The organism is Gordonia hydrophobica NBRC 16057 (genome assembly GCF_001592365.1).
Lineage (GTDB): Bacteria > Actinomycetota > Actinomycetes > Mycobacteriales > Mycobacteriaceae > Gordonia > Gordonia hydrophobica.
This window is the reverse complement of record NZ_BCWU01000001.1, coordinates 170,924-397,418: the sequence shown is the minus strand read 5'-3', so window position 1 is coordinate 397,418 and position 226,495 is coordinate 170,924. Positions and strand designations below refer to the sequence as shown.

General features: G+C 67.8%; 226 protein-coding genes, 3 tRNA genes, 1 pseudogene and 1 riboswitch (2 of these 231 cut by a window edge). Of the genes and pseudogenes, 102 read left to right on the top strand and 128 right to left on the bottom strand.

Annotation, left to right across the window (positions count from 1 at the left end; all coding sequences use genetic code 11):
* The 6 genes from GH2_RS01945 to GH2_RS01920 all read left to right on the top strand — a co-directional run.
* Positions 1-1,774, top strand: partial view of a DUF2075 domain-containing protein gene (locus GH2_RS01945; protein WP_066162348.1) — the 3' portion only. Its footprint begins 104 nt before the window's first position; the window shows 1,774 of its 1,878 coding nt (coding positions 105-1,878); the start codon falls outside the window, past its left edge; it ends in the stop codon at positions 1,772-1,774.
* A gap of 127 nt (positions 1,775-1,901) precedes the next feature.
* Positions 1,902-2,795, top strand: coding sequence for an HNH endonuclease (locus GH2_RS01940; protein ID WP_169802409.1), 894 nt, complete (start codon positions 1,902-1,904; stop codon positions 2,793-2,795).
* 414 nt (positions 2,796-3,209) lie between these two features.
* Positions 3,210-4,667: a class I adenylate-forming enzyme family protein gene (locus GH2_RS01935; RefSeq protein WP_066162342.1), complete on the top strand. Its 1,458-nt coding sequence runs from the start codon at positions 3,210-3,212 to the stop codon at positions 4,665-4,667.
* 105 nt (positions 4,668-4,772) lie between these two features.
* Positions 4,773-6,584 carry a DUF3556 domain-containing protein gene (locus GH2_RS01930; protein ID WP_066162339.1) on the top strand — a complete coding sequence of 604 codons (1,812 nt, stop codon included), beginning with the start codon at positions 4,773-4,775 and terminating at the stop codon, positions 6,582-6,584.
* A 4-nt stretch (positions 6,585-6,588) separates the two neighbouring features.
* Positions 6,589-8,013: a phytoene desaturase family protein gene (locus tag GH2_RS01925; RefSeq protein WP_066162336.1), complete on the top strand. Its 1,425-nt coding sequence runs from the start codon at positions 6,589-6,591 to the stop codon at positions 8,011-8,013.
* Positions 8,010-9,326 (top strand): PucR family transcriptional regulator, encoded by a 1,317-nt coding sequence (locus tag GH2_RS01920; protein ID WP_066162333.1) that lies wholly within the window; start codon positions 8,010-8,012, stop codon positions 9,324-9,326. The genes GH2_RS01925 and GH2_RS01920 overlap by 4 nt, the downstream gene beginning before the upstream one ends.
* A 3-nt stretch (positions 9,327-9,329) precedes the next feature.
* On the opposite strand, the gene GH2_RS01915 is transcribed toward GH2_RS01920, so the two are convergent.
* Positions 9,330-9,965, bottom strand: coding sequence for a TetR/AcrR family transcriptional regulator (locus tag GH2_RS01915; protein ID WP_066163265.1), 636 nt, complete (start codon positions 9,963-9,965; stop codon positions 9,330-9,332).
* Between the two features lie 222 nt (positions 9,966-10,187).
* Here GH2_RS01915 and GH2_RS01910 point away from each other — a divergent pair, with 222 nt between their 5' ends.
* Positions 10,188-11,885 carry a CocE/NonD family hydrolase gene (locus GH2_RS01910; protein WP_066162328.1) on the top strand — a complete coding sequence of 566 codons (1,698 nt, stop codon included), beginning with the start codon at positions 10,188-10,190 and terminating at the stop codon, positions 11,883-11,885.
* A gap of 26 nt (positions 11,886-11,911) precedes the next feature.
* Here GH2_RS01910 and GH2_RS01905 read toward each other — a convergent pair whose 3' ends face one another.
* Positions 11,912-12,877 (bottom strand): serine hydrolase family protein, encoded by a 966-nt coding sequence (locus tag GH2_RS01905; protein WP_157085967.1) that lies wholly within the window; start codon positions 12,875-12,877, stop codon positions 11,912-11,914.
* Between the two features lie 148 nt (positions 12,878-13,025).
* Between GH2_RS01905 and GH2_RS01900 the strand changes: the two genes are divergently transcribed.
* Complete coding sequence (locus GH2_RS01900; RefSeq protein WP_066163263.1) at positions 13,026-13,646, top strand: TM7S3/TM198-like domain-containing protein; 621 nt, start codon at positions 13,026-13,028, stop codon at positions 13,644-13,646.
* Positions 13,647-13,721: 75 nt separating this feature from the next.
* On the opposite strand, the gene GH2_RS01895 is transcribed toward GH2_RS01900, so the two are convergent.
* The gene (locus GH2_RS01895; protein ID WP_066162321.1) at positions 13,722-14,114 is read right to left on the bottom strand and encodes a DUF4189 domain-containing protein; all 393 of its coding nucleotides are present in this window, start codon (positions 14,112-14,114) and stop codon (positions 13,722-13,724) included.
* Positions 14,115-14,434: 320 nt separating this feature from the next.
* On the opposite strand from GH2_RS01895, the gene GH2_RS21530 reads away from it, so the two are divergent.
* Positions 14,435-14,884: a hypothetical protein gene (locus GH2_RS21530; RefSeq protein ID WP_157085966.1), complete on the top strand. Its 450-nt coding sequence runs from the start codon at positions 14,435-14,437 to the stop codon at positions 14,882-14,884.
* A gap of 22 nt (positions 14,885-14,906) precedes the next feature.
* On the opposite strand, the gene GH2_RS01885 is transcribed toward GH2_RS21530, so the two are convergent.
* The 3 genes from GH2_RS01885 to GH2_RS01875 form a co-directional block, all read right to left on the bottom strand.
* Positions 14,907-15,656, bottom strand: a complete 750-nt coding sequence (locus GH2_RS01885; RefSeq protein WP_066162315.1) for an enoyl-CoA hydratase-related protein — start codon at positions 15,654-15,656, stop codon at positions 14,907-14,909.
* Positions 15,657-15,834: 178 nt separating this feature from the next.
* Positions 15,835-16,884, bottom strand: coding sequence for a lipoate-protein ligase LplAB (lplAB, locus tag GH2_RS01880; protein WP_066162312.1), 1,050 nt, complete (start codon positions 16,882-16,884; stop codon positions 15,835-15,837).
* A gap of 123 nt (positions 16,885-17,007) precedes the next feature.
* Entirely contained in the window at positions 17,008-17,217 is a 210-nt protein-coding gene (locus GH2_RS01875; RefSeq protein WP_066162309.1) for a CsbD family protein, read from the bottom strand.
* 217 nt (positions 17,218-17,434) lie between these two features.
* On the opposite strand from GH2_RS01875, the gene GH2_RS01870 reads away from it, so the two are divergent.
* Entirely contained in the window at positions 17,435-18,178 is a 744-nt protein-coding gene (locus GH2_RS01870; RefSeq protein ID WP_066162306.1) for a DUF6319 family protein, read from the top strand.
* A gap of 100 nt (positions 18,179-18,278) precedes the next feature.
* Positions 18,279-19,262, top strand: coding sequence for an NYN domain-containing protein (locus GH2_RS01865; protein ID WP_084247235.1), 984 nt, complete (start codon positions 18,279-18,281; stop codon positions 19,260-19,262).
* Positions 19,263-19,286: 24 nt separating this feature from the next.
* On the opposite strand, the gene GH2_RS01860 is transcribed toward GH2_RS01865, so the two are convergent.
* Both GH2_RS01860 and GH2_RS01855 read right to left on the bottom strand, forming a co-directional pair.
* Complete coding sequence (locus GH2_RS01860; protein WP_066162303.1) at positions 19,287-20,240, bottom strand: intradiol ring-cleavage dioxygenase; 954 nt, start codon at positions 20,238-20,240, stop codon at positions 19,287-19,289.
* A 220-nt stretch (positions 20,241-20,460) separates the two neighbouring features.
* On the bottom strand, positions 20,461-22,071 hold the full coding sequence (locus GH2_RS01855) for a class I adenylate-forming enzyme family protein (RefSeq protein ID WP_066162300.1): 1,611 nt from the start codon (positions 22,069-22,071) through the stop codon (positions 20,461-20,463).
* Positions 22,072-22,553: 482 nt separating this feature from the next.
* On the opposite strand from GH2_RS01855, the gene GH2_RS01850 reads away from it, so the two are divergent.
* Together GH2_RS01850 and GH2_RS01845 are read left to right on the top strand one after the other, a co-directional pair.
* Positions 22,554-25,919 (top strand): DEAD/DEAH box helicase, encoded by a 3,366-nt coding sequence (locus GH2_RS01850; protein ID WP_066162297.1) that lies wholly within the window; start codon positions 22,554-22,556, stop codon positions 25,917-25,919.
* Positions 25,920-26,021: 102 nt separating this feature from the next.
* Entirely contained in the window at positions 26,022-27,185 is a 1,164-nt protein-coding gene (locus tag GH2_RS01845; RefSeq protein ID WP_084247267.1) for an MFS transporter, read from the top strand.
* A 19-nt stretch (positions 27,186-27,204) separates the two neighbouring features.
* Here GH2_RS01845 and GH2_RS21525 read toward each other — a convergent pair whose 3' ends face one another.
* The 5 genes from GH2_RS21525 to GH2_RS01825 form a co-directional block, all read right to left on the bottom strand.
* Complete coding sequence (locus GH2_RS21525; RefSeq protein WP_157085965.1) at positions 27,205-28,329, bottom strand: hypothetical protein; 1,125 nt, start codon at positions 28,327-28,329, stop codon at positions 27,205-27,207.
* 227 nt (positions 28,330-28,556) lie between these two features.
* Positions 28,557-29,816 carry a deoxyguanosinetriphosphate triphosphohydrolase gene (locus tag GH2_RS01840; RefSeq protein ID WP_066163259.1) on the bottom strand — a complete coding sequence of 420 codons (1,260 nt, stop codon included), beginning with the start codon at positions 29,814-29,816 and terminating at the stop codon, positions 28,557-28,559.
* 43 nt (positions 29,817-29,859) lie between these two features.
* Positions 29,860-30,336: a cold-shock protein gene (locus GH2_RS01835; protein ID WP_066162294.1), complete on the bottom strand. Its 477-nt coding sequence runs from the start codon at positions 30,334-30,336 to the stop codon at positions 29,860-29,862.
* A 232-nt stretch (positions 30,337-30,568) separates the two neighbouring features.
* A complete protein-coding gene (locus tag GH2_RS01830; protein WP_066162292.1) occupies positions 30,569-31,312 on the bottom strand; it encodes a hypothetical protein in 744 nt (247 codons plus the stop codon).
* 217 nt (positions 31,313-31,529) lie between these two features.
* Positions 31,530-31,841 carry a GlsB/YeaQ/YmgE family stress response membrane protein gene (locus GH2_RS01825; protein ID WP_066163258.1) on the bottom strand — a complete coding sequence of 104 codons (312 nt, stop codon included), beginning with the start codon at positions 31,839-31,841 and terminating at the stop codon, positions 31,530-31,532.
* A gap of 249 nt (positions 31,842-32,090) precedes the next feature.
* Here GH2_RS01825 and GH2_RS01820 point away from each other — a divergent pair, with 249 nt between their 5' ends.
* The gene (locus GH2_RS01820) at positions 32,091-32,987 is read left to right on the top strand and encodes an alpha/beta fold hydrolase (protein ID WP_066162289.1); all 897 of its coding nucleotides are present in this window, start codon (positions 32,091-32,093) and stop codon (positions 32,985-32,987) included.
* A 7-nt stretch (positions 32,988-32,994) separates the two neighbouring features.
* Here GH2_RS01820 and GH2_RS01815 read toward each other — a convergent pair whose 3' ends face one another.
* Positions 32,995-34,398 carry a WS/DGAT/MGAT family O-acyltransferase gene (locus GH2_RS01815; RefSeq protein ID WP_066162285.1) on the bottom strand — a complete coding sequence of 468 codons (1,404 nt, stop codon included), beginning with the start codon at positions 34,396-34,398 and terminating at the stop codon, positions 32,995-32,997.
* 139 nt (positions 34,399-34,537) lie between these two features.
* On the opposite strand from GH2_RS01815, the gene GH2_RS01810 reads away from it, so the two are divergent.
* Positions 34,538-35,176 carry a pyridoxamine 5'-phosphate oxidase family protein gene (locus tag GH2_RS01810; RefSeq protein ID WP_066162281.1) on the top strand — a complete coding sequence of 213 codons (639 nt, stop codon included), beginning with the start codon at positions 34,538-34,540 and terminating at the stop codon, positions 35,174-35,176.
* A 144-nt stretch (positions 35,177-35,320) separates the two neighbouring features.
* Entirely contained in the window at positions 35,321-35,860 is a 540-nt protein-coding gene (locus GH2_RS01805) for a maltokinase N-terminal cap-like domain-containing protein (protein WP_066162278.1), read from the top strand.
* Positions 35,861-35,866: 6 nt separating this feature from the next.
* Here the strand turns inward: GH2_RS01805 and GH2_RS01800 are convergent, their stop codons facing one another.
* Entirely contained in the window at positions 35,867-37,258 is a 1,392-nt protein-coding gene (locus GH2_RS01800; RefSeq protein ID WP_066162277.1) for a glycine--tRNA ligase, read from the bottom strand.
* A gap of 245 nt (positions 37,259-37,503) precedes the next feature.
* Here GH2_RS01800 and GH2_RS01795 point away from each other — a divergent pair, with 245 nt between their 5' ends.
* Positions 37,504-37,908, top strand: a complete 405-nt coding sequence (locus GH2_RS01795; protein WP_066162274.1) for a hypothetical protein — start codon at positions 37,504-37,506, stop codon at positions 37,906-37,908.
* A gap of 26 nt (positions 37,909-37,934) precedes the next feature.
* Positions 37,935-40,385, top strand: a complete 2,451-nt coding sequence (locus GH2_RS01790) for a hypothetical protein (RefSeq protein WP_066162271.1) — start codon at positions 37,935-37,937, stop codon at positions 40,383-40,385.
* Here GH2_RS01790 and GH2_RS01785 read toward each other — a convergent pair.
* Positions 40,371-40,817 carry a nitroreductase family deazaflavin-dependent oxidoreductase gene (locus GH2_RS01785; protein WP_066163257.1) on the bottom strand — a complete coding sequence of 149 codons (447 nt, stop codon included), beginning with the start codon at positions 40,815-40,817 and terminating at the stop codon, positions 40,371-40,373. The genes GH2_RS01790 and GH2_RS01785 overlap by 15 nt on opposite strands.
* Positions 40,818-40,902: 85 nt before the next feature.
* Between GH2_RS01785 and GH2_RS01780 the strand changes: the two genes are divergently transcribed.
* Positions 40,903-41,238, top strand: a complete 336-nt coding sequence (locus tag GH2_RS01780; RefSeq protein WP_066162269.1) for an ArsR/SmtB family transcription factor — start codon at positions 40,903-40,905, stop codon at positions 41,236-41,238.
* A complete protein-coding gene (locus GH2_RS01775; RefSeq protein WP_066162266.1) occupies positions 41,235-41,663 on the top strand; it encodes a Fur family transcriptional regulator in 429 nt (142 codons plus the stop codon). Before GH2_RS01780 ends, GH2_RS01775 begins: the two co-directional genes overlap by 4 nt.
* 99 nt (positions 41,664-41,762) lie before the next feature.
* Here GH2_RS01775 and GH2_RS01770 read toward each other — a convergent pair whose 3' ends face one another.
* A complete protein-coding gene (locus GH2_RS01770) occupies positions 41,763-42,629 on the bottom strand; it encodes a hypothetical protein (RefSeq protein ID WP_244885287.1) in 867 nt (288 codons plus the stop codon).
* A gap of 100 nt (positions 42,630-42,729) precedes the next feature.
* Here GH2_RS01770 and GH2_RS01765 point away from each other — a divergent pair, with 100 nt between their 5' ends.
* Positions 42,730-43,464 carry a Clp protease N-terminal domain-containing protein gene (locus GH2_RS01765; RefSeq protein WP_066162257.1) on the top strand — a complete coding sequence of 245 codons (735 nt, stop codon included), beginning with the start codon at positions 42,730-42,732 and terminating at the stop codon, positions 43,462-43,464.
* Positions 43,465-43,477: 13 nt separating this feature from the next.
* On the opposite strand, the gene GH2_RS01760 is transcribed toward GH2_RS01765, so the two are convergent.
* Genes GH2_RS01760 through GH2_RS01750 form a run of 3 tightly spaced genes read right to left on the bottom strand, consistent with a single transcriptional unit; the run spans position 43,478 to position 45,959 of the window.
* Entirely contained in the window at positions 43,478-44,278 is an 801-nt protein-coding gene (locus GH2_RS01760; RefSeq protein ID WP_066162254.1) for an isoprenyl transferase, read from the bottom strand.
* Positions 44,279-44,291: 13 nt separating this feature from the next.
* Entirely contained in the window at positions 44,292-45,083 is a 792-nt protein-coding gene (recO, locus tag GH2_RS01755) for a DNA repair protein RecO (protein WP_066162251.1), read from the bottom strand.
* 45 nt (positions 45,084-45,128) lie between these two features.
* Positions 45,129-45,959, bottom strand: coding sequence for an alpha/beta fold hydrolase (locus tag GH2_RS01750; RefSeq protein WP_066162247.1), 831 nt, complete (start codon positions 45,957-45,959; stop codon positions 45,129-45,131).
* 86 nt (positions 45,960-46,045) lie between these two features.
* Here GH2_RS01750 and GH2_RS01745 point away from each other — a divergent pair, with 86 nt between their 5' ends.
* Positions 46,046-46,921: an SMP-30/gluconolactonase/LRE family protein gene (locus tag GH2_RS01745; RefSeq protein WP_066162244.1), complete on the top strand. Its 876-nt coding sequence runs from the start codon at positions 46,046-46,048 to the stop codon at positions 46,919-46,921.
* Between the two features lie 46 nt (positions 46,922-46,967).
* Here the strand turns inward: GH2_RS01745 and era are convergent, their stop codons facing one another.
* The 9 genes from era to hrcA all read right to left on the bottom strand — a co-directional run bounded on the left by era (position 46,968) and on the right by hrcA (position 55,014).
* Positions 46,968-47,891: a GTPase Era gene (gene era, locus GH2_RS01740; RefSeq protein ID WP_066162242.1), complete on the bottom strand. Its 924-nt coding sequence runs from the start codon at positions 47,889-47,891 to the stop codon at positions 46,968-46,970.
* Positions 47,892-47,894: 3 nt separating this feature from the next.
* Positions 47,895-48,215 (bottom strand): cytidine deaminase-like protein, encoded by a 321-nt coding sequence (locus GH2_RS01735; protein WP_066162239.1) that lies wholly within the window; start codon positions 48,213-48,215, stop codon positions 47,895-47,897.
* Positions 48,205-49,536, bottom strand: a complete 1,332-nt coding sequence (locus GH2_RS01730; protein ID WP_066163255.1) for a hemolysin family protein — start codon at positions 49,534-49,536, stop codon at positions 48,205-48,207. The genes GH2_RS01735 and GH2_RS01730 overlap by 11 nt, the downstream gene beginning before the upstream one ends.
* A gap of 12 nt (positions 49,537-49,548) precedes the next feature.
* Complete coding sequence (gene ybeY, locus GH2_RS01725) at positions 49,549-50,091, bottom strand: rRNA maturation RNase YbeY (RefSeq protein WP_066162236.1); 543 nt, start codon at positions 50,089-50,091, stop codon at positions 49,549-49,551.
* Positions 50,088-51,125: a PhoH family protein gene (locus tag GH2_RS01720; RefSeq protein ID WP_066162233.1), complete on the bottom strand. Its 1,038-nt coding sequence runs from the start codon at positions 51,123-51,125 to the stop codon at positions 50,088-50,090. The genes ybeY and GH2_RS01720 overlap by 4 nt, the downstream gene beginning before the upstream one ends.
* Positions 51,126-51,254: 129 nt before the next feature.
* Positions 51,255-52,013 carry an alpha/beta hydrolase family protein gene (locus GH2_RS01715; protein WP_066162231.1) on the bottom strand — a complete coding sequence of 253 codons (759 nt, stop codon included), beginning with the start codon at positions 52,011-52,013 and terminating at the stop codon, positions 51,255-51,257.
* Between the two features lie 7 nt (positions 52,014-52,020).
* The gene (locus GH2_RS01710) at positions 52,021-52,773 is read right to left on the bottom strand and encodes a 16S rRNA (uracil(1498)-N(3))-methyltransferase (RefSeq protein WP_066162226.1); all 753 of its coding nucleotides are present in this window, start codon (positions 52,771-52,773) and stop codon (positions 52,021-52,023) included.
* Positions 52,770-53,918, bottom strand: a complete 1,149-nt coding sequence (dnaJ, locus tag GH2_RS01705) for a molecular chaperone DnaJ (protein ID WP_066162221.1) — start codon at positions 53,916-53,918, stop codon at positions 52,770-52,772. Before dnaJ ends, GH2_RS01710 begins: the two co-directional genes overlap by 4 nt.
* A 34-nt stretch (positions 53,919-53,952) precedes the next feature.
* Positions 53,953-55,014 (bottom strand): heat-inducible transcriptional repressor HrcA, encoded by a 1,062-nt coding sequence (gene hrcA / locus GH2_RS01700; protein ID WP_066162218.1) that lies wholly within the window; start codon positions 55,012-55,014, stop codon positions 53,953-53,955.
* A gap of 54 nt (positions 55,015-55,068) precedes the next feature.
* On the opposite strand from hrcA, the gene GH2_RS01695 reads away from it, so the two are divergent.
* Positions 55,069-55,491: a type II toxin-antitoxin system VapB family antitoxin gene (locus GH2_RS01695; RefSeq protein ID WP_066162216.1), complete on the top strand. Its 423-nt coding sequence runs from the start codon at positions 55,069-55,071 to the stop codon at positions 55,489-55,491.
* Between the two features lie 13 nt (positions 55,492-55,504).
* Here the strand turns inward: GH2_RS01695 and hemW are convergent, their stop codons facing one another.
* On the bottom strand, positions 55,505-56,731 hold the full coding sequence (gene hemW, locus GH2_RS01690) for a radical SAM family heme chaperone HemW (protein WP_066162213.1): 1,227 nt from the start codon (positions 56,729-56,731) through the stop codon (positions 55,505-55,507).
* A 332-nt stretch (positions 56,732-57,063) separates the two neighbouring features.
* Between hemW and GH2_RS01685 the strand changes: the two genes are divergently transcribed.
* The 5 genes from GH2_RS01685 to GH2_RS01665 are packed head-to-tail and all read left to right on the top strand — an operon-like array spanning position 57,064 to position 62,556.
* The gene (locus GH2_RS01685; RefSeq protein WP_066162211.1) at positions 57,064-58,791 is read left to right on the top strand and encodes a nitrite/sulfite reductase; all 1,728 of its coding nucleotides are present in this window, start codon (positions 57,064-57,066) and stop codon (positions 58,789-58,791) included.
* Positions 58,792-58,800: 9 nt separating this feature from the next.
* Positions 58,801-59,529 carry a phosphoadenylyl-sulfate reductase gene (locus tag GH2_RS01680; protein ID WP_066162210.1) on the top strand — a complete coding sequence of 243 codons (729 nt, stop codon included), beginning with the start codon at positions 58,801-58,803 and terminating at the stop codon, positions 59,527-59,529.
* Positions 59,526-60,461 carry a sulfate adenylyltransferase subunit CysD gene (gene cysD / locus GH2_RS01675; RefSeq protein WP_066163253.1) on the top strand — a complete coding sequence of 312 codons (936 nt, stop codon included), beginning with the start codon at positions 59,526-59,528 and terminating at the stop codon, positions 60,459-60,461. Before GH2_RS01680 ends, cysD begins: the two co-directional genes overlap by 4 nt.
* Positions 60,461-61,822 carry a sulfate adenylyltransferase subunit 1 gene (locus tag GH2_RS01670; RefSeq protein ID WP_066162207.1) on the top strand — a complete coding sequence of 454 codons (1,362 nt, stop codon included), beginning with the start codon at positions 60,461-60,463 and terminating at the stop codon, positions 61,820-61,822. Before cysD ends, GH2_RS01670 begins: the two co-directional genes overlap by 1 nt.
* 2 nt (positions 61,823-61,824) lie before the next feature.
* Positions 61,825-62,556 carry a sirohydrochlorin chelatase gene (locus GH2_RS01665; protein WP_066162204.1) on the top strand — a complete coding sequence of 244 codons (732 nt, stop codon included), beginning with the start codon at positions 61,825-61,827 and terminating at the stop codon, positions 62,554-62,556.
* 159 nt (positions 62,557-62,715) lie between these two features.
* Here the strand turns inward: GH2_RS01665 and GH2_RS01660 are convergent, their stop codons facing one another.
* The 9 genes from GH2_RS01660 to GH2_RS01620 form a co-directional block, all read right to left on the bottom strand.
* Complete coding sequence (locus GH2_RS01660) at positions 62,716-64,341, bottom strand: AMP-binding protein (RefSeq protein WP_066162202.1); 1,626 nt, start codon at positions 64,339-64,341, stop codon at positions 62,716-62,718.
* A gap of 102 nt (positions 64,342-64,443) precedes the next feature.
* Complete coding sequence (locus GH2_RS01655) at positions 64,444-65,433, bottom strand: sulfate/molybdate ABC transporter ATP-binding protein (protein WP_066162200.1); 990 nt, start codon at positions 65,431-65,433, stop codon at positions 64,444-64,446.
* Position 65,434: 1 nt separating this feature from the next.
* Positions 65,435-66,379: a sulfate ABC transporter permease subunit CysW gene (gene cysW / locus GH2_RS01650; protein WP_066162197.1), complete on the bottom strand. Its 945-nt coding sequence runs from the start codon at positions 66,377-66,379 to the stop codon at positions 65,435-65,437.
* Positions 66,376-67,227 (bottom strand): sulfate ABC transporter permease subunit CysT, encoded by an 852-nt coding sequence (gene cysT, locus GH2_RS01645; protein ID WP_066162195.1) that lies wholly within the window; start codon positions 67,225-67,227, stop codon positions 66,376-66,378. The genes cysW and cysT overlap by 4 nt, the downstream gene beginning before the upstream one ends.
* On the bottom strand, positions 67,224-68,252 hold the full coding sequence (locus GH2_RS01640; protein ID WP_066163251.1) for a sulfate ABC transporter substrate-binding protein: 1,029 nt from the start codon (positions 68,250-68,252) through the stop codon (positions 67,224-67,226). Before GH2_RS01640 ends, cysT begins: the two co-directional genes overlap by 4 nt.
* 207 nt (positions 68,253-68,459) lie before the next feature.
* A complete protein-coding gene (locus GH2_RS01635; protein ID WP_066162193.1) occupies positions 68,460-68,660 on the bottom strand; it encodes a hypothetical protein in 201 nt (66 codons plus the stop codon).
* Between the two features lie 112 nt (positions 68,661-68,772).
* The gene (locus GH2_RS01630) at positions 68,773-70,845 is read right to left on the bottom strand and encodes a M3 family metallopeptidase (RefSeq protein WP_066162190.1); all 2,073 of its coding nucleotides are present in this window, start codon (positions 70,843-70,845) and stop codon (positions 68,773-68,775) included.
* A gap of 4 nt (positions 70,846-70,849) precedes the next feature.
* The gene (gene lepA / locus GH2_RS01625) at positions 70,850-72,703 is read right to left on the bottom strand and encodes a translation elongation factor 4 (protein WP_066162187.1); all 1,854 of its coding nucleotides are present in this window, start codon (positions 72,701-72,703) and stop codon (positions 70,850-70,852) included.
* 201 nt (positions 72,704-72,904) lie between these two features.
* On the bottom strand, positions 72,905-74,272 hold the full coding sequence (locus GH2_RS01620) for an HNH endonuclease signature motif containing protein (protein ID WP_066162185.1): 1,368 nt from the start codon (positions 74,270-74,272) through the stop codon (positions 72,905-72,907).
* Between the two features lie 759 nt (positions 74,273-75,031).
* On the opposite strand from GH2_RS01620, the gene GH2_RS01615 reads away from it, so the two are divergent.
* A complete protein-coding gene (locus tag GH2_RS01615) occupies positions 75,032-75,700 on the top strand; it encodes an alpha/beta hydrolase family protein (protein ID WP_066162182.1) in 669 nt (222 codons plus the stop codon).
* The gene (locus GH2_RS01610; RefSeq protein ID WP_066162179.1) at positions 75,697-76,098 is read left to right on the top strand and encodes a type II toxin-antitoxin system PemK/MazF family toxin; all 402 of its coding nucleotides are present in this window, start codon (positions 75,697-75,699) and stop codon (positions 76,096-76,098) included. Before GH2_RS01615 ends, GH2_RS01610 begins: the two co-directional genes overlap by 4 nt.
* 23 nt (positions 76,099-76,121) lie before the next feature.
* On the opposite strand, the gene GH2_RS01605 is transcribed toward GH2_RS01610, so the two are convergent.
* Positions 76,122-77,222 carry a hypothetical protein gene (locus GH2_RS01605; protein ID WP_066162177.1) on the bottom strand — a complete coding sequence of 367 codons (1,101 nt, stop codon included), beginning with the start codon at positions 77,220-77,222 and terminating at the stop codon, positions 76,122-76,124.
* A gap of 234 nt (positions 77,223-77,456) precedes the next feature.
* Here GH2_RS01605 and rpsT point away from each other — a divergent pair, with 234 nt between their 5' ends.
* On the top strand, positions 77,457-77,717 hold the full coding sequence (gene rpsT / locus GH2_RS01600; RefSeq protein ID WP_066162173.1) for a 30S ribosomal protein S20: 261 nt from the start codon (positions 77,457-77,459) through the stop codon (positions 77,715-77,717).
* Between the two features lie 216 nt (positions 77,718-77,933).
* Here rpsT and holA read toward each other — a convergent pair whose 3' ends face one another.
* The 4 genes from holA to GH2_RS01580 form a co-directional block, all read right to left on the bottom strand.
* Positions 77,934-78,893, bottom strand: a complete 960-nt coding sequence (gene holA, locus GH2_RS01595; RefSeq protein WP_174545319.1) for a DNA polymerase III subunit delta — start codon at positions 78,891-78,893, stop codon at positions 77,934-77,936.
* A gap of 5 nt (positions 78,894-78,898) precedes the next feature.
* A complete protein-coding gene (locus GH2_RS01590; RefSeq protein ID WP_066162167.1) occupies positions 78,899-80,386 on the bottom strand; it encodes a ComEC/Rec2 family competence protein in 1,488 nt (495 codons plus the stop codon).
* Positions 80,383-81,456: a helix-hairpin-helix domain-containing protein gene (locus GH2_RS01585; RefSeq protein WP_239588507.1), complete on the bottom strand. Its 1,074-nt coding sequence runs from the start codon at positions 81,454-81,456 to the stop codon at positions 80,383-80,385. Before GH2_RS01585 ends, GH2_RS01590 begins: the two co-directional genes overlap by 4 nt.
* A 230-nt stretch (positions 81,457-81,686) precedes the next feature.
* Positions 81,687-82,553 (bottom strand): TetR/AcrR family transcriptional regulator C-terminal domain-containing protein, encoded by an 867-nt coding sequence (locus GH2_RS01580; RefSeq protein WP_066162161.1) that lies wholly within the window; start codon positions 82,551-82,553, stop codon positions 81,687-81,689.
* Positions 82,554-82,645: 92 nt separating this feature from the next.
* On the opposite strand from GH2_RS01580, the gene GH2_RS01575 reads away from it, so the two are divergent.
* Complete coding sequence (locus tag GH2_RS01575) at positions 82,646-83,857, top strand: FAD-dependent monooxygenase (protein WP_066162157.1); 1,212 nt, start codon at positions 82,646-82,648, stop codon at positions 83,855-83,857.
* On the opposite strand, the gene GH2_RS01570 is transcribed toward GH2_RS01575, so the two are convergent.
* From GH2_RS01570 to GH2_RS01535, 8 genes are read right to left on the bottom strand one after another with little or no spacing between them, the layout of a single operon-like run.
* The gene (locus GH2_RS01570; RefSeq protein ID WP_066162154.1) at positions 83,850-84,698 is read right to left on the bottom strand and encodes a DegV family protein; all 849 of its coding nucleotides are present in this window, start codon (positions 84,696-84,698) and stop codon (positions 83,850-83,852) included. The genes GH2_RS01575 and GH2_RS01570 overlap by 8 nt on opposite strands.
* Positions 84,699-84,741: 43 nt before the next feature.
* Positions 84,742-85,452, bottom strand: coding sequence for a diglucosylglycerate octanoyltransferase (gene octT, locus GH2_RS01565; protein ID WP_066162151.1), 711 nt, complete (start codon positions 85,450-85,452; stop codon positions 84,742-84,744).
* A gap of 6 nt (positions 85,453-85,458) precedes the next feature.
* On the bottom strand, positions 85,459-86,172 hold the full coding sequence (locus GH2_RS01560) for a histidine phosphatase family protein (protein WP_066162149.1): 714 nt from the start codon (positions 86,170-86,172) through the stop codon (positions 85,459-85,461).
* Complete coding sequence (gene rsfS / locus GH2_RS01555) at positions 86,169-86,573, bottom strand: ribosome silencing factor (RefSeq protein WP_066162147.1); 405 nt, start codon at positions 86,571-86,573, stop codon at positions 86,169-86,171. Before rsfS ends, GH2_RS01560 begins: the two co-directional genes overlap by 4 nt.
* Positions 86,570-87,223, bottom strand: coding sequence for a nicotinate-nucleotide adenylyltransferase (nadD, locus tag GH2_RS01550; RefSeq protein ID WP_066162144.1), 654 nt, complete (start codon positions 87,221-87,223; stop codon positions 86,570-86,572). The genes rsfS and nadD overlap by 4 nt, the downstream gene beginning before the upstream one ends.
* 35 nt (positions 87,224-87,258) lie before the next feature.
* A complete protein-coding gene (locus GH2_RS01545) occupies positions 87,259-88,662 on the bottom strand; it encodes a vWA domain-containing protein (RefSeq protein ID WP_066162141.1) in 1,404 nt (467 codons plus the stop codon).
* 18 nt (positions 88,663-88,680) lie between these two features.
* Positions 88,681-89,607, bottom strand: coding sequence for an AAA family ATPase (locus GH2_RS01540; protein ID WP_066162137.1), 927 nt, complete (start codon positions 89,605-89,607; stop codon positions 88,681-88,683).
* Positions 89,604-90,893, bottom strand: coding sequence for a glutamate-5-semialdehyde dehydrogenase (locus GH2_RS01535; RefSeq protein WP_066162136.1), 1,290 nt, complete (start codon positions 90,891-90,893; stop codon positions 89,604-89,606). The genes GH2_RS01540 and GH2_RS01535 overlap by 4 nt, the downstream gene beginning before the upstream one ends.
* Positions 90,894-90,979: 86 nt before the next feature.
* On the opposite strand from GH2_RS01535, the gene GH2_RS01530 reads away from it, so the two are divergent.
* A complete protein-coding gene (locus GH2_RS01530) occupies positions 90,980-91,606 on the top strand; it encodes a DUF305 domain-containing protein (protein ID WP_066162134.1) in 627 nt (208 codons plus the stop codon).
* 20 nt (positions 91,607-91,626) lie between these two features.
* Here GH2_RS01530 and GH2_RS01525 read toward each other — a convergent pair whose 3' ends face one another.
* Positions 91,627-92,124 carry an NUDIX hydrolase gene (locus tag GH2_RS01525; protein WP_372434436.1) on the bottom strand — a complete coding sequence of 166 codons (498 nt, stop codon included), beginning with the start codon at positions 92,122-92,124 and terminating at the stop codon, positions 91,627-91,629.
* Positions 92,125-92,186: 62 nt separating this feature from the next.
* Between GH2_RS01525 and GH2_RS01520 the strand changes: the two genes are divergently transcribed.
* From GH2_RS01520 to GH2_RS01500, 5 genes are read left to right on the top strand one after another with little or no spacing between them, the layout of a single operon-like run.
* On the top strand, positions 92,187-93,134 hold the full coding sequence (locus GH2_RS01520) for an STM4015 family protein (RefSeq protein WP_066162131.1): 948 nt from the start codon (positions 92,187-92,189) through the stop codon (positions 93,132-93,134).
* Entirely contained in the window at positions 93,131-94,225 is a 1,095-nt protein-coding gene (locus tag GH2_RS01515; protein ID WP_066162128.1) for an STM4014 family protein, read from the top strand. The genes GH2_RS01520 and GH2_RS01515 overlap by 4 nt, the downstream gene beginning before the upstream one ends.
* A gap of 16 nt (positions 94,226-94,241) precedes the next feature.
* Positions 94,242-95,063 (top strand): STM4013/SEN3800 family hydrolase, encoded by an 822-nt coding sequence (locus GH2_RS01510; protein WP_239588506.1) that lies wholly within the window; start codon positions 94,242-94,244, stop codon positions 95,061-95,063.
* Between the two features lie 50 nt (positions 95,064-95,113).
* Positions 95,114-96,457 carry an STM4012 family radical SAM protein gene (locus tag GH2_RS01505; protein WP_244885286.1) on the top strand — a complete coding sequence of 448 codons (1,344 nt, stop codon included), beginning with the start codon at positions 95,114-95,116 and terminating at the stop codon, positions 96,455-96,457.
* A 2-nt stretch (positions 96,458-96,459) separates the two neighbouring features.
* Positions 96,460-97,302: an STM4011 family radical SAM protein gene (locus GH2_RS01500; protein WP_066162121.1), complete on the top strand. Its 843-nt coding sequence runs from the start codon at positions 96,460-96,462 to the stop codon at positions 97,300-97,302.
* A 9-nt stretch (positions 97,303-97,311) separates the two neighbouring features.
* Here the strand turns inward: GH2_RS01500 and GH2_RS01495 are convergent, their stop codons facing one another.
* From GH2_RS01495 to GH2_RS01480, 4 genes are all read right to left on the bottom strand, one after another.
* Entirely contained in the window at positions 97,312-98,079 is a 768-nt protein-coding gene (locus GH2_RS01495) for an HNH endonuclease family protein (RefSeq protein WP_307825349.1), read from the bottom strand.
* A gap of 72 nt (positions 98,080-98,151) precedes the next feature.
* Entirely contained in the window at positions 98,152-98,580 is a 429-nt protein-coding gene (locus GH2_RS01490; RefSeq protein ID WP_066162116.1) for a CBS domain-containing protein, read from the bottom strand.
* A gap of 94 nt (positions 98,581-98,674) precedes the next feature.
* Positions 98,675-100,963 (bottom strand): ATP-dependent DNA helicase RecG, encoded by a 2,289-nt coding sequence (recG, locus tag GH2_RS01485; protein ID WP_066162113.1) that lies wholly within the window; start codon positions 100,961-100,963, stop codon positions 98,675-98,677.
* On the bottom strand, positions 100,963-102,537 hold the full coding sequence (locus GH2_RS01480; RefSeq protein WP_239588559.1) for a DAK2 domain-containing protein: 1,575 nt from the start codon (positions 102,535-102,537) through the stop codon (positions 100,963-100,965). Before GH2_RS01480 ends, recG begins: the two co-directional genes overlap by 1 nt.
* Before the next feature lie 346 nt (positions 102,538-102,883).
* On the opposite strand from GH2_RS01480, the gene rpmB reads away from it, so the two are divergent.
* Together rpmB and GH2_RS01470 are read left to right on the top strand one after the other, a co-directional pair.
* Entirely contained in the window at positions 102,884-103,075 is a 192-nt protein-coding gene (gene rpmB, locus GH2_RS01475; RefSeq protein WP_066163244.1) for a 50S ribosomal protein L28, read from the top strand.
* Positions 103,076-103,218: 143 nt separating this feature from the next.
* On the top strand, positions 103,219-104,007 hold the full coding sequence (locus GH2_RS01470) for an enoyl-CoA hydratase/isomerase family protein (protein WP_066162110.1): 789 nt from the start codon (positions 103,219-103,221) through the stop codon (positions 104,005-104,007).
* Positions 104,008-104,046: 39 nt separating this feature from the next.
* Here GH2_RS01470 and GH2_RS01465 read toward each other — a convergent pair whose 3' ends face one another.
* The 3 genes from GH2_RS01465 to thiL are packed head-to-tail and all read right to left on the bottom strand — an operon-like array spanning position 104,047 to position 106,236.
* The gene (locus GH2_RS01465; protein WP_066162108.1) at positions 104,047-104,724 is read right to left on the bottom strand and encodes a uracil-DNA glycosylase; all 678 of its coding nucleotides are present in this window, start codon (positions 104,722-104,724) and stop codon (positions 104,047-104,049) included.
* Position 104,725: 1 nt separating this feature from the next.
* Entirely contained in the window at positions 104,726-105,247 is a 522-nt protein-coding gene (locus tag GH2_RS01460; RefSeq protein WP_066162106.1) for a gamma carbonic anhydrase family protein, read from the bottom strand.
* Positions 105,248-105,264: 17 nt separating this feature from the next.
* Complete coding sequence (gene thiL / locus GH2_RS01455; protein WP_066163243.1) at positions 105,265-106,236, bottom strand: thiamine-phosphate kinase; 972 nt, start codon at positions 106,234-106,236, stop codon at positions 105,265-105,267.
* Between the two features lie 97 nt (positions 106,237-106,333).
* Between thiL and GH2_RS01450 the strand changes: the two genes are divergently transcribed.
* Entirely contained in the window at positions 106,334-106,930 is a 597-nt protein-coding gene (locus tag GH2_RS01450; RefSeq protein ID WP_066163241.1) for a DUF3515 domain-containing protein, read from the top strand.
* Between the two features lie 33 nt (positions 106,931-106,963).
* Here the strand turns inward: GH2_RS01450 and GH2_RS01445 are convergent, their stop codons facing one another.
* Positions 106,964-107,965, bottom strand: a complete 1,002-nt coding sequence (locus tag GH2_RS01445; RefSeq protein WP_066162102.1) for an NAD(P)H-dependent glycerol-3-phosphate dehydrogenase — start codon at positions 107,963-107,965, stop codon at positions 106,964-106,966.
* 133 nt (positions 107,966-108,098) lie between these two features.
* On the opposite strand from GH2_RS01445, the gene cofC reads away from it, so the two are divergent.
* The 3 genes from cofC to GH2_RS01430 are packed head-to-tail and all read left to right on the top strand — an operon-like array spanning position 108,099 to position 111,970.
* Complete coding sequence (cofC, locus tag GH2_RS01440; RefSeq protein ID WP_066162100.1) at positions 108,099-108,815, top strand: 2-phospho-L-lactate guanylyltransferase; 717 nt, start codon at positions 108,099-108,101, stop codon at positions 108,813-108,815.
* 36 nt (positions 108,816-108,851) lie between these two features.
* Positions 108,852-111,065 carry an RNA degradosome polyphosphate kinase gene (locus GH2_RS01435; protein WP_066162097.1) on the top strand — a complete coding sequence of 738 codons (2,214 nt, stop codon included), beginning with the start codon at positions 108,852-108,854 and terminating at the stop codon, positions 111,063-111,065.
* Positions 111,065-111,970 carry an NUDIX hydrolase gene (locus GH2_RS01430; protein ID WP_066162095.1) on the top strand — a complete coding sequence of 302 codons (906 nt, stop codon included), beginning with the start codon at positions 111,065-111,067 and terminating at the stop codon, positions 111,968-111,970. Before GH2_RS01435 ends, GH2_RS01430 begins: the two co-directional genes overlap by 1 nt.
* A 111-nt stretch (positions 111,971-112,081) precedes the next feature.
* On the opposite strand, the gene GH2_RS01425 is transcribed toward GH2_RS01430, so the two are convergent.
* The 3 genes from GH2_RS01425 to leuC form a co-directional block, all read right to left on the bottom strand.
* The gene (locus GH2_RS01425; protein ID WP_066162093.1) at positions 112,082-112,762 is read right to left on the bottom strand and encodes an HU family DNA-binding protein; all 681 of its coding nucleotides are present in this window, start codon (positions 112,760-112,762) and stop codon (positions 112,082-112,084) included.
* A 198-nt stretch (positions 112,763-112,960) separates the two neighbouring features.
* A complete protein-coding gene (gene leuD, locus GH2_RS01420; RefSeq protein ID WP_066162090.1) occupies positions 112,961-113,551 on the bottom strand; it encodes a 3-isopropylmalate dehydratase small subunit in 591 nt (196 codons plus the stop codon).
* A gap of 27 nt (positions 113,552-113,578) precedes the next feature.
* Positions 113,579-115,015: a 3-isopropylmalate dehydratase large subunit gene (gene leuC / locus GH2_RS01415; protein WP_066162087.1), complete on the bottom strand. Its 1,437-nt coding sequence runs from the start codon at positions 115,013-115,015 to the stop codon at positions 113,579-113,581.
* A 110-nt stretch (positions 115,016-115,125) separates the two neighbouring features.
* Between leuC and GH2_RS01410 the strand changes: the two genes are divergently transcribed.
* The gene (locus GH2_RS01410) at positions 115,126-115,845 is read left to right on the top strand and encodes an IclR family transcriptional regulator (RefSeq protein WP_066162084.1); all 720 of its coding nucleotides are present in this window, start codon (positions 115,126-115,128) and stop codon (positions 115,843-115,845) included.
* A gap of 44 nt (positions 115,846-115,889) precedes the next feature.
* The gene (locus GH2_RS01405; protein WP_066162083.1) at positions 115,890-116,390 is read left to right on the top strand and encodes a PPOX class F420-dependent oxidoreductase; all 501 of its coding nucleotides are present in this window, start codon (positions 115,890-115,892) and stop codon (positions 116,388-116,390) included.
* A 66-nt stretch (positions 116,391-116,456) separates the two neighbouring features.
* Here GH2_RS01405 and GH2_RS01400 read toward each other — a convergent pair whose 3' ends face one another.
* From GH2_RS01400 to gltX, 4 genes are all read right to left on the bottom strand, one after another.
* Complete coding sequence (locus GH2_RS01400; RefSeq protein ID WP_157085964.1) at positions 116,457-116,885, bottom strand: hypothetical protein; 429 nt, start codon at positions 116,883-116,885, stop codon at positions 116,457-116,459.
* 228 nt (positions 116,886-117,113) lie between these two features.
* Positions 117,114-117,186: transfer RNA gene (locus GH2_RS01395), tRNA-Glu, on the bottom strand.
* A gap of 57 nt (positions 117,187-117,243) precedes the next feature.
* Positions 117,244-117,315, bottom strand: a tRNA-Gln gene (locus tag GH2_RS01390).
* Positions 117,316-117,664: 349 nt separating this feature from the next.
* Positions 117,665-119,170: a glutamate--tRNA ligase gene (gene gltX / locus GH2_RS01385; protein ID WP_066162074.1), complete on the bottom strand. Its 1,506-nt coding sequence runs from the start codon at positions 119,168-119,170 to the stop codon at positions 117,665-117,667.
* A 90-nt stretch (positions 119,171-119,260) separates the two neighbouring features.
* On the opposite strand from gltX, the gene GH2_RS01380 reads away from it, so the two are divergent.
* Both GH2_RS01380 and GH2_RS01375 read left to right on the top strand, forming a co-directional pair.
* Positions 119,261-119,620: a GntR family transcriptional regulator gene (locus GH2_RS01380; RefSeq protein ID WP_066162070.1), complete on the top strand. Its 360-nt coding sequence runs from the start codon at positions 119,261-119,263 to the stop codon at positions 119,618-119,620.
* On the top strand, positions 119,607-120,608 hold the full coding sequence (locus tag GH2_RS01375) for a DUF1648 domain-containing protein (RefSeq protein ID WP_084247231.1): 1,002 nt from the start codon (positions 119,607-119,609) through the stop codon (positions 120,606-120,608). The genes GH2_RS01380 and GH2_RS01375 overlap by 14 nt, the downstream gene beginning before the upstream one ends.
* On the opposite strand, the gene GH2_RS01370 is transcribed toward GH2_RS01375, so the two are convergent.
* Together GH2_RS01370 and GH2_RS01365 are read right to left on the bottom strand one after the other, a co-directional pair.
* Positions 120,599-121,432: an alpha/beta fold hydrolase gene (locus tag GH2_RS01370; RefSeq protein WP_066162064.1), complete on the bottom strand. Its 834-nt coding sequence runs from the start codon at positions 121,430-121,432 to the stop codon at positions 120,599-120,601. The genes GH2_RS01375 and GH2_RS01370 overlap by 10 nt on opposite strands.
* A complete protein-coding gene (locus GH2_RS01365; protein ID WP_066162061.1) occupies positions 121,429-122,199 on the bottom strand; it encodes a fumarylacetoacetate hydrolase family protein in 771 nt (256 codons plus the stop codon). The genes GH2_RS01370 and GH2_RS01365 overlap by 4 nt, the downstream gene beginning before the upstream one ends.
* A 109-nt stretch (positions 122,200-122,308) precedes the next feature.
* On the opposite strand from GH2_RS01365, the gene GH2_RS01360 reads away from it, so the two are divergent.
* Positions 122,309-123,520 carry an MFS transporter gene (locus GH2_RS01360; protein ID WP_066162058.1) on the top strand — a complete coding sequence of 404 codons (1,212 nt, stop codon included), beginning with the start codon at positions 122,309-122,311 and terminating at the stop codon, positions 123,518-123,520.
* A 74-nt stretch (positions 123,521-123,594) separates the two neighbouring features.
* On the opposite strand, the gene GH2_RS01355 is transcribed toward GH2_RS01360, so the two are convergent.
* Positions 123,595-124,605 (bottom strand): 3-isopropylmalate dehydrogenase, encoded by a 1,011-nt coding sequence (locus tag GH2_RS01355; RefSeq protein WP_066163239.1) that lies wholly within the window; start codon positions 124,603-124,605, stop codon positions 123,595-123,597.
* A 14-nt stretch (positions 124,606-124,619) separates the two neighbouring features.
* On the bottom strand, positions 124,620-126,215 hold the full coding sequence (gene serA / locus GH2_RS01350; RefSeq protein ID WP_066162056.1) for a phosphoglycerate dehydrogenase: 1,596 nt from the start codon (positions 126,213-126,215) through the stop codon (positions 124,620-124,622).
* A gap of 285 nt (positions 126,216-126,500) precedes the next feature.
* Between serA and GH2_RS01345 the strand changes: the two genes are divergently transcribed.
* Complete coding sequence (locus tag GH2_RS01345; RefSeq protein WP_084247230.1) at positions 126,501-127,172, top strand: trypsin-like serine protease; 672 nt, start codon at positions 126,501-126,503, stop codon at positions 127,170-127,172.
* Positions 127,173-127,244: 72 nt separating this feature from the next.
* Here the strand turns inward: GH2_RS01345 and GH2_RS01340 are convergent, their stop codons facing one another.
* From GH2_RS01340 to GH2_RS01325, 4 genes are all read right to left on the bottom strand, one after another.
* Entirely contained in the window at positions 127,245-127,685 is a 441-nt protein-coding gene (locus GH2_RS01340; protein WP_066162053.1) for an SRPBCC family protein, read from the bottom strand.
* 207 nt (positions 127,686-127,892) lie between these two features.
* The gene (ilvC, locus tag GH2_RS01335) at positions 127,893-128,906 is read right to left on the bottom strand and encodes a ketol-acid reductoisomerase (protein ID WP_066162049.1); all 1,014 of its coding nucleotides are present in this window, start codon (positions 128,904-128,906) and stop codon (positions 127,893-127,895) included.
* Between the two features lie 113 nt (positions 128,907-129,019).
* Positions 129,020-129,520, bottom strand: a complete 501-nt coding sequence (gene ilvN / locus GH2_RS01330) for an acetolactate synthase small subunit (protein WP_066162046.1) — start codon at positions 129,518-129,520, stop codon at positions 129,020-129,022.
* A complete protein-coding gene (locus GH2_RS01325; protein WP_084247229.1) occupies positions 129,517-131,415 on the bottom strand; it encodes an acetolactate synthase large subunit in 1,899 nt (632 codons plus the stop codon). The genes ilvN and GH2_RS01325 overlap by 4 nt, the downstream gene beginning before the upstream one ends.
* A 330-nt stretch (positions 131,416-131,745) precedes the next feature.
* Here GH2_RS01325 and GH2_RS01320 point away from each other — a divergent pair, with 330 nt between their 5' ends.
* From GH2_RS01320 to ilvD, 3 genes are all read left to right on the top strand, one after another.
* Complete coding sequence (locus GH2_RS01320; RefSeq protein ID WP_066162038.1) at positions 131,746-132,153, top strand: PH domain-containing protein; 408 nt, start codon at positions 131,746-131,748, stop codon at positions 132,151-132,153.
* A 7-nt stretch (positions 132,154-132,160) separates the two neighbouring features.
* Positions 132,161-133,489, top strand: a complete 1,329-nt coding sequence (gene mgtE, locus GH2_RS01315) for a magnesium transporter (RefSeq protein WP_066163235.1) — start codon at positions 132,161-132,163, stop codon at positions 133,487-133,489.
* A 105-nt stretch (positions 133,490-133,594) separates the two neighbouring features.
* Positions 133,595-135,439 (top strand): dihydroxy-acid dehydratase, encoded by a 1,845-nt coding sequence (gene ilvD / locus GH2_RS01310; protein WP_066162035.1) that lies wholly within the window; start codon positions 133,595-133,597, stop codon positions 135,437-135,439.
* Positions 135,440-135,526: 87 nt separating this feature from the next.
* Here ilvD and GH2_RS01305 read toward each other — a convergent pair whose 3' ends face one another.
* Positions 135,527-136,693, bottom strand: a complete 1,167-nt coding sequence (locus GH2_RS01305; RefSeq protein ID WP_169802408.1) for a DoxX family protein — start codon at positions 136,691-136,693, stop codon at positions 135,527-135,529.
* An 81-nt stretch (positions 136,694-136,774) separates the two neighbouring features.
* On the opposite strand from GH2_RS01305, the gene GH2_RS01300 reads away from it, so the two are divergent.
* Positions 136,775-137,914, top strand: a complete 1,140-nt coding sequence (locus tag GH2_RS01300; RefSeq protein WP_084247228.1) for a PQQ-dependent sugar dehydrogenase — start codon at positions 136,775-136,777, stop codon at positions 137,912-137,914.
* A gap of 13 nt (positions 137,915-137,927) precedes the next feature.
* On the opposite strand, the gene gatB is transcribed toward GH2_RS01300, so the two are convergent.
* Complete coding sequence (gene gatB, locus GH2_RS01295) at positions 137,928-139,433, bottom strand: Asp-tRNA(Asn)/Glu-tRNA(Gln) amidotransferase subunit GatB (RefSeq protein WP_066163229.1); 1,506 nt, start codon at positions 139,431-139,433, stop codon at positions 137,928-137,930.
* A gap of 121 nt (positions 139,434-139,554) precedes the next feature.
* Here gatB and GH2_RS01290 point away from each other — a divergent pair, with 121 nt between their 5' ends.
* The 5 genes from GH2_RS01290 to GH2_RS01270 all read left to right on the top strand — a co-directional run bounded on the left by GH2_RS01290 (position 139,555) and on the right by GH2_RS01270 (position 144,061).
* Complete coding sequence (locus tag GH2_RS01290) at positions 139,555-139,791, top strand: PspC domain-containing protein (protein ID WP_066163227.1); 237 nt, start codon at positions 139,555-139,557, stop codon at positions 139,789-139,791.
* 99 nt (positions 139,792-139,890) lie between these two features.
* On the top strand, positions 139,891-141,414 hold the full coding sequence (locus GH2_RS01285) for a CoA-acylating methylmalonate-semialdehyde dehydrogenase (RefSeq protein WP_066162033.1): 1,524 nt from the start codon (positions 139,891-139,893) through the stop codon (positions 141,412-141,414).
* 55 nt (positions 141,415-141,469) lie between these two features.
* A complete protein-coding gene (locus GH2_RS01280) occupies positions 141,470-142,645 on the top strand; it encodes an acyl-CoA dehydrogenase family protein (protein ID WP_066162029.1) in 1,176 nt (391 codons plus the stop codon).
* Positions 142,642-143,511 (top strand): 3-hydroxyisobutyrate dehydrogenase, encoded by an 870-nt coding sequence (gene mmsB / locus GH2_RS01275; RefSeq protein ID WP_066162026.1) that lies wholly within the window; start codon positions 142,642-142,644, stop codon positions 143,509-143,511. Before GH2_RS01280 ends, mmsB begins: the two co-directional genes overlap by 4 nt.
* 34 nt (positions 143,512-143,545) lie before the next feature.
* A complete protein-coding gene (locus GH2_RS01270) occupies positions 143,546-144,061 on the top strand; it encodes a MarR family transcriptional regulator (RefSeq protein ID WP_084247227.1) in 516 nt (171 codons plus the stop codon).
* A 10-nt stretch (positions 144,062-144,071) separates the two neighbouring features.
* On the opposite strand, the gene GH2_RS01265 is transcribed toward GH2_RS01270, so the two are convergent.
* Positions 144,072-144,461 carry an Rv0313 family protein gene (locus GH2_RS01265; RefSeq protein WP_066162019.1) on the bottom strand — a complete coding sequence of 130 codons (390 nt, stop codon included), beginning with the start codon at positions 144,459-144,461 and terminating at the stop codon, positions 144,072-144,074.
* A gap of 56 nt (positions 144,462-144,517) precedes the next feature.
* Positions 144,518-144,582: riboswitch (guanidine-III (ykkC-III) riboswitch) on the top strand.
* Positions 144,583-144,592: 10 nt separating this feature from the next.
* On the opposite strand from GH2_RS01265, the gene GH2_RS01260 reads away from it, so the two are divergent.
* Positions 144,593-144,907 carry a DMT family transporter gene (locus GH2_RS01260; protein ID WP_066162016.1) on the top strand — a complete coding sequence of 105 codons (315 nt, stop codon included), beginning with the start codon at positions 144,593-144,595 and terminating at the stop codon, positions 144,905-144,907.
* Here GH2_RS01260 and GH2_RS01255 read toward each other — a convergent pair.
* Together GH2_RS01255 and GH2_RS01250 are read right to left on the bottom strand one after the other, a co-directional pair.
* Positions 144,900-145,556: a response regulator gene (locus GH2_RS01255; RefSeq protein WP_066162012.1), complete on the bottom strand. Its 657-nt coding sequence runs from the start codon at positions 145,554-145,556 to the stop codon at positions 144,900-144,902. The two genes, GH2_RS01260 and GH2_RS01255, sit on opposite strands and share 8 nt — an antisense overlap.
* A complete protein-coding gene (locus tag GH2_RS01250; RefSeq protein WP_066162009.1) occupies positions 145,553-146,659 on the bottom strand; it encodes a sensor histidine kinase in 1,107 nt (368 codons plus the stop codon). Before GH2_RS01250 ends, GH2_RS01255 begins: the two co-directional genes overlap by 4 nt.
* Positions 146,660-146,768: 109 nt before the next feature.
* Here GH2_RS01250 and GH2_RS01245 point away from each other — a divergent pair, with 109 nt between their 5' ends.
* Positions 146,769-147,329, top strand: coding sequence for a hypothetical protein (locus GH2_RS01245; protein ID WP_066163225.1), 561 nt, complete (start codon positions 146,769-146,771; stop codon positions 147,327-147,329).
* 3 nt (positions 147,330-147,332) lie between these two features.
* Here GH2_RS01245 and GH2_RS01240 read toward each other — a convergent pair whose 3' ends face one another.
* On the bottom strand, positions 147,333-147,677 hold the full coding sequence (locus GH2_RS01240) for a VOC family protein (protein ID WP_066162006.1): 345 nt from the start codon (positions 147,675-147,677) through the stop codon (positions 147,333-147,335).
* A gap of 67 nt (positions 147,678-147,744) precedes the next feature.
* Positions 147,745-148,515: an enoyl-CoA hydratase gene (locus tag GH2_RS01235; RefSeq protein ID WP_066162004.1), complete on the bottom strand. Its 771-nt coding sequence runs from the start codon at positions 148,513-148,515 to the stop codon at positions 147,745-147,747.
* Between the two features lie 44 nt (positions 148,516-148,559).
* Between GH2_RS01235 and GH2_RS01230 the strand changes: the two genes are divergently transcribed.
* Positions 148,560-148,952 carry a DoxX family protein gene (locus tag GH2_RS01230; protein WP_066162000.1) on the top strand — a complete coding sequence of 131 codons (393 nt, stop codon included), beginning with the start codon at positions 148,560-148,562 and terminating at the stop codon, positions 148,950-148,952.
* Here GH2_RS01230 and GH2_RS01225 read toward each other — a convergent pair.
* The 3 genes from GH2_RS01225 to GH2_RS01215 are packed head-to-tail and all read right to left on the bottom strand — an operon-like array spanning position 148,938 to position 151,250.
* Entirely contained in the window at positions 148,938-149,399 is a 462-nt protein-coding gene (locus GH2_RS01225) for a peroxiredoxin (protein WP_066161998.1), read from the bottom strand. The two genes, GH2_RS01230 and GH2_RS01225, sit on opposite strands and share 15 nt — an antisense overlap.
* A gap of 25 nt (positions 149,400-149,424) precedes the next feature.
* Complete coding sequence (locus tag GH2_RS01220) at positions 149,425-150,093, bottom strand: response regulator (RefSeq protein WP_066161995.1); 669 nt, start codon at positions 150,091-150,093, stop codon at positions 149,425-149,427.
* Positions 150,090-151,250: a sensor histidine kinase gene (locus GH2_RS01215; RefSeq protein WP_066163222.1), complete on the bottom strand. Its 1,161-nt coding sequence runs from the start codon at positions 151,248-151,250 to the stop codon at positions 150,090-150,092. The genes GH2_RS01220 and GH2_RS01215 overlap by 4 nt, the downstream gene beginning before the upstream one ends.
* 126 nt (positions 151,251-151,376) lie before the next feature.
* Between GH2_RS01215 and GH2_RS01210 the strand changes: the two genes are divergently transcribed.
* Together GH2_RS01210 and GH2_RS01205 are read left to right on the top strand one after the other, a co-directional pair.
* Complete coding sequence (locus GH2_RS01210; RefSeq protein ID WP_066161992.1) at positions 151,377-152,300, top strand: ABC transporter ATP-binding protein; 924 nt, start codon at positions 151,377-151,379, stop codon at positions 152,298-152,300.
* On the top strand, positions 152,297-153,094 hold the full coding sequence (locus tag GH2_RS01205; protein ID WP_066161986.1) for an ABC transporter permease: 798 nt from the start codon (positions 152,297-152,299) through the stop codon (positions 153,092-153,094). Before GH2_RS01210 ends, GH2_RS01205 begins: the two co-directional genes overlap by 4 nt.
* Before the next feature lie 87 nt (positions 153,095-153,181).
* Here the strand turns inward: GH2_RS01205 and GH2_RS01200 are convergent, their stop codons facing one another.
* Entirely contained in the window at positions 153,182-154,060 is an 879-nt protein-coding gene (locus tag GH2_RS01200) for an MBL fold metallo-hydrolase (RefSeq protein WP_066161984.1), read from the bottom strand.
* A 62-nt stretch (positions 154,061-154,122) separates the two neighbouring features.
* Here GH2_RS01200 and GH2_RS21170 point away from each other — a divergent pair, with 62 nt between their 5' ends.
* Positions 154,123-154,536 (top strand): Uma2 family endonuclease, encoded by a 414-nt coding sequence (locus GH2_RS21170; RefSeq protein WP_157085963.1) that lies wholly within the window; start codon positions 154,123-154,125, stop codon positions 154,534-154,536.
* 190 nt (positions 154,537-154,726) lie between these two features.
* On the opposite strand, the gene selB is transcribed toward GH2_RS21170, so the two are convergent.
* From selB to GH2_RS01185, 3 genes are all read right to left on the bottom strand, one after another.
* Positions 154,727-156,514, bottom strand: a complete 1,788-nt coding sequence (selB, locus tag GH2_RS01195; protein WP_066161981.1) for a selenocysteine-specific translation elongation factor — start codon at positions 156,512-156,514, stop codon at positions 154,727-154,729.
* Positions 156,515-156,516: 2 nt separating this feature from the next.
* Positions 156,517-157,833: an L-seryl-tRNA(Sec) selenium transferase gene (gene selA / locus GH2_RS01190; protein ID WP_066163221.1), complete on the bottom strand. Its 1,317-nt coding sequence runs from the start codon at positions 157,831-157,833 to the stop codon at positions 156,517-156,519.
* Between the two features lie 23 nt (positions 157,834-157,856).
* Positions 157,857-157,952, bottom strand: a tRNA-Sec gene (locus GH2_RS01185).
* A gap of 33 nt (positions 157,953-157,985) precedes the next feature.
* Here GH2_RS01185 and selD point away from each other — a divergent pair.
* Positions 157,986-158,978, top strand: a complete 993-nt coding sequence (gene selD, locus GH2_RS01180; RefSeq protein ID WP_066163219.1) for a selenide, water dikinase SelD — start codon at positions 157,986-157,988, stop codon at positions 158,976-158,978.
* Between the two features lie 138 nt (positions 158,979-159,116).
* Here selD and nrfD read toward each other — a convergent pair whose 3' ends face one another.
* Genes nrfD through fdnG form a run of 3 tightly spaced genes read right to left on the bottom strand, consistent with a single transcriptional unit; the run spans position 159,117 to position 164,517 of the window.
* A complete protein-coding gene (gene nrfD, locus GH2_RS01175) occupies positions 159,117-160,208 on the bottom strand; it encodes an NrfD/PsrC family molybdoenzyme membrane anchor subunit (protein ID WP_066161978.1) in 1,092 nt (363 codons plus the stop codon).
* Positions 160,205-161,239, bottom strand: coding sequence for a 4Fe-4S dicluster domain-containing protein (locus GH2_RS01170; RefSeq protein WP_066161975.1), 1,035 nt, complete (start codon positions 161,237-161,239; stop codon positions 160,205-160,207). Before GH2_RS01170 ends, nrfD begins: the two co-directional genes overlap by 4 nt.
* Positions 161,239-164,517: a formate dehydrogenase-N subunit alpha gene (fdnG, locus tag GH2_RS01165; RefSeq protein WP_239588505.1), complete on the bottom strand. Its 3,279-nt coding sequence runs from the start codon at positions 164,515-164,517 to the stop codon at positions 161,239-161,241. Before fdnG ends, GH2_RS01170 begins: the two co-directional genes overlap by 1 nt.
* A gap of 145 nt (positions 164,518-164,662) precedes the next feature.
* Here fdnG and GH2_RS01155 point away from each other — a divergent pair, with 145 nt between their 5' ends.
* Together GH2_RS01155 and fmdA are read left to right on the top strand one after the other, a co-directional pair.
* On the top strand, positions 164,663-164,941 hold the full coding sequence (locus GH2_RS01155; protein ID WP_066163217.1) for an FmdB family zinc ribbon protein: 279 nt from the start codon (positions 164,663-164,665) through the stop codon (positions 164,939-164,941).
* A gap of 55 nt (positions 164,942-164,996) precedes the next feature.
* Positions 164,997-166,253 (top strand): formamidase, encoded by a 1,257-nt coding sequence (gene fmdA / locus GH2_RS01150; RefSeq protein ID WP_066161970.1) that lies wholly within the window; start codon positions 164,997-164,999, stop codon positions 166,251-166,253.
* A 115-nt stretch (positions 166,254-166,368) separates the two neighbouring features.
* On the opposite strand, the gene GH2_RS01145 is transcribed toward fmdA, so the two are convergent.
* Complete coding sequence (locus GH2_RS01145; RefSeq protein WP_066161968.1) at positions 166,369-166,806, bottom strand: carboxymuconolactone decarboxylase family protein; 438 nt, start codon at positions 166,804-166,806, stop codon at positions 166,369-166,371.
* A gap of 133 nt (positions 166,807-166,939) precedes the next feature.
* On the opposite strand from GH2_RS01145, the gene GH2_RS01140 reads away from it, so the two are divergent.
* The 5 genes from GH2_RS01140 (at position 166,940) to arr (ending at position 170,692) form a co-directional block, all read left to right on the top strand.
* Positions 166,940-167,569 (top strand): DUF2461 domain-containing protein, encoded by a 630-nt coding sequence (locus GH2_RS01140; RefSeq protein ID WP_066161967.1) that lies wholly within the window; start codon positions 166,940-166,942, stop codon positions 167,567-167,569.
* A gap of 150 nt (positions 167,570-167,719) precedes the next feature.
* A complete protein-coding gene (locus GH2_RS01135) occupies positions 167,720-168,700 on the top strand; it encodes a pseudouridine synthase (protein WP_066161963.1) in 981 nt (326 codons plus the stop codon).
* A 42-nt stretch (positions 168,701-168,742) separates the two neighbouring features.
* Positions 168,743-169,327, top strand: a complete 585-nt coding sequence (locus GH2_RS01130) for a TetR/AcrR family transcriptional regulator (RefSeq protein ID WP_066161960.1) — start codon at positions 168,743-168,745, stop codon at positions 169,325-169,327.
* The gene (locus GH2_RS01125; protein ID WP_066161957.1) at positions 169,324-170,277 is read left to right on the top strand and encodes a DMT family transporter; all 954 of its coding nucleotides are present in this window, start codon (positions 169,324-169,326) and stop codon (positions 170,275-170,277) included. Before GH2_RS01130 ends, GH2_RS01125 begins: the two co-directional genes overlap by 4 nt.
* A gap of 4 nt (positions 170,278-170,281) precedes the next feature.
* Positions 170,282-170,692: an NAD(+)--rifampin ADP-ribosyltransferase gene (arr, locus tag GH2_RS01120; protein WP_066161954.1), complete on the top strand. Its 411-nt coding sequence runs from the start codon at positions 170,282-170,284 to the stop codon at positions 170,690-170,692.
* 52 nt (positions 170,693-170,744) lie between these two features.
* Here the strand turns inward: arr and GH2_RS01115 are convergent, their stop codons facing one another.
* Positions 170,745-171,323, bottom strand: coding sequence for a dihydrofolate reductase family protein (locus GH2_RS01115; RefSeq protein WP_066161950.1), 579 nt, complete (start codon positions 171,321-171,323; stop codon positions 170,745-170,747).
* Between the two features lie 127 nt (positions 171,324-171,450).
* Here GH2_RS01115 and GH2_RS01110 point away from each other — a divergent pair, with 127 nt between their 5' ends.
* Positions 171,451-172,590, top strand: a complete 1,140-nt coding sequence (locus tag GH2_RS01110; RefSeq protein ID WP_066161947.1) for a threonine synthase — start codon at positions 171,451-171,453, stop codon at positions 172,588-172,590.
* Positions 172,591-172,614: 24 nt separating this feature from the next.
* Here the strand turns inward: GH2_RS01110 and GH2_RS01105 are convergent, their stop codons facing one another.
* Positions 172,615-173,106 carry a peptide-methionine (S)-S-oxide reductase gene (locus tag GH2_RS01105; protein WP_066161944.1) on the bottom strand — a complete coding sequence of 164 codons (492 nt, stop codon included), beginning with the start codon at positions 173,104-173,106 and terminating at the stop codon, positions 172,615-172,617.
* Positions 173,107-173,214: 108 nt separating this feature from the next.
* Here GH2_RS01105 and GH2_RS01100 point away from each other — a divergent pair, with 108 nt between their 5' ends.
* The 3 genes from GH2_RS01100 to GH2_RS01090 are packed head-to-tail and all read left to right on the top strand — an operon-like array spanning position 173,215 to position 174,793.
* Positions 173,215-173,808 (top strand): TetR/AcrR family transcriptional regulator, encoded by a 594-nt coding sequence (locus tag GH2_RS01100; RefSeq protein ID WP_066161942.1) that lies wholly within the window; start codon positions 173,215-173,217, stop codon positions 173,806-173,808.
* Positions 173,805-174,041, top strand: a complete 237-nt coding sequence (locus GH2_RS21725; protein ID WP_066161940.1) for a thioesterase family protein — start codon at positions 173,805-173,807, stop codon at positions 174,039-174,041. The genes GH2_RS01100 and GH2_RS21725 overlap by 4 nt, the downstream gene beginning before the upstream one ends.
* Complete coding sequence (locus GH2_RS01090; protein WP_066161937.1) at positions 174,038-174,793, top strand: amidohydrolase family protein; 756 nt, start codon at positions 174,038-174,040, stop codon at positions 174,791-174,793. The genes GH2_RS21725 and GH2_RS01090 overlap by 4 nt, the downstream gene beginning before the upstream one ends.
* Here GH2_RS01090 and GH2_RS21940 read toward each other — a convergent pair.
* Both GH2_RS21940 and GH2_RS01080 read right to left on the bottom strand, forming a co-directional pair.
* The gene (locus tag GH2_RS21940; protein ID WP_084247224.1) at positions 174,778-175,533 is read right to left on the bottom strand and encodes a dihydrofolate reductase family protein; all 756 of its coding nucleotides are present in this window, start codon (positions 175,531-175,533) and stop codon (positions 174,778-174,780) included. The genes GH2_RS01090 and GH2_RS21940 overlap by 16 nt on opposite strands.
* A gap of 43 nt (positions 175,534-175,576) precedes the next feature.
* Complete coding sequence (locus GH2_RS01080) at positions 175,577-176,455, bottom strand: aldo/keto reductase (RefSeq protein WP_066161934.1); 879 nt, start codon at positions 176,453-176,455, stop codon at positions 175,577-175,579.
* A 105-nt stretch (positions 176,456-176,560) separates the two neighbouring features.
* On the opposite strand from GH2_RS01080, the gene GH2_RS01075 reads away from it, so the two are divergent.
* Positions 176,561-177,241 (top strand): TetR/AcrR family transcriptional regulator, encoded by a 681-nt coding sequence (locus GH2_RS01075; protein WP_066161931.1) that lies wholly within the window; start codon positions 176,561-176,563, stop codon positions 177,239-177,241.
* 198 nt (positions 177,242-177,439) lie between these two features.
* Here GH2_RS01075 and GH2_RS01070 read toward each other — a convergent pair whose 3' ends face one another.
* Entirely contained in the window at positions 177,440-178,345 is a 906-nt protein-coding gene (locus GH2_RS01070) for a dihydrodipicolinate synthase family protein (RefSeq protein WP_244885285.1), read from the bottom strand.
* Between the two features lie 205 nt (positions 178,346-178,550).
* Between GH2_RS01070 and GH2_RS01065 the strand changes: the two genes are divergently transcribed.
* Both GH2_RS01065 and arfB read left to right on the top strand, forming a co-directional pair.
* Positions 178,551-179,129 (top strand): beta-class carbonic anhydrase, encoded by a 579-nt coding sequence (locus GH2_RS01065; RefSeq protein ID WP_066161928.1) that lies wholly within the window; start codon positions 178,551-178,553, stop codon positions 179,127-179,129.
* Between the two features lie 51 nt (positions 179,130-179,180).
* Positions 179,181-179,621, top strand: coding sequence for an alternative ribosome rescue aminoacyl-tRNA hydrolase ArfB (arfB, locus tag GH2_RS01060; RefSeq protein WP_066161925.1), 441 nt, complete (start codon positions 179,181-179,183; stop codon positions 179,619-179,621).
* A 52-nt stretch (positions 179,622-179,673) separates the two neighbouring features.
* Here arfB and GH2_RS01055 read toward each other — a convergent pair whose 3' ends face one another.
* From GH2_RS01055 to GH2_RS21865, 4 genes and pseudogenes are all read right to left on the bottom strand, one after another.
* Positions 179,674-180,192 (bottom strand): CGNR zinc finger domain-containing protein, encoded by a 519-nt coding sequence (locus GH2_RS01055; RefSeq protein WP_066161921.1) that lies wholly within the window; start codon positions 180,190-180,192, stop codon positions 179,674-179,676.
* A 435-nt stretch (positions 180,193-180,627) separates the two neighbouring features.
* A complete protein-coding gene (locus GH2_RS01050; protein ID WP_066161918.1) occupies positions 180,628-181,902 on the bottom strand; it encodes an MFS transporter in 1,275 nt (424 codons plus the stop codon).
* Positions 181,889-182,554 (bottom strand): ArsR/SmtB family transcription factor, encoded by a 666-nt coding sequence (locus GH2_RS01045; RefSeq protein WP_084247223.1) that lies wholly within the window; start codon positions 182,552-182,554, stop codon positions 181,889-181,891. The genes GH2_RS01050 and GH2_RS01045 overlap by 14 nt, the downstream gene beginning before the upstream one ends.
* A gap of 189 nt (positions 182,555-182,743) precedes the next feature.
* Positions 182,744-184,030 (bottom strand): annotated as a pseudogene (locus tag GH2_RS21865) (MFS transporter).
* 151 nt (positions 184,031-184,181) lie between these two features.
* Between GH2_RS21865 and GH2_RS01035 the strand changes: the two are divergent.
* Entirely contained in the window at positions 184,182-185,132 is a 951-nt protein-coding gene (locus GH2_RS01035) for a helix-turn-helix transcriptional regulator (RefSeq protein WP_066163213.1), read from the top strand.
* 54 nt (positions 185,133-185,186) lie between these two features.
* Here the strand turns inward: GH2_RS01035 and GH2_RS01030 are convergent, their stop codons facing one another.
* Positions 185,187-186,080, bottom strand: coding sequence for an aldo/keto reductase (locus GH2_RS01030; protein WP_066163210.1), 894 nt, complete (start codon positions 186,078-186,080; stop codon positions 185,187-185,189).
* A gap of 49 nt (positions 186,081-186,129) precedes the next feature.
* Entirely contained in the window at positions 186,130-187,020 is an 891-nt protein-coding gene (locus GH2_RS01025) for an aldo/keto reductase (RefSeq protein WP_066161912.1), read from the bottom strand.
* 258 nt (positions 187,021-187,278) lie between these two features.
* Here GH2_RS01025 and GH2_RS01020 point away from each other — a divergent pair, with 258 nt between their 5' ends.
* The gene (locus tag GH2_RS01020) at positions 187,279-188,172 is read left to right on the top strand and encodes a helix-turn-helix domain-containing protein (RefSeq protein ID WP_066161909.1); all 894 of its coding nucleotides are present in this window, start codon (positions 187,279-187,281) and stop codon (positions 188,170-188,172) included.
* Between the two features lie 110 nt (positions 188,173-188,282).
* Here the strand turns inward: GH2_RS01020 and GH2_RS01015 are convergent, their stop codons facing one another.
* Both GH2_RS01015 and GH2_RS01010 read right to left on the bottom strand, forming a co-directional pair.
* The gene (locus GH2_RS01015) at positions 188,283-188,816 is read right to left on the bottom strand and encodes a DUF6985 domain-containing protein (protein ID WP_066161906.1); all 534 of its coding nucleotides are present in this window, start codon (positions 188,814-188,816) and stop codon (positions 188,283-188,285) included.
* Between the two features lie 85 nt (positions 188,817-188,901).
* Complete coding sequence (locus GH2_RS01010; RefSeq protein WP_066163209.1) at positions 188,902-189,822, bottom strand: alpha/beta hydrolase; 921 nt, start codon at positions 189,820-189,822, stop codon at positions 188,902-188,904.
* Positions 189,823-189,994: 172 nt separating this feature from the next.
* On the opposite strand from GH2_RS01010, the gene GH2_RS01005 reads away from it, so the two are divergent.
* Positions 189,995-190,666, top strand: coding sequence for a hypothetical protein (locus GH2_RS01005; protein WP_066161903.1), 672 nt, complete (start codon positions 189,995-189,997; stop codon positions 190,664-190,666).
* Between the two features lie 18 nt (positions 190,667-190,684).
* Here GH2_RS01005 and GH2_RS01000 read toward each other — a convergent pair whose 3' ends face one another.
* Positions 190,685-190,873, bottom strand: a complete 189-nt coding sequence (locus GH2_RS01000; RefSeq protein ID WP_157085960.1) for a hypothetical protein — start codon at positions 190,871-190,873, stop codon at positions 190,685-190,687.
* 98 nt (positions 190,874-190,971) lie between these two features.
* On the opposite strand from GH2_RS01000, the gene GH2_RS00995 reads away from it, so the two are divergent.
* Complete coding sequence (locus GH2_RS00995) at positions 190,972-191,343, top strand: SMI1/KNR4 family protein (RefSeq protein WP_066161897.1); 372 nt, start codon at positions 190,972-190,974, stop codon at positions 191,341-191,343.
* 70 nt (positions 191,344-191,413) lie between these two features.
* On the opposite strand, the gene GH2_RS22255 is transcribed toward GH2_RS00995, so the two are convergent.
* The 4 genes from GH2_RS22255 to GH2_RS00975 form a co-directional block, all read right to left on the bottom strand.
* Positions 191,414-191,809: a HigA family addiction module antitoxin gene (locus GH2_RS22255; protein ID WP_372434426.1), complete on the bottom strand. Its 396-nt coding sequence runs from the start codon at positions 191,807-191,809 to the stop codon at positions 191,414-191,416.
* Positions 191,796-192,047, bottom strand: coding sequence for a type II toxin-antitoxin system RelE/ParE family toxin (locus tag GH2_RS00985; protein WP_066161894.1), 252 nt, complete (start codon positions 192,045-192,047; stop codon positions 191,796-191,798). Before GH2_RS00985 ends, GH2_RS22255 begins: the two co-directional genes overlap by 14 nt.
* Before the next feature lie 182 nt (positions 192,048-192,229).
* A complete protein-coding gene (locus tag GH2_RS00980) occupies positions 192,230-192,559 on the bottom strand; it encodes a HepT-like ribonuclease domain-containing protein (protein ID WP_066161891.1) in 330 nt (109 codons plus the stop codon).
* On the bottom strand, positions 192,556-192,885 hold the full coding sequence (locus GH2_RS00975; RefSeq protein WP_066161888.1) for a nucleotidyltransferase family protein: 330 nt from the start codon (positions 192,883-192,885) through the stop codon (positions 192,556-192,558). The genes GH2_RS00980 and GH2_RS00975 overlap by 4 nt, the downstream gene beginning before the upstream one ends.
* A gap of 109 nt (positions 192,886-192,994) precedes the next feature.
* Between GH2_RS00975 and GH2_RS00970 the strand changes: the two genes are divergently transcribed.
* From GH2_RS00970 to GH2_RS00960, 4 genes are all read left to right on the top strand, one after another.
* On the top strand, positions 192,995-194,584 hold the full coding sequence (locus GH2_RS00970; protein WP_066161885.1) for a recombinase family protein: 1,590 nt from the start codon (positions 192,995-192,997) through the stop codon (positions 194,582-194,584).
* Positions 194,585-194,739: 155 nt separating this feature from the next.
* Positions 194,740-194,904 (top strand): hypothetical protein, encoded by a 165-nt coding sequence (locus GH2_RS21515; RefSeq protein WP_157085959.1) that lies wholly within the window; start codon positions 194,740-194,742, stop codon positions 194,902-194,904.
* A 102-nt stretch (positions 194,905-195,006) separates the two neighbouring features.
* On the top strand, positions 195,007-196,347 hold the full coding sequence (locus GH2_RS00965; RefSeq protein ID WP_066161882.1) for an ATP-binding protein: 1,341 nt from the start codon (positions 195,007-195,009) through the stop codon (positions 196,345-196,347).
* Positions 196,348-196,433: 86 nt separating this feature from the next.
* Complete coding sequence (locus tag GH2_RS00960) at positions 196,434-197,018, top strand: recombinase family protein (RefSeq protein ID WP_066161880.1); 585 nt, start codon at positions 196,434-196,436, stop codon at positions 197,016-197,018.
* A 240-nt stretch (positions 197,019-197,258) separates the two neighbouring features.
* On the opposite strand, the gene GH2_RS00955 is transcribed toward GH2_RS00960, so the two are convergent.
* Together GH2_RS00955 and GH2_RS00950 are read right to left on the bottom strand one after the other, a co-directional pair.
* The gene (locus GH2_RS00955; RefSeq protein WP_066161877.1) at positions 197,259-197,936 is read right to left on the bottom strand and encodes a DUF6338 family protein; all 678 of its coding nucleotides are present in this window, start codon (positions 197,934-197,936) and stop codon (positions 197,259-197,261) included.
* A gap of 90 nt (positions 197,937-198,026) precedes the next feature.
* On the bottom strand, positions 198,027-199,163 hold the full coding sequence (locus GH2_RS00950; protein WP_066161874.1) for a YaaC family protein: 1,137 nt from the start codon (positions 199,161-199,163) through the stop codon (positions 198,027-198,029).
* A 118-nt stretch (positions 199,164-199,281) separates the two neighbouring features.
* On the opposite strand from GH2_RS00950, the gene GH2_RS00945 reads away from it, so the two are divergent.
* The 6 genes from GH2_RS00945 to GH2_RS21505 all read left to right on the top strand — a co-directional run bounded on the left by GH2_RS00945 (position 199,282) and on the right by GH2_RS21505 (position 201,213).
* Positions 199,282-199,728 carry a hypothetical protein gene (locus tag GH2_RS00945; RefSeq protein WP_157085958.1) on the top strand — a complete coding sequence of 149 codons (447 nt, stop codon included), beginning with the start codon at positions 199,282-199,284 and terminating at the stop codon, positions 199,726-199,728.
* Positions 199,721-199,930 (top strand): hypothetical protein, encoded by a 210-nt coding sequence (locus tag GH2_RS21510; RefSeq protein ID WP_157085957.1) that lies wholly within the window; start codon positions 199,721-199,723, stop codon positions 199,928-199,930. The genes GH2_RS00945 and GH2_RS21510 overlap by 8 nt, the downstream gene beginning before the upstream one ends.
* 158 nt (positions 199,931-200,088) lie before the next feature.
* Positions 200,089-200,367 (top strand): hypothetical protein, encoded by a 279-nt coding sequence (locus GH2_RS00940; protein WP_239588504.1) that lies wholly within the window; start codon positions 200,089-200,091, stop codon positions 200,365-200,367.
* Positions 200,367-200,747, top strand: a complete 381-nt coding sequence (locus GH2_RS00935; protein ID WP_239588503.1) for an antirestriction protein ArdA — start codon at positions 200,367-200,369, stop codon at positions 200,745-200,747. Before GH2_RS00940 ends, GH2_RS00935 begins: the two co-directional genes overlap by 1 nt.
* 39 nt (positions 200,748-200,786) lie before the next feature.
* Positions 200,787-200,921, top strand: a complete 135-nt coding sequence (locus tag GH2_RS22165) for a hypothetical protein (RefSeq protein WP_275583799.1) — start codon at positions 200,787-200,789, stop codon at positions 200,919-200,921.
* A 151-nt stretch (positions 200,922-201,072) separates the two neighbouring features.
* Positions 201,073-201,213, top strand: coding sequence for a hypothetical protein (locus GH2_RS21505; protein ID WP_157085956.1), 141 nt, complete (start codon positions 201,073-201,075; stop codon positions 201,211-201,213).
* A 301-nt stretch (positions 201,214-201,514) separates the two neighbouring features.
* Here GH2_RS21505 and GH2_RS00930 read toward each other — a convergent pair whose 3' ends face one another.
* From GH2_RS00930 to GH2_RS00910, 5 genes are all read right to left on the bottom strand, one after another.
* Positions 201,515-203,335, bottom strand: coding sequence for a plasmid recombination protein (locus GH2_RS00930; protein WP_157085955.1), 1,821 nt, complete (start codon positions 203,333-203,335; stop codon positions 201,515-201,517).
* Positions 203,336-203,756: 421 nt separating this feature from the next.
* Complete coding sequence (locus tag GH2_RS00925) at positions 203,757-204,815, bottom strand: DUF2637 domain-containing protein (protein ID WP_066161862.1); 1,059 nt, start codon at positions 204,813-204,815, stop codon at positions 203,757-203,759.
* Entirely contained in the window at positions 204,812-207,619 is a 2,808-nt protein-coding gene (locus GH2_RS21840) for a hypothetical protein (protein WP_174545315.1), read from the bottom strand. The genes GH2_RS00925 and GH2_RS21840 overlap by 4 nt, the downstream gene beginning before the upstream one ends.
* 484 nt (positions 207,620-208,103) lie before the next feature.
* A complete protein-coding gene (locus tag GH2_RS21500; RefSeq protein ID WP_157085954.1) occupies positions 208,104-208,262 on the bottom strand; it encodes a hypothetical protein in 159 nt (52 codons plus the stop codon).
* Positions 208,262-208,501: a helix-turn-helix transcriptional regulator gene (locus GH2_RS00910; protein ID WP_066161855.1), complete on the bottom strand. Its 240-nt coding sequence runs from the start codon at positions 208,499-208,501 to the stop codon at positions 208,262-208,264. Before GH2_RS00910 ends, GH2_RS21500 begins: the two co-directional genes overlap by 1 nt.
* 501 nt (positions 208,502-209,002) lie before the next feature.
* Here GH2_RS00910 and GH2_RS00905 point away from each other — a divergent pair.
* Positions 209,003-210,679 (top strand): Eco57I restriction-modification methylase domain-containing protein, encoded by a 1,677-nt coding sequence (locus GH2_RS00905; RefSeq protein ID WP_239588502.1) that lies wholly within the window; start codon positions 209,003-209,005, stop codon positions 210,677-210,679.
* 52 nt (positions 210,680-210,731) lie between these two features.
* On the opposite strand, the gene GH2_RS00900 is transcribed toward GH2_RS00905, so the two are convergent.
* From GH2_RS00900 to GH2_RS00890, 3 genes are read right to left on the bottom strand one after another with little or no spacing between them, the layout of a single operon-like run.
* Positions 210,732-211,742: a hypothetical protein gene (locus tag GH2_RS00900; RefSeq protein WP_244885284.1), complete on the bottom strand. Its 1,011-nt coding sequence runs from the start codon at positions 211,740-211,742 to the stop codon at positions 210,732-210,734.
* A 44-nt stretch (positions 211,743-211,786) separates the two neighbouring features.
* On the bottom strand, positions 211,787-212,884 hold the full coding sequence (gene ychF, locus GH2_RS00895) for a redox-regulated ATPase YchF (protein ID WP_066161847.1): 1,098 nt from the start codon (positions 212,882-212,884) through the stop codon (positions 211,787-211,789).
* Between the two features lie 6 nt (positions 212,885-212,890).
* Positions 212,891-214,072, bottom strand: a complete 1,182-nt coding sequence (locus tag GH2_RS00890) for an AI-2E family transporter (protein WP_372434447.1) — start codon at positions 214,070-214,072, stop codon at positions 212,891-212,893.
* Between the two features lie 265 nt (positions 214,073-214,337).
* On the opposite strand from GH2_RS00890, the gene GH2_RS00885 reads away from it, so the two are divergent.
* From GH2_RS00885 to GH2_RS00875, 3 genes are all read left to right on the top strand, one after another.
* The gene (locus GH2_RS00885) at positions 214,338-214,889 is read left to right on the top strand and encodes a methylated-DNA--[protein]-cysteine S-methyltransferase (protein ID WP_066161842.1); all 552 of its coding nucleotides are present in this window, start codon (positions 214,338-214,340) and stop codon (positions 214,887-214,889) included.
* Positions 214,890-214,931: 42 nt separating this feature from the next.
* Positions 214,932-216,014, top strand: coding sequence for a DNA recombination protein RmuC (locus GH2_RS00880; RefSeq protein WP_066161838.1), 1,083 nt, complete (start codon positions 214,932-214,934; stop codon positions 216,012-216,014).
* A 62-nt stretch (positions 216,015-216,076) separates the two neighbouring features.
* Complete coding sequence (locus GH2_RS00875; protein WP_157085953.1) at positions 216,077-217,177, top strand: DUF6542 domain-containing protein; 1,101 nt, start codon at positions 216,077-216,079, stop codon at positions 217,175-217,177.
* A gap of 10 nt (positions 217,178-217,187) precedes the next feature.
* Here GH2_RS00875 and GH2_RS00870 read toward each other — a convergent pair whose 3' ends face one another.
* From GH2_RS00870 to trhO, 5 genes are all read right to left on the bottom strand, one after another.
* Positions 217,188-217,751: a nucleosidase gene (locus GH2_RS00870; protein WP_066161833.1), complete on the bottom strand. Its 564-nt coding sequence runs from the start codon at positions 217,749-217,751 to the stop codon at positions 217,188-217,190.
* A complete protein-coding gene (locus GH2_RS00865) occupies positions 217,748-218,722 on the bottom strand; it encodes an SDR family oxidoreductase (RefSeq protein ID WP_066161829.1) in 975 nt (324 codons plus the stop codon). Before GH2_RS00865 ends, GH2_RS00870 begins: the two co-directional genes overlap by 4 nt.
* A 72-nt stretch (positions 218,723-218,794) precedes the next feature.
* A complete protein-coding gene (locus GH2_RS00860; protein WP_066163208.1) occupies positions 218,795-219,862 on the bottom strand; it encodes an N-acetylmuramoyl-L-alanine amidase in 1,068 nt (355 codons plus the stop codon).
* Positions 219,863-220,011: 149 nt separating this feature from the next.
* Positions 220,012-221,097, bottom strand: coding sequence for a CobW family GTP-binding protein (locus tag GH2_RS00855; RefSeq protein ID WP_066161827.1), 1,086 nt, complete (start codon positions 221,095-221,097; stop codon positions 220,012-220,014).
* A complete protein-coding gene (gene trhO / locus GH2_RS00850) occupies positions 221,094-221,951 on the bottom strand; it encodes an oxygen-dependent tRNA uridine(34) hydroxylase TrhO (protein WP_066161825.1) in 858 nt (285 codons plus the stop codon). Before trhO ends, GH2_RS00855 begins: the two co-directional genes overlap by 4 nt.
* Here trhO and GH2_RS00845 point away from each other — a divergent pair.
* From GH2_RS00845 to GH2_RS00830, 4 genes are all read left to right on the top strand, one after another.
* Positions 221,944-222,723 (top strand): hypothetical protein, encoded by a 780-nt coding sequence (locus GH2_RS00845; RefSeq protein WP_066161822.1) that lies wholly within the window; start codon positions 221,944-221,946, stop codon positions 222,721-222,723. The genes trhO and GH2_RS00845 overlap by 8 nt on opposite strands.
* Positions 222,724-222,832: 109 nt before the next feature.
* Complete coding sequence (locus GH2_RS00840; RefSeq protein WP_066161820.1) at positions 222,833-223,168, top strand: histone-like nucleoid-structuring protein Lsr2; 336 nt, start codon at positions 222,833-222,835, stop codon at positions 223,166-223,168.
* A 151-nt stretch (positions 223,169-223,319) separates the two neighbouring features.
* On the top strand, positions 223,320-225,071 hold the full coding sequence (locus GH2_RS00835; protein ID WP_066161817.1) for an ABC transporter substrate-binding protein/permease: 1,752 nt from the start codon (positions 223,320-223,322) through the stop codon (positions 225,069-225,071).
* The gene (locus tag GH2_RS00830) at positions 225,068-225,835 is read left to right on the top strand and encodes an amino acid ABC transporter ATP-binding protein (RefSeq protein WP_066161813.1); all 768 of its coding nucleotides are present in this window, start codon (positions 225,068-225,070) and stop codon (positions 225,833-225,835) included. Before GH2_RS00835 ends, GH2_RS00830 begins: the two co-directional genes overlap by 4 nt.
* A gap of 23 nt (positions 225,836-225,858) precedes the next feature.
* On the opposite strand, the gene GH2_RS00825 is transcribed toward GH2_RS00830, so the two are convergent.
* Positions 225,859-226,495, bottom strand: partial view of a hypothetical protein gene (locus tag GH2_RS00825; protein ID WP_066163206.1) — the 3' portion only. It continues 323 nt past the right edge of the window; the window shows 637 of its 960 coding nt (coding positions 324-960); its start codon lies beyond the right edge, outside the window; its stop codon occupies positions 225,859-225,861.

The window sequence follows — 226,495 nt, the reverse complement described above, 5'->3', positions numbered from 1 at the left end:
CGGTCAGCCTGAACAGAATTCGTGGCGGCGCAGCCTCCCGACCCTGGCGCAGGATCTCCGCGATGCCGGCCTCAGCGACGTCGAGATGCTTATCGAATACCACATGCCGCTCACCTCGCAGCGGGCCGACGTGGTGCTCGCGGGCATCCACCCCGCTACGGGTGCGCCGTCGTATGTCGTGGTCGAACTCAAGCAGTGGACTGCGGCCTACGCCTTTGAGGACAGCAGCGAGATCGTCGACGTCCCCGGCATGCCCGGCGGCCCGAAACTCAACCCGATCAACCAGGTCCGCGGCTACTGCGACTACCTGGCCGACTTCGCTCGCGTTCTCGAGAACCAGCCCGACGCACTCGCCGGCGTCGCCTACCTCCACAACGCGAACGATCCGGCCCTCGTCGCCGATTTGCGCGCGGTTCCGATCGACACGCGTGGCCAGATCTTCACCGGGGCTGAACGCGGCAAGTTCCACGACTTCCTCCGCTCGCGGCTCGCACCGAGCACCGGGAAGACGGTCGCGGACATGCTACTCAAGTCCAAGGTCGCCCCGTCGCGCCAACTGCTGAAGGTCGCAGCAGACGAGGTGAAGAACCGGCCACAGTTCCAATTGCTGGGAAATCAACAGCTCGCCGTCGACATGGTCCTCCACCAGGTGGAGCAGTCGCGCATCGCCAACTCCAAGCGCGTGATCGTCGTGACCGGCGGCCCCGGCAGCGGTAAGAGCGTGATCGCTCTCGAATTGCTGGGTGAGATCGCCCGGCATGGCCGCGATGTCCTCCATGCCACCGGGTCTCGATCGTTCACCCAGACCCTCCGCAAAGTCGCCGGCCACCGCGACACCCGTGTCCAGAAGATGTTCAAGTACTTCAATCAGTTCATGACCGCCGAGACCAACGGCCTTGACGTCTTGATCATGGACGAAGCGCACCGCGTGCGGGAGACGTCCGTCGACCGGTACACGAAGGCCGAACTCCGGACCGGCCGACCACAGGTCGACGAGCTGATCGCCGCTGCACGTGTCCCGGTCTTCCTCCTCGACGAGCACCAAGTGGTGCGACCCGGTGAGATGGGCTCGCTGGAACAGATCTCGCAGTACGCGAAGTCGCTGGGACTCGAAGTGGTCCACATCGCGCTCGAGTCGCAGTTCCGGTGCGGCGGCAGCGAGGAGTACGTCCAGTGGGTCCAGCGGTTGCTGGGCCTTGCAACCAAGACCGCGCCGACCGCATGGGGTGTCGATCCCCAGTTCCAACTCGAGGTCGCAGACACTCCCTGGGATCTCGAAAGACGACTCCAAGAGAAGCTCGACGAGGGCTATTCGGCGCGAATGACGGCCGGCTACTGCTGGCCGTGGTCCAACGCGAACAAGGACGGCACGCTCGTCCCGGACGTTGAGATCGGCGACTGGAAGCGCCCATGGAACTCCAAGAGCGACAGACGAATCGGGGACGCTCCCCCGTCGGCCCTCTGGGCGACGCAGGAGGGCGGATTCGATCAGGTCGGGTGCGTCTACACGGCACAGGGGTTCGAGTACGACTGGAACGGAGTCATCCTCGGACCCGATCTCGTGTGGCGTGACGGACGCTTCGTCACGGTCCGCGCCGCCAACAAGGATCCGGACTTCCGCAGTCGGACGAAAGTCTCCGACCTCCGCTTCGACCTTTTGCTTCGCCATGTCTACAAGGTGCTGCTCACCCGCGGAATGGTCGGCGCGGTCATCTACTCGACGGATGAGGAAACGCGCGAGGCGTTGCACCTGCTGATTTCCAGCCCAAGCTGAGATCCCACAAGCTCACAACTGAATAGAGACTGACAAACGAGCACGGCCCGACAGGCTTCCGCAACAGGACATGCCTCCACCCGGAGCGAACCTGGATTGGGCATGTGTACAAGTGTCTGGCTGGATCGTGAAGATCAGCGCAACAACCCCCGACCACGCGGAATTCGCGATGGAGGACGGCCTGTGGGACGTCCGAAAGTCTGACGCATTCAAGAACATCGGTCCCGGTGATGACGTCTTCTTTTGGCTCGGCGGCGGTAAACCCAACGGCGGCTTGAAAGGTTGGGGGCGTGTCGAGTCGGGGCTTCACGCCATCACCCCCGAGATGAGGCACGCGCGGTGGAACGACGTCGAGACTGGTGGGTATACGCATCGGTTTACCTTCGAAAGCCTCTCTTCGGAACCGAGATGGGACCCTGCCTGGAGTGAAATAGAAGCACTGTTGGGCAAGCGTCTCGCCCCGCCCGCGCCTGCCAACCCGCTGTACCACCCGAAGCATGTCCAGCTGGTTCGCGGCCTCTATATCCCCGGCTCTGTCAAGGGAACAGATCTAATGTTCGGAACGGCGGACAATCCTAGCCCTGTAGACGACATCGAGCCGTACCGAGCAACGAGCGGCACCGACAGTCGCGAGGTCGTCAAGCGTGCGATTGCAGTCCGACAAGGTCAGCTGGCCTTTCGGAATTCTCTGCTAAAGGCGTACCACGAGGAGTGCGCAGTCACGAGATTCGATGCAGCCAACGCACTCGAGGCCGCACACATCGATCCGTACCGCGGTGCCGAGAACCACCACATTCAGAACGGAATTCTTCTCCGATCGGATGTCCACACGCTTTTCGATCTACACGAGATCACGATTGACGACCAATACAGTGTCGCCGTGGCTCCGTCGCTATTGACGACCCAATACGGGAACCTCGAAGGCAGGTCAATCGAACTCCCTGACCAAGAAGATCAGCGTCCGTCACAGGAGGCACTTGCCCGGCACCGTGCAGACTGCGGTTGGTACTCGCAGAAATAGTCGGGCGAACGCTGGAGCCTCGTCGTCGATCGGTAAGGGGATCGCCGACTCGCGCCAGCGTTCATCCATCAATGGCTCGCGTGGACGGCCGGTCCGTGGACTCCAGGACCGCGATGATCCCCTCCCGGATGTCGTCGCGCGTCAGGTACGCCTAGGCAACGGATCGACTCGGCACCGATCCGTTGCCTAGGCGGAATCAGTTCCGGTGCCCACGCAGCGAGGGTTCGGTTCGCCTTTGCGCCGGCGCCACCCGTTGACTTCGAAGATATCGCCTGCAGTCGTCAAATTGCCCACCAACTCCCTCTAGTGCATTCTGCACAATCCACAATGTGAACTTCGGCACCTTGGCCGATGTTTCCCCAGCACAATCCTCGTAGTGTCTCATCTCACAGGGGAGATACTGATGGAGGAATTGTGGAATTGGCATACCTGCCGTGGCACCTGGCCGAGCGGTTCGGCACGGCGCCCGCCATCCGCGACAGCCGCGTCGAAGTCTCCTTCGACGAGCTGAACCGCTGGGTGAGTGCTGTTGCCGCACAGTTCGCCGAGCGTGGCATCGGTCGGGGCGACGTGGTCGCGGTGATGCTCCCGAACCGCTGCGAGCTGGTTGTCGCGATGTTCGCCGCATGGCGGCTCGGTGCGGCGGCGACCCCGGTCAATCCGGCGTTCACGCCCGCCGAAGCCGAGCATCAGTTCTCCGACGCCGACGCCGCGCTCGTCGTCAACACCGGGCCCGACGCGCCGTCGGGCGGCCGACCGACGCTGGCCGTCGACCACCTGGCGGCACCCTCGCGCACCGACGCCGCGGCACCCGCCCCGCTGAGCCCCGACGACCTCGCCTTGATCATCTACACCAGCGGCTCCACCGGTCGCCCCAAGGGCGTCATGATCCCGCACGGCAACGTCGAAGCCATGTCCGCGTCCATGGCCGAGGCCATGCGACTGACCTCAGCCGACCACTGCCTGCTCATCCTCCCGCTGTTCCACGCGAACGCGCTGATGGTCAGCCTCCTGTCGTCGTTGCGCGTGGGCGCGCAGTTGACGATCGAAGAGAAGTTCTCGCCGACGACGTTCTTCGAGACGGTCGAACGTCGTCGCCCCACCTACTTCTCCGGCGTCCCCACCATCTACGCGCTGCTGGTCAGCAAGGCCGCCGAACTCCGCCCCGACTTGTCGTCGCTGCGCTTCGTGGTCTGCGGGGCCGCACCGGCGTCGCGTGAGCTGCTGCAGGCCTTCGAGGACCGCTTCGGCGTACCGATCCTGGAAGGCTACGGACTCACCGAAGCCACCTGCGGGTCAGCGCTGAACCCGCTCGACGGGCCACGCAAAGTCGGCACCGTGGGCGTGGCACTGCCGGGCCAGCGGATCCGCATCGTCGACGAGAACCTCAACGACGTCCCCGTCGGCACCGCGGGCGAAGTGCTGATCACCGGCCCCGTGGTCATGGCCGGCTACCTCGGGAATCCCGAGGCCACCGCCGAGACGCTGGTCGACGGCTGGGTCCGGACCGGCGACGTCGGCACCCTCGACGACGACGGCTACCTGACCATCGTCGACCGCATCAAAGACATGATCATCCGCGGCGGCGAGAACATCTATCCGAAGGAGATCGAGAGCACCATCTCCAGCCTGCCCGGCGTGCTGGAGGTGGCCGTCGTCGGCCGATCGGACGACGTCCTCGGCGAAGTGCCTGTGGCCTTCGTGGTCCCCTACCCCGACGCCGACCTGACCGCCGACCAGATCTTGGCGCACTGCCGGGAACACCTGACGCGCGTGAAGGTCCCGGTCGCCGTCGAGACGGTCCCCACGCTGCCGAAGAACCCAGTCGGCAAGATCGACAAACCGCGGCTGCGAACCACCGCCGCCACCTGACCCGAACTCCCCCAACCGCGTCCGCCGCCCGGCCGACGCGCGCTGTCCCGTACCCGAGATCTCCCCCGTCAACCTCCACCCGCACGTAACCGAAGGAGTTGTGCCATGGGCTTCTTACAAGCCGACGTCCCCGACGTCGACCCCGCGAAGTTCGAATCCATCCCGACGATGGAACGAATGAAACTGCTCTGTCAGCACTGGGTCGACTACGGATTCGGCGCCCCCAAGATCATGCACTCGCTGTACCTGGTGAAGGGTCTGTTCTTCATCCTCGGCGGCTGGCTGATCATCGGCCTCACCACCCCGGGCCTGCCGCTGCTCGATCTCGGCGCCTGGTGGGGCGAGGTGATCGTCCTGCAGAAGGCCATGTTCTGGACCGTCCTGTGGTCGGCCACCGGATTCAACGAGTCGTGGGGACCGCTCGCATTCAAGTTCAAACCCAACACCGCGGGCTACCGCTACTGGATCCGCACCGGCACGCTGCGACTGCCGCCGTGGCCCGGCAAGATCCCCTTCACCAAGGGTGACGAGCGCAAGGCCGTCGACGTCGTGCTGTACCTGGCGATGCTCGGCTCGGCGCTGGCCGGTCTCCTGATGCCCGGCGAGCAGACCGCCGCCGCCTACAGTGAACCTGGACTGGTGTCGATGTGGCCGTTCATCGCCTACATCGCCTTCCAGGTGCTGCTGGGCCTGCGCGACCGCGTCGCCTTCCTGGCCGCGCGCCCCGAGCAGTACTCGGTCACCCTGCTGGCCTTCGGCGTCCTCACCGTGTACGGCACCGGTCACGTCGACATGATCCTGGTCTCCAAGATCGCGATCTTCGCCGTCTGGTGGGGCGCCTTCCTCTCGAAGATCGGCCCGCACTTCACCCCCACCGTGCAGACGATGCTGGCGAACGCGCCTCTGAATCGGTCCAAGAAGCTCCGCCACGCGCTCTACCGCAACGCCCCCGAGGATCTGCATCCGTCGCGCCTGTCCTGGTTCGCCGCCCACGTGATGGGCACGATCGTCGAGTTCGCGGTGCCGCTGGTGCTGTTGTTCACGACCAACTGGGTCGTCGCCGTGCTGGCCGCGGTGTTCATGATGTGCTTCCACCTGTTCATCTACTCGATGTTCGCGCTCGCCATGCCGCAGGAGTGGAACATCTTCTACGTCTTCCTCTCGCCGTTCGTGTTCCTCGGCTTCTTCGCGGGCGACGGCTACGCCCTGTGGGATGCGACCAACGTCTGGGTGGTCATCGGCGCATTCGCCGCGACCCTCATCCTCCCGATCCTGGGCAACTTCCGCCCCGACCTGATCTCGTTCCTGATCTCCATGCGTCAGTACGCGGGCAACTGGGCGTCGGCGACGATGGCGTTCCGGACCAACGACTGCGAGAACAAGCTCGACAACCCCGATTTCGTCACCGAGATCACCTCGCAGCGACACCAGCTCGCGAGCCTCTTCGGCCCGGAAGCCGCGGAGATCTTCCTGCAGAAGACCACCGCGTTCCGGCTGATGAACTCGCAGGGGCGCGGGCACATGTCGCTGATGATGGATCACCTCGACGACCTCGACAACTACCGCTTCCGCGAGGGTGAGATGCTCTGCACCTTCTTCGTCGGCTGGCAGTTCGGCGACGGTCACCTCTTCAACGAGCACACCATCGCGGCAATCCAGAAGCGGTGCAATTTCGAGCCCGGCGAGTGGATGACGGTCTGGACCGAGGCGCAACCGCTGCACAAGAAGACCCTGGAGTACAAGGTCATCGACGCGGCGCTCGGCGTGGTGGAACGCGGTCACTACTACGTGGCCGACGCCCTCAAAGACCAGCCGTGGCTGCCCAACGGACCGATCGACTACACGGTCACCTGGCGCGCCGAAGGGTATGCGCCGGAGGGAAACTACCGCCCGACGGTCCCGGTGATGGCAGGCTGAAGCCATGACCACAGCCGTCGTCGTCGGCAGCGGACCCAACGGTCTGGCTGCCGCCGTGACACTCGCCGCCGATGGAGTGGATGTGACCGTCCTGGAAGCATCCGACTCCATCGGCGGGGGCACCCGCTCCGGCGAGGTGACCCTGCCCGGCCTGCTGCACGACCACTGCTCGGGCTTCCATCCCCTCGCCGTCGACAACGCGTTCAGCCGGCAGTTCGATCTCGCCGCGCACGGACTGCGGTGGCGACACGCCCCGGTTCAGTACACGCACCCGCTCGACGACGGCCGCGGCGCCGCAGTGTGGCAGTCGGTGGATCAGACCGCCGACGCCCTCGGGGACGACGGGGCGTCGTACCGTCGGATGTTCGCCGCGCTCGCGCCCCGGTTCCCGGCCATCGCCGACGAGTTCCTGCAACCGATGGTGCACGTGCCGCGACATCCGTTGGCGCTGGCCCGGTTCGGCGCCTATGCGGCCCTGCCCGCGGCGCTGCTCGCCCGCCGGTGGCGCACCCCCGAGACGCGGGCGCTGTTCGCCGGCGCGGCCGCGCACACCTTCCATCCGCTGACCACCCCGCTGTCGTCGGCGATCGGGATCGCGATGGCGACGTCGGCGCACCGGTGGGGATGGCCGGTGGCGCAGGGCGGGTCGGTCGCCATCACGCGGGCGATGGCGTCGTTGTTGACCTCGTACGGCGGCGCCATCGAGACCGGGGTGACGGTCCGCGATCACCGCGACCTGGACCGGCCCGACATCCTGATGTTGGACACCACACCAAGCGCCGCCGCCGACATCCTGGGCGCCACGCAGCCGCCGCGCATCTCCAAGGCGTATCGACGGTTCCGGCACGGACCGGCCGCATTCCAGGTCTCGTTCGCCGTCGACGACGGCATCCCCTGGGAGCACCGACCGTCGCGGAGCGCCGCCACCGTGCATGTCGGCGGCACGCTCGACGAGGTGGTGGCCGCCGAGCGCGCGGTGTGGGACGGCACCATGCCTGCCCGGCCGTTCGTCCTCGTCGGACAGCAGTCGGTGGCCGATCCCGACCGGGCCGTCGACGGCGTCCATCCGGTCGACACCTATGCGCACGTCCCCGCCGGCTGGAGCGGCGACGCCACCGAGATCATCACGGCGCAGATCGAGCGCTTTGCGCCGGGCTTCCGGCAACGGATCCGCGCGACGCATGTTCAGTCGGTCCGCGGGTTGGAGGGCAGCAACGCCAACTACGTCGCCGGCGACATCGTCGGCGGCGCCTGCACTCCCCGCCAACTGGTGTTCCGACCGCGCGTCACGCTGCGCCCGTATTTCACCGGGGCGCCGGGAGCGTACCTGTGCTCGGCGTCGGCCCCGCCCGGTGCAGGCGCCCACGGGATGGCCGGATGGAACGCCGCCCGCGCGGCCCTCACCGATCTGGCTCGCACCCGTCGATGAGCGGCGACTACGCGCCCGGCATGCTGGGTTCTCCGGACCCGGAACGACTGTCGGCGCTGACCGCGCAGATCGGCGCCCGGCTGAAGACCGACACCGCGGCCATCAGCGAGGGCATGACCGCGGCGATCGAGCAGAACATGGCCGAGCTCGACATCGCCGACATGCACGCATCGCTGCACGCGAGCGTCGTCGACAACGTCGAGGTGATCGTCGATCTGCTCGCCGAGCGGAAGGACGCCACCGACCTTCCGGCGCTTCCCGACGCGCACCGCTACGCCGTCGACCTCGCGCAGCAGCGGGTGCCCGAGGCGTCGTTGCGACGGGCCTACCACGTCGGCTCCAACCACCTGCTGGCCCACATCTTCGATCAAGTCCGCCGCCTGGACTGCGAACCGCAGGAGAAGCTGCAGCTCTACCATCACCTCGCCGGCTGGACCTATCAGTACGTCGACGAGATCACCCGGTCGGTCATCGCCACCTATCAGGAGGAGCAGCGCTCGTCGCGGGAGCGGGCGGCGCGGGCCACCGAGGCGATCGTGACCCAGGTCCTGGCCGGCGACGACGTGCCCGCCCTGCAGTTCCGGGCGGCCACCGGCTACGAGCTGCAGCAGCCCCACCTCGCGTGCTGTGTCTGGATCGACACCGCCGATCCCGCGCATCCGCCCGTCGCCCTCTCCGGAGTGATCGAGAGGCTCCGCGCGGCGCTCGCCGTCCCCGGCGAAGCACTGGTGGTCTCGACGGGGCGGCACGCGGCCGACGTCTGGTTCGGCTGGTCGACGCGGCGCACGGTCGACGTCCAGGCCGTCCGTCCTCTCGTCGACGCCGAGGGCAGTGCGCGGATCGCCTTCGGCACGCCGGACCCGGGTGCGGACGGCTTCCGCACCAGCCTGGCCCGGGCGCATCAGGTCGCCACCATCGCTCGGGTCGGCGGCACCGACGCCTCCCGCGTCGTCTCGTACGCCGACGACGGCGTCCCGGTGATCGCGCGGCTCGCCGACGACCTCGTCGACACCCGGCACTGGGTCCGCCAGACCTTGCGCGATCTCGCCCTGGAGACCGACGACGCCGCTCGTCAACGTGAGACGGTCCGGGTGTTTCTGAAGTCGGGCTCCAACTTCTCCCGCACCGCGTCCGAACTCATGCTGCACCGCAACACCATTCGGTACCGACTCACCGCGGCCGAGAAGCAGCTGGGCAGGCACCTCACCGACAAGCCGCTCGATACGCAACTCGCCCTCGAAGCGTGCCGCATGCTCGGCAGCGCCGTGCTGACCGCCGAGGAACCACGCACCGCGTGGTCGCCCCTGAACTGACCGTCAGCCGTTCGCAACGCCCTCGGAGTAGATCGTCCCGAGCCACACGTGCACCAGGGTGTCGACCACCGTGTCGTCGGACAGGGCGGGCTGTCGGCCGATGAACGCGGACTGCATCGCCGCCTGGTTGGCGCCGAGGAGCGCGACCGCCAGATCACGGGACGGGAGGGTGGTGGGCGCGGCGCCGCGGGCACGCTCGGCATCGATGTTCGACGCCGTCGTCCGCACCCAGCCCTCCACCACTTCCGACCAGCGTTGATCCAGCTCGGGCACGGAGCCCTGCACCCCCGACAGCGCCACGGTGAGGGATCGATGTGCGCCGAAAGCATTGAAGTAGGCCACGATTCGCGCCCGCCACACCGCGGCGGGATCAGCCATCCCCGCCGGATCGATCTCCTCCACGTTGGCGTTGGCCGCGTCCACGATCTGCTGTGCGAGGGCGAACAGCACTTCTTCTTTCGAGGAGAAGTAGAAGTAGAACGTCGGTCTGGAGATGCCCGCGCCGCGCGCGAGGTCGTCGACCGAGATGTCCGCGAACGCCCGCTCCCCGAGCAGTTGCTCCGCGGTCGCCATGATGGCGCGGACTCGATCCTCTCCTGACGGCCGCACGGTCTTCCGTCGCCCGATCCCTGGTTTCACGCTCACCTCCACATTCTCACACACTCGACACCTGTTGATTCTATCAACATGTGTTGATACCGTTGCGCCACCGGCTGGTCGATCCGGGCCGGATCCGAAGTGACGCGAGAGGGCGACATGAACGACAGATCCACGGGGATCCAGACACCGACGGAGCCAACGAGGGCCGAAAAGGCTCGACGCCGCCCGGCGTTCTCCCACCGACAGACCGGCCGCATCCCCATGGCCGACGGCTCCGCCCTCGCCTACTCGGCCCTGTTCCCGGTGGGAAGCGGCCCCTTCCCCACGCTCATGAGTTACAACGGCTACGACGCAGGCGGCATCGGCGGCTGGAGCTACCGGCGCGGATCCACCGCCATGTCGCACGACCTCGACACCGCCCTGCTCGAGCACGGCTACGCGCTCGTGGGTGTCAACATGCGGGGCACCGGACCGTCCGACGGCGATTTCGAGCTCTTCCAGTCCCAGTGGGGACCCGACGGCGCCGCCGCCGTGCAGTGGATCAGCGAGCAGCCCTGGTCCACCGGCCGAATCGGGATGTACAACTGGTCGTGGGGCGGCATCGGCCAGCTGTGCACCGCCGGGCAACGCCCGCAGGCGCTGGCGGCGATCGCGCCGGGAATGGTGGTCGTGGACCCTTTGCGCGACAGCGGATCTCCCGGCGGCGTCCCCAACAATTTCGCGCAGACCTGGTGGCGCTACATCCAACTCACGTGGGGTTACGCGGCGACTTCCGCGATCGTCGACCGCGACTGGCCGGCCGCCAAGACCATCCTGCGGCGTATCGCCCGCACCGGCCCGGACTCTCCGGGAGTCGTCACTCGAGCGCATCGCACCGAAGACGCATACACCCTCGCGCACTCGCTGACCGACGCCGTCGGACGCATCACCGCTCCGACGCTCGCCATCAACGCCTGGCAGGACATGTCCACCGGACCGCGACCCGGATCGTTCGCCGAACTCCTGCCCGCCGAGACCACCTGGTCCATCGGCACCAACGGCAAACACGACATCTACGTGAGCGCCAGCATCCGCGCCGAACTCCTGCGGTTCTTCGACCACTACGTCAAAGGCGAGGAGAACGGTTTCGAAGCGACACCGCACGCGCGCATCTGGTTCGACACCGCGGCCGACGGCCCCGATACCGGCCACTACGGCTTCGGTGAGATGAACCGGAAAGGCAACGGCTCCACTGTGCCGGGCTTCGTCTACGACGTGCCCGCCACCGACCAGAGCGACGACCAGGTGTGGACGCTGAATCTCCGCCGCGACGGCGCCCTCTCGTCGGCGGTCGCCGATCCCGGGGAGCCCGCGAGCGCCTATCAGGAGCTGCCCCGCGCCCCCAAAGTCGATCTGTTCAACTTTCACGACGGTTGGCGTCGGAGCACCCCGCCGGCGTCGACCCTGGCCTACTCGACGGCACCGTTCGAGGACGATCACCTCGTCTTCGGTCCCGCGAGCCTCGACCTGCACGTCAGCGTCGACGACTCCGATGCCGACCTGCAGGTGATCCTCACGCACGTCGACCCCGAGGGCAACGAGACCTACGTCCAGTCCGGGCTGCTGCGCCTGTCGAATCGCGCGCTGGATCCGGAACAGTCCACCCTCCTGGAGCCCTTCCTCCAGCACACGACGCCGCAGCCCGTCCGCCCCGGCCACCTCGTCGCCTGCCGGGTCCCGATCCCCGCCTTCGCGCACGCCTTCCGACGCGGCAGCGCGCTGCGGATCTGGCTGTATCGGCCCAGCGCCATGGGGGTGTGGAAGTTCGACGCTAATCCCGCCCAGGGACGTCTGCGCATTCACCACGACGCCGCCACCCCGTCGCTGCTGCGGCTCCGGCGGACGCCGTACGACATCCCGACGGCCGCCCCCGCGCCGGGCAGCCTCTGGAATGCGCCCAGCCGCCCCGGTCGAGTCTGAGCGGTTCGGTCGGATCTGAGCCCCGATTACTGTTCGCCGTCACCGCCGACCATGTCGGGGAACAGCGCCCGCACCACCCCGGTCACCGTCTCCCGCGCATGCGCCGCGCTCTCGTCGGCGAGGTCGATCCCCGCTGACGTGAACGGCAGGTCCGTCACCGCACTCGGGTACTGCACGTCCTCGGCCACGTGCACGACGACGATGTACCGATCGTCCGGACCGAAGACACCGGTCGTGATGTGGTTCCACCGCGCGTCGACGCAGCACATCCAGCCCTGTTTCACCGCGCTCAGTCGGTCGCGGCCGAATGCCGCCGGCAGCCCGAACTGCTGGTCGTATCCGTCGGCGCCGACGTCGGTCCAGGCGTGCAGCGGGCCGAGGATCCGATCGGCCCACGACGGCGTGGGTACCGCTCCCGCAGGGGCCGCGCGTCGTGCGGCGTCGCGTTCGTCGAGCAACTGCGCATAGAACGTCGCGACGTCGGAGACGGTGGTGTGGGTGTCCCACCACCGTTCCGGCATCGCTGGCGGCACGGTGTCGGTGAGTCGGTACCGGCGTGCGACCTCACCGATCAGCGCCGGACCGCCCAGCTGCTGCCAGAGCAGGGTCGCGGCGGAGTCGTCCGACGCCGACAGCATGCGCCCCAGCAGCATGTCGTCGGACGACGACGCCCGCCGCACGCCCGTCGCGTCGAGGAACGCCAGCTGCGAGGCGATGAACAGTTTCGCGACCGACGCGGTCAGCACCGGCCGATCCTGGTGCAGGCCGACGCGTCCGGGACGCGCCCGGTCCACCACTGTCAGCGAGACGCTCGCGTGCCGGGCCGTCGCCCAGGATTCGACGTCGTCGAGGGTGGTGCCTGCATCGGCGACCGAGGTCGAGACCACCGCCCGCGCACCGCGCGCCGCGATCAGCACTGCCGGGACGCACAGGACGACGAGGGCGGCGAGCGCGCCCAGAGCGCGCCACCGGACTCGTCCCGAATGCGCCACGATCACCTGCTTTCATCTCGGCGTCGCGTCGACGTGACGCCGTCGCCTCCGATACTCCGGCATACACGGCCTACCGAACAAGCGGTCCGCGCATGTACCTCCGGTGAACCGCGCGCGTCGCACCGCACCTCGGGCCTACGCTGACTCCATGCCCAGCATTCTGATCGGTCTTCTCGCCATCGTCATCGGCGCCCTGTTCTGCTTCCGCGGCGTGGTCGCCATGCGCGTGGTGATCGCGATCTGGGGTGCGTTCGTCGGCTTCAACCTCGGCGCGGGCATCGTCTCCGCGCTCACCGGCGACGGGTATCTGTCCACGGCGCTCGGCTGGATCATCGGCATCGTCGGCGCATTGCTGTTCGCGTTCATCGCGTACCTCTATTACGCGGTCGCGGTGACCCTCGCGATGGCGTCGATCGGGTTCGCGCTCGGCACCGCGCTGATGGTGGCGCTCGGCGTCACGTGGAACTGGGTGGTGATCCTGGTCGGCGTGATCGTCGGCATCCTGCTCGCCGTCGCGGCGATCATGCTGAACCTGCCCGCTCTGCTGCTCATCGTCTTCAGCGCGCTCGGCGGATCCACCGCGATCGTCGGCGGTGTGATGCTGTTGGTCGGCACCATCGAGACCAGCGACTTCACGCGCGCCGCCATCACCTCCACCATCGGCGACGACTGGTGGTGGTATCTCGCGTACGTGGCGCTGGTGATCGCCGGGATCGTCGCGCAGGCGCGGATGCTGGGCGCGGACCGGGACTTGCAGGCGCAGTGGTGATTCCGGCGTTCACCGGATGATCACACAAGACGGCCGACCGCGGGGTGCGGTCGGCCGTCGTCGGTCGGTGGAGTGTCAGCGCGAGGTGCAGGCCCAGCCCCGGACGTGCGATCCGGGTCCCGCCTTGCGCTTGGCGGCGCGCTGCGCGCTGGCGCGCGTCGGGTAACCGCGGGCGGTGCCGACGCGGGTGCGGTAGGCGCCGAACTTGTACGCCACCGCGCCGCACGAGCGGTAGAAGGTGAACCAGCCGCAGCGCGACCCGCAGCGCCTCTTGGCCGCGTGAAGCGCCGCGCGCTCGGAACCGTAGTTCACGGCGTACGACGTGCGGCCCTCGTAGTTCCAGGAGATGGCGCCCCAGTACCCGCCCGGCGCGGCCTCGGCGGTCGGAGTGACACCGGGAAGCGCGGTGCCCACGGTGGCGAGCGCGCCGACGATGGCGAACGCTGCGAGGAATTGGCGGAGTTTCATGCGATGAACAGTACTCAGCTTCTGCTCAGATTCGACGCCGTCGGCCCCGAATCTACCGAACGAATGACGGTCGAGGTGCGCACATCGTCACTGCTCATGGACTCGGTAGGACGAGCACCCGCCCGCGCCGCGATGCCTGGCAGCTTCGCGCTCGACCGGAAATGTCCGAGGCGTCCGCTATGTTCCGGGGTACTTCCATTGTTCGCCCGGACTAGAGGAGGCTCCCATGATGACGACCGCCGTCGGACCGAACGACCCCCCGCCACCCGAAGTACGCCCGGTATCGTGCCCTCTGCGAACGGATCGTCACCATCCGGGGCGTGGGCTTGCCGGATCAACTCACTGCCCGCGACCGCCGGATCCTCACCGGTCTCATCGCTGATCGCGAGGCGCTGTGGGGACCGCGCCCACGGCCGAAGGCAGCAGCGTCGTCGGCGTCGACGAAACGTCGGAAGTCCTCGCCCGCGCGGACGACGGCGAAGTCCTCAGCCGCGACGCGCAAGGCGGCGTCGTCTTCCGCGCACCGCGGCACCGGACGGACCCGCGCCTCCCGGGCGGGGCGGCCACTCGCGCCGCGGATCCATTTCCGGTGCGAACGCTGCCGTAAAACCTGCTGGACCGCCGTCAGCCCACGGAAGTTCTGCGACGACTGCAGCGCCGAGTTCCGCGGCCGCACCGGCGGCAGCACCGCGGCCAAGTCTCGCCCGAAACGCCTGTGGGTCACCATGATCCCGTCGGGGATTCCAGGGTCGGGCCTGCGCCACGGTTGACGGTCCGGGGACGGCGCGTCCGTCAGTGGCCTCGCCACTGCGGTGCGCGTCGTTCCCGGAACGCCGCCACTCCTTCGCCTGCGTCCGCGGACGCGCGGGCGACGGTCTTGGCGGCCTGCGTCAGCTCCCACCCCTGCTGGTTCTGCTCGGTGAACAGTGCCTCGAGCGCATGCAGCGTTTCCGCGACGGCCACCGGCGCACGCTCGGCGATCTCCTCTGCCAACCGGATCGCCTCCTCGAGGACCGCGCCCTGCGGGGCGAGTCGGTTGACCATCCCGAGGTCGAACGCACGCGCGGCGCTCAGCGGGCTTCCGGTGAGCAGCATCTCGCGAGCGAGGTTGAGCGGAAGGGCGCGCGGGCCGCGGAAGATGCCTCCGCATTCCGCAATCAGTCCCAGTTTCACCTCCGGCAACGAGAACGACGCCGTCTCCGAGGCCACGATTAGCGTCGCCGACAACGCGATCTCGAATCCGCCGCCGGCCGCGACTCCTTCCACCGCAGCCACCAGCGGCTTCGGCAACGCACGCCCAGCGATGCCGTAAGGACCGCCGCGCTCGGTGGGCTCACCCGCCCACTCGACGAGATCGGTGCCCGCAGAAAAGAAGTCGCGGCCGCCGGTCAGCACCGCTGCCCGCAGCGAGTCGTCGTCCTCGAAACTGTTCAACGCAGCGTCGAGCGCCTGCGTCATCGCGGCGTTGAACGCATTGCGGCGTTCGGGCCGATTCATGGTGATCACGGCGACGGATCCGCGGCGGTCCATATCGATCAGCATTGTGGTTCATCCATTCTGTTCAACGATCTGCGATGCACTGCGGTGACAGATGGACCGTACCCGTCATCGACCGGACAGAATTCCCCGGAGAGCGACGGCATCCGCGTGAGCGGCTATGCCGTCGCTGTGCGGGGAATCTGGTCCGACTTCCGGTCGGTACCGCCCCGAGTCAGTCCCCCTACGGCACCCGGTACGTCCAGTCCGCACTGCTGAACTTCGACGCCACCAAAGCGCGCGCCGCGATCAGTTCGGCGTCCGAGTACACCGAGTCCCGCGTGGTGTACCGAGCGCGGAAGTGTGCCAGGAAGGCGGCGATGATGTCCGCGCGCGCCATGCCGGTCTGCGAGCGCATCGGGTCGACGCGCTTACCGGAACTGGTGATGCCCTTGTCGGAGATCTTCTCCCGCCCGATCCGCAGGACCTCGGTCATCTTGTCCGCATCGATGTCGTACGACATCGTCACGTGATGCAGCACCGCCCCACCGACGATCCGCTTCTGCGCAGCGCCGCCGATCTTGCCGTGCTCGGAGACGATGTCGTTGATCGGCACATACCGCGCGGTGATGCCGACGTCGGCCAACGCACCCATCACCCAGCGATCGAGGAACTCGTACGACTGCTCAAAGCTGAGACCGTCCACCAGCGACGTCGGCACCGCCAGCGAATAGGTGATGCAGTTGCCGGGCTCCATGAACATCGCGCCGCCGCCGGAGATCCGTCGCACGATCCCGATGCCGTGCCGGGTCGCGGCCTCCTCGTCCACCTCGTTGCGCACCGACTGAAACGAGCCGATCACCACCAGCGGCGAGTCCCAGTCCCAGAACCGCAGAGTCGGCGGCCGAGTTCCCGCAGCGACCTCCCGCAGAATCACCTCGTCGAGCGCGACGTGCATCGCGGGCGCCAGCACCACCGGTTCGATCACGTCGAACTGGTGGTCGTACCAGCCGGTCGCGTGCCCGAGCGCGCGGCGGACCGCGACCCCGATCGACGTCGGAGTGAAGCCGACCAGCGTCACCTCGTCGGACAGCGCGGCGTGGATCCGCTCCCCCAGATCCGCGGCCGACGCGGTCACCGAGGCGCCGACGAGGGCGTCGGTGATGGTCTCGAGTGCGTCGTCGGGTTCCAGAAAGAAATCGCCGGACAACGCGACGGAAGTCAGCGCACCGCCGTGCGCCTCCACGTCGACCACCACGAGTTTGCCGCCGGGGACCTTGTATTCACCGTGCACGGGGTCCAGGGTAGCGACGCGGCGGCGCCTGGCCCGCCGACGACGACGTCCGCGGCTGCTGGAGTAGCCCCTGACGCGAAGCGGCCCACCGCTCTGAGAGCGATGGGCCGCGAACGGTTCGGATCAGTGTCCGGTCAGTTTGTCCTTGATCGAATCGACGCCGTCCTTGAGCTTGTCGGCGGCTTCGGTCACCTTGCCCTTGAGACCGGCCTCGGCCTGGTCGGCCTGACCCTCGGTCTTGAGATCGTCATCGCCGGTGACGGCCCCAGCCGCCTCCTTGGCGCGCCCCTTCAGGTCGTCGGCCTTGTTCCGTGCATCGTCGGTAAAGCTCATCGGTCCTCCTCCTAGAATCTTCGGTTTGTTCTAGCCCGTTTCGCTTGCAAGTCACCTGTTAAGACGACATGGTCGACGGTACCGGCGTCGCGGGACCAGCGCGACCTATCAGGGATTGAGATCACAGACCGATCCGCAAGTCGCACACCTGTACGAAGTTCGTCGGTGTGGTGTGCGACAGTAGAGACAGCACCACGACCTGCGAAAGGCTTCGCCCATGCCACCGCGCCGCCGCTCGGTTTCCGAGTCACTGACCGCTGACGATCTCGCAACTCTCACCACCGCCCTGGCCGACGGCAGGCGCGCCACGGTGTATCTGCGCGAGGGAACGCCCAGCCTCGGACTCGCGCCGGGCGCGTCCGCGCGGGTGGTGTCGATCGACGGAACCACGCTGACGATCAAGCCGCGCGGCGTCGACGACGAACTGCCCTACGAGGCCGACGAACTCCGCATCACCAAGACCGCTCCCCCGGCGCCCGAGAAGCCCAAGCGGGCCGCGCCGGTCCGGAAGGCGGTGGCCCCGAAGCCCGCTGCCGTCGCACGGACGACGCCGCCGGCCGCACCACTCAAGGCCGCCGCGCCGACGCCGCCCACGACCACCGCAGCAACGACGCCCGCGGACAAGAAGACCGCACCGAAGAAGACGACGACCACACCGGCGCGCCGGGCCGGGGCGAAGAAGCCGCCCGCGTCGGTGACGGTGACGCTGTTCGGCTCGTCCGACAACGAGTGGTCGGTGGCCGTCGCCCGCGGCGGACGCAAACCCGCCCGGTCCCGGAGCGTGGCGCCGGATTCGGTCGAGTCCGCGATGCGGGAGTTGGGCGACGCGGCGACGATCGACGCCACGTCGTCGATTTTGAACGCCGCGCGCGAGGAGGCGCAGCGTCGCGTAGAAGAACTCAGTCGCGAACTGCAGGCGGCGCGGGACGCGCTGGCGGCGCTGGAGGGGACCGCAGAATAGTCGCCGCTCGACCGCCGACACGCACCGCTCACGGATTACTCCGCGGTAACAACCGGAGTGTCCCTGCGAGTCGGGACTAAAGGCCTGCCATGATCGAGCCATGCGTTCGACGTGCAGCCTCTACATCGACACCGGATACCTCCTCGCCTCAGCCGCGACCCGCGTGTCGGGCACCTCGCTGCGATCCAGCATCAACGTCGACTATCCGCATTTGATCAACATCCTGGTCGAAACGGCCGAGAAGCTGTGCGGCCTGCCGATTCTGCGCGTGCACTGGTACGACTCCGCCCGCCACGGCGTGCCCGACTCCCAGCAGGAACGCATCGGCGAACTGGCCAAGGTCAAGCTCCGTCTCGGTCGGTTCGGTTACGACGGCGAGCAGAAGGGCGTCGACCTCCGCATCGGCCTCGACCTCGTCACCCACGCGCGCAACAACACCTCCGACGTCTTCTTCCTGGTCTCCGGCGACGACGACCTCACCGAGGCCGTCGAAGAAGCGCAGGTCCACGGGGTGCAGGTGGTGGTACTGGCGGTGCCCGCGACGGACGGGAAGTCGCACGGCGTGAGCCGTCACCTGCTCCGCGCGGCCGACGACCTGCACACCATCGACGGCATCGCGATCGACGAGGTGGTGTTGAAGGTGGAGCGCCAGACCGCGCCGCCGCCCGAGGAGCCGGTCACCGCCAAGCCCGGCCCGATGCCGCACAAGCCCGCTGCGCGGACCCCGCTCGACGTGGCGGCCGCCGCCGTCGCCGCCCGCAATGCCCCGGCCGCGCCGCAGCCGTCCGGGGTCCTCGCCTACAGTTCCACCACCGGCTCGGTGAGCCATGTGATGCCCGAGTACGACGTCGGTGAGGACGACGCGATCATCGACGGCGTCGTCGACCGGGTGCTCGTCGCCTTCCGCGAGAGCGCAACGCCCGAGCAGATGCACCAACTCAAGCAGGCTCGCCCGTCCATCCTGCCCGACATCGACCGAGCCCTCCTCCTGGACGCGTCCGAGGCGTTGGACCGGTACGCGGTCGACGAGAGCGTTCGCTACCGCCTCCGCGCCCGGTTCTGGGAGCGGCACGACGCACAGTAGCGGCGTCGCACCGATCCCGACCGATTACCGCGGTCCCGATCCTGGCGGTGTTCCGCCCCCGCCCGGACCGCCGCTGGGCATCGAACCCGCCGTCGGCGTGGTCCGGGTGTCGACGCCGACCGCCAGCGTCGCGGTGTAGCCCGCTCCGGCAGATCCGGTCATGGTGGCCAACTGCAGCTTGGCGCTGTCGTCGGAGAAGACCGTGTCGGTCGCCAGCGTGACGCCGGCCAGGTTCGACGCCGACCCGGTGTAGTCCGAGAGTCGGTAGACCGTGGTGCAGACGTCTTGTGGGAGTGCGATCTGGGAAGTCGCGACGGCCTTGGTGTGGTCGGTGATGTCGCCGACGGCGGGATAGACCTCGAAGTGGATGTGCGGCCACCGACCCTGGTAGCAGCCGGGGAAGATGGACGTGAACGTCACCGATCCCTGCGCGTCGGCCACCTGGACCCCGCGCAGGAACGTCTCGTTCTCGACGCCGCTGGAGTACATCGAGTACTGCCCCTTGGCGTCGCAGTGCCACACGTAGACGGCGGCGTCCTTGTACGGCGCACTGTTCGCGATGTCGGTCAAGTTGAGGGTGACCGTCAGCGGGACACCGGCCACGGCGCTGCCGCCACTGAGGCTCTTCGTGATGTCCCGGCGGACGATGCCCGACTCCTCCAGCACGTCGGGCCCGTTGGAGCCGTCGCCCGGGTACGGGCCCGCGGTCTCATCGGGGATCTCGTCGATGCTGCCCGCCGCCGTCGACGACGTGGCCGAACTGGACTGGCCGCCGTCCGACGACCCGGCGCCGCAGGCCGCGAGGAACGCCGTCCCGGCCCCGATCCCCAGCACGCCGAGCATGCGGCGACGGCTCAGCAGCGTCTGCAGATCGAACGACGCGCCCTGGTCGACGACGTCCTCGTCCGGATGGTGCAGACGGCGCCCCTCGTAGGTGGGCCCCTGCGGGGTCGGGGTGGGTGCGGGGAATCCGGGCATGGCACGTCCTTCGGGCTGTCGAGCGGATGATTACTGAAGATCATTGCCGACGATCCGTCGGGCCGGGTCCGAACTCGCTGGGAGGTTGCTGTGAACCCAGCGTGCGGCGATCTCGATGCGCTCGTACCTCGCTCACTCGATCACCGTGGGAGCGACTCGATCACCTCGCTCACTCGATCACCGTGGGAGCGACTCGATCACCGTGCTCACTCGATCACCGTCAACGGCTGCCAGCGCTCCCCTTCTGCCGCACCACGTTCTTCTGGATCTTGCCGGTCGCGGTCTTCGGGAGGGCGTCGACCACGACGACGCTCTTCGGCGCTTTGAAGCCGGCGAGCCGCTCACGCGCCCACGCGTGGATGCTGTCGCCGTCGATGTCGCCGGTCACGACGACGAACGCGGTCACCACCTCGCCCCAATGGTCATCGGGCAGGCCGACCACCGCGACCTCGGCGACAGCCTCGTGGCCGAGCAGCACGCGCTCCACCTCGACCGAAGAGACGTTCTCGCCGCCGGTCTTGATGATGTCCTTGGCGCGGTCGGTGAACCAGACGACCGCCTCGTCGTCCAGATAGCCGATGTCGCCGCCGTGGAACCATCCGTGCGCGAAGGCCTCGGTGTTCGCGTCGACGTTGTTCCAGTAGCCCTCCATGAGTTGCGGTGAGCGATAGACGATCTCGCCCTCCTCGTCAGGTGCCTGAAGCGTGCCGTCGGCCGCCATGATGGCGATGTCGGTGGTGACGGTGGCCGGACCCCACGAGTTGTCCTTGACGCCCTGGTGGCCGGACCACTGCAGTTCGGACGCCGGGGTGGTCTCGGTCTGGCCGGAGCCGAGGATGAACGCGGCCTGCGGGAAGCGGGCGCGGAGCGCGGTCAGCAACTCGGCGGGCATGGGCGCCATCGCGTACAGGCCGGTGATGAGGCTGTCGGTGTCGCCGTCGGCCAGCGACGGCTGCTGCAGCAGCGCGCCCCACATCATCGGCAGCATCGTCAGATGCGTGACGGTGTGGTCGGCGAACACCTGCGCCAGTGCGGCCGGATCGAAACCGCGGAGCAGGACCACCGTCGCGCCGATGGTGAGCGACGGCAGCAACAGCGCGTCGAGTGCCGTGACGTGGAACAGCGGCAACACGATCGGCTGGACGGCGGGCTCGGTGTCCGGGCGCAGTCCCAGGCCGAGCGCCGACCCCAGCGCCGCGATCTGCACCGCGACGTGCGAGGTGACGACGCCCTTGGGCCGCGAGGTGGTGCCGGAGGTGTACAGGCAGTGGAGGATGTCGCGGTCGTCGACGATCACCTCGACCGAGGAGCGGTCGGCGGCGAACACCGCGTCGTAGGCCATGGCGGCCACGCCCGAGACGTCGGCGGGAGCAGTGCCGGAGACGATCACCTCGGTGACGGCGTGCCCGTCGGCCTCGCCGATCGCCGGGCCGAGCACACCGAGGAAGACGTCTTCGGTGACCACCGCGCGGACGCCGCTGTCGGCCAGCTGATAGGCGATGTCCGACGCCGACAGCAGCAGGTTCAGCGGCATCGCGACGACGCCGATCTTGGCCAGCGCGAAGAAGGTGGTGACGAACTGCCAACTGTTCTGCATCTGGATCGCGACCGCGTCGCCGCGCTGATACCCGCGGTCCAGGAAGCCGCGTGCCAGAGCGTTGGCCCGCGCATTCAGTTCGACGTACGAGATCTCCTCCCCGCCGTCGACCAGCGCGATCCGATCACCGTAGTGCGCCGCGCTGCGCGTCAGCAGGTCGCCGACGCAGACGCGGTGGGTCAGGTTGACGGTCAGCGGATCGACTCCGGACAGGTCGGGGCGCATTCCGGGCATCAGGGTCTCCTTGCGAGCAGTTCTCGGGGTGAATACCGCCGACGGTAGCCGAAAACAATCGTGCGTGAATGTTTTTTCGAGAACTATGCCCAGATGTTCAGCTCCCGGTGGCGGCTGCCTCCCCCGCGCGACGCGGAGGCGGGTCGGCCAGGTCTCGTCCAACCGATCCGTTGCCAAGATCTGCTCTCTCAGGCGCTTCCGCCGGAACATTGCCGGCGGAGGGCGCTGAGCAGGCAGATCTTGGCGCTAGGTGAGAGGAGGCGGAGTAGCGCACCACTTGTCGGGCTCGGTTCATCCAGCGATCGAAACCGCCGTCCACATTGCACCCGACCGCGGCACCTTCGCGCCCGCCCCTGACGAACTCTTCCCCATCTTCGAGCGCTTGACTGTTCTGCAGCACCACGGCGACCGCCCCTGAATCGAGCCGACGCCCCACGCGGCCGCTCCGACGCGGTCGTCGCGACGCGACTACTCTGGATCCGATGACCACTCCCGACTGGACCGCCGACGAGGTGAGCGCAATCCTCGAGGTCTTCGACCCTCGAACGTTGCAGCGCGCCCGACCGTATGCCGCCAGCGGAATGATCCTCGAATACACCTGGGACGGCACGGTCCTGAAAGGCGTCTCCCGCGGATCCGGATCGCAGCGGTACGACTGCCGCGTCACCATCGACCTCTCGGGCCCGCAGCGCCGGGTCTCCGCCAGCTGCACCTGCCCGGTCGCGATCCGCTGCAAGCACTGCGCGGCACTGGTGTTGACCGCGTCGGGCGGAGCCGACTCCGCCCCGACCGACACCGAGCACGCCTCGCCGCTGACGCTGTCGCGGTGGCGCACCCTGATCGACGAGATCACCAAGTCCGCGACGCCGGACGCCGCCGCTCCCGACGGCCCCGAGTTGGCGCTGGGCCTGCAGTTCTCGGTCCACCGCAGTCCCCGCGGCTACGACTCCCTGAACCTGCGACCGATGGTGCTCAGCGAGCAGAGCCGCTGGGTGAAATCCCGCCTCACCTGGAAAGACCTGGTGACCGCCTCGGTCACCGACCGCCACGATCCCACGGCGCTCGACGTGCTCACGCGACTGGCGACGGCACTGGCCATCAGCAACCAGGGCTCCAGCCTCCGCGACGACATGCCGCTGCTCCTGGCGCCCACCACCCTGTGGCCGCTGCTCGACGAGGCCCGGGCGGCGGGCGTCGAGTTCCTCAACGGCAGCGCCAAGAACGGGCACGTGGTGTACGGCGACCACCTCAGCACCCGCCTGCACGTGTCCGGCCACAGCGCTGGCGTGCATGTGGCTCTGGAGATCACCGTCGACGGCGAACCCGTCCCCGCCGAATCACGCCGCTCCCTGTTCCCCATCGGCCGACCGCGCACCCACGGCGCCGCCCAAGGCGTCGGCGACACCATCTACCTGGGCAAGCTGCCGAATCTGACCAGTACCGAGTCGATGCTCCTGGTCAGCGGCGTGCCGCTGGAGGTGAAGGACGAGGAGCTGACCGACTTCCAGGCCGCGATCCCCGCTATCGCCGCCGACCGCTCGGTGATCATCGACCCGGACGCCTTCCCGTCGGCGTCGTTGACCGGGCCCTTCCCGATTCTGCGAATCCAGACCGGCGATGCGCCGTCGGCCCGCTGGTCGGTGGGCTACGAGTCCGACGGCGAGCTGCACGAGTTCCCCGCGCAGGGCTCCCTGTCCGGACGGTTCCGGAACGCCCGGACCGAGCAGGCGATGTGGGATGCCGTGACGCCCGAGCTGACGATGGTGGCGCGCAGCAGCAACCGCTGGATCGACGCCGCCGCCACCCGGTTGGAGAAGCAGCTCCCGTCGTTCCGCTCCGACTACCGCCGCTTCAACCGCATGTACGCCGTCCTTCGGCAACTCCGCGGACGCTGCACCGTCGCCGCCGCGTTCGAGTCGATTCCCGAGTACCGCACCATCACCGCGCCGCTGTCGCAGTTGGAGGTCGCGATCCTCTGCGCCGAGACGCTGCCGAAGATCACCGAACTCGGACGTGTCCGCGTGGAACTGGACGGCACCCCGCCCGACTACCGGCCCGCGCAGGCGCCGCCCGTCCTGAGCTTCGCCGGCGATGCGCAGAGCGACTGGTTCGACCTCCAGATCACCCTCGCCGTCGACGGCCACCGAATCCCGATCACCACCATCATCTCGGCGCTCGCCGCGGGGGAGACGCACATGGTGCTGCACGACGGCACCTACTTCTCGCTGGAGATCGCCCAACTGCAGACGCTCCGCGACCGGCTGCAGGAGGCCCGGGAGCTCGGTGAGCTCGACGGCGACCGCGTCCAGACGCACACGCTCAACGCGTCCCTGTGGGACGAGTTGTTGGAGCTCGGCGTGGTCGACGAGCAACTGACGCAGTGGCGGGCGCGGATCGCGCAGCTCGCGGCCGCGAAGCCGCCGCATCCCGTGCCGCCGCCCGCAGGCCTGAATGCGCAACTGCGTCCCTACCAGCAGGACGGGCTCGACTGGCTCAGCTTCCTGTGGGACAACGGGCTCGGCGGCGTCCTCGCCGACGACATGGGTCTGGGCAAGACCGTGCAGACCCTCGCGCTGATCCAACGCGTGGTGGACAGCTCTCCCGGCGCCCGCTTCTTGGTGGTCGCGCCCACCAGCGTCACCGCCAACTGGACGGCGGAGGCGCATCGCTTCACGCCCGGCGTGAACGTCGTCACCGCGTCGGCCACCGAGAGGCGTGTCGGTTCCAAACTGTCCGAGCGCGCCACCGACGCCCAGATCGTCATCACCTCGTACGCGCTGATGCGGATCGACTACGAGGCCTTCGCGAGCGTCGACTGGACCGGCATCGTCTTCGACGAGGCGCAGTTCCTCAAGAACCACAACTCGAAGACGTACCAGGCCGCCCGACGGCTCGACGCCCAGTTCAAGCTCGCGATCACCGGAACGCCGATGGAGAACCGGGTGATGGAGCTGTGGTCGCTGGTCTCAGTGGTCGCGCCGGGTCTGTACAGCTCCCCGAAGCTGTTCAAGGAGCACTTCGCCGAGCCGATCGAGTCCGGGCAGGCGCCCGATCGGTTGGCGGTCCTGCGCCGTCGACTGCGCCCGGTGATGCTGCGCCGCACCAAGGATCAGGTGCTCGTCGATCTGCCCGAGAAGCAGGAGCAGCTGCTGCCGATCGAGCTGGAGCCCAAGCACCGCAAGGTCTACGACACGTACCTGGCGCGCGATCGTCAACAACTCCTCGGTCTGCTCGACGACTTCGACGGCAACCGCATCCAGGTTCTGCGCGCGCTCACCCGACTCCGGCAGCTGAGCCTGCACCCCGGGCTGGTCGACGAACAGCACGCGGCGATCAAGGCCGCCAAGATCGAGTACCTGTCCGAGCAGTTGCCCGTGCTGATCGACGAGGGCCACAGCGCACTGGTGTTCAGCAGCTTCACCGGATTCCTCAAACTGGTGGCCCACACCCTCGACCAGCAGCAGATCGCCTACAGCTACCTGGACGGATCCACGCCGATCACCCAGCGCGGCACGCAGATCGAGCAGTTCACCAACGGTACGACCCGCGTCTTCCTGATCAGCTTGAAGGCGGGCGGCTTCGGCCTCAATCTGACCGCAGCCGACTACTGCTTCATGACCGACCCGTGGTGGAACCCGGCAGCGGAGAACCAGGCGATCGACCGCGCTCACCGGATCGGCCAGCACCGCGCCGTCAGCGTGTACCGCATGGTCTCGTCCGGGACGATCGAGGAGAAGGTCATCGACCTGCAGGAGCGCAAACGCCAACTCTTCGACGCGCTGATCGACGACGGCGCCGCCTTCTCCGGCGCGATCACCGCCGACGACGTGCGCGGTTTGCTGAGTTGACCGGTGCCACCGGATCAGATTCCCCGCTCAGCGTCGCCAGTGCCGCTGGAGACCATGCTCCCGCCCTGCGGGGAATCTGATCCGGTGTGACAGTCTGTGGACGTGACGACAGTGACCCGGGCCGACCGCCGCCATCTGTCGATCGTGCTCGCGGTCCTGTTCACCGTCGGCTGGGCGACCAACCACTTCGTCGCGATGATGCCGGTGCTGCACGACCGCAGCGGGATCAGCAACGCCGCGCTCGAAGCAGCGTTCGGCATCTACGCCGTCGGCCTGCTGCCCGGACTGTTGACCGGCGGCGGGATCTCCGACCGCGTCGGCCGCAAACCCATCGTGCTCCCCGGCGCGACGGGTGCGGCGCTCGGGAACCTGCTGATGCTGGTCTGGCACACCGAGCCGGGAGTGCTGATCGGGCGGTTCGCCGTCGGTCTCGGCGTTGGACTGGCGGTCAGCGCGGGCACCGCGTGGTGCGCCGACCTGGGCGGCCAGCACGGCACTGTGTTCGCCGGCGGCGTCCTGACGAGCGGGTTCGCGATCGGCCCGCTGGTGTCCGGACTCATCGCCCAGTTCACCGACAGCGCAGCCATCCTCGTACCGTTCACGGTGACCGTGGTCGCCTCGCTGGTGGCGGTCGCCGCGGGCATCACCGTCCCGAACGTGCGGCGCACCCCGCCCGACCAGCAGCCTGCGGTCACCAGCGACGCGGGCCGAAGTCTGGGCCGCGCCCTCTGGACCAGCATCCCGATGTCGTTGTGGGTGTTCTCGGCGATCACGCTGGTCATCGTCACGATGACCGGCCGTATGACGGCGTTCAGCGGACCGTGGGTGCCCGGCGTGGCCGCGGTACTGGCGCTGGGCTCGGGCGTGGTGGCGCAGGTGTTCGCCCGCAGCGGCATGTGGGGTCCGCGGACCGGCATCAGCGGCGCCCTGTTGGTCGCCGCGGGCATGGCGGTGGTGGCGATCGCCGGGTCCAGCCCCGCTCCGGCCGAGTTCATCATCGCCGCGGTGCTGCTCGGCAGCGGCTACGGACTGTGCCTGCGCGAGGGACTGGTGGACGTCGAGACATACGCGCCCGCCGCCCGACGCGGCCTGGCGATCGGCGTCTTCTACGTCGGCACCTACCTGGGCTTCGGTCTGCCCCTGGTGCTGCGCGGCCTGGCGCCGACGTTCGGCATCACCGCACCGATCGTCGTGCTGGCGATCCTGGCCGCGCTCTCCGCGGCACTGCGCGCCGGGCAGTTGCGCACCGGCGTGCTGGACCGTTGACCGCAATGGATGCCTTGTTCTAATAGATGCCAACTTGGATCGCGAAATCTTCTCGAGGATACGGCCGGTCGACAACGTGGGAGGCCGAGGAATTTTCGACCCGCACAACTACCGACGACGCATCTATCGGAAGCCGACAGCGCCAGGCCTTGCGACCGGGAATATTCGACGGCAGCCATTCCACGTCATAGATGGACTGAGCCAGAACCAATTCAACTCCAGAAATACCTGCATAGCAGTCGCCCTCGATTTTCCATTTGCCACGATCGAGGAGACTCCTCCCGCAAACTACGAGCGGATTCCCATCTGGCCCGATTGCATTACATGTGTTCACTCCCGACTGAATCGAATAATAGACACTCATCACGAACTCAACGTATCCGTCCCCTTCATTAATCGACTCCGCTGCCGCCCTCATTCGGTTCGAGGATAAGTGCCCGGTTCCCGGATCCCTTAGGTCGCCCATACCTGCCAGAACAGCCGCAATTTGCTCTTTGATCGACGACTCCGGATCCACTGAAGATTGGCCAAGTCCAAAAGTTCTTATCGATCGAGACCATGCTAATCGAAACTCCAGTTTCCTAAACCAGGACGGGCGTTGAAATTCCTCACAAGCTATGAGCGCATTTGCAAAACTCCGATCTACGCCATACGCGAGTGCAACCTCGTCAACGATTCGTTTATATTTCGCCTCGTACTCATCAATATCTGCCGAACCCACTCCCGGGCCAGTTGATGTTGTCGCTCGTATTGCACCTCCAATCACCACTACTAGCATCGCTGTCACGACTGCCGCAAAGTAGTCAGACCAGGTTGGCAATACTTCCCCGAGGATCCACTCGACCAGAAACGCAAATGCAATAGCCACAAATGAGGCAATGAGCACCAGGATCTGGTATAAGTACCAGCGCCTCCCTCTATTCCCAGAACCTCGCATTAAGGGATTCAATCTCCAAACCGAGATTGCAACATGCCCTACACCAATTAGCGCGGCTATCAAGAACCGCTCACCGGGACGGTCATCCAGATGAGAGAAAGCGAGAACTGAAACTATCAAGACTGGTCCGAATCGAAATAGCAGGTAGTTTCTCTTCGTTCTCGATACTTTCGCGCCGACGACATCATCGAGCATGTAGTAATTCATCGGCCACTGCGTAGCGACTACTCGATAGAATCCATAAAGGAGCGCCAGCCCGAGGCCCGATCGAATTGCAGCGTCAGTGACCATAGGGATGTAGACAGTCAACTCCAATCTCAGTCCTTAATTCAACTAACAGTGGAAACTAGTCTGTAGGAAAATTCCACAATTGGCGACGCAGGTAAGCGCGTTGGCGATTCAGTCACGGGTAACCGCTAGGGTAACGGCGACCACTACCCCAGCGTCGCCTGGACGTCGGCCCCGGAACGGTCCAACCGCTCCAGCCGACCTTCGGTCATGGAAGCGATCTGGTCGACGACGACGCGCATGCGCTCATCGTCGTCGGCGGCCGCGTTCCACCGGACGGCGAAGATCGGATCCAGCCCACCGGGCGAGGTCACCAGCAGCATCTCCGCGACGCGGTGGATCCGTTCGCGTTGCCGGTCCTGCTTCGCGCGATGGCGCGGATCGGAGAAGATGAAACGCAGGGCCATGGTCTTCAGCACTGCGACCTCGGCCGCCACGCCCTCGGGCACCGCCAGGTCGGCGTCGTAGCGGCACAGCGACCGCTCCCCCTCCACTGCCCGCGTCCGCGAGATCGCCGAGGTCGCGAACCGACCGATGAGCTCGCTCGTCAAGCGCTTCAGGCGGACCGACGCGTCGAGGGAGCCGTCGTAGTCGCCCATCGAGGCGAAGATCTCCATCTCCGACAGGCGCTGCGCCGCGTCGACGAGCGGTTCGGGCGTCAGACCGTCGAAGTAATGCATGCCGAGTTCGGCGAGGACCTGCTGGTCGGTAGCAGAACCGAGTTGCCGCAGGTCGATGCGTCCGCCGATCACGCCGTCCTCGAGGTCGTGCACGGAGTAGGCGACGTCGTCGGACCAGTCCATCACCTGGGCCTCCAGGCAGCGTCGTCCGTCGGGTGCGCCGTCGCGCACCCACGCGAGCGCGGCCTCGTCCTCGACGTACGCGCCGTATTTGGTGCCGGGCGCCTGGCGCGACCACGGATACTTCAACGTCGCGTCCAGCGCGGCGCGCGTCAGATTGAGACCGGCGCTGGTGCCGTCGTCCGCGAGGATCTTGGGTTCCAGCGCCGTCAGGATGCGCAGGTTCTGCGCATTGCCCTCGAAGCCGCCGTGGTCACGGGCCACTTCTTCCAGTGCGCGTTCGCCGTTGTGACCGTACGGCGGATGCCCGATGTCGTGGGCCAGGCCCGCCAGCTCGACGAGGTCGGGGTCGCAGCCCAGACCGACCGCGATACCGCGGCCGATCTGGCCCACTTCCAGCGAATGCGTCAAACGCGTGCGCGGGTTGTCGCCCTCCCGAGGGCCGACGACCTGCGTCTTGTCGGCGAGTCTCCGCAGCGCCGCGCTGTGCAGCACACGCGCGCGGTCACGCGAGAAATCGCCGCGATGATCGGCCGCCGGGTCCGCCTCGGTCGCGAGTTTCGGCGCCTCGACGACCATGCGTTCGGTGTCGTGAGCGCTGTACATCGCGACCGGCGGGCCGAACGCGGCCCGATCAGGGTCGGTCAATTCACTCCGACCAACCGCGCTGTGCAGCGAGATCCAGGATGCCTGCGCGGACGGCGAGGATCTGCCGTGCCGTCAGGTCCGGTGCGGCCTCGAGCAGCAGTTCGGTGATCTCGTTGGAGAGACGGCCGCCGCCGCGTCCGCGGCGCGGTCCGCGATCGTCACGACGACGGTCGTCGCGGCGGTCGTGGCGCTCGTTCCGGTCGCCGAACCGGCCGCGAGTGTCCTCGCGACGCTGCGCGCGCTCGGCGGCGGGCGATTCGCCCTCCGGAGCCTCCTTGGTGACCTTGACGTTCAGTGCTTTGGAACCGCGGTCGGTGTCTTCGACGTCGAACTCCACCTCGGCGCCCGGGCGCAGCAGGTTCTCGTCGATGCCCACATCGTTCACGTGCAGGAAGACGTCGTCTCCGCCCTCCGCGGGCGCCAGGAACCCAAACCCACGATTAGTGTCGAAATGCACGACCTTGCCACTTACAGCCACCACGAACTCTCTCTCTTCAAGCACGCCCACACCGCGAACCCCTTGCCCGCGCGACGAACCTCTCCAGACAACTATGCCTTATCCGAGGTGGTAGACCCACCTGAAATGCCTGGTAGTGATCGGAATTTCAGCGATGCCCGCCCGGCGACGGCGGTCGCGGGGCCCGTGAAACGGCGTCGGCCCCCGCTCGAATCGCGAGCAGGGGCCGACAACACTCAGCGGGGCCGAGTCGTCACTTGGCCGTGGCGATACCCAGCGACGGGAAGAAGAAGCAGGTGGCGTCGCCCTTCTTGATGGTGCCGTAGATGGCGGACAGGACTGTGCCCGAACCGGTCTCGACGATGCCGCCGCGGACGCCGTTCGAGGGAACAGCATCGGCAATCTTCGCGAGCCCATCCTTAACGAGGATCTCCGCACCGGGAATCCCCGTCTCGGCGACCCGCTTCGTCACCGCCTTGACGATCGTCTCGCCCAGTCCGTCCATCGGTTCGCCGATCGACCCCTGGAAGGTGTTGACGTTGAACCACGCGACCTGCATACCCTTCTTGCTGCCGGTGTCGTTGAACGTGCCGACCGGAACGAAGCCGTACAGGATCTCACCCTTGCGCACCGCATTCAGATCGACCTCTTTGCCGAGGAGCGAAAACGTCAGATCCCCGACGAGCGGCGTGTTCGGGCCTGCGATGGCGCCGCCGACCGCGGATGCGAGGGTGAAGTCGGTGCACGCGCCCACCGTCGGCGTGAACGGCGTGATCTTCAGCGTCTCCAACAACTTGTTGGCCGCGGCGATGCCGTCGATGACGGACGCCGCGTCGGTGGGCTGCGGCTTCAGATTCTCGAGGGCGGTCTTCGCGGCGAGCGCTTCTGCGGTCGGAGCAGACGGCGCCGCCTGGGCGGACGGTGCGACGATGGCGCCGCCGAGCAGAGCGGCGGATGCGACCACGGACGCGAGGGCGAGACGGAATGAGCGAGCCAAGATGACCTCCGAGGCTGGTGTGGCAGATGTTGCTGATGTTCCGTTTGAGTATGTCGTGCCGGCGTCGAGATAGCACTTCCTGAGACCAACCCGAGACCGACACGCCTGACCCAGACCGGACCGCACCGTCGGCCGCCACCACCTGCCCCGACACACAAAAGCGGCGACGGACCTCTGCTCGTACGTCAGAGATCCGTCGCCGTGGAAAACCCCGGGATCAACTTCTCGAGGTTGCGCCCTGCACCTTCCCGACGATCCACAGCAGGATGACCGACCCCAAGATGGCGGTGAACAGCGTGAACCACCAGCCGCCGCCCGCCGTATCGAGGAAGAAACTGAGAATGAACCCGCCGAGCAGCGCACCGATGACGCCGATGACGATGTTCATGAAGAACCCCTGGCCACTCCCCTTCACAATCTTGCCGGCAATGAATCCCGCGATGGCGCCGATGACGAGGTAGGCGATCCAGCCGACGCTGGTCGTCATCGTCGAGCGCGCGAGAATCTCGTCGGCCACAAGCGTGTTCATCAAGACCTCCACTGTCGTCGATTGGTGATTCCACGCTACGACCACCACGTCGTCCCCCGAACGCAGGAACACAAAGCGTTACCTGCACGCAATCGAAAACACCCCAGAGCGGGCGCATCACCCTCGATGAAGACACAAGAACGCGCCATTGTTCCAGCGTTGGCACCGCCGATGCCGACTCGCATGGCATAGTGAGGCCAAATGGAACATGTTCTAGTGGCCCGGGTGCCCGGAACGGAGGGGCGACCGATGACTGACGTTCGAGGCGAGCCGAGCACCAAGCTGCCGCCGCGAGTACGACTTCCCGAGGTCGACGTGCCCGGCGGCACGATGGTGACGCTGCCCGGCCGCGGCGCCACCTACGTCACCGACACGCCGGGACCGACGCCCGACGCACCGCCCATCGTGCTGCTGCACGCCCTCACCACCACCGGACTGCTGACCTGGTTCCCGAGCATCCCGACGCTGGCGAAGAGGTTCCGCGTCATCACCCTCGACCAGCGCTGGCACGGACGCGGCATCAAGTCCGACGAGTTCTCGCTGCGTGACTGCGCCGACGACGCCGTCGCCCTGCTCGACGTCCTGGGCATCGAGAAGGCGATGTTCGCCGGCTTCTCGATGGGTTCGCTGGTCGCACAACGCGTCTGGCGCCAGCATCCGAGCCGAGTCGGCGGGCTGGTGCTCTGCGCGTCGACCGACGTCTTCCAGAAACGTCCCAGCGAGCGCCTGTTCCACAACGGCGTGGACCGCCTGGTCTCGCGGATCCCCGGGTTCGGCTCGCCGCGTCGCGCTGCCCGCGTCCACGCCACCCAGGTCCGCCCCGCCGACGACATCAGCCGCTGGGCCCTCAGCGAGTTCCGATCCACCTCCCCGATCGCCGTCAGCAAGGCGGTGGGCGTCATCGGCAGGCATCACACGCGGCCGTGGATCCATCAGATCGACGTGCCCACCGCCGTCGTCGTACCGTTGCGCGATCGCGCGATTCCGCCCGCCCGGCAGATGGCGATGGCGCAGCGCATCCCCGGCGCGACCCTGCACACGGTGGACGCGGGGCACTCCTGCTGCGTGATGGACGCGGACAAGTTCGTGCCGGTGCTCGCGCAGGCGTGCAGCGAGGTGCTGGCCCGCTGGAGAGACAACTGGTAGCCGTCGACTACGCGCCGACCTCGGCCATCAGATGGGCGAGCTCCGCCGGGAACTTCGCCACCAGCTTGTCGGGGTTCCGGATGCTCCGCTCGCACGCGATGATCCCGACGTGGATGAGGCCGTTGTTGGAGAGCACGGTGATGTTGACGCCCGCGCCGTGAAACACCGGGCCCAGCGGGTACATGCCGTCGATGCGCGCGCCCGCGAAGTACAGCGGGATGGGCGGACCGGGCACGTTGGAGATCACGAGGTTGTGGATCACCGGATGCTTCTCGGCCAGCCGCATCCCGGCGTAGGCGCGGACCGCGAGACCGAAGGTGCGCGGCGCGGCGAACTCGGCCCAGTCCTGCAGCGTGTCCGCGGAGATCGCGTTGTGGTGGTCCTTCGCGTTCTTGTTGTCGGCCGCGATGGACGTGAGGCGCTCCATCGGATCCTCGATGTCGGTCCCGAGGCGGGTGAACAGCGCCGAGACCTTGTTCGCGCCGCCGTCGTGCTTGGACTCCCCGCGCACCGACACGGGCACCGTCGCCAACAGCGACGACTCCGGCAGCTCGTCGCGGTCGATGAGGTATTCGCGCAGAGCGCCGCCTGCGATCGAGAGGACGATGTCGTTGACGGTCGCGCCGGTGGCGCGCCGGACCGCCTTCACATCGCTGAGGTCCATGTCGGCGGTGGCGATCACGCGATCGCCGGTGATGGTCCCGTTGAACGACGTCCGCGGCGCTGTGAGCGGCGGCGCCATGGCCGTGCCGTGCCGTGCACGGTCGATGGTCTCGGTGATCAGCCCCAACGACGGGCCGAGCATCCGCGGAATGCCGAGCGGACGGGCCAGCGTGTTGAGGACGCCGCGGCCGAACAGTTCCAGCGAACCGGGATCGCGGCCGTCCATCTCGATCACGTCGAGCTCCGGCGGCTCGGCGTCGGGCTCGAGGCTGCAGAGGTAGGAGATGAGGTTGGCGCCCGAGGCGCCGTCGACCGTCGCGTGATGCATCTTGGTGAACACGACGAGCTTCTCGCGACCGTCCGAGTCGCGGTAGCCCTCGATCACGTTCATCTCCCAGAGCGGCCGCCCGCGATCCATCGGCAGACCCGCGAGGTGTCCGCACATCTCCATCAGTTCGGCGTGACCGGCGGGCTGCGGCAGCGCCATCCGATGCAGGTGATGATCGACGCTGAAATGGTCGTCGTGCACCCACACCGGGTGTCCGAGGTCGAGCGGGACGCGGCGCACCTTGCGGGTGAACTGCGGAACCTTGCGGACGCGCTCGTCCAAGGTGGCCCGCAGCGTGGCGTAGGAGTAGCCCCCTGGCATGGTGGCCGGATCGAGCACCATCACCGCGCACACATGCATCAATTGCGACGGTGACTCCAAGTACAGGAAGCTCGCATCCAGTCCACTCAATCTCTCCATACAAGCAGGATAGCGCATGAATTAGAACATGTTCTAGTTTGGGCTCGGGTTCCTGATCACAGTGACTCCTCCGGCGTCGCACGCCGGTCCAGAAAGCGTCACCCGCGCTTGGCTTTTGCCGCGATCTACGCTGGAGCGCGTGGGAACTCGGTATCAGCACATCGTCTACGGCGACGCCCCGCTGCGTCCAGAATACGACTCCGGACCGCTCCGCGGGTACGGCGCCGGACTGGATTCGCCCGACCAGGGATCGCAGGAGGTCGGCGAGCGGGAGATCCGGATGCTGACGACCGCGTTCGCGTTCCATCTGGCGACGGTGACGCCCGCGGGCTGGCCGTACGTGCAGTATCGCAGCGGCCCGCCCGGCTTCGTCCATCACCTCGGCGGCAATCGCTTCGCCTTCGCCGACTTCCGCGGAAACCAGCAGTTCGTCTCCGTCGGCAACATGCACCACGACGACCGCGTCGCTCTCTTCGTCGCGAACTATCCACTGCGGCGACGGATGAAGGCGTTCGGGCGGGCGATCACCGTCGAAGCCGCCGACGATCCCGATCTGCTCGAGAAGCTGCGCGTGATCGACGGCGGGCAGATCTCCGCGCAGTGCGAGCGGAGCGTGGTCATCGAGATCGAGGCCTTCGACTGGAACTGCGGACGCAGCATCGTCCCGCAGTACACCTCCGAGCAGGTGCGCGAGCGGGTGGAGCCGTACATCGCGCAGATCCACTCGCTGCAGGACGAGGTCGCCGAGTTGCGGCGGCAGGTGGCCGAGCGCGACTGAACGTAGTGCCAGGAACTGCTCTCTCAGGCGCGTCCGACGGAACATTGCCGTCGAGGGGCGCTGATCAGGCAGTTTTCAGCGCTGTGTGACAGTAGCCGAGGGATCCTGAACGCGGGCCTGCCGTCGGACGTACAGTGTCGAGCTATGGCACTGCTGCATCAGGCGACGATCACCCCGACCAAACTCGACCTCATCACCGACTACCTGGACGAGGTTCCGTGGGGCGGCACCGGCGACGTGGAGATGATCGGCGGCTACCGCTTCGACGACCCCGACGGCGAAGTGGGCGTCGAGGCCCTGCTGGTCTCGCGGGACGGTCGTACCCTGCACATTCCGCTCACCTACCGGGCCGCGCCGCTCGTCGGCGCGAGCGAGTACCTGATCGCCACCATGAAGCACTCGGCGCTCGGCGACCGCTGGGTGTACGACGCCGCCGCCGACCCGGTCGCCGTGGACTGTTTCGTCCGCGCACTGCGTGGCGAGCAGGCGCAAGCCGCGCTGCAAGTCCAGAAGACCGACGGGAGCATGGTGTCGATCGACGCCCCGGTCCGCGTCCACATGGAGGGTGCGGCCGCCAGTTCGGCACTCGTCTTCAGCGACGACCTCGCCTCGCCCGTCGCCGGCAGCGCGACGCTGATCGCGGAGTGGGATGGCGGGCAGGGCGTGGTCGCCGCGTTGCGGTAGGCGCGCTTACGCGCCGAGCAGCTTGCCGCCCAGGTATTCGACCACCTTGTCCAGGCTCACGCGCTCCTGGCTCATGGTGTCGCGCTCACGGATGGTGACGGCGTGGTCGTCGAGGGTGTCGAAGTCGACGGTGACGCAGAACGGGGTGCCGATCTCGTCCTGGCGACGGTAGCGCTTGCCGATGCCCTGCGCGTCGTCGAAATCGACGTTCCAGTACTTGCGGAGCTCGGCGGCGAGGTCACGGGCCTTCGGCGACAGCTTCTCGTTGCGCGAGAGCGGTAGCACCGCGGCCTTGACCGGCGCGAGGCGACGGTCAAGCTTGAGCATGGTGCGCGTGTCGGTGCCGCCCTTGGCGTTCGGCACCTGCTCCTCGGTGTACGCGTCGCACAGGAAGGCCATCATCGACCGACCGAGCCCGGCTGCGGGCTCGATCACGTACGGCGTGTACTTCTCGCCGCTGGCCTGATCGAAGTAGATCAGGTCCTCGCCGGACGCCTCGCTGTGCGTCTTGAGGTCGTAATCGGTGCGGTTGGCGACGCCCTCGAGCTCGCCCCACGGGTTGCCCGCGAAACCGAACTTGTACTCGACGTCGACGGTGCGCTTGGAGTAGTGCGAGAGCTTCTCGGCGGGATGCTCGTAGCGACGCAGGTTCTCCGGGTCGATGCCGAGGTCGACGTACCAGTTGAAGCGGGCGTCGAGCCAGTACTCGTGCCATTGCTCGTCGTCGCCGGGCTTGACGAAGAACTCCATCTCCATCTGCTCGAACTCCCGCGTGCGGAAGATGAAGTTGCCGGGCGTGATCTCGTTGCGGAAGCTCTTGCCGATCTGCGCGATGCCGAACGGCGGCTTGCGGCGCGCGGTGGTGAGCACGTTCTTGAAGTTGACGAAGATGCCCTGCGCGGTCTCCGGGCGGAGGTAGTGCAGCCCCTCCTGATCGTCGACCGGGCCAAGGAAGGTCTTGAGCAGACCCGAGAAGGCCTTCGGTTCGGTCCACTGGCCCTTGGTGCCGCACTCGGGGCAGACCACGTCGGTCATCGGAACCGAATCGGGGTCGTCGATGTTCTTCTTGAGTGCGTACGCCTCCTGCAGGTGGTCCTGTCGCTGGCGCTTGTGGCAGTTGGTGCACTCGATCAGCGGATCGGTGAACACGTCGACATGGCCGGACGCCTCCCACACGCGGCGCGGCAGGATGACCGACGAGTCGAGGCCGACGACGTCGTCGCGCGAGGTGACCATGCTGCGCCACCACTGACGCTTGATGTTGTCCTTCAGCTCCACGCCCAGTGGTCCGTAGTCCCAGGCGGAGCGGGTACCGCCGTAGATCTCACCGCACGGGTACACCAGGCCCCGCCGCTTGGCGAGGTTGACGACAGCATCGACATTGGACTGGACAGCCACGGTTGACAGATCTCCACGACGTAGGGGTTGGACGTTGCGCAGTGCGCGACGGTAGCCGCGCACGTCGTTCTACAGGGTAGTCGGTTCCGGCAGTCCGGTGTTCGTCGCATCGTGACCACCCGCGCCCGACCGCCACCCCGGTGTCGTCCGAACGTCGTACTCGTCAGAATTGTCGTACCCGAGGGATACGGTCACCGCACTCGGCGAGGTACCCGATCTCGCCACCGTGTTCCAGGAGCCCCTCCATGTCCCGTTTCCTCCGTTCCGCTGTCGCCACCACTGCCGCCGGACTCGCGCTCGCCGCCGGCGGCGCCGTCGCCGCAGGCGCGGCAACCGCCGACTCCGAGTTCCCCACGGCAGGCGACCGCGTGCAGTACACCTTCTATAGCGATGTGAAAGTGAACGAGTCGGTCCACTGGCTAGACGCGAACAACGACTCGCAGTCGCTGACGCCGGCATCGCTCCCCAGCCTGAGCAAGGACCGGAAACTGCGCAGCGGCACCATCTCGTTCACCTCGCGGTCCACCTACCAACTGGCGGGCGCCTCCATCCAGACCAGCGGCTATTACGCCGCGTGCCAGGTGCGGGTGAACGGCGTGGTGGTCAGCAAGGACTCCGCTACCGGTCGCTACGCCGTCGCCGTGTGCTGACCCGCGTCCGCCACTAGATTGAGCGCATGTCCGACTCCCCGTTCGCCGCGCTCGACGACCACCTCACCCGTGCGGACTCCGAGGCAGTCGCCGACTGGCTCGCCGCAGTGGACGACGCGACGCGGCCTGCGGCACGCCGCTGGTGGCGCAAGACCGGACGGTCCCGAGCGCGGACACTCGTCGACACCGAGTTCGGCGAGGTCCGCGCAGTCCGGTCCATCCAACTACTGCTCGCCGTCTCGTTGGCCGACAGTCCCGAGGAGGCGGTCACCGCATGCCGCTGGCGGCTGACGCACGTGACCGTGCCCGCGGAGGCGTTGCCCGTCGCCCGCGCCCTGATCGCCCGCGGTCGGGAGTTCGCGATCGGTTTCGTCGAGACGTCGTTAGCCGTCGAACTCGGCCGCGACGGCGATCGCAGCCGACAGGAACTGGTCCAGATCGCCAGCGGCGTCGTCGAGCAGTTCGGCCTGCCGCTACCGGACGGTCGGAGCTACGTCGACGGGTGGGCCACTGCGTTGGCCTCCGCGTGGTGGCGCACGGAACGCCCCGGTCCGCCGCCCCGACTCGGTCTGCTCCGCCTGGTCGATGGCGAGCTGACCGCGACCGCCGTCGACGCCGACACCACGCTGGCCGACATGTTCCGAGCCACCCCGCGACTGCCGGAGATGCTGGAGAGAGCCGCCGGATTCCCCGGCGTGTTCTCTGCCTTGACCTCCGCCGACAAACGCCCGGGCTGGCTGTTGGACGAGGCGATCGCGGAGGTGTTGAACGACCCCGGCGTCGATCGCGCGGCGCTGGTCGCGGGCACCCTCGACGCCATGGCCGAGCCGCAGAACGCGTCGTCGTTCCGCGCGTCGATCGCGATCCTGACCGGATGCGGCTTCGGCGCGGTGGACGCCGCGACACACGAGGCCGAGATCGTGAACCTCCTGCCGACCGTGCACGGCTGGGCCGTTCCGATCCTGGTGTCGGCGATGCTGGCCGCTCAGCCCGGCGAAGGAACTCTCTTCGACCTGGGTTCGACGGTGCTGCCGCGCACCGAGAAGGCGCCGAAGAAGGCGCTCGTCGAGTACGCCCTGGCGCGACCCGAGCATCCCGACGCAGCGGCACTGCTGACGCTGGCCCTCGATCACGTGGACGGCCCACTGCGCGCCCGCGTGGCCGCCACCGTCGATGACGAGCCGGCCGACGCGGCGCGCACCGTCGGCTGGCTGCCCGACCCCATGCTGCCGTGGAGCGGACCACTCACGCCGGTGAGCGCCGACCCGGCAGGTGTTGCCGAGTTGTGGGCCGAGTCGACGTTGTACGACGGCGTCGTCCATCCGGCCTGCTGGCTCGACCTCGCGTTGCGTCTGCTGGCGCAGGGTCGTGACGTCGCCGACGCCGCCTTCACCTCCATCGCGCCCGTCGACCCCTACGAGAATCACTCGCCGGCGTTCATCATCGATTGGCTGCGGGGACGCGGCGCCAAGGACTGGTCGTGGCGACACCCCACCTTCCAGTTCGGCTGCGCACTGTTCTCCGAGGCGCTCGATCGAGGCGACGCCGCACTGCTGTCGACGCCGACCGACATCGACAACACGCTCAGCGGCGACGACCTCCGAGGCAGGCTCGGCACCTTTCGACCGGTCATGTGCGGTCCGCTGGACTTTGTTCAGATGCTGCTGCGGCTGCGCCCGGGGTCGAGCGTTCCCGCGCGACGAAAGGTGCGCGTCGAGACCCCGTCCGGCCCCGTCGACGGGATGCCACTGATGCAGCGGTGGGTCGACGGCGACGGCTTCGCCGGATGGCGTCGCTCGCAGCGCCCGCTGCCCGATTACCTGGATCTGCCCGCCGACTTCCCGCACCGACCGCTGCTCACTCAACTGTCGACCACGACGGAGCCGGTGGCCTATTACGAGGTGGCGTCGTATCTATCGGTGATGCCGCTCGACGCCGATCGCCTCGCGGCCGCGTTCGCGCAGCCGGACTCCGCACACATCAGCAGGCAGGTGCCGATCCTGGTAAACGCTCCCGGCGAGGTCGGCGACGGCGTGCTCGGTCTGCTGTTGAGCCACGTCGACCACTCGCGCGCCGACGTCCGCGAGCGTGCGGTCGACGGCCTGATTCGTCTGGTGCAATTCGGGCGGACCGATCCGAATCGGATCCGTCGTGCGCTCGTCGAGCGGTTCGACGAGAGAGATCTGTCCCTGTCTCGTCTGGCTCATGCGATCGTCGTGGCGGCCGACGCCGATGCGCTCGGCGTGCTCTGGCCCGCGTGGTTCGACGTCCTCGATCGCGCATGCGCCGCCGCTCGCAAACCCGCTGGACTGGCCGCGGCACTGCGCGTCGGCGTCGACTACGCCGCCTGCGCTGCGCGCTGGTTCGGCGACCCGATACCGCCCGCGGCACGCGTGCTCGCGACCGCGAAAGGATCGTCCGCGGCGGTGGTGGAGGCGCGCGCGTTAGTCGCCGCGGTGACCTCAGGAAAGGTGTAGTTCGACGTACGGAATGTCGTCGATGCTCAGCTCGGTGGCTTCTTCGATCACGCTCGCGAGTTGGGCGTACGCCTTCGGATGCTCGCGCCGGTAGCGGGAGAGGACGGCGGCGGACTCCTCGCGGGTGAGCGTCCGGGCGATGGCGGCACGGTTGCGGTCGAAGCCGATCCACACCCGGCAGTGCGGATCTGCCTGCAGGTTCCGGTACCACTGCGCCTTGGCGCCGAAGCCCGACGCGATGATGATCCGGTCCGTCGCCGGCCGCTCGACTGTCTCGAGTGCGACGTAGCGTGGCTGCCCAGATGTCCGCCCGAGGTGTTGCAGGAGCAGCAGCCGCCCGCCGAAGACGAACCCCAGACCCGCGCGGAACAGCGGGATCGGCGACCGGACGAACCACCGCGTCTGCAGCGCTTTCGCTCCGATTCCAGTCACCGTTTCACCGTACGCCCCGGTCAGCGACCGCAAATGAAAATCACTTCCTTTAGGATGGAGGTGTTCACGGTAGTTAGGAGCAGCGATGACCCCCACGGCGATGCCGCCGTCCCTGATCGCAGACCGTCACGCACACGGCGCCGCCAGCGAATTGCTGCGAGCGCTGGCGTCCCCGGCACGGGTCTCGATCGTCATGTCATTGCGCAACCGTCCGATGTGCGTGCACGAGCTCGTCGACGAGCTTCTCCTGAATCAGCCGCAGGTGAGCCAGCATCTGCGCGTCCTGAAGAAGTCGGGCGTGGTGATCGGGAGTCGTCGCGGTCGCGAAGTGGAGTACGCCCTGGCCGACGATCACGTCGCCCACATCGTCGTCGACGCCGTCATTCACGCCACTGAGCATCACGCGGAGGCAGTGCCATGACCGGAAGGCCCAAACCCGTCGCCGGCCAGCGATCCACCAAACAGCGCGCCGCGATCGCGAGCCTGTTGGCCGATGCCAAGCACTTCCTCTCCGCCCAAGAGCTGCACGACCGGCTGCGTGCCCGCGGCGAGACGATCGGCCTGACCACCGTCTATCGCAATCTGCAGGCGTTGACCGAGGCCGAGCAGATCGATGCCATCTGGGACGGCTCGGGCGAGACCCGCTACCGCCACTGCTCCACCGACCACCATCACCACCTGGTGTGCCGCACATGCGGAACCACCGTGGAGATCAAGGCCGACAAGGTGGAGTCGTGGGCCGAGTCGGTCGCGACCGAGCACGGGTTCTCCGACATCTCCCACACCGTCGAGATCTTCGGCATCTGCGCAGACTGCTCCGCCCGCCCGCGCGCGCAGACCCCCTGACGACGAACAGATCCCGACCGCTACCGAGATTCGCGTCCCCGTCGCACCCCGCCGAGGGCGATTCTCCCTCGGCGACCCCTGACGGGGACGTGAATCTCACTACGCGCCGCGTCTGTCGATCTCTGCAGAGCGATGGAGCGCATCCAACGAGCGGCGCGAGCGAATCCGGTGCCGATCCTCACGAGTGAACGCCCGCACATCCTCGACGATCTCGTCCCATGCGCCGATCACCTCGTGATAGGCGACGCGCATCGACTCCCATCCGTCGATCAACGACTTCCGGTCCCGCGTGTAATCGTGGCCACGGTCTTTGGTCTTGTTGTGAAACTCTTCGCTGTCGCACTCGATCAGCAGCTTTCCGATACGCAGGTCAGCATGGCCGCTGTAGATGCGATAGTCCACCGACGGCTGCACCACCACCTCGAAGCCGAGTGCACGAAACCGGACCCGAGAAATACTCTCCGTCCCCGACTGTGATCGACCGTCGACCTTCTCGAGCATGGCGTCGACGTACGCGCCGCCGTAGGGTGCGATGTCGTCGCGAAGCTCGTCCACGTCCACACCGTGCAGACTCAGGTACGAGTCGCAGACAGCGATCCAGCCTTCTTCCGCCATGCACCGCGCAGCGCACGCAAGTGCGTACACGATCGGGTCGACCGCCGTCGTGGCCGCCACCGGTCGACCCCGAAATGGACGACAGCCCATCAGGTCGCCCGGCCCACGGAGTGCCTTGGTGCGCCGAACATGAAGGGTGGCGTAGCCCGGCGGCACCCACAGACCATGCAGTCTGAGCGCCGATACGCACCCGAGAACTCCGCCGGCTCTGACGGCGGCCGCGACATCGGGATCGTGAAGGCGCTCGGCGTACCAGTCGCGCCTGAGCCGCTCGATGTCGCCCGCGTTCAGCGCCCGGCCAAGAGCTCGGTCGTCGAATCCCAACTCGACCAGTTCACGTTTCCGATGCACCCCGAAATCCCCCATGTCAATTAGACGCACGCACTGCCCGATCGGTTCCATCGTCAACCAGCAGTTGACGAAATCGACCGCGTCAACCTAGAGTTGACGCATGGCAGACAACACTCCCATCACCCCCACCGTCCGACTCGACGACCTCATCGCCGCCATCAAGAAGGTGCACGACGACCCGCTGGACCAACTGGCCGACGCGGTCCTCGCTTCCGACCATCTCGGCGAGGTCTCCGATCACCTGATCGGCCACTTCGTCGACCAGGCGCGCCGTACCGGCGCGTCGTGGACGCAGATCGGCACCAGCATGGGTGTCAGCAAACAGGCGGTCGCGAAGCGCTTCTCCCCGAAGGATCCGGGCACCGGCGACGACCTCGATCCGAGACAGGGCTTCAACAACTTCACCCCGCGAGCCCGCAACGTCGCGGCTGCCGCACACAATCATGCGAAGGCAACGGGCAGCGCGGAAGTCACTCCGCTCCACCTACTGCTCGGACTGCTCGACGACCGCGACTCGCTGGCCGTCACACTTCTGACCAAACTGGGCGCCGACGGCGACGCGCTGACCTCGGCAGCGAAGGCCGCGCTGCCGCGCGCTGGCGAGACACCCGAGCTGATCCCCTACGACGCCGACGCCCGCAAGGTCCTGGAGCTGACATTCCGACAGTCACTTCGCCTGGGCCACAACTACATCGGAACCGAGCACATCGTGCTGGCGCTGCTCGAGGTGGAGAACGGCAGCGGACCGCTGTCCGACGCCGGAATCACCTCCATCGGATTCGAAGAGCAGCTGGTCGAGATCCTGTCGCAGTTCCACACGGCGAGCGACGACTGAGAATCCTCCTGCGCTAAGCGCTGCCGAACCTCCGGTCGCGCTTGGCGTACTCCAGGCAGGCGGCCCAGAGATCGCGGCGGTCGAAGTCGGGGAACAGCTTCTCCTGATAGACCATCTCGGCGTACGCACTCTGCCACAGCAGGAAGTTCGACAGCCGCTGCTCGCCGGAGGGACGGAGGAACAGATCCACATCGGGCATGTCCGGCTCGTCGAGGTACTTCGCGAAACTCGCCTCGCTGATGCGCTCGGGATCGATCTCCCCGCGTGCCGCGCGACGCGCGATCTCCCGTGCGGCGTCGGCGATCTCCGCACGACCGCCATAGTTGACGCACATGGTCAGCGTCATGACCGAGTTGTGCTTGGTCAACTCCTCGGCGATCTCGAGTTCCTTGATCACGCTGCGCCACAGCTTGGGCCGGCGCCCGGCCCAGCGGACCCGGACGCCCATCTCGTTCATCTCGTCGCGACGACGGTGGATCACGTCGCGGTTGAATCCCATGAGGAACTTGACCTCGTCCGGACTTCGGGACCAGTTCTCCGTGGAGAACGCGTAGGCGGACAGATGCGTCACGCCCATCTCGATGCACCCGCAGACCGCGTCCATCAGGACCGCCTCGCCGCGCTTGTGTCCCTCGGTGCGCGGCAGCCCCCGCTCCTGCGCCCACCGGCCGTTCCCGTCCATCACCAGCGCGATGTGCTTGGGCACCAGCTCCGGCGGAATCTCCGGCGGGGTGGCGCCGGACGGATGCGGGTCCGGCGGACGCACCGCGACGGGAGCGGACGCGGACTTTGCGCGACGAATGAGGCGAGCCATCAGGTCCGGCCTTTCATGCGGTCTCGGTGACGGTGGTGTCGGGGCGTGCGGAACGCTCGATCAGCCTATGCGGCGCCTGCCGTTCGATGAGCGGCAAGGTCCGCAGCTGTCGTTCCAGATGCCACTGCAGGTGCGCCGCGGTGAGGCCGGTGGCCTGCCTGCGCTGAGAGTCGGTGGCGAGGGCGACGTGCTCCCACTGCCCGCGCGCCAGCGCCTCCATCAGATCCAGCACCCCGACCGACGGGGTCGCCGCCCCCGCGGGACGACAGTGCACGCACACCGCGCCGCCCGCAGCGACGTGGAACGCACGATGCGGTCCGGCCTGGGCGCACCGCGCACACACCGTCAGTGCAGGCATCCACCCGGCCGCCGACATCGCCCGCAACAGAAATGCATCGAGGATCAACTGCCGCTCCCGCCGGTCCTCGGCGAGCGCCTGCAGCGCGCCGACGGTCAACCGATGCAGGTGCTGGGCGGGCGCCCGTTCTTCGCCTGCGAGCCGCTCGGCGGTCTCGAGGACGGCGCACGCGGTGGTGTATCGGCCGTAGTCGGCGACGATGTCGTCGCTGAACGCGTGCAGACTGTCGACCTGCGTGATGACGTCGAGGTTCCGGCCGGGATAGAAGTGCACGTCGACGTGCGCGAACGGTTCCAGCCGCGCGCCGAACTTGGAGCGGGTCCGACGCACGCCCTTCGCGACGGCGCGCACCAGTCCGTGCTCGGCAGTGAGGAAGGTGATGATGCGATCGGCCTCGCCCAGCTTGTGCTGGCGCAGCACGACGCCTTCATCCCGATAGAACCTCACTGACCCATTGTGTCACCGCGTCCTGACAACTCCCAGCGGCCACGCTCAGGCGGCGCCGACGAACGCGCGCAGCTCCGCGGCGAACCGCTCGGGCTGGTCCTCGCCGATGAGAGTGCCGGAGTCGGCGACCTCCACCAGCGTCGCGTTCGGGAACTCGTCGACCATCTGCCGCGCATGCTCCACCGGCATCATCCGATCCTCGGTGGCCCACAGCAGCAGCACCGGGCGGTCGAACGAGACGACCTGCCGGTGCCAGTCCAGCAGGACGTTCGACGGCGGGGTGCCGGTCACGAACTTGCGGAGATCGCGGCGGATGGCGGCGTCGTCGAAGGCGTGGCTGAACCAGTCGTCCATCACCGCGTCCGGGATCCGCCCCTGCGCCAGTCCCCCGTACGCGGGGCGGCCGTGGCGGAACAACGACAGCCGCGTCAGGCGCGTCAGGAGCCAGGTGCCGCCGGGCACCCGGCACAGGAGCGCGGCGGGTCGGGCGGCTTTGGGCGGGAAGTTGTCGTACGCCTCGCAGGAGGCCAGCACCATGCGTGCCAGCCGCTCGTCACGTCCCTCGGAGACCACGAACTGGCCGCCGCCCCAGTCGTTGAGGATCAGCGTGACGTCGTGCAGGTCCAGTGCGTCCATGAAGTCGGCGATGATCCGCGCCTGCCCGGCGTGACTGAGATCGGCCGCCGGGTTCATCGGCTGCCGTTGCGCGCCGAGCGGCCGCGTGGGAGCGATGCAGCGGTAGTCGTCGAGCAGCGGAATCACCCGCCGCCACTGCGTCCGATTCATCAGCAGACCGTGCCCGAACAGGAGGACGGGACCGTCTCCCCCGGTGTCGAGGTAGTCGATGGTTCCCGCTTCCAGCTCAACGCTCCCCATCCATTGATCGTTGCGCAGTTCCGCGCCGATGTCGAGGGTCCGACTACTCTCGGAAGTCCATCCGTCTCGGCGACAGGAGTGGCCCCATGACCGCAGTGATCGCGCTCGGCCTCGCTTCGCGCAGCATCTACCGAGTCGACGCGGCCGACGGGACGGTGCACACCCTCCTCGCGCGCGACGGCGCCTACTGTCCGGACGGCGTCGCGGTGGTCGACGGCACCGTCTACTGGACCACGATGGGCAAGCCCGCGATCCGCCCCGGCGTGGAGGGCGAGGCGAAGTTCGACTACTCCGCCGCCGACGGCGGTCTGCACGCGATCGGGCTCGACGGCCGCGGCCGCCGCGATCTGCTGCCGCCCGGCGCCATCGTCACCGGCAAGCAGGTGGCGTCCGACGGCGTGCGCCTGTACTGGAGCGACCGCGAGGGCCGTCGGGTGTCGTCGTGTCTGCTCGACGGGTCCGACCGCGTCGAGGAGGTCGTGAACGCCCCCGAGCCCGACGGCATGGCCGACTGCGTGGGCGTCGCGGTGGATGGCGGCCACCTGTACTGGACGCAGAAGGGTCCGTCGAAGGGCGGGCGCGGGCGCATCTTCCGCGCCGGGCTCGTCGGGCCCGCAGGCCCCCGCACCGATGTGGAACTGCTGTGGGACGCGCGGCCCGAACCCATCGATCTGGCCGTGGCCGACGGCTACCTGTACTGGACCGATCGGGGCGCCGAGCCTGACGGGAACACGCTCAACCGCGCGCCGATCCCCGCGCTCGGGCAGCGGGGCGCCGAACCGGAGATCCTGGCGCGCGGGCTGCAGGAGGCGATCGGTCTGGCCGTCGACGTCGCCGCAGGCACCGCGTACGTGTCGGACCTGGGCGGCACCATTCGGGCGGTCACGCTCGACGGCACCGGCGACCGCGTGGTGGTCGATCTGGGCGAGAAGATCACCGGCATCGCGCTGGCGCCCTCCTGACCTCTCGGTGATTGACCGTGGGACCACCACCACTGGGAGACATGCCTTAGAATCCCAAGCGGCCCAACTGTTTCGGATCGCGCTGCCAGTCCTTGGCGACCTTCACGTGCAGGTCGAGGTAGATCCTGGTGCCCAGCAAGCGTTCGATCTGAGCGCGGGCGGTGGTCCCGACCTCCTTCAGTCGAGCGCCCTTGCGACCGATGATGATGCCCTTCTGCGAGTCGCGCTCCACGAAGAGGATGGCGTGGACGTCGACGAGGTCGGAGTCGTCGCGCGGGATCACCTCTTCGATGACCACGGCGAGCGAATGCGGGAGCTCGTCGCGGATGCCCTCGAGAGCCGCTTCGCGGATGAACTCGGCCATCAGCACCTGTTCGGGCTCGTCGGTCAGTTCGCCGTCGGGATAGAACGCCGGGCCCTCCTCGCAGAGGGAGACCAGCACGTCGCCGAGCACGTCGAGCTGCTTGCCGGACTTGGCCGAGCACGGCACCACTTCGGCGTCGGGCCCCATGATGGTCGACAGTTCCATCAGCCGCTCGGCCACCTTGTCCGGGCTCACCCGGTCGATCTTGGTGACGATGCCGACCTTGCGGGTGCGCGGCGTGGTCGCCATGATCTCGTCGATGATGCGCCGGTCGCCGGGCCCGATCGCCTCGTCGGCGGGGATGCAGACGCCGATGACGTCGACCTCGGAGTAGGTCTCGCGGACCAGGTCGTTGAGCCGCTGTCCGAGCAGGGTGCGCGGCTTGTGCAGCCCGGGGGTGTCGACCAGGATCAGCTGCGCGTCGGGGCGGTTCACGATGCCACGGATGGTGTGGCGGGTGGTCTGCGGCCGGTTGGAGGTGATCGCGACCTTGTCGCCGACGAGCGCATTGGTGAGCGTCGACTTGCCGGTGTTGGGGCGGCCCACAAAGCACACGAAGCCGGAACGGAACGTCCCGTCGCGGTTCGTCTCAGCAGAATCGGTCACGGCTCAGTTCTCCTTCACATGGCCGGCGGGATCGGTGACGATCACCGTCGCGGCCGGGGAAATCTCGTGCAGCAGGGCGACGCCGACATCGTCGGCGCTGCCGCCGAACAGCAGTGCCGCCTCGAATCCGGGCGCACCGCTGGCGAGAGCTGTCGCGACCGCGACCTGGAGTGCGGTCAACGTCAGGTGCGTCCGGTCGACGGGGGCGCCGGTGTACGTACGACCATCCGCGTCACGCACGGCGGCGCCCTGTCCGCCGCCGACCCGTCCGGCCGCTCCGCGCGCCAGGATCAGCAGCTTGCCGTCTTCGTCGTCAAGCGTCATCGGGCTCCTTCTCGACGTCGGCGGCCTCGACTGCGGCGGCGGCCTTCTTGGTGCGCCGCACGACGACGCTCGTGATGCGTTGGCGGCCGAGGCGGTTGGGTCCGCCCTCTGCGGTCATCCGCAGACCGTCGACCTTCACCTTGGCGCCCGGCAGCGGCACCCGTCCCAGGCGCAGCGCCAGCAGCCCGCCGACGGTGTCGACGTCGTCGAGGTCCAGGTCGATCTCGACGTCGAACAGCTCTTCCAGGTCCTCCACCGGCAGTCGCGACGAGACCCGGTAGACGCCGTCGGAGATCTCCTCGATCGGCGCGATCTCATCGGTGTCGTACTCGTCGGAGATCTCGCCGACGATCTCCTCGAGAACGTCCTCGATGGTGACGAGCCCGGCGATCCCGCCGTACTCGTCCACCAGCAGCGCCATGTGATTCCGTTTGGCCTGCATGTCGGCGAGGACGTCGTCGAGCGGTTTGGAGTCGGGCACGAACTCGGGTTCGCGCATCACGGCGTCGACGGTGATGCCGCTGGCCGCGCTCGACAATTGCGGCAGCAGTCGTTCGACGACGTCTTTGAGGTAGACCACGCCGAGCACATCGTCGGGATTCTCGCCGATGACGGGGATGCGGGAGTGCCCGGACCGGACGGCCAGGCTCATGGCCTGCGCCGCCGACTTGTCGTTCTCGATCCAGATCATCTCCGGGCGCGGGACCATCACCTCGCGGGCGTCGGTGTCGCCGAACTCGAAGACCGACTGGATCATCCGACGTTCGTACGGTTCGACGATCCCGTGCTCCTGCGCCATGTCGACCACCTCGCGGACCTCGACTTCGGTGGCGAACGGACCGTTGCGGTATCCCTTGCCCGGGGTGAGCGCGTTGCCGGTGATGATGAGGACGCGGGTGACCGGCCGCAGCAGCACGCCGACAGCGGTGAGGATCGGGGCGGCGACCAGCGAGATGGAGTACGCGTTCTGTCTGCCGAGCGTGCGTGGGCCGACGCCGACCGCGACGAACGAGACGATCGTCATCGCGACGACGGTGATCCCGATCCCCCAGCCGGTGCCGAAGGCGTTGACGGTGAGGACGGCGACGAGCGCGGTGGCCGCGATCTCGCACAGCACGCGGAGCAGGACGGCGAGGCTGACGTAGGTGGCGCGTTGGTCGACGACGACGCGAAGCCGCCGGGCACCGGCACGACCGTCCTTGAGGAGGTCGTCGATCCGTGCGACGGAGACGGTCGCGAGCGCCGCGTCGGTGGCGGCGAACAGGGCCGCGAGCGCAGTCAGCAGTGCGACGACGCACAGGTAGACGATGTCGCTGAGCATCGGCGACATTCCCTAGCGGCCCTCTCGATCGGCGAATCCGATGTCGCCCAGCAGCCGGGTGTCGCGCGCCGCCTGCTCCAGGAACCGCTTGCGGTCATCGCGCGCGGAGTACCAGTCGGTGATGATCTGCCCCTGCAGACCGAACATCTCGCGTTCCTCGTCCGGTTCGGCGTGGTCGAAGCCGAGCAGATGCAGCACGCCGTGCACGGTGAGGACGGCGAGCTCGTGCTCGAAGCTGTGCCGCTGCGACTTCGCCTGCTCCGCCGCGAACTCCGGGCAGAGCACGATGTCGCCGAGCATGGCCGGTCCGGGATCGTCGGCGTCGGGCCGCCCGCCCGGGGTGAGCTCGTCCATCGGGAAGCTCATCACATCGGTGGGGCCGGGCAGGTCCATCCACTGCACGTGCAGTTCGGCCATCGAGTCGGAGTCGATGAGCTGGATCGAGAGTTCCGCGCCCGCGTGGACCTCCATCCGACGCATCGCGAAGCGCGCCGCTTCGATGATCAGCTGCTCGGGGACGTCGACGCCCGACTCGTTGAACAGTTCGATGCTCATCGGCGACTCCCGCTCGAACGGCGCAGTCCGTCGCGCCGCATGCTCCGGTTCCCGGCTTCCTCGTGCCGGCCGTACGCTTCGACGATGTCGGCGACCAGCTTGTGGCGGACCACGTCGGCGCTGGTCAGGTTCGCGAAGTGGATGTCGTCGATCCCGTCGAGGATGCGCGCGGCCACCCGCAGACCCGACTGTTTGCCGCCCGGCAGGTCCACCTGGGTCACGTCGCCGGTGACGACGATCTTGGCGCCGAAACCGAGGCGGGTGAGGAACATCTTCATCTGCTCGGCGGTGGTGTTCTGCGCCTCGTCGAGGATGATGAACGAATCGTTGATGGTCCGACCGCGCATGAAGGCCAGCGGTGCCACTTCGATGACGCCGGCCTCCATCAGCTTCGGGATCGCCTCCGGGTCCATCATGTCGTGGAGGGCGTCGTACAGCGGACGCAGATACGGGTCGATCTTCTGGTGCAGGGTGCCGGGCAGGAAGCCGAGCTTCTCCCCCGCCTCGACGGCCGGCCGGGTCAGGATGATGCGGCTGACCTCCTTGGCCTGCAACGCCTGCACTGCTTTGGCCATCGCGAGATAGGTCTTGCCGGTGCCCGCGGGACCGAGCCCGAAGACGATCGTGTTCTTGTCGATCGCATCCACGTAGCGCTTCTGGTTCAGCGTCTTGGGGCGGATCACCCGGCCGCGTCGCGAGAGGATGTCGAGGCTCAACACGTCGGCAGGCGTCTCGGAATCACCGGCGGCCAGGATCGAGAGGCTCTGCCGGACCAGGTCCGGCGTCAGCGTGGTGCCGCCGCGGACCACGCGCATCAACTCCACCATCACACGTTCGGACGCGGCGACGTCGGCGGCCGATCCAGACAGGGTGATGCGGTTGCCGCGCACATTGATCTTGGCGGGCAGCTGTGTCTCCAACATGCGGAGATTCACGTCGGCCGCCCCCAGCAGCCCCACCGCTAAGTCTTGCGGAACCTCGATGTTCGAACTCACCACGGCGTCTGTGTTCTCGTCGCGGTTGTCGTCAGTCACTAAGATTTCTCTCCCGAGGTTGTGCGGCTGGTGTGGTGTGTACTGGTGTCGAGTCTATCGCCGCAGGTGCGACGGAGCGACCGAGTATCGGCCGAGGCGTCCTCGGCGTGCCTCGCGGCGGCCACGCGATCAGATCCCCATGACGCGCAACGTCTGCCGGTGCGCCGCCCCGCGGGTGTCGAGGAAGGCGTTGTGGCCGCCGTCGGGGAGCTCGTACAGGGCGGCGCGCTGCCCGCGTCGGACGGCGTCGGCGACGTAGTGGCGGCTCATCTCCACCGGCACCGATTCGTCGTCGACGGTGTGGATGGCGGCGACCAAAGCATCGAACGGCGCCTGGTGGGCGGGCGACGCCGCCGCGTATCGTTCGGGAGCCTCGGCGAAGCTCGCACCGAGCAGCCGTTGCACCGAGGGGCGGTCGCTGCCGCCGACGGTGAAGTCCAGGACCGCGGACTGCGCGACCACCGTCGCTATTCGGCAGGTCTGGGTGGCGGCCTGCAACTGCGCGACCGCCCAGACGGCGAGCTGACCGCCCGCGGAGTGTCCGACGACGGCGACGTTCTTCGCGTCGATCCGAATGCCCGCGATCGCGAGTTGCTCGGCCACCGGGCCGTCGAGCGCGCTGATCGCGGCGACCACGTCGCGCCCGGTGCCCGGCCAGCCGCCGCCGTCCTCCTCGACGCGGCGGTATTCCACGTTCCACACCACCGCGCCGCGGCGAGCCAGGTCGGCGGCGATGGCCGAGTAGACGATCAGCGAGAACTCCGCCGACCAGTAGCCGCCGTGCACCAGCACCACGACGGGCGCACGTTCGGCAGGCCCGACGTCGGGCAGATACAGGTGTCCGAAGGTGCTGTCGTGCTCCCCGTAGCGGATCTTCTTGCGTCGCACGATGCCGTTACCGGGCCCACCGGTCGGTGACCGCACCGAGGGCGCCCAGTGCGACGGCGCCCGCTGCCGCGGTCCGCAGCACTTCCGGACCCAGCACCACCGAGCGTGCGCCGAGCGCGGTGAGGTCGGCGATCTCGGCGTCGGCCAGCCCACCCTCGGGACCGATCACCAGAACCACCTCGGGGACGTCGTCGAAGCGGAGTGAGCGGAACGGGACCGCGCCGTCCTCGTGCAGGAGCGCGACGATTCCCCCGTCGGCCACCGCACGCGATGCGATGGCGCGGACGTCGGTGGTGTTCGCGAGGTCGGCGACCTCCGGGATCCACGCGCGGCGCGCCTGTTTGGCGGCCGTCGCCGCGGTGGTGCGCCATTTCTCGACGCCCTTGACGGCTTTGGTCCCGCTCCAGCGCGCGATGCTACGCGACGACTGCCACGGCACGATCGCGTCGACGCCCGCCTCGGTCATCAGGTCCACGGCGAGTTCGGAGCGCTCGGCTTTCGGCAGCGCCTGCACAATCGTCACGACCGGCCGGGCGCGCGCGGCGAACTCGACGCGTCCGGCGCGGACGGAGAGCCTGTCCTTGCCGTCAACGCTGAGCACCTCGCAGACCGCGGTGGTTCCGCGGCCGTCGCCCAGGATCACCGTCTCACCCGCCTTGATGCGGGTCACGGTGACCGCATGCCTGCCTTCCGGGCCGCTGACGAGTGCGACATCGCCGGCGCGAGGCACCTCGTCGACCCAGAAGAGGGGCGGCGTCATCGGCCGGCGAAGGCGTTGCGCAGTTTGGAGAACAGTCCGCCGTTCTCGGCGGACTTCGACTTCGCCGTCACCAGCTCCACCTCTTCGCCGATCGCCTCGCGGAGAGTGCGCAGCAGGTCGGACTGGTGGCTGTCGACCTTGCGCGGCACCACCACTTCGAGGTGCGCGTGGAGGTCGCCGCGGATTCCGGAGTTGAGGTGCGGCAGGCCCTGACCGCGAACGCGGACGACGGTGCCGGGCTGCGTGCCCGCGTCGACCGCGACGGTCGCGCTGCCGCCGAGCACGGTGTCGACACTGATCTCGGTGCCGAGCGCGGCGTCGACCATCGGGACGCGGACGGTGCAGTGCAGATCGTCGCCGTCGCGGACGAAGACGTCGTCGGCCGCTTCCGAGATCTCGACGTACAGGTCGCCCGCCGGACCGCCGCCCGGGCCCACTTCGCCCTGTCCGGCGAGGCGCACGCGCATGCCGTCCTGGACGCCGGCGGGGATCTTGACGGTCATGGTGCGCCGCGAGCGGACGCGGCCGTCGCCCGCGCACTTGAGGCAGGGATCGGGGATGGTCTCGCCGGCGCCGCGGCATTCGGGGCATTCGCGGACGGTCATCACCTGGCCGAGGAACGAGCGCTGCACGGCCTGGATCTCGCCCGCGCCCTTACAGGTGGCGCAGGTGACGGGCTTGGAGTCGTTGCGGGTGCCGCCACCCTTGCAGGTGTCGCAGAGGATCGCGGTGTCGACGGTGATCTCCTTGCGGGCGCCCGCCGCGATCTCCTCGAGATCGAGCTTGACGCCGACCAGCGCGGCTTCGCCGGGTCGGACGCGGCCGCGCGGACCACGACCGCCTGCGAATCCGCCGCCGCCTCCGCCGAAGAACGTCTGGAAGATGTCGCCGAGACCACCGGACCCGAACGGATCGCCGCCGAATCCCCCCTGCCTGCCGAGCGGGTCGCCGCCGGCGTCGACGATGCGGCGCTTCTCCGGGTCGGACAGGACCTCGTACGCGGTCGTGACTTCTTTGAACCGGTCCTCGGCGTCGGGGTTGACGTCGGGGTGCAGCTCGCGCGCCAGCTTGCGGTACGCACGCTTGATCTCCTGGTCCGACGCGCCCTGCGACACGCCCAGGGTTCCGTAGTAGTCACTAGCCACGGTGAATTAAGTCCTTCACAGATACTCTCGTCAACTAACGTTCGGCGAGGATCTCGCCGACATATTTGGCAACCGTCGCGACCGACGCGATTGTTCCCGGATAGTCCATCCTCGTGGGACCGACCACCCCGACACTGCCGAACACAGTCCCCGAAGCACCGTACCCGGTCGAGACCACCGAGGTGTTCCGGAGGTCCTGGGTGTTGGTCTCCTCCCCGATCTGCACGGTCACCTGTCCCGTCCGTTGGGCGTGGGCCAACAGCTTCAGCACCACGACCTGCTCTTCGAGAGCTTCCAGGACAATGTCCATGCCGCCCATCGACTGGGAGAAGTCGGCGGCCGACCGCGCGAGATTCGACGTCCCGCCGAGCACCAGCCGGTCCTCGCCGCGTTCGACGAGCGTCTCGACGAGGACGGTGGCGACGGTGACGACTGCCTCCTGCAGTTCAGTCGGCGCGGTGGTCGCGAGTTCGGCGACGGCGGCCGACGCGTCCTCCAGTCGCTGCCCGTCGAGCGCCTTCGAGAACATGTCGCGCACCAGCGTGAAGTTGTCGTCGGTGAGTTCGTTCGCCAGCGACACCATCCGCTGCTCCACCCGGCCGGTGTCGGTGATGACGACCAGAAGCAGCCTGCTCGGCGTCAGCGACACCACTTCGAGGTGCCGCACCCGCGCGGTGGACAGGACCGGGTACTGGATGACGGCGACCTGCCGGGTCAGTTGGGCCAGCAGCTTCACCGAGCGGCGGAGGACGTCGTCCAGGTCGACGCTGCTGTCGAGGACTGAGAGGATGGCGCGTCGTTCGGCCGCCGACAGCGGTTTGATCTCGCTGATCCGGTCCACGAACATCCGATAGCCCTTGTCGGTCGGGACGCGACCGGAGCTGGTGTGCGGCTGCGCGATGTAGCCCTCAGCTTCGAGCACCGCCATGTCGTTGCGGACCGTCGCACTGGAAACGCCCAGCTGGTGGCGGTCGACGAGGGCTTTGGACCCGATCGGTTCCTGCGTATCGACGTAATCGGTGACGATGGCACGCAGGATCTCGAAACGCCTGTCATCTGTCGACGACGACAACTCGACACCTCCGATCACTGACATTGCCTACAGTGGATACGACCATTCTACGAAACTGATGGAAAGACCAGGACGGCGATGATCTTCAAGGGCGTGCGCGATGGCAAACCGTACGTCGAGCACGGTCTCACGCCGCGCGAATGGGCACAGATCCCGCCCCGTCAATTCCGCCTCGACCAGCTGATCACCGTGACGACGGTGCTCGCCTTGGACAAGCTGCTGTCGGAGGACTCGACGTTCTACGGTGATCTCTTCGCCCATGTGGTCCAGTTCGACGGCGACCTGTATCTGGAAGACGGACTGCATCGCGCCGTCCGCTCGGCGCTCCGGAACCGCACCATCATCCACGCGCGGCTGCTCGATCTGGACGAACGACTGGCCGCGGGCTCCGCTCCGACGCCCGGATTCGGTGAGTCCGCCGTCGAGACGACCGCCCCGATCCGCATGGGTCGCGCAGTGCATCCCACCCGCCGCCGCGGCGGCGCCCACCGGCTGGACTGACGCGTGTCGCCGCTCAGTCGGCGACCAGGATGTCCCGCGTGATCCCGTCCGCCAGCAGCCGGCCGGCGTCGGTCAGCACGTAGCGCTGCCCGTCCGCAGTCAGCAGGCCCCGGGCGACGGCGCCGTCGGCACGGTCGCGTTCGCCCTCGTCCAACTCGTCGGCGGACAGGCCGTCGCGCATGCGGAGGCGGAGCATCACCGCCTCGGTGTGTCGGTCCTCGTCGGTGAGCACCTCGGATCCGTCGATCGGCAGCGCGCCGGCCGCCAGCGACGCCGAGTAGGTGGCCGGATGCTTCTGGTTCCACCAGCGGACACCGCCCACATGCGAGTGCGCGCCGGGGCCGACGCCCCACCAGTCGTCGCTGCGCCAGTACGCCTCGTTGTGCCGACAGACCGAGTCCGGGACCGGCAGTCCGTCCTGGCCCGCGCGAGCCCAGTTCGACACCTCGTACCAGGTCATTCCCGCGGCGGCGAGCCGCGCGTCGATCATCTCGTAGCGCGCGGCGAGCACGTCGTCGTCGGGCATCGGGACCTCGCCCCGGCGCACCTTGCGGGCGAACCGGGTGCCGTCTTCGACGATCAGCGCGTACGCCGAGACGTGATCGACGGGCACGGAGAGGACTGCGTCGAGTGAGGCGTCGAGGTCGTCGTCGCGCTCGGACGGGGTGCCGTAGATCAGATCGAGGTTGAGATGCTCGAAACCGGCGGCGGCGGCCTCGCGCGCGGCGTCGAGCGCACGACCGGGAGTGTGCGTGCGTTCCAGGACGCGCAGCACGTGGGTCGCGGCCGACTGCATGCCGAGCGAGACGCGGGTGAATCCCGCCTCCCGCAAGGTGTGGAAGAATTCCGGCGAGGTGGACTCCGGGTTCGATTCGGTCGTCACTTCGGCGCCGGGAGCGAGGTCGAACGAGTGATGTACAGCACTCAACAGCTCTGCCAGACCGTCCCCGCCGAGCAACGACGGGGTGCCGCCGCCGACGAAGATCGTCGAGACCGGACGTCCGGAACCTAGGAATGCCGCCGCCTGATCGAGCTCGGCGCGGACCCCTTCCAGCCAGCTCTGCGGCGACGACGAACTGCCGAGTTCGCCGGCGGTGTAGGTGTTGAAATCGCAGTACCCGCAGCGTGTTGCACAGAAGGGGACGTGGAGGTACAGGCTGAGCCCTCGCGCCGGATCGGCGTCGCGCAGAGCCGCCCGAGCCTCGTCGGAGAGCTCGTGCGGGGCGCGTCGTTCTATCACTCATCCATGATGACTCACGGCCTGTCAAGAGTATTAATCTCAGCGTGAGGAAAAATAACCGCAAGTAGACGGGCATGCGATCCGCGTGGCACCATAGTTGTCGTGACTTCCTCAGGAGTGTGGCTCGCCCAGCGGCGACACATCGATCTCAAGCGCGTCTGCAGCGCATTCTGTCGGCACTGACCGACAGATCGGCCGCGCGGGCCCTGCCCGCATAGTCCACTCTCCTGCCCGCCCAGCCCGCGGATCCACCGAGGACGCCGACTCTCGTCACACCTGGTTTCAGCCCAACTTTGTGCTGCCCTGTGTGGGCGGCGCACTCAGGAGTTTTGATGACGCTCACCCCGCCCCAGACGACCACCGCGCCGGCTTCCGACGCACCGGCCGCACCGCGCAAGCGCTCGCGCCCCACCAAGCGCAAGACCGAGGCGCAGTGGGCACTCGGCTACCGCGAGCCGCAGAACCCGGTCGAGCAGTGGAAGAAGGACGACCACCCGCTCAACGTCCGAGGACGGATCACCGATCTGTACGCCGAACTCGGGCACGACGCGATCGACAAGAACGACCTCCGCGGCCGCTTCCGCTGGATGGGCCTGTACACGCAGCGCGCCGAAGGCTACGACGGCACCTTCACCGGTGACGAGAACGGCGACCTGCTGGAGTCGCCGTACTTCATGATGCGCGTGCGCGCCGACGGTCAGATCCTGGATCTGGACCGGCTGCGCACCATCGGCGGCATCTCGCGCGACTTCGCCCGCGACACCCTCGACATCACCAACCGCCAGAACTTCCAGTACCACTGGATCGAGATCGAGAACGTGCCGGAGATCTGGCGCCGTCTCGGCGAGGTGGGCATGCAGACCACCTCCGCGTGCGGCGACTGCCCGCGCGGCATGCTCGGTTCGCCGCTGGCCGGACTCGCCGTCGACGAGGTGCTGGATGCCAGTTCGGCGCTCGACGAGATCGTCCGCCGTTACATCGGCAAGCCCGAGTACGCGAACCTGCCGCGCAAGTACAAGACGTCGGTCTCCGGTCTGCAGGACCTCCCCCACGAGATCAACGACATCGCGTTCGTCGGCGTCAACCACCCCGAGCACGGCCCCGGCCTGGACCTCTGGGTCGGCGGCGGCCTCTCCACCGTCCCGCACTTCTCGGTGCGCCTGGGCGCCTGGGTTCCCCTCGAGGACGTCCCCGATGTCTGGGAGGCCGTGACCTGCCTGTTCCGCGACTACGGCTACCGTCGTCTGCGCAGCAAGAACCGCTTTAAGTTCCTGGTCAAGGACCTCGGCCCGGAGAAGATCCGCGAGATCCTGGAGACCGAGTACCTGGGCCGCAAGCTGCTCGACGGCCCGGCGCCGGAGCCGGTCACCAAGGTCCGCGACCACGTCGGCATCCAGAAGCTGAAGAACGGCAAGTTCGCCGTCGGCGCCGCCCCGGTCTCCGGTCGCGTGTCGGGCACCATGCTGCTGCAGCTCGCCGACGCCGTCGAGCGCGCGGGCGCCACCGAGGTCCGCACCACGCCGTACCAGAAGCTGATCGTCCTCAACGTCGAGGAGGACAAGGTCGACCAGCTGGTCGCCGAGCTCGAGGAGATCGGCCTGCCGACCAACCCGACGCCGTGGCGTCGCGGCATCATGACCTGCACCGGCCTGGAGTACTGCAAGCTGGCGTTCGTCGAGACGCGTCGCCGCGCCATCGCCCTGCTCCCCGAGCTGGAGGAGCGGATGGCCGACCTGAACTCGCAGCTCGACGTCCCGGTCACCGTCCACCTCAACGGCTGCCCCAACTCATGCGCGCGCATCCAGACCGCGGACATCGGGTTCAAGGGCCAGCTCATCGAGCAACCGGACGGCACCAAGGCCGAGGGCTTCCAGGTCCACCTGGGCGGCAGCCTGGGCGCCGACCTCGGCTTCGGCCGCAAGGTCCGTCAGCACAAGGTGCTCTCGGCCGATCTCGGCGATTACATCGAGCGCGTCGTCCGCAACTACATCGCACAGCGCGAGGAGAACGAGCGCTTTGCCCAGTGGGTGGTCCGCGCCGACGACACGGACCTGCAGTGAGGAAGTGACATGACCGTCATCGAAACGACAGAGGACTTGCGCGCCATCGCCGAGGCGGGCGCCGCCGAACTCGGTCCGGACGCCACGGCGGAGCAGTTGCTCCGCTGGACGGCCGCGACGTTCGGCCCCGACTTCGTGATCGCCGCGAACATGCAGGACGCCGTCCTGATCGACGTCGCCGACAAGGCCATCGAGAACAAGGACGCCGTCGGCGGCAAGCTGAAGGCACTGTTCCTGGACACCGGCTACCACTTCGCCGAGACCCTCGGCACCCGCGACGCCGTCACCCAGGTCTACGACCTCGAGCTGCTGAACATCACGCCCGAGCACACCGTCGAAGAGCAGGATCAGCTCCTCGGCAAGGATCTGTTCAGCCGGGAGCCGGGAGAGTGCTGCCGACTCCGCAAGGTGGTTCCGCTGCGCGGCGCGCTGAAGCCGTACCGCGCATGGGTCACGGGGATCCGCCGTGTCGAGGCGCCGACGCGCGCCAACGCTCCGCTGATCTCGTTCGACGATGCGTTCGGCATCGTCAAGATCAATCCGCTCGCCGCCTGGAGCGACGAGCAGTTCCAGGACTACATCGACACTCACGGCGTCCTGGTGAATCCGCTGGTCGACGAGGGCTACCCCTCGATCGGGTGCGCACCCTGCACCGTCAAACCAGCCGCCGGAGCCGATCCGCGCAGCGGCCGTTGGGCCGGCAGCGCCAAGACAGAATGCGGGTTGCACGCGTCATGACCATCACTGAATCGACACAGATCCAGACCTCGAACGCCACGGGTTTCACCACCCTCGACGCTCTCGAGTCGGAGGCCATCCACATCTTCCGCGAGGTCGCGGGCGAGTTCGAGCGACCGGTGATCCTGTTCTCCGGCGGCAAGGACTCCACGCTGCTGCTCCACCTGGCGCTCAAGGCCTTCTGGCCCGCACCGCTGCCGTTCACGCTGATGCACGTGGACACCGGCCACAACCTGCCGGAGATCATCAAGTTCCGCGACGAGATCGTCGAACGCCACGGCCTGCGCCTGCACGTCGCGAGCGTCGAGGAGTACCTCGCCGACGGTCGCCTCACCGAGCGTCCGGACGGGATCCGCAACCCGCTGCAGACCATTCCGCTGCTCGACGGCATCAGCGAGAACCGGTTCGACGCGGTCTTCGGCGGCGCCCGCCGCGACGAGGAGCGCGCCCGCGCCAAGGAGCGCATCTTCTCGCTGCGCAACGCGTTCGGCCAGTGGGATCCGAAGCGTCAGCGCCCCGAGCTGTGGAACCTGTACAACGGCCGTCACGCACCGGGCGAGCACGTGCGCGTGTTCCCGCTGAGCAACTGGACCGAGCTCGACGTGTGGCGCTACATCGCCCGCGAACAGGTGCTGCTCGCTCCCCTGTACTACGCGCACGAGCGTGAGGTGTACGAGCGGGACGGCATGTGGATGACGTCCGGTCCGTGGGGCGGTCCCCGCGAGGGCGAGACCGTCGAGACCCGGATGGTCCGTTACCGCACCGTCGGCGACGGTTCCACCACCGGCGCCGTGCTGTCCGACGCCACCGACAACGAAGCCGTGCTGGCCGAGGTCGCGGCCTCGCGTCTGACCGAGCGCGGCGCCACCCGCGGCGACGACCGTGTCTCCGAGGCAGCCATGGAAGACCGCAAGCGCGAAGGATATTTCTGATGAGCAACCCCAACCTCACCGAGCGCGATTTCGGCGCCGGGAGCGAAGCGAGCGGACCGGTCCGCAGTTCAGCAGATCTGCTGCGCATCGCGACCGCTGGTTCGGTGGACGACGGCAAGTCGACGCTCGTCGGCCGCCTCCTCTACGACACCAAGTCGGTGCTCGCCGATCAGATCGACGCCGTCACCAAGGCGTCCGTCGACCGCGGCATGGACACCCCGGACCTCTCGCTGCTGGTCGACGGCCTGCGCGCCGAGCGGGAGCAGGGCATCACCATCGACGTCGCGTACCGGTACTTCGCGACGCCTGCTCGGTCGTTCGTCCTCGCCGACACCCCCGGTCACGTCCAGTACACCCGCAACACGGTGTCGGGCGCGTCGACCGCGCAGCTGGTGATCCTGCTGGTCGACGCCCGCAACGGCGTCGTCGCCCAGACCCGTCGCCACGCCGCCGTGATGGCCTTGCTCGGCGTCCCGCGCCTGGTGTTGGCCGTGAACAAGATCGACCTCGTCGACAACCCGGCCGAGGTGTTCGCGACCGTGTCCAGGGAGTTCAACGAGATCACCGCCGCGCTCGGCTACGCCCCCGATCAGGTGCAGGAGATCCCCGTTTCGGCGCTGCACGGCGACAACGTCGCCATCCGCTCCGAGAACACCCCGTACTACGACGGTCCGACCCTCATCGAGCACCTCGAGACGGTGCCGAACCAGCTCGACCGCGGCGACGTCGGCCTGCGCTTCCCGGTGCAGTACGTGATCCGGCCGCGCACCGCCGAGTACCCGGACTACCGCGGCTACGCCGGTCTGGTGTCGGCGGGCACCGTGTCGGTCGGCGACGAGGTGGTCGTGCAGCCGTCGGGTCAGCGCACCACCATCGCCAAGATCGACACCCCGGACGGCGAACTCGAGACCGCACACGCGGGCCGCAGTGTCACGCTGCTGCTGACCGACGACATCGACATCTCGCGCGGCGACCTGATCGCCTCGGCGAGCGATGCGCCCGAACCCGCGCAGCAGTTCACCACCACGGTGTGCTGGCTGGCGGAGAAGCCGCTGCGCCCGGGTGCGCGCCTGCTGCTCAAGCACGGCGCCAAGACCACCCAGGCGATCGTCGGTGCGCTCGACGCACTGTTCGACGAGCAGGAGCTCAGTCTGGTCGACACCCCGGAATCGTTGGAGCTCAACCAGATCGGTCGAGTCTCGCTGCAGACCGCCGAGCCGATCGCGGCCGACGACTACTCCGTCGACCGCGACTCGGGCAGCTTCCTGCTGATCGATCCCCAGGGCGGCAACACCCTCGGTGCCGGACTCGTCGGCGACGCTCTGGAGTCGCTGAAGCTGTCGGCGCCCGCCCTGGTCTGAGAATGACCACCCTGCTCCTCGCCGCGCACGGCAGCCGCGATCCGCGGTTCGACGTCACCGCGCGGCGGGTGGCCGACGCCGTCCGCGTCGCGCTGCCTGCCGTGCGCGTGGAGTTGGCCTACCTCGACCTCACCGCTCCGCTGATCAGCGATGTGCTCGCTGAGCTGGCCGGCGAGGTGGTGGTGGTTCCGCTGCTGTTCGGCGACGGTTTCCACAGCAAGACCGATCTGCCTGCACTGCTCGACGACGCGGTCGCCGCCAACCCGGCCCTGCGCGTCCGCCAGACGCCGGTCGTCGGTCGCTACTCCCCCGTTCCGGCGCTCGCCGATCGGCTCACCGAGTCGGGCCTCAACGGCGACGACGCCGTGCTGATGCTGGCAGTCGGATCGTCGGACGCCGGGAGCGACGCGTCGGTCATCGAACGCGGTCACGAACTGTCGGGCGTTCTCGGCCTGCCGGTGCGCACCGTGTTCGCGACGCGTCTGGGCCGCGACGGCGCCGTCGTCCACGACGCCGTCGATGCCCTTCTCGCCGCCGGCGCCAGCCGGATCGCCGTCAGCCCGCTGTTCCTGTCGGCGGGGTTGTTGACCGATCGGGTGGAACGCTACCTCGACGCCATGAACGTCCCGATGTTCGTCGCAGCTCCCGTCGCCGAGCACCCGTGCCTGGTTCGCGCCGTCACCCGGCTGTACGCCGCCGCCGTCGCTGCGGAGCCTGCGCCGATCGGTGGCTGACACTCGTCGACACGAGGCGGAATCGGGTGGGTGGTCGCGGGGATCTCGATACACCGCTTGCTCGCTTCGCTCGCAGGCGGCACTCGATCAGCGTGGGGGCAGGCGGCACTCGCCGACGGCACTCGATCAGCGTGGGGGCAGGTGCGCTCGCAGGCCGCGCTAGCCCTGGATCCGGACCTTCGCGTCGCCCCAGGCGGCGTCGCGCAGTTCGTTCTTGCGGATCTTGCCGGTCGACGTCTTGGGGAGGTCGTCGACGAACTCCACCTCGCGCGGGGCCTTGTACGAAGCGATCTGGGTCTTCACGTGCGCGATCGCCTCGGCCTCGGTGAGCTCGGCGCCGGGCCGCAGGACCGCGTACGCCTTGGGACGCTCGCCCCACTTGTCGTCCGGAACGCCGACCACCGCGACGTCCAACACCGCCGGATGGCTGACGACCGCTTGCTCCACCTCGATGGTGGAGATGTTCTCGCCGCCCGAGATGATGACGTCCTTGGCCCGGTCGAGGAGCTGAACGTACCCGTCGGGATGCATCACGCCGAGGTCGCCGGAATGGAACCAGCCGCCGGCGAAGGCCTCAGCGGTCTTCTCCGGATCCTCGAAGTAGCCCTTCATGACGACGTTGCCGCGCATCACGATCTCGCCCATCTGCACCCCGTCGGCGGCGACGTCGATCAACGACCCGTCCTCGGCCGCCTGCGGCAGGACCACCCGCATCCGGTCGGCGGTCACCATCCCGACGCCCTGGCGCGCCATCTTGACGGCACGCTCGTCGTCGGACAGGTCCGACCAACTCTCGGCGGGCTCGCAGACCGAATACGGACCGTACGTCTCGGTGAGGCCGTACACGTGGATGAGTTCGATGCCGAGATTGCCGATGGCGCGGATGATGGTCGGGCTCGGCGGCGCGCCGGCCGTCGCGATCGCCAGCCTGCGATCCATCGCATGCGCTTCCCCCGCCGTCGCGAGGGTGGTGAGGACCGTCGGCGCACCGCTCATCTGGTTCACGCACTCGGTGTCGATGAGACGCCACATGTCGTCGCCGCGCACCGCCCGCAGGCACACGTGAGTCCCCGCGACCGCGGTGACCGACCACGGCCCGCACCAGCCGTTGCAGTGGAACATCGGCAGCGTCCACAGATACCGGGTGCCGGTGGTGAACCCCTGGGTCATGGCATTGCCGAGCGACGCCAGGTACGCGCCGCGGTGCGTGTACATCACGCCCTTCGGCTTGCCCGTGGTGCCGGAGGTGTAGTTGATGGTGATGACCGCGTTCTCGTCGTCGACCTCCCATGGGATCGGGGTGTCGTCGCCGCGCGCCAGCACGTCGTCGTATCGGGTGCCGGACCCGGTGTACGACCCATCCTGCTCGGGCGCCTGCACCACCTCGCCGACGGTCTGAAACGGCACGTCGGCCAACGGAGCCAGCAGGGCTGGATCGCCGACCAGGATCGTGGCGCCGGAATGGTCGCAGATGTACTGCACTTCGGCGGGCGCCAGCCGGGTGTTGATCGCGACGAGCACACCGCCCGCGAGCGGGACCGCGAAGTGCGCGACCAGCAGTTCGAACGAGTTCGACGACAGGTACGCGACCCGCTCGCCCGCGCCCAGACCCGACGCCCGCAGCGCGTTCGCGAGCCGTGTGACCGTCGCCGCCAACTCGCGGTAGGTGATCCGCCGCGCGCCGTCGACGGCCGCTTCCTTCTCGGGGTGAACCTCGACGGCCCGCTCCAGGAAGCGCAGTGGTGTCAGCGGGGTGTCGAGTCCGCTGCGGTCACCGTTGGTCATGGGCTGGCTCCATTCTCGACTACACCTCAAGGACACCGGAGTCGCGACTCGCGGGCCGTTCCAGCATCCCACTGCGCGCCCCGGTGGGGGCGGCGTTCGCGACTATCCCAGCTCCGGAACCTTGGTCGCCCGCGCGAAGATGTGTTCGCCCGCGACCAGCCCGAGGGCGTTCTGATCACCGCGGGTGATCTGGGCGAGGAACTCCTCGCCGGATGCCGCCGCGACCAACTCGACGCGGGTCTCGAAACCGAGGTTCACCACCCGTTTGACCGTGGCTTTGATGACGCCGGTATCGAGTTCGGTGTCGGCGGGCGGGAAGACCATCTCCGGGGAGCGGCCGAGCCGGATGTCGTGGGGGCGCACCAGCTCGCCGTTCAGGCGCGAGATGGAGCCGAGGAACGACGCGACGAAGACATTGTCGGGCCGGTCGTAGAGGCTGTCGGGCGCCCCCACTTGCTCGATCCGTCCCTTGTTGAGGACGGCGATGCGGTCGGAGACGTCGAGCGCCTCCTGCTGGTCGTGCGTCACGAGGACGGTGGTGACGTGCATTTCGTCGTGGAGCTGGCGCAGCCACTTGCGCAGGTCCTCGCGCACCTTCGCATCGAGCGCGCCGAACGGCTCGTCGAGCAGCAGCACCTTGGGGTCCACGGCGAGGGCGCGGGCGAGGGCCATGCGCTGCCGCTGACCGCCGGACAACTGCGCCGGGTACCGCTTCTGGAAGACGGTCAGACCCACGATGTCGAGGAGCTCGTCGACTTTCGCGTTGATCTCGGCCTTGGGCCGCTTCCGGATCTTGAGGCCGAAGGCGATGTTGTCGCGGACGGTGAGGTGCTTGAACGCGGCGTAGTGCTGGAAGACGAAACCGATGTCGCGCTGCTGCGGCGACGCCCCGGACACGTCGAGTCCGTTGATCCGGACGGTGCCCGAATCGAGGCGGTCCAACCCGGCGATGGCGCGCAGCAGGGTGGACTTGCCCGACCCCGACGGTCCGAGCAGTGAGGTCAACGAGCCCTGCGGGATCTCGATCGAGACGTCGTCGAGCGCCGCGAAGTCGCCGTACCGCTTGTTGGCTCCGGTCACCGAGATGGACATGTCAGTTCTCCTTGCCGACGGCGTTGGTCAGTGTGGGTTCGGGTGCGGTGGACGCGGCCTGGTCGGCGGCACGCTGCGCCGACGGCGCGTCGGTCTCCGCGTCAGCCGTGTCATCACTCGTCGCTTCGCTCGCCCAGACGAGCTTGCCTTTGGCGCGACGCTCGATCACCGTCATCACCACCAGCACCAGCACAGCCACCAGCATCAGCAGCGTCGCCGCCGCGTAGGCACCGTACTCGTTGTAGTCGTCGGTGTAGCGCGAGTTCACCAGCAGCGTCAAGGTCTGCGAGACGCCGGGGAAGTTCGACGACACCATCGTGACGGCGCCGAACTCGCCGAGCGCGCGGGCGATGGTCAGGATGACGCCGTAAGTCAGACCCCATCGGATGGCGGGGAGGGTGATCCGCCAGAACGTCTGCCAGCCGGTGGCGCCGAGGGTGGCGGCCGCCTCCTCCTGTTCGGTGCCGATCTCGCGGAGCACTGGCTCCACTTCACGCACCACGAACGGCAGGGTCACGAAGATCGTGGCGAGCACCATGCCCGGTATCCCGAAGATCACCCGGAAGCCGAGGGACTCGATGCCCCCGAACCACCCGCTGCTCCCCCACAGCGCGATCAGCGCGACGCCGACGACGACCGGCGACACCGCGAACGGCAGGTCGACGACCGACTGCAGCAGTCCTTTGCCCGGGAACCGGCCACGGGCCAGGGCGAGGGCGGTGAGAATGCCGAACACCACGTTGAGCGGGACGACGATCACCACGATCAGCAGCGTCAACTGCAGCGCGGAGATCGCGGCGGGCGTGGTGATCCAGTCCCAGAACTGGCCGATGCCGTGCTCGAACGACCGCCAGAAGATCAGTGCCACCGGCACCACCAGGAGCACCAGCAGGTACAGCAGCGCCACGGTGCGCAGCGTGAGCCGGGTCAGACGCGAGATGATCATTCGTCACCCTCCCGGCGACTCTGGAATCGGGCGATCACGCGCAGGATCAAAAGCACGACGAACGCGATGGCCAGCAGCGCGACGGAGACGGCGGCGGCGTTGACCTGCTCGTCGATCTCGATCTGCTGTTGGATGTACTGCGAGGCGACCTGGGTCTTGCCGGGGATGTTGCCGCCGATCAGGACCACTGATCCGAACTCGCCGATCGCCCGGGTGAAGGCCAGGCCGGCGCCCGAGAGGATCGCGGGCAGCAGCGCCGGCAGCACGATCTTGGCCCAGATCACCCGATTGCCTGCGCCGAGGACTGCGGCGGCCTCTTCGACGGAGGTGTCGAGCTCCATCAAGACCGGCTGCACCTGGCGGACGACGAACGGCAGCGTGACGAAGGTCAGCGCCATGATGACGCCGGGCTGGGTGGCGACGAGCTGGATGTCGAACGGGCTGTTGGGTCCGTACAGCGACAGCAGCACCAGGCTGGCGACGATCGTCGGAAGCGCGAACGGCAGATCGATGATCGCGTTGACGACGCTCTTGCCCGGGAAGTCGTCGCGGACCAACACCCACGCGATGATGGTCCCGAAGATCACGTTGATGACGGCCACGACCAGCGAGATCACCAGCGTGATCCCGAGCGACTGCAGTGCGGCCGAATCGGTGATGCCCGCCCAGAATCCGCTGGGACCGTCGTCGAACGACGCTGCCGCGATGGCCGCGAGCGGCAGCAGCACGATGATCGACAGCCACAGTCCGGTGACGCCGAGCGACAGCGGTCCGTCCGGTCGCCAGCCGCGGCGCGGCGCGAACGAGTCCGATCCCTGCGCGCCGGAGTCGACGGTCTCGGCGGTCATCGGCCCGCCTCCGATGCGTAGATCCGGCTGATGGCGCCGTCGCTGCCGAACAACTGCTCGTCGACCTTCTTCCAGCCGCCGAGATCGTCGACCGTCCACAGCCGGCTGATCTCGCCGGGGAACAGGTCAGCGGTCTGTTCGGCGACCGCCGGATCGACGGGACGGAATCCGGCCTTGGCCCACAGTTCCTGGCCCACGGTGGAGAACAGGAAGTCGACGAAGGTCTTCGCGGCTTCCTTGTCCTTGCTTGTGTTCACCACAGCGATCGGGTTCTCGATCTTGAAGGTGGTCGAGGGGACCACGTAGTCGATCTGGTCGGCGGCGGGCGCGCCTGCGTTCTTGCGGGAGAGCATGATCGCCTCGTTCTCGTAACTGATCAGGACGTCGCCTTGCCCTTGCTGGAACGTCGACGTGGCTTCGCGGCCCGATTTCGGCAGCACCTTCACGTGGTCGCGCACCAGGTCGGTGACGTAGTCGAGCCCGGCCTGCGGGTTCGCGCCGCCGTCGCTCATGGCGGCGTACGGGGCCAGCAGGTTCCACTTGGCCGAGCCCGAGCTGCCTGGGTTGGGCGTGATGACTTCGACGCCCGGGCGCAGGAGGTCGTCCCAGGTGCGGATGTTCTTGGGGTTGCCCTTGCGGACGACGAGCGCCACCACCGAGCCGAACGGCACCGAGTTGTGCGGTGCCTGCGTCTGCCAGTCGGCGTCGACGACACCGGCCTTCACCAGGCGGGTGATGTCTGGTTCGACAGAGAGGTTGACCACGTCGGCGGGCAGCCCACGGGCCACCTTGCGGGACTGATCGCCCGAGGCGCCGTACGACTGTGAGAAACCGATGTCACTGCCGCCGGGCGTCTGGCGGAACGCCGGAATCACCTCGTCGAACCCGATTTTCGGTGTCGCATACGCCACCAGGTTCAGGTGCCTGCTCCCCGACGAGATGTCGATTCCGCCGGGGCTGTCGGTACTGCCGCCACCGCACCCGGTGAGCGCAGCGACGAGGCCGACGATCAGTGCCAGACTGATCGCCGCCGTCCCGGCGCGTGTCTTGGTTCCCGTACTCACCTGAAGTACCTAACCATCGCCGCGGGCAGGTCTCAACGGCCCGTTGCACGGCGGCGCAACGACGGCGGCGGAGCCGAAAAGTTGTGCTAGCGGAGGATCAACCAGGCGATCAGCACGAGGACCAACAGGGCCACCAATGCGATCGTGACTTTGGAACGAAACATCGACTCAGATTCCCCATCCGTGATCATCGTCGGCCTCTGCCCGGCCGAGCTTCGAGAACAGTGTCCCGACCAGGTAATTCACACCCGATGCGGCCACCGTGGCCAGTGGTACCAAGACGAGTGCGGTGACGATCAATTGAGGGATGAACGGCAGCCCCGTCAGCCACTCCTCCACGCCGTCCCACCAGGACAGAATGCTGTTCACTGCTTGATCACCTCATGTCCGCCGCGCCCGCGCTGTTACAACCACGCTGATTTGAAACCCTACTCGCCGGGCCTCGGAGACGGCGCTCACGCCGTCCGCCGGGTCCGGGCCGTCACTGGCCGGCGACGACGAGCCCGCGGCGCGCCAACAGCGGCGTGATCTGCGCGGCGTGGCCGAGCATCGCCGCATGCGCGGCGACCGGATCCACGCTGTCACCCTTCTCCAGGACCGCGTCCGCGAACGCCCGGCCGAGGTCTCGGTCCAGTCCGCCGCCGGTGAGGAACCACTGCTCGGTCTCGGCGTCGAGGACCTCGGACCAGATGTACGAGTAGTAGGCCGACGAGTAGCCGCCGCCGAACACGTGATTGAAGTAGGTGCTGCGGTATCGCGGCGGAATCAGGTCCGACGCCAACCCCGCGTCGGCCAGCGCCTGGGCTTCGAATGCGAGGACGTCGGTCGGAATCTCGTCTTCCGCGAGACGGTGCCAGGCCAGATCCAGCGCAGCCGCCGCCAGGTATTCGAGGGTGGAGTGTGCGGACTCGGTCGCCGTCGACGCGCGGACGGCGTCGATCAGGGCCGCGGGCGCCTGCTCTCCGGTCTCGTGGTGGCGCGCGTAGCCGCCGACGACGTCGGGGTGCAACGCCCACATCTCGTTGACCTGGGAGGGGAACTCGACGAAGTCGCGCGGGACGGACGTCCCCGACTGCGACACGTAGTCCACCTTCGACAGCAGCCCGTGAATGGCGTGCCCGAACTCGTGGAACAGGGTCGTGAGTTGATCGAACGAGACGAGGCAGTGCTGCCCCGGCTCCGGCTTGGTGAGGTTCAGGACGTTGACCACGATCGGCGCCGTGCCCAACTGCGCGGACTGGTCGACGATGTTGTTCATCCACGCGCCGCCTCGTTTGGAGGGGCGGGCGTAGAAGTCCCCGAGGAACAGACCGATCCCCTCGCCGTCGCGGAAGACCTCCCAGACGCGGACGTCCGGGTGGTAGCCGGCCAGATCGTCGCGGGCGGTGAAAGTCAGTCCGTACAGCGTCCCCGCTGCCGCGAACACGCCGTCGTGCAGGACCGCGTCGAGTTCGCAGTAGTTCTCGAAGTCGGTGATGTCCACGGCGTTCGCGGCTGCTCTGCCCGGACCGCTCGCTGCCTGGGCGCGCTGGTCCGCGGCCAGGTAGTAGGTGACGTCGGCGGCCGTGAGCGGATGTCCGGCGCGCTCGGTGAGGCGCGCGAGTTCGGCCTTCCCCGCCTGCGTCGCCGCGGTCGCCAACTCGGTCAGCATGGCGGCAACGGCGTCGGGTGTCGGCGCCGTGGCCTCGGCGATCACGTACTCGGCGTGCGATGCGTACCCGAGGAGTGCCGCGCGGCGGGCGCGCAGCGTGACGATCTCCACGATGACGGCGCGCGTGTCGAATTCGTTGTCGCGGGCGCACCGATGGATGGACGCGTCGAAGACTCGTCGACGCGCGGCGGGGTCGGTCAGTTTGGCGACCGAGGCCTGGCTGGTCGGGAGCTCCAGGGCGATGAGGTATCCGTCGCGTCCGGCGTCCGCCGCGGCGCGTCCGGCGGCGGCGATCTCCGACGGCGACAGTCCATCGAGGGCGGCGGCGTCGTCGAAGTGCACCGCCGACGCGTTGGTGTCGTCGAGCAGATGCTGTCCGAACTCGGTGGTGAGCGTGGCGAGCCGTCCCGAGATCTCCCGCATCTGCGCCTGCCCGGCGTCGTCGAGCGCTGCGCCGGCGCGGACGGCGTCGCGGTAGCGCTGCTCCAGCAGTCGGGTCTGCGCCTCGTTGAGCCCCAGGTCTGCGCGACGGTCGTAGAGGTCCGCGATCCGCGCGAACAACTGCGGGTTCATCGTGATCGCGTTGCCGTGCTCGGTGAGGCGGACCGCGAGCTCTTGCGCGATCTCGGCGCGCTGCGGGTTGGTGTCGGGGCCTTCCAGGTTGAAGAAGATCCCGTTGGCGCGCGCCAGCGCTCGTCCCGACGCCTCCAGCGCAGCGATCGTGTTACCGAAGGTCGGCGCGTCGGCCGACGCCGCGATCGCCTCCACCTCGGTCAGGTGCTCGGCGAGCGCGGTGCCGTACGCCGGCAGGAAGTCGTCGTCGGAGATCGAGGCGAAGTCCGGCAGACCGTACGGCAGGTCCGACGGCGCCAGCACCGGATTGAGTTTCGCAGCACCGCTCACGGCGTCACTTTCCCTTCGGCTTGTCGCCCAGTTCGTCGGTCGAGAGCGCGGCGACGAAGGCCTCCTGCGGCACCTCGACGCGCCCGATGGTCTTCATCCGCTTCTTGCCTTCCTTCTGCTTCTCGAGCAGCTTGCGCTTACGGCTGATGTCGCCGCCGTAGCACTTGGCGAGGACGTCCTTGCGGATGGCGCGGATGTTCTCGCGGGCGATGATCTTGGAGCCGACGGCGGCCTGGATCGGGACCTCGAACTGCTGCCGCGGAATCAGCTCGCGCAGTTTGAGCGCCATCCGATTGCCGTAGGCGTAGGCCGCATCCTTGTGGACGATGGCGCTGAACGCGTCGACGGCCTCGCCCTGCAGCAGAATGTCCACCTTGACCAGCTCGGCCTCCTGCTCGCCCGCCTCCTCGTAGTCGAGGCTGGCGTAGCCGCGGGTGCGCGATTTCAACGAGTCGAAGAAGTCGAAGATGATCTCGGCCATCGGCAATTTGTACCGCAGTTCGACGCGCGTCTCCGACAGGTAGTCCATGCCGCCCAGCTCACCGCGACGGGACTGACACAGTTCCATGATGGCGCCGACGAATTCGCTCGGCGCGATGATCGTGGTGCGAACCATCGGCTCGAAGATCTGCCGGGTCTTGCCGGTGGGCCAGTCGGACGGGTTGGTCACGACATGCTCGGAGCCGTCGTCCATGACCACCCGGTAGACCACGTTCGGCGCGGTGGAGATGAGGCTGAGGTTGAACTCGCGCTCCAGCCGCTCCCGGGTGATCTCCATGTGCAACAGGCCGAGGAAGCCACAGCGGAAACCGAAGCCCAGCGCCACCGAGGTCTCTGGCTCGAAGGTGAGTGCCGCGTCGTTGAGCTGCAGCTTCTCCAGCGCTTCCCGCAGCACGGGGTAGTCGGAGCCGTCGAGCGGGTACATGCCGGAGTACACCATCGGACGCGGCTCGCGGTAGCCGGTGAGCGGCTCGGCGGCGCCGCCTCGCGCGGTGGTGACGGTGTCACCGACCTTCGACTGCCGCACGTCCTTCACACCGGTGATGAGGTAGCCCACCTCACCGACGCCGAGACCGGTGCTGGCCTTCGGCTCGGGCGAGACGATGCCGACCTCGAGGAGTTCGTGGGTGGTGCCGGTCGACATCATCGCGATCTTCTCGCGCGGAGCGATCTTGCCGTCGACCACGCGGACATAGGTGACGACGCCGCGGTAGGTGTCGTACACCGAGTCGAAGATCATGGCGCGCGCCGGTGCGTCCGGGTCTCCGACCGGTGCCGGGATCTGCCGCACCGCCTCGTCGATCAGCTCGGGCACGCCGACGCCGGTCTTGCCGGAGACGCGCAGCACGTCCTCGGGCTCGCAGCCGACGATGTGCGCGAGCTCGGCCGCATAGCGATCAGGATCGGCGGCGGGCAGGTCGATCTTGTTGAGGACCGGGATGATGGTGAGGTCGTTCTCCATCGCCAGGTACAGGTTGGCGAGGGTCTGCGCTTCGATCCCCTGCGCGGCGTCGACCAGCAGGATTGCACCTTCGCAGGCTTCGAGCGCACGGGAGACCTCGTAGGTGAAGTCGACGTGTCCGGGGGTGTCGATCAGGTGCAGGACGTAGTCCTCGTCGCCGACCTTCCACGGGAGCCGGACGTTCTGCGCCTTGATGGTGATGCCGCGCTCGCGCTCGATGTCCATGCGGTCGAGATACTGCGCGCGCATCTGCCGTTCCTCGACGACGCCCGTCAACTGCAGCATGCGGTCGGCCAGGGTCGATTTGCCGTGGTCGATGTGCGCGATGATGCAGAAGTTCCGAATTCTCGACGGGTCGGTGAAGGTCTTGTCGGCGAAGCTGGGAATCTCACTCACTCCTTGCGCGTCGGGTCCCGGGTGGGGCCCGGCAGATGATCACCCACCAGTTTCGCACGAGTCGGCGCTCTCCTTCACCTCGCCGCCAACGAGCGCGCACAGATGCGCGACCGAACAGGCGGCCCGCCGTAGCTCCTCGTCGCTGCGGAGAGCTCGGCGGCCGTGACCTTCACGCTGCTCCCTGCGTCGTGCGGGCCCGGGTCACGCGGCCGCCGTTGGTGCGGCGGTCAGCGTCCTCCGTGCGTTGGAGCGAATCGGTTCGCGACGGCGGTCCGGGTGCTGCGGGTCGAGCGGTGGGCGGAACCACGGGTGCCGATCGTCGCCGATGAACACCTCCCAGCCAGTCTGGTGAACCACGGTGTGGTGCATGCGGCAGAGCAGGACGCAATTATCGATCGCAGTGTCTCCGCCCTCCGACCACGGCGTGCAGTGGTGAGCGTCAGTCCAGGAGATCGGCCGCCCGCAGCCCGGGAACGCGCAACCCCGGTCACGGGCCTCCAGCGCCCGGCGGAGGCCCGCAGGCACCAGACGATGCTCGCGGCCCACATCCAGGGGCGCCGAGTTCTGGTCGAGAATGACCCGGCGCATCGCTGCCTCGCACAAGACCAGTCCCACGGTCGCCGAGGACACTGGGCCGGTGAAACCGAGCGAGGCAACCTGTGACGAACCCTCGGGCACGGATCCTGGTGCGCTCGTGCCGTCACCGCACTGCGTCGGGGCGATCATCGTGACGTGCGGAAGAACCCCACCCGACACCGTCGGCCGCTCCTTCCCACTCAGGTAGGAGCGGATGACCTGCGCGAAAGCATCGGATCGACGTTGCTTAGCCGAGCGCGGATCCCGCGACCCGTCCGACTGCGGGATCGGTTTGCAGAGCGGGTCGAGCGCTTGATTGAGCTCTTCGCCGGTCAGCGCATCCAGATCGAACGTCCCGGTGGTGCGGCCATCGTCGCCGGTCACCAGCGTCATCTCGTTGAGATCGGTGTTTTCGGCGACCGGCACCGCGTCCGGATCAGTCTCATCGATCTCCGGCTGCCATTCCAGGGCGAGTTCCCGAGCCCGCTGCGACACATCCGCTGGCGTGACCTGGCAGGAGAGCCGCCGAGCCAGATCCGCCCGCCGATCCTCATCCAGCGGAACCCGCTTGCCGACGAACGTGATGGCTTTCCCGATCGCGTCGAGTTGTTCGATCGGAACACCGCCGGTTCGTGCGTGAACCATCACGCCCGGCATCGTGTGCGCGGCGTGTCCAGTGCGCGCGTATCGATGGGCGGCTGCCGGCGTGATGCCCAACTGCTTGAGTAGGTCGGTGCTGGTTTTGACTCGTTTCCGAGCCGGTAGTCCGGCTCGTCCGGCGGCGTCGGTCAACCCCGACATCGCCGTCCCAGCGAGATTGACCACCCGAGTCAACTGCACCATCGCCTGCCCGATGACAGCGTCATCGAAACCGACCGTCGAAGGACTCGCACACAAACACGCGAGTTCTCCTCCGGGTGCAGCGAGAGTGGGTGGGCTGAGCGCTTCGATGAGCGCGTCAGCGAATTCAGTGATGACGTCGACAACAGCCATGGCAATCCCCCTTGCCCTTGTTGGCGAACACGACCCGACGCGGGCCGCAATCCTGGCTGAGCACGCTCCGATAGGGAACGCGCCCGAAATGTGTAGCGGAGCATCGCCGCCGGCCCGGGATCACCGAGCACGAGAGGGCGGGTGCGCCGCTGACGTTGGACAACACGCACGACACCGAACCCGACGCAAGCAGTCACCCCGCCGCCAGACCCCCGAAGCCCGTGAGGGCAGGGGGTCTGGCGACGTCGCAGGACAGGCCGCCGGCCCGAAGGCCCGGCGCTGGATCGCCCGCATCGCCCGGCCCCAACCCAAGGGGCCGACTCGAGACGCGGCCCCAACCCAAGGAGCCATCCCGAGACGCGACTCCAACCCAAGGAGCCGACTCACGGCAATTCGGCGTCGATCCGCATAACCCCTGCCGGCCGAACCCTCGAGCCGACGGCGGTCCTGCTTCCGTGCGCACCCACCGACCACCCCTTAAAGCCCCTTGCTACGGAAGCAGTCCGTGTCGCCTGTGCGCGACGGCTATGAAGTTCTCAAACAACACGAGACGACCTTCCAGCCATCCCAATCAAGCTGTACCTACTATGTTACATCTCACATTTGATAAGACAAGTGTTCGACTCACAGTCAGGTGTGAGAGAATTGTCGGAGTCGAACGATATTGTCGGCACTACCCCGACGACAACGCACGCGGGCGTGCACCCGGCCGTCGAGACTCGCGAAAGGATTGCCAGACACCCCTATGCTCGAAGCATCATGAGTGGGGATCAGTTCACGGTCGAGCAGGACATGGTGGCGGCGGATGTGCAGCGTCCGGCGCAGGCGCGCGGAATCGTGATCCTCGCGCACGGCGCAGGTTCGGACCGGCACTCGGCGATTCTGACGGTCGTGGCGGCGTCGCTGGTCCAGCGGGGACTCGCGGTGGCCCGCATCGATCTGCCCTACCGGCAGGACCGCCCGAAGGGACCGCCGGCGTCGTCGAAGGCTGCACGCGATCGCGACGGGATCCGCGCCGCCGTCGCGGCATTGCGCAATGTCGCGGACGGACCGTTGATCGTCGGCGGGCACTCGTACGGCGGCAGGCAGGCGTCGATGCTCGCCGCGGAGGATCCCGACCTGGTCGACGGACTGCTCCTCACGTCCTATCCCCTCCATCCGCCCGGCAAGCCAGAACGGGCGCGGACCGAGCATCTGCCCGACATCACCGCGCCCACGCTGATCGTGCACGGTCGTTCGGACTCGTTCGGAACGTCGGCGGAGTTCGCCGAGGCGCTCTCACTGTTCACCGCACCCGTCCGGCTGCTGGAGGTCGAGAAGGCCGACCACAGTCTGAAACCCGATCGCAGCGGAGTCGGCGAATCGACCGGCGACGCCGTCACCGAGTGGCTGCTGCCGCTCGCCGAAGAACGGAGCGCACGCCGATGAGCCGAACCGAGCAGCCGACGCGGGACCTCGCCCGCACCATCTCGTACTCCCCCGATCTGGACGGCGACGCCGACCCGGGCGAAGTGGTGTGGACGTGGGTGCCGTTCGAGGAGGATCCGACACAGGGCAAGGATCGCCCGGTCCTCGTCGTGGGCCGCGATCACGGCGGGTACGTCCTGGGACTCATGCTGTCGAGCAAGGACTACCACCGCGACGACGACGATTGGTTCTCGATCGGCACCGGCGCGTGGGATGGGAAGCATCGCGACAGCTACGTACGCCTCGACCGGGTACTGCGGATCGACGACGACAGTATCCGCCGCGAGGGCGCCATCGTGGAGCGGGCGCGGTTCGACGCCGTCGCCCACATACTGCGCGAACGCTTCGGCTGGACCTGAAGCCCGTCAGTCCCGCCTGATTCTCAGCGGGTGATCCGCCTACGGGCACGCCGCACCAGGTTGGCCACTCGCGTCTTGATCGCCGGAGTGTGGTCGGGCACGGGGGCGGTCGTGGCCCAGAGGGCGATCGCGTCCAACGCCGCGTTCAGTGCGTCGTCGGTCGTCGTCGGGTGCTCGGCGGTGTGGTGAACCGCGGTAACGCGGAGATCATCGACCGTGCCGGACACCGCGTAGCCGTTCTCGACGATCGCCGCGACCAGACGGTCGGACTCCTCGGTCGCCCAGGCGAGCTGCTCACCGCTGAGCCCTTCGGGTGCACCGTCGCGCGTCTTGAAGAGGTAGTCGCCGATCAGGACGCCCTTCACCAGTCCCTCATATCGACGCCATTCGATGTCGTCGGGCTGCAGGCGGTGGTTGAGACGGCGCAGCAGTTCGGTCTGTCCGGCCGACAGCGACGAGTTGGAGCTCGGGACCTGTTCGGGAAGTTCGGCGGGGTCGATCCCGAGAACGCGGACGAAGCGCTCCCACAGTCCGTCGCCCGGCGTCTGCGTGCCCGCGGCGGGAACCGTGACGATGTGGACGCGGTCGGATCCGATCACCTCCGCCCAGTCGGCGCAGATGCGGCGGTAGTCCTGGAACTCCCAGAACGGTTCCTGCCCGGCCCCGCTGTCCGGACCACCGGTGATCGAGTCGACGAACTCGCCGAGCGTGGCGCGGCGCTGATTCTTGACGTTCTCCTGCCAGACCGACGGGACCTGGCGGGCGAGGTCGCGGACGGTGAGGACGACGTGGATCTCATCGGCGAAGTCGAGGTCGCCGACCAACTTCTTGATGTGCTCGGGTCCGGCGTTCGCGAACAGTTCGTGCGAGACCAGCGACGAGCCGTGCCACGCCTTCATCTGCGCGAGCATGGCAGGCCACACGTCGGCGTGCGCGGGGTCGGCCCAGTCCAGATACCGCTCCGGCTGCAGATGCGCCGCGGCGTGGAAGTGGTCGTCGATCCGGTTGCCGGGATACAGCAGCCCGGCGCGCGCGGACGCGTGGTCGCGATTGCGCCACAGCCGGTCCTGCAGATGGGTGGTGCCGGTCTTCGGCAGACCGACGTGGACGTAAACGGCAGACATACGTGCCAGGATAGGGGCGACCCCGGGAATCGCCCCGGCCCCCGCTCCCGCGAGTCCACCGTCCGTACCAGTTCGCTGCCTGCGGTCGTGCGGCGGCGATTTTGGCACGATGGGCGGCGCTGGTATCGTTGACCGCTGTTGCGATGGACGCTGGCCACTGACCGCTCTGTCGCCGTTGGAAACAGAACATTCGACCCGGAACGGGTCGCACCAGACGTCAGAAGAGGACATCGCGTGGCTAACATCAAGTCTCAGATCAAGCGGAACAAGACCAACGAGAAGGCTCGTCTGCGCAACCAGTCGATCAAGTCGGCTCTGCGTACCTCGATCCGCCAGTTCCGCGAGACTGTGGCGTCCGGCGACAAGGACAAGTCGGCCGAGCTGCTCGTCGTCACCAGCCGTGAGCTCGACAAGGCTGCCTCGAAGGGCGTCATCCACAAGAACCAGGCCGCCAACAAGAAGTCGGCCATGGCTCTCGCAGTCAACAAGCTCTGATGCGGCGCGGCCTACGGGCCGCGCCCCCGCTCGGCGGCGCCGAGCGACAACAGAACAGCACTCACGAACACCCCGACGACGGGCCACGCAGTCGTCGGGGTGTTCGTCGTGCCACTACCTGCTGATCGAGTACAGGAGACGACGACATCTTGCTGGTCGAGTACGGGAGGAGCGCAGCGACGACCACATCGAGACCGCCGACATCGACCTCTCGGCTCAGCGCCGCCGCGGACGCAGCTGAGCGACCGTCGACACCGCGTGTTCCAGGGCGTATCCGGCGTCGGCCGCCTGGCCCTTCACATCGCCGTTGAGCTGCGCGACCACCATGAGCGCCTCACCGATCGACGCCGAGTCCCAGGCGCGCGCCTGGGTCTGCACCTTGCCTACGCGGCCCGGCGACATCCCGAGCTCGGAGGCGAGCGAGTACTTGTCCATGTTGCCGATCGATCGCACCCGGGCGATGGCATGGACGGCTTCGGCGAGGGCGTCGGCCAGCAGGACGCGCGCGGTGCCGTGGTGCTCGGCCCACGCCAGCGATTCCATCGCACCGGCGAGGTCACCCGTCACCGCCTTGTCGGCCACCTCGAACCCGGTGACCTCGGCGCGTCCGGTGTAGTACAGCCGGACGCCGTCCGCGTCGACCTTGTTGCCGGTGTCGGCGACCAGCTGGTGGCAGGCCGCTGACAGTTCACGAAGATCGGAGCCGACCATGTCGGTGACGAGTTCGACGACCTCCGCAGACACCTTGGCGCCCAGCTGGCGGAACTCGCTACGGACGAAGTCGGCGCGCTCGTTGGGCCATTTCGGTGCCGCGCACGCGAACTCCTGAGCGCCTGCCTTCTTGAGGTGCCCGACCATCGCCTTCTGTCGGCCACCGCCGGTGTGGACCACCATGAGGGTGATGCCCTCGGGGATCGACGCCGCAGTCGCGGTGATCAGCGCGGCCGGTTCCTTGCCCGCCTCGGCGGCCGACTGCACGACGATGATCCGCTCTTCGGCGAACAGCGACGGACTCAGGAGCTCGGCCATCTCGGGACCGGTGACCTCGCCCGCGCGAATCGGCGTGACGGGCACGTCGACACCCGCCTCGCGACTGCGTTCGGCCGCGACACGGGAGATGACCCGACCGGTCAGGAAGTCGTCGTCTCCGAGGAGTAGATACAGCCGATCGTTCACGTCGTTCATCGTGCCAGACCGTGCCGACACCGGTGCCGCCGCCGTCGCCACCCGACCGGCACCGCGATGAGCACCCCGAGGACCAGAACCGTCACCCACCCGGGGACCTCGATGCTCGACCACGCCGGGCCGCCGAGGTGGTCGGCGACGGCGATGAGCCACCGCGTGGGTGGCCCGGCCGCGCGGACCAGGAAGTCGGCGAGAACACCGCCCGGACCGTACCGCGGGCCGAGTGCGCCGACCACCGCCGCGGCGGTTCCCAGCAGCGCCGCCATCCCCACCACCGGAATCGCCACCAGGTTCGCCGGAATCGCGAGCAGGTTGATCGTGTCGGTCAGCACGATCAACAGCGGCGTCGTCAGAATCTGTGCCGCGAGCGTCATCGCCAACAACGTCGCCGGTGCGTCCGGCATCCCGCGGATCGTCAGCGCGCGCCGGATCGGCTGCGACCACAGCACCAGCCCGAGCGTCGCGACCACCGACAAGGCGAACCCCGGCGCCACCGCCATCTGCGGCCACAACAGGATCACCACGATCACCGCCGTCCCCAACGCGGGCAGCGCCTGCACCCGGCGCGACCCGAGACCCGCCAGCAGCCCGACCGAGCCCATCACCGCCGCACGCAGCACACTGTCCGACGGTCGTACCAGGATCACGAATCCGACGATCGCACACGCCCCCACCAGAACCACCGTCCGTGCCGACGCACCCGTCATGCGGACCACCAGGATCACGGATCCGCACACGAGCACCAGATTGCTGCCGGAGACCGCCACCAGGTGTGTGAGCCCGGCACTGCGGAAGTTGTCGGAGGTCTGCTGATCGAGGCCGCTCACATCGCCGAGTACCAGCCCAGGCAGCAGGCCCGCCGGCCGCTCACCGAGCGCGCGGGCGGCGACGTCGCGCAACCGTTCGCGCACCCGCCCGGCGACCCGCTGCCACCAGGGTGCGTCGCCGGTCCTGGTCAGCTCGCCGACCGCGGTGAGCCGCGCCGCCCGCAGGCGGTCGGCCACCCCGTCGCGGGGTGGCCGAACCCGGACGCGCACCCGATAGCGTTCGCCCGGAAGCGGATCGACCTGCGACGCCCTCGCCAGCAGCGTCACCGCAACAGGTCGTTGCCGGGCGCCGCGCACCGCGCGGACGGTGACCGGCAGGCTCATCATTCCTGGAATCGCGAACGACGGATCACCCGCCACTTCTACCTCGACCAGCGGCTTGCCGTCGATCACGGCGATCGGCGCCTGGTCCACCGCGATGATCCGCAGCAGGACGACGATCGTCGACGCCGCTGTCACCCCGCACGCCGCGGCGGCGGTGAGCGCGATCGACGTGCCGATGCGCGTCGATCGGCTCCCGACCACCAGCGCAAGTCCCACGGCGGCGACCGCACCCGCCAGGACCGCTCCGACTGCGACCGGCACCAGCAAGGCGACCGCCGCGGCCGCCCAGCATCCGGCAGCGGGCAGCGCCAACCGGAGATCGGCGGTCTTCACCCGACCGTGACGAGCGGTTTCAGTTTGGCCAGCCGCGCAGGCCCGATGCCGTCGACCTCCGCGAGTTGCGACACCGACGAGAAGCGACCGTTCGCATCACGCCACGCGACGATCGCGGCCGCCGTCACCGGACCCACGCCGGGGAGCGCCTCGAGCTGTTCGGCAGTCGCCGCGTTGAGATCGACGAGCGCCGTCCCGTCGGTCGGGACGCTGCCGCCCTGCGCGGGCGGCGGCTGCGCACCGGGTGTGGCTCCGGAGGCGGCGACGACCGCACTCTTCACCGTGTCGACCCCGCCTTTCCCGACCAGGATCTGATCGCCGTCATGCAGGAGCTGTGCCATGTTGAGGCTGATCAGATCGGCGCCCGGCTGTGCCCCACCGGCCTGGGCGATCGCGTCGGCCACCCGCGCGGTGTTCACGATCCTCACCAGCCCCGGCCTCCGGACCAGCCCGACGACGCTGACGATGATCCGCGCGTCGTCTGCGGTATCGCTCGTCGATGCTTTCGGCGCCGACGGCCCCGCCCCAGACGGACCCGCCGACGGCTGCGCGCCGGCTTCGAACGCGACGAGCGGCGCCGTCGGCTCATTCTGTTTCAGCAGCGAGTAGCCCGCGATGGCGCAGGCGATGAGACCGACGACGATCAAGCCGATCGCCGCAGGCGGCAACATCGAGAGCCGACGACGCGGCGGTTCCCAGTCGTCCTCCCAGTCGTCCTCGTCGCCGAGCGAGTCCAGGCCGGGAAGGTCGTCGTCCGCCCCGTCGTCGTCTGCAATCGCGGAGTCCCGGTCCCCGGCGTCGAACCAGTCGTCGTCGATCCAGTCCGGCTCTGGGGCCCGCGATCGGGGCAGCCAGTCGGGGTCGTCGTTGCCGACCGCCCGCTCAGTGTCCTCGATCGGCGGGTCGGCCGTGTCGTGCTCGGCCCACGCGTTCCTCCCCTCCGGTGTGTCGAGCCAACTCGGCATTCCGGTGACGCCCCACGGCTGCGTCGACGGCGCCGGTGACGCCAGCCTCGCCAAAGGATCGGGCCCGTTGTCGCGGTCGCGGCCCACCCGCTGCTTCCTCCCCATGAGCGCACGGTAGGCGTCACACGACGTCGCCGAAAGGTCGGTTATGACAGAAACACGAATCTGTGGATGAATCGGCTGATTTCCACAGATTTGGCATGTCCGAGGCCTTGCGTGCAGGCACCCCCGACACCCCGCACACCGATGGCTGAGTTGAGCCGCTCCGAGCGGCCTGACTCAGCCATCGCTCGCGACGAGATCGGGATTCGGCCGGACAGATGCACGACATCCGCTCATTCGCGGGCGGCGAGGCCGTCCAGCAGCACGCGGAGCCCGGACTCGAACAGCACGTCGGCGTCGTAGGGGTAGCCCGCAGCCATGATCGCGTTCATGGTCGGGAACTGCTCGGGCGGGGCGACCCGACGGAGGTCGCTGAGACGGGTATCGACCCATTCGTCGTTGGTGAGGCCGGTCTCGGCGAGGTCGGACAACTCCAGCTCCAGCGTCAGCCCGACGCCGCGAACAAAGTGCAGGACGGTCAGGTAGTCGGTGAACGCCTGCACCGGATCGCCGACCGCCTCCACGAGGCAGGCCAGCATCCGCTCCGACATCGCCATCGCACTCGGCAGCGCAGCGGGCCGGGTCATCGACAGGGCGCCCGCGAGCCACGGATGCCGGACCATCACCTGCCACAGCGCGCCGACGGCGCCCTCGAGGTCGGTCCGCCACGCCCCGGACGGCGACGGCACCGCGACCTCACCGAGCACCCGGTCGAGCATCGCCGACTCCAGGTCGTCGCGGCTCGGCACGTAGCGGTACACCGCCATCGTCGGAATCCCCAGCGCGGCGCCCAGCCTGCGCATCGACACCCCGGCCAGCGACTCCGCATCCGCGATCTGGACCGCGACGCCGACCACGCCGTCAGCGGTCAACACGGCGGGGTCGGCACCCGCCGGCGCCAGCACGACGGTGCCACGGCCCGGCGTCGCCTCGACCAACCCCTCGTCTTGCAGGAGCGCCAGGACCCGACTGGCCGTCGCCATCGCGACGTTGTGATCACGCATGATCGCCCGCGTCGACGGCACCACATCGCCGGGGCGCAGCATCCCCGTCACGATCCGATGGCGGATCTCCTCGGCGATCTGCTCGGCTCTCGACATTCTCAGCTCCTCGCGAATGCACTAGTGCACTTTCACTGAATTCCTTGATGAACACTGTATTCCTGTGCGTTTCCAGGTCCTACGCTTTCAGCATGAAAACCATGAAGATCCTGATCAGCGGCGCTTCGATCGCCGGACCTGCCGCCGCCGCGCTCCTGAGCCGACAGGGCCACCACGTCACCATCGTCGAACGCGCTCCGTCGCTGCGCCTCGGCGGGCAGACCGTCGATCTCCGCGGAGCGGGTCGCACAGTCGTGGACCGCCTCGGACTGACCGCCGCCACGGACGCCCGGCTGCTCCAGCAGCGCGGCATCGCCACCGTCAGCGCTCGCGGACGGCGCCTGAGCGCACTGCCGGTCGAGGCCTTCGACGGCAACGGCATCGTCTCGACGCACGAGATCCTGCGGGGCGACCTCGCCGAACTCCTGATCACCGCCCTGGACCCGTCCGTCGAGATCCGGTGGGGCGATTCGATCACGGCGATCGAGGAGGACGGCAGCGGCGCCACCGTGCACTTCGAGCACGCCGCGCCCGGCCGCTTCGACCTCGTCATCGGCGCCGACGGCCAGGGCTCCGCGGTCCGTCGCGCCGCGTTCGGCCCCGACGACGACCACCTGGACCCCATCGGACTGCGGTTCGCCTGGTTCACCGCGACGATCGACCAGGACCTCGACGAGTGGTACCTGCTGCACAATGCTCCCGGCGGACGCGTGGTCTCGGCCCGTCCCTCCCGCGGCGACGGGACCGTCAAGGCGTCGTTCGCGGTGCGCGGCAGCGATCCGCACCCGCTCGACCGCGAAAGCCAATGGCAGATGCTGGAGACGGCCTTCGTCGACGTCGGATGGGTGGCGCCGCAACTCCTGGCGCAGATGCGCGACGCCGACGACTGGGCGTACGCCGACCTCGCCCGGGTTCGGATGGACCGGTTCGCCACCGATCGCGTCGCCCTCATCGGCGATGCGGGCTACTGCCCCACTCCGCTGACCGGTCTCGGAACCACGCTCGCGCTCGTCGGCGCCTCTGTGCTCGCCGGGGAGATCGGCAGATCCGGCGGCGACGTCGCGGCGGCGCTGACGTCGTACCAGGAGATCATGCGGCCCTTCATCGCACGGGCGCAGGAGCTGCCGCCCGGCGGCGTCGGCGGCTACGCACCGTCCAGCCGCGCCATGATCGCCGCCAGCCGCTTCTCGTACTGGGCCATGAATCGGTGGCCGCTCAAGAATCTGTTGGCTCCGCAGTTCGCGAAAGCGGACGGCATCGACCTGCCGGAGTATGCGGTTCTCGGCGCCGACCGGCTCAGGTGAGCGGGTCCAGCCCGTGCCCGAGTGTGACGCCCACGGCGCCGGGGCCGACGTGGGTGCCGAGGACGTCGCCCAGGTCGACGACGATCGTGGAGGTGATGTTCTCGATACGACCGGTGGCCTGCTCCAGCACCGACTCGGCCAACTCTTCGTTCTGACAGTGTTGAACGCCGACGGTCACCGCATCGTCCTCCGCCAGTTCGACGGCGGCGTCGAGCATCTTGGCGATGGCCTTGGTGGAGGTCCGGTGCCGCTCACGCAGGGTCAGAATGCCGTCGGCCATGTGGAGGATCGGCTTGATCGACAGGGCGGAACCGAGCATGTGGCTGGCCGCGCTGATACGACCGCTGGACCGCAGATTGTCGAGCGCCTGCACGCAGATCATCGATTCGGCAGTGGCGGCAGCCCGGACGGCGGCCTCGTACGCCTCGTCGCGGTCGGCGCCCTTCTCGGCGGCCTGGACGGCCGCCATCGTCGTGAGTCCCACCGAGAGCCCGACAGACCGAGAGTCGACGACGCGGACGTTGCCCTCCATCGTCTCCGCCGCCAGCCGGGCGGCGCTCCACGTGCCGGAGAGTCGACGCGACATGTGGACGGCCACCACGCCGTCGCCCTCGCTGAGCTCCCACGCCTGCCCGTACGTCTTCTGTAGATCGCGAAGATTGGCGCCCGAGGTGGTGACCTTCGGCGTGGTGATGATGTCGTCGGGCATCTCGTCGACGCCCTCGGCGTAGCTGGCGCCGTCCTCCGTGGTCAGGTACAGCGGCACCTGCAGAATTGCGTGCTTGTCACGCAGTGACGCGGGCAACCGCGACGACGAATCGGTGACGATGACGACAGGCACCCCTACACGGTAGCGGGTGCGGTCCGAAGCACCGGACGGCGGTCTACCCGCCCAGCGCCGCGCGCAGCACCGGGGCGCTCACGTCGGCGATGCGACGATGCGTCGGCACGCTCCAGTGAATGCCGTCCGGGTTCATGACGATGTCGGGATCGGCGAAGGCCTCCGCCGTGACCGGGTACCAGTCGATCGTCGGCAGCCCCTGCTCGGCGGCCCACTCCGCGATGGCGACGGTCGTCGCGATTCGACCGGGATGCACGTTGCCGTAGTACGGGCTGTCGTGCGTGGACGGCAGGCAGACGACGATCGGCAGATCTGGCCGCAAGTGCGCCAACGCGCCGCGAATCTTCTCGAAGTAGCGGGCGGTCTCGCGTGCCGGGAGCGCCATCGGCCAGCCCAGCGGCGACAGCCGCGGCTGCAGCCAGCCGTAGGCGCCGCGCACCGCTTCTCGCAGCTTGGCCGGCCGCACATAGCGGATCTGTTCGCGGAACGCTGTCGGCAACGGCGACGGCAGCGAGTCCATCCCGCCGAACGCCAGCACCAGGACCTCCGCGTGCGGGACGGCCGCCCAGATCCGCGGGTCCTGGGTGATCGCCCACCAGATGTCACGGCTGGTCCACCCGATGCGCGCGAAGAGCTCCACGTCGCGGCCCAGTTCGGCGCCGACGAGGTTGGGCCAGATCCGCTCGTCGTCGGCAGCGAGGCCGCCGGTCTCGTCGTAGAAGGACAGCGAATCCCCGAGAATCAGAATCGACATCGTGGCCTACTGCACCGTGCTCTCCGCCGATTCGGCCGACGCGTTCCACACGTCGAGCCGCCAGACGGGCGCCTCACCGGGCAGCGCGTGGCCGGACAACTGCACCCAGCTGGTGTTGGCGAGCCCGCCGAAGATCGGCCAGTTCGCCACCGGGAGGTTCAGCAGACCCGCGGTGAGCGCCGCGATCACACCGCCGTGCGCCACCAACACGACCGGGGCCTCGGCGTCGTCGCCCTGACCCCAGTCGTCGAGCTGGTCGACCAGTTCGGCGACCACCGGCACCGAGCGTGCCGCGACCTCGACACGGGACTCACCGTTCGGCGGAGCCCAGCGCGCGTCGTCGCGCCACAGCCTGCGGGCGCCGGGCGACTGATCGTCGACCTCGGTGTGCGTCATCCCCTGCCAGTCGCCGAGGTGCGTCTCGCGGAGGCGGACGTCGGTGACGACCTCCTGCCCGGTGACCGACGCCAAAGCCTTGGCGGTGTCGTGCGCCCGCCGCAGATCAGAGGAACGGATGAGCAGCGGTCCGCGGGTGGCCAGCGCCCGGCCGGCCACCTCGGCCTGCGCCGTCCCGATCGACGACAGGTCGGTGTCGAGCTGCCCCTGCATGCGACGACCGGCGTTGTACTCGGTCTCCCCGTGCCGCAGCAGAATCAACCGTCGAACGATCGGGGTCAACCGTTCGACGCTGGTGTCACCGGCGTCGGGCTCGCCCCTCATTCGCCGGCGGCGTCGTCGGCCGCAGCATCGTCGGCGGACCGTCCCAGACCTTCGATCTCGATCCGCGGGCAGTCGTTCCAGAGTCGCTCGAGACCGTAGAAGTCGCGCTCGTCGTCGTGCTGGACGTGCACGATCACCTCGCCGTAGTCGAGGAGCGCCCACCGTCCCTCGCGGGTGCCCTCACGACGCAGCGGCTTGTGTCCGGACTCGCGGAGCTTGTCTTCGATCTCTTCGATGATCGAGTTGACCTGACGCTCGTTGTCGGCGGACGCGATGAAGAAGGCGTCGGTGATGACCAGGGTGTCGGACACGTCGATCGCGATGATGTCGGTGGCGACTCTGTCTTCGGCGGCCAGAGCGGCGATCGTCACCATCTCGAGGGCTTCGGGCGAAGCGGTCACGCGGGGTCCTTTCGGTACAGACCGTGCTTGGCGATGTACTGCACCACCCCGTCGGGCACCAGGTACCAGACGGGACGGCCTGCGGCGGCGCGCGCACGGCAATCGGTCGAGGAGATCGCCAGCGCGGGGATCTCCAGCATCTGCAGCACGTCGGCGGGCTTCGCCGCCAGGTGCTCCATCAGATGTGTTGCGTTCAGTTCGTATCCGGGTCGCGAGACTCCGATGAAATTCGCGAGCTCGAACAGGGCTTCCCAATCATGCCAGGACAAGATGGTGTCGAGCGCATCCGCACCGGTGATGAAGAACAGTTCATCGTCGGGAAACTGCTTCTTCAGATCGCGCAACGTGTCGACGGTGTAGGTCACGCCCGCGCGGTCGACGTCCACCCGACTGACGGTGAACCGCGGGTTCGACGCCGTCGCGATGACCGTCATCAGGTAGCGATGTTCGGCGGCGCTGACCACCCGGCTCGGGTCGGCGGCGTGCTCGCCCTCCTTCTGCCACGGGCGCCCGGTCGGCACGAACACGATGACGTCGAGGTTCAACCGGTGCGCTACTTCGCTGCCCGCCACGAGGTGCCCGTTGTGGATCGGATCGAACGTCCCACCCATCACGCCGATACGGCGGGGACTGCGTGCGGCCTGTGACATGCCGATTGACTTTACCCGGGCCCGTGCGGGACCCGTCACACCGGCAGCAGGTCGGCGATCACCTTCGACAACTGGTCCGCGTTGCGACACTCGAACATGTCGATCACCGCACCGTACTTGCTCGCGTCGGAATCGCCCGAGTCCCACGACGACTGCCGCTCCGGGTTGAGCCAGTAGGCGTTGCGGACGCGGTCGCGCATCTTGGCGAGCGCATCGGCGTGCGTGGGCCGGAAGTTGTTGCGCGCGTCGCCGAGGATCAACAGCGCACTGCGGTGGGTCAGCGAGTCGCCGTACATGTTCTCGAAGCCCTGAAGCATGTGACCGTAATCGGAGTGCCCGTCGCGCGTGCTGATGGACGCCTCGGTGAGCATGCGGGTCATCCGCTCACCGAACTGCTCGTCGCTGTTTCCGCGGTCGAAGAAGTCGGTCACCTCGTCGACGCTGTCGACGAACGCGAACACCCGGACATGGGAGAACTGCTGGCGCAGTGCATAGACCAGCTGCAGGGTGAACTGACTGAACCCGGCAACCGATCCGGAGACGTCGCAGATCACCACCAGTTCCGGCTTGCCCGGACGCGGCTTGCGACGCCGCAGGTCGATCGGCACGCCGCCGGTCGACATCGAGGCGCGCAAGGTGGCGCGCACATCGACCGGGCCGTGCTGATTACGCCGTCGCCGGAACTCCAACTTGGCGGCGAGCAGTCGGGCGATCGGGTCGATGGTCCGGCGCATCTTCGCCATGTCCTGCGGATTCGCCGAGAAGAAGTCGATCTTCTCGGGCAGCTTGGGCACCGCGTACTCGCCGACGGCCTCACGCCCGCGGACGTCGGCCATCCGGCGCTGCGTCTCCGTGGTGACGGCCTCACGCAGCCGGACCGTCGCCTCCCGGGCGGCACGACGGCTCATCGGATCGGTGCCCGGCCGCTCCCCCGACTCGGTGTCCTGACCGCCGGCCATCGCCGCGGCGATCCGCGCGATCAGCGTCTGCGGGGAGACCGCCGACATCGCCTGATAGACCGAATACGATTCGCCGCGCGCCGACTCGTACTGCCCCACCTCGCCGACGATCATCGCGACCAACTGGTCGAACCGCCCGTCGCTCATCGCCTCCTCGTCGGCGAGGATGTCCGCGGTCAACTCGCGCAGCGCCTCGATGTCGACGTTCCCCTCCGCGTCGCGCGGAACCTCCATGGCCCCGCGCCGAGCCGCCGAGCCCAGCGGGAACCACAGTTCAAAGCACAGGTCGAAGGTGTCGCGGTGGGTGTGGTCGTCGAGGAGCGTGGCCGCCAGTCCCTCCCGCAACGACCGTCGGTCGAGGAGGTCCAGCACGCTCATCGCCTGCCCGGCGTCGATGAGGTTCGACGGCCCGACGGTGATCCCTCGGGTGCGGAGGTCGTCCACGAACCCGGTGAGGGTGTCGACGAGCGGCTCGGTCACGGTGTCGCCCGCCTCCGGTCAGCCGAGCTTCAGCTCGCGCAGCGCGGTGGTGACGTCGGGGCGGTGCTTGAGCACCACGCCGAGCGTCCGCGCGATCAGCGAGTCGTCCAGCTTGCCCGCCTCCGCATCGGCGCCCGCCGTCATCGCCAGCAGCGTGTTGCCCCAGTCGATGGTCTCGGCGACCGACGGCTTCTTGCGGATGTCAAGGGTGCGGAGGACGCCGATGATGCGCACGATCTCCTCCGCCAGCTTGGTCGGCAACTCCGGCACCCGGGAGGCCAGGATCTCGCGTTCCAGTGTGGCGTCCGGGAAGTCGATGTACAGGTACAGGCAGCGCCGCTTGAGCGCCTCGGACAGTTCGCGGTTCGCGTTCGACGTCAGCAGCACGATCGGCCGACGGGTCGCCTCGACCGTCCCCATCTCCGGGATGGTGATCGCGAAGTCGCTGAGCACCTCCAGCAGCAGACCTTCGATGTCGACGTCGGCCTTGTCGATCTCGTCGATCAGCAGCACCGTCGGCTCGGTCCGGGAGATCGCGGTCAGCAGCGGCCGCGCGAGGAGGAACTCCTCGGAGAAGATGTCGCCCTTCGTCGACTCCCAGTCGCGTTGTCCCGCGGACTGGATCGCGAGGATCTGCTTGGCGTGGTTCCACTCGTAGAGTGCGCGGGCCTCGTCGATGCCCTCGTAGCACTGCAACCGCACCAACTCCGAGTCGGTCGCCTGAGCCAGAGCGCGCGCCAGCTCGGTCTTGCCGACACCGGCGGGACCCTCCACCAGCAGCGGCTTGCCGAGGCGGTCGGCGAGAAAGGCCGTCGTCGCGGTCGCGTCGTCGGCCAGATAGCCGGTCTCGCGCAACCGCGCGCGCACGTTGTCGACGTCGGTGAACACCGGCTGGATGTTTCCCCCGTCGCTGCGCTCGCCCTGGATGTTTCCGACGCCGCTCATGCGGGACGGACCTGGCCGTCGCCCCACACCAGCCATTTGGTGGAGGTCAGTTCCGGCAGACCCATTGGGCCGCGCGCATGCAGCTTCTGCGTCGAGATCCCGATCTCGGCGCCGAACCCGAACTGCTCGCCATCGGTGAACGCGGTGGAGGCGTTCACCATCACCGCGGCGGCGTCGACACGACTGGTGAACTCGTTGGCCGCGGCGAGGCTCGTGGTGACGATCGCCTCGGTGTGACCGGTGCTGTACGTCGCGATGTGATCGATCGCTGCTTCGAGATCGTCGACCACCTTCACCGCGATGTCGAGCGACAGGTACTCGCGGTGCCAGTCGTCTTCGGTCGCAGGCTCCATGCCCGGCTCTTCGCCGTGGATCACGACGCCCTGCGCCTGCAGCGCCGACGTGATCGGTGCGAGCGCCTGGTCGGCGATGCCGCTGTCGATCAGGACCGTCTCGACCGTGTTGCACACACTGGGTCGACGCGTCTTGGCGTTGAGGATGATTCGGGTGGCGACGTCGACGTCGGCCTCGCGGTGGACGAAGATGTGGCAGTTTCCGGAACCGGTCTCGATGGTCGGCACCGTCGCATTGGTGACGACCGCGCTGATCAGGCCGGCGCCGCCGCGCGGGATCACCACGTCCACGAGCCCGCGCGCCTGAATGAGCGCGGTGACGCTGTCACGGGTCTCGCTCGGGAGCAGTGCAACGGCGTTGCGGTCCACGTGGTGGTCGGACAGAACCGAGCGGAGCACCGACACCAACGCGGCGTTGGAGCTCACGGCCGACGACGAACCGCGCAGCAGGACGGCGTTGCCGGACTTGAACGAGATGCCGAATCCGTCGACGGTCACGTTGGGCCGCGCCTCGTAGACGAAGCCGACGACGCCGAGCGGCACCCGCACCTGACGGAGTTCGAGTCCGTTCGGGAGGGTCTTGCCGGTCAGCACGGCGCCGATCGGATCGGGCAGCGCGGCCACCTGGCGCAGACCGTCGGTGATGCCCGCGACGCGGTCGGCGGTCAGGCGGAGGCGGTCGACGAGCGCGGCCTCCGTGCCGGCCTCCTCGGCACGCTGCACGTCGTCGGCGTTGGCCGCGAGGATGTCGTCGGCAGCGGCGTCGATGGCGTCGGCAGCAGCCAACAGCACGGTGTTCTTCTGCGCCGTCGTGAGCTGTGCGATCGTCCGGGAGGCCGTCTTGGCCAAGGTGGCGAGCTCGGTGACCGCGAGCGTGACGTCGGCCGTCACACCGGCGGTCGTCTCGACCGAATCGGCGGTGGGTGCACTCATGATCCCCAGGGTAGCGCTAGGCGTCCTGACCACAGACCGCTCGGTGCGGCAGACTGATCCCGTCACCCCCACGGAAGGACTCCATCGTGAAAACCCGTCACGTCGCCTCGACGATCGCCGCTGCCGCCGTCGTCGTCGGCGTCGCCGCCTGCAGCCCGAACGAAGAGCCGTCGGACGCGACCACCAGCGCGTCGTCGCACGCGACCATGGACCACGGCGCGGGGGATCATCACGCGAGTTCGCAGGCTCCGGCCGACGGCGACCACAGCGACGCCGACGTGATGTTCGCGCAGATGATGCTGCCGCACCACAAGCAGGCCATCGTGATGAGCGACATCATGCTCGCCAAGAACGACATCCCGGAGAACGTCACCGAGCTGGCGCAGCAGATCAAGGACGCACAGGGTCCGGAGATCACCGAGCTCACCGGCTGGCTGACTGCCTGGGGCGCCCCGGTCGACGCGCCGATGGACCACGAGATGGACGGCATGCTCTCCGACGCCGACATCGACAAGCTCCGCACCGCGACCGGCGCCGACGCCGCGAAGCTGTTCCTGACACAGATGATCGAGCACCACGAGGGCGCCGTCGAGATGGCCGAACAGCAAATCGAGAACGGCAAGAACTCCGACGCGGTCGAGATGGCGCGGTCGATCGTCGAATCCCAGCAGAAGGAGATCGACGACATGAAGGCCATGCTGAAGGAGCTGTAGGCCCGTCCACCGCCCTCCGTCTACCCCAGGACCGGGAACACGGCGTCGCGCAGCAGCGGAGCGATGTCGTCGCGCGCGCCGTCGGCGGGATCGACCCACGCGAGCTCTGCGATCTCGGCCGATGCCGCAGGCTCGCCGACGAGGGGATGCTCGAAGACTTCGGCGACCACGGTGAAGCCTGCCTCATTCGCGGCGTCGGCGGTGAACTCGCCGAGGCGCGTGAGCGACGTCACCTCCAGGTCGACGCCGAGCTCCTCCCGCGCCTCACGGACAGCCGCCTCGGCGAAGGTCTCGCCGGGATCGAGTTTGCCCCCGGGAAACATGAACAGGGTCGAGCCCTGCTTGCGGACGGTGAGGACGCGTCCCCGCTCGTCGCGCAAGACGACGGCGCTCACGATCACTCGATCGGTCATTGTCAGCTCCTCGATCCGGGTGTCGGAGTACAGGTTGCGGCCCGGCCCCACGGTAGCCGCCCGGTGCGCAGCCGGGCGCACGCGCTCGTCGAGCGTTCGGGCCACAATTGGGTGATAATCGACGCGACTCACACCGTCCACGCACCCCGTCGCCAGGAGAATCGCGCATGACCGTCAACGACACCTTCACCGAGTTCCATGGACTGCCCATCATCGAGTTCTCGCCAGAGAAGCCCGCGGCCCCGCAGGGTCCGGTCGCCTGGCGTATCAGTGTGTCCACCTACGACGCGGAGATCTCGTGGCCCGAGGCCTTCTCGGCGTTCCTCGACCAGGTGGATCCGGCGACCGTCACCGCGATCGTCGTCGGCGGCTGGGCGGATCCGTACGACAAGAGCTCCGCCGAGGTGGTCCAGGCCATCATCGACGCGGCGCCGCGACTGCCCGCGCTGCGCGCCCTGTTCCTCGGCGACATGGACTCCGAGGACTGTGAGATCTCCTGGATCGTCCAGTCCGATGTCACCGGGCTGCTCACCGCCTTCCCCGCGCTGGAGGAGCTCGGCATTCGAGGCAGTACCCAACTTTCGCTCACCGCGACCACGCACACAGCACTGCGACGCCTGGTCATCGAGTCGGGCGGTCTGCCCTCCGCAGTGGCGCAAGCCGTCGCGGCTTCGGATTTCCCCGCTCTCGAAGACCTGGAGTTGTGGCTCGGCACCGAAGATTACGGCGGCGACGCGTCGATCGACGATCTCGCTCCGTTCCTCTCCGGTGCACGACTGCCCGCGTTGAAGCGACTCGCACTCTGCGACAGCGAGATCCAGACCGACGTCGCGAAGGCCGTCGCGGCGGCACCGGTGGTCGCGCAGTTGACCGACTTGGATCTGTCGATGGGCGTTCTCCACGACGAAGGCGGCCAGGCACTCATGTCGGGCGTCTCGCTGGCGCACCTGACGTCCATCAACCTGAACCACAACTACTTCACCGATCCGGTCCGTCAGCAACTGCGCACGTTCTTCGCCGACCTCGGCGTCGAGGCCGACGTCGAAGAGGGCGACGCGGACGCAGACGACTACGGCGACGGCGAGATCTACTACAGCATCGCCGTCTCCGAATGATCGACGCTCCGCTGACGATCGTCGGGGATCCCGACGGTCGTCGGACGCGGCTGCTGCGTGACGCCGTCGACCGGCAGGGCGGCCGGGCGCCCCGGGTGATCGGATGGGAGCACTTGATCGCCGGTACCGTTCCGCGTTTCGCCTCCCACGAGATCGTGTGGCTCGACTCCCCCGACGGCAGCCGGTCCGTCGACGCGCTGCTGCGCGGACCGGGCGAGCAGAGCCGTATCGCCGACGGACCGCGGTGGTACCGGTCCATGTGCGCGGCCGCCGCGTCGTTGCGCGGCGGGCTGCACCTCACCGATGCGGCCGACCTGCCGGTCATGTTCGACAAACGCGCGTGCCATGCGCGGCTGGCCGCCGCGGGGGTTCCGGTTCCGGACTCCCCCACCTCGGGCGGCACCGCGCCGCTCGTCGACGCGACGGCGGTGCGCGACGCGGCGGCCGCCGCCGGCCTGCGGCGGTACTTCGTGAAACCCGCGCACGGCTCGTCGGCGGCGGGAGTGGTGGCTGTCGAGACGGCGTCCGGGAACCGCGTTCAGGCGCGCTCGAGTGTGGAGATCGCGTCCGACGGGCGCCTGTTCAACACCCTGCGCGTGCGGAAGTACGTCGGCGCGGACCGCGTGGACGCCCTGCTCGACGCGGTGGCGCCCGAGACCCTGCATGTGGAGGCCTGGATTCCGAAGCCGACGGTGGCCGGGTGTCCGGCCGACCTGCGGGTGGTCGTCGTGGCCGGACGGGCCACGCACGCGGTCCTGCGCCTCGGCGCGTCCACGATGACCAACCTCCACCTCGGCGGTCGCCGCGGCGAACTGCACGCTGCGATCGACGGCCTGGAGCGTTCCGGGTTCGGGTGGACCAGAGCGCTGGGCGTCGCCGAAGCGGCCGCCCGCTGCTTTCCGCACACCCTCTGCGTAGGCGTCGATCTGCTGCCGTCGGTCGGCTGGCGGTCGGTCCGGGTCGGCGAGGTGAACGCGTTCGGCGACCTGCTCCCCGGTCTGCGCGGGCTTCCCGGCCGGGCCCACGGACTCGACACCTACGAGGCACAGCTCCGGGCGCTGCCCGAGTGGGTCGGCGATGTCGCAGCCTGACCCGAACCCCTCCGATATGAACCCCACCGACATGAACGCGATCGTCGGCTCCCACGACATCCTGTTCGTTACTCTCGACACCCTGCGCTACGACGTCGCCGCCGCGCTGGCCGCGCAGGGGCGTCTGCCGAACCTCACCGCGCACCTCCCCGGCGGTGCATGGGAACGGCGGCACACCCCCGGCAGCTTCACCTACGCCGCCCATCACGCGTACTTCGCGGGCTTCCTGCCGACACCGGACGCCCCAGGCCCGCATCCCCGCTTGTTCGCCGCCGCGTTCGGCGGCAGCGAGTCGACGGCGACGTCGACCTTCGTGTTTCCGCAGGCGACCCTCGTCGAGGGCCTGTCGGCGATCGGGTACCGCACCGTCTGCATCGGCGGCGTCGGCTTCTTCAACCGGCAGACCGCCCTCGGGTCGGTCCTCCCCGATCTGTTCGACGAGGCGCACTGGTCGCCCGATCTCGGGGTGACGGCGCCGGCGTCGTTCGAGAATCAGGTGGCCTTGGTCGAGCGCCTCGTCGCCGACCGCGACGGTGCGCAGCCGTTGCTGCTGTTCCTGAACGTGTCGGCGATCCATCAGCCCAACTGGTTCTACGCCGACGGTCGCTGCGCCGACGACGGCGACGACCTCGCCTCGCACGGCGCCGCATTGGAGTACGTGGACCGGCACATCGGGCGCCTGTTCGACGCCATGTCCGCACATCGCGACTGCTTCACCCTCGTGTGCTCGGATCACGGCACCACGTACGGCGACGACCACCACGTCGGGCATCGGGTGGGCCATCCCGCCGTGTGGACGGTGCCGTATGCGGACTTCGTCCTGCGCCGGGGAGAATGATGCCGAGATCGATCACGTTGACGACCATGACGCCGGAAAGAATGACATCCGTGAGGACCGACGAGGCGGCGACGCACCAGCAGGTGGCGCCGTATCAGCAGTACGTGTACGCCTATCCGCACAAGACGGCCTACCGGCCGCTGACGCCGCGGCCGAGCGTCGCATCGCTGTGGGAGAACGAACCCGACGCCGCGCTGTCGCTGTATCTGCACATCCCGTTCTGCGAGGTGCGGTGCGGGTTCTGCAATCTGTTCACGCGCGTCGGCGCGCCGGACGAGGCGACCACCCGCTATCTCGACGCGCTGGAACGACAGTCGATGGCGATGCGCGACGCGCTGAGTCCGTCCGCGCGCACGGCGACCGCCGCGATCGGCGGCGGGACCCCGACCTTCCTGACGCCCGGGGAGCTGGAGCGGCTCTTCGACATCGCCGAGTCGATGCCGGGGACCGATCTGCGCGCGATTCCGCTGTCGGTGGAGGCGTCGCCGTCGACCGCCACCCCGGATCGCTTGCGGATCCTCGCCGACCGCGGCACCACCCGCCTCAGCATCGGCGTGCAGACCTTCGACCCCGACGAGGCGCGCGCGGCGGTCCGCCCGCAACGCCGCAGCGACGTCGACGCCGCGCTCGCCGCGATCCGTGACACCGCGATCCCGGTGCTCAACATCGATCTGATCTACGGGATCGACGGCCAGACCGACCGCTCGTTCGTCGCCAGCATCGACGCCGCGCTGCAGTGGCGACCCGAGGAGCTGTACCTGTATCCGCTGTACGTGCGCCCGCTCACCGGTCTGGCCCGGCGCGCACCGCTGGTCGATCCCGAGTGGGACGAGCACCGGTTGCGGTTGTACCGGACCGGGCGCGACCACCTGCTGGCGAACGGCTATGAACAGCAGTCCATGCGGATGTTTCGACGCGTGGACGCGCCTGATCTGGGCCCGAACGACTACGCCTGTCAGAGCGACGGCATGGTCGGCCTCGGCTGCGGCGCCCGCAGCTACACGCGCGATCTGCACTACTCGTTCGACTATGCGGTCGACGCCACGCAGGTCCGCGCCATCATCGACGATTTCACCGGCCGCAGCGTCGACGACTTCCGACGCGCGGACTACGGCTTCGTGATCTCCGACGACGAGCGTCGGCGCCGCTACTTCCTGCAGTCGGTGCTGCAGGCGGACGGGCTCGCGACCGACGACTACCGCGCACAGTTCGGTGCCGCGCCGCACGATCATTTCGGCGAGGTGATCGACCGGTGGCGCCGACGCGGTTGGCTCGCGGACCACCCCGCGCGGCTGCAGCTGTCGGCGGACGGGCTGGCCTACTCCGACGCCCTGGGTCCGGAACTGTTCTCGCCCGCCGTGGTCGCGGCGATGGCCGACTACGAACGGCGCTGACCATGCTGACCATCCTGTATCGCGGACCGCTGGCCTCCTGCGACTACGACTGCCCGTACTGCCCCTTCGCCAAGCGCCGGGACTCGCGCGAGGCCCTGCGCGCCGACCGGGCCGCGCTGGAACGGTTCTGCGACTGGGTCGAGAACGAGCCCGACGAGGTGTCGGTCCTGTTCACCCCGTGGGGCGAAGGGCTGGTGCGCAGCTGGTATCGCCGCGCGATGGTCCGGCTCTCGCACCTGCCGAATGTGCGGCGCGTGGCGATCCAGACCAACATCAGCTGCCGGACGTCGTGGCTGGCCGACGCCGATCTCGACACGCTGGCCCTGTGGTGCACCTTCCACCCCGATCAGGTGACCGCGCCGCGTTTCCTCGCCAAGACCGCGGAGCTCGCCGATCTGGGGGTGCGGTTCAGCGTCGGGATCGTCGGACTGCCGGAACACGCCGACGCCGCGCGCATGCTGCGCGCCGAACTCCCCGAGCATGTTTATCTCTGGGTCAACGCGGCCGAGGGCCACGTGTACGACGATGCCGAGGCCGCCGCCTGGGAGACGGTGGATCCACTGTTCTCCTACAGCCGACGCCCCCACCCGTCGCAGGGAGTCGCCTGTCGGACGGGCGAGTCGGTGATCTCGGTGGACGGCGACGGAACCGTTCGACGGTGCCACTTCGTGCCCGATGTGCTCGGCAATCTGTACGACGGCTCGTTCCGCGAAGCGCTCCGGGCCCGCGCCTGTCCGCTCGCCTGCTGCGACTGCCACATCGGCTACGTGCACCTGGAATCGTTGCCGCTGTACGACGTCTTCGCCGGCGGCGTCCTGGAACGGATACCGCTCCGCGTCGGCTGACCCGCCCGGTCAGCACGTCGCCAACGCCGTCGCGAGCACTGACCGCGACGGCGCGTCGACGGGCAGGCGATAGCCGTCCAGCACGCGAATGAAGGCGATCGCGTACTGGCAGTGGAAGCCGCGCAGCCGTGGCATCCACCGGGCCGGCTCGGAGTCGGACTTGTTCTGGTTGCTGTCGGCGTCGACGGCCAGCAGATTCGACGGATCGTTCGCGAACGCCCAGCGCCGCGGACGCGGCCACTGCGCAGCGCCGAGATCCCACGCGTACGAGAGCGGCACCACATGATCGATCTGCACCGCCGCCGATCCGCGCCCGCGGCGGAAACTGATCGGCCTGCCGGTGTACGGACTGACGAAGGTGCCCGCGGCGACGGCGCGCGGGCACGACTCGATCGCGATGCGCGCCGTGACCGCGAGGTCGCGGGACAGGATGTCGTTTCGGGTGTCGCAGGAGTTTCCGCCGCCCCGCACATCCGCGGCGTCGGTCCACGCTGGGCCGAAGGCATCACGGTCGTAGCCGACGTCGTGCGCCGGCCGACGATCCAGCACGGTCAGCCGGGCCAGGCGTGAGCGCGCGGTCGCCACCGCCGTCCAGTCGACGGTCCGCGGAGGGGACGGCAGACCGACACCGACCGCGACGAGGACTGTGGTCGCGGCGAACACGACGAGCCACATCCACTGCCGTCCGGTCAGACGCACACGACCCGGCCGATGCACACGTATCCGCAGGACACGCATCCGCCACCATGTCGACCCCATCGCCTGCCGCATACCCATTGGACGCACGTCGCGTCGGCGCGGTTCCGCGACACGCCGGGATCGGCGGCGACAGTCCGGTACTGGAGGCGGTCAGTGCTGGATGTACTGCACCAGGTGCTCGCGTTCGGTCTCGAGCTCGTCGATCGCGCTCTTGACCACGTCGCCGATGCTGATGATGCCGACCAACTCACCGTCGTCGAGGACCGGCAGGTGCCGGACGCGATGCTCGGTCATCGTCTCGCGGAGCCCCTCGATGGGATCATCCGGCGAGCACGTGTGCATCACCGGCGTCATGATCGCCGAGATCGGTCCCTCCAGAATCGCCGCGCCGTGCGCGTACAGGCGGCGGACCACGTCGCGCTCGGACACGATGCCCGCCAGCGCCCCGCCGTCCCCGACCACCACCACGGCGCCGATGTTCCATTCGTCGAGAGTCGCGAGCAGGCTGCGCACCGTCGCGCCCTCCCGCACCGTGATGACTCCGCTGCCCTTCTTGCCCAAGATCTGCGCGATCCGCATGGCCGTCCTCCACTCTGTGAGCTGACTTCGACTTCTCTAGCGTCCGCCATTTCAGGCGAAAAGACCAGAGGCGCGGCAGGGCAACCGTCGAGGTCTACGACTTGTCGAGGTACTCCGCACGCGAGGGCAGCAGGATGGAGTGCACCAGGTCGGCGAGCGCGGGATGCGCGACCAGCTCGGGGTCGTCGAGGACGATCTGCTCGGCGAGGTCGCGGGCGTCGGCGATCACCTCGACGTCGTCGAGCAGCGACAGGAAGCTGAGCGAGCTCTTACCGCCCGACTGCAGCGAACCGAGGATGTCGCCTTCGCGTCGCTGGGCGAGGTCGACGCGCGCGAGCTCGAATCCGTCGGTGCTCGCTTCGACGGCGCGCAGTCGTTCCATCGACTGCCCCATGTCGCCCGCCATCGTCATCAGCAGGCACAGCCCGGCGTGCTGCCCGCGACCGACACGACCGCGGAGCTGATGCAGTTGGCTCACGCCGAAGCGTTCGGCGTTGACGATGACCATCATCGTGGCGTTCGGGACGTCGACGCCCACCTCGATGACGGTGGTCGCGACCAGGATGTCGATCTCGCCGCGAGTGAAGGCGTCCATCACGTCGTTCTTCTCGTCGGCGGGCAATCGGCCGTGCAGGATGCCGAGGCGACGTCCGGCGAGCGGCCCCGCCGCCAACTGCTCGGCGAGTTCCAGGACCGAGATCGTCTCGTCCTCGGCGTCCTGCTGCGGGCCGCCCTTCTTGCCCTTCTTCGCCTTGCCCTTCTTCGCGTTGGTCTGCTCGTCGCCGATCTTGGTGCACACCACATACGCCTGACGACCGGCGTCGATCTCCTCGTTGGCGCGCGCCCACACGCGGTCGACCCACGTCGCCTTCCGCATCGGCACCACGCTGGTGGTGATCGGCTGCCGGCCGCGCGGCAACTCGGTCATCACCGACGTGTCGAGGTCGCCGAAGGTGATCATCGCGACGGTCCGCGGAATCGGGGTGGCGGTCATGACGAGGAAGTGGGGGCGGGTGTCGTCACGCCCCTTGCCGCGGAGCACGTCCCGTTGTTCGACGCCGAACCGGTGCTGCTCGTCGACGACCACCATGCCGAGGTCGAAGAACTCCACGTGCTCTTCGAGCAGGGCGTGGGTCCCGATCACGATGCCCGCGTCGCCGGTGACGGCATCGAGCAGCACCTGACGTTTGGCCGCGGTGCCGAGCGATCCGGTGAGCAGCCCGACGCGTGTCGCGCCGTCGGCGGCGCCGAGTTCGCCGGCGCGCGCCAGGTCGCCGAGCATCGTCATGACCGTGCGATAGTGCTGGGCGGCAAGGACTTCGGTGGGCGCGAGGATGGCGCACTGGTGGCCGTTGTCGACGACGCGGAGCATCGCCAGCAAGGAGACGAGCGTCTTACCTGAACCCACCTCGCCCTGCAGGAGTCGGCTCATCGGGTGTTCGTCGGCGAGGTCCTCGCCGATCTCGAGCAGCACGTCCTTCTGCCCGTCGGTGAGCTGGAACGGCAGTCGTGCCAGCAACTGGTCCTCCAGCCCGCCGGGCACGTGCCGACACGACTGCGCGTACTCGGCCACGGCGCTGAAGCGCCGTCGTGCGAGTTCGGTCTGCACGGCCAGCGCCTCGTCGAACTTCAGTCGCGCCCGTGCGGCCTCGATGTCGTCGAGGGTCTCGGGCAGGTGCACGCGATGGATGGCCTCGTCGCCGGTGATCAGCCCGCGCTCAGTGCGCTGCCGTTCTGTGAGCGCATCCGCAGCGGGCGCGGTGTCGGCGAGCACCTGCCGCACCGCCCGCCAGACCTCCCACGTCTGCACGTCTTTGGTCGCCGGGTACATGGGGATGATGTCGCGGGAGAAGTTGGCCACGTCGTCGGCCGACGCCGTCGATCCGTGCTTGCCCGCGCCCGAGTCGCCGTCCGCGTCGTCGGCGTACATCTCGCCGATCAGCGCGGCGTTCCCGACGACGTCGATGCCGTCGTCCTCGGGCATCACCATCCAGTCCGGATGCGACAGCTGCACCTGGTTCTGAAACAGTTTGACGGTGCCCGCCATCGCGACGCGGGTTCCCGGCTTCAGCACCTTCTGGATCCAGCGCGCATTGAAGAAGCTGGCCTCGTAGTTGGCGCGGCCGTCGTTGACGACCACTTTCAGGAACTGTCCGTAGCGGCGCTTCATCTGGATCATCTGCGCCTTCTGAATGCGACCGACGACGGTGATCCACTCCCCCGGCTCGGGGCGTTCGGATTCGGTCAGGTGGCCGCGGCGGAGGTAACGACGCGGCACATACCGCAACAGCTCGCCGACGGTCGTCAACTCCAGACCGTGGAGCTTCGTGAGCAGGGCGGGGTCGATCGACGACTCGCTCAGCGGTGACGCGGTCGTCAGCATCACTCGACGCCGATCTGCAGCAGATCGCCGGACTGTCCCGACTCGTACAGCGCCAGTTCGATGCCCGCGTAGTGGCTGCGGACGTGCGCGGTGATCGCCTCGCGCGCGTCGGCGTCGAGGTCGCGGCCGGCCAGGACCGTCACCATCTCGCCGCCGGTGGCGAGCATCAGGTCGAGCAGGGCGGTCGCCGCCTGTCGCTGTTCGGGGGCGATCACCAGGACGTCGGAGCCGATGAGGCCCAGGGTGTCGCCGATGTCGCAGGTGCCCGCGAGGGTCATCATCTTGCTGTTGGAGCGCATCAGCGAACCCCAGCGGGTGCTCGCGGCGGCTTCGGCCATCGCAAAGGCGTCGACGTCGGACTCCTCATCGGGCTCGTGCACGGCGAGCGCCGACAGGCACTGCACCATCGACAGCGTCGGCAGGAACACCACCGACCGCTGTGGCGACCGTGCCTGCGCACCGACCTGAACGAGGTCCTGGGACGACATCATCCCGTTGCCCATGACGATCACGTGGGCGCTGTCGGCGACGCGGATCGCCTCGGAGAGGGTCGCCGGGTGCACCCCGTGGTCGGCCCGGACCACCGAGGCACCGGCCTCGGTGAACAGTTCTTCGGCACCGGCGCCGGTGACGAGCGCGACCACCGCGCGCTTGTACCTCGGCGGCGGATCGTTGGCCCCGGGGACCGAGCGGATGGCGTCGAGCGCAAAGCAGCTGATCCGGATGTCGGAGACACAGCCGACGCCGATGCCCGCCTCCACCGCGGCGCCCGGTTCGTCGGTGTGCACGTGCACCGAGAAGCGTTCGGCGGCGGCAGAGCTGTCACCGACGATGACGATGGAGTCGCCGAGCTCGCCGAGCCGGTCCCGCAGTTCGCCGATCCGTGAGCCGTCGGTGGCCTCGAGCAGGTACATCACCTCGAAGTCGGTGTCGCCCTCGTCTGCGCACTCGCCGTCGTCGTGACCGGTGAGTCCGCCGCCTGCGCTGAGGATCCCGCGGTAGGCGCGTCGTTTGTTCGCGACCCCGGTGACCACCAGGACCAGCGCGTCGGCGATCACCAGGAAGCCGCGCCCACCCGCGTCGACCACCCCCGCGTTCGCCAGTTCGGGCATCTGGTCCGGCGTCAGGTCGAGGGCCTGGGCGCAGTCGTCGGCGACGGCTCGCGCCAGATCGGCGGGCGACCCGTTCACGTTGGCCGACGCGCTCTCGGCCGCGACCCGCAGCACCGTGAGCACCGTGCCCTCGCGCGGCTCGCTGACGGCGCGCCGGGCCGCCAGGGCGCCGAGCCGCAGACCGTTCTTGACGAGTCGGTTGAAGCTGGGGTCGTTCTCCTCCACGGCGAGGTCTGCGGCGTCGGCCAGGCCGATGAGCACCTGCGACAGGATGACGCCGGAGTTGCCACGCGCGGCCGACACAGCGGCATCGGCCAGGGCTCGAGTCACGGTCTGCAGATCGGACTGATCGGTCAACTCGTCGAGTGCGGCCACCGCACCGGCCATGGTGTACGCCATGTTGCTGCCGGTGTCCGAGTCGGGAATCGGGAACACATTGAGTGCATTGATCTCCGAGCGCATCGTCTCGAGGCCGTCCGCGCACGCCTGCACCCAGTCTCTGATGAGCTGCGGATTGATCGAGGTGCTGCTGTCTCCGATGCGTCCAGACACTTCTCCACCCGCCCTTTCTGTCCCCGCCGCCCGCGCCGACCGTCTACGCTCACTCTTGCGCCTGAGGTTACCGTCCCCCGCCGACACAGACGTATCGGACGACCCCGGTGCAGGACTCGGAGGCATCGAGCAGCCCGATTTGGTCACGACCGGTTTCGCGGTTATTCTGGTCAGGTTGCCGATAGACGCGGCGCGCCTTGCAGCGCTCTACAGTCGGCTGACCATTGACCACCATTTTCTACCAAGGGAGTTCGAAATGGCTGCCGTATGTGACGTTTGCGGTAAGGGCCCTGGCTTCGGCAAGTCGGTCTCGCACTCGCACCGGCGCACCAACCGGCGCTGGAACCCGAACATCCAGTCCGTGCGCGTTGAGGTTGCCCCCGGCAACAAGAAGCGCCAGAACGTGTGCACCTCGTGCCTCAAGGCCGGCAAGACCGTCCAGGCCTGAGCGACTAACGCTTCACGATCGCCGTCCGGCAGTGCCGGGCGGCGATTTCGTCGTGTCCGGCCCCGGGCGGCAACCAGGATCGGTGAACCTCGTTGCCCTCCCTCCGAACCCATCACGACCGAGCGTTCAGTAAAGTACTCGGCATGGCTTCTGATCTGGTTCATGTCGACGACAACGGCATCCTCACGCTCACCATGTCCACCGCGAACGCAGGCACCGCGCTCGACCACGAACTGGTTCTGGAATCGCGGGACGCCCTCCGCGCGGTGACCCGCGGCGCCCTCGACGCCGACGTCGTCGTCCTGCGCGGTGACGGCAAGAACTTCTGCGCCGGCGGCAACGTCGCCCAGTTCGCTGCAGCCGACGACCGGGCCGACTACCTGCGCGGCCTGGCCGACGACCTGCACTCCACGCTCGCGTACCTCTACGAGTCGCAGCTCCCCGTCGTCGCGGCGGTCAAGGGCTGGGCCGCCGGTGCGGGCATGAGCCTGGTGCTGCACGCCGACATCGCGATCGGCGGCACGTCCACCAAGCTGCGTCCGGCCTACCCCGGCATCGGCCTGTCGCCCGACGGCGGCATGTCGTGGCAGTTGCCGCGCGTCGTCGGCGCCGCCCGCGCCCGGCACATCATCATGACCGACCAGATCCTCGACGCCGAGCGTGCACTGGAGCTCGGCATCCTGTCGGAGATCGTCGCCGACGACGCCGTGGAGCAGAAGGCGTACGAGGCCGCTGCGACGCTCGCCGCGGGCCCCCGCGGCTCGTACCGCGCCATCCGCAGGCTGGTGCACGAGGGCGCCACGCGGTCGCTGACCGACCATTTCGCCGCCGAGGGCGCGTCCATCTCGGTGCTCAGCGCGACGGCCGAGGGCATCGAGGGCGTCGACGCCTTCCTCGCCAAGCGGGCGCCCGACTACCGCGGCGTGCGGTAAGCACTCACCGCGGACCGAGCACTCACCGCACCGGCTCGATCAGGGCAGTCGCCAGTCCACCGGCTCGCCGCCGATGTCGAGGAGTTCGTCATTGGCGCGCGAGAACGGCCGGGAGCCGAAGAACCCACGCGACGCCGACAGCGGCGACGGATGCACCGACTCGATGGTCGGGACGTCGGGCAGCCACTCGGCGAGACGACGGGCGTCGTTGCCCCACAGGATCGCGACCAGCGGTTCGTCGCGCGCGGCGAGTGCCTTGATCGCGCACTCGGTGACCGCCTCCCACCCCTTGTTCCGGTGCGACGCCGGCTCGCCGGGCATCACCGTCAGCACCCGGTTCAGCAGCAGCACGCCCTGCTCGGCCCACGGTGTGAGGTCGCCGGTGGCCGGACGCGGAAACCCGAGGTCGTCGCAGTACTCCTTGTAGATGTTCTGCAGCGACCGCGGGATCGGCGCGACATCAGGGGCCACCGAGAAGCTCAATCCGACGGCGTGCCCGGGCGTCGGGTACGGATCCTGACCGACGATCAGCACGCGCACGTCGTCGAACGGATGGGTGAACGCGCGGAGCACGTTCTGGCCGGCGGGCAGATAGCGGCGTCCCGCGGCGTTCTCTGCGCGCAGGAACTCGCCCATCCGCGCGACCACCGGCTCCACCGGCGCCAGCGCCTTCGCCCAGCCCGGATCGATCAGTTCAGAGAGCGGTTTCGCCGACACTTTAATCGAGCCTCCGAAGGTTCTGCCGGTAGTACTGCGCGTTCTGGTAGTACAGCTCCACGTTGTCGTCGACGTGGCCTTCGGGCACCTGGTAGCCCGCACGGATCTTGGCGGGAACGCCCAGCGCCATCGACCGTTCGGGGACCTCGAAGCCGAACGGGACCACAGCCCCCGCTCCGACCACCGAACCGGCGCCGATCACCGACTTGTTGAGGACGATGGACCCGGAGGCGATCAGGCAGTTGTCGCCGATCGTCGAGCCTTCGATGTGGGCGTTGTGGCCCACCACGCAACCGGCCCCGAGCACGGTGGGATCGACGAAGGTGCAGTGGATGACGGTGCCGTCCTGGATGTTGCTGCGGGCGCCGATGGTGATGGTTCCGTAGTCGCCGCGCAGCACGCAGCCGGGCCAGATCGAGACCCCGTCGCCGAGCGTGACGGCGCCGATCACCGTCGCGTCGGGATGAATGAAGACATCGTTGCCGAGGACCGGTTCACGATCGCCGAGTGCGTAGACAGCCATGCGACGATCTAATCAGGTCACGCTTGTGTGAACGATTGCCACCCGCGGATCTCGCCCACCGGTGCGCCGTCGATCCATGCGCCCGGCGCCGCCGCGGTCACCCGCCCGATCACGGTCCAGCCGTCCGGCACCGACGGAGGCGAGAACGAGGCCAGCAACTCGTGCTCCTCCCCGCCGCCGTGCGTCCATCGCAGCGGATCCACACCGAGCGCCGCACCGAGTTCGTCGAGGCCGTCCGCCTGCGGGATCCGCGCCGACTCCACGTCGAGCCGCACGTGCGACGCTGCGGACATGGTGATGAGCTCCTCCACCAGACCGTCCGACACGTCGGTCATCGCATGTGCTCCGGCGAGGGCCGCGATCCGCCCCTGAGCCAGGTCGGGCTGCGGCAGCCGATGGTTGTCGACCAGGGAGGAGAACTCGGCCAGCAGGGCCCGGTCCGCACCGTGTTCGACGGCGGCGAGCGCGGCCAACCCGCCCGCCGGTCCGCCGAGCGGACCGCTGACGGCCAAGACGTCGCCCCCGCGCGCCCCGGACAGCGCGACGGCCGCGGTCCCGTCGAGCACGCCGAGCGAGGTGACCGTCAGCACCACCTCCGCCGCCGACACCAGATCGCCGCCGAGGACCTTCGCGCCGTAGGCGTGCGTCTGCGCGACGATGCCCGCGTTGAGTTCCAGAATGCGGTCGACGGGGGTGGTCGGAGGGCAGCCGATGGAGACGACGACTCCGGTCGGAACGCCGCCCATCGCCGCGATGTCGGCAGCGCTCTGCACCACCGCGCGCGCCCCGATCTGTCGCGGGCTGGACCAGTCGAATCGGAAGTGTCGGCCGGCGACGGCGGTGTCGGTGCTGACCACCACCGGACCGGTGGGCACGAAGACCGCGGCGTCGTCGCCGGAACCGATCACGACGTCGCCCGGCCCTGTCCTCGCCGCATCGGTGAACATCGCGATCAATGCGCGCTCGCCGACCTCGCCCACCGTCTTCACTGCGACGATGCTACCGGCCGCTCGCGACACGCCCGCACCGGCGATTTCTCACCGAGAAGATTTCTCACCGACCGGGATCATCGGCAAGACTGGCATCATGAGCGATGTGCCCGATACGCCGACCGGTGACGACGAGCCCACTGTGCGGCCGTCCACCGACACTGCCACGGCGGACGCCGATCCCAGCGCACGACTGAGTCCAGCCCTCATCGCGACGCTGATCACGGTGCCGGTGTTGGTGATCGCGGGGTTCATCGCCTTCGCCGCCCTGAAGTACTCGGGCAACGGGACCCCGACCTCGCCCATCGACGGCTACGCGACGGGCGGCCCGGGCGCCGACAAATGCACCGACTTCATCGCGAAACTGCCCGCCCGGCTCGGCGACTTCAACGACAAGACCATCGACGACACCACCGTCCGCTGGCGCAAAGAGGGATCGGATCCGCTGGTGCTGCGCTGCGGTGTGCAACGCCCGACGGATCTGGCGCCCACCAGCGCGCTCCAGGTGATCAACCCGATCCAGTGGTTTCTCACTGACAGCGAGTCGGGCACCGGTCAGGCGTTCGTGAGCGTCGACCATCGCCCGTACATCGCCGTGTGGGTGCCGGTCCAGGCGGGCAACGGACCGATCACCGATCTGTCGGCGCTGATCGCCGAGAACTTGACGCCCGCGCCGCTCGACTTCGGCGACTGATCCGGCGCGCCCGCGACCGAGTCAGTCGGCGTTCTACGGCGCCGCGGCCCCGTACACCTCGGGCTTGGTGCTACGACCCAGCAGTGAGGCGACCATGTCCGGCACCGACATGCCCTCGTGGCACACCCGGTTCACCGCTTCGGTCAGCGGCATGTCCACGCCGTTCTCCCGGGCGAGGGCCAACACCGACGCGCAGGACTTGACGCCTTCGGCCACCTGGCCGTTGGTCGCGGCCTGCGCCTCCTCCAGGGTGGCGCCCTCCCCCAACCGGGCGCCGAAGGTGCGGTTGCGCGAGAGCGGCGACGAGCAGGTGGCGACGAGGTCGCCGATGCCTGCGAGGCCCGCCAGCGTGGTGATGTCGGCGCCGAGGGAGGCGCCGAGCCGAATGGTCTCGGCGAGCCCCCGCGTGATAATCGTCGCGAGCGTGTTCTCGCCGAACCCGAGACCGGATGCCATCCCGCAGGCCAGGGCGATCACGTTCTTGGCCGCGCCGCCGATCTCGCAGCCGACCACGTCGACGTTGGTGTACGGCCGGAAGTAGCCGGTCGCGAACGCCTCCTGCACCCGCTTGGCCTGGTCCTCGTCGACGCAGGCGATGACGGTCGCCGCAGGCTGGCCCTGCGCCACCTCTTTCGCGAGGTTGGGTCCGGACAGCACCGCGATCTGGCGGGCCGGGAACTCGGTGACTTCCGCGATCACCTCGCTCATCCGCTTACCGGAGCTGATCTCCACGCCCTTCGCCAGCGACAACAGCACGGCATCGGCGGGCAGATGTTCGCGCCACTGCTCCAGGTTGCCGCGCAGCGATTGAGACGGCACGGCGCAGACGACGAGGTCCACGTCGCTGAGGGCCTCCTCGACGGCGGCGACCCCGCGGATGGTGTCCGGGAGCGGATAGCCAGCCAGATAGTCGCGGTTCTCGTGATGGGTGTTGATCTGATCCACCAGCTCACTGCGGCGCGCCCAGATCTTGACATCGTTGCCTGCGTCGGCCAGCACCTTCGCCACGGCCGTGCCCCATGACCCCGCACCCATCACTACTGCTCGCAACTCGCACTCCTAGCCCGGTGGACGAAACTGCGGTCCACCCTATCGCTCCTCCGGTGCGGTTCGACTGGATTGGGGTGTGCGGCGACCGCCGCGGCACTCGGCCGGCCGGTGCTGCACCATGGTGTGCATGCCCGCTTCGCCTTCGGTCGCCGTCGTCCTCGCCGTGAAGCGGCTCGACGCCGCGAAATCGCGGCTCTCGGCCGTCGGTCCCGCCGACCGCCGTCGCGATTTGGTGGCGGCGATGCTCGCCGACACGCTCGCAGCCGTCCAGGGCGCCGGGATCTCCCGCGTGACGGTGGTGACCCCCGACCCCCGCGTCGATGAGATCGCCGCCGCCTTCGGGGCCCGGACACTCGCCGAACCGCCGGCCGGCAGCCTCTCGCCCCTCAATGCCGCGTTGGCGCACGGCCTCGCACACGCCCACGCCGACGCGCACGTCGACACCGTCGCCGCGTTGCAAGCCGACCTCGCCGCGCTCGACGCCGCCACGCTGACCGCAGCGCTCGCCGAGGCCGACGAGGTGCTTGGACACGACGTCGACGCGACGTTCGTCGCCGACCGCAGCGGGACGGGCACGGCGCTGCTCGTCGTCCGCTCGGGCGTCGTGTTCGCCCCGCGGTTCGGCCCCGGCTCCGCCGCGGCGCACCGGACGGCGGGCGCGGTGGAACTCGATCCGGGCCGCGCGCGGTGGGCGCGACTGCGCACCGACGTCGACACGCCCGACGACCTCGCGGCGGCGGCCCGACTCGGTCTGGGTCCGCGCACAGAGCGCGCGGTCACTTCGGTCGCACCGGGCGCCCGATCCGACACGAACGGCGAGTTTCTCCGGAGCTGACAGGACAGGGCCGCGGGCATGGTTCACAATTGACGCGTGAGTGCCACGGACGAGATCGAGACTGAACCACAGACGGACCTGCCGGCTGCCCTGCCCGCGGAGACTGTGGACCCTGATGAAACAGCGGACCTGCCCATCGACCGCTATTTCAACCGAGAGCTCAGTTGGCTCGATTTCAACTCCCGCGTGTTGGCACTGGCCGAGGACGTCTCGCTGCCGCTCCTGGAGCGCGCCAAGTTCCTCGCGATCTTCGCCTCGAATCTCGATGAGTTCTTCATGGTCCGCGTCGCCGGACTGAAACGCCGCGACGAGACCGGACTGTCGGTCCGGTCGGCCGACGGCCGTTCACCGCGCGAACAGTTGCAGATGATCGCCCTGCGCAGCCAGAAGGTGTCCGATCGACACGCGCGCGTGTTCCGCGACTCGGTCTTGCCCGCTCTGACCGCCGAGAACATCAAGATCATCGGTTGGGACGACCTGAGCGCCGCGCAGCGCACCCGGATGCGCGAGCACTTCCACAACGAGCTGTTCCCAATTCTGACGCCGCTGGCGGTGGACCCCGCGCACCCGTTCCCCTACATCTCGGGCTTGAGCCTGAACCTGGCGGTCACCGTGCGCGACCGTGCCGGGGACGACGACGACTCCGGCAGCTACGGGGGCGAACACTTCGCCCGTGTCAAGGTGCCGGACAATGTGAACCGGTTCGTCCGCGTGGACCAGTTGGCGCCGTCGGACGCGACCGTGATCGACGACGCCCCGCGCCCGGCGCTGTTCCTTCCCGTCGAGAACTTGATCGCCGCGAACCTGTCGGAGCTCTTCCCCGGCATGGACATCGTCGAACACCACGTCTTCCGGGTGACCCGCAACGCCGATTTCGAGGTGGATGAGGACCGCGACGAGGACTTGCTGCAGGCCCTAGAGCGCGAACTCGCCCGCCGCCGCTTCGGTTCGCCGGTGCGCCTCGAGGTCGGCGACGACATGACCGAGCACATGCTGGAACTGCTGCTGCGTGAGCTCGATGTGGATCCGGCCGACGTGGTCGCGATCCCCGGGCTGCTGGATCTGACGTGCCTGTGGCAGATCTACGGCGTGGACCGTCCCGCGCTGAAGGAACGCCCGTTCGTCCCCGCCACGCACCCGGCGTTCGGCGAGCGCGAGACCCCGAAGAGCATCTTCTCCACGCTGCGCGACGGCGACGTCCTGGTGCAGCATCCGTACGACTCCTTCTCGACGAGCGTCCAGCGCTTCATCGAGCAGGCCGCCGCCGACCCGCAGGTCCTCGCCATCAAGCAGACCCTGTACCGCACGTCGGGCGACTCGCCGATCGTTCGCGCGCTGATCGACGCCGCCGCGGCGGGCAAGCAGGTCGTCGCCCTGGTGGAGCTCAAGGCGCGCTTCGACGAACAGGCCAACATCAAATGGGCACGCACGCTGGAGCAGGCAGGCGTCCACGTGGTCTACGGACTCGTCGGCCTCAAGACGCACTGCAAGACGTGTCTGGTGATCCGCCGCGAAGGCTCCACCCTGCGCCGGTACTGCCACATCGGCACCGGCAACTACAACCCCAAGACCGCTCGTCTCTACGAGGACGTGGGTCTGTTCACCGCGGCGCCGGAGATCGGCGCGGACCTGACCGATCTGTTCAACACGCTGACCGGCTACTCGCGTAAACAGGAGTACCGCAATGTGCTGGTGGCTCCGCACGGCATCCGGACGGGGATCATCGATCGGATCCAGGCCGAGATCGCGGCACATCGCGCGGGCGACGACCGCGCGCGGATCCGATTGAAGGCCAACGCGCTGGTCGACGAGCAGGTCATCGATGCGCTCTACCGCGCCTCCCAGGCGGGGGTGCCGGTCGAGGTGGTCGTGCGCGGCATCTGCGCGTTGCGTCCGGGTGTCGAAGGACTCAGCGAGAACATCGTCGTCCGCTCCATCCTCGGGCAGTTCCTGGAGCACTCGCGGATTCTGCAGTTCGGTGCTCAGAACGAGTACTGGATCGGCAGCGCCGACATGATGCACCGCAACCTGGACCGCCGCGTCGAAGTGATGGTTCAGGTCCGCGATCGGCGCCTCGCCGCCGATCTGGAGGACATCTTCGTCTCCGCGCTGGATCCCCGCACGCGCTGCTGGGAACTGCGCTCCGACGGCAGTTGGCAGGCACAGCCTGCGGCCGGTGAACAGGTGCGCGACCACCAGCGACAGATGATGATCCGGCAGCGCCATCACGCCGATCCGGCCAAGTCCTGATGGGTCGTCCCATGCGGACGGTGTGGGCGGGCGGCGGCGTGCTCTGGAAGCCGAGCAAGTCGTCGGGGGTCAAGGTGGCACTGGTGCACCGTCCCCGGTACGACGACTGGTCGCTGCCGAAGGGCAAGGCCGAGCCCGGTGAGATCCTGCCGGTGACCGCAGCGCGAGAGTTGGTCGAGGAGACCGGGTTCGAGATCCGCATCGGGCACCATCTCCAGACGGTCGCGTACCGCCTCGGATCGGGGACGCCCAAACGCGTCGGCTACTGGGCCACCGAGGCCGTCGGCGGCGCCTTCACCCCGAACCACGAATGCGACGCCCTCCGGTGGCTGTCGGTGCCCGACGCGATCGACAAAGTCAGCTACGACGCCGATCGGTCGGTCCTGCACACGTTCGCGGCACGGCCGGTGCGTGAACTGCACACGACGATCGTGGTGCGGCACGCGTGGGCTGGTCACCCCCAGGACTGGGACGGCGACGACCGGCTGCGGCCACTGGACGCGTGCGGCGTGCAGCAGGCGGCGGCGCTTCGCGAGCTGCTCCCCCTGTACGGCGGACACCGTCTCCACGCTGCCGACCGGACCCGCTGCGTGCAGACGTTGACGCCGCTCGCCGAATCGCTGCGCGCCGACATCAAACTGGAGCCGACCCTGTCCGAGGAGGCGTTCGACGCCGACCCGGACGCCGGATACGAACGGCTGCGCAAGATCGGCCGCAAGACCGGCTCCATCCACGTGGTCTGCAGCCAGGGCGGGGTGATTCCGGGGATCCTGCGTCGCTGGGCGGCCGTCGACGGCGTCGGGCTCCCGGCCTCGGACAACCTCAAGGGCAGCGTGTGGATCCTCACCACCCGCGACGGCGACCTGGTGGCGGCCGACCACATCCCGACACCGCTGGTGATGTGACCGGCGCGCCCGGAGACGGGTTCGGCCCCTGCGCGCACATCGTGCGAACAGGGGCCGAGTCGTATCCAGTACCCTTCGGCGGCAGTCAGATTCGCTCGAGCGTTGTGCTCCCTAGTTCGGAGTGGACTTCTTGGCGGCGGTCTTCTTCGCCGCGCTCTTCTTCGCGGCCGTCTTCTTCGCGGCCGTCTTCTTCGCGGGCGTCGCCTTCTTCGCGGCGCCGGTCGACTTCGTGGCCGCCTTCTTCGCCGACGTCGCCTTCGCAGCGGTCTTCTTCGCTGCGGTCTTCTTAGCTGCGGTGCTCTTCGCGGCGGTCTTCTTGGCTGCTGTGCTCTTCGCTGCGGTCTTCTTGGCCGGTGCAGCCTTCTCCGCAGCGCTCTTCGTCGCTGCCTTCTTGGCGACGGTCTTCTTCGCAGGCGCCGCCTTCTCCGCGGTCGTCTTCGCTGCGGTCGTCTTCGCTGCGGCCGCGGGCTCTGCCGAGGCGCGCTTCACCGCGGGCTGCCCGGCTTTGAGCTTCTGCTTGCCCGACACGATCGCCTTGAACTGGGCGCCCGGACGGAACGCCGGAACCGACGTCGCCTTCACCTTCACGGTCTCACCCGTCCGCGGGTTCCGTGCCACTCGGGCTGCGCGACGTCGTTTCTCGAAGACGCCGAAGCCGGTGATGGTGACGCTCTCGCCCTTGTTCACGGCGCGCACGATGGCGTCGATGGTCTGTTCGACGAAGCTCGTCGCGGTCTTTCTATCCGCATCGAGGCGCTTGGTCAGCTCCTCGATGAGTTCTGCCTTGTTCATCCGTACCTCCGCAGGTATTGCGCTGGCCGGATCGAGCCAGCTATCCACACGGTAAACGGATTACGCCGCGATGTAAGCCATCCAGGGCAAATTGATGCGAGAAGTTCGGTCCCCGAACAGAACACTCACGGAAAGAGCCGAAATCGTCTCTCGCCGTGAGCGTCCCGAATGTCCATTCGCCGATGTCAGGGTCGCGCGCTAGGGCAATGTCGTCGGTTTGAACGACGGACGCCGCTGTTCGTACTCGGCGATCGCGTCGGTCTGTCGCAGGGTGAGGCCGATGTCGTCGAGCCCCTCCATCAGCCGCCAGCGCGTGTAGTCGTCGATCTGGAGCGGCACCACGAGGTCGCCGACGGTGACGGTCTTGGCCTCGAGGTCGACGGTCACCTCGAGTCCGGGCTCGGCTTCCAGCCGCTTCCAGATCAGCTCGACGTCGGACTGTTCCACCTGTGCCGCAACGAGTCCCGCCTTGCCGGCGTTGCCGCGGAAGATGTCGGCGAAGCGCGAGGAGATCACCACGCGGAAGCCGAAATCCATCAGCGCCCAAACCGCGTGCTCACGCGAGGAGCCGGTGCCGAAGTCGGGCCCGGCCACCAGGACCGAGCCGTGGCTCCAGGGCTCGTTGTTGAGAATGAAGTCGGGATCTCCGCGCCAGGCCGCGAACAGGCCGTCCTCGAAGCCCGTGCGCGTGACGCGCTTGAGGTAGACGGCCGGGATGATCTGGTCGGTGTCGACGTTGCTCCGCTGCAGCGGAACTCCGACACCGGTGTGGGTGATGAACGGTTCCATGATGTGTCCTTGTCCTCCAGCGGATGGCTAGTCGAGGTCGGCGGGGGCAGCGAGCGTGCCACGCACGGCGGTCGCGGCGGCCACCTCGGGCGAGACGAGGTGCGTGCGTCCGCCCTTGCCCTGGCGTCCCTCGAAGTTGCGGTTCGACGTCGACGCGCAGCGCTCCCCCGGCGCCAGCTGGTCGGGGTTCATGCCCAGGCACATCGAGCAGCCCGCCATGCGCCATTCCGCGCCTGCCGCGGTGAAGATCTCACCGAGCCCCTCCTCCTCGGCCTGAGCGCGGACCTTCATCGATCCGGGCACGACGAGCATCCGCATGCCGTCGGCCACGGTGCGGCCCTTGAGGATGCCTGCGACGGCACGCAGGTCCTCGATGCGACCGTTGGTGCACGATCCGACGAAGACGGTGTCGACCTTGACCTCGCGCAGCGGCGTGCCGGGCGTCAGGTCCATGTACTCCAGTGCGCGCGCGGCGGCGAGGGACTCGGTCTCGTCGACGATGTCGGCGGGGTCGGGGACGTTCGCGCCCAGCGGCAGCCCCTGGCCGGGGTTGGTGCCCCAGGTGACGAACGGGGTCAGCTCGGAGGCGTTGATGTGGACCTCACGGTCGAAGACGGCGTCGTCGTCGGTCCGCAGCGAGTTCCAGTACTCGACGGCCGCGTCCCAGTCCTCGCCCTGCGGTGCGTGCGGGCGTCCCTTGAGGAACTCGTACGTGGTTGCATCGGGCGCGATCATGCCCGCGCGGGCGCCGGCCTCGATCGACATGTTGCAGACCGTCATGCGGGCTTCCATCGACAGCTTCTCGATGGCCGAGCCGCGGTACTCCAGGACGTGGCCCTGACCGCCGCCGGTGCCGATCTGAGCGATCACGGCCAGGATCAGGTCCTTGCTCGTCACGCCGGGCGGCAGTTCGCCGTCGACGGTGATGGCCATGGTCTTGAACGGCCGCAGCGACAGCGTCTGGGTGGCCATGACGTGCTCCACCTCAGAGGTGCCGATGCCCATCGCGAGGGCCCCGAATGCACCGTGGGTCGACGTGTGGCTGTCGCCGCAAACGACCGTCATCCCGGGCTGGGTCAGGCCGAGCTGCGGTCCGACGACGTGCACGATGCCCTGCTCGGCGTCGCCCATCGGGTACAGCCCGACGCCGAACTCCTCGCAGTTGCGGCGCAGCGTCTCCACCTGCAGCGCAGACACCTGATCGGCGATGGGGCTGAAGATGTCGACGGTCGGGACGTTGTGGTCCTCGGTCGCGATGGTGAGGTCGGGTCTGCGGAGCTTGCGTCCGGCCATCCGGAGTCCGTCGAAGGCCTGGGGGCTGGTCACCTCGTGCACCAGGTGCAGGTCGATGTAGATCAGGTCGGGATTGTAATTACCGCTGGCATCGGCCTCGCCCGGGACGACGACGTGACTGTCCCAGACCTTCTCGGCCAGCGTGCGCGGTTTTCCGGCGCTCTGCGTCATGAGCTCACTCGCATCTTCTAGTAGTTGCCGCGCATCCGGGCTGGGGACCCGCGGCCGGGCCTGCGCCCGTGGACTTTCAATCTCAGTATATGGACGGCTAATATCGTCCTATGGGAAAGGATAGCGGAATCGGCGTGCTGGACAAAGCAGTGATGATTCTCCACGTCGTCGCCGACCAGCCGTGCAATCTCAGCGAACTGTGCGACGTCACCGGATTGCCGCGGGCCACGGCCCACCGGCTGGCCGTGGGACTGGAGGTCCACCAGCTCGTCACCCGTGACGAGTCGGGTCGCTGGATTCCAGGGCCCACACTCGGCCGTCTCGCCGCCACCGCGCGCGACGCCGTGCGCGAGGCCGCACTGCTCGCGCTCCCCCGCCTGCAGGAGACGACCGGAGAGTCGGTGCAGCTGTATCGCCGCGAGGGCGTGGAACGGGTCTGCCTCGTCGCCGTCGAACCGCCCACCGGGCTCCGCGACACCGTGCCCGAGGGCTCACGGCTGCCGATGTCGGCCGGTTCCGCAGCCAAGGTGCTCGCCGCCTGGGCCGATCCCGACACGCTCCGCACGGTGCTCAACGACGCCGTCTACTCCGAGCGCACGCTCGCCGACATCCGGCGACGCGGCTGGGCCCAGAGCGTCGCCGAACGCGCGGCCGGCGTCGCCAGTGTCTCCGCACCCGTCCGCGACGGCTCCGGCGCGGTCGTCGCCGCCGTGTCCATCTCCGGCCCCGTGGACCGGATGGGGCGTCGGCCCGGCGAGAAGTGGGCGACCGACGTCATCGCCGCCGCCGACGCGATCACCGCACGCCTGGACTCCCCTGCGCGCAGCTGACGTCCCCTGTACAGCGTTATAGTCCGCGCACTACCGTCACGGGCATGGGAATCAATCAACGATCGAGCATCGTGATGTCCGACGACGAGATCACCGACTTCATCGCGCAGCACCGGATCGCGAACCTCGGCACCGTCGGCAAGAACGGCATTCACCTGATCGCCATGTGGTACGCGGTGATCGACGGTGAGATCTGGTTCGAGACCAAGGCGAAGTCGCAGAAGGTCGTGAATCTGCGTCGTGATCCGCGCGCCACCATCCTCATCGAGGCCGGCGACACCTACGACCAACTGCGCGGTGTCAGCATCGAGGGAACGGTCGAGATCCACGACGATCCCGACGCCTGCCTCAACGTCGGGATCAGCGTGTGGGAGCGCTACAACGGGCCGTACAGCGACGACCTCAAGCCCGCTGTGGAGGCGATGATGAACAAGCGCGTCGCCGTCCGCCTCGTCCCCTCACGAGTCCGCTCCTGGGACCACCGCAAACTCGGTCTGCCCGCGATGCCCGTCGCCGGGTCGACAGCGGAGTTTCTGGGCGACTGATCTGCGGGAGACTGTGCCATTCGGTACCTGAGAGGTAGCACATGGCACAGTCTGCAGCGAAGGCCGTCAGACGTCGGCACGCAGCCCGCCGATCGGTACCCAGACAGCGCCGCCACGCGCAAGCCAGACCGCAGTGCCATCACGGAGCCCAGGCGTCAACGTACGTGTCACGCGCCCGGCGTTCTCGTACGCCGGCCAGAGTGCGTACTCGTATCCGGCGAGGTGATCCTGGACGAGGTGTGCGAGCACTACCGCAGCCTCCCCGAATCGGGCATCGATCCGAAACCCGTTACCGGTCAGAAAGGCCACTGGTCCCGTCATTCCTACGGCGATTAATCCATCTCCCATCGATTCCCACTGCCAATTCCGGTCGGCCGTCACCGCCGACGCCTCGACTGGTCCGCTGTACATGACGGCGAGGTCGTGGGTGACGGACTCGGCGGCGGGTACCCAGGAGTGCGGGAGGGCGGAGGCGGAGAGTTGGAGAGGCGACATGATGATCATGAGAGTAGTTGGAGTCGGAGTACGCAAGGTGGGGGCACAGCTAGGGCTGTTGGGTTGGTCTGCGACCCTTGGCCTTTAACCCGAGACCTTCTTACCCAGCGCGGTCGCCCCGACGGGACTCCGTCGCTTCGCTCCTCCTCGAATCACTCAGTTGAAAATACAGATAGAGAAGGACCCCCATCGCGCACTTCGTGCGGGATGGGGGTCCTTCTCTATCTGTAGCCCCGACGGGATTCGAACCCGCGCTACCGCCTTGAGAGGGCGGCGTCCTAGGCCGCTAGACGACGGGGCCCTAGGACAACTCATTGAGTTGTATTGAGGCACAGAGAGTATCACGCTCCGTGCATCGCTGGGGTACCAGGACTCGAACCTAGAATGGCGGTACCAGAAACCGCTGTGTTGCCAATTACACCATACCCCAAGGGTTTGATCCGAACCGCGACCGGCGCACCGCGCCGCCCGCTTTCCGGGCCGGGAAGAACAATACCAACAACCCCCACCCCAAACACAAATCGGCTGGTCACAGCCCTAAATCCAACCCGGATGCTCGACTTCATCGAACCCCGAGTGCCACGACTACACGACGCACTCACAGCGCACCCGGATCAGCAGACAACCGCACCGACCAGAAAACGAGCCTGCGCGCGGTAGCGTCGTGCCTGCGACTGCTGAGCCCTCCGCAGCCCCGAGGCGCTAGCCGAGGGGCGAGGACTGCCGAAGCAGCGCAGGCACGACGCTACCGCGCGCAGGCGGGCGACGCAGTGTGCGGATTAGATCGACGCCGACAATTCCCGAGCACGCCGCAGGCGAGCGAGCGAGGAGTCGCGGCCGAGCAACTCCATGCTCTCGTACAACGGAGGGCTGACAGCGGCTCCGGTCACGCCGACCCGGACGGGTCCGAACGCCTTGCGCGGCTTGAGTTCGAGGCCGTCGACGAGCGCGGCCTTGAGCGCCTCTTCGAGGGTGGCGGTGTCCCAGTTCTCGACGGCTTCGCAGGCGGTGATGGCGGCGTCGAGGACGGCGGTCGCGTCGCCGCCGAGGTTCTTGGTGACCGACTTCTCGTCATAGACGAGCGCGTCGTCGGTCACGAAGAGGAACTGGATGAGCGCCCAGGCGTCGCCGAGGACCTGGATGCGGGTCTGGACGAGGTCGGCGATCACGGCCCAGCGTTCGACGTCGACCGGTCCGTCGAGGTGACCGGCCCCGATGAGGAACTGCTGGAGCCGTGCCGCGAAGTCGGCGGGTTCCAGGCGCCGGATGTGCTCGGCGTTGATGGCGTCGGCCTTGCGCTGGTCGAAGCGGGCGGGGTTGGAGTTGACGTTGCGAACGTCGAACGCCGCGATCATCTCGTCGAGACTGAAGACGTCCTGGTCTGCGGACAGCCCCCATCCGAGGAGCGCGAGGTAGTTGATGAGCCCTTCGGGAAGGAAACCGCGGTCACGGTGATGGAAGAGACTCGATTCCGGGTCGCGCTTGGAGAGCTTCCGGTTGCCGTCGCCCATCACGAACGGCAGGTGCCCGAACTCGGGGACGCGGTCGGCGACGCCGATCCGCATGAGGGCGCGGTACAGCGCGATCTGGCGAGGTGTGGACGGCAGGAGGTCCTCGCCGCGGAGCACGTGGGTGATCTTCATCATGGCGTCGTCGACCGGGTTGACGAGCGTGTAGAGCGGATCGCCGACGGCATCGGCCGCCCCTGCGGTGGCGCCGCGGGTGAGCGCGAAGTCCGGGACGGTGCCCGCCTTGATAGTGGTGGTGCCGCGGACGAGGTCGTCCCAGGAGAGGTCTTCGTCGGGCATGCGCAGTCGGATGACGGACTTACGACCCTCCGCCTCGAAAGCGGCACGCTGCTCGTCGGTGAGATCGCGGTCGAAGTTGTCGTAGCCGAGCTTTGGGTCGCGGCCCGCGGCCTTGTGGCGCGCTTCCACTTCCTCGTTGGTGGAGTACGCCCGGTACGCCTCCCCGGCTTCGAGCAACCGGGCCACCACGTCGAGGTGGATCTCCTTGCGCTCGGACTGCCGGTAGGGGCCGTGGGGGCCGCCGACTTCAGGACCCTCGTCCCAGTCGAGGCCGAGCCACCGGAGCGCGTCGAGGATGGCGTCGTACGACTCCTGGCTGTCGCGCGCCGCGTCGGTGTCCTCGATGCGGAAGACGAAGGTTCCACCGACATGACGGGCCTGCGCAAAGTTGAACAGCGCGGTGCGGGCGAGACCGACGTGCGGTGTTCCGGTGGGTGACGGGCAGAAGCGAACGCGAACGTTGTCAGCACTGGTCATGCAGGTCAGCCTATGTCATTCAGGCGCGCGTCGATTGTGCAGGTCCATCGAGTCTTGACTGGTTTGTTCTAGTTGAACTATAACTAGTTTATGTTGTTCCGCATCGATCCGACGATCGATACCCCGATCTTCACGCAGATCGCCGACAGTGTTCGCACGGAGGCGGCGGCGGGACGATTGCATGCGGGAGAACGGCTCCCCTCCGCCCGCGAGGTGGCGGGCGCCCTCGGCGTGAACGCCCACACCGTTCTGCACGCCTACCAGGACCTGCGCGACGAGGGCCTGGTGGAGTTGCGGCGCGGACGCGGCGCCGTGGTGACCGATACCGCCGACGTCCTCTCCTCGATGCACGACGACATCCGACGACTCGCCGCGAAGGCGGCGGCGGCAGGCCTGCCGTCACAGACCCTGACAGCCCTGATTCAGGAGGCACTCCGTGAATACACCTGACCCCCGCCCGGCCGAGAACTCCACTCGACGCACCGTCGCCTACCTCGCCGTCGGACTCGTGGTGCCCGCGATCTCGGTGCTCGCGTCGGTGACCGCCCAACTCATCGCGTGGCCGCGACTGCCCAATCGGATCGCCGTCCACTGGAACGCGGCGGGCGAGGCGGACCGGTGGGGTTCGGCGTGGGTGCCGCTGGCCCTCACCGTCGTCATCGGACTGGCGTTGCCGCTGTTGATCGTCGTGCCGAATCTGCGGCCGCTCCGATCAGGCGGGCGCGGACCGTCGTTCCGGGCGGTCGCCGCGATCACCGCGGCCGCCGTCGCCGGACCCTCTTACCTGTTGGCGGCGACGGTCGTCGCGCAAGCCGACGGCGGGACCGCTGACGTGACCGCGGCGATCGGCATCATGATCGCCGTCGCCGTCGTGATCGGCCTCCTGGGCTGGCTGGCGATCCCGCGGGACCTGGCACGAGCGTCTCGTCCGGTGCAGCCGCTGCCGACCACTCGCGGTGAGCGCCTGGCCTGGGTCAGCACCGAGACGGTCGCACCGTGGGTGGCGGTCTGCACCGTCGTCGCCCTGATCGTCGCCGGCCTGTTCGTCGTACTGGCCGCTGTCGGCGGTACCAGCACCGGCGGCATCGTCCCCGCGCTGATCGTGACCGTGGTGGTCGTCGCCTTGATCGCCACCACCATCGCGTTCCACGTCCGGATCGACGCCGACGGTCTGCGCGTGCGTTCGCTGCTGGGGGTGCCCAGGTTCCACGTCCCGATCGACGACATCGAGAACGTCGACGTCGTCGACATCCGCGCCATCGGCGATTTCGGCGGCTACGGAATCCGCCTGCGCAGCGGTGCGCTCGGCATCATCCTGCGGTCGGGCCCCGCGGTGGAGGTGACCCGCCGCAGCAACGGACGACGCGTCACCGTCACCGTCAGCGACGCCGGGACGGCCGCCGCCACGTTGGCGACCGTCTCGGCCCGTCAGCGATAACGGTCGAGGAAGTCCACGATCGTCGTGTTGACCTCGTCGGGCTGCTCGATGTACCCGTAGTGCCCGGCACGCTCGACGACCCGGTACTCGGCGCTCGGGATCGCGTCGGCGACCTCCTTGGCCAGGTATGCGGGGAGGGTGCGATCGTCGGCGAACCCGACCACCAGGCACGGCGCGGTGATGCCGCGGTAGGCGGCGAGCCGGTTCTGCTCGCGGTCGTGCAACGCCAGCTGCGCGCGCACTCCCGCCGAGCGCGTCTGTCCGCTGAAGCCGATGATGTCGAGCCAGTCGCGGGCCGACCGGTCGTCGGCGAGCGTGTGCGGTGACAGATTCAGGTGCGCCGTCAGCGCCGCGTGGTACGACTCCGGCAGCGTGATGTTCTTGTCGAACAGCTCCCGCTCCCCCGCCGAGACCGCCTCGAGCATCGGCGTCGGACGCCCGTAGGTGGCGAGCATGACGGCAGCGGTCACCAGATCGGGCCGCGCGAGCGCCAGCTCCTGCGTGATGCGGGCGCCCAGCGACGTGCCGACCACCAGCGCGGGGCCGCCGAGGTGCTCGATGAGCGCAGCGGTGTCGGCCACCATGTCGGAGAGGGTGAATCCCCCACTGCATTCGCTCGACGGCGCGATGCCCCGGTTGTCGAAGGTGACGACGCGGTAACCGGCCTTGATGAGCGCGGGCTGCTGATGCGCGTGCCACACGCGCCCGGGACTGCCGGTGCCCATCACCATCACGATCAGCGGGCCGGAACCCGCGTCGGTGTACGACAGGGTGATGCCGTTGAGCCGAATCGTCTGCGGTCGCGCGACCGTCGGGCGGCTCACTTGTTCACCACCGGGTTGCTGAGCGTACCGATGCCGTCGACCGTCACGGAGACCCGCTGCCCGTCGGCCATCGGGCCGACGCCTTCGGGCGTGCCGGTGAGGATGACGTCGCCCGGCAGGAGCGTCATGACGCGCGAGACCCACTCAATGATGTCACCGACGCTGTGCAGCATCAGCGAGGTGCGGCTGGACTGCTTGGTCTCGCCGTCGAGTTCGGTGCGGATCGCGATGTCGGCCGGATCGAGGTCGGTGACGATCCACGGTCCGAGCGGACAGAACGTGTCATAGCCCTTGCCGCGAGTCCACTGGCCGTCGTACTTCTGCTGGTCCCGCGCGGTGACGTCGTTGGCGACGGTGTACCCGAGGATGACGTCCTTGGCCTTGGCCGCGGGCACGTCCTTGCACGGACGGCCGATGACGACCGCGAGCTCGCCCTCGTAGTCGACGCGCTCGGACGACGGCGGACGCACGATCGGCGCCTCGGGACCGATGATCGACGTGTTCGGCTTCATGAAGATCACCGGATCCTCGGGCGCCTCGCCGCCCATCTCCGCGGCGTGCGCCGCGTAGTTCTTGCCGATCGCGATGATCTTGGTGGCGAGAATCGGCGCCAACAGGCGCGTCTCGGACAGCGTCCACGTGCGTCCGGTGAACGTCGGGGTGCCGAACGGATGCTCGGCGATTTCGCGGGCGACCTCCTGCCCCGCTTCTCCTTCGATGGCGACGAAAGCGACGCCATCTGGACTGGCTACACGACCCAATTTCATGGACTCCAGGCTAACGCACATCGACGACAGTTCTATACTATGAAACTGAAATATCAGTATTTGGGACGGATGCAGCTCCGCGGCTCACCACCCGCGCACAGGAGGAACGATGCCCGATCACTCCGTCGAGATCTCGAACGTCCGGCGCTGGTCGATGCTCGTCTGCTCGCTGGTGGCCGCCATGACGACGACCTGCGCGACCGCCGGCGTGGCGTACGTGATCCCGGAACTGCATCGCGCGCACGGACTGTCGCTCTCCTCGGCGGCGACCCTCGCCGCGATCCCCACCATCGGGTTGACGCTCACGATCATCGCCTGGGGTGCGGCCCTGGACCGGTTCGGCGAACGTCGGGTCCTGTCGGTCTCGCTGCTCATCACTCTCGCCGGCACCATCGCGACGATGGTCGCCTCCGCACACGGCGCGAGTTTCACCGTCCTCGCGGCGGGACTCCTGGTCGGCGGGCTGGGCTCCGGTGCGGCGAACGGCGCGAGCGGGCGGATCGTCGTCGGCTGGTTCCCCGCCCGCCAGCGCGGCACGGCGATGGGCATCCGGCAGATGGCGCAGCCGCTCGGCGTGGCCGTCTGCGCGCTCACCATGCCCGTCCTGGCGGACCGCTCCGGCCTCACCGCGGCATTCGCGGTGCCCGTGGCGGTGACGGCGGTCGGTCTGCTCGCGGTGCTGGTCGGAGTCATCGACCCGCCGATTCAGCGCGGTGCCGCGACGGGACGCGCCGCCAACCCGTACCGGAGGGCGTCATTCCTGCAGCGCGTGCACGCCGTGAGCGTGCTGCTGGTGATTCCGCAGTCCATGCTGTGGACGTTCGTGCCCGCGTGGTTGATCGTCGGTCACGGATGGTCGCCGCTGAGCGCAGGCGTCCTGGTGACCGTGACGCAGGTGATCGGTGCGCTGGGCCGGATCGTCGCCGGGCGCATCTCGGACGTCGTCGGTTCGCGGATGCGACCGATCCGGGGCATCGCGATCGCCGCCGCGGCCGGAACCGGACTCCTGGCCCTGACCGACTGGCTGGGATCTCCCCTCGCGGCCGCGATCATGGTCGTCGCGACCGTGAGTGCCGTCGCCGACAACGGCCTCGCATTCACCGCCATCGCCGAATTCGCCGGCTCGTCGTGGAGCGGCCGTGCCCTGGGCGTGCAGAACACCTCGCAGTACATCACGACCGCAGCCAGCACCCCGGTGTTCGGTGCACTCATCGAGTTCGCGGGCTACCCGGCGGCATTCGCGGCCTCGGCACTGGCACCGCTGCTGGCGATCCCGTTGGTGCCGAAGGATCACCCGGCGACCGAGGAGTCGGTGACATGACGCGATTCGACGCCTGACGCCGCGGAGGGCCCGCACCGGAATCGGTGCGGGCCCTCCGTGGCGAATCGGTGCGCTCAGACCAGCGCGAGGATCTCCTCGCCCACCTCGGTGGTGGAACCGCGCGTGTCGCCGCGCTGGGCGACGGACTGGGCCACGGCCTTGGCCACCCGGTCGGCGCCCTCGTCGTCGCCCAGATGACGCAGCAGCAGGCTGACCGACAGGATCGCCGCCGTCGGATCGGCGATGTTCTGCCCTGCGATGTCCGGGGCGCTGCCGTGAACCGGCTCGAACATCGACGGGTTGGCGCGGGTGGCGTCGATGTTGCCCGACGCCGCCAGCCCGATGCCTCCCGACACCGCGGCCGCGAGGTCGGTGATGATGTCGCCGAACAGGTTGTCGGTGACGATCACGTCGAAACGGCCCGGGTCGGTGACCATGAAGATGGTGGCCGCGTCCACGTGCAGGTAGTCGGTGACCACGTCCGGGAACTCCGTGCCGATCTCCTCGACCGCCCGCGTCCACATGCTGCCGGCGAAGGTGAGGACGTTGTTCTTGTGAACCAGCGTCAGCTTCTTGCTGCGGGACTGGGCGCGCGCGAATGCATCGCGGATCACCCGCTCGATCCCGAACCGGGTGTTGACGCTGACCTCGGTCGCCACCTCCTGCGGCGTGCCCACGCGAATGGCGCCGCCGTTGCCGGTGTACGGCCCCTCGGTGCCCTCGCGGACCACGACGAAATCGATCTTCGGATTGCCGGCGAGCGGCGACTCGACGCCGTCGAAGAGGATCGACGGCCGCAGGTTCACGTGGTGGTCGAGGATGAAGCGCATCTTCAGCAGGAAGCCGCGCTCCAGCGTGCCCGACGGCACCGACGGATCGCCGATCGCGCCGAGGAGGATCGCGTCGTGCTCGCGCAGCGACGCGATGTCGGCGTCGGTGAGCAGCTCGCCGGTGGCGTGGTAGCGGCGGGCGCCGAAATCGTACTCGGTGGTCTCGACGTCGGGGTGCAGTTTGCGCACCACGCGCAGTGCCTGCTCGACGACCTCGGGTCCGATTCCGTCGCCCGGAATCACGGCGAGCTTGATGGGCTTGGCGGCACTCACGACAGATCGACCTGCTTGATGTTGGTGGCCGAGACCGACTCGCGCACGGCCTCGACGACCGCGTCCTCGAGTTCCCGGTTCAGGCGCAGGATCATGGTGGCGCCCTCGCCGTCGACGTCCTGGGCCAGGGCCGCGGCGACGATGTCGACGTCCGCGTTGCCGAGCACGGTGCCGATCTTGCCGAGCGAGCCGGGCTGGTCGGCGTAGCTGACCAGCAGGTTGCGGCCTTCGGCGCGGAGGTCGAAGTTGCGGCCGTTGATGTTGACGATCTTCTGAACCTGCTTGGGCCCGGTCAGGGTGCCCGCGACATTGACGACGCTGCCGTCGCCGAACACGGCGCGGACATCGACCTGACTGCGGTGGTTCGGGCTCTCGGACTCGGTGACGACCTCGTGGCTCACGCCGCGCTCACCGGCGACGGCCGGAGCGTTGACGAAGGTGATCGGCTCGTCGACGACGGCCGAGAACAGGCCGCGCAGCGCCGACAGGCCGAGGACGTCGACCGGGTTCGCGGTCAGCTCGCCGCGGACCTCGACGGTCAGGTGGGTGGGCATGCCGTCGGCGACGACGCCCGCGAGGACGCCGAGCTTGCGGGCGAGCTCCAGCCACGGCGCCACCTCGTCGTCGACGGGGCCGCCGGTGATGTTGACGGCGTCGGGGACGAAGTGGCCCGCGAGGGCCAGCTTGACGCTGGCGGCGACGTCGGTGCCGGCCCGGTCCTGCGCTTCGGCGGTCGAGGCGCCGAGGTGCGGGGTCACGACCACCTGGTCGAGCTCGAACAGCGGCGAATCGGTGCAGGGCTCGGAGTCGAAGACGTCCAGGCCCGCACCGCGAACCTTGCCCGACGTGATGGCGTCGGCAAGCGCCTGCTCGTCGATCAGCCCGCCGCGAGCGGCGTTGACGATGATGACGCCGTCCTTGACCTTGGCGAGCTGCTCGGCACCGATGAGACCGGCGGTCTCCTTGGTCTTCGGCAGGTGAATGGTGATGAAGTCCGCACGCTCCAGCAGCTCGTCGAGGGTGACGAGCTCGATGCCGAGCTGCGCAGCGCGAGCGGCTGACGCGTAGGGGTCGTACGCGACGATCTTGGCCTCGAAGGCCGACAGGCGCTGCGCCACCAGCTGACCGATGCGGCCCAGCCCGATGACGCCGACGGTCTTGTCGAACAGCTCGACGCCGGAGAACGACGAGCGCTTCCAGGTGTGATCCTTGAGCGTTGCGTCGGCGGCCGGGACCTGGCGGGCGGTCGACATCAGCAGCGCGATCGCGTGCTCAGCGGCCGAGTGGATGTTCGACGTCGGTGCATTGACCACCATCACGCCGCGCTCGGTGGCTGCGGGCACATCGACGTTGTCCAGACCGACGCCCGCGCGAGCGATGATCTTCAGGTTCGCGCCCGCGTCGAGGACCTCGGCGTCGACCGTGGTGGCCGAGCGTACGAGGATCGCGTCGGCGTCGACCACGGCTTCGAGCAGCTTCGGGCGGTCGGGGCCGTCCACCCACCGGACTTCGACGTCGGAGCCGAGTGCTTCGACGGTCGACGGGGCGAGTTTGTCGGCAATGAGGACGACGGGGCGGCCGCTTTCGGTCACTGAGAATCTCCAAGGTTCTTCCGGTGGAGAGTGCCAGGTCCGGCACCCAAGACTTGCAAGGCAATGGTAGTGCGCCGAGGTGCGTCCGGCGCAGCCGGGCTGGCATCACTGTGGTGGCTGACACTCGGGCAGGGTAGATTGCTGGGGTCGTCGCACTGAGCCGTCTCGATTCCGTCACAACTGGCTGTGAGTCACGGTCGACAGTTGGGGCGTTGAGCACGAGGCCATTAGGGTGAGCACGTCGCTGCACTTGCGCGCGCGGCCGAAGAGAAGAACTGAGCGGAGATGCACATGAAGAAGTTGACGGTGCTGATCGCGGTGATCGCGGCCGGCCTGTTATCGCTGGTCGGAGTGGGTATCGCCGACGCAGCCCCCAAGGTTCCGCTGGGTGGCGGATCCGGAATCCTGGTCCTCCAGGGCGGAAACAAGGCAGCGGCGTGCACCGTGACGACCGTGGGTCGGCCGAAGTCGGGCAAGCACGCGGGCGAGTTGATCGCCGTCACCGCCGGACACTGCGGCAAGGCTGGACAGGACGTCCTGTCGGAGTCGTTCCAGAACCGCGGAAAGATCGGCAAGATCGTGTACTCCGCGTCAGACATCGACATCGCCGTCATCAAATTGAACTCGAACGTCGCACCGCTGCGCACCGTTCGCGGCGTCACCATCCGCAAGATCAACACCACCCCGATCCAGTTCCCGACGGTCCTGTGCAAGACCGGCCGCACCACGGGCAAGACCTGCGGCGTGACCTGGTTCTCGGACAGCTCAGCGCACTTCAGTCAGGTCTGCGTCGTCGAAGGCGACTCGGGCAGCCCGGTGGTCGTGGGCGACCAACTGGTGGGCATGGTGAACGCGTACTACTTCGTCTCCTGCCTCGGACCGGAGACCGGCACCAACGCACGGACGATTCTGAATCGTCTCACCAAGGTCGGCTACGGCGACTTCAAGCCGGTGTAGCCCCTGGTAGACCAAGCGGGCCCCGAGATCCGTCTCGGGGCCCGCTTCGTTGCTGTCCGGCGGGTGCGACGGTCAGCCCTCGACGGCGTCGCGGATCTTGCCTTCGGTGTATTTGACGCCCTGCTCGGCGAACGGACCGATCAGGCCGCCGAGCACCTTCCCGGTGAGCCCGCCCGGCAGCGTGTAACCGAACACCACGGAGAGCACGGTGGTGCCGGGTTCCTCACCGTCGGCGAACGACCACTGCGTGTCCGCGCCGAAGCCCTTGATGGATTCGAGCTTGATGAGTTCGCCCTCCACCCAGTCGGTGCAGCGCACCGTGGACGTCAACTCCTTCGGCCCCACCTTGATCGCCGTCTCGAAGACCGAGTCCAGTCCGTGATCGATCTCGGTGGTCGGAGTGAACCGACCCACGCCGAACATGTAGTCGGGCACGTTCCGATAGTCGTCCACGTACGCGAAGACCTTCTCGCGCGCGGCCTTGATCACTGCTTCGTGGCGCACTTCGCCCATCCGACACTCCCCTCGTCGCGACCGCGGACCGTCCGCGGCGCATTGCGCAGAATCGTAGCGGGCGGCAATACCTCCCGCGTCTCCCGGCGACAGGTGCGTCGTCCTGGACGACGCAAGCGTCGTCGGGAGACGCGGGCGTCCGGGAGGCGACCAACGCACGCGACCCCGCACCCAAGCGGGCGCGGGGTCGCGGTTTGCAGCGGAGGCTTACGCGGTCTCAGTGATCGGGCGGTCCACCCAGCTCATCAGATCGCGGAGCTTCTGGCCGGTGACCTCGATCGGGTGCTCGGCGTTCTCCTTGCGGAGGCCCTCGAGCTCCTTATTACCACCCTCGACATTGGCGACCAGACGCTTGACGAACGAGCCGTCCTGGATGTCCGACAGGATCGCCTTCATGCGCTCCTTGGTGTCGGCGTCGATGACGCGCGGACCGGACAGGTAGCCGCCGAACTCAGCGGTGTCGGACACCGAGTAGTTCATGCGCGCGATGCCGCCCTCGTACATGAGGTCGACGATCAACTTGAGCTCGTGCAGGCACTCGAAGTAGGCCATCTCGGGCGCGTAGCCGGCCTCGATCAGAACCTCGAAACCGGTCTTGACCAGTTCTTCGGTGCCACCGCAGAGCACGGCCTGCTCACCGAAGAGGTCGGTCTCGGTCTCTTCCTTGAAGTCGGTCTTGATGACGCCTGCGCGGGTGCCGCCGATGCCCTTGGCGTAGCTCAGTGCCAGCGCCTGGCCGTCGCCCTTCGGGTCCTGGTGGACGGCGATGAGCGCCGGGACGCCCTTGCCGTCGACGAACTGGCGGCGGACCAGGTGGCCCGGGCCCTTCGGCGCGACCATGCCGACGGTGATGTTGGCAGCGGGCTTGATGAGGCCGAAGTGGATGTTCAGTCCGTGACCGAAGAACAGCGCATCGCCGTCGTTCAGGTTGGGCTCGATGTCGTTGGTGAAGATGCTGGCCTGGCTGGTGTCCGGCGCCAGGAGCATGATGACGTCGGCCCATGCGGCGGCCTCAGCGGTGCCCATGACCTTCAGGCCCTGCTCCTCCGCCTTCTCACGCGACGGCGAACCCTCGCGCAGGCCGATCGCGACGTCGACGCCCGAGTCACGGAGCGACAGCGAGTGCGCATGGCCCTGGCTGCCGTAGCCGATCACAGCGACCTTGCGGCCCTGGATGATCGACAGGTCGGCGTCATCGTCGTAGAACAGTTCGACTGCCACGGTAAATCCCTTCAATACGGTCTAGCTTCATTGTTTGTGTGTCGTGTCTATTGAATCGCGTCGGTGTGACCGTCGCCGCGGCCGGGGTCCCCGGTGCGACGACACAGCGCACGTCAGCGGTTGGCCGACATGCTCTTGGGTCCGCGGCCGAGGGTGACGCCGCCGGACTGAGCGATTTCGCGAATGCCGTACGGATCCAGCATGCGCAGCAGTGCTTCGAGCTTGTCGGACGTTCCGGTGGCCTCGATCGTGACCGACTCCGGGGAGACGTCGACGACCTTGGCGCGGAACAGATTCACGACGTCGATCACTTCGGCGCGATTGGTGGAGTCCGCCCGGATCTTGATCAGGATGAGTTCGCGCGAGACCGAGTTCGCCGGCTCCTGCTCCACGATCTTGATCACGTTGATGAGCTTGTTGAGCTGCTTGGTGACCTGCTCGAGGGGGAAGTCCTCCACCGACACGATGACGGTCATCCGAGAGATGCCCTTGAGTTCGGTCGGTCCCACGGCGAGGGACTCGATGTTGAATCCGCGGCGCGAGAACAGTCCCGCGACGCGGGCCAGCACGCCCGGTCGGTCCTCGACGAGAACGCTCAGCGTATGGGTGCTCATTCCTGGGTCCCTTCCTGCAGACGGTCCTGCACCGGTTCGATGTCCACCGGGCTGGTGGCTGCTTCGTCGTCGTCGAACAGCGGGCGGATGTCGCGAGCTGCCATGATCTGGTCATTGCCGGTGCCCGCGGCGACCATCGGCCACACCTGGGCGTCCTTGCCGACGATGAAGTCGATGAGGACCGGGCGGTCGTTGATCTCGCGCGCCTTCGCGATCGTGGGCGCCACATCCTCCTCACGCTCCACGCGGAACGCGACGCAGCCGAGCGCTTCGGCCAGCTTGAGGAAGTCGGGGATCATTCGCGAGTGGGTCGACAGGTCGGTGTTGGAGTACCGCTCGTCGTAGAACAGCGTCTGCCACTGCCGAACCATGCCCAGGTTGCCGTTGTTGATCAGGGCGACCTTGATCGGGAAGCCCTCGATCGCACACGTGGCCAGCTCCTGGTTGGTCATCTGGAAGCAACCGTCGCCGTCGACCGCCCAGACCTCGGTCTCCGGAGCGGCTGCCTTGGCGCCCATCGCCGCGGGGATGGAGTAGCCCATGGTTCCGAGGCCGCCCGAGTTGAGCCAGGTGCGCGGGTGCTCGTACTTGATGAACTGTGCCGCCCACATCTGATGCTGGCCGACGCCCGCGACATACACCGCGTTCGGTCCGGCAGCCTTGCCGAGCTCGGCGATGACGAACTCCGGAGACAGCGAGCCGTCGGACTGCTTGTCGTAGCTGAGCGGGTAGGTGTCGCGGATGTCGCGCAGGTACGACCACCACTCGTCCATGTCCGGCTTGGCGCCGCCTGCGGCGAGGTCTGCACGGATCGCTTCGGTGAGGTCGGCGATGACCGCCTTCGCGTCGCCGACGATGGGGACGTCCACGTCGCGGTTCTTGCCGATCTCGGCCGGGTCGACGTCGGCGTGGATCACCTTGGCGTCGGGTGCGAACGAGTCGAGCTGGCCGGTCACGCGGTCGTCGAACCGCGCGCCGAGCGTGATCAGCAGGTCGCTGCGCTGCAGCGCCGCGACCGCACCGACGGCGCCGTGCATGCCGGGCATGCCCATGTGCAGGTCGTGGCTGTCGGGGAAGGCGCCGCGTGCCATCAGCGTGGTGACGACCGGGATGCCGGTCAGTTCCGCCAGTTCGCGGAGTTCCTGGGACGCCTCCGCCTTGATGACACCGCCGCCGACGTACAGCACCGGCTTGCGGGCCTGTGCGATCATGCGCGCGGCCTCGCGGATCTGCTTGCCGTGCGGCTTGGTGGTCGGCCGGTAGCCGGGCAGCTCGAACTGCGGCGGCCACGAGAACGTGGTCTGCGCCTGCAGAATGTCCTTCGGGATGTCGACGAGCACCGCGCCCGGGCGACCGGACTCGGCGATGTAGAACGCCTCGGCGATGATGCGCGGGATGTCCGCGGCACTGCTGACCAGGAAGTTATGCTTGGTGATCGGCATCGTGATTCCGGAGATGTCGGCTTCCTGGAATCCGTCGGTACCGATCAGCGAGCGACCGACCTGGCCGGTGATCGCGACCACCGGGACCGAGTCCATCTGCGCGTCGGCCAGCGGCGTGACCAGGTTCGTGGCACCGGGGCCCGACGTCGCCATCATGACGCCGGCGCGACCCGCGACCTGCGCATACCCGGTGGCGGCGTGTCCCGCGCCCTGCTCATGACGCACCAGAACGTGACGGACCTTCTGCGAATCGAGGAGCGGATCGTAGACCGGAAGCACAGCACCGCCCGGGATACCGAACACGACGTCGACGCCAAGCTCCTCGAGCGAACGGACCACAGACTGGGCGCCGGTGACTCGCTCGGGCGCCACCACGGCGCTCGGCGAGCGCATGCCCTCGGTGGACGGCGACTGCGGTCGGGTCCCTGACCCGCGTGCTGGTTGAGTACTCACTGCACGATCCTCATCATCATTGTTTCTCTGGTCTGTCCGCGCTTCCCCACACGGCTCCCGGGGACTTCGAATCCGGGTTCTGGCAAGAAAAAACCCTCGCCAGCGAGGCTGTGCGAGGGGCGCGTCGTAATTGGTTCTGAAGGTCTACGAAGTGACCGATCAGGCGTCGACGCGCCGACCGATTACTACGAGAAACTTCCGAGTCATCACGAGGACAAGGTAGGGCAGCGCCAGCCGTCTCGTCAAATCGATGGCGGAGCGCCACGCGCTGGGCGATACGTGCCAGTCGGGCGGCCATCATAGTGACTCCGACGTGAGACAATCAGGACTATGAGTGAATCGTCCAAGGTTTTCGCGATCTCTCGGCTCGCGTACTTCGCCGTCCCCCTCGTGTTCCTGGCGTCCATCGTGTTGATGGGCATCTCGGTTCCGTGGTTCGCCTGGACACTCGTGTTCCCGGTGCTCCTCGCCTGGTGGATTCACCGGCTCAAGACCATCGTCGACGGGCAGGGCATCACTGCCGTCGGCACCCGGCAGACCACGCGCATCCCGTGGCACGACGTCGACGGCCTCCGTTTCGCGAAGTGGAGTTCGGCCCGCGTCGTGCTGACGGACGGGACGTCGGTGCGTCTGCCGTCGGTCGGCTTCAACGACCTCCCGCTGTTGGCCCAGGCCAGCGGTGGACGCGTGCCGGATCCGTTCCAGTCCGAGCGGGAAGCGCGACTGGCCGCAGGCTGAGCCGCCGTTGACTGCCAAGGATCTGAACGACGCGATCGACAACGGTCACCTCGTCTTCGTCGGCAGCGAACTGTCGAGGCTCCCGCCGCAGGACGCCGCGGCCGTTCTCGATGCGATGGACGTCGGAGATCGGACGATCGCGTTCCGACTGCTGCCGAAGAACGACGCCGTCGCGGTCTTCGACGAACTGACGCCCGGCGCGCAGGCGGCGCTGATCCGCTCCCTCGGCACCGCCGAGATCGCCGATGCGTTCGACAGCATGGATCCCGACGACCGCGCCGAACTGCTCGACGAACTCCCCGCCAATGTCGCGAACGCACTGATCCGCAGCCTCTCCCCCGCCGAGCGCGATGCGACGGCGGTAGTGCTCGGGTTCCGCCGCGGCTCCGTCGGTCGCCGCATGAGCCCGGAGTACGTTCACGTCTTCCCCGACGACACGTGCGCGGCCGCGATCGAGCGAATCAAACAGCGCGGCCGCGATGCGGAGACCATCTACACAATCCCCGTGGTGGATCATCAGCGCCGCCTGGTGGGCGTCGCCAGTCTGCGCGATCTGCTGTTGTCCGATCCCGAGATCGCCGTCGACGAGTACACCAAGTCGCCGATCTACGCGTACGCCTCGGAGGAGGCCGAGTCGGCGGCACAACGCTGTCTGGATCGCTCCGTGATGGCGATGCCGGTGGTCGACCAGGAGAAGCGTCTGCTCGGCATCCTCACCATGGACGACGCCGCCGAGGTGGTCGAAGCGGCGCGCGACGAGGACGAGGCGCGCGCGGGCGCCCGAGAGGTGTTGAAGACCCCGTACCTGCACGCGTCGATCTTCGCGATCACCCGCGCCCGCGTGGTGTGGCTGTTCGTGCTCGCGCTCTCGGCCATCCTGACCGTCAACGTCTTAGAGATCTTCGAGGGCACGCTGGAACAGCGGGTCGCGCTGGCCCTGTTCATCCCGCTGCTCACCGGCATCGGCGGAAACACCGGTTCGCAGGCGGCCACCACCGTCACCCGGGCGCTGGCCACCGAGGAGGTGACCCCGCGCGACGCCGCGCTGGTCGCGGGCAAGGAGGTCCGCGTCGGACTCACCATGGGAGCAGCGCTCGGCGTCGTGGGATTCGGCGTCGCCGCGGCCGTGTACGGCGTCGACATCGGCACCGTGATCGGCCTGACCATCGTCTCGGTCTGCACCATGGCAGCGACCGTCGGCGGACTGATGCCGCTGCTGGCCAAGACGGTTCGCGTCGATCCGGCAGTGTTCTCGACGCCGTTCATCTCGACCTTCTGCGACGCCACCGGTCTGATCGTCTATTTCATGATCGCGAAGACGGTGCTCGGCATCTGAGCGGGTAGCGGTCCGGAGGCCGAATCCGGTGCGCGCGTAAAGTGAACAGGACAACCCGGCCACAGCCCGACCGGGACACTTCTGCGATTTGTAGCGAGGAATTTCATGCCAGCCCTGCGGTCTCGCACCACCACCGTCGGCCGAGAAGCCTCCGGAGCACGCGCCCTGTGGCGCGCCACCGGTATGACCGATGACGATTTCGGCAAGCCGATCGTCGCCATCGCGAACTCGTACACCCAGTTCGTGCCGGGCCACGTGCACCTCAAGAACGTGGGCGAGATCGTCGCCGACGCCATTCGCGAGGCGGGCGGCGTGGCGAAGGAGTTCCACACCATCGCCGTCGACGACGGCATCGCCATGGGCCACGGCGGCATGCTCTATTCGCTGCCGAGCCGCGAGATCATCGCCGACTCCGTCGAGTACATGGTGAACGCCCACACCGCCGACGCCCTGGTCTGCATCTCGAACTGCGACAAGATCACCCCCGGCATGCTCAACGCCGCGATGCGCCTGAACATCCCGACCGTCTTCGTCTCCGGTGGACCGATGGAGGCGGGCAAGTCGGTCGTGATCAACGGCGTCGTGCGACCGGGGACCGATCTCATCGACGCGATCTCCGCGTCGGCCGACGGCGAGGTCAACGACAACGAACTGCTCAAGGTGGAGCAGTCCGCCTGCCCCACCTGCGGATCGTGCTCGGGCATGTTCACCGCGAACTCGATGAACTGCCTCACCGAGGCTCTCGGTCTGTCCCTGCCCGGCAACGGATCCACGCTGGCCACCCAGGTGGCCCGTCGCGATCTGTTCACGCGCGCAGGCGAACTGATCGTCGACATCGCCAAGCGGTACTACCACGACGACGACGAGTCGGTCCTGCCGCGCAACGTCGCCACCCGTGAGGCCTTCGAGAACGCGATGGCGCTGGATGTGGCGATGGGCGGTTCCACGAACACGGTGCTGCACATTCTGGCCGCCGCGCAAGAGGGCGACGTGCAGTTCGATCTGCACGACATCGACCGCGTCTCGCGGAACGTGCCGTGCCTGGCGAAGGTCGCACCGAACTCGCCGAAGTACTACATGGAGCATGTTCATCGCGCAGGCGGCATCCCGGCGATCCTCGGTGAGCTGAATCGTGCGGGTCTGTTGAACACGAACGTGCACCCGGTGCACGCTTCGTCGCTCGAGTCGTACCTGGCCGACTGGGACATCCGCAGCGGCACCGCCACCGCCGAAGCGCTCGACCTGTTCCACGCCGCTCCCGGCGGCGTCCGCACCACCGAGCCGTTCTCGACGTCGAACCGGTGGGAGTCGCTCGACACCGACGCCGCCGACGGATGCATCCGCGACAAGGAGCACGCGTACACCGTCGAGGGCGGTCTGTGCGTGCTGCACGGCAACCTGGCCCAGAACGGCGCCATCCTCAAGACGGCGGGCGTCGACGAATCGCTGTGGCACTTCCAGGGCCCTGCGCGCGTGGTGGAGAGCCAGGAGGACGCCGTCCACGCGATCCTGTCGAAGGAGTTGCAGAAGGGCGAGGTGCTTGTGATCCGTTACGAGGGCCCCGCAGGCGGCCCCGGCATGCAGGAGATGCTGCACCCCACCGCCTTCATGAAGGGCACCGGGATGGGCAAGTACTGCGGTCTGGTCACCGACGGCCGGTTCTCCGGCGGCTCATCGGGCCTGGTGATCGGCCACGCCTCCCCGGAGGCCGCGGCCGGCGGCGACATCGGCCTGGTGGAGGACGGCGACGAGATCCTCATCGACGTGCACTCGCGTACGTTGAAGGTCCTCGTCGACGACGAGACCCTCGCCGAACGGCGCGCCAAGATGGAGGCGTCCGAACATCCGTGGGCCCCGCGCAACCGGGAGCGGACCGTGAGCAAGGCGCTCCGCGCCTACGCGAAGCTGGCCACCTCGGCCGACAAGGGCGCCGTCCGCGTCGTCGACTGAGCTCAACGGCATACCTTCACAAAACACCGAGCGTCCCCCTCAGTGAGTGGGACGCTCGGTGTTCGTGTGGTCTCGTCCGGGTTCGGGTCAGCCCGCCGGATTTCCCGGCGAGTCGAGCGGGTTGGTCCCGTTGAACACCACCCAGATCGCCACGGCGACGCCGATGCCGACGATCAGCCAGGCGGCCGAACCCCATGCCGGCCTTCGAGCCCAGCCCCATCGACGGTCCACCGCGTACGCCCCGGGACCGGTCAGAATCAACGAGGCGACGGCCGCCGCGAGGACGGCCTCCAGCTCGATGCCGCTGCCCCCGCCGTCGCCCGCGAAGAACCACAGGCCACCTGCGAGGGTGACCTTGTAGGTGAGCGCGACCAGAATGCTGCTCAGCACGGCGGCGCCGGCGATCGGCGTCAGCAGTCCCAGGATCAACAGGATGCCGCCCGCGGTCTCGCTGACTCCGGCGACGAACGACAGGATCGTCGTGACGTCGCTGTTGAAGCCGATGCTGGGGTTCGCGGCGTTGGTCAGGAAGTCGGCGAAGCCGTCGGGGCCGGGTCCGTTGAACCATCCGGTGAGCTTCTGCAGACCGTGCACGGTGAACGTCGCACCGATCGCCAGGCGCAGGATCAGCAGGCCCAGGTCGATGGTGCCGCGTCGCGCGACCGGGGCGACGGCCGGTTCCTCGGGCGGTGCGGCCACCGGCTCCGGCTCCGCGCCGTCGAAATCCTCCAGGGCGAACGGCTCGGTCGGCTGCGGCTCGATGTACGGCAGCGGGGGCTCGGTCATCTGCTCCGCATAGCGTCGGTCCCCGTCGGACTCCTCGTCGGCCTCGTCGTCGTCCGTGAACGGCACGGTGTGCACCGGCTCGGTCGACACGCTCTTCTTGACGGGATTCTGCGACGTCGTGTCGGCCACCGAACTGATGATGACCGGCGGCTTCGCCTCGTCGGTCTCGATCGGCTCGGTCCGATTCATCGATGCCTGCTGGTCCGGCTCGACCACCGGGAGCGCCTCGGTCGGCGCATCCGCCAACGGCTCGGGTGCTGACGCGGCCTCGTCGCGCTGCGCCTTCTGGTCGATGGCATCCTGGACCGCGGGTTCGGGTCGACGGCGGTGCCGGTCGAAGAAGTCGTCGTTGTCGGGTTGGGGCCGACGGATCTTCGGCCGCTCGATGGCCTCCGTCGGCTCGTCATACGGACTGCCCACGTTCGGCACGTCTGCGCCGACCGAAGGCTTGTCTTCGCCACTACTCACATCTACCGACTCTAGGGCGGTCTTGCCGTGGAGAGGCTTAGCGGCACCCGACGATTTGATAACGAAAGTTACAGTGGAGGAATGCCGTCGCACTCCCGGACCGCCCGCCGCATCCTCGTCGCTGTGACGTCCGCGATCGCCGTCGTGACGATGACCACGTCCTGTGCCGACTTCACCCAGGAAGACCAGGTGGCCGCGCAGGGCTCATTCACAGCTCCGCCGACCATGGAGCGCAAACCCGCACCACCGCCGTCCCCTCGCGACGAGACCGGCGGGACTCCCCCGACCGGTCCGTGCGTCGATCCCGATCCGTCGGTCATCGCGACCTGCCTCGCGTCGACGTCGGGCGTGCGTCCCGCAGACGCGTCGGGACAGACCACCTACGTCGCTGAACGCACCACCGGCAAGATCATCCTGTCCAAGCGCTACGGTCCGCAGCGGGCGGTCGCGACCGTGCCGGTCGACGCCTCCGGGGACGGCGGACTGATCGACTTCGCGATGTCGCCCACGTACCTCGAGGACCAGTTGATCTTCGCGCTCGTGACCACCGGCTCCGACAACCGGATCGTCCGCATCGCGCCGACCGGTTCGGTGAAGCCCATCCTGACCGGCATCCCGAAGGGCGCGAGCGGCAACATGGGCTCCATCGCGTTCGAGGGCCCCAACACGCTCGTGGTGGCGACGGGCGACACCGGCAACACCGGCGCCGCCGACGACCCGAGTTCGCTGGCGGGCAAGATCTTCACGATCAACCCCAACGCCGCCGACCCGCGGCCCGACCTTCGCGCATCAGGCCTCGGGTCCGATGTGGCCCTGTGCCCGTCTCCCGGCAGCGACGGCCAACTGTTCGTCGCCGACAGCGGTGCGCGCGGCGACCGCCTGTCGCTGGTCGGCCCCAAGAGCCTGCAGACCCTGTGGACGTGGGCGGACCGCCCGGGCGTGAGCGGCTGCGCCGTCGGTCAGGACTGGATCTCCGTCTCCCTCGCCAAGAAACAGCGCATCGACACCTTCATCCGGCCGTCGACCGGGAGCTCGACACTCGGCGAACCCAGTGCTCAGCCCACCGACAAGACCTATGGCGCCGTCGGGCGCATGACGTCGATCGGCGGCGCGGCCACCCAGATCGCCACCGTCAACAAATCGGTCCGAGTCGGCGATGTGAAGTCCTTCGACGACCGCGTCGCGATCTTCATGCCGAAGCCCGGCGAAGACCTGCGCTAGCGTCCGGGCGGCGTCACTGGCACGCGGCCAGGACCAGCTCCTTCACTCGCGCCGGATCGGCCTGACCGCGGGTCGCCTTCATGACGTCGCCGACGATCTTGCCTGCCGCCTGCACCTTGCCGCCGCGGATCTTGTCGGCGATGTCGGGGTTGGCGGCCAACGCCTCGTCGACGGCCTGCTGAAGCGCCGAGTCGTCGCGAACCACTTCCAGGCCGCGGTCAGCGACGATCTGTGTGGGCTCGCCCTCCCCGTCGAGGACCGCCACGACCACCTGCTGGGCGAGCTTGTTCGTGAGCTTGCCCTCGTCGACCATGCCGATCACCTCGGCGACCTGCTTCGGCGCGATCGCGAGATCGGCCAGCTCCACGTCGCGAGCATTGGCCTGCTGGGCGAGGAACGAGACCCACCAGCTGCGTGCCGCGTCCGCGGACGCACCCGCCTCGGCGGTCTCGATGATGAGGTCCACAGCGCCGACGTTCACCAGGTCGCGCATCACTTCGTCGGACACGCCCCACTGCTCCTGGATGCGGGCGCGACGGATCCACGGCAGTTCGGGCAGGGTGCTCCGCAGTCGCTCGACCCATTCCGGGCGGGCGATGACCGGCGGCAAGTCCGGCTCCGGGAAGTAGCGATAGTCCTCGGCGGTCTCCTTGCGGCGTCCCGCCGACGTGGTGCCGTCGGCCTCGTGGAAGTGGCGGGTCTCCTGGATGATCTCGCCGCCCCCGCTCAGCACGGCGGCCTGCCGCTGCATCTCGAAGCGAACCGCGGTCTCCACCGATTTGAGCGAGTTGACGTTCTTGGTCTCGGTACGGGTCCCGAACTCGGTGGCGCCCTTCGCCTTCAGCGACAGGTTCACATCGCAGCGCATCGAGCCCTGGTCCATGCGGACGTCGGAGACATCGAGCGACTTCAGCAGATCCCGGAGCGCACTGACATAGGCGCGGGCGATCTCGGGCGCACGCTCACCGGCGCCTTCGATCGGGCGGGTGACGATCTCGACGAGCGGCACCCCTGCGCGGTTGTAGTCGAGGAGCGAGTGGCTGGCGCCGTGGATGCGGCCGGTGGCGCCGCCGATGTGCAGCGACTTGCCCGTGTCCTCCTCCATATGCGCGCGCTCGATCTCCACTCGCCACGTGGTGCCGTCGGCGAGGTTGACGTCCAGGTAGCCGTCATACGAGGTGGGCTCGTCGTACTGGCTGATCTGGTAGTTCTTCGGCTGATCCGGGTAGAAGTAGTTCTTCCGTGCGAAGACGCTCGACTCGCGGATCGAGCAGTTCAGCGCCAGGCCGATGCGCACCGCGGACTCGACAGCCTTCGCGTTCGCGACCGGCAGGGCACCCGGGAGACCGAGGCAGGCCGGGCACACCTGCGTGTTGGGTTCACCACCGAACGTGGTGGGACACCCGCAGAACATCTTGGTGGCCGTGCCGAGTTCGACGTGGACCTCCATGCCCATCACGGGGTCGTAGGTCTCGATGACGTCGTCGAAGTCCATCAGTTCGTCGATAGCCGCACTCATGCGCTCCATCGTATCTGGGGGTCGAAGTGGGGGTGCTTCCCGATGCCCGCTAGCGGTCGGCGCTCCTACCGTGAAGGCACGCGTCGACATCGACGACGTCTCCCCGAAGGAAGTGACAGTCATGACCGACCCGGCCATCTCCGCCGACCCGTACACCGCCACAGCCCAGTCCGACCAACCGAAGCGGCTGCACCGCTCCACCACCGACCGCATGCTCGGCGGCGTCGCGGGCGGACTCGCCGAATACTTCGACGTGGACTCGACCTGGGTTCGCGTCGCGTTCGTCGCGTCGATCGTTCTGCCCGGCCCACAGTTGCTGCTGTACCTGCTGCTCTGGCTCGTGATTCCGCAGCAGTAGTCGCCCCAGAAAATACTTGGACGTCCAACCTATTGATTAGTTGGACGTCCAAGTATACCGTGGTTGCTGTCACCTCTTCAGCCTCTGGAAGGACTGCGCATGACTGCACTGCGGACCATCGACCACTACCTGAACGGCGCACGCGTCGCCGCGACCGGCGCCACCGCCGACGTCTACGACCCCAGCACGGGCGAGGTTCAGGCGACGGTCCCCCTCGCCACCACCGCCGAGGTCGATAACGCCGTCGCCATCGCGAAGGAAGCTCAGCAGGAATGGGCGGCGTACAACCCACAGCGCCGCGCTCGCGTCCTGATGAAGTTCATCGAACTGGTGAACCAGAACATGGACGAGCTCGCCGATCTGCTGTCCAGCGAGCACGGCAAGACCCTCGACGACGCCCGCGGCGACGTGGTCCGCGGCCTCGACGTGATGGAGTTCGCCGTCGGCATCCCGCACCTGCTGAAGGGCGAGTACACCGAGAACGCCGGCACTGGCATCGACGTCTACTCGATGCGTCAGCCGCTCGGCGTGGTCGCGGGCATCACCCCGTTCAACTTCCCCGCCATGATCCCGCTGTGGAAGGCGGGCCCGGCGCTCGCCTGCGGCAACGCCTTCATCCTGAAGCCGTCCGAGCGCGACCCCTCGGTCCCGGTCCGCCTCGCCGAGCTCTTCACCGAGGCCGGCCTGCCCGACGGTGTCTTCCAGGTGGTTCACGGGGACAAGACCGCGGTCGACGCACTGCTGGAGAACCCGGACGTCAAGGCGATCGGCTTCGTCGGCTCGTCGGACATCGCGCAGTACATCTACGAGAACGCCGCCAAGAACGGCAAGCGCAGCCAGTGCTTCGGCGGCGCCAAGAACCACATGATCATCGCCCCCGACGCCGATCTCGATCAGGCGGTCGACGCCCTCGTCGGCGCCGGTTACGGTGCCGCAGGCGAGCGCTGCATGGCGATCTCGGTCGCCGTGCCGATCGGCGACGCCACCGCCGACGCCCTGCGCGCCAAGCTCGTCGAGCGCGTGGAGTCGCTGCGCGTGGGCCACAGCCACGACCCCAAGGCCGACTACGGCCCGCTGATCACCGCCGCCGCCCGGGACCGCGTCCTCGACTACATCGAGCAGGGCGCCGCCGCAGGCGCCGAGCTGGTGGTCGACGGCCGCGGCAAGGGTTCCACCGACGCCGAGTTCGAGGGCTCCGACCTCTCCGGCGGCTACTACGTCGGCCCAACGCTGTTCGACCACGTCACCAAGGACATGTCGATCTACACCGACGAGATCTTCGGCCCGGTGGTCTGCATCGTCCGCGCCCACGATTACGAAGAGGCCCTCGCACTGCCCACCGAGCACGAGTACGGCAACGGCGTCTCGATCTTCACCCGTGACGGTGACACCGCCCGCGACTTCACCTCGCGGGTCGAGGTCGGCATGGTCGGCGTCAACGTGCCGGTGCCGGTGCCGGTCGCCTACCACACCTTCGGCGGCTGGAAGCGGTCGGGATTCGGCGACCTGAACCAGCACGGCCCGGCGTCGATCATGTTCTACACCAAGACCAAGACCGTCACCTCGCGCTGGCCGTCGGGCATCAAGGAAGGCGCCGACTTCGCCATGCCGCAGATGCACTGACAGCCCCCGAAGAGAGAACAGGTACCTCGAGAACCGACGGCCCGTAGGAAACACCATGCCCTACCCGAAATTGCCCGACGACGACCGGATCGTCGTCGAAGCCGCACGGGACTTCGCCCGTAAACGGCTGGCTCCGCACTCCCTCGACTGGGATGCGAAAGCACACTTCCCGGTCGACGAGATGCGCGAGGCCGCATCGCTCGGCATGGCCGGGATCTACACCAGCGAGGACGTCGGGGGCTCCGGCCTCCGACGCCTCGACGGCGTGCGCATCTTCGAGGAGCTCGCCAAGGCCGATCCCGTGACTGCGGCGTTCCTCTCCATTCACAACATGTGCACGTGGATGGTCGACAGCTACGGCACCGATGAACAGCGCAAGCGCTGGGTGCCGAAGATGGCGTCGATGGAGTTCATCGCGAGCTACTGCCTCACCGAACCCGGTGCGGGATCGGATGCGGCCGCGCTCTCGACGTCGGCGCGACGCGAGGGCGACGAGTTCGTCCTGCGCGGAAGCAAACAGTTCATCTCCGGCGGCGGCGTCTCCGACGTGTACGTCGTCATGGCCCGCACCGGGGACGCCGGCCCGCGCGGCATCTCCACGTTCGTCGTCGAGAACGGCACGGCCGGACTCTCGTTCGGCCCGCCCGAGGCGAAGATGGGCTGGCACAACCAGCCGACGGCTCAGGTGATCTTCGACGACGTCCGGGTGCCCGCCGACGCGATGCTCGGCGGCCCCGACGGCGCAGGCACCGGCTTCGCCATCGCCATGAACGGGCTCAACGGCGGCCGCCTCAACATCGCCGCCTGCTCGCTCGGCGGCGCCCAGGCGGCCTACGACCAAGCGCTCGTGTACACCACCGAACGCGAGGCCTTCGGCAAACCGTTGATCGCCGAACCCACCGTCGCGGCCACCCTGGCCGAGATGGCGACCACGCTCGAGGCCTCCCGCATGCTCCTGTGGCGGGCGGCCGAGGCGCTCGACACCGACGACCCCGACAAGGTGGAACTGTGCGCGATGGCGAAGCGATTCGTCACCGAGCACTGCTTCACCGTCGCCGACCAGGCACTGCAGTTGCACGGCGGATACGGCTACCTGCACGAGACGGGTATCGAGAAAATCGTCCGCGACCTGCGGGTGAATCGCATCCTTGAAGGAACCAACGAGATCATGCGGATGGTGATCGGACGCGCCGAAGCGCAGCGGGCCACCGCCGGAAAGGGCACACGATGAGCACAATCGCTTTCCTCGGACTGGGCAACATGGGCGGACCGATGGCCGCCAACCTGGTCAAAGGCGGGCACGACGTGGTCGGATTCGACCTCGTCCCCGAACTCCTGGCGACCGCGGTCGCGAACGGAGTGCGGGCGGCCGAGAGCGCAGAGGCCGCGGTCTCGGGCGTCGACGCCGTCATCACCATGCTTCCCAGCGGAGCGGCCGTGAAGTCCGTTTACGCGGCGATCCTCCCCCACGCCACCCCCGGTCAGCTGTTCATCGACAGCTCCACCATCTCGGTCGAGGACGCGCGCGCCGTGCACCAGCAGGCGGTCGACGCCGGCTTGATGCAGCTCGACGCACCCGTCTCCGGCGGTGTCAAAGGCGCGACGGCGGGAACCCTGGCGTTCATGGTCGGCGGCGACTCGACCGCGCTCGCCGCGGCGCAGCCGATCCTCAAGCCGATGGCGGGCAAGGTCGTTGCGTGCGGCGGTCCCGGCAACGGACAGGCTGCCAAACTGTGCAACAACATGATCCTCGCCGTGCAGCAGATCGCCGTCGGTGAAGCGTTCGCCCTGGCCGAGAAGCTGGGCCTGGAGGATCAGGCACTGTACGACGTCGTCACCGGTGCCACCGGCAACTGCTGGGCGCTGCAGGTGAATTGCCCCGTCCCCGGACCGGTCGAGACATCGCCTGCCAACAACGAGTTCCGTCCCGGGTTCGCGACCGCGCTCATGAACAAGGACCTGCACCTCGCCATGGACGCGATCGGCGCCACCGGGGCCACCGCCCCGCTCGGTTCGCACGCGGCGAGCCTGTACGACGCGTTCGCGGCCGAGAACGGCGGACTCGACTTCAGTGCGATAATCGATACCCTGCGCTGAACGGGACGAGTCAGCGGTAGTCGATAGGAGCAGTGTGGCCGGGGTGGATCACGAGTCTGATGAGCGCGACCCGATCGCCCTGGCCCGCCGCAACTGGGAGGACGCCGGGTGGGGCACCGAGGTCGCCGACGGCATGGAGGCGGTCACCTCGGTCATGCGTGCCCACCAGATCATGCTCGCGCGCGTCGAGCAGGAACTGAAGCCATTCGGCCTGACGTTCTCCCGCTTCGAGTTGCTTCGCCTCCTCGCGTTCAGCCGCCACGGTTCGCTGCCGATCTCCAAGGCCAGCGACCGCCTCCAGGTCCACGTCTCGTCCGCCACCCACGCGATCGCCCGCCTCGTCGACGCGGGTCTGGTGGAGCGCAACCCGCACCCGACCGACGGCCGGACCACCCTGGTCTCGATCACCGACGACGGCAGGGAGTTGGTCGAGAAGGCGACGGCGGTGTTGAACGCCAACGTCTTCGGTCGCGTGGGGATGTCGGCGACCTCCGCCCACCAGCTGGTCGCGGCGATTCGAGAGCTGCGCTCGGCCTCCGGCGACTTCTGACGGACCGCCGTTACGACCCCTGACCACCCGCATCGATGCCGCCCTGGCCGATCCGCGCGCCGAACTCCAGGAAGCGCACCGACCGAGCGGGATCGGTGTTGCCCTGATTCGCGCGCAGCGCGTCCAGCTCGGAGGAGAAGACCCGCTCCACTCGCGGCTCGCCGTCGTCGCGCACGATGGCCCAGACGCCGGGTTCGGCATCCACGACAGCCGGTTCGCGAATCGGCTCCGGCGCCGGGTCGGGTCGCTTCACCCGAGCGGCCGAGGTGGCGATATCAGCCCACGTCGCGGTGGCACGCGGGTTCTCGAGCGCCTGCCGCAACAGTTTCCGCAGCCCCTCTCCCGCTTCGCGCGCGAAGCGATCGAAGTCGTCGGGGCCGAAGTCGTTCGATGTGGGCATGCTCTCCATCGTCCCCGCAGACTGGCCGCCTCGCCACCTGCGTGGGTACCCTCTCGGGTGACGCCCGCATGGGGCGCCCGGACGAGCCCGCCGTACCCGGTCAGCGACAAGACGGTGGCTGAGGAGCAACCATGCACTGGATCGTTCTCATCGTCTCCGGACTCTTCGAAGCCGTCTGGGCCACTGCGCTCGGCAGATCTGCGGGCCTGACGCGGCTGTGGCCCACCGCCACCTTCTTCGTCGCCCTCGTCATCAGCATGGGCGGTCTCGCGTACGCTATGCGTGAACTCCCGACCGGCAGCTCCTATGCCATCTGGGTCGGCATCGGCGCCACCGGCGCCGTCGTCTACGCCATGCTGACCGGCGCCGAAGCCGCGACCTTGGCCAAGATCGTGTGCATCATCGCGATCGTCGGCGGCGTCGTCGGTCTCAAGCTGGTCAGCTGACCGCTCCCGGGTCCGGCACTCCGGCTCGGACGGCGAGCACCGCGGCCTGGACCCGGGACTGGACGTCGAGTTTCATGAGCACCCGTGAGACATGAGTTTTCACCGTCGCCTCCCCGATGTCCAAACGTTTCGCGATCTGAGCGTTCGAGAGGCCTGCGCCCAGCCCGCCGAGCACCTGGACCTCACGTTCGGTGAGCTCGGCGAGGTCCGGAGTCGGTGTCGCGGGACGCGTGCGCATCGCGTCCACGACGACCCTGGTGACCGCCGGATCCAGCACGGCATCGCCCTCGGCGACGCGCCGGACGCCGTCGACCAGTTCCGCACCCGACGCCGATTTCAACAGGAATCCGCTGGCGCCCGCAGCGAGGGCGCCCAGGACGTATTCGTCGACGTCGAACGTGGTGAGTACCAGGATGCGGACCGTTGACTCGGCCAGGACGGCCGCGGTCGCGGCGAGACCGTCCATCTCCGGCATCCGTACGTCCATCACCACCACGTCGGGATGCAGGCGGGCGACGGCGCGCACCGCTTCGGCGCCGTCGCCCGCCTCACCGACGACGGTGATAGCACCCGACGCCTCGAGCACCAGGCGCAGTCCTTCGCGGACAGCGGCGTGATCGTCGGCCAGCACCACCCGGATCCGGCTCATCGCGGTCCCACCGGCAGCTCCGCGTGGACCACCCACTGCGCACCGACCCGTCCCGCGGTCACCATTCCGCCGATGCTCTCTGCTCTAATTCTCATATTGCGCAGTCCATTTCCGTTCGTCGCGTACTGCGTGGCGGCAGCGACACCGTTGCTGACGGTCAACGCTGCAGTCCTTCCGTCCGACGACACGTCCACGGTGATCGGCTCGCCGGGCGCGTGCCGGGTCGCGTTCGTCACAGCCTCCCCCGCGATCCGCGTCAGCACGGTCTCGACGAGGACGCTGACCTGCTCCGGTCCACCGTCGACGACGACGTCCGACCCGACCGACCGCGCTGCGGTCAGCAACGGAGCCAGCGACGACCAGCGGACGGTCGCCGTGTCGTCGCCCTCCCCTGCGAGCACGTCGATCATCGCCCGCAACTCGCTCAACGCGGCGAGACTGTTCGCGCGCATCGACGCGATGATCGGGGCGGGATCAGGGGCGTCGCGCGCTGCCTCGGCGAGGATCGCGATCGACGAGACGTGACCGGCGACGGTGTCGTGGAGCTCGCGCGAGACCCGGCGACGCTCATCGGCCAGCGCAGTCCTGTGCTCGGCCTCGGCGGCCGACTGCTCGGCACGGGCGGCCCGCACCGTGGCGTGCACTGATTGCGCGTACCCGAGCGGTGAGATCAGAAAAGCGACGCCCAGCAGCCCGGCGAGGACGCCCGCCCGCGGGTCCACCGTGACGGCGACCGCCACCGCACCGCCGACGGTCACCACGAAGCACCCGGCTCCGACCGTCCGCCGCAAGCGCACCGACCCGACAGTCATCACCGCGAAGATCACATCGGTGAACGAGATCCAGATCGGCAGCGAGACACCCGATCCGAAGTCGACGACGATCAGGATCAGCATGGCTGCGACGGCGATCGCCGGACGTCGCGGTGCAGTCAGTTGAATGACGAACGCGGCGAGCAGCACCGCCGCCTTGACCGCCGGTTGGTGGCCGCCCCAATCCGGGATGAGCGTGAACGCGCCGGTGACCCACAGCAGCAGGCCGACGATCAGCGTACCGATCGACGACACCGCGGTCGTGGACGCGATGGTGGTCAGGGACTTCATCGATTCTCACTACAGCACATCGGGCGGCCGCGCGGGTCCGCCGAAAGGATGACCGTCACGACGCCGGTCAGCGGATGTGCCCGGCACCGTTCCCCGCGACGCTGGTTTCATGAACGAACTCACCGAACCCGTCCTTCTCACCATCCTCGGCTGCGAGGTCGGCTTCTGGGTCCTCGTGATCGGCGGGCTGGTCCTGCGGTACGTCATCCACGCGAAACGCCTGTCCGGCTACGTCTTGGCCGCCGTCCCCGTCCTGGACGTCGTCCTGTTGGTCGCCGTCGCGCTCGATCTGCACCGCGGCGGCGAGATCGGCGTCGCGCACCGGCTGGCGCCGATCTACCTCGGTGTCACCATCGCGTTCGGTCGACGGCTCATCGCATGGGCCGACGTCCGGTTCGCCCACTGGTTCGACGACGGACCGAAGCCCGAGAAGATCCCCAAGTCGGGTCCGGCCCGGTTCCGGTACGAGTGGCAGGATTTCGGTCGGTGGTTGGTCGCGGCGGGGATCGCCGCGGCGATGATCCTGGTGTTGGGGTTCGGGGTCGCCGACGCCGAGCAACGCACCCAGCTGTTCGCCGGCTTCCAGACCCTCGGCATCATCACGGCGATCTGGCTCCTGACCGGGCCCCTCTGGGTCAGCGGCTCACTGCGGAGCCTGTCGAAGAAGTGATGGTCACAGATGCGTGCCGACGTTGATCACGCGTCCCGACCGATCGCGGTAGAAGAACCGCCGCACGCCCCAGGACTCGGACGAGAGGGGGTGCACGATCTCGACGCCCGCCGCGACGGCCCGCGCATGCGCGGCGTCGACGTCGTCGACGAACACCGAGACGTCCGGGTTCAGCGACGCCGACTCGTCCGCGGTCATGAACCCGATCTGCCGACCGTCGTCGTCGGCGAGGAAGGCGATCCACCCGTGGTTCATCACCACGCGCATCCCGAGCACTGCGGTGTGTTCGCAGATCGCCGCGTCGATGTCGGAGACGGTCAGGATCGGTGCGATGCGTTCGATTGTCATGGTTCCAGCACACCATCGTCGGCCGCCCGACGGCTTGGACGAATCGGCACGGCCCGCGGCACCCGCCCTACGACTGCCAGACCGGGTCCCGCTTGGCGAGGAACGCCGACATCCCCTCCTGCGCGTCGCAGGTCATCGCATTGGCAGCCATCACCGCGGACATCTCGGCGTAGGCGTCGGGTTCGGTCCGATCGATCTGGTCGTAGAACGCACGTTTGCCGATCGCGAGGGTGTCGCCGCTGAACTGTCCGATCCGCTCCGCGAGCTCGGCGACGGTCGATTCCAGTTCCTCGGCGGGGACCGCGGAGTTGATCAGGCCCCAGTCGACGGCCGTCGCCGCATCGATCATGTCCCCGGTGAGCAGCATCTGCATCGCGCGTTTACGTCCGATCGCGCGGCTGAGGGGCACCATCGGCGTCGAGCAGAACAGCCCGATGCGGACCCCGGGCGTGGAGAATCGTGCGGTGTCCGCGGCGACGGCGAGGTCGCACGTTGCGACGAGCTGGCAGCCCGCCGCGAGCGCCATGCCCTGCACTTGCGCGATCACCGGTTGACGCACCCGGTGCACGGCGGTCATCAGTTCGGTGCACGCCGCGAAGATCTCCTGCTCGTCGGTGAGAGTCCGCTCCACCATCTCGGACAGGTCGTGGCCTGCCGAGAACGCCGGTCCGCTCGCCGAGATGACGATGACGCGGACGTCGGGGTTCGCGCCGAGCGTGTGCAGCGCGGCGGTCGCCGCACGCATGGTCGATAGGGACAGCGGGTTGCGCCGATCAGGAGCCGTCAAGGCCAGGACTCCAACGGAGTCGCGAACGGTGGAAGTCACGGAAGAGGTCATGCATGTATTGTCCCGGACGTTCGCGAGTCCTACGATTGATTGACATGAGGGCGCCGACATCGCTGCGGGATCCGCTCGTCTACCAGCTAGCCGCCACAGGCCAGGCTGCCGATGCCGTCGCGTGTATCGGGCCGATTCCCTATATCGCCCGCTGCCTGGACGACGTCGGTTTTCCCGCCGAGCATCGCTGGGTCTTCCCGGTCGTCAAAGCAGCGTCCGCGACCGGACTCGCCGCGGCTCCACGGTTCCCACAGCTGGCACGATTCACGGCGGTGATGCTGACGCTCTACTTCTCGCTGGCCGTCGGCATGCATCTGCGCGCCCGCGACCTCCGACTGAACTTCGTAGCGGCGTCGTCCCTGCTACTCGTCTACGCGGCACTCGCTGCGACGGGTCCGCCGACCATCACCCCACGACCGCAGCTACCGCGTACCTGAGAACGCGGCGAGCACGCGGTCGGCGTGCACGGTCATGTTGACCTCGGAGGCGATCACGTCGGCGATGACACCGTCGGTCCCGATCGCGAACGTCACGCGCTTGGTGGGCATGCCGACCGCGCCGAGCAGCCCGCGCTTGACCCCGTACGCCTGCGCGACGGCCCCGTCGGTGTCCGCGAGCAGCGGGTAGTCCAGCGTGTGCTTCTGGGTCCAGCTCTTCTGCTTGTCGACGTCGTCGCGACTGATCCCGACTCGCTGCACGCCTGCGTCGGCGAACTCGGCGGCGAGATCGCGGAAATGGCAGGCCTCCTTGGTGCAGCCCGGGGTGAAGGCCGCCGGATAGAAGAACAGTGCGACGGGCCCGTCGGCGAGGAGCTCCGACAGTCGTCGTCGGGTGCCGTCTTGGTCGGAGAGTTCGAAATCCGGTGCGGTGTCGCCGATCTTCATATCCGAACTCTACCCGCGTCGCGACTCACACCCGGCCGGCGTCACGCATGGCGATCGCGACCTGCACCCGATTCGACGCGTCGAGCTTATGGAAGATCCGTGAGATGTGCGCCTTCACCGTCGCCACCGACATGTACAACTCGGCGGCGATCCCGGCGTTCGACTCGCCGCGCGCCAGGCACACCGCCACTTCGAGTTCACGTTCGGTGAGCGCGTCGACGGCCGCCCGCGCCTTGTCGGCGACGCCGTTGCCCTGCGGGTCGATCCGGCGGCCGTCGACGACCTGTTTGATCAGCGCCGCGGTCACCGAGGGGCTCAGCGCCGGTTCGCCGCCCAGGACGCGGCCGATCGCGGCGACGATCTCCGCGGGCGGAGTGTCTTTCAGCAGGAAGCCGTCGGCGCCGACCGCCAGGGCCCGCACCACGTAGTCGTCGGCGTCGAATGTGGTCAGCACGATCACGGCGGGCGGGTTGGCGCCCGCTTTGAAGGCTGCGGTGGCGTCGATGCCGTCCATCACCGGCATCCGCAGATCCATCAGCACCAGATCGACGGGGTCGGCGGCGTGTGCGTCGAGTGCGTCGCGCCCGTTGCCCGCCTCGGCGACCACGTCCAGGCCCGGGTCGCCACCGACCAGCAGACGCAGTCCGGACCGGACCAGCGGGTCGTCGTCGACGATCATCAGCCTCGCGCTCATGCCTGCCACGGTAACCACACGCGCAGGACGAATCGTTCATCGGCCGTCAGGTGCGCCGACTGCGTGCCGCCGCGCAGTTCCACCCGCTCGGCGAGACCGACCAGGCCGAACCCGGATTCCGGGGCGAGAGTCCGATTCTCTCCGATCGGCATCGGGTTGCTGACGACGAGGTCGACGCCGTGGTCCGGGCTCCCGCAGATCCGGACTTCGACGGCGGTCGCGGCCGCATGCTTCCGGGCGTTGGTGAGCCCTTCCTGAACGCAGCGGAACAGGGTACGGCCGATGCCGTCGGGCAGGTCGGCGAGCTCGAGATCACAGGAGTACTGAAGGTTCATGCCGTAGCCGCGGTTCTCGTCGACCAACGCCTCGATGTCCGTGGCGCTCGCCTGCGGCGACTCCGGCTGCGCGTCGCCCGGCCCCTCGCGCAGCACACCGAGCAGGTCGCGCAGTTCGGTGAGCGCCGTGGCAGAGAGCCCCTCGATGGTGTGCGCCGCCTCGCGGACCTGGTCGGGAGGCAGGTCGTCGCGGTAGCCGAGGGCACCGGCGTACATGTGGATCGTCGAGATCCGGTGCGCCAGCACATCGTGCATCTCGCGGGCGATCCGTCCTCGCTCGGCGATGCGCGCATGCTGGACCCGCGCCGCCTGCTCGGCTTCGGCGACCTTCGCCCGCGACCGCCACGACGCGAGCAATTCGCGACGGGAACCGATGTACAGGCCCCACGCGATGATCAGCAGGATCACCACCGTGATGATCGCGGCGTCGAGAAGTCCGACCGGCTTCTCCTCCGGTGAGCCCACCAGCGGCGACACCAGTGCGCTGACGACGGCCAGAATGCCGACCGGCACGATCTCCCGCCACCGACGACGCGTCGACAACGAGACCACCGCCAGCATCGACGGACCGGCAGCGGTCGCCGAGACGACGGCGGCCAACTGCGTTCCCACACCGACGCTGACCGGGTGCGACCGGCGGAACAGAACCGCGACCAGCGACGCGAGCCCGATCGCCAGGTCCAGGAAGAACCACCATCGGACGTGCTGCCACTGGTAGTCGGCGCGCGTGGCCCACGCGACCCCCGAGACGGCGAGGACGATGGTGAAACGCCACACATGGCTGCGCCACGTCAGCGGCGGCTGATAGTCCTCGGGGTGCACGAGGATCACGGTAGCCCGCCGAGCCGACGGCCCGCTGCCGTCGCGAGTTCTCAGGTCACCCCCTACTTTCGGCTGACCCGAAATCAGCCCGCCGACGGATGTGCGAAGTACTCCGGAGTCAGCAGAATGTTCATCATGATCACGGTCGAACACCTCACGAAGAGATACGGCGACTACACCGCCGTCAACGACGTCTCGTTCGCCTGCAAACCCGGTCGCGTGACCGGATTCCTCGGACCGAACGGCGCAGGCAAGTCCACGACGATGCGCATCATCGCCGGCCTCACACCGCCCACCTCGGGCACCGCGACCATCGCGGGCGTCAACTACCGCGACATCCCGAACCCGGCGACACAGGTCGGTGTCCTGCTCGACGCCTCGGCGCAGCACGCGGGACGGACCGGCGCAGAGATCCTACGACTGTCGGCGATGACCATGGGCCTGGACCTGACCCGCGTCGACGAGGTTCTCGCCTGGGTCAGCTTGACGCCCGAGGAGGCAGGCCGCCGCGTCCGCAACTACTCGCTCGGCATGCGGCAGCGCCTGGGCATCGCGAACGCGCTGCTGGCGAATCCGAAGATCCTGATGCTCGACGAACCCGCCAACGGCCTCGACCCCGCGGGCATCCACTGGATGCGCACCCTGCTTCGCGAGTACGCCGACCGCGGCGGCACGGTGCTCCTCTCGAGCCATCTGCTGCACGAGATCGAGATCATCGCCGACGACCTCATCGTCATCGGTCAGGGCCGAATCGTCGCGCAAGGCGCCAAGGACGAGCTTCTCGCCGGCACCGGCGCGCACGTGAAGTCGACCGATGATCAGACGCTCGGTCAGGCGCTGGTGGACGCCGGATTCGCCGCGCATCCCGCGCAGGGTGGCGGCATCACCGTCGACGCCGAGCCCGAGCAGGTCGGTCGCATCGCCCTCGACAGCCGGGTCAGCCTCATCGAGCTCCGCGGCGGCGACAACACCAACCTGGAAGCCATGTTCCTGCAGCTCACCGAACAGACTCAGCGCGAGCAGCCCGTCAATCAGGGAGTCGTCCGATGACCACCACGTACGCCGCCGTCGACCAGACGGTCCAGCCGATTCCGCTCAGCCGCCTGGTTCGCGTCGAGATGCGCAAGCTCGTCGACACGCGCGCAGGCTTCTGGCTGATCGCGTCGATGGCACTGATCGCCACGCTCGTCATGGTGGTGATGCTGATCGTCGCCGCCAATTCCAGCGAGCCGACCGATCTGGGCTTCGCCGACCTCTTCGGCGTCATGAACACGCCGACCGGGTTCCTGCTGCCGGTGATGGCGATCCTCCTCGTCACCTCGGAATGGTCGCAGCGCGGGGCGCTGGCCACGTTCACCATGGAGCCCCGGCGCGAGCGTGTCGTGATCGCCAAGCTGATCACCTCGATCATCGCCGCCCTGGCCGCCGTGGTGGTCGCGCTGATCATCGGCGCGATCGGCAACGTCATCGCCATGCTCGCCTTCGACGCCCCGGCCGGTTCGTGGTCACTGTCGGCCGCCGGGCTGACCGGTGCCGTCGTCCTGCAGGTCTCCGGACTGCTCCTCGGCTTCGGCTTCGCGGCGCTGTTCCTGAGCACGCCCGCCGCGATCGTCGCCTACTTCATCCTGCCGGAGGCGATCGGCCTGGTCCTGCAGCTGATTCCGGCGCTGCGCGACGCCCATGTCGCCGAGTGGATCAGCCCCAGCGTCTCGTCCGGCGCACTGATGTCGGAGACCTGGCCGACCGGCGGCGACTGGGGCAAGTTCCTGGTGGCGCACGCCATCTGGATCGGCATCCCGATGTCGGTCGGCATCTGGAAGATCTTGCGTTCAGAGGTCAAATAGCCCGACGGGCAATTCGACCTGCGAAGAGCTGAACGCAAACGCGACCGGCGCATCCGAAACCTCTCCCCGGATGCGCCGGTCTTTGCGCTAGGCCAGTCGGAATCGGCCGTCGGCGTCTGGACCGATCACCACGCCCCGGCTCACTAGGTCGTCGAGATGTCTGCGGATCATCGCGATCTCGGCGGCGTCGGCGTACCAGGGCGCCGTCGCGACGCGGTACACGATCCCGCGGCCCAGCAGATCCGACGCCGTGTGCGGGCCCGCCGCGAGCTGCTCCAGAAGTCGACCTTCACGGGCATCGAGTGCGGCCGCATGCAGCGCGAGGTCCTCGAGGAACTCCTCGCGGGTGAAGTACGGACCCTTGTGGTGATAGGGCACGACGACCCGCGCCTGCACCTGCGTCACCGCGTCCAACGTCGCGCGGATGTCGGCGAGGCTCGACCCGATGTCGCTGTACATCGGCCCGAACGTCGAGAGGTCGACGTCGGCGATGTAGAAGACCCCGTCGGGTTCGATCAGGAATCCGCAGTGCCCCGCCGTGTGTCCGGGCAGCGGCACCACGTGCACGCGGACGTCGCCGCCGACGTCGAACACGGCGTCGTCGTCGAACACCGACGCGTCCGGCAACGCGTTCCAGGAGAACTGCCGACGGAAGTCCGCTTCCCAGTCCCCCTCCGGGATTCCGCCCGCGGTCCGGAACGACTCCCACGACTGCAGCGCGAACACGTCACTGCGGTGGATCGCCACCGTCGACGCCCGCGCGAGAGCATCCACCGTGTGGTCCTCGTGGTAGTGGCTCAGGAGCAGCAGGTCCGCCGGTGGCGTGGCCACGCCCAGCCCGGCATCCAGCAGCACCGTCGATTCGCCCGCGGTCACCGTCAGCGGGTTGCCGTAGGGAACGCGACCACCGTCGGGGCCGGCCCACCGGGTCACGTGCGGGCCGAGTGCCACCTGCTCATCGCTCATCTCTCCATCATGCCCAGACTCAGTTGTGGATCAATTCGCCGCTAATCCACAATGCGCGAAACGTGCGTTTCATCCCCTTGATCGTGAGTCCGGCGCCGAAAACGCAACATCAGCGAGCCGTGATGCGGTTAGGCGTTCTGCTTTTCACTTCGTGCCCCGACGATCTCGAACTCCTGCCCCCGTTCGATGTGGCGCTTGCCCCGGATACCGTGATCCAACCCGATCTGATCATCGCCCGCACCGCCGATCTGACCGATCACGATCTCCCGACAGCGCCGCTCCTGGCGATCGAAGTGCTGTCCCCGTCCACTCGCGGATCGATCTTCTGCTCAAGAACGAGCGACTCGCGCGTGCCGGCCTGTCCGCACTACTGGACCGTCGACCCCGACACGCCGGCGATCACCGCCCGGACGCTCGTCGATGGACAGTATGACGGTCGCCGAAGCCGAAGGCGACCAACTGTTCCAGGTCACTGACCCGGTCGAGGTCCACTTCGCCCCCGCCGACCTCGTCTGAGACGCAGGACGATCGATTCCCGGGTGAATGCGCACCGGGGAGCTCGCGGCAGTCGGTGTCAGGAGAGCGGATAAACCAAGCCGCCGCTGCCCGCCATTCGAGGTTGTCTGCGGATGGCGGGATTCGCGTCCCCGTGAGAGTCGTGAGCGGTCAGCGCGCCACTTCACGGTGACCGGCATCGATCCGGCGCGTCCAACCGCGGCCGTCGAGGTGCTCGAGCAGCGGAATCGCCACGCGCCGCGACGTGTCCAGGGCTTGGCGCGCCTGCGAGGTGGTGAACGGCTGCGGCAACTGCGCGAGCTCGCGCATCGCCAACGCCGGCGTCTCCGGCAGCACGACGAGACCGTCGGCGAGCCGCAGCAGCCGACCGGCGCGCTCAGCCGCCGCCAACTCGCGAACTCCCAACGCCAGTGCAACGAGATCGTCGGCCTCGGGTGCGACGAACGGCGTCGCAGTCAACCGTCGTTCCAGCTCGGCGACCGCGGACTCGGCGGGGCCGAGATCACCGCGATGCTCGGGTAGGAACAGCAGCCCGCGCTCGGCGACCACTCCGGCTCCGTCGACGACCCGCGCCAACAACGCCGGGTCCGGGAGAGCGAGCAGCCCGTGCGCCGCACCGTCGGTCAGTCCTGCGGACAGTGGATCGCTCTCGTGCAGATCGACGACGGCGCCGCGCAGCCGCGCCTGCCACTCGTGCAGGGTCTGGCTCGCCACCCACCAGTCGCCGATCACGTCGACGTCGTCGGGCACCTGCTGCGTCGGCCAGCCCAGTTCGGCCAGGCGCCCGCGGGTGATCGCGCCGCGGCGGCGCACTTCGGCCGCGACCGCGTCGTCGAGTCCGGCGAGCGCCTGCCCCCGTCGAACACCGTCGCCGCGCCGCACCAGCGGAGGCGGATCGACGTCGAGCACCTGCGCACCGCCGACGATCCGCCCAGCGCCGGGGTCGCGGAGAACGAGCCGGTCGTGGCGGCGCAGCGGCAGTTCTCGCGACAACGTCAGCCGCAGATGCCCCTCATCGAGGGACCGTGCACGGACCGGCACCGACGCGGTGCCCACGTGCGCGGTGAGCCACGCGGGGACGTCACTGTCGCCGGTGGTGCGGCGCACGTCGACCACCCGAGTCTGCGGCCAGGGCCCGGTGTCGAGCAGGACGTCGCCGCGGTGGATCTCGTCGTGCGCGACGCCGCGCAGGTTCACCGCGACGCGGCTCACCGGGAGGGCGCGCTCGGTGTCGCGGCCGTGACTCTGCAGCCCGCGGACGGTCACCTCGAATCGCCGGTTCCTCCCGGCCAGTCGCAGTCGATCGCCGACGGTGATGGCGCCTGCGGCAAGCGTCCCCGTCACCACGGTCCCCGCTCCGGTGATGGCGAACGCGCGATCGATCCACAGTCGTACCCGATCGGCGCCGTCGGACCCCGGACCGCCCACCGTCGCGTCCGCGACGAGCCGGTCGAGCGTTGACCGCAGCTCGGCGAGCCCGGTGCCGGCGACCGCGGACGTGACCACGATCGGAGCGTCAGCGATTCCGGTGTCGGCCAGTTCGGTCCGGACCTGATCGATCACCTCGGCGACGCGGGCGTCGGTCGCACGGTCGGCCCGGCTGATGACGACCACCCCGTGCTCGATCCCCCAGGCGGCGAGCGCGTCACGATGATCCGACGACTGCTGCCGCCACCCCTCGTCGGCGGCGACGACGAAACACACCGCCGGCGCAGGCCCCAGTCCGGCGAGCATGTTCGGCAGAAAGCGTTCGTGGCCGGGGACGTCGACGAAGCCGACTTCGCATCCGGACGGCAGCACGGTCCAGACAAAGCCCAGATCGATCGTCAGGCCGCGCCGTCGCTCCTGCTCCCACCGGTCCGGCTCCATCCCGGTCAGCGCTTTGACCAGGGTGGATTTACCGTGATCGACGTGGCCTGCGGTCGCGATGACGAACACGGTCAGTGGTCCGTGAGCGCGATGCGAACCGCCTCGGCGACGCGAGCGTCGTCGGTCTCGGGGACACAGCGCAGGTCGACGAGGGTCGCTCCGTCGTGCACACGCGCCAGCACCGCGGGGGTGCCGATGCGCAGCGGTCGGGCCGCCGACTCCGGGAGTTTGAGCGCATAACCGGCCAGCGGCACCCCGGGCGCGCCCCCGCCGCCGACGCGGCCGTCGTGTGCCACGACCTCTCCGCCGACCGCCGCCGCGAGGGCCATGGTCCGCGCTCGGAGCCGTTGCGGATCGGCGTGCAGATACTGCGACACCGGCGGCCGGGGACCGGCGACCGTGGCTTCCAACGCGGCCAGCGCGATCTTGTCGATCCGAACGGCACGTGCGAGCGGATGCTTGGCGAGGCGCTGCACGTACTCGGTGCGGCCGAGGATCACGCCGGCTTGGGGTCCGCCGAGCAGCTTGTCGCCGCTCGCCGTGGTGAGGTCGGCGCCTGCGCGCAGGGTGGTCGCAGCGTCCGGTTCGTCGGGCAGGAGCGCGTCGGGCGCCAGGAGTCCGCTGCCCAGATCGACGACCAGCGGAATCCCGCGGTCACGCCCCAGCGCCGCCAACGCGTCGACCTCGACACCCGCGGTGAATCCGCTGACCCGGAAGTTGCTGGGGTGCACTTTCAGGAGGCAGCCGGTGTCTGGGCCGATGGCGTCGGCGTAGTCGGCGAGATGCGTCCGGTTGGTGGTGCCGACCTCACGCAGGCGTGCACCGGTGGAGGCGATCAGGTCCGGAAGCCGGAATCCCGCACCGATCTCGATCAGTTCCCCGCGGGAGACGATCACCTCGCGTCCGGCGGCGAGCGCGGTGGTCGCCAGGACCAGGGCGGCCGCCCCGTTGTTGACGGCCAACGCGTCCTCGGCGGGCGTGCAGGCGGCCAGCAACGCGGACCGCGCGCCGACCCCGCGCTTGCTGCGGACACCCGAGTCCAGGTCCATCTCGACGTCGACGTACCCGGCGGCGTCGACGATGGCCGACATCGCGGAGGGACCGAGCGGGGCACGTCCCAGGTTGGTGTGGACGATGACGCCGGTGGCGTTGAGGACGGCGGTCTGGGTGGAGGCGCGCGCCGCGCCCACCGCCTCGACCACGGCGGCGGTGACTGCATCGGGCGCGAGTTCGCCGCGGCGGGCGCGGTCGGTGACGGCCCGGATGCATTCGGCGATGGTCTCGTCGGACAGGTGTTCGCGGGCCGCCGCCACGGCGGGAAGTGCGAGGAGCCGGTCGGTCCGCGGAATCGATCGCCGCGGATCTGTTTGCCCGACACGCTGACTCACGACGACTCCTCGTTCGGGGACGATGGCGGAGACGGACGGGAATCGAACCCGCCAGACCGAGGTACTCGATCTCACCGGTTTTGAAGACCGGGGAGCCCACCAGGTGCCCAGACGCCTCCGCTCACCAACATAGCGGGCTATCGTCGGTGGGTGTGACACAGGTGAAGCGACTGACAGATTTCGCCCACGGCGGCGGATGCTCCTGCAAGATCCCGGCGGGTGAGCTCGAGGAGGCGGTGCGCGGGCTGATCGGCCAGGCCTCCCCCGACGTCCTCGTCGGACTCGACGACGGCGACGATGCGGCCGCGGTCCGGATCGCCGACGGAATGGCCGTGCTCTCCACCGCCGACTTCTTCCCGCCCGTCGTCGACTCGCCGTACGACTGGGGCGCCATCGCCGCCGCCAACGCGTTGTCGGACATCTACGCGATGGGCGGCCGCCCGGTGGTGGCGATCAACCTCGTCGGGTGGCCGCGCGCCGAACTCCCGATGGAGATGATGACCGAAGTGCTGCGCGGCGGCCTCGACGTCGGGACCCGCGCGGGCTGCCCGGTGATCGGCGGACACACGATCGACGACCCGGAACCCAAGTACGGGATGGCGGTGACCGGCATCGCCGATCCGGATCGACTGCTGCGCAACGACGCCGCGGCAGCGGGTCTGCCCCTGACGCTCACAAAGCCCATCGGCGTCGGCCTGCTGAACAATCGACACAAGCTGACCGGCGAACGGTTCGACGCCGCGATCGCATCCATGACGACGCTGAACCGCGACGCCGCCGACGCCGCACTCGCGAGCGGCGCTCGGGCCGCCACCGACGTCACCGGGTTCGGGCTGCTCGGCCACCTGTACAAGATGTGCCGGGCCTCCGGAGTCAGCGCGGTCATCGACGCCGCAGCGGTTCCGGAGATCGACGGCGCCCGCCAGACGCTGGACGACGGGTACATCCCCGGCGGCACGCGTCGGAACCTCGACTGGGTGCGGCCGCACCTGGAGTCCGGTTCGGGAATCGACGAAGACGATCTGCTGATGCTCGCCGACGCCCAGACCTCCGGCGGCCTCCTGGTCGTCGGCGAGGTCCCCGGGTACCCCGTCATCGGCCACACCGTCGCCGCCGAAGGGCCGGTCTCACTGACGATTCGGTAGTGGTCGCTGAGCCGCGACCACCGCGGGCCAAGGCACGCCTGGTTGATTCCCGGTGACGGTCGTCCCCACAGCTGAGAACTGCCCGCTCAGGCGCTTCCGACGGAACATTGCCGTCGGAGGGCGCTGAGCGAGCAGTTTTCAGCCCGTGATCGAGTCGTCGGTGATGCCTGCGGCGCGGCGAGCCGCCAGCCGCCGCTTCTGCGGTTCGATCGTGTAGCGGGGATCGCTCGCGGAGTCGATCCCCGCGTAGAAGACGCCGAACCGGGTACAGGCCGACGCCGCGACCAGCGCCGCGCCCGACACCGCCGCGAGCGCACGCCGGACGCGTCCTTCGCGACCCCCGCTCACCAGCGCTCCGACACCACCGATGACCGCGAGACGCTCGGCCACGCGCATGAGCGTGCCCGGCTTCCCGTGGTGCAACGGTTCCGCCGCCACCGGATCCATCCGAGACTCCAGGAACCGCATCGCCGCGACGTCGCCGATCACGCCGAGGACCGCGAGATTGCGTGCGGGTCCGGCCTCGACCGCCGGAGTCGTCACCAGCGCGAGGCCGCCCGCAGCGAGGCTCGCCGAGCTGACGAAGACGAACGGCAGATCGCGGTGCATCGCGTTCCAGGTCGGCATCGCGGTGTCGCCGAGCAGCACCGCCGTGTACGCCGCGAGCGGCGCACCGAACACCGCAGCGCCGAGTCCGGCGGGTCCCTCGAGCGCGCGCAGCATCGGTCGCAGCGGGCCCAGCGGAAGACGATCCCCCAGCATCCGATCGACCTCGCCGGCCGCGGCCACGCCGATGAGTCCGCTGTATCCCATCAGAATCCACGAGCCGACGCTCATCGGCGACGTGACTTTGAAGGTCCGCATCATGTGGAGAAACCGCTCGGGTCTGCCGAGGTCGGCCACCAGCGCGAGCGCACCGGCTCCCGCGGCGCCGAGACCGGCCAGTCGGGCGTTGCGCCGCAACACGGAGCGCCCTGTGAGCTGGGCGCCCGCGGCGAGCAGCCCCGATCCGCCCGCGACGCCGCCGAGCACCAGGTACGCGGCCACTTCCTCCTCCCACGGCGGTGGCTTCACCACCGGGTGACCGTAGTAGCCCCGGGAGTCCAAGTGCTCCACCTCGACATGGGGCACCATCAGGTCGTCGGCGCCGCGACGGCCACGACCGCGTCCCTTGCCCTTGCGTCGCGGAGGTCGTTCCGGCCGGAACTGGTCGAAGTCCGAACTCGTCACCGACGGCCTCCCCGACGTGCGCTGAGGAACGACATCGCGGTGGCAGCCAGCATCCCGGCGACGGCCACACCCGCTCGCCGATACATGCTCGGCAGATCCGCAGTCGGTACCCGCGGGTCGGGCGGCAGCCCGTACACCTCCGGCTCGTCGAGCAGCAGGAACACCGAGCCGGTGCCGCCGACGCCGTCGTTCTCGTTCGCACCGTAGAGTCGCGCCTCGGTCATCCCTTCGGCGTGCAGCTGAGCCACACGGTCACGCGCCTTCTCGACCATGTCGTCGCGCGTGCCGAACGAGATCGACGTCGTCGGACACGTCTGTGCGCACGCGGGGGTCTGGCCGTCGCGCAGGCGGTCGTAGCAGAGGGTGCACTTCTGGGCGACGCCCCGATTCGGGATCTCCGGCTGCTCGCCCTTACGGTCGCCCTCGCGCGTCGTCGGTGCGACGGTGCCGTCGCTGCGGCGCTCCACCACGCCGAACGGGCAGCCGGCCACACACGTACCGCACCCGTTGCAGATGTCCGCCTGCACCACGACGGTGCCGAATTCGGTCCGCATCATGGCACCGGTCGGGCACACGTCCAGACATCCCGCATGCGTGCAGTGCTTGCAGACGTCCGACGACATCAGCCAGCGGAACTCCGGCGTGTCGGGCGGTGTCAGGTCGGGTGCCTCCCCGTCGCCGGCATCACCGCCGCCGTCATCCCCGTCGTCATCACCGTCGCGCCACTTCGGCATCCCCAACGAGACCAGTTCGGCTCCGGACTCCCGCGCCTGCGTGATCCGGTCCGCATCCTGCTCGATGAAGGCGACGTGCCGCCACGTGCTGGCGCCCAACGACACCGAGTTGTCGTACGACATGCCGGTGAACTCCAGATCGCCGTCGCGCGGATTCTGGTTCCACTCCTTGCAGGCCACCTCGCACGCCTTGCAGCCGATGCAGATCGACGTGTCGGTGAAGAAACCGCGCCGATCCTCGTGGATGTGCCACCCGGCGTCGGCGCTCGGATCACTCGGTCCGGACAACTGGCCCATCAATCCTCCTCGTCCGTTGGCGGTTCGCTGAACGCTTCGCGCCCAGGAACATCGCGGTCCTCGGGCGGTTCGCTGAACGCTTCGCGCCCAGGAACATCGCGGTCCTCGGGCGGTTCGCGATTCGGCATGTCTGTCTCGACGGTAGCCCCGGCACGACGTTGATAGTCGTTCACCAGATCGGTCAGCGCCGCGCCGCGCGGTCGTCGACCCGCGATCATCGCGCACGAGCCGACCTTCGACTCCTGGATGAACACGTTGGGCTCCATCGCGACACCGACGAGATCGTTGGCCGCATCGCCCGCGACCACCGCGTCGCTGCCCTGCCCCCAGTGATACGGCAGACCCACCTGGTGGACCGTTCTGCCGTTGATCTCCAGCGGCTTCATCCGATCGGTGACGAGCACCCGCGCCTCGATCGCCGCGCGCGGCGAGACGATCGTCGCCCAGCCCTCGTTCTCCAGTCCGCATTCCGCGGCGAGCTCCGGCGAGACCTCGCAGAACATCTCCGGCTGCAACTCCGACAGGTACGGGGACCACCGGCTCATGCCGCCCGCGGTGTGGTGCTCGGTGAGGCGGTAGGTGGTGAACACGTACGGGTAGACGTCGACGCCCGGTTCGCCTGCGCTGGGCGCACCCAGATTGTCCGTTCGCGCGATCGTCAGCCTCGTCGGCGACTGCTGCTGCGCCGGGTACAGCGCGTTGCGGACCGGCGACTCCTGCGCCTCGTAGTGCGTCGGCAGCGGGCCGTCGACCAGCCCCGACGGCGCGAACAGCCAGCCCTTGCCGTCCGGCTTCATGATGAAGGGGTCGTCACCGCCGATCGCATCGGCGCCGACCGCACCGGGCGCGGGCACACTGCCGGGCGCACGGTCGACGGGGAAGTCGGGGATGTCGTCGCCCGTCCAGCGCCCGGCCTCGGCGTCCCACCACACGTACTTCTTGCGCTCGCTCCACGGCTTGCCCTGCGGATCGGCGGACGCCCGGTTGTACAGGATCCGACGGTCCGACGGCCACACCCAACCCCACTCGCTCTGGGTCACGCCGTCACCGCCCTGTGGGACCCGTCGCGCGGACTTGTTCACGCCGCCTGCGTACACCCCGGTGTAGATCCAGCAGCCCGCGATCGTCGACCCGTCGGCCCGCAGCTGCATGTACGAGTCCAGCGGTTCTCCCGCCTGCGGCCCGCTCACGTAGCGGCCGTTGATCTCAGCGAGCACCGCTTCCGGATCGATGTCGCCGTGATCGTTCCGCGGGTAGTCCCACGTCATCTCCAGCAGCGGCTTGTCACGCGGATCGGTGGAGTCGGCGAGCCGTTCCCGGATCCGGCAGCCGAGGTCGTGATAGAAGTCCAGCTCGCTCTGCGCGTCGCCCAGCGGCGCAACGGCCTGGTGACGCCATTGCAGCATCCGCTGAGTCTGGGTGAACGAGCCGGCCTTCTCGACGTGGGTGGCGGCGGGCAGGAAGAAGACCTCCGTGGCGATGTCCTCGGTCTTCAGCTCGCCCGACTCGATCTCCGGTCCCTCCTTCCACCAGGTGGCCGATTCGATCATGTTCAGATCGCGTACGACGAGCCACTTCAGCTTCGACATCGCCATCCGCTGCTGCCGCGCATTGGCAGAGCCGACGGCCGGGTTCTGGCCGACGATGAAGTAGCCGTCGACGTTGCCCTCCAGCATCTCGACGACCGTCTGATAGGTGCCCGCCGGTCCCGTCAGCCGCGGCAGATAGTCGTAGCACCAGTCGTTCTCGGCCGTCGCGGCGTCGCCCCACCACGCCTTGAGCAGGCTGACGGTGTACTCCTCCGCGTACTCCCAGTAGCCCTTGCGGGAGGTCGGCCGAACGGCCGCGAGATAGTCGGCGAAGGTGTCGTGCTTGCCCGCGGACGGCATCGGCAGATAGCCGGGCAGCAGGTCGAACAACGTCGGGATGTCGGTGCAGCCCTGGATGCTCGCATGGCCGCGCAGCGCCATGATCCCGCCGCCGGGGCGGCCCACGTTGCCGAGCAGTAGTTGCAGCACGCTCGCGGTGCGAATCACCTGCGCGCCCATGGTGTGCTGGGTCCATCCGGTCGCGTACCCGAAGCAACCGGTCCGCTCGGCTCCGGAGTTGTCTGCCAGTGCCCTCGCCAGATACTCGAACTCTGCTTCGGCGATGCCGCACATCTGCGCGACCATCTCCGGCGTGTACCGGGCGTAGTGCCGCTTGAGGATCTGGAAGACCGTCCGCGAGTCCTGCAGGGTGACGTCGCGGAGCGGACCGTCGGCGCCCTCGAGGTACTGCCAGGTGCTGGGGTCGTAGATGCCGGTGGTCTCGTCGAAGCCGGAGAACAATCCGTCGAGGTCGTCGGGGTCGCGGAAGGCGTCGTCGACCAGTGTCGCCGCGTTGGTGTACGCGGTGACGTACTCGTGGAAGTAGCGGTCGTGGGTGATCATGTAGTTGATCAGTCCGCCGAGCAGCACGATGTCCGAACCCGCCCGGATGGCGATGTGCTTGTCGACCACCGCAGACGTCCGAGTGAATCGCGGATCCACGTGGATGACGCGAGCGCCCCGCGCCTTGGCTTCAGCGACCCACTGGAATCCGACGGGGTGCGCTTCCGCCATGTTGCCGCCCATCAGGACGATGCAATCCGCGTTGGCCATGTCCTGGAGGGACTGTGTGGCACCGCCGCGGCCAAAGGAGACTCCCAGACCGGGAACCGTGGCGGAGTGTCATATGCGCGCCTGGTTCTCGATCTGAATGGCGCCCGCCGCGGTGAAGAGCTTCTTGATCAGGTAGTTCTCTTCGTTGTCGAGCGTCGCCCCGCCGAGCGAGGCGATGCCCATCGTTCTGCGGACCCGTCTCCCCTGCGCGTCGACGTCCTGCCAGTGGTCGCGCCGGGCCTTCACGAAGCGGTCCGCGATCATGTCGATCGCGGTGTCGCGGTCGAGGTCCTGCCACTGCGTCGCATACGGCGCGCGGTAGCGAACTGTGGTCTGCCGCAGTGGACTGTTGACGAGTTGCTCGCTCGACGCGCCCTTCGGGCACAACCGCCCGCGCGAGATCGGCGAGTCGGGATCCCCTTCGATCTGGGTGACGCGCTCGTCGGTCACGAAGACCTTCTGGCCGCATCCGACGGCACAGAACGGGCACACGCTCTGCACCACGCGATCGGCGGTGGTGGTGCGGGCCTGCATCGCCTTGGTCTTGGGAGATTCGACGGCCGGTCCTCGTCCGAGTCGGTCACCGGAACGGAGCTGACGCACCACCGGCCACTCGAGCGGACTGAACCTTCCCATGGTGACTGATCCTATCCCCCGACGTCGGCCCCTGCGCCGCTTCGACGGTCCTGCGATTCGACTGAGGAAACCCTCTGAGATCGGTATGGTCCGAGTCACTGCGCGCCGTCTCCCGGGCGCGTCGAGAGAGGTCTGGATCAACCCCATGCCCGTCTATCGATTCCAGTGCACCGACTGCGGCCCGTTCGAGGCTCGCTACTCGATGGCCGACGTCCCCGACTCAGCGTCGTGCACGTGCGGCGCATCCGCCCGACGCGGAGTCTCCTCGCCCGCACTCGGCCGAGGGGGCAGCGCGATGGCCCTCTTGGATTCCACGAGATCGACCGCCGAGACGCCCGCCGTCGTCGACCGTGTCCCCGCCGGATCCCGTCGTGGCACACCGGTTTCGGCCAACCCGCTGCACGCCACGTTGCCGCGCCCCTAGACGACCGGCGCCATGCCGGTTCGATTTTCTCCCGAAGACCGAAAGGATCCGTGCCATGCCTGAGCTCGTATTCCCACTCGATTCGACGAAGAAATTCGTTGACCAGGAGATTCTCGGCCACAATCGGTGGCACTACGCAATCCCGCCCGCTGTCACGGTGAAGCCGGGCGACACCTTCCGAGTCGACTGCCGCGAATGGTTCGACGGCGAGATCCACAACGACGACTCCGCCGAGGACATCCTCGACGCCCCATTGAAGACCGTCCACACGCTCTCGGGTCCGTTCGCCGTCGATGGCGCGAAGCCGGGCGACCTGTTGATCGTCGACATCGTCGACGTGGGGCCGATCCCGCAGGAGCACAACGGCCCGCTCGCGGGTCAGGGCTGGGGCTACACCGGCATCTTCGCCAAAGACAACGGCGGCAGCTTCCTCACCGATCAGTTCCCGGACGCGTACAAGGCCGTCTGGGACTTCCACGGGCACACCGCGACCTCACGGCATGTGCCGCACGTCAGCTTCACCGGCATGATCCATCCCGGTCTGATGGGCACGGCGCCGTCGAAGGAACTGTTGGGCAAGTGGAACACTCGCGAGGCCGCACTGATCGCGACCGATCCGGATCGGGTGCCGCCGCTGGCACTGCCGCCGGAGCCGGAGTTCGCCATTCTCGGCGGGTTGACCGGCGACGCGTTCACCTCGGCGGCCGCCGAAGCCGCCCGGACTGCGCCGCCACGTGAGAACGGCGGCAACCAGGACATCAAAAACCTGACGCGCGGAACACGCGTGTTCTATCCGGTGTACGTCGACGGCGCCAACCTCTCGGTGGGCGATCTGCACTTCAGTCAGGGCGACGGTGAGATCACCTTCTGCGGCGGCATCGAGATGGGCGGGTTCATCGATCTGCACGTCGACATCATCGAGGGCGGCATGGAGACGTACGGCGTGAAGGAGAACGCCATCTTCCTGCCGGGCGGCGACGTGGGTCCCCGCTACGAACAGTTCGTCGCGTTCTCCGGAACGTCGGTGACCCTCGACGGCGAGCAGCGGTATCTGGATTCGCACCTCGCGTACCAGCGGGCCTGCCTGCATGCCATCGAGTACCTGTCGAAGTTCGGGTACAGCCCGGAACAGGCGTTCCTGCTGCTCGGCGCCGCGCCGATCGAGGGCCGGTTCTCCGGCGTTGTCGACATCCCGAACTCGTGCGCGACGGTCTACATCCCGACGTCGATCTTCGATTTCGACGTGACACCGGGCAAGGACGGACCGACCCAGATCGATCCGGGCATCGGCGCACCGCACGCATCCCGATAGTTCCGGCCGACAGGTCGGGCGCGACTGTGCGAGGAGTCCGTCGTATCAGATGGACTCCTCGCACGTCGGCGTACGCGACCAGAACAGCGTCGTCAGCGCCCGGTGACAGCGGTCGCTACGGCGCCACGGGGTAGTGGCTGCGGATGGCGACCCGGTTCCACGCGTTCATCACGATGACCAACCAGCTGACGGCGGAGACCTGCTCTGCGGTGAGGGCGTCGTCCACGGTGTCATGGTCGTCGTGCACCGGCAGTTCCGTCACATTCTCTGCGAGTGCCAGCGCCGCCTTCTCCTGATCGGAGAAGTACTGCGACTCCCACCACGCCGCGATCACCGCGAGCCGGTCGGCGGTCTCGCCCTTCGCGATCGCATCGCGCGTGTGCATCCGCAGGCAGAACGCACAGCCGTTGAGTTGCGAGACGCGGATCTTGACCAGTTCGACGAGGAGTGGATCCAGTTCCGCCGCAGCAAGCGCTGCGGCGACCGAGGCATCGAGCCCGGCCAGGAGTTTGTACTGTTCGGGATGCTGCTTGCTGAGGTTGACCGTGCCCATACCGATCCTTTCGATGTTGCCGCCCGATCGGGGCGACAACCGCACTCTACGACGCGCCTACGACAGTCGCGATGGGTGAGCGTCCCGCCCCGACGCAGCAGGCGTCCCGACGCCTCCCAGTAGGGTCGAGACCATGAGCTTCACCGGATTTCCCGAGGCCGCCCTCGACTTCTACGACGATCTCGAGATCGATAACAGCAAGGTCTTCTGGGAGGCGCACAAGGGTATGTACCGCGACAGCGTCGCGGCGCCGATGACCGCGCTGACCGGTGAGCTCGCCGACGAGTTCGGGGAGGCGAAGATCTTCCGTCCGTACCGGGACGTTCGTTTCTCGAAGGACAAGACCCCGTACAAGACGCATCAGGGCGCATTCGTGGCCGTCGGTCCGGCGACCGGCTACTACGTACAGATCGGCGCACCCGGTTTTCGCGTCGGCGCAGGCTTCTACGACGCGGACTCCGAACGGCTGGCGCGATTCCGCCGGGCGATCGACGACGATCTCCACGGAGCCGAGCTCGAACGCATCCTGGCCACACTGAGGCGCAAAGGCTGGGAGATCGGCGGCAATCGACTCAAGACCGCGCCGCGCGGGTGGGCCAAGGACCACCCGCGGATCGAACTCCTACGTCACCGGTCGATGACCGTGAGCCGCGACTACGGGTTCGACGAGGTGATCCACACGCCCGAGCTCGTCGACCGCGTCCGCGTCCATTGGCGCGAGACCCGACAACTCCTGAACTGGCTCACCCAACACGGCACCTGACTCCGGTCCCCCACGGTCCGTCAGCCGATCAGGCTCCGTGGCCACCGCGTCGGTCATCGTGCTCACCGCCGAACCTGATTCGACGGCCCGAGTGTCGCCGGCCGGATCGGCGGTCGCCGACCCCAACGGTGCGATGATGGACGGGTGCCGATGCGTGCTCCCCTTCCGGTCAAGAACGGCGTCGGCCCCACGCGACTCCGCGTCCCCGCAGACGGTCCGTGGCCGACGATCGCGGCATTCGTCGCCGAGCGGTTCACCCATATCGACGCGTCCGAAATACACCGCCGGTTCGCGGCGGGCGAGATCGTCGGGGGCGACGGCGCCGTGATCGGCCCGGATGCACCACCGGGGACACACGAATTCCTCTGGTACTACCGCGAACTGCCCGACGAGGCACCGCTTCCCCATCGCGAGTCGATCCTGCACGCCGACGACGACCTGATCGTCATCGACAAACCCCATTTCCTGCCGACGACTCCGGGTGGCCGTTACCTGCAGGAGTCGGCGCTGGTACGACTGCGCGTCCGGCTCGACAACCCGGACATCATTCCTATCCACCGGCTGGACCGTCCCACCGCGGGTCTGGTCATGTTCTCGGAACGTCCGGAGTCCCGCGGCGCGTACCAGTCCCTGTTCGAGCGACGCCGAGTCACCAAGGTCTACGAAGCCGTGTCGGCGCTGCCCGCCGACTGGGACCCCGAGCACCCCCGTCTCGCCGGCCGCCCCCTGCCCCTGGTCTTTCGCAATCACATCCACCGCGACCGCGACGCCTCCGGGCACGGCCTCGTCGTCGCGGTCGCGCCGGACCGCCCGCCGAACACCGAGACGCTCATCGAGGTCCTCGAGACCGGATTGAGTGCGGCCGGGCGACGCGTGCTGCGGACGCGACTCTCGCCGCGGACCGGCAAGATGCATCAACTGCGCGTGCACCTGTCCGCCGTCGGCGCGCCGATCCTCGGCGACCGCTGGTACCCGGAACTCCTGCCCGAGGCCCCGGACGATCTCGACCTCCCGCTGCAACTCCTCGCCCGGGAGTTGGCGTTCATCGATCCCCTCTCGGGTGAGCCGCGCTCATTCACGAGCGAGCTGACGCTCCGTGAGGCTCCGACGCCCGGTGCGGGTATTAGGTAGACTGGTCTACCTAAACTCTGTTCGACCGAAGGGAAGCGAGCCATGGCGCCGTCACGCACACCCGCCCGCGACAAGTTGATCGACGCGGCGTCGCGCCTGTTCTATGCGCACGGCATGGCCGCGACGGGCATCGACACCGTCACGACGGAGGCGGGGGTCGCCAAGATGACCCTCTACAACAACTTCGCCTCGAAGCAAGAACTCATGGACGCCTACATCGAGGCACGACACCGGGAACTCCTCGACCTCTACCGCGAGCGGATGAGCCGCGCCGACACCCCGGCGGCGCGCGTGCTCGCGATGTTCGACGCTTACCTCGACCATGCGCGGATGCCCTATGCGGAAGGCTTCCGTGGCTGCGGCCTCCTCAACGCCGCCGCCGAACTGCCCGCCGGCAGTGCCGGGCGCGATGCCGTTCGACGCCACAAGGACGAGATCGAAGCGATTCTGCGCGAACATCTGCAGGACGCGGGCGACGACGAGCCGGCCACCGCCGAGGCCGACGACGTCGCCTTTCACCTGTCGCTGCTGCTCGAAGGAGCGATGAGTCGCGCCGGACTCGACGGCACAACCGCGCATCTCGAGCGTGCGCGCGATCTCGCCGCCGTGATGCTGGCTGCACGATGAGCGATGCCCGACTGGCCGGCATCGCAGCCGTCACCACGACCGCGGTCCTGTGGGGCACGACCGGCACGGCGGCGACGTTCGCTCCCGACGCCGGACCGCTGGCCATCGGTGCGGCGGCACTCGGCATCGGCGGACTCCTGCAGGCACTCGTCGCCGTCCCTGCGCTCCGGGCGGCGGTCGTGCAACTGCGGACACAGGCAGGCACGGTGCTTCTCGGCGCCGTCGCCGTCTTCGTGTACCCGTTGGCCTTCTACAGTTCGATGCATCTCGCGGGCGTGGCCGTCGGATCGGTGATCTCGCTCGCGTCGGCGCCGTTGGCCGCCGGAGTGCTGGAACGGGTTGTCGACGGTCGCCGACTCGGGCGCTGGTGGGCCGCGGCCGCGACCACCGGCGTCGTTGCGAGCGTCCTCCTGTGCCTGTCGTCGTTCACCACCGCTTCGTCGGCGACGCCGATCGGCATCGGGCTCGGACTCCTCGCGGGCGCCGCGTACGCCGGATACTCGTGGGCGGCACATCGACTGATGTCGCGCGGCGTGGCACGATCGGCGGCGATGGGTTCGGTCTTCGGGGGTGGTGGCCTGTTACTCCTGCCCGTCCTGGTGATCACCGGCGGCCCGTTGATCGCGTCGACCACGTCGTTCGCCGTCGCCGCCTACATGGCGTTGATTCCGATGTTCCTGGGCTACCTGTTGTTCGGGTTCGGATTGACGAAGGTCTCGCCGACCGTCGCCACGACGATCACGCTCACCGAGCCCGCCGTCGCCACCGTCTTGGCGGTCATCGTCGTCGGCGAGAGCCTATCGGCGACGAGCTGGGTCGGCCTCGGCCTGTTCGCCGTCGTCCTGGCGATGCTGGCGGTCGCACCGTCGCCTCCGGAGCCGGCCGACGAATTGCGCGACGCGGCGAAAAGCCGGTCCGTCCCCAACCCCGACGCGGCTGCCCTACCCTGAACCGATGTCACAGGCGTTGGACGACGGGCCGTTCTTCCACGGCACCAAAGCGGCATTGGCCGTCGGAGATCTGCTCACCGCGGGGCACCGATCGAACTATCGCCCCGAGATCGTCATGAATCACATCTATTTCACCGCGTTGCGCGACGGCGCCGGGTTGGCGGCGGAATTGGCGGCAGGCGACGGCGATCCGCACGTGTACGCGGTGGAACCGACCGGAGAGTTCGAGGACGACCCCAACGTCACCGACAAGAAGTTCCCCGGCAACCCGACACGGTCGTACCGGAGCACCGAGCCGCTGCGCGTTCTCGGCGAGGTCACCGACTGGACGCGACAGACGCCGGAGGCGCTCCAGCTCTGGCGTGATCGTCTCGCCGAAGGTCGTGCCTCGGGTACCGCCGAGATCATCAACTGACACGATCTCAGGCGGTCGCGATCAACAGCGGACACGGCGATGCCGGTGATTCCTACGGCCGTCCCGTCGCCTCCGTCCGGTAATGCAGGTAGACGGTGCCATTCGCGAACGGCCGAGTCTCCTGCAACCGCAGGTTCAACCGCGCATCGTCCGGAAGCGCCCGCAGGCCTCCGCCGATCACAACGGGGACGACGAAGAACCGAATGTCGGTGACGAGGCCGGCACGGATGGCAGCGCTCGCCGTCGTCGGCCCGAAGATCTCCACCTCTCCGGGAGCTGCGCGAACCACGTCTTCGATCGCCGAGAGTGTCAGGACGGGAACGAGACGCACGGATGGAGACCCGACGTCGTCAGACGCCATCGTCGATGACGCCACGATGCGATCGAGTGCCGACCAGCGTTGCGCGAACTCCCGCTCGTCGGCGGTCCACGATTCGTCGTCGGGTTCAGATTCCCAGTACCGCATCAACTCATATGTTCTCCGCCCAAGGATCTCCGCAGACACCGCATTCATCCGGTCCACGTGGACGCGGAAGATCTCCGCTGACGGTGCCGCCCACTGAAAGTCGCCGTTGGCATCGGCAATGTAGCCGTCGAGCGAAACGGCCGTCGTATAACTCAGCGTGCCCATCTCACGTCATCCTCCTCGGCACGGGTTCGTCAATCATTCTTCCTTTCCGAAGCAGATCGCACCAGAGACTGCGACGAAGCAGCGCCTGTCTCCCGCGATGTCTTGGCGTTCGGCCTATCGTTCAGGCATGGCGACCTACCTCGATCCCGTCGACGGCAGCACCTATCCGCTCGATGAGCCGCGGTGGCGGTCGACGGCGGGCCGCCCGCTCTGGATCGAACCCGGCCCGGGAATCGCGCGAGACGACGTCGACACCGGCGATTCCTCGCTGTGGCGCTACCGCGCCGCGCTGCCGGTCCGGATCGATGAACCCATCACGCTGGGCGAGGGCCGAACGCCGCTGATTGAACGTCGGTGGAGCGGCGATGCCCGGCCGCTGTTCAAACTCGACTTCCTCAATCCAACCGGCAGTTTCAAAGACCGCGGGACGGCCGTGATGCTGTCGTACCTGCGGAGCCTCGGCATCGGATCGGTCCTCGAAGACAGTTCCGGCAACGGCGGATCGTCGGTTGCGGGCTACGGCGCCGCGGGCGGCCTGCGGGTGCAGATCTTTGCGCCGTCGTCGACGTCGCCGTCGAAGATCGCCCAGGTCCGGGCTTACGGCGCCGACGTGCATCTGGTCGACGGGCCCCGCGAGGAGTCGCAGAACGCGGCGATCCGTCAGTCCGGCGGCGACGCCTTCTACGCCAGCCACAACTGGCAGTCGTTCTTCTTACAGGGCACGAAGACGCTCGCCTACGAGATGTGGGAGGACCTCGGATTCCGCGCCCCGGACAATGTGATCGTGCCGGTCGGGGCGGGGAGCAGTCTGCTGGGGTGCTGGTTGGGATTCCGGGAGTTGGTCGCGGCGGGTCAGATCACGAGTGTGCCGAGGCTGTTCGCCGCGCAGCCGCTGAACTGTTCGCCGCTCGACGCCAGTTTCACCGCGGGCACCGACCGTCCGGTCGAGCGGATCGTGCGCCCGACGATCGCCGAAGGAACATCCATCGCACGACCTCTCCGTCTCCGTCAGCTGGTGCACGCGCTCCGCGGGAGCGAGGGCGTGAGCGTGGCGGTGCCCGAGGACCAGATCGTGGGTGCGTTGGGCGAACTGTGCAGGTCCGGCCTGTTCGTCGAACCGACGAGTGCGACGGCCGCGGCTGCGTTCTCGACGCTGTGTGCCACCGGCGTCATCGCGCCGTCGGAGACGACCATCGTCCTGCTCACCGGATCCGGGCTGAAGGCCGCGGCGACGGTCGCCGACGTCGTCGGCGGTTGCGCGAGGTGACCGGCCCCGCGGCGTGGTGGGGATTCACCGCCGGTACTTGGTCAGCAGTTCCTGCGGGATGTGACACGTGTCGTCCGGGCAGCGCGCCAACCGATCTTGATGCTCGTCGGCACTGCGCACGTAATTGGTCAGCGGCAAGACTTCGACGGCGATCCGCTCCGCGTCGTCGCGCGCGGCGATGAACTCACGCGCCTGCGAAAGATGCGTCGAGGTGTTCGAGTACACGCCCGTGCGGTACTTCTCGCCGACGTCTGGCCCCTGCTCGTTCACGCTGTAGGGATCGATGATCTCGAACAGGTACGACAGCAACCGCTCCACGGTCAGGACGGCCGGATCGAAGCGCGTCCGGACGCATTCGGCGTAGCCGTCGTAGTCGCCGTCGAGGATCTGGCCGGCGCCGTTCGCCCTGCCCGCCTCGGTGAAGGTGACGCCGGGCAACGTCCCGATGAACGCCTGAACGGCCCGCAGACAGCCGCCCGCAAGGTAGAGCTCCTGCGTCTGCGTTCCCTCACTCACGTGCCGATGGTACGACGACCCGCTCGGCGGACCTCACGCAGGACGACTCCCCGCCGCGAGATCGCGCAAGAGTTGCGCCCACCTTTACAGACCTGTAAGTTAGCCTGCATGACCTACACGCCGGGCGGTGAACGCATCCTGGAGGTCGCATCGCGCCTCTTCTACACCGAGGGCATCGGAGCGATCGGCGTCGACCGTGTGGTTGAGGAGTCGGGCGTCTCGAAGCCCACGCTGTATACCCAGTTCGGCTCCAAAGCGGGGTTGGTCGCGGCCGTGCTCGACCGGCGTCGCGAGGACCGCGAACGCACGATTACCGGGCACCTCCACAGCCTCCCCGACGACACGCCGAGCCGAGTCCTCGCATTGTTCGACTGGTTCGCTGTCGGGCATGCGAAGCCTGGGTTCCGCGGCTGTCCGTTCACGAACGCGGCCGCCGAACTGCCCGACGCCGAGCACCCGGCACGCGCGGTGATCACCACGTACAAGACCTGGATGCGCCAGTTGCTCGCCGACCTCGCCGACGCCGACGGCCTGACCGACCCGCAATGGTGGGGATCAGCGCTCATGCTGCTCATCGACGGAGCCAACGCCCGGGTCATCACCACCGGCGACCGCACCGCCATCGTCGACGCCCGTCGGACCGCGGCCGCCATGATCGCCGCCGCACTTCCCGATCCGCCCACCGGCAAGGAGAACAGATGAAAGACATCCTCGGCACCCACGTGAACCTGTCCCATGACGCGCCCACGGTCCCGGGTTCCACGGTGACGATCGAGGTCCGCGTCGTCGAAGTGGACGGACGCTCGGTGGTGTTCGACGTGCAGGCCCGCGACGAGCACGCGTCGATCTGCTCCGGCACGCACCGGCGCGGCATCGTCGACCGCGACCGCTTCCAGGACCGCATCACCCGCCAGAGCGAAGGACATCGTCCGTGACGCAGCCCGTCTTCGACACCCACCTGCACATCATCGACCCGGCTCACCCGCTGGTGGAGAACCACGGATTCCTGCCCGATCCGTTCACCGTCGCCGATTACCAAGAGCGCATCCGGGGGCTGAACATCGCAGGCGGCGCCGTCGTCTCCGGTTCGTTCCAGGCGTTCGACCAGGGTTACCTGGTCGAGGCCCTCCGCCTGCTCGGTCCGATGTACGTCGGCGTCACCCAGATCCCGAACGACACCAGCGACGAACGCATCCGCGAACTCCACGTGGCCGGCGTCCGCGCTGTGCGCTTCAACGTCGCGCGCGGAGGCTCGGCCGATCTCGAGGACTTGGAGCGCCTGGCGCGCCGCGTTCACGACCTGGCCGGGTGGCACGCCGAGCTCTACATCGATGCCCGAACCATCGACGACGATCTCGCCCCTCGGATCGCTGCGCTCCCCGCCGCCAGCATCGACCATCTCGGCATGCACGAGGACGGCTTGCCGAACCTCCTGCGCCTCGTCGAGCAGGGCGTGAAGGTCAAGGCGACCGGTTTCGGCCGCGTGGAACTCGACCCCGCGGTCGCGATCACGGCGATCATGGACGTCGACCCGTCCGCGCTGATGGTGGGCACCGACCTCCCGTCGACGCGTGCGCGACGCCCGTTCCAGAACGAGGATTTCGAGTACATCGCACAGGTGCTGACGGCCGAGCAGACCGCCGCGGTGTTCTGGGACAACGCCGCCGCCTTCTACCTCGGCGTCTGACGGTCCTCCGCAACCGGCCCCTGCACGTCGTACCGCAGCCACACGCTGCCGTCGTCCAGCGGCTCAACGCTCTTGAGCGCGAACCCGATCGGCACGGGCGCGGAGTACTTGTCATTGGCTTCGAACAGCGAGTGGGTGTGATTCTCGCCGTCGGCCGTCGGCATCAGCACCAGGCTGATCTCGTCGCAGAGGCCGTCGCGAATCATCGACCAGTTCAGCGTGGCTCCGCCGCCGAGGATGATCTCGTCCGTGCCGAAGGTGTCGCCGATCTTGCGCACGGCCTGCTCCATGTCGAGCGTCTCGTCTCCGGCGATGAGATACGAGACGCCGACGGACCGCAGATGCGCTTTGAAGGCGTCGCCGGCGGACGCCGGGATCAGTTCGACGATGTGCGCCTCGACATCGAAATAGTTGAAGGAGCCCCGATCCCAGAGCAGGCTTCCGGACCGGTCGACGGCGAAGTAGTGCATCTGCGCGGCGGGATCGGCAATGAAATCACCGGGCGGCACGGGCTCGGTCGGTACGGGAAGCTCACGCTCCGGTTGCTCACCCAGGATCGCCCGACTGGTCCCGCTCCCGCTGATCCACCCTCGATGCTTCGTGAAGGCACGATTCTCGCCGAGGAACAGGTCGAAATACAACTTCTGCGAACGCATCCCGACCGGCGTCGGATTGGCGATCCCGTCGATCTTGCCGTTGAGCAGGGTGTGCATGTGGCAGATGATTCTCGGTCGTGACATTTCCATCCTTCTCTCAGGTTCTGCCGTCGGGGACGCGAAGACGTCAGGCTTCGGGGACCTCGATGCCGAACGAGTCGAAATCGAGTTCGTCCGGAACCATTGTCATGCCCTGCTCCAGCGCGTCGATGCGGGCGATCTCGTCGGCCGACAATTCGAAGTCGAAGACATCGACGTTCTCCACGATCCGCGCCGGGCGCACCGACTTCGGAATCACCTGGCGACCCTCCTGAATGTGCCAGCGCAACATGACCTGCGCAGGCGTCTTGCCGTGCGCCTTCGCGATCACGACGATCACCTCATCGTTCAGAGGCGTGTCGCCGTTGCCGTAGGTGCGCAGCCCACCGATGGGCGACCACGCCTGCGTGAGAATGCCGAGCTCGCGATTGACCGCCTGCAGCTCGCGCTGCTGGGTGTAGGGGTGCACCTCGATCTGGTTGACCGCCGGGACGACGTCGGTCTCGTTCAGCAGTCGCTCCAGACGTACGGGAAGGAAGTTGCTCACGCCGATCGCGCGCACCCTGCCGTCGGCGAGCAGGGCCTCCAAGGCTTTGTACGCCTGGATCGTCTTGTCAAAGGCCTGCGGGTAGGCCTGGTGAAGGATCAGCAGGTCGATCTGGTCGACGCCGAGTTTCGCGGCGCCCTTCTCGAACGCGTGCAGGGTCTGGTCGTACCCGTAGTCGACGACCCAGACCTTGCTTTCCAGGAAGACGTCGGCGCGCTCGAGGCCTGAGCGCTTCAGCGCCTCCCCGACTCCCCTCTCGTTGCCGTACGCCGCAGCGGTGTCGATGTGTCGGTAGCCGGCCTCGAACGCCGCCTGGACAGCGACGGCGGTCTCGGCGGGCGGAGTCTGATAGACCCCGAACCCGATCTGCGGCAGTGCGACGCCGCTGTTGAGCGTGAAGGTGGGCTGCGTGGTGGTCATGTCCTGAACCTCTCGAGAGCCGATGAAGTGGATGCGATCTATCCGTATCATCAACGGTAGCACGTATTCGGATATCACGTATCCGCTTAATGTAGGGTTTGATGCATGACCTCCGTGCCGTCGACCGATCAGCACCTCCGGAAGGATGCCGCCGCCAACCGCGAACGCCTGTTGGTCGCCGGGCGGGCACTGTTCGCCCAGCGCGGCCTCGGGGTGACGCTCAACGACGTCGCTCACCACGCGGGCGTCGGAGTCGGCACCGCCTACCGGCGCTTCGCCAACAAGGAAGAGCTCATCGACGCGATCCTCGAGCGCCAGAACGAGGAGATGGAGCAGATCCTGCACGAGGCGCTGGTCCACCCGAACCCGTGGGACGGCCTGGTGCAGTATCTGGAACAGTCGTTGGCCCTGCAGACCCGCGATCGCGGCATGGCGCAGATCTTCGCCGGGAGGCACGGCCGACCGACGCAGTACGACGAGGCCCGAGACCGGCTGGCACCCCTGGTCAATCGAGTCGCCGAGCGCGCAAGGGACTCAGGCGCGCTCCGAGACGACGTCACCGGCACCGACCTGATCTTCCTCCAGATCGCCTGCACCGCCGTCGCGACCGTTGCTCAAGACGGTCCTCGACTCGAACACCTCGACGACGTCGACCAGTTGTACCGGCGCTATCTCTGGATCGCCCTCGACGGCATGCGCGCCGACGCCCGCACGTCCGAGCTCCCCATCGGAGCGCTGACCACCGCGCAGACGCACGCCTTGCTTCAGCCGACAAGGCCCGACTAGAACGAGACGGGCCCCACCTCCCGGTGACGGTCACCTCGGCTTGGTCGAGCGCTGCCGGCGCGCGAGGCGATGTCGTTCCCACAAACTGTCCGCTCACGCCCGTCCGACGGAACATTGCCGTCGAGGGTCGCTGACCACGCAGTTTTCAGCGCTGCGTGGAAGTCCTCGAAGGGAGCGCACGTCCCCGATCTCTGGAAATCAATCGTCGAGGCCGAGGGCGTCCACGACGACGGATATCCGCGCACGCTGGTCGTCATCGAGCGGCTGAATCGGCAGCGGCAGGCAGCCGCGCGGAGCGAGCCCGCGTTCTTCGGCGATCGCAGCCATCACGCGCAGGCTGCCGCCGAATTCGACGAACAGGTCCCAGAGCGGCGCCAGCCGATCCGACGCGGCGACGGCGTCGGACGCACGCCCCTGGCGCGCAGCGCGGGTGATCTCCACCGCAGGCGACGGGAGGGTGCCCGCGATCACCGAGTACCAGGCCTGGCAGCCGGCATTGAGTCCGTTCGCGGCGGACGCATCGCCGGAGACACCGATCGTGACATGCTCCGGGACCACAGCGCGGATTGCAGCGACGTGTCGCCGTGCGGCCTCCGCGTCGCCCGGGACGCCGGGGATCTTGATCGAGGCGACACCCGGCAGTTCGGCGAGGCGGGCGTAGAGCTCGTTACTGAAATGGAAATGGGTGGTGCCGGGGTTGTCGTAGACGACGATCGGGAGGTCGGTGTACTCACTGACCGTCCGGAAGAGTTCGAAGACGTCGTCGTGCGTCAGTGGCTGATACGTGACCGGGGCCAGCAGCACGCCGGCGGCGCCCGCCTCCTGTGCAGAGTCGACGTTGGCGAGGACCTGCGAGGTCCGCAGCGCCCCGACGCCGACGATGACCGGCACCTCTCCGGCATGGTCCACGGCGAGCCGGGCGACGCGAGCCCGCTCGTCGGCCGTCAAGTAGGCGTACGACCCCGTCGAGCCCAGCGCCGTGATGGAGTCGACGCCTGCGGCCACAACGGATTCGACGAGACCGACGAAGGACTGTTCGTCGACCACGTCGTCTGTGAGTGGAGTCAGCGGAAACGCGCTGAGGCCGGTGAAGATGTTCGCCACGGGACCACCTTAAATCGATCGCACCTGCCCCGGTCGTCAGCGGATATCTGCGCCCTTGCCGGACAGTGCCGCGTGGAGGATCGGGTTAGGACGACCTAATGCCACGTCCGCCAGAGTTTCTCTCACGCAGATTTCAATGATGGGAACCTCCCGGACGAGTACTTATGCTCACTTCACCATTCATTTTTCGGTCAGGGAGTGATCTGTGTCCATCCTCGAAGAGGTTCTGTCCAGCAACGACGCCTACGTCGACAGTTTCGGCGACAAGGGTCAGCTGGCGATGCCGCCGGCACGTGGCTTCGCCATCCTGACGTGCATGGACGCCCGCCTGGATCCGGCGAAATACGCCGGCTTGTCCGAGGGCGACGCGCACGTGATCCGCAACGCAGGCGGGCGGGCCAGCGACGACGCCATCCGCTCGCTGGTGATCTCGTACAAGCTGCTGGGCACCAAGGAATGGTTCGTCATTCACCACCGCGACTGCGGTATGGAGTTGTTCACCGACGACGTGATCCGCGGGCTCCTCGCCAGCAGCCTCGAGACCGCAGAGATCGGAGCCGACGGCTTCACCGATGTCGGTGCGGGTCCGGGCTCGCGGGAGGGCGACTACATCGACTGGCTGACCATCGCCGACCAGGCCGCCAGCGTCACCGAAGACGTGCGCCGCATCAAAGCGCACCCGCTGGTGCCGAGCGGGATCCCGGTCTACGGCTACATCTACGACGTGGCGACGGGACGGCTGATCGAGGTCCCCGAGGCCACCGAGGTGGGCCGCGCCGGCTGACCGACCGGAATTCATTCGCGTCGACCGCAGTCGGCACGCGATGATGGTCGCGTGGACGATCTGCTCATTGCACCGGGACCCGGCTGCCCTCGCGGCATCCGGGTTCCGGCGTCGGAGTTGATCGAGCAGTTCTCCCGTTCGTCCGGACCCGGCGGTCAGGGTGTCAATACGACCGATTCCCGCGTTCAACTCAGCCTCGATCTGGCCACGACGTCCGCTCTCGACCACGCCCAGCGAGCGCGCGTGATGCGCAGCCTCGGGCCGCGGCTCGACGGCAGCGTCCTGACGATCGCCGCATCGGAGGAGCGGGCGCAGCGTCGCAATCGCATCGCCGCGCGCGAACGCCTGGCACGACTGCTGCGCGACGCCGTCGCGCCGCCGGTGCCTCGCCGCCCGACGCGCCCGACCAAGGGCTCTCAGCGTCGCCGCCTTGACGCGAAGACCCGTCGCGGGCAGGTCAAAGCAACTCGGCGACGGCCGGTCGTCGAGTGAATCGCAGTTGCGCACGGATCCCCACCGAGTTCCGGCGTAGAGCAACCAGTGACTACGTCAGCCCGCGATGACGACGGACTGCGACATAGTTCCCACACTTCGCACTGCAGAAGGCGCGACGGCCGTTCCTGCTCGTATCAACGAACACCTGAGGGCACCCCGCCCGCGTGCACGCACCGAGGCGCCCACCTTCGGCTTCCACAGTGAAGAGCGCCAACCCGCCAGCCGTCACGGCTTTCACCCGAGCAACGACATCGTCATCGTCAGAAGTGAAGTGCAGGTGCGGTTTCAGGCCATCGTGCGTCGTGAGGTAAGCACGCGTCGTGCCAGCTTCCAGCAGGCGATTGATCTCCCGGTACCGCAATTCTTCATTCCCGGCCGAAAACACAGACCTCAATTGCACAGCCCACTGTCGTAGCCGCTCCGAGGATTCCTGGGAAAGCTCGGCGCGACGAATTCTGTGCCACTCCAAGGTGCGTTCCGCGCCGCCGATTGTCCACGCGTCCGCAGCCAGGCTCGCCAGCTCCGCAGCCAGCAGAGGCCCCGTCATATTGTCATGGTTGAACTGCACTGACCCATTGCATCACGGTTGACATGTGAACGTCATCATCAACCGCGCTCCGACGGGCCCGAGCGCCTACATTCTCGCTGCGCGCCTGTTAGTGCGTGTGATGACCGCCATCACCGGCGCACCGACTCGACCCGCCGCCGTCACCATCGCCTCATTCTCACAACCGCGGACGTGGACCGAGTACGCGCCCGTCAGACATCGAAAGACAGGATCCCCCATGGACATCGAACTTCACGACCACGCATGGTTTGTCAGGTCGGCTCACCCGACAAGCGAGGGCACCATCGTGTACGAGTCCTGCACCTGCGGCGCACAGCGAATCACGCACGGGACGGCGGTTGTTGGAAGTACTGCGAGTCGAACACGCAACCACTCCACCGCGTTCCGACACAGAACAACCTCTGAGCGCGCCTGATCCCCTAAGGGACGCCGCAGTCAGGCGACGACAGCGTGGCGACCTCGGGCCCACAGCAGGACCGGGATGAGCAGGAGGGCGATGACACCTCCGCCCAGCGACAGTGCCTGGTAGCTGGTGGCAGACATGACGACGCCGGACATCGCGCCGCCGCCGGCTCCGGACAGCGCGATGAGCACGTCGATCGTCCCCTGGGTGCGCGGCCGGTTCTGCGGCACCGTGGCGTCGACGACGAGCGCCGAGCCGGAGACGAGGCCGAAGTTCCAGCCGACGCCCAGCAGCACGAGTGCCACTATCAGCAGCCCGAGCGAGTCGGCCGGCGCGGTTGCGGCGAGCACCCCGGCCAGGAGCAGCGTGACGCCCGAGGCGATGACGACGGGGGTGCGGCCGAGCTTGTCCACGAGGCTTCCCGTGACCAGCGAGGGCAGCCACATCGCTCCGATGTGCATGCCGATCACGAGCCCGACTGCGGCGATCTCGTGGTGGTGGGCGCGCATGTGAACAGGTGTCATGGTCATGATCGCGACCATCACCAATTGGGTCAGCACCATCACAGTCGCCCCCACGTACGCACCGATCCCGACCTTCGGGACCGCGCCGCTCGCCGCGTCGGTTCCGTGCGCTGCGGCCTCGACCGCCATGCGCTTGGCCAGCAGGTACGGGTCGGGCCGCAGGAAGACGAACAGCACCAGCCCCGCGGCCGTGTAGGCGACGGCGGCGAGGATGAACGGCCCGGCCAGGGTCGGCACGCCCATGGACTCAGCGACGCGGCCCATCGGGTCGATGAGGTTCGGTCCCGCGACGGCTCCGATCGTGGTGGCCACCATGGCCATGCTGGTGCCGAAACCGCGTCTGCTCTCCGGCGCGAGATCGCTGCCGGCGTAACGGGCTTGCAGGTTGGTTGCGGTGCCCGATCCGTAGAGGAACAGCGCGGCGAACAGCAACGGGACATTGTCGGCGACTGCCGCGATGACGACGCCGAGCGCGCCGACGCCTCCTGCGATGAATCCGTAGGCGAGACCCATGCGGCGGCCGAACCGCTGTGTGGAACGGCCCACCAGGAATGCGGCTAGCGCAGACCCGAGAGTGAACAATCCGGTCGGCAGGCCGGCCAGGGCGTCGGAGCCGAGCATGTCCTGGGCCAGCAGCGCTCCGACGGAGATACCGGCCGCCAGGCCCGCACCGCCGAGGATCTGACTGACGATGACCACGGTCAGTGTCCGTTTGTGGACCCGTGCCCGTTCGGATTCGACAGCGTCCGAGCGTTCCCGGTTGCTGATATCAAGCGACTCCAAGATCGATCTCCTTGCCTGCGCGCCATTCGACGATGCCTTCGTCCATCGCCTTCGCGTCGAGGCCGTGCGCGCGTAGCAGCACGGCGGCCTCACGCGCCAGCCGGCACAGCTCGCCGCGGCAGTAGACGACGATCTCCCGACCTTTGGGGACCTCGTCGATGCGTTCCTCCAACTCGGCCAGCGGGAGGCACACCGCGCCGGGGAAATGCGCGGCCTCGTACTCCTCGACCGGACGCACGTCGATGACGTACATCTCCGACGTCACGGCGGCGGGGTCGATGACCGGCCCCTGGGCGCGCGGCTGCCCCATGTACGCGTCGACGACCTCGCGCAGTCGGGGATACCGGTTCAGGGCGACGCGCTTGGCTGCCGTGTACAACTCGGCGACGTCGTCGCCGCTGATCCTGTAGTAGATCGACGTCCGCTCTCGGCGCTTGCTCACCAGGCCCGCCCGATTCAGCGTCTGAAGGTGTGCCGACGCCGTCGTCATCGCCATGCCTGTCAGGCGAGCGAGTTCGTCGACCGAGTGCTCACCCTGGGCCATGAGCTCCATGAGCTCGAGCCTGCGGCCGTTCGCTGTCGCCTTGACCGCCTCGGCGAAGACCTCGAACACAGTCTCCTTGTCGACTGGTTCTCTATTCCATGAATCCATGGAATATGAGAATACTCAGGATGCCAGCAGGTGCCACCCTGCGCGAGTTGATTCGTCAGCCAGGCTCGAAGCCGGCGTTGCCGGCGCTCGGTTGCACGGAGCCGGCGGCGCTGTGGACCCGCGGTCGCAGCAGCAGCGCGGCGACCGCGGTGAGCAGGGCGATCCCCGATACGGTGAGCAGGCTCGCGATCAGCCCGGTCGGAAAGGTCCCCGCACTGAGCAGCAGGCCGAATACGGCGATGGCGATCGCCCCGCCGATCTGTCGGCTGGTGTTGAACACGCCGGACGCCACGCCGCCGCGGTGAGCGGGCACGCTCTCGAACAGGATCGCTGTCGTCGGCGGACTGACCAGGGGCCGGCCAGGCCGGTCAGGACCATGAGCGCTGAGACCAGCCACAGCGACGCGTCCGGCAGGAGCGCCAGCGCCGCCATGCCGACGGCCATCATCAGCAGTCCGCCCACGATCAGAACCTTGCGGCCCAGTCGCTCCCCGAGGCGGGGTGTGAACGGGGTGAGCAGCAGGCCGACGAGCATCATCGGCAAGAACACGAGTCCGGTGGCCAGCGCGGTCAGGCCCCGATGCTGCTGCAACGTCAAGCTCATCACGAACGGGAGCCCGTAGAAGCCGACCATGAACGCGAACCCGATCAGCACGCTGACCACCGCATTGCGGTCCCGGAAGAGGTCCGGCGGCACCATCGGGTGCGCCACCCTCCGCTGCAGGACGATGAACGCCACCGCCGACGCAGCAGCGGCCACGAGGGCGATCTCGACCTGCGCGGAGGTGAAACTCGACGCCCCGGCATCGATCACGCCGAAGGTCAACGCGGCCATCGCGACGACGCCGGTGATCTGACCTGTCCAGTCGATCGGGGCGTTGTGCGTGCTTGTCGGGGTGGTGCGGGCGATCAGCAGCAACGCGACGATTCCGACCGGCAGGTTGACGAAGAAGATCAGCCGCCAGCTGACCATGGTGAGGAGCCCGCCGAGCACCGGGCCGGCCGACGACGCGAGCGCGCCGCCCATCGCCCAGATCGCGACGGCTCGGGTTCGTCACACCGGATCGGGGTGGGCGTGGTTGAGCAACGACATGGAGGACGGCATCATCGCGGCCGCCGCGCTGCCCTGCACCAACCGGGCGGCCACCAACGCGGTCATGGACGGCGCGAGCGCGCAGGCGATCGAGGCGAGCACGAACAGGATCGTGCCCCACACCAGCACGCGCTTCGCGCCGATCCGGTCGGTCAGCGACCCGCACGACAGCAGGAGCGCCGCGAACAGGAGGGTGTAGCCGTCGACGATCCACTGCAGCCCACCGATGCCGCCGCCGAGCTCATCACGGATGGACGGCAACGCGACGTTGACGATCACCGCATCCAAGGTGATCACGAAGAACACCAGCGTCGCCGCGACGAGCGTGACCCTGGGACGGATCTCGGGTGCGGTGGCAGTGGTTGTCGTGCTCGTGATGCTCATCCTGCTGACGTCCCTTCACATGGGTCGGATTCCGGCCGACGCGGCCGTCGTCATCCACTGCACCGGATCACCGGAGATGCCGACAGATCCTGTTCATCCGGGGGTCGTGCAGGGCCTGTCAGCGGAGGGCCTGCGGAAATATCATTCAGGCATGAGCCCACAGCGCGACGTCAGGAACCAGGAGATCCGCGACTTCCTCGTCAGCCGCCGAGCCAAGGTGACCCCGGAACAGGCCGGACTGCAGCGCTTCGGCGGCATTCGCCGAGTGCCAGGCCTGCGCCGCGAGGAGGCCGCGATGCTCGCCGGGGTGAGCGTCGACTACTACACGCGGTTGGAGAAGGGCGCCCTCACCGGGGCGTCCGACGGCGTCCTCGACGCCATCTGCCGCGCACTGATGCTCGACGAGGCGGAGCGGGCATACCTCTACGACCTCGCGCGGGCGGTCGGTGCCGCAAGCCCCGGAGCCCACCGCGGGCACCCCGCCGCGCGCCGGGCCGAGGTGAAGGTCAGGCCTGCCGTGCAGCAGATCCTCGATGGCATGACGATGATCCCCGCCTACATCCGCAACGGCCGTCTCGACATGATCGCCGCCAATGTGCTCGGCCGAGCGCTGTACGCACCGATGTTCGACAGCCCCACTCGCACCAGCGGGCACGCGCCGCCCAACATGGCTCGGTTCCGCTTCCTCGACCCTGCGGCTCGCGACTTCTACCCGGACTTCGACTCCTCCGCGGACAGCCCGGTTCAGCTGCTCAGACGCGAGGGCGCGCGAAGCCCGTACGACAAGGGATTCACCGACCTGATCGGAGAGTTGTGCACCCGCAGCGACGACTTCCGGGTCCGGTGGGCCTCGCACGACGTACGCCTGCACCACAACGGCACCAAGATCTTCCACCATCCCGTCGTCGGCGAACTCCGGCTGCTGTTCGAATCATTCGATCTGCCCGCCGAGCCGGGCTTGACCCTGACTGCTCTCAGCGCGCCTGCGGACTCCGCGTCGGCCGACGGGCTCGCGCTGCTCGCCAGCTGGGCCACCACCGAGCTCGAACCACAGCGAGGCCCTGCAGCGAACGACGGCAGCTCTGCCCACGGCGAGGAGTGATCGACTGCGCACGTCACGGGGCGATGGGGAGTCCAGGTCAGCAGCCCGACGACGTCACTGAGCGTCGATGTCGGTCGGGTAGCTGTCCGCGGTGAAGCTCTCAGGGTCACCGCCGGCGCGGACTCCGGTGTCGAGGGCGTCGATCTCGGCGATCTCCTCGAGTGTGAGCGAGAAGTCGAACACGTCGAAGTTCTCGACGATGCGCGTCGCGTGCACCGACTTCGGGATGGCGGAGACGCCGTGGTCCAGGTGCCAGCGGATCACGACCTGGGCCGGGGTCTTGCCGTACTTCTGGGCCAGGCCGGTGATCAGCGGATGCTCCAGCGGAGTTGGCGCGCCATTGGTGACCACGTCCTGTTTGCGCTGGTAAGTGCCGCCGATCGGGGCCCAGGCCTGGGTGACGATGCCGCGCTCAGCGTTGGCCGCCCGGGTGTCCGGCTGGGTGTAGAACGGGTTGAGCTCGATCTGGTTCAGCGTCGGCACCAACCCCGTCTCGTCCTCGAGGCGTTGCAGGTGGTGCGGGAGGAAGTTGCAGACGCCGATGGCGCGAATCCGGCCGTCGGCACGCAGGTCGTCCATCGCCCGGTAGGCCTGCACGGTGGCGTCGAAGTCGGTCGGTACGGGCCAGTGCAGCAGGTACAGGTCGACGTAGTCCAGGCCGAGCCGACCCAGGCTGGACTCGAAGCCGTGGACCGCCCGGTCGCCGTACTGGCCCGGCCAGAGCTTGGTGGTGACGAACAGCTCGTCGCGGTCCACGCCGGAGGCTCGGATGCCGTCGCCGACGGCGCGTTCGTTCACGTAGGCGGCGGCGGTGTCGATCAGCCGGTATCCGGTACCGATGGCGGTGCTGACGGCCTCGGCGGTCTGCTCCGCCGGCGCGAGGAAGACACCCAGTCCGAGGGTCGGCATCTCGATGCCGTTGGTGAGCGTAATGGTCGTGCCGGTCATGAGATCGTCCTTCTTCACTGTCTGCTCTGTTCTGTCGGGGAGTCGATGGTCAACGCTGAGGTCGCGCCGAGGTGGGAACCCAGTCGAAAGTGTCGGGGTCGGGTCCGCGGCGGCCGACCTCGCCGCGGTCCAGCGCGTCGATCGCGGCGAGCTCCGCGGGTGCGAGCTCGAAGTCGAACACGGCGATGTTCTGCGCCATCCGGGCCGGCGTCGCGGTCTTCGGGATCACGATGCGACCCTGCTGGAGGTGCCAGCGCAGCACCGCGTCGGCCGGTGTTCGGTCGTGGGCACGGGCGATCTCGCCGATGGTCGGATCGTCGAGGATGGTCGCCTGGCCGAGCGGGCTCCAGGCCTCGACCGCGACGCCGTGGCCTGCGCAGGCATCGGCGGTGGTGCGGTTGGCGAAGTACGGGTAGACCTCGACCTGGTCCACCGAAGGCACCCGGCCAGTCTCCTCGATGATCCGCCGCAGGTGGTCGGCGTTGAAGTTCGACACGCCGGCCGAGCGCAGCAGCCCCTCGTCCACCAGGTCGGTCATGGCACGCCACGTGGAGACGTAGTCCCCGCCATACAGCGTCGGGGTCGGCCAGTGCATCAGGAACAAGTCGAGCCGGTCGACGTTGAGGTTGCGCAGGGTCTGCTCGAAGCTGCGGCGCACGTCGTCGGGGCGGTGGCTGCCGTTGCCGAGTTTGCTGGTGAGGAAGAACGCTTCTCGGGGCACGCCGGAGCGTTCGATACCGAGGCCGAGGCCCTTCTCGTTGGCGTACATCTGGGCGGTGTCGAAATGGCGGTAGCCGGCGGCGATCGCGGCCTCGACGCCCTGCGCCGTGGTCTCGTGGCTGGCCGGACTGTCGTCGCGGACAGCAGCGAGGTTCATGGTGCCGAAGCCGAGCTGCGGGATCTCGACCCCGTCGTTCAACGTGATCATCGGGACGGTCATCGGGAGCCTTCCTTTCGTGGAGTTCTGGGGTGGAGCGCCGGGATCGCGGATCCGGGGCGGGACCGGTGAGAGTGGTCATCGTGAACCATGACTCCGACTTCACCAGGTTCGGCTTGGTCGAGGCAGTCTCACTGCATAGGGGGTACTCCGAGGGACTGTCTCGCGACGACCGGTCGGCGTACCGTCATCGAGCGACAGGTCGCCCCCGCTCATCCCGGGTTCCGGCCGTCGAACAGACGCGAGAGGGGTTGGTCAGTCATGGGACAGACGAGCTCAGAGGACCTACGCACTCAGGTGCGCAACTTCCTGGTGAGCCGACGGGAACGACTGACGCCCGGCGATGTCGGCATCCCCGACCACGGACGTCGGCGCGTCAAAGGGCTGCGCCGGGAGGAAGTGGCACTCCTGGCCGGGGTGAGCGTCGAGTACTACACGAAGATCGAGCGTGGCGACGCATCAGGCGCGACGGCCGCGGTGATCAACGCCATCGCGCGCGTGCTTCGGCTCAACGACATCGAGCGCGAGCACCTCAAACGTCTCACTGCTTCCACCGACGACGCGGACGGTCACACGCGCGCGACGCGGTCGACAATGGCCGTCCGTCCGGAGCTGCAGCGCCTGCTCGACGCCCTCTCCGATGTGCCTGCCTACATCGTCAACAAGCGGTTGGATGTGGTGGCGGCCAACGACCTCGGTCGCGCCCTGTACGCGCCGATGTACGAGTCGTTCCCGCACCCGACCAACACCGCCCGATTCTGCTTTCTCGACGAAGAAGCATCCCGCGCTTTCTGGGTGGACTGGGACGACGTCGCCGCCAAGGGCGTCGCGATCCTTCGCACCGAGCACGGTCTGCGCCCCAACGACGAGGACCTGCGTGCGCTCATCGATGAGCTGCACTGCCACAGCGCGGACTTCCGCCGACGGTGGGCGACCCACGACGTGCATCGTCACTCCACCGGTATGAAGATGATCAACCACCCCGTCGTCGGCCGACTCGACCTGCCCTACGAGAAGCTGCTGCTGCCCGCCGACCCCGACTTGTCGCTGATGACGTACGGCACCGAGCCCGGCAGTCCATCCTTCGACGCGCTGCAACTGCTCCGGATATGGGCCGCGGATCCATCCGGTGCGTCGTCGCAGCGCAAACATTGAAGCCGCGATGAGAGCGGCCCTGACAGGAGCGCACGACGGGTCGACCGTCGTCCTGACGCCGCGCTGAAGTCGGACCGCCTCATTCGCGGTCACCTCCGCTTGCAGTCCGCTCACTTCTCCGAAGTGGGCGACCAGTAGACGGCTCCGTCGGGTATCTCGTAGCCCTTCCCCCAGGCCGAACGATGGGTGAGGTGACCGTCGTAAGCACCGACGCGGGTGAGGGCGACGCCATCGGTAAACACCAACTGCAGGCCGTGCTCTTCTTCCCACGAGCACTCCTCCTCGCTGGTCACATACCAGTGTCCGTCCTCGAACTCGACGTGCGGCCGTCGATTGAACACCACGTTCGACCACACCTGGTCCCGGGTCAGCACCGGCACCACCTCCTCGTCGAAGTCGAGGGCGTGAGCCACGTCGCGGTAGTAGGCGAACAACGCGTCGGTCGCGTCGGTGAGGACCGAGCGATCGATGGCGCAGAAGTTCCTGATGCGCCGGACGACATCGGCCTCTTGTTCGTCCTCGAACTCGTCGAGCGAGAACTCACAGTCCCCGCCGAACGCCTCGACGTGGAGGCGGCTGGTGAAATACCGGCCGGTGGTGTCGTCGAATCGCAGGTCACCGATTCCATCGAGATGTGAGCGCACGTCTGCATTGTGTCAGGACCGGCTGCACACGTCTGGCGTGACACAGCGATCATGAGGTCGCTGCTCGGGCTCTCGCTGCTCGGGCTCACGAGGGTGCCAGAATCCGAGACTGAATCCATTCGTCAATCCCGTCCGCCGCTGCGCGAGCCATCGCGGTCGGATGTCGCGAAAAGGCGTGCGGCGACGCAGGATAGACCCGCACCTCGACGTCGCCGCCCGCCGCGGCGAGCCGGTCGGCCATGGCGAGGTTGTCCTCCAGTAGTACGTCGTCTTCGCCGATGACCATCAGGATCGGTGGGAGGGACTGCAGACGCGCGAAGATCGGCGAGAGGTCAGGAACCGTGCGGTCCGGCGCGTCACCGGCGTACGCCTGCAGAAAGTACTCGTCGGCGATCAGTCTCCCGGCCGGTGTAGTCGCGGACAGGTCGTACGTGCCGCACTCGACCACCGCCCCGTCGAACGCCCGCACTCCTCGGTCGCGCAGCCGCACCAAGGTCGCGAGGACGAGCGTCGAACCCGCCGAGAATCCCATCATGCCCAGGCGGGACGTGCCGAAGCGGGCGGCGGCGTGCTCGATCAACCACAGCGCTGCCGCCTCGCAATCATCGGGTGCGGCCGGCCACGGATTCTCGGGAGCGAGCCGATAGTCCACGCTCACCACCGCCACATTGAGCGCATCGACCAATCGCCTGTTCCGGACATCGCTCGCGGCGGCCGACCCGGAATAGAAACCACCGGTGTGGATTTCGAGGAGCACGCCGCGCGGTCGACGGCCGTCTGCCGGTACGTGGATGCGCACCGTCGTACATCGTCCATCCGCTCGGACCGTCTCGATGGACGGAGGTGGCGCGCACTCCGACGGTGGCGGCGCGGCGGCGCGGAGTTCGAGCAGTTCGTTCGCGTTCGTCGGACCGCGGCCGGGCGGACGACGCTCGTAGAACTCCCGCGATTCGGCGACGAGCGCGAGCACCGCCGGGTCGATGTAGTCCGCCACGTCTCGCCGCATGCGCCCACTGTACGTCCGGCTCCGCTCGCCCTTCACGATCGTGATCACCGTGGCAGAATCCCTTTGCGACGAGCTTGAACAAGGACTGCGATCATGCGATCCGCCGGTCCGGAATCACCCATACCCAGGAGACAGAGTGACTGGGTGCCGCACTCGAGACGGAGATCTTCTGATGACGCTGACGCTGTACCCCGCCTACGATTCGGTCTTCGCCACCGATGAGGCGCTGGGCATCTTCTACCCGCTGTGCACCCTCACCACAGACGACGGACAGGACTTCCACTTCGTCTCGTCGACCGGTCTGTGGCGCGCAGACGAATCCGTGACCACCGAGTTCCGCTTGGAGGGCGGGCGTTACTCACTCGTCGACGACGCGTCGGCCTTCCAGGGCGCGGACGGTGCGCGGCCGCTCTTCGCGGCGCTCGACGCCGACTTCGCCCACCACGGCGAGCAGTACCTGGCGGACGAACTCCGGTCCGGCGAGTACGTGCAGAAGCTCGAGGATCAGGTCTCGCACCTGGCGTCCGAAGATCTAGATCTCGAATACTTCCTGACCACGTTCTACTGCTTCGCGGTCAACCGGCTCATCTTCACCTCGAGTGGGACGTTCAACCAGTTCCGCCACGTCATCGAAGGCTGGGCCGACCCCGATCCGAGCCCGGTGGTGCACGAGGTCGACGAGTCCATGCTCGAGGAGTCACTCGAGGGCGAGGACGACCCGTTCGACGACGATCACCGACTCGGAATGATCATCGGATCGGAGTTCTTCACCGACGGCAACGACGAGATCCACCTGTTCAAAGCCACGACGAGCACCGTCACCGTGGTCTCTGCGTACAGCTGATCGAGCGCGCCGCACCCGTCAGTCGACGCGCTCGGTACTGGTGACCGTGACGATGTAGATCATGTCGGGATCGCCGGTGTCGACTTCTACTACTGTTCCGTCATCACACTTCCCGACCGAGAACGCCGATGCCGACTCGGCGACCCCACCGCGTTTGAGGCCTTCGACGACGTCCTCGACGAGCTCCAACGTTTGATCCATAGCCATGTGCACATCCTCCCCCACTCGAACCTGCGTCGCGCGTCGGCGGAATGCCGCAGCTCGCTCGTCAAGCAGCGTCGCCCAAGGCGACATAGCATTGCGGCATGGCCTTCCCCGTCTCCGAGGACCGAATCCGAATCGCCGAGGAAAAGCTCGGCCGACAACTCCCCTCCGTGTTGCGCGAACGACTCATGGCGGACAACGGTGGTGAGGTCGAAGACGACCGGCGCGACGGATGGATTCTGCATCCGGTCCGCGACGACACCGACCGCAAGCGATTGACCCGAACCGCTAACGACATCGTTCGGGAGACCGAGTCCGCCCGCGAGCAGGCGGATTTCCCGTCTGGCGCCGTCGCGATCGCCGAGGATGGGACCGGCGACGCACTCATCCTGCTCCCCGGGAGCGACGAGATCTACATCTGGTCACACGAGGGCGAGCCACTGGTTCAGACCGTCCTCACCATGCATCCCTGAGGCCCTCATCGAGGCGACGAGGTAAAGCCTCACCGCACTGTGGACGCGGTCACCCACGTTCGCACGAATACTAGGTGTAGAGCATTCCCACCGAGTAGGCCGTGCTCGACGTGCTGGACTCCATGTTCGTCCGACACGGCTTCACAGTCGAGGACGGCATGGTCATGCCACCTCCAAGGGGGGTGATCGCGGCGATCTGCTCCCCTGCCAGGTCCTCTGCACGATCGAGCTCATACTGACTCTGCAGGTTGATCCAGAACTCAGCCGAGGTGCCAAAGTACTTCGCGAGCCTCAACGCGGTGTCCGCAGAGAGACCCCGCTTGCCGTGCACGATCTCGTTGATTCGCCGCGGCGGCACCCCGATCGAGACGGCGAGCTTGTTCTGTGTGATGCCGAAGCCCTCGATGAAGTCCTCCATGAGGACCTCACCAAGGTGGATCGGCTCGATCCTGTCAGTGGTAGTCAACGATCTGCACCTCCTCCGGTCCAGCGGCCGTCCATACGAAACAGATCCGCCGCTGGTCGTTGATCCTGATGCTGTGTTGCCCGACGCGATCCCCCTTGAGAGCTTCGAGCCGGTTGCCTGGTGGGACGCGGAGGTCTTCGAGCACCCCCGCGGATCCAATCTGGCGAAGCTTGCGCAGTGCTACCTTAACGCTAGACGTTAAATCGGAACTCCACCACGTCACCACAGATAGGAACAACCCCTGAACTGCGGGGATACGCCGGGCGGCGCGTCCTAGCGTTGTTCCCAGTCCGGTCTGGACAACACGAAGCGTGAGTACGTGGATCTCTCTCCGAGAGCGCCTCGTAGCGGAGGGCAGGCCCGCGGCCTCGCCGAAGGCGGCGGCGATTCACGCACTGGTCGCCCAGCATGTACGGGAGGTCAATCCACGTGAGTCCTCAGCGCCTCGGCGAGTGGCGGCAGGTAGGTCTCCACGACCTCGCGCACGATCTCGGCATCGACGCCGAAGTACTGGTGGACAAGGATGTTGCGGAACCCACGGATCTGCGGCCAAGCGATCTCCGGGTGAGCCTCGGTGATATCCATCGGCAGATGGTTCACGGCTTCGCCGATGATCTGCAGGTTTCGTTCGATCGCATCCCCGGCCATCTGCACGAGATCGACGTCGCCGTCGAGCGCGACGATGTACCGCTGACAGCGCTCGACCGCCTCGAGCACATCAGCAATGCGATGGGCGGGCTTGCGACTCACAACGCCACCGCGTCAGCGAGAGCAGAGGCCGACACCGGTCGCTTCAGCAACTGGATGGGGAACACATCGACGTCGTCGCGACCGAACAGAGACCTCGCCTCCTCCATCAATCCCGACGCCCTCATCAGCAGGTTGCCGTCGGCCGGATCCATCTCGACGAGGATGTCGATGTCAGAGCCAGCGTCGGCGGTACCGCGCGCGACCGATCCGAACAGCTTCGGGTTTGTCGCACCGTAGCGATCGAGAAGCACCTGGAACTCCTCACGACGCGCGTCGATGAGCTCGCGAAGCGCGAGCGTCTCGGGCGTCAAGGTGCTCTGTGACATGCCTCCAGGGTACCGCTGCCCTCACCGGATCAGCAGGACGCGACTACACGTTGAAGCGGAACTCCACTACATTCCGTAGCTGATAAACATGAGGCGTAAACTGGTGGGCATGGCCGCCACGAAGCCCCTCCGAACCGCCGTCTACCTGCGCATATCCTCCGATCGCGAGCACAACGAGCTGGGCGTCGCCAGGCAGCGCGAGGCGATAGCGACCAAGTTCAATGGCGACCGCCACCAGTTCGTCGGCGAGTACATGGACAACGACGTGCCCGGTACGGGCAGGAAGCGCCGCGGTGAGTTCGAGAGGCTGATGCACGACGTCAGAGCCGGCCACATCGACGCCATCGTCGCGCAGGAGTGGCCACGCCTGGAGCGCAACCGCGAGGACGGCGTGCGGATCATCGAGACGTGCCAGGCACGCCGGGTGCGGCTCATGTTCGTCAAGGGGCCAGACCTCGACTTCTCCGACGCAGCCGGTCGGCTGATCGGCGACCAGATGAGCTCGATCGCCCGCTTCGAGATCGAGCAGAAGGCCGAACGCCAGAGCGCCGGGCAGCGCCAGCGAGCCAGGCAGGGCCGCGCACCCAAGGGCATGCGCCCCCTCGGCTACGACACGGCCGGGCACGTCATCGCCCACGAAGCAGAAGCCGTCAAGGCCATCTACTCGGCGTTCGCCGCCGGATCGTCGCTGCGGGCGATCGCTGCGGCGCTGTCGGGCCAGGCCGATCCCCCGGACGCGGCCGAGAAGCGGATTCCCGAGTCGGTGCCTGCACTACCCAAGCACTCACGCACGGTGATGATCGAGCGCAACGCCCGCCGCGAAAAGGAGAACAAGACCCTGCCGCCCGAGCAGCGCAAGCGAATCCGGGAGGTCCCCGACGACGGCGAGTGGTCACCGTCGACTGTGCTGGGCATCCTGCGGAATCCCAGGTACGCCGGGTACTCCACCTACACGCCCAAGACCGAGCAACCCGACGGCGGCAAGCGGCGCAGCTGGCGCGCGTCGATCCTGCGCGACGAGGCCGGCGAGCCAGTCCGCGGGCAGTGGGAGCCGCTGGTCGACGAGGGCGTCTGGTCGGACGTGCAGGACAAGCTCGATGCGCCCGAGCGTGTGACCAACCGCGGAGGCACCGACCGCAGGCACCTCGGGAGCGGGCTGTACCGCTGCGGGCTGTGCGGCGAGCGGGTGAGGGCCCACTCTGGCCGGTACCGATGCGCCGGGCACATCATGCGCTCACGCGAGCTGATCGACCACTACGTGTCGACCGCAGTCCGCTACCGACTCGGCCGGGAAGACCTGGCCGACCTGCTCCCCTCCCGCGACGAGCCGCGAATGGCCCAGATCCGCGAGGAGATCGGAACGCACCGGGCTAAGATCGCCCGCGCCCAGCGCGACTACGACGACGAGGTGATCGAGGGCCGCGATCTCAAGCGCGTGCGGGAGAAGGCGCAGTCCGCGATCGCCGCGCTGGAGTCCGAGCGCACCAGGCTCGCCGCCGACGCCGTCGTGGGCAGCGTGCTCGGCGCCCACGACCCGGTCGCCGCGTTCGACGCCGCCGACCTCGGGATCAAGCGATCGGTGATCGACGCGCTGTGCGAGGTCCGGCTGTTCCACCACCCGCGCGGACGCAAGGGCTTCGACGAGAAGACGGTGCAGCTGCGCTTCCACGGCGAGGACGACGGGCAGCTACCCACCTGATCGCGTAGGCGCGAGCACAGGCCCCGGCCGGGTGCACGCAGCAGGCTGGGGTCGTGGCCGGCCGCGCGGACCTCGCTGATCACTGAGCGCCGGGAGCGGGACCGGCGAAGCCGGTCGCGGCCCCGCTTCGACATCCCCCAACGTTCGGAGACATCGTGCAACTCACCATCACCCTCGACGAGAATGCCGCGACCGGTCGAACCAGCTGGCACGTCCAGGGTGACCAGCCCGTCTTCGACGGCTCCGCCACGGCCGACAGCCTCGACCAGGCGCTCACCGACGCCACCGCGTGGGTCCGCCAGGTGGAAGCCTCGATCTGAAGCGTCACTGCCCCGGCACCTCGCGGTGCCGGGGCAGCGTCTTCCGCCGTCGTTCCCCAGACAAGCGGCTCGCCTGTCCTATGCGGCTGACAAGATGGGCGGGTGAAGACCTACCCCCTCGTCGTCGGCGACGATCACGTCCAGGGCCTCGCCCACGAGAAGGACCCAGTCAAGGCCGTGATCGAACTCGTCTGGAACAGCCTCGACGCCGATGCGCACCACGTTGCCATCGCCCTGAACCGGAGCCAGACCGAGGTGGTCATCGGCGTGGAGATCACCGACGACGGCCACGGCGTCACGCCCGAGGAGGTGCGCAGCGCGTTCGAGCGGGTCGGCGGTTCGTGGAAGCGGACGGCGCTGCGGAGCCAGGGCGAAAAGCGGCCTCTGCACGGGAAGTTCGGCCGTGGTCGCCTGCGCGCCTTCGCCCTCGGTACCAAGATCGAGTGGGACACCGTCGCCGACAGCACCGACGGCAGGCGTCTACGCTCGGCCGTCACCGCTCGATCGGCCACGCGCGACAGCATCGCCGTCACCGACCCCGTCGAGACCGACGCCGGCACCGGGACGAAGTTCACCGCCGAGGGCAAGGAATCGCTCGACCCCCTCGACGGCGACACTGCCGCCGACCGGCTCACCACCGCGCTGGCGCCGTACCTGATCGCCCACGACGGCGTCGAGGTCGCCTACGACGGCCAGCGCATTCTCCCCTCCGAGAACATCGCCCTCGACACGCCGCTTCCAGTGGAGTGGGAGCACGACGGCACCGTCCGCCACGCCACGCTCCGCGTGATCGAGTGGAAGAAGGCGGCCGGGCGCGAGATCCACCTCTGCGACGCCGACGCCGTCGTGGTCGACACGCTCGACTCGGCTCCCGGACCGGACTTCTCGTACTCGGCGTATTTGCTCTGGGACGAGATGCCCCAGCACCATGACCAGTGGCCGGTCGCGAGGATGGAGACCACGCCGACCGTGCTGGGCGCCATGCTCAAGGAGCTGGACCAGGTGCTCGCCGACTATCTTGATGCCCGCCGCGACGAACGGCGCCGCGAGCAGGTCCAGACGTGGAAGTCCACCAAGGTCTACCCATACCAGGGCGAGCCGGAGTCGGTCGAAGAAGAGGTCGAGCGCGCGGCGTTCGACGTGCTGGCGACGTCCGTCGTCCGGCACATCCCGAAGGACGGCAAGCGCAAGCAACGGCTCACCCTCGGACTGCTCAAGGACTCGTTGCAGCAACGGCCGGGCGAGGTGACAGCGCTACTCGATCAGTACGTAGGCCTATCCGAGGAGGAGCGCGAGCATCTCGACAGGCTCCTGAAGGGCACCGGGCTGTCCAGGGTCATCCAGGCATCGACCGACGTCACGAATCGCCTGGAGTTCCTGGCTGCGCTCCAGTTGATGGTGTTCGACCCCGTCGCTGCCGGAGTCCCTGCGAGCAAGCGATAGGTGTTCGTAAACCCGTTCATTTACAGGTAGCATCGAAGGCGGCGCTGAACCCATCGGCGAACACCTTTCTTGAACAGGAGGCCATCATGGCACTCGTCGGTCTCGTCCGGGTCAGTACCAAGGACCAGGAGGTCCAGCGCCAGCACGACGAACTCGACCCGATCTGCGTCCGCGTGTTCGAAGAGAAGGTCTCGGGCAAGCTCAACGTCGACAACCGGCCGGGCCTCAAGGCCGCGCTGGACTACCTGCGCCCCGGCGACATGCTCACCGTGCTGGAGGTCGACCGCCTCGGCCGGAACCTGCCCGAGGGCCTGTCGGTACTCTCGGACCTGTTCGCCCGAGGCGTCGGCGTCAAGGTGCTCGACGGCATCGCCTCCGGCGAGCACACCGAGCGGTCCTTCGTGCTCGACATGGCACTGGCCATCGCCGAGGACCGTCGCCGCGACATAGCCCGCAAGACCAAGAGCGGCCTGGAGGCTGCACGCAAGCGCGGCAAGGTCGGCGGCCGGCCCAGCGTGGTCGACGACGACAAGCGCGCAGCGATCATCGCCCGCCACGTACGCGACGAATCAATGCGCGAGATCGCGGCCGGTGTCGGCGTCTCGGTCGGCACCGTGTGGAAGGTGGTCGACGCCGAGCGCTCCGAGGCGCCGACGACTGCGGACGGGTGAAATCCTGGCGCGGCGCCTCGCCGACTAGGGATGCGCCCGAGACGCATCCAACTGACGGCACGGCCAGTCGACAGCGCTGACTGCGTCTCGCCCGCAGCGGCGGTATCGTTTTCATGTGGCAAACGAGGAAAGAGGCGGCCGCCCCGTGAAGGCGATAACCGGCGGCGGGCAGCCGCAAGCGAGCGGGGGCAAGGGGCTGTTCGGCGGCAAGCCTTCGAACGGAGGCAAGCCGGCGAAGACTCAGGCCGCCCCACCCCGTCCGCCGCGGCGGCCTCCGCCTGGTGGAGCGGGGCTCAGTTCCGGCTGAGGCGGTTCGTCGGACCAGCTCACGAGTTCGGACCCAGACAGAGGAACGTAGATGCCCTGACTGCACGGCACTGGGGCGATGAAGCTGCCGTCGTTGCCCATCACCCACTCCTCGGTGATGAACAGGTCACGAGGCTCGGGGTAGGTCGAAAAGAACGAATCGCTCTCCTCGATGTATCCGCCGGTCCAGCGGCCTTCGGATGTGCGGATGCGTTCGAAGCAGTCCGCTCTCTTGGGCGCGATGTAGTCCCACGCGCTAGTGGTTGGCGAGAAGGGCTGGCGCTCCCTGCGTTCAGCGACCCAGGTCAAGCGCGAGATCCAGTTGACAGCGAAGGCTAGCGCGACGGGGACGCCGCCCGCCTCCCGAGGACGTTCTCCGATCAAACCGAGACCGTCGTCGGTGCCGGTCTGGCCCGAGATGATTCCCACCAGCCATGGTCCGGCTGCGATGAGGTAGCAGCAGTTGAGCACCACGCTCGCGGCGATCCCATGCACCAGCCGAACGCTGAAGTCCTTCTCGTCTGCTGTCGCACCGCCCCGGAGATGGCGGCGCGTGCCGGTGTACACGAACCCAGGAACGACCAGCAGCAGCATCACACCGATCTGGAACACAGTTTGAGGCACCACGGGACGATCATCGCAGACCTGTGCCCGTCAACCCGGACAACCTCGACGGATCGCCGTCATCCCGTAGGGCGCCGATCAGACGATCACGCCTCGCGTCACGTTCTGCCTCTTCGCGTCCGAGGCCAGAATGTAAAGCAGTTGCCGTGGTTGAGTCTCCAGAAACTCTCGGAAGAACGGCCCAAACTTGCCATCAAGCACCTCAAACAATTCGACGGGTTGGTACCGGGTCAGACTTCCGAGCCAGAACAGCGTCGAGTAGACGCTGAGCCACTGGGGCATTCGCCGCTCAGTCGGCGGTGACAGATACAGATAGAAGCGTCGGAACGGGGCCGAGGCCGTAATCGTCTGCCACAGGAACGGTCGCACGACGTCGACAACGTCGACCACCACGTCCGCCGCGCGACCGGTGTAGCGGACCGGGACACATTGCTCCAGGACGTGGAACTCGCTCTCGACTGTCGGGTCCGGATGCTTCACTCCCCGGAAGTCGGAATCGAGACCGGACTCAGTCAGGATCTTCGTCAACCCCCAACCGCGCGACGCCGCGACCGCGCGGCGCACCAGCACCCTCAGCCAGACGGTGTTCGCGGCCTCATCGTGGATGAATTCGATGCGGTCGATGGGGACGAAGCGTTCGGCCCGTTGCTGCCCGAACGACGCGCACCACATCCGGTGGGCGATCACAGACTGGGCGATGATCCCGCCCACTTCGTAGTGACCAGTGGCAACGGCGGTTCCTTCGAGCGCCCAGTGCAGTTCGTCGATGGCGCTCTTCGGTCCGGTGACCGCCGCAGAGGCGTCGATGTTCAGCTTGGTAGTTACTGGGGAGTGGCCCGTCCCGCCAACCGGGGAGACGCCGTGGCGAACCTTCCCCACGAGGTCGCTGCGCCCGCGGCCCATAGCGATCGCCTTCGCCAGATTCAGGAAGGAGTAGTAGTACAGTAGCGGCCTCGTCTCTATGCTGCTGGCTCGCTCCGCCGCCTCGAAGTACTCGCGCGCCTGCCGCACAAACGAGGCAGCCGCACTTTTCTCGGCTTGCCCTGTGATGGACTCCGTGACGGCTCCAGCGATCACCGCCCACGGATCGGTCGCGTAGAGCGTCGAGTGACGGCCCCAGCGCCGACTCGTCTTCACCATCGGGTACAGCGAGAAGTCGAGTTCTCGTTGCCTCACCATCAGCGGCGTGCCAGGACGTGCGGGCGGAAGTCGCATGACGTCGAGTGTCCCACGCGGCAGGTTCGACGCCGAGCCAGTCGTTCACACCCCACCCGACACCGCCGGCGCAGCCGGCCCGGCGACCACGTCGAACCCGATTCGAGGAGGACTCGCCATGCCCGCACCCACGACCACCCCAGCTGCCGATCTGCTGATCGCGCTGGCCGCGCTGCACCCGCACAACGCCGAGATCGCTGCGGCGAACGCGGCGATGGACTTCGCGTTGTCCCGCGCGCTCGACGAACAGCAGATCGGCTATCTCGCAGACGTGGTCAGCGCCGCCGAGACGCTGGTGGCCGGCCAGATCCTCGTCACGATCCGCGTCGAGAACACCTACGCGACGGGGCAGGGCTTCGTCCACCAACTCGCCGTCGCCGCGCCGGCACCCGCCGACGCCGCCGATCCTGACGAGTGGGCGTCCGAGCACCTGCTCCAGTTCACCGGCGACGGGCCCAAATACGCGCAGACCGAGGGTTTGTACGAGGTCGAGGTGATCGGCTGCGACGACCGGCCGGAACTGGTCGGCGCCGCGGCCAGCGCGCAGGCTGAGCGGCATGGCTGATTCCGATGCCGTCGTCGCCCGCCCGCGACCGGCTCGGCCGGGCGCAAGCGGCCGAGAAGGCCACGCAGCGGTGGCTCGACGGTTCGCGCACGGACTCGAGTTCGATCGCCGCAAGCACCAGCTGGAGTGCGCCTGCTGGGAACGGCAGGTCGCCGAGGCCGAGCTGTCGCGGGCTCTGGCCGCCGGTGCGGGCAAAGCCTGACCGTCGAGTCCGGCCGTGGTCACCAGGGCGCCGGCGGAGCCGTCGGCATGGGCCTCCCTCGAACACTGATCCGAGGGAGGCCCCCAACGACCACTCCACCCGACAGGTGGGTCGAAGAGCAGATCGCCGCCGGCCGGCTGAGTCCCGGTGCCCGCGGCATGAGCGCCGAGGATGCCGCTGAGCAGCACAACCAGGCGAACGGGCTCGACACGTCCGACGCCTACTACCTCTACACGCCGAACACGGCGCAGGCGACCGCGCGCGATGTGTTGTCGCTCGTGGGCATAGACGTGCCGGAGAACCACTGGGTGACGCTCACCGACACCGACCAGACCGGAATCCGCTTCGTCGAGTACCACATCAATCCCAGTCAGCTCGAAGGCGGCATCGAGCAGTACCGCCTGACCACCGGCGAGGCCATCGAGGAGGATCACTGATGAGCACCACGAATATCGTCGAACCCACCGTCTGGATCGGCTGCCTTCTTTGCTACAACGCCGGACGCCTCGTGGGCCACTGGTACGGCATCACCGAGGCCTGCGAAGTCGACGTCGCCACCGTCCACCGCGGGTCAGGTGTGCGCTGGCGGGCCGAGGGCTGTGAAGAACTCTGGTGCCTGGACCTCGACGGGCTGCCGGTCCACCACGAGATGAGCCCGGCCGACGCCGCGGCGTGGGGCGAAGTCTACGAGCAGGTCGGCGAGCAGTGGCCCGCCGTGGCGGCTTGGGTGCCCGGCGGCGACTACGTCGCCGAGGGCGATGGCGAGCTGCCGGCGCTCGGCGAGTTCGAGGACAGGTATCGCGGCTGCTGGGAGTAGTTCAAGGATTTCGCCTACCAGCTCGCCGAGGACTTCGCGATGTTCGAGGGCCTACCCGAGGACTCCAATCTGGTCCGGTACTTCAACTGGGACAGCTGGATTCGCGATCTCGAAGCCGGCTATTCCGTGGTCGACGCTCCGGACTACTCGGTTTACATCTTCGAGAGCCAATGATCCAAGAGGAGTGATGCACGGTGGAGGTCCCCGAGTTCAAGGTCGTCGGAGCAGAAGGTATCCGCGACCTGAACGTCCTGCTCGATCTCGTCGGGCTGGAGGCCCGGATCAACCTGCTCTTCGACGCCCCGCGGGCAGCACTATTTTGGGCGTGGACGTGTACTTCGTGGATGCTGCCGACGAGAACGGCCACCGCAGGAAGTACTTCATTCTCAGCAAGCAGATCCGGGTCGATCGCGGAGAGCTGCGGATCGTTCGCACCCCGGACGAACCACCTGCCAGCATGTTCTGACCAAAGTGAACCCTGCTCCCCTGCCGGGAGGCGCCCACGGGCAGGCGCTACGCAGGCTCCGCGCCGGCCTGTGGTTCAGCAGTTTCGTACCGCGTTCGTACCAAGGACCTGTTCAATAGTCGTGTGGGGACGAGCACGAGCGGATCCGACCGAAGCGCAGATCGACGAGTTGTTCAAAGCGACGCAGCCGATTGGCCGCGCGCTGACGCACTTGCCGCGGCCGAGCTGGCCGTCGCCAGCGTCCGTCCCGCGCCGGCTGCACGCAGCAGGCGGCTTGGGATCGGAAGAACGCTGAACCGGTTCAGGGCGTGTAGTCCCTCTCCCAATCACGGCTCGAACCGCCCGGCTCCGCGCCAGACCGTAGGTCCTTCGCCAGTTGCGCACTGCGCTCTCGGATCTCACGCACCGTCTGCCCGAAGTACGTCTCGAACGTCTCGCCCGCTTTGAGACGCCCGTTGGTGACAGTGCGTTCCCAGATCGCTCGCGCCTGCGTCATGAGTTTGTCGTGGACGCTCTCACCGTCTTTGAGTTTCCAGCGCTTGGCCGCTGCGACGTACGCGCCCGATTGCTCGGCCAGCATGGCCTCTTCGTTGAACGGCTGGATCTCGGGCAGACCCGACTTGGCCACCGCGAGCATCGCCTGGATGTCGCCAGTGGCTGCCGCGACTTCGCCATCGACCGCGGACATCGCCCGTCGCTTGTACCGGCGCACTTCCTGCTCGGCAGTCTCGAATTTCTCATCGACCTCGCGCTCACGGTCGCGGGCCCTGTGCAGCGCGGCCTCGGCCGCAGTGGTTGCCGCCCGGGCGCGATCCTGCTCAACCCTCAGCGCGGCCTGACCAGCCTTACGTCCCTCAGCCTTCGCCGCTTTGACGAGACCAGGCTTCACCTTGCGGTTCCAGTCCTCGGTGAGCTGCGCCTGCTTCTGCTCGGTCTGCTTTTCAAGCTCATCGACCAGCTCGTTGTATTTCTCCTGGAACTCAGTGTAGGCATCGCCTTGGGCCGACTCGTAGGCGGCCCTCGCGTCGTCCAACTTCCGCTTGGCAACCTGCTCTGTTCTGCGTACCCCAGTCTCACGCGCGGCCAGGTCTGCCGCGCGCGTGTTCATCGCTTCTTGACGCTCGTCCAGTTCGATCTCGCGCTCGGCAGTCGCCCGACCGGCCGCGCGCTTGAAAGTGTCCAGGGGAGCGCCCTTGCTGGGAAACCCTTTCTCATCCCTGGGCGTGACCCGCTCGAATGTCGCGTCGTAATCGGCCTCGCGCAGCGCCGCGCGGAGCCGGTCGTGCTTGGCGGTGTACGCAGCCCGCGCCTCGGTCCGCGTCGGCTTCTTCTTGCCCGTGGTGAACAGCTTCACGTTCAACTCGGACGTTCCGTCGCCGCGGTCGGCCAGCGGCATCGCGAACGCGGACACATGGGGGGATGTCTCGTCCCAGTGCTCAGACACGCACAAGATGTTCTGAGCGCCGTACTGGTCCACCAAGTCGGCGTACCAAATGTCGTAGAGCCGCTGGACCTCCTCGCGCATCTCCGGCGTCATCTTCGCAATCGGCCCGGTCCATTCCGGATCGAGCTGGAACAGTTCTTCCACCGCCACCACGGTGTCCCTGCTAAGCGCGATCGGAACTCTCTCGCCCGCGTTCGGCATCGGGACATCCTCGCGCTCGTACTGAGGCTTGCCCTTCTTGTCGAGGACCGGCTCGCCGTTCTCATCAAGCAGGGGGACAGGCATGCCGTCAGGTCCCTTGACCCGTACCCGGCGCGTCGCGGGGATCGTCCGGTACCGCTGGGCCGTGGCCAGACCGGTCTCCAAGTGTGCGAACACTTCGCGCACGTCGGTGATCCGGTTCTTGATCAGCTCGCCGTCCGGACCGACCTCGAGCGTGAAGCTGAAGTTCGACGAGGTCTTGCTCGGATCTATCAGGTCGTTGGAGTGCTGCCGGTACAAGCCCTGCTGTTCCTCCACGTCTCGCAAGATGTGGTTGATCCTCGGCGTGGCCGTCGCCTTCGTGCAGCCCTCCCAGCGAGCGCTGGTGGACCAGCCGTCAGCACCGCCGGTGCGCGCAACCGCGCCGCGAGCGGAGCGCTTGCTGCCCACCACCGGACCGAGCGAAGTCCGCGTCATCGCGCCACCGCCTGGGGCGAAAACCGGCCGGCGGCCCGCGGCCGCGCCGGTCGCTGCGCGTCCGTTGCGAACATGACCGCCTCTTTCGTCGGCTGGAAAAGTGGGAGCGGAGCCCCCACCGGATGCCCTGATTCTACCCCTGGAGCCGTGTGTACGGGTAACTCACTACCCCTACACCGTCGTCGCTACGCTCCTTTGGGTGTAGGCGGTTCGCCCTGCGGGGCAGCCGGGCAAGCCCGGCGATGAGACACCCCGGGTAAACACCCACACCCGAGTCCAGGCAGAGCCTTGGCCTTGAGAAGGCCCGTGCCAAGTGCCGGCCGCACGCGGCAGGCACCCGGCTGGGGAGCGATCCATACGGTCGCAGGGAAGAGAAGAGCCCCGCGCCCTGAATCAGGGCGCGGGGCTCGTGCTGCGGCGGTCAGTCGCTCCCGACCAGCGCCAGCGCCGGATGTCGGGCCGCCGCCTTCTCCGCGGCCTTGGCCAGACTGGTCACCGTGCTCCGGGACATGCCGACCTCGGCGCCGATGTCACGGCGGGACCAACCTTCGTCGAGTAGACCCAGCACCCTGCCGACGGTCTCGATGTCGGCCTTGCTGTTCGCCTCGGCATGCACCTGCTCAGCGATCGCCGACCGTTCGCCAACCGCCATGGCTTGTTCGGTCGGCTGTTCGGCGACCATCGGCTGTTCAGCGAACACCTGATCGGTGATCCCCGAACGCTGATCGACGGGGTGATCGTCGGTCCCCGAGTGTTCACCGAAGGCTGTCGCCTCCACGCGTTCGGCGTTCGGTGAGCGTTCATCGAACACCGCCCCACCGGTCGCCGAACGCTGGACACCCGCACTGACCTCGCCGTTCGGCGAATCGGCGTGTTCGCCGAACGCGATCGACGGTTCCATTTCGGTGATCGGCGAACGCTGTTCGGCGGACTGTTCAGTGGCGGTCAACTGTTCGGCGAACACACGATCAGCGTTCGCCGAGTGTTCGGCGGACTGGTCAGCGATCACCGCTTCGGCAGCGGCGGCCTCCTCACGATCCAACCGCATTTCGGCCTCAGCGATCACCACTGCGAGCGTCCCGGCCAGGATCACCGAGTCGATGATCACTGGCGTCATCCAGGACAGTCCACCAGCCATGCCATACCGCTCGGCCATGTCCCGCAGCGCCGCAAACGACATGATGAACGCGATGGCACCGATCACCGCGAACACGGCCGCCACGGTCCCGCGCAGGCGCGCCAGCCACTTCCGGCGGTGCGTCCAGTCCTGGATCAGACCCACCAGCAGGTGGGTGGCCATCAGCAGCGACACGGGCGCCATGACTGCCAGCAGAACCGCGCCGAACGCCTCGCCCCGCTTGCCGTCCCACTGCATCACGGCATGGAGCCCGTTGAGCGTCACCGATACCGCGGTGAACAGCAGCACCAGCGCCCACGCCAGCGTCCGGTGGTAGGTCTTGGACTGAGTCATCCCGATCATGCGATCTCCTCCTCGTAGACGTCGTTCCACGACGTCGTCAGGTCGTGGGGCGGGTGACCGGCCGGACACCCGCGAATAGCGCTCAGGAACGGCTCGCAGGCCGCCGAAGCGAGTACTTGGCCCGCACGCTCAGGGCGCCGGGCGTTCTTCCAGTCGGACGGCGTGACCACCCCCAGACCCCAGCCGGAGAGCCACGCAAGCCGCTGGACGACCGTTCCAGCCGAGTCCGCCAGGCCCGGGATGTCGTAGCCGATAAGGCCATGCCGGTGCCCCACGAGGATCGACAGCAGCACCGCGCGGTGCGGATCGGCGATTCGGCGGCCCTCGCCGTGCTCGAACCGCAGCGCCCACCCGGACCAGTCCGACACCCGGCGCAGACACCCGCTGGCGTCGGCAGCATTCTTGGCCACCTTCCGGCCGCGCAGGCAGTCGTCGATGGTGTCCCACGGCCGCGTTGTGAACGTCGCCACCTCATACAGCTCTCCCTCGGAGGCTGGCGCGCGCTCTGCCCGCATGGACTCCATGACCGGTCGACGCTTGCAGTCGAAGTCCATCGACAGCTTCCGACCGCCCGCGACGACGGTCTCGAACACCTCGTCGGTGTCCCACTCGATCCAGTCCGAGTCCTGCCAATCCTCGGGACGTCCACCGAGGGTCACGAAGTCCTTCCGCTTGGACCGGTTGGTGCCCGAGCAGGACAGCTCCTTGAAGCTCGGGAACCGCAGCACAGGATTGTCCACGCGCGCGGTCCGGATGATCACCAGATCCCAGAAGCCCTCACGCTCCCGACCATCGGCCAGGATCTCCCGCGGAGTCTTGTAGGAGTTCTTGGCCAGCACGCCGGGCAGCGTGGCGTGGCCGCGACCGACGTTGCCGCGCGTGGTCAAGTTGATCAGCTCAGTCTGCGCATGCTTGATCTCCCAGATCGACCGATCGCCGTCGGCGAGCCGCGCCCGGGAGTCGCCAGCGACCTCGGCGAAACCGTGCAGATCCAGGCACACCACGACGTCGAGGTCGGCGTCGGTGATGAATCCGTCGGTGGTCACCGAGTAGAACTTGTAACCCAGCGCGGTGAGCTGGTTCGCAGCCGCCAGCAGCTCGGCCCGCACGAACGACGTCGTCATGGCAGCGTGATAAGGGCTCGTGATCGCAGAGCCGCCGACCGGGGCCATCTCTTGGTTGTGAGCGTCCCATCCGTTCTGTCCGGCGACGTCCTGGGCGGTCTTGCCGTAGGTGCTGTTGCACATCGTCTTGACGGCCTGCTCCTCCAGGGAGCCCTTGCCGAACAGCTTCTTGGTGCGCGCCCGGTCCTGGACCATCGCAGTGACGCCGGCCCGCAGCGCGTAGGAGGTCTCACCGTCGGGCAGGCGCAGCACGCGCAGCTTGTAGCCGCGCCGGCAGATGACGCGCGCGCCCAGCTTGAGCGCCAGGTGGATCTCCGGACCCATCGCCATAGTCCCGGAGCGGCCGCGCGAGGTCCGGACGTACATCGGCGCCCCGTCCTCGAAGATCGGCAGAGTGGGGAACAGGCAGTCCTCGCCGAACTCGAACTCGACGTCGCCTACGAACGGACTCATCGGCTCGGGCACGTCGTCGAGGGTCAGTTCGCGAGTCTCGATCGTCTCCTCGATCACACCGCCTGGGTGCAACCAGTCGATGTCGGGCACCAGGCACATAGACGTCGGATAGGCACCCTGCAAGTCGAAATCGTAGGTCGTACCCCGGTGGTAGCCCGGCTCGGCGCAGGCGTTGTAGCCGCCGTGATAGGCCACCGCGGTGTAGTCCAGGACCGTGCGGGCATCGCCGTCGACAGGCTCGAGGTTGCGCTCGGTGTAGAAGCTCCGGCCGTCCTCAGTCGCCTCGGTGCCGCTCTCAACCTTGCGCAGGCCGGCGAAGTTCTCCGAGAACCTCTCGCGCGTCCACCGGCCGACGTCGACGATCGGCCGGCCCTTGACGGCCTTCCCGAACCAGTGGTCCACGATCGCGCCGCGGAACGCCTTGGCGGCGCCGCTGCTCAAAGTCACCGGCGGCCGTGTGTCGGCGCCCCACAGCCGGGCGAGGTACTCGACCACGACCGCGGGATCGTTCGCCGAGTACTCCAGGAAGTGCTCCAGGCGGTCCCGGCGGTAGCGGTCCATGCGCTCGATCGCCCCGTCGGGCAACTCGATCTTCGGCACACCGCACGACTCGCCGAGCACGTCCAGGGACTTCTTGCCAGCCGGAGCGTGCGCCATCGTGTCGGCGATGCTCACCGAGAATGGCAGCCACCAGCGGTCACGGTGACCGTCGGTGGTCCCGCGGACCCGGAACGGCTGGAGGGTGACCAGGCCGCCGGCCGCCGACGTCAGCGAGGTCATGTGGTCTGGGTCTTCGCCGGTGATCCGGAACGTGGTCATGTCGGCCTTACCGAAGTGGCACGCAAGCGTGATCGGGATCGAGTGCTTGAACAGCCGATCCCACCGGCGCTGCTCGGGGCTCTTGCGCGCTCGCTTGGTGTCACGCCCGTCCCAGAAGTCCGAGCGGTGCACGCCGCGCTCGCCGACCGCCTCGTCGGCGGCCACCAGCTCGTGTCGCCACAGCCCAGCCTCTTCCCACACGATCCGCAGCGCGGAGTACAGCCGCAGCCGGAACACACTCATCGGCAGCAGCACGACGAGCACCATCGTCGAGGGGTCGCTCGGATTTACGGCCGCGAACTGGTAGCTGACGATCACGCGGTAGCGCCCGGCGTGGTCTTCCAGCTCGACATACTCGGTGTCGAAACCGATGACGATCGAGGGCTCTCCAGTGCCAGCGTCGCGCATCGTGCCGAGGTCTCCGAACGCCGTCTGGAGGGTCGTTTCGGGGTCGCCTGAGGGGGTCAGGGGGTCGGGGTCAAAACCCCCTCCCATAGGCGCTTATGACCCCCATGCTCTGAGCTGGGGTTTTCCCGGTTCGAACTGTCGCCAGATTTGTTTTTGGCGACAGTTTGGGCGCTGTCGATCGAGCGCTCGGAAGCCTTACGGCGGCGCTTGGCCGCACCGCGCGTCATGCTGGGTGCAGATGCCCTGCGGACCCGCTTCGTCAGGACCCAGAACGGTGCCCGATTCTTGTTGCGCGGAGCGTCGTCGTACTCACGGATAGACCAGCCGTCGACGGCCAAGGCAGCGGTGTCAGGAGCAGGCAGGACAACACCAGACGGCGTTGCCGGGTCGGGCACCGATCCCATAGAATGGGACGCAGAAGCCGTTTCGTAAGACGTTTCGTTGGAAACCCCGGGTGCCCGCCCGGGGCTTTCGTTTTCAGACATCAGGCAGCACCACGAATCTCTGGTACGGCCAACCCGGACAGCAACGCGCGCAGGCGCTCACGCCGGCGCGCGGTCAACGGCGGAGCGGCCTCAGCGAGCTCGCGGGCGAGGCGGTCGATCTCGGCGAACTCGGCCTCACGCCGCTCGGCGGCACTCATCAGGCACCGACCTGAACGCGCTCGCGGCGAACCGCACGGACACCGCCGGCCTCCTTGACCGCCAGCAGCCAAACCTGGAAGTCAGAGAGGTGGTAGCGGACGGTGCGCGCGCTGTAGGTGGTGGGCTCGGGGCCGAGGCCCTCGGAGCGCCAGTTCTTCAGGGTGCCCTCGTCGATGCCGATGACGAAAGCGGTCTCGGCAGGCGTCAGCGCCAGCTTGGGCAGCAGCGATGGCGTCATCGACGGTAACGGTGTGAGTGGCGGAGTGCGCGGATGCAAGAATCCTGGACACGACTGATCGACTCCTCTACAGGATGTCGATTCGAAGCCACTGTCCAGGATTTGTCGGCGGTTGCTACCAACCCGGTTTATTACGAATCTAGTGCTTGCATCCGCGATCACTCGTGCCGGACTGAACCTATCGCCTTGTTGTCAGGGACTCTGCACCTCATCGGTGCACTACCCCGGCGGTCCGCCGTTATTCACGAGCCCCGCAGCTCTTGGGCGCTCGATGTATGAAATTGCCCGCCGAAGCGGTGCCAACATGCTACGTCGTCAGGGAATGACAATCAAGGCGACATCAAGGTAGTCATCGACGTCATCTACGATCCGCAACCTACTCCGCGCGCAGCGCGGATCGCGCGAAACGCCAGGCCCGCATCGACACTCATGACTGTCAGTGCCCGACTGTAAACTCTCAGCTATCCACCACAATGCGAAGGATCGTTCAGCATGACGACGATGACCGAAATCGACAACGCCAAGCGCCACGGTCAGCACTACACGCCGACCGCGCTGGCCGACTTCCTTGCGCGCCGCGCATTCGCCGCGGCCACTCCCCTCCTCGGTGCAGCTTCGCTGACCATCGTCGACCCCGCGTGTGGAGACGGCGAACTGTTGCTGGCCGCTGCCCGCGCCGCACGCGATGCTGGCTACGACGGCGAGCTTCGCCTCACCGGCTACGAGATCGACACCGACGCGATCGACGCCGCCAGCGAGCGTCTAAGCGAGCACGGCGTCACGGCGACGATCATCGAAGGCGACTTCCTGGTCGCCCAGCGGTCCATGCCCGCAGGGTCCATCGACATCATCATCACCAATCCGCCCTACGTCCGCACCCAGCACCTCGGCCAGGCCGCCGCCCAGCTGCTCGCCAATGAGTTCGGGCTCACCGGCCGGGTCGATCTGACGCACCCGTTCGTCACCGTCGCCGGACGCCTGCTGCGCGAGAATGCGGTCTTGGCACTCCTGTGCTCCAACCGCTTCCTCAGCACGCTCGCCGGCGAGAACGTGCGCCGGGCACTCATGGCCGGGACGTTGTCCGTGGGCGAACTGTACGACCTCGGCGACACCAAGCTGTTCAAGGCAGCTGTGCTCCCGGCCGTCATCATCGCCAGTAAGGCTTCGGCGCTCGAAACCCCGCCCCGGTATGCGAGCGCATACGAGATCCCCACGGGCGAACCTACTGCGCCGAATCTCTTCGCTGCCCTCGAAGGAGCGAAGTCAAGCATCGTCAGCCACGGCGCCAAGCCGTTCGAGGTCAAGGTGGGCACCCTCGCGATGCCCGACGACACCAAAACCCCGTGGCGACTGTCCGACCCCGACGCCGACGCATGGCTGTCCGGTATCGACGAGCGTGCATGGAAGCGGTTCGGCGACGTCGCCAAGATCCGGGTCGGGATCAAGACGACCGCCGACAAGGTATTCCTCTCCGACGACTGGAGCACCCGCGCACCGGACGTCGAGAACGAACTCCTACTCCCCCTGCTCGACCAGCGCGACATCACGCCGTGGCGCACCGCGCAGAATCCGCAGTTACGTGTGCTCTACCCGTATGACCTCAGCTCGGAGAAGCGAATCGCGCTGGACGTCGACGACTACCCCGGGACCAAGGCATATCTCCTCCAGCACGAGGAGCAGCTGCGTGGCCGCACCTATGTCATCGAGGGCGGCCGGCACTGGTACGAGATCTGGGTGCCCCAGCGCCCCGCGCTGTGGGCCGACCCGAAGATCGTGTTCCCCGACATCAGCGAGTCCCCACGGTTCGCGCTGGACACCACGGGAGCCGTCGTCAACGGGAACTGCTACTGGATCTCGCTGCGCGACATCGCCGACGACGACCTCGCCCACATAATGCTCGCGGTCGCCAACTCCTCGCTCGGCCTCCGCTACTACGACGAGGTCTGCGGCAACCGCCTGTACTCGGGCAAGCGCAGGTGGATCACTCAGTACGTCAAGCGGCTGCCACTCCCCGACCCGTCCACCCCAGAGTCCCGCCGCCTCATCGACACCGCACGATCACTCGTGGGCGCTGGCGAGGACGACGCCGGACTGCTGGACCGGATCGACCGCGAAGTCGAGGCCGCCTTCGCTGTATCGGGGAAGCAAGCAAGAGCAGCTACCGACACACTGTTCTGAACGACCCAACGACTCAACCCGGAGAGCAGCGATCCTCTCCGGGCCTGATTCGTTAGCGTCCCGACCAGAAGCTCGCCGGCAACCGCAATTGCAGCTTCTTGTTCGACGTCAGCCCACCGAACTGCCGGAACTCCTCGAAGAAGTCCGCGCCGGTCACGACCACGAGGCTGTCGATCGTGAACTCCACACCGTCTCGCGTGCCGTAGAAGATCGCGTACCGAACATCGCGGACCTCAAGCAAGCCGTTCGCCGAAGCCAAAGGGGTATCGGAGTCCGGGAGTTCGAGCCCCAGGTCGACCGTCCGCGCCAGCTGAAGCTTCACCTCGACGAGTTGAGAAAGTATGTCCGGGAACTGACCGTTGTCCGCGAACCCGCCGACTCCGAGCCGCTCGCAGGCCTCGCGATGGACTACCGTTCCCCGATTCCGTTCCTGGACGATCCCGGGGTCGGAATACGTCGAACCGACCATCTCAACCAAGCGCTCGTACACCTCGCGCACCGGCAGCACCGAACCCGCATGCGGCTGAGATATGGGCGACCCGGAGGTATCAGCCTGACTCGTTGGCGCCAACCGGGCAACGAAGTTCTCCGTGTCGGTTTCGGAGACCAGCTTCGAGCCCGTATCTGCGATCCTCGACGCCTGAAACTTCGACGTCAGCTTGCCGGTCTTGTCGAACTGGGCGAGATCCGCTCCAGGAATCACGCGAACGTCGAGGATCTGACTCTCGTCCAGAACCAAGATGACGTATCGCCGCTCCGCGTCGACCTCCTCGTTCCAGATCTGCAAGTTGTCGGCTTGCTGGGCGTACACGTCGACGGCCGGGTGAGGCAGTCTCGGATTGACGCGCTTGAACGACTTCGGTGGAACGTAGCCTAGCGTCGAGCACACCATCGACTTGGCGAGCACTGCCCGGGTCTTCACTGCAAGGCCAGCAAGTTCAGTGCGCCCGACCAACTCGGCTCGCAGCAGTGCCTCGAGCTCAGCCGGGGTATAGAACAGATTCGAATCCGCCGTCGCTGGCGGGTCATACAGACTCAATTTCTCTTCGATGGCCGCTTCCACACGCGACCGCACCTCCCGCGCAGACGTCAAAGCACCGGGATCGCTCACTTCTTACCGCCAGACTGGTTTCCGCTACGGAACTCCACCACGTCGCCGTCGACCATCACGTAGTCCTTGCCTTCCATACGGACTTTGCCCGCGGCCTTCGCGGCATTCATCGAGCCGTTCTCGTCGAGGTCGGCGAAGGAGACGACCTCGGCCTTGATGAAGCCCTTCTCGAAGTCGGTGTGGATGACCCCTGCCGCCTTCGGCGCGGTATCGCCGCGGCGGATGGTCCAGGCACGAGACTCCTTCGGGCCTGCGGTGAGGTAGGTCTGCAGACCGAGGGTGTGGAAACCGGCGCGCGCCAGCTGGCGCAGCCCCGGCTCGTCCTGACCGATCGAATCGAGCAACTCCTGAGCATCGTCCTCGTCGAGCTCGAGGAGTTCGCTCTCGACCTTGGCGTCGAGGAACACGCAGTCGGCCGGTGCGACGGCGTCGCGCAGTTCCTGCTTGCGCGCCTCATCGGTCAGAACGCCCTCGTCGGCGTTGAAGACGTAAAGGAACGGCTTGGCGGTCAGCAGATGCAATTCACGCACGGACGACAGGTCGAACGAGTCGTTCGCCGCGAACAACGTCTTACCGCCGTCGAGAATCGCCTGCGCACCCTGGGCTGCATTGAGGACCTCGACCTGGTCTTTGTTCTTCTTCGCGTCCTTCTCCAGTCGCGGGATCGCTTTGTCGAGAGTCTGCATGTCCGCCAGGATCAACTCGGTCTCGATGACCTCGATGTCGGCAAGCGGATCGACTCGGCCGTCGACGTGAACGACGTCGTCGTCGGAGAAGACTCGGACCACCTGGCAGATTGCGTCGGCTTCCCGGATGTTCGCGAGGAACTGGTTACCCATGCCCTCGCCCACGGACGCGCCCTTGACGATGCCCGCGATGTCGACGAACGACACGACGGCAGGCAGGATGCGTTCGCTGCCGAAGATCTCCGCGAGACGGTTCAGCCGGACATCGGGCAGTTCCACCACGCCCACGTTCGGCTCGATGGTCGCGAACGGGTAGTTCGCCGCGAGCACATCATTGCGGGTAAGAGCGTTGAAAAGGGTCGACTTTCCGACATTGGGCAGGCCGACGATACCGAGGGTAAGACTCACGGGAGGTCAGTCTATCTGCGTTGAGGCGTCGGACCTATCCGGCCCACGTCGACGCCGCTTGCGCTCCTGCGCCGCTTCGCGTGCGGCCTCGTCCTCGGCAGCGACTTCTTCACCTGCCGCCCGCGCGATCTGCTCCAGGATGTACCGGAGGCCGACCGCCAGGCACGACGCCGCGGGGACGGCGAGGAACGCACCGGTGATCCCGAACAGCGTTCCGCCGAGGGTCACCGACAGCAGCACGATCACCGCATGCAGGTTCATCGACTTGGCCTGCAGCCACGGCGAGAGCACATTGCCCTCCAACTGCTGCACCGCGAGGATGATCCCGAGAACGATGAGCGCCGAGGTGAGCCCATTGGAGACGAGAGCGATCAAGACCGCCAGGGCCCCGGCGACGAACGCACCGACGATCGGGATGAAGCCACCGAGGAAGGTGACCACGATCAACACGCCGGCCAGCGGCACGTCGAGGACGATCAAACCGATGCCGATCAGCGCCGCGTCCACGAAGCTGACGATCGCCTGCGTCCTGATGAAACCGCCGAGCGTGTTCCACATGCGCAGCAGAATCTCGCTGAGATGGTCGGCGCCACCCTTGCCCATGGTCTTCTCCAACCACGGCAGAAACCGCGGACCGTCCTTGAGGAAGAAGAACACCAGAACCAGCGTGGTGAACAGCGTGATGAGCGCCGACGTGGCCACGCCGACGCCACTGAACACGCCGCTGGCGATCGCGCTCGCACTGGACTGCAGCTTCGACGTGATCTCATCGACCAGCGAGTTGATCTGCTCGTCACCGACGTTCAGCGGTGGCCCCTGGACCCAGTCCTGCACCTTGCGCACGCCTTCGACGGCCTGGTTGGCCAACTGCGGTGCCTGATCGACGACCGACGGCACGATGAGGCCGATGACTCCACCGATCACCGCGATCGCCGCCAACAGCACGACGAAGGTCGCACCGGCGGGCGGCACTCGATGCGCAAGCATCCAGCGCACAGGCGGCCACAGCACGGTCGCGACGACGATACCGAGGATGACCGGCAACAGAATGACCCAGAACTTCGACAGCAGCCACATCAGTGCGAACAGGAAGGCGAGGACGATCAGCATCTGCCCGCACATCACCGCCGTGGAACGCAGCCCGGTTCGGAACACCCGGCCACGCGTCGGATACGGCCGACCGGTCACCGGGTTGACGGCCGCGAGGTCCGGCGCCGACGCGACGTCGGACAGCCCGTCGGACACGCTGTCGGAGACCGCCTCGGAGTTCTTGTTCTGGTCGCTCACGGGCCAATCTTCACACAGGCGTCCGACAATCACCGGGCAGACGCGCGGACTGCGGTGTGGTCGCAGACCTGTGGATGAACGATGGAACCGATCCGCGCCCCGCTGCGTCCAATCTATGAGCCGTTCTCGGCTCGTCGACACCGATCCACATCCACCAGGGGGACCCATGACAGATCGACACCCGGCAACCGTCGCCGACCATCGCGCCGAACTCGGCTGGACCGTGGTGACCACGCCCGACGGCCCGTTCATCGTCCTGTTCGACGACGCGCAGACGGTGTATGCGTCGGGCTGGACCGAATCACCCGACTACTTGGCGAACCTGGTGGCTCCCGCGCTGTGCCGCGACTACCTGACCGAGCGCGCACCGGGCGCTGCGGCGGAGGCGGTCCTCGCCTATTACGACGGTGATCTCGACGCACCGTCGCGTATCGCGGTGCGACAGTCCGCCGGTCCGTTCATCGAAGACTGCTGGGCGGCCCTCCGACAAGTCGGTCCCGGTCGACGAGTGACCTATACGCAACTGGCCGAGTGCGCGGGGCGACCCACCGCGGTCCGCGCCGCCGCCCAGTGCTGCGTCCGCAACGCGGCCACCCTCTTCGTTCCGTGCCATCGGGTGGTCCGGTCCGACGGCACGCTCGGCGGGTATCGCTACGGGCTCGAGCGAAAGGGCGAGTTGCTCGCCCGGGAGGCGCCCGCGGTGGGAGTCGCTGTCTGAGCGACCATCATCAATGTCAGACCCCTGCGCCATGATGTGGCCATGACAGCAGCAGCGATCATCGGCCCGGTCTGCCTCATCGTCGGCGCGCTTCTCGGGTGGTTGGCGCGTGGTGCCGCGGGAGCGCACCGCGCGCCGACCGAGAACGACTACGCCGGTCCACGGATCGGCGCCGAAGTGGACCTCGTGGTCGGTCCGCTGCGCGACACCCTCGGGCGACTGTCCGAAGAACTCCGACGCAGCGAATCGGGCCGCGCTCATGCCTACGCGGGTCTGGCGGAACAGATGCGCGGGGTCTACGCGACCTCGCAACGACTGCAGCAGCAGACCAGTCAGCTCGCCGGAGCGCTGCACGCACCGCAGGTCCGCGGCCGGTGGGGCGAAGTCCAACTGGAACGGATTGTCGAACTGTCCGGCATGTCGCGTCACTGCGACTTCTCGACGCAGGTTCACGGACAATCCGAGGCCGAACGCGCCGTCCGGCCCGACCTCGTGGTGCAGTTGGCCGGCGGCCGCCGAATCGTCGTGGACGCGAAAGTTCCGTTGCACGCCTACCTCGAGTCGGTCTCCGGAACGGTGAACGACGGCCGCGAACTCGTCGCCCGTCACGCGCAGGCGGTCCGCGCCCACGTCAATGCGCTCTCGGCGAAGACCTATTGGTCCGCTCAGGAGGTGTCGCCAGAGTTCGTCGTGCTGTTCCTTCCCGGCGACGGCGTGTTGGAGTCGGCGCTGCGCGGCGATCCCGCTCTGCTCGACTATGCGTTCTCCCGGGACGTGGTTCTCGCGACGCCCAGCACGCTGATCGCCTTGCTCCGCACCGTGGCGCTCGGGTGGCGTCAGTATGCGCTCGCCGAAGATGCCGAAACCATTCACGCGCTCGGCAGGCAGCTGTATCAACGCATCGACCAAGTGCTGGGACATGTGGAGAAGACCGGCGCATCCTTGCGCCGAGCGGTGGAAGCGTACAACTCAACGGTCGGCGCCATCGACTCGCGACTCGGTGTCACCGCGCGGAAACTGGCCGACTTGGAGGCACTGTCGGGACCGGAGAACCGCTCGTCGCGCGTCGCCGACGGAGTGCCGCACGTGGACGCTGTCGTGAGATCCATATCACCGATTCGGTGAAACTCAGGAAACTCACGGCCACGGATCACGGCGTTCGCTGTTGTTAACGGTACCGTTTAGTTGTGTTTTCGAGCCTGCTTGCCGGCCCTGCCGTGCCCGCCAAAGAGCGGTCCGTGCTGCCCGCCCTCAAAGGTCTGCCGTGGTGGGGTGCGGTTCTCCTCGCTGTCGGAGCCACGGCGATCGGTGCCGTCATCGACACCGATGCGGGTTCCACGCTCGGCCGGTGGTTCAAACTGTTCTACCTGGCAGGCTGCCTGCTCGCAGCCCTCGCGGTCCGTCAGCGCGCCCTGTTCACGGCAGCGGCACAGCCACCGCTCATCGCCTTCATCGTCGGCGTCACCGCCCTCTACACCATCAATTCCGGCAACGGCGATCAGGGACTCAAAGAGATCATCCTGAAGGTCGTCCTCCCGATCGCGACCAGCTTCCCCTGGATCCTGCTGACCTTCCTCCTGACCCTGGCCGTCGTGATCGTTCGGTGGTACCTCGCTCGACCGAAGGGCAAACCATTCTTCGGCAAGGGCGGCGGCCGCAGACCTGCGGCAGCCTCGAAAGCCCAGGCGTCACAAGCCGACGCGTCGAAGACGGGCGCATCGAAGACCCGCTCGTCAAAGGCATCCGGTCGGACACCCGGCGCACGGAAACCCGCTGCCGAAACCAAGTCCGGGGCACGCAGGCCCACCGGACAGCGAGCCGGCGCAGCGAAGGTCAGCGCACAGAAGGCCGTCGCGGATAAAGGCGGCATGGCCGCGGGCGACGACCGCACCCGCGCGGCACAGCGACCGCCGCGTCCCCGCTCGGAGGAGACCAGCAGCGGAAGGTCCGCAACGACCAAGCGTCGTCCCACGGACGGATCGGTCCCGGCCAAGTCTGCCTCGGCAAGCGCCGGACCTGATCGTCCGCGACGCCAACCGACGTCGGACGCCGGACCGACGACGCGGATCGCCACACGTCCATCACCGCCTGCCCAGGCTCCGACCGCATCGACCGGATCTGCGCGCCCCGACGTGCGACGGCGCCCGGCGGCCCCCAGCGAGTCACGTCGCCGGGCCGCTCCGCAGACGATTCCGGCCCGCGACCCCAACACTCCGCGGCGCACGGCCGGTCAATTGCGCGATACCGGCGCGATCGAGGATCTGACCGCAGGCGCCGACGACCGCTGAGGCGTGCCCGCTAACGGGAGCCGAAGCCGGTTCCGTCGAGCCACTCCCCGAGGTCTCGCGCCGCGGCGTCGATGACCGACGGCCAGTCGAAGGCGGTGTCGTCGGCGTCGTCGCTGACGACTTTCACCAACCGGACCGGCACCGCGAAATCTGCACACACCTGCACGATTGCCGCGCCCTCCATGTCGACGAGCTCGGCCCGGCGGGCGAGCCGTTCCCGGTGTTCGGGTTCGGTGACGAACATGTCGCCGGTGGCCAGGACCGTGCCGTCGCCGCCTGGAACATCCCACTCATCGGGCTGGTGAAATCCCAAGGCCGCAAGCTGTGCGGCACTGATGTCGTGTTCGACGACGCGGGACGGCGTGAACAGTCCGCGGTACCCGTCCCGCAGCGCGCCGGAGGTTCCGATGTTGACCACGCGGTGGTAGTCGCCGAGCGCGAGGCGACGCGCCAGCGCGCTCGCCGCGCGCACTTTTCCGATGCCGGTGATCAGCAGGTCGGTGCCCGGCGGAACGTGCGCAGCCTCGGCGCGCGTCGCCGAGACCACCAGAACGCCGACCGCGTCGGCGCTCACTCGGCGCGGTGCGGCGCAGCGGTTCCGGATTTCTCCGCGAGTGCGGCGTCGCTGAGTCCGCTGATCCGTGACAGTTGATCGAAGCGGTTGTTCGCGATGCGCATCACGACCTCGTACGGCAACGCGAACTTGCGGGCCCACCAGTACCCGAACCGGATGTCGAACGACGTGTAGACCATGTACTTGTTTCCGGTGACGCCGCGCAGAATGGCCTGCGCCGCCTTCTCCGGGGTGACGGCGATCTTGTGAAAGCCTGCGACCTGCTGCTGCACCGCGGTGTTCTGGCGATCGAGGCCGACGATGTCGACCGTCTCGACCAGCGGGGTCGCCACGCCACCGGGGCACACCAGCGAAACGCCGATGTTGTGCCTGCGCAGGTCGTACCGCAAGACTTCGGAGACGCCGCGGATGCCGAACTTGCTGGCGCTGTACGCCGCATGCCATGGCAGCGCCAGCAGACCGGCGGCCGATGAAACGTTGACCAGATGCCCGCCCTCGCCTCGCCGCACCATCTGCGGAACAAAATTCTCGATGATGTGGATCGGCCCCATCAGGTTGACGTCGACCAGCTTCTTCCAGTGCCGGTGTTCCAGGTTCTCGACAGTGCCCCACGCCGAAATGCCCGCGACGTTCATGACGACGTCCATCACTCCGACCTCGGCCTCCACTCCGCGCGCGAAGGCGGAGACCCACTCGAAGTCGGAGACGTCCCCCGCCTGGTGATAGAGCACCGTCCCGTGCTCGTCGAGGATCTCGGCGACCACGGCACCGAGACGATCGGCCTGGAGATCGGTGAGCACGAGCTCGGCGCCGGCACGCGCAGCGGCCACCGCGGTGGCATGGCCGATTCCACTCGCGGCACCGGTGATCAACACCTTGCGGCCACGCAACGACGGCACCGGGGTCGGCACGACGAACAGTTCTCGAATCGTCCGCAGACTCGGCAGTTGCGGAATACTCAGTAGACCCATGTCACAACCCTAATCGCCGGTACACAGTCACAGCCAGCACCGGATCGACCGCGAGTCACGACTGGGCACGTTTCAGATGGGCAGCTTTCCACCGAACACCGCGTACACCACGGCGAGGATCGCCTTGAGAACGTCGGCCGAGACGTCCTGCCCATCGGTCATCAGGATGCGCTGCGCATCGCCGGGGCTCTTGGCCTTGGCGAGCTTGTCGATGAGCGGTCCGATCGCCTCCACCCCGGACAGGCCGGACAGGTCGGGGCTGTCGGACTGCTCCTGCGGGGCGGCGGGGGTCGACGGCTGCGCGCCCTCGTTCGGGGCAGGCGCCGTCGGATTCGCGGGCGCGGCTCGACCGGCGAGGTACGAGGTGATGCCGTCGGTGATGGCGACCGCATACTTCGTCGCACCCTGAGGCGTCGACAGCACCGCGGCCTCGGCCGGGTCCGAGAGGTTGCCCATCTCCACGAACGCGAGGGGGATTCGCGTCAGATTGGATCCGGCGATGTCGGCACGCGTCTGAATGCCGTCGACGGCGCCCGCGTAATTCGCAGGAGTGAATCCGGCCTTCTTCATCGCGTCACGCACAGTGTTGGACGCCTTGCGCCCCTCGCCCGACTGCGCCGCGTCGACGGCCTTGTCCGGGATCGGCAGCGTCGGAACGATCAGATGAAAACCGGACTTGGCGGGATCAGCCGCCGTGCTGGTGGAGTCGGCGTGGATACTGACGGCGAGGTCCGCGCCCGACCGGCTCGCGGCATCGGCGCGTTCGTCGACGCACCCGCCCCATCCGGTGTCGTCCTTCCGACTCATCAGCACGCGGGCGCCCTTGCTCTCCAGCGCCGCCTTGATCAACTGGGAGACCTCCCAGTTGATGGTGTGCTCAGCCTTGCCGCCGATGGCGGTCGCACCGCTGGTCTGGCAGTCCTTCTTGCCGCCCCGACCATCATTGACCTGCTTGGACATATTGTGTCCGGCAGCCGAACCCTGGTGACCCGGGTCGAGGAAGACCGTCTTGCCCGCCAGTTCGCGAGTCTTGGGCGCCGCGTCGCTCGGGGAGGCCGCGAGCACGCCGCCGACGGTCACGGCCGAAGCCAGTAGAGACGTCGCGGCCAGGAGGCGACGGCGAGAACGTAGAGCAGCCATGACGGGTTGGACGCGCTTCGGCCGGTCGCCGGAGCACATCGCTCTCCTTCCGATTTCAGACACCATCAGTCACACAAAACACTTGCGTAACAGTCAACCAGTGGTTGAGACCAGCTCGCAAACCGAGCTTCGAGGAGCGCCCTGAATCGTTAGCTTCCTGTGATCAGGTGGCGCGTCAAATGGAGAACTCCGTTGACATCGTCCGAATCCGCCGGTTCGACGATGCCGTCGAGCGCCGCTTGCGCCGCAGCCGTGTCGAGTCCGGCGCCGATCACCACCACCGACGTTCCACGCGTCCGACCGCGCCACGAATCGCCTTCGACTCGAACGAAGCCGCCGACGGATTGGATGATGTACGCGATGTCGCGGTGATCCGGAAGGTCGACGAAGACCGTGCCCTTGATGCGGTACGCGCCGGCCGGCGGCTGTTCCAGAAACCGCCCGAGACGACGCGGATCCACCGGCAGGGCCACCTCCAGCGCCACCGAGTCGAAACCGTGATGGAGATGATCATGGTCACCGTGGTCATGCTCCTCGTGATCATGGTCCTTGTGGTCATTGTCACCGTGAGCCTCGGCCGTCTCGCGAAGCAGTTCGTCGAACGTGAGTTGACGTGGACCGTCGTCGTTCGCGATCTGCGCTGCGGGTTCGAAGAACAGTTCCGGGTCGACGGCTGCGTGACTGACCGGCAGGACCGGGGCACTCGCGTTATGTCGACGGATGCGCGTCAGGAGCGGCGGGACCAGCTCCGCCGCCACCATCTCCATCTTGTTGCAGACCACCAGATCCGCGATCGCGAGATGGTCGTCGAGCTGTGGGTAGTCGGCGACGGTCGCATCGAAGTTCGCCGCGTCGACGACATACACCAGTCCCCCATAGGCGACGGTCGCACTGCGCGCAGCCAGAACCATCCGGACCAATGCTTTCGGTTCGGCGATTCCACTGGCTTCGATCAGGATCGCGTCGAGTCCGTTGTTCGGATCCGCCATCGATTCGAGTGTTTCTGCGAAGTCACCGGCATCGGTGGTGCAGCACATGCATCCGTTCGCCAGATCCATGGTTCCGCCCGACTGCCCCGAGACCAAGAGGAGGTCGATATTGATGGAGCCGAAGTCGTTGACCAGGACGCCGATCCGTCTGCCGTCGGCGTGCCGCAGAACATGGTTGAGAAGAGTGGTCTTTCCCGCGCCGAGGAATCCAGCGAGTACGACGACGGGAATAGCCCGCGCAGTCATCCGGACACCTCTGCCTGACATTCGACGCACAGCACGGCGAGATCACGCCCGTCTCCGTCGGGATAGTTGACTACTTCACTGGTCGGCATTGCGCACCGGACACATCGACCGATCACTGCTGCGGCATCACTGAAGTCGACTTTCATTCGGCTGTCGAACACGTACAGCGATCCCTCCCAGAGGCCCCGGTCACCATACTTCTCGCCATATCGGACAATGCCGCCGTCGAGTTGGTACACCTCATCGAATCCACGGGCCGTCATCAATGCACTCAACACCTCGCACCGAACACCGCCGGTACAGTACGTGACGATCGGGCGTCCTTTGAGATGATCGAAATCGCCGTTCTCCAGCAGTGGGATGAAGTCCCGCGTGGTCTCGACATCCGGAACAATCGCATCCTTGAATCGTCCGATCTGCGCTTCGATCCGATTTCGACCGTCGAGAAAGACCACGTCGTCGCCCCGCTCCGCCACCAAGGCATGCAGTTCTTCCGGTGCCAGGCGCCGACCGCCGCCGACCACTCCGCCCGCTTCCACGCGCAGTTCGTCCGCCGCACCGAATGTGACGATCTCCGGACGGACTTTGACACTCAACCGCGGAAAGTCGTCGCCGGTACCGTCTGACCATTTGATATCGGCATCGGCGAACGCTGGATAACTCTTCGTGGCACGGACATACTTTTTGACGTCACGAATATCGCCACCGACTGTTGCATTGATGCCGTGGGATGACACGATGATCCTGCCGCGCAGTCCGGCGGACTCGCAGACGCTCTGCTGCCACAGTCTGATCGCCTCTGGATCCGGCAGCGGGGCGAAGACATAGAACAGAACGATCTTGGGAGTGGCCACAGTGCAAGGGTACGGATCGCGCCAGCGCACCATCCTCATCGGTCTGGTCGGCGCAGCCGCGCTCGCAGTGTCCTCGTGCAGTGCGCTGAGCATCGACTCTCCGCCGAGCGAGATCGTCATCCCGGGCACCGATGCGCCAATGACCGAATCCCCCTCCTCCTCACTGGCCCCGACGACGGCGTCGCGCACTTTCGGCGGTGGAGACGAGACCTTGTCTCCGTGGAGTTACGAGCGGGTCATCAAAGCGGCGCCGCGTGCGAGCAATTCTCGCTATCAGATCGGGTCGACCGCCGCCGCCGGTGAACTCGCCGACGTCTCCGGATATCATTTCTCGACCGAAGACCGCAGCGTCCGGTGCTCGACCGGAAATAACGGTGCCGACGCACTCGCCTGCGTCGGCACCAACGTGAAAGGCGCGAAGCCTTCGTCACGTGACGGCGGTGAGTGTGAGTGGAAACCGGACTTCGTGATCCTGGATGCCAACGGTCCCACGGAGGGTGCGTGCGCGAATAGCTATCCGGTGTTGTTCCGATCACGTATTCTCTCGTCCGGAGAATCGCTCACCATCGATAGATTCGCTTGCCTGGCGAACAACGACGACCTCTACTGCGTCGAGTCGAGTTCCGGCACGGGATTCGCAATCACGGCCGCCGGATACATGTCGATAAGAGCCGGAGACCGCGCACCGAGCGCGCTCCTCGCATTGAGCACCGACATCCCGCCGTCGACACTGGAGACAACACAGTCGTCACCAGTGGTTCCCACTGACTAATTACGTGTACGCTAACCGAGAAAGCAGACTTCCTTTCCCGAAAATGACGGGAAAGGCGGCACGGAATACTCCATCTCCGCATTCGAATCACTGAAGAGGACCCGTCTACATGGCAAAGAAGACCATCATCCAGATCGTCGACGATATCGACGGCGCCGAACTCGACGAGTACGAAACCGTCCGATGGAGTCTTGACGGCAAGAACTACGAGTTCGACACCTCACCCGAACACGCAGAAGAGTTTCGCAATCATGTCGCGACGTACGTCGCCGCATCGCGGAACAGCGGCGGCCGTGCCACCACCGGTCGTCGAGCGACTCCGACGGCTCGCACCGCTCCGAACACGCGCACCGTGCGCCAGTGGGCGACGGAAAACGGCTACACCGTCAGTGATCGCGGTCGCATTCCTGCGGACATCGTGGCCGCATACGAAGCCGCACACTGATCAACGCGAATTTCCAATAGCAGTACGCCCCGACGTCCCCGTCGGGGCGTACTACATTTCCGGCGATTCGCCGAAATCGCGACATATCGCTTTCGCCTCATTGTGGTTTTAATTGCGGAATCCGGGATCGGGCAGATTACTGTGACGAACCATGACTCTGCTTTCCGCGGCCCGCCGACGGTGGCTGCCGTTGCTGGTGGTCGCCGTCCTCGTGGCGCTGCTCGCATCGTGTTCGGCCTCGTCGTCGTCTGACGACGACACCGGCCTCTGCGCTCCCCCCGGTGTCGACAGCGCATCGACGGCTCCGACGAACCTCGCGAGCGCCGCCACGCAGGCGCCGGACCGGTTCACCACGCAAGACGTCACGCCGCTGGACCAGATCGACGTCTCCGCGCTCAATCTGATCAAGCCGAACACAATCGTCGTCGGCACACTGTCCGACGCGCCGCCGAGCATCTGCGTGAACTCCAAGCAACAGTTCACCGGCATGGACAACGAGATGCTCAGAGCGATCGCCGACAAGCTCGGGCTCAAGGTCGAGTTCGTCGGAACAGAGTTCTCGAGCCTCCTCGCGCAGGTTGCCAGCCACCGCTTCGACGTGGGCTCGTCGTCGATCACCACCACCGACGAACGCAGGCAGACCGTCGATTTCACCAACGGCTACGACTTCGGGTACTTCGCCCTCGCCGGCCCGGCGAATGGCAAGGTCCGCAGCTTCGACGACCTCAACGCCGGCACCCGCATCGGCGTGGTGCAGGGCACCGTGCAGGACGATTACGTGGTCAACACGCTGCACCTGACCCCGGTGAAGTTCCCGGACTACGCGACCGCGTACGCGAATCTGAAGTCCGGTCAGATCGACGCCTGGGTGGCGCCGAGCCAGCAGGCCGAGGGCACGGTCCAAGCGTCTGACGGCATCGAGATCCTCGAGAACACGTTCAGCATCAACAACTTCACCGCGTGGGCCGTCGCGAAGAACAACCGCGCGCTCGCCGACGCGCTCAACAGCGGGCTGGACGCGATCATCGCCGACGGGACCTGGGCCCGTCTCTACAGCGACTGGGCGCCGCGACCGCTGCCGGACGGCTGGAAGCCCGGCTCCAAGTCGGCACCCGCGCCCGACCTTCCCGATTTCGAGGCGATCGCCCAGCGCAACGCCGACAAACCGCACGAGAACGCTGCCGACGCGGCGCCGAAGAGCACGTTGACCCAGCTTCGCGAGACCTTCTTCAGCGGCGAGCAGTTCCGCAAGGCGCTGCCCGAACTGTTCAAGACCGGTCTGCCGAACACGCTCAAGATCGCCGTCACCTCCGGCATCATCGGCACTGTGCTCGGCATGCTGCTGGCGGTTGCGGGCATCTCCCGATCGCGGTGGCTGCGCTGGCCCGCCCGCGTCTACACCGACATCTTCCGTGGACTGCCCGCCGTCGTCGTAATCCTCATGGTGGGCCTCGGCTTCGGACCGATCGTCAAGGACATCACCGGCGGCAATCCGTTCTGGCTCGGTTCCATCGCACTGGGCCTGTTGGCAGCGGCCTACATCGGTGAGATCTTCCGATCCGGCATCCAGAGCGTCGAGTCCGGTCAGATGGAGGCGGCCCGCGCCCTCGGCTTCTCGTACCGCAGCTCGATGTCCCTCGTAGTGGTTCCGCAGGGCGTACGACGCGTCCTGCCCGCGCTGATGAACCAGTTCATCGTGCTGATCAAAGACTCCTCGCTGATCTACTTCCTCGGCCTGACGCTGTTGCAGCGCGACCTCTTCGCGGTCGGTAAGGACTTCAACGCCAACGGCGGCAACCTGACACCGCTGCTGGCTGCGGGTCTGTTGTACCTGCTGATGACTGTGCCGCTGACGCACCTGGTCAATTACATCGACAATCGACTCCGCACCGGAAAGGCGTGAGCACCGTGACGAGCACGCACCATCTTGCCGACTCCGACGAAGCGGTGTCGCTGACCGGTCAGAACCTGCATCTGTCGTTCGGCGACAATCAGGTGCTGCGCGGCGTCGACATCCACGTGGAGGCGGGGACCACGACCACCGTCATCGGTCCGTCCGGTTCCGGAAAGTCCACTCTGCTGCGGGTCCTCAACCGGCTGCACGAGCCGCAGCAGGGCGACATCCTCCTCAACGGTCGGAGCGTCCTGAAGGACAATCCCGACGAGCTCCGGCGTCGCATCGGCATGGTCTTTCAACAGTTCAATCTGTTTCCCCACAAGACGGTGGCCGACAATGTGGCACTGGGGCCGCGCAAGCTGCTCGGGCTCTCCAAGGACGAGTCGCGCGCCGTGGCCGTCGAACAACTCGAGGCCGTCGGACTGGCGCACAAGGCCGACGACCGCCCGTCGACGCTGTCGGGCGGTCAGCAGCAACGCGTCGCCATCGCCCGTGCGCTGGCGATGAAGCCGCAGGTGATGTTCTTCGACGAAGCCACCAGCGCGCTGGACCCGGAGCTCGTCAAGGGCGTGCTCGCCCTGATGACCGAACTCTCGCAGGAGGGCATGACCATGGTCGTGGTGACGCACGAGATGGGCTATGCCCGCGACGTCGCCGACACCGTGCTGTTCATGGACGAGGGGGTGGTGGTCGAGACCGGATCCCCCGAGCAGATCTTCACCGACGCCAAGAGCGACCGGCTGAAAACCTTTCTCTCGCAAGTGCTCTGACTCGACGGTCTCGGAAGGGACTGCTATCGATCCCCGTTGCTCCGCTCGCGGAGTGCAGACTCGCCTACGGTCGCGGCGAAGTCGGCAGAGCGGTAGAAGGGCTCCAGACGACGCCGCAGCGCCTGCTCGATGACGCCGTCGGCGTCGAGTTGTTCGAGCACCGGCGGACCGAAGCGCATCGCCTCTTCGACGAGGTCCTCCCGCCCGAGGCCGAGTTCGTCGAGCAGCTCTGCCAGCGGAGTGTCGCCGTACGCGTTGAAGACCTCGTCGACGCCCTCGTCGAGCAGGCCTTGGAAGAAGGTCGTCTCGCGGAAGCTGCGCCAGAACTCGAACGCGAGCACGACCGTGTCCTCCACGTCGGCGTCGCTGAGAACGGCGCGGACCGGTTGGTCGGCGCCGGCGAGCCAGACTTCGCGCGCGGCGTCGAGCACCAGGTGATCGGCCTCGACGCGGTTGGCTGCGAGGACGCGCTGGGCTCCGCGGCGAGCGATGTGCTCGACCACCGTGTCCACGACTTTCGCTGCGCGCTCCGGAAGTCGCGACGAGTCGACGGCGCGCTGCACCGCCTCGACGCACGCGTCCTCGGTGGCGGGACTGCTCAGCACCCGCTGCACCACGCGGCGTGACAGTCCCAGGTCGGCGACTCCGGTCGCCAATTCC

What these genes read in the sequence shown, in the direction of transcription:
- GH2_RS01240 (WP_066162006.1), bottom strand. Translation starts at nt 147,677, where the DNA reads ATGACAATCGAACGCATCGCACCGATCCTGACCGTCTCCGACATCGAC.
- GH2_RS00970 (WP_066161885.1), top strand. Translation starts at nt 192,995, where the DNA reads ATGGCCGCCACGAAGCCCCTCCGAACCGCCGTCTACCTGCGCATATCC.
- GH2_RS21510 (WP_157085957.1), top strand. Translation starts at nt 199,721, where the DNA reads ATGGCTGATTCCGATGCCGTCGTCGCCCGCCCGCGACCGGCTCGGCCG.
- GH2_RS01825 (WP_066163258.1), bottom strand. Translation starts at nt 31,841, where the DNA reads ATGAACACGCTTGTGGCCGACGAGATTCTCGCGCGCTCGACGATGACG.
- cysT (WP_066162195.1), bottom strand. Translation starts at nt 67,227, where the DNA reads ATGACCGCCGAGACCGTCGACTCCGGCGCGCAGGGATCGGACTCGTTC.
- ilvN (WP_066162046.1), bottom strand. Translation starts at nt 129,520, where the DNA reads ATGAGCACCCATACGCTGAGCGTTCTCGTCGAGGACCGACCGGGCGTG.
- GH2_RS01200 (WP_066161984.1), bottom strand. Translation starts at nt 154,060, where the DNA reads ATGAGCGATGAGCAGGTGGCACTCGGCCCGCACGTGACCCGGTGGGCC.
- GH2_RS01580 (WP_066162161.1), bottom strand. Translation starts at nt 82,553, where the DNA reads ATGTCGAGAGCCGAGCAGATCGCCGAGGAGATCCGCCATCGGATCGTG.
- GH2_RS01000 (WP_157085960.1), bottom strand. Translation starts at nt 190,873, where the DNA reads ATGGCTATGGATCAAACGTTGGAGCTCGTCGAGGACGTCGTCGAAGGC.
- GH2_RS21525 (WP_157085965.1), bottom strand. Translation starts at nt 28,329, where the DNA reads ATGAATTACTACATGCTCGATGATGTCGTCGGCGCGAAAGTATCGAGA.
- GH2_RS01245 (WP_066163225.1), top strand. Translation starts at nt 146,769, where the DNA reads ATGAACGAACTCACCGAACCCGTCCTTCTCACCATCCTCGGCTGCGAG.
- GH2_RS01205 (WP_066161986.1), top strand. Translation starts at nt 152,297, where the DNA reads ATGACCACCACGTACGCCGCCGTCGACCAGACGGTCCAGCCGATTCCG.
- GH2_RS01850 (WP_066162297.1), top strand. Translation starts at nt 22,554, where the DNA reads ATGACCACTCCCGACTGGACCGCCGACGAGGTGAGCGCAATCCTCGAG.
- GH2_RS01135 (WP_066161963.1), top strand. Translation starts at nt 167,720, where the DNA reads ATGCGTGCTCCCCTTCCGGTCAAGAACGGCGTCGGCCCCACGCGACTC.
- GH2_RS21725 (WP_066161940.1), top strand. Translation starts at nt 173,805, where the DNA reads ATGAAAGACATCCTCGGCACCCACGTGAACCTGTCCCATGACGCGCCC.
- GH2_RS01805 (WP_066162278.1), top strand. Translation starts at nt 35,321, where the DNA reads ATGGCACTGCTGCATCAGGCGACGATCACCCCGACCAAACTCGACCTC.
- GH2_RS01790 (WP_066162271.1), top strand. Translation starts at nt 37,935, where the DNA reads ATGTCCGACTCCCCGTTCGCCGCGCTCGACGACCACCTCACCCGTGCG.
- GH2_RS01780 (WP_066162269.1), top strand. Translation starts at nt 40,903, where the DNA reads ATGACCCCCACGGCGATGCCGCCGTCCCTGATCGCAGACCGTCACGCA.
- GH2_RS01130 (WP_066161960.1), top strand. Translation starts at nt 168,743, where the DNA reads ATGGCGCCGTCACGCACACCCGCCCGCGACAAGTTGATCGACGCGGCG.
- GH2_RS22165 (WP_275583799.1), top strand. Translation starts at nt 200,787, where the DNA reads ATGTTCGAGGGCCTACCCGAGGACTCCAATCTGGTCCGGTACTTCAAC.
- octT (WP_066162151.1), bottom strand. Translation starts at nt 85,452, where the DNA reads ATGTCGATTCTGATTCTCGGGGATTCGCTGTCCTTCTACGACGAGACC.
- GH2_RS01320 (WP_066162038.1), top strand. Translation starts at nt 131,746, where the DNA reads ATGAGTGAATCGTCCAAGGTTTTCGCGATCTCTCGGCTCGCGTACTTC.
- GH2_RS01885 (WP_066162315.1), bottom strand. Translation starts at nt 15,656, where the DNA reads ATGCTGATCGATATGGACCGCCGCGGATCCGTCGCCGTGATCACCATG.
- ybeY (WP_066162236.1), bottom strand. Translation starts at nt 50,091, where the DNA reads ATGAGCATCGAACTGTTCAACGAGTCGGGCGTCGACGTCCCCGAGCAG.
- GH2_RS01430 (WP_066162095.1), top strand. Translation starts at nt 111,065, where the DNA reads ATGGGTCGTCCCATGCGGACGGTGTGGGCGGGCGGCGGCGTGCTCTGG.
- GH2_RS01540 (WP_066162137.1), bottom strand. Translation starts at nt 89,607, where the DNA reads ATGAGCGGCGTCGGAAACATCCAGGGCGAGCGCAGCGACGGGGGAAAC.
- GH2_RS01360 (WP_066162058.1), top strand. Translation starts at nt 122,309, where the DNA reads ATGCCCGATCACTCCGTCGAGATCTCGAACGTCCGGCGCTGGTCGATG.
- gatB (WP_066163229.1), bottom strand. Translation starts at nt 139,433, where the DNA reads ATGAGTGCGGCTATCGACGAACTGATGGACTTCGACGACGTCATCGAG.
- GH2_RS01510 (WP_239588506.1), top strand. Translation starts at nt 94,242, where the DNA reads ATGAACCCCACCGACATGAACGCGATCGTCGGCTCCCACGACATCCTG.
- GH2_RS01285 (WP_066162033.1), top strand. Translation starts at nt 139,891, where the DNA reads ATGACTGCACTGCGGACCATCGACCACTACCTGAACGGCGCACGCGTC.
- GH2_RS01535 (WP_066162136.1), bottom strand. Translation starts at nt 90,893, where the DNA reads ATGAGTGCACCCACCGCCGATTCGGTCGAGACGACCGCCGGTGTGACG.
- GH2_RS01265 (WP_066162019.1), bottom strand. Translation starts at nt 144,461, where the DNA reads ATGCCCACATCGAACGACTTCGGCCCCGACGACTTCGATCGCTTCGCG.
- GH2_RS01815 (WP_066162285.1), bottom strand. Translation starts at nt 34,398, where the DNA reads ATGGAGAGATTGAGTGGACTGGATGCGAGCTTCCTGTACTTGGAGTCA.
- GH2_RS01875 (WP_066162309.1), bottom strand. Translation starts at nt 17,217, where the DNA reads ATGAGCTTTACCGACGATGCACGGAACAAGGCCGACGACCTGAAGGGG.
- gltX (WP_066162074.1), bottom strand. Translation starts at nt 119,170, where the DNA reads ATGACCAGTGCTGACAACGTTCGCGTTCGCTTCTGCCCGTCACCCACC.
- GH2_RS01750 (WP_066162247.1), bottom strand. Translation starts at nt 45,959, where the DNA reads ATGGGGAGCGTTGAGCTGGAAGCGGGAACCATCGACTACCTCGACACC.
- GH2_RS01685 (WP_066162211.1), top strand. Translation starts at nt 57,064, where the DNA reads ATGACGCTCACCCCGCCCCAGACGACCACCGCGCCGGCTTCCGACGCA.
- GH2_RS00975 (WP_066161888.1), bottom strand. Translation starts at nt 192,885, where the DNA reads ATGTCACAGAGCACCTTGACGCCCGAGACGCTCGCGCTTCGCGAGCTC.
- GH2_RS01025 (WP_066161912.1), bottom strand. Translation starts at nt 187,020, where the DNA reads ATGACCGTCCCGATGATCACGTTGAACGACGGGGTCGAGATCCCGCAG.
- GH2_RS01125 (WP_066161957.1), top strand. Translation starts at nt 169,324, where the DNA reads ATGAGCGATGCCCGACTGGCCGGCATCGCAGCCGTCACCACGACCGCG.
- GH2_RS01745 (WP_066162244.1), top strand. Translation starts at nt 46,046, where the DNA reads ATGACCGCAGTGATCGCGCTCGGCCTCGCTTCGCGCAGCATCTACCGA.
- GH2_RS01470 (WP_066162110.1), top strand. Translation starts at nt 103,219, where the DNA reads ATGGCTTCTGATCTGGTTCATGTCGACGACAACGGCATCCTCACGCTC.
- GH2_RS01140 (WP_066161967.1), top strand. Translation starts at nt 166,940, where the DNA reads ATGAGCTTCACCGGATTTCCCGAGGCCGCCCTCGACTTCTACGACGAT.
- mmsB (WP_066162026.1), top strand. Translation starts at nt 142,642, where the DNA reads ATGAGCACAATCGCTTTCCTCGGACTGGGCAACATGGGCGGACCGATG.
- GH2_RS01575 (WP_066162157.1), top strand. Translation starts at nt 82,646, where the DNA reads ATGAAAACCATGAAGATCCTGATCAGCGGCGCTTCGATCGCCGGACCT.
- GH2_RS01495 (WP_307825349.1), bottom strand. Translation starts at nt 98,079, where the DNA reads ATGGGTATGCGGCAGGCGATGGGGTCGACATGGTGGCGGATGCGTGTC.
- GH2_RS01910 (WP_066162328.1), top strand. Translation starts at nt 10,188, where the DNA reads ATGGCCGACGGCTCCGCCCTCGCCTACTCGGCCCTGTTCCCGGTGGGA.
- GH2_RS00885 (WP_066161842.1), top strand. Translation starts at nt 214,338, where the DNA reads ATGACAGATCGACACCCGGCAACCGTCGCCGACCATCGCGCCGAACTC.
- GH2_RS01445 (WP_066162102.1), bottom strand. Translation starts at nt 107,965, where the DNA reads ATGGGTGCGGGGTCATGGGGCACGGCCGTGGCGAAGGTGCTGGCCGAC.
- GH2_RS00840 (WP_066161820.1), top strand. Translation starts at nt 222,833, where the DNA reads ATGGCAAAGAAGACCATCATCCAGATCGTCGACGATATCGACGGCGCC.
- GH2_RS00905 (WP_239588502.1), top strand. Translation starts at nt 209,003, where the DNA reads ATGACCGAAATCGACAACGCCAAGCGCCACGGTCAGCACTACACGCCG.
- GH2_RS01235 (WP_066162004.1), bottom strand. Translation starts at nt 148,515, where the DNA reads ATGACCTCTTCCGTGACTTCCACCGTTCGCGACTCCGTTGGAGTCCTG.
- GH2_RS01655 (WP_066162200.1), bottom strand. Translation starts at nt 65,433, where the DNA reads ATGTCCATCTCGGTGACCGGAGCCAACAAGCGGTACGGCGACTTCGCG.
- leuC (WP_066162087.1), bottom strand. Translation starts at nt 115,015, where the DNA reads ATGACGCAGAGCGCCGGAAAACCGCGCACGCTGGCCGAGAAGGTCTGG.
- ilvD (WP_066162035.1), top strand. Translation starts at nt 133,595, where the DNA reads ATGCCAGCCCTGCGGTCTCGCACCACCACCGTCGGCCGAGAAGCCTCC.
- GH2_RS01345 (WP_084247230.1), top strand. Translation starts at nt 126,501, where the DNA reads ATGCACATGAAGAAGTTGACGGTGCTGATCGCGGTGATCGCGGCCGGC.
- GH2_RS01250 (WP_066162009.1), bottom strand. Translation starts at nt 146,659, where the DNA reads ATGAAGTCCCTGACCACCATCGCGTCCACGACCGCGGTGTCGTCGATC.
- GH2_RS01380 (WP_066162070.1), top strand. Translation starts at nt 119,261, where the DNA reads ATGTTGTTCCGCATCGATCCGACGATCGATACCCCGATCTTCACGCAG.
- GH2_RS00865 (WP_066161829.1), bottom strand. Translation starts at nt 218,722, where the DNA reads ATGGGTCTACTGAGTATTCCGCAACTGCCGAGTCTGCGGACGATTCGA.
- GH2_RS00860 (WP_066163208.1), bottom strand. Translation starts at nt 219,862, where the DNA reads ATGGCTGCTCTACGTTCTCGCCGTCGCCTCCTGGCCGCGACGTCTCTA.
- cysD (WP_066163253.1), top strand. Translation starts at nt 59,526, where the DNA reads ATGACCATCACTGAATCGACACAGATCCAGACCTCGAACGCCACGGGT.
- GH2_RS01075 (WP_066161931.1), top strand. Translation starts at nt 176,561, where the DNA reads ATGACCTCCGTGCCGTCGACCGATCAGCACCTCCGGAAGGATGCCGCC.
- GH2_RS01005 (WP_066161903.1), top strand. Translation starts at nt 189,995, where the DNA reads ATGACGCTGACGCTGTACCCCGCCTACGATTCGGTCTTCGCCACCGAT.
- GH2_RS00995 (WP_066161897.1), top strand. Translation starts at nt 190,972, where the DNA reads ATGGCCTTCCCCGTCTCCGAGGACCGAATCCGAATCGCCGAGGAAAAG.
- GH2_RS01020 (WP_066161909.1), top strand. Translation starts at nt 187,279, where the DNA reads ATGGGACAGACGAGCTCAGAGGACCTACGCACTCAGGTGCGCAACTTC.
- GH2_RS01255 (WP_066162012.1), bottom strand. Translation starts at nt 145,556, where the DNA reads ATGAGCCGGATCCGGGTGGTGCTGGCCGACGATCACGCCGCTGTCCGC.
- hrcA (WP_066162218.1), bottom strand. Translation starts at nt 55,014, where the DNA reads ATGTCAGTGATCGGAGGTGTCGAGTTGTCGTCGTCGACAGATGACAGG.
- GH2_RS01760 (WP_066162254.1), bottom strand. Translation starts at nt 44,278, where the DNA reads ATGGCTCGCCTCATTCGTCGCGCAAAGTCCGCGTCCGCTCCCGTCGCG.
- GH2_RS01795 (WP_066162274.1), top strand. Translation starts at nt 37,504, where the DNA reads ATGTCCCGTTTCCTCCGTTCCGCTGTCGCCACCACTGCCGCCGGACTC.
- GH2_RS01765 (WP_066162257.1), top strand. Translation starts at nt 42,730, where the DNA reads ATGGCAGACAACACTCCCATCACCCCCACCGTCCGACTCGACGACCTC.
- GH2_RS21940 (WP_084247224.1), bottom strand. Translation starts at nt 175,533, where the DNA reads ATGTCACGACCGAGAATCATCTGCCACATGCACACCCTGCTCAACGGC.
- GH2_RS00925 (WP_066161862.1), bottom strand. Translation starts at nt 204,815, where the DNA reads ATGATCGGGATGACTCAGTCCAAGACCTACCACCGGACGCTGGCGTGG.
- GH2_RS01895 (WP_066162321.1), bottom strand. Translation starts at nt 14,114, where the DNA reads ATGAAACTCCGCCAATTCCTCGCAGCGTTCGCCATCGTCGGCGCGCTC.
- GH2_RS01615 (WP_066162182.1), top strand. Translation starts at nt 75,032, where the DNA reads ATGAGTGGGGATCAGTTCACGGTCGAGCAGGACATGGTGGCGGCGGAT.
- GH2_RS01900 (WP_066163263.1), top strand. Translation starts at nt 13,026, where the DNA reads ATGCCCAGCATTCTGATCGGTCTTCTCGCCATCGTCATCGGCGCCCTG.
- GH2_RS01920 (WP_066162333.1), top strand. Translation starts at nt 8,010, where the DNA reads ATGAGCGGCGACTACGCGCCCGGCATGCTGGGTTCTCCGGACCCGGAA.
- GH2_RS00880 (WP_066161838.1), top strand. Translation starts at nt 214,932, where the DNA reads ATGACAGCAGCAGCGATCATCGGCCCGGTCTGCCTCATCGTCGGCGCG.
- GH2_RS01585 (WP_239588507.1), bottom strand. Translation starts at nt 81,456, where the DNA reads ATGGGGAGGAAGCAGCGGGTGGGCCGCGACCGCGACAACGGGCCCGAT.
- GH2_RS01855 (WP_066162300.1), bottom strand. Translation starts at nt 22,071, where the DNA reads ATGCCCGGAATGCGCCCCGACCTGTCCGGAGTCGATCCGCTGACCGTC.
- GH2_RS01035 (WP_066163213.1), top strand. Translation starts at nt 184,182, where the DNA reads ATGAGCCCACAGCGCGACGTCAGGAACCAGGAGATCCGCGACTTCCTC.
- GH2_RS01620 (WP_066162185.1), bottom strand. Translation starts at nt 74,272, where the DNA reads ATGGCTGTTGTCGACGTCATCACTGAATTCGCTGACGCGCTCATCGAA.
- GH2_RS01340 (WP_066162053.1), bottom strand. Translation starts at nt 127,685, where the DNA reads ATGGGCGAAGTGCGCCACGAAGCAGTGATCAAGGCCGCGCGCGAGAAG.
- GH2_RS01300 (WP_084247228.1), top strand. Translation starts at nt 136,775, where the DNA reads ATGCCGTCGCACTCCCGGACCGCCCGCCGCATCCTCGTCGCTGTGACG.
- GH2_RS01930 (WP_066162339.1), top strand. Translation starts at nt 4,773, where the DNA reads ATGGGCTTCTTACAAGCCGACGTCCCCGACGTCGACCCCGCGAAGTTC.
- GH2_RS01610 (WP_066162179.1), top strand. Translation starts at nt 75,697, where the DNA reads ATGAGCCGAACCGAGCAGCCGACGCGGGACCTCGCCCGCACCATCTCG.
- GH2_RS01425 (WP_066162093.1), bottom strand. Translation starts at nt 112,762, where the DNA reads ATGAACAAGGCAGAACTCATCGAGGAGCTGACCAAGCGCCTCGATGCG.
- GH2_RS01115 (WP_066161950.1), bottom strand. Translation starts at nt 171,323, where the DNA reads ATGGGCACGCTGAGTTATACGACGGCCGTTTCGCTCGACGGCTACATT.
- GH2_RS01520 (WP_066162131.1), top strand. Translation starts at nt 92,187, where the DNA reads ATGACCGTCAACGACACCTTCACCGAGTTCCATGGACTGCCCATCATC.
- GH2_RS01735 (WP_066162239.1), bottom strand. Translation starts at nt 48,215, where the DNA reads ATGACGCTTGACGACGAAGACGGCAAGCTGCTGATCCTGGCGCGCGGA.
- leuD (WP_066162090.1), bottom strand. Translation starts at nt 113,551, where the DNA reads ATGGAACCGTTCATCACCCACACCGGTGTCGGAGTTCCGCTGCAGCGG.
- GH2_RS01230 (WP_066162000.1), top strand. Translation starts at nt 148,560, where the DNA reads ATGAGGGCGCCGACATCGCTGCGGGATCCGCTCGTCTACCAGCTAGCC.
- GH2_RS01045 (WP_084247223.1), bottom strand. Translation starts at nt 182,554, where the DNA reads ATGGATTCATGGAATAGAGAACCAGTCGACAAGGAGACTGTGTTCGAG.
- nadD (WP_066162144.1), bottom strand. Translation starts at nt 87,223, where the DNA reads ATGTCACAGGCCGCACGCAGTCCCCGCCGTATCGGCGTGATGGGTGGG.
- GH2_RS01680 (WP_066162210.1), top strand. Translation starts at nt 58,801, where the DNA reads ATGACCGTCATCGAAACGACAGAGGACTTGCGCGCCATCGCCGAGGCG.
- GH2_RS00960 (WP_066161880.1), top strand. Translation starts at nt 196,434, where the DNA reads ATGGCACTCGTCGGTCTCGTCCGGGTCAGTACCAAGGACCAGGAGGTC.
- GH2_RS01500 (WP_066162121.1), top strand. Translation starts at nt 96,460, where the DNA reads ATGCTGACCATCCTGTATCGCGGACCGCTGGCCTCCTGCGACTACGAC.
- GH2_RS01280 (WP_066162029.1), top strand. Translation starts at nt 141,470, where the DNA reads ATGCCCTACCCGAAATTGCCCGACGACGACCGGATCGTCGTCGAAGCC.
- GH2_RS01480 (WP_239588559.1), bottom strand. Translation starts at nt 102,537, where the DNA reads ATGCGCTCGGAGATCAATGCACTCAATGTGTTCCCGATTCCCGACTCG.
- GH2_RS01170 (WP_066161975.1), bottom strand. Translation starts at nt 161,239, where the DNA reads ATGGGCCAGTTGTCCGGACCGAGTGATCCGAGCGCCGACGCCGGGTGG.
- GH2_RS00935 (WP_239588503.1), top strand. Translation starts at nt 200,367, where the DNA reads ATGAGCACCACGAATATCGTCGAACCCACCGTCTGGATCGGCTGCCTT.
- GH2_RS01515 (WP_066162128.1), top strand. Translation starts at nt 93,131, where the DNA reads ATGATCGACGCTCCGCTGACGATCGTCGGGGATCCCGACGGTCGTCGG.
- GH2_RS00835 (WP_066161817.1), top strand. Translation starts at nt 223,320, where the DNA reads ATGACTCTGCTTTCCGCGGCCCGCCGACGGTGGCTGCCGTTGCTGGTG.
- GH2_RS01840 (WP_066163259.1), bottom strand. Translation starts at nt 29,816, where the DNA reads ATGTACAGCGCTCACGACACCGAACGCATGGTCGTCGAGGCGCCGAAA.
- GH2_RS00950 (WP_066161874.1), bottom strand. Translation starts at nt 199,163, where the DNA reads ATGCGACTTCCGCCCGCACGTCCTGGCACGCCGCTGATGGTGAGGCAA.
- fmdA (WP_066161970.1), top strand. Translation starts at nt 164,997, where the DNA reads ATGCCTGAGCTCGTATTCCCACTCGATTCGACGAAGAAATTCGTTGAC.
- GH2_RS00930 (WP_157085955.1), bottom strand. Translation starts at nt 203,335, where the DNA reads ATGACGCGGACTTCGCTCGGTCCGGTGGTGGGCAGCAAGCGCTCCGCT.
- GH2_RS01665 (WP_066162204.1), top strand. Translation starts at nt 61,825, where the DNA reads ATGACCACCCTGCTCCTCGCCGCGCACGGCAGCCGCGATCCGCGGTTC.
- GH2_RS01220 (WP_066161995.1), bottom strand. Translation starts at nt 150,093, where the DNA reads ATGAGCGCGAGGCTGATGATCGTCGACGACGACCCGCTGGTCCGGTCC.
- GH2_RS21500 (WP_157085954.1), bottom strand. Translation starts at nt 208,262, where the DNA reads ATGAGTGCCGCCGAGCGGCGTGAGGCCGAGTTCGCCGAGATCGACCGC.
- GH2_RS01410 (WP_066162084.1), top strand. Translation starts at nt 115,126, where the DNA reads ATGGGAAAGGATAGCGGAATCGGCGTGCTGGACAAAGCAGTGATGATT.
- GH2_RS00945 (WP_157085958.1), top strand. Translation starts at nt 199,282, where the DNA reads ATGCCCGCACCCACGACCACCCCAGCTGCCGATCTGCTGATCGCGCTG.
- cysW (WP_066162197.1), bottom strand. Translation starts at nt 66,379, where the DNA reads ATGATCATCTCGCGTCTGACCCGGCTCACGCTGCGCACCGTGGCGCTG.
- GH2_RS01560 (WP_066162149.1), bottom strand. Translation starts at nt 86,172, where the DNA reads ATGAGGGGCGAGCCCGACGCCGGTGACACCAGCGTCGAACGGTTGACC.
- GH2_RS01865 (WP_084247235.1), top strand. Translation starts at nt 18,279, where the DNA reads ATGCGTTCGACGTGCAGCCTCTACATCGACACCGGATACCTCCTCGCC.
- GH2_RS01290 (WP_066163227.1), top strand. Translation starts at nt 139,555, where the DNA reads ATGACCGACCCGGCCATCTCCGCCGACCCGTACACCGCCACAGCCCAG.
- GH2_RS01155 (WP_066163217.1), top strand. Translation starts at nt 164,663, where the DNA reads ATGCCCGTCTATCGATTCCAGTGCACCGACTGCGGCCCGTTCGAGGCT.
- rpmB (WP_066163244.1), top strand. Translation starts at nt 102,884, where the DNA reads ATGGCTGCCGTATGTGACGTTTGCGGTAAGGGCCCTGGCTTCGGCAAG.
- GH2_RS01110 (WP_066161947.1), top strand. Translation starts at nt 171,451, where the DNA reads ATGGCGACCTACCTCGATCCCGTCGACGGCAGCACCTATCCGCTCGAT.
- GH2_RS01695 (WP_066162216.1), top strand. Translation starts at nt 55,069, where the DNA reads ATGATCTTCAAGGGCGTGCGCGATGGCAAACCGTACGTCGAGCACGGT.
- GH2_RS01210 (WP_066161992.1), top strand. Translation starts at nt 151,377, where the DNA reads ATGTTCATCATGATCACGGTCGAACACCTCACGAAGAGATACGGCGAC.
- GH2_RS21840 (WP_174545315.1), bottom strand. Translation starts at nt 207,619, where the DNA reads ATGCGCGACGCTGGCACTGGAGAGCCCTCGATCGTCATCGGTTTCGAC.
- GH2_RS00855 (WP_066161827.1), bottom strand. Translation starts at nt 221,097, where the DNA reads ATGACTGCGCGGGCTATTCCCGTCGTCGTACTCGCTGGATTCCTCGGC.
- GH2_RS01260 (WP_066162016.1), top strand. Translation starts at nt 144,593, where the DNA reads ATGCACTGGATCGTTCTCATCGTCTCCGGACTCTTCGAAGCCGTCTGG.
- GH2_RS01605 (WP_066162177.1), bottom strand. Translation starts at nt 77,222, where the DNA reads ATGTCTGCCGTTTACGTCCACGTCGGTCTGCCGAAGACCGGCACCACC.
- GH2_RS00940 (WP_239588504.1), top strand. Translation starts at nt 200,089, where the DNA reads ATGAGCGCCGAGGATGCCGCTGAGCAGCACAACCAGGCGAACGGGCTC.
- arr (WP_066161954.1), top strand. Translation starts at nt 170,282, where the DNA reads ATGTCACAGGCGTTGGACGACGGGCCGTTCTTCCACGGCACCAAAGCG.
- GH2_RS01450 (WP_066163241.1), top strand. Translation starts at nt 106,334, where the DNA reads ATGAGCGATGTGCCCGATACGCCGACCGGTGACGACGAGCCCACTGTG.
- GH2_RS01010 (WP_066163209.1), bottom strand. Translation starts at nt 189,822, where the DNA reads ATGCGGCGAGACGTGGCGGACTACATCGACCCGGCGGTGCTCGCGCTC.
- recG (WP_066162113.1), bottom strand. Translation starts at nt 100,963, where the DNA reads ATGCTGACGACCGCGTCACCGCTGAGCGAGTCGTCGATCGACCCCGCC.
- cofC (WP_066162100.1), top strand. Translation starts at nt 108,099, where the DNA reads ATGGTGTGCATGCCCGCTTCGCCTTCGGTCGCCGTCGTCCTCGCCGTG.
- GH2_RS01460 (WP_066162106.1), bottom strand. Translation starts at nt 105,247, where the DNA reads ATGGCTGTCTACGCACTCGGCGATCGTGAACCGGTCCTCGGCAACGAT.
- GH2_RS01710 (WP_066162226.1), bottom strand. Translation starts at nt 52,773, where the DNA reads ATGACGCCGCCCCTCTTCTGGGTCGACGAGGTGCCTCGCGCCGGCGAT.
- GH2_RS01925 (WP_066162336.1), top strand. Translation starts at nt 6,589, where the DNA reads ATGACCACAGCCGTCGTCGTCGGCAGCGGACCCAACGGTCTGGCTGCC.
- GH2_RS01400 (WP_157085964.1), bottom strand. Translation starts at nt 116,885, where the DNA reads ATGTCGCCTCTCCAACTCTCCGCCTCCGCCCTCCCGCACTCCTGGGTA.
- GH2_RS01405 (WP_066162083.1), top strand. Translation starts at nt 115,890, where the DNA reads ATGGGAATCAATCAACGATCGAGCATCGTGATGTCCGACGACGAGATC.
- GH2_RS01365 (WP_066162061.1), bottom strand. Translation starts at nt 122,199, where the DNA reads ATGAAATTGGGTCGTGTAGCCAGTCCAGATGGCGTCGCTTTCGTCGCC.
- GH2_RS01730 (WP_066163255.1), bottom strand. Translation starts at nt 49,536, where the DNA reads ATGCTCAGCGACATCGTCTACCTGTGCGTCGTCGCACTGCTGACTGCG.
- GH2_RS01820 (WP_066162289.1), top strand. Translation starts at nt 32,091, where the DNA reads ATGACTGACGTTCGAGGCGAGCCGAGCACCAAGCTGCCGCCGCGAGTA.
- GH2_RS01775 (WP_066162266.1), top strand. Translation starts at nt 41,235, where the DNA reads ATGACCGGAAGGCCCAAACCCGTCGCCGGCCAGCGATCCACCAAACAG.
- GH2_RS01490 (WP_066162116.1), bottom strand. Translation starts at nt 98,580, where the DNA reads ATGCGGATCGCGCAGATCTTGGGCAAGAAGGGCAGCGGAGTCATCACG.
- GH2_RS01870 (WP_066162306.1), top strand. Translation starts at nt 17,435, where the DNA reads ATGCCACCGCGCCGCCGCTCGGTTTCCGAGTCACTGACCGCTGACGAT.
- GH2_RS01080 (WP_066161934.1), bottom strand. Translation starts at nt 176,455, where the DNA reads ATGACCACCACGCAGCCCACCTTCACGCTCAACAGCGGCGTCGCACTG.
- GH2_RS01225 (WP_066161998.1), bottom strand. Translation starts at nt 149,399, where the DNA reads ATGAAGATCGGCGACACCGCACCGGATTTCGAACTCTCCGACCAAGAC.
- GH2_RS00910 (WP_066161855.1), bottom strand. Translation starts at nt 208,501, where the DNA reads ATGACGCCATCGCTGCTGCCCAAGCTGGCGCTGACGCCTGCCGAGACC.
- GH2_RS01030 (WP_066163210.1), bottom strand. Translation starts at nt 186,080, where the DNA reads ATGACCGGCACGACCATTACGCTCACCAACGGCATCGAGATGCCGACC.
- GH2_RS01100 (WP_066161942.1), top strand. Translation starts at nt 173,215, where the DNA reads ATGACCTACACGCCGGGCGGTGAACGCATCCTGGAGGTCGCATCGCGC.
- GH2_RS01660 (WP_066162202.1), bottom strand. Translation starts at nt 64,341, where the DNA reads ATGACCAACGGTGACCGCAGCGGACTCGACACCCCGCTGACACCACTG.
- GH2_RS01860 (WP_066162303.1), bottom strand. Translation starts at nt 20,240, where the DNA reads ATGCCCGGATTCCCCGCACCCACCCCGACCCCGCAGGGGCCCACCTAC.
- GH2_RS01145 (WP_066161968.1), bottom strand. Translation starts at nt 166,806, where the DNA reads ATGGGCACGGTCAACCTCAGCAAGCAGCATCCCGAACAGTACAAACTC.
- GH2_RS01670 (WP_066162207.1), top strand. Translation starts at nt 60,461, where the DNA reads ATGAGCAACCCCAACCTCACCGAGCGCGATTTCGGCGCCGGGAGCGAA.